Here is a 230686-nt window from a genome sequence, read left to right as displayed (position 1 = left end):
CTAAATTCACGCGGAATAAATCAGAACAGTTTGAAGCGCGGCTCTCGTTGGTTGAGGTGCAAGCTTCGCCCTCCTTGTTTTTTGATGGGATGGCCGGCTCGCGTCTGCCCGTTGCTGTCGCGCATGGCGAAGGCTATGCTGATTTTTCGCAGCAAGGTAGCTTGGCTGAGGTTAACCCACATTTGACCGCATTGCGTTATATTGATCACGCAGGGACTGCCACCGAGCGCTATCCGTTTAATCCGAATGGCTCACCAGCCGGTATCACGGGCGTGACCACACCTGATGGCCGGTTTAGCGTACTTATGCCGCATCCTGAGCGAGTGTTTCGCACGGTGCAAATGAGCTGGCATCCTGAGCAGTGGGGGGAAGACAGCCCATGGCTTAGAATCTTCCGTAATGCGCGGCGCTGGCTGGGGTAAAGTGAGCTTATGCAACTTAAGGTAGCAAGAGTAGCACTATGAACCCTAAAGATACGCCTAAAAAATCTGCTAAAGAATGGCGCCAACAGCTTTCTGATGTAGCCTATAAAGTGACTCGGCAAGCTGCCACCGAGCCGGCTTTTAGCGGTGCTTACTGGGATCATTGGCAAACTGGCGTGTATCAATGTGTTTGTTGCGGCACGCCACTTTTTGCGTCGGCGGCTAAATTTGATGCGGCCTGTGGCTGGCCAAGTTTTGATCGGCCGGTGGCCAGTGAGAAAATTGAAGAAAAGGTTGACCATTCTTACCAAATGACGCGGGTTGAAGTCCGTTGTCAGCAATGCGCAGCTCATCTCGGACATGTATTTACGGATGGTCCGACTCAAACTGGGCTACGCTACTGTATTAACTCAGCTGCGTTAGAATTCGATCCTAAGCCTGAATAGCTTAAGATTTAAACTTTACGTCAATTAATTGACTCTATAGACACACCAATGAAATTTTTATTCGATCTTTTTCCTGTTGCTCTTTTTTTTGTTGCTTTCAAAGTGTGGGGCATCTTTGTTGCAACGGCTGTAACAATTGCAGCAACCCTTGCACAGATCGCTTGGGTGGCCTTCCGTCATCGCAAGGTAGAGCCTGCTTTATGGGTCAGCCTAGGGGTGATTGTTGTGCTTGGCGGCTCGACCCTTTTGTTGCGCGATGAAATGTTTATCAAATGGAAACCCACCGTCCTGTACTGGGTATTTGCGTTAACCTTGATCATTTCAAGATTTGCTTTTAATAAAAACCTAATGCAAGCGATGCTGGGTAAAAAAATTGTCATGCCGCAGCGCGCTTGGAGTGCTTTGAATTCGGCTTGGGCGGGCTTTTTTGTGGTCTTAGGCTGCTTAAATTTGGTCATTGCGTATCAGTTTTCAACCGATACTTGGGTCAACTTCAAGCTGTTCGGTGGTACTGCTTTGATGTTTATTTTTATCATCATCCAAAGTATTTGGTTAACCCGATATTTAAAGAGTGAGTAATTTATGTCTGTTTGGTCTAATAATCCGCTGGCAGTGATTGAAACGCGGCTGCGTGATGCGCTGGCGCCGCTCTATTTAACTGTAGACGATGACGGTGCGCAGCATGTAGGTCATGCCGGCGCTAAATCTGGCGGGCATTTTAGCGTAACCGTGGTGGCCACGAGCTTTGCTGGCAAAACTCGGGTAGCGCGTCATCGCTTAATTTATGATGCGCTTGACGATGCCATGCAAGGCGCGATTCACGCACTTGCCATTGCTGCCTATACGCCAGAAGAATTTGATGCGCTATCTAGCAAAACTCAGGCGATTTCGTAGTAGAATTGCAGCCTTTGTTGTATTGACAATCAAAAAGGGCCTCTAGCTCATGCATGGTTAGAGCAGCGGACTTAATCGGCGGTCGGCCTAAAGCGTCAACGTATGGTGGCGCCATGGCAAACTGCCAAATGGGTTGCTTCGGAGTAATTTAAGTTAAGATTGCTTCCTAGTAGAACTGCTCAAAATCGGGGAAGCCTCTGGCTACTGCCGTGGTAATCCCGAGCGAAGCCCTGTTAAAGTAAGTTTTTTGACAGGGAACGTGTAGAGACTGTACGGGCAGGTCGTAAAGACAAGAGACAGTCCAGACCCCAAACTCGAAAGAGGCGGTGAAAACCGTAGTGGGTAAGCATAATCCGTTGGTGCCGGGTTCGACTCCCGGGGGGCCCACCAAATAACCAAAAGAGTAGTGATTAATTCCCCCTTAAAATAAAAAAAGCCTTGTCAAATAAGGGTTAACGGGGGATTTATCCCCTCAAACTCCAAGCAAAAACAACGCGACCGATCCTAGGTGCACAGATGTCTTTGTAGGTATCTGGAGAGGGAGGTACTTAGTCGCCCCTGAATAATTCGTAAGCCCTTATGTGCTAAGACTTTTTAAGCGAAATGTAGTGGCATAAATTGCAAGAAAATGGCATATTGAGAAAATAAAGCCTGCAAATTTTGATGAGAAAAGAATGAGACCGAAGGCGCAAGTGATTGAAGCAGATATGTTCAGACAACCGTTAAGAGAGCAGATCAATCTGAAACATGAGTTGGTAGGTTTAGGAGATTTGATCAATTGGGAGAAATTAAGCGAATCGATGAGTGAGAGTTTTACCTCATCGAGAGGTCGCCCAGCCAAGTCCCCTCGCCTGATAGCGGGGTTATTGTATTTGCAATATGCGTTCAACTTGTCTGATGAAGAAGTCGTTGGGTCGTGGCTAGAAAACCCATATTGGCAAGTATTCACGGGAGAGGAGTATTTACAAACAGAAGCGCCCATAGATGCATCAAGCCTAACGCGTTGGCGGAAACGTCTTGGCGAGGCGGGAGTCGAAGAGTTATTAGCCGAGACGATCGAAGCGGCGAAACGGAGTGATGTGATCAAAGCATCGAGCGTGAAACGAGTGATCGTAGACACCACCGTGATGGAGAAGGCGATAGCCCATCCGACCGATTCCAGATTGCTCGAGCGTTGTCGAGAGCATTTGGTGAAAGCGGCAGCCCAACATGGTTTGCAGTTGCGACAAAATTACAACCGAGTGGCGCCCCGTTTGTCACTCCAAGTCAGCCGTTATGCGCATGCGAAGCAATACAAACGGATGAACAAAGCGTTAGGCACACTGCGTTCTCGAGTGGGACGAGTGATGCGCGATGTTGAGAGACAAATCGAGTCGGTGGCGGAGAAAAGCCATGATGCCTTGCGAGAGTTGATAGCCCGTACGAAAAGAATCATTTCGCAAAGCCCCAAGGATAAAAACAAACTTTATGCCCTGCATGCACCGGAAGTGGAGTGTATAGCCAAGGGCAAGGCACGTAAGCCCTACGAGTTCGGTGTCAAAGTATCGATTACGACAACTCACCAGGAAGGACTTGTGTTGGGTGCGCGCTCGATGCCGGGAAACCCTTACGACGGTCACACGCTGGCTGAAGCACTAGAACAAGCCGCAATTCTGAGTGATGTGACGCCCGAAGTTGCGATCGTAGATCGCGGTTACAAAGGGGTTGAGGTCGATGGCGTAAAAATCTATCACTCAGGTATGCGCCGGGGTATCACACGTACGCTAAGTGCTATCATCAAACGACGCAGTGCCATTGAACCTATCATCGGTCATATGAAGACGGATGGGAAACTTGGTCGGAATTGGCTCAAAGGGGCATTAGGCGATGCCATACACGCTGTGCTCTGTGGCGCTGGGCATAACTTACGGATGATCCTCAGAAAGCTTCGGCTTTTTTACGTTTTACTTTTATCCGATTTCTTCCGCCCTACGTTTGCTGTTGGTTTCAGGTTTTGGTTCTAATTAGTTCACAAAACGATTTATTCAGCGACGACTACTTAAGATGCCTACAAATACGCTCTGATTCTAAATACAAAGTAGTAAAGCATTCAAAATAATGGTGCATCTCTTCAGCTTACGCTATTGATGTGCTCTGGCAATCCAGCTAATATTGGGTCACTAGATAGTTGTCCCTGAAAAAGTCCAGTCTGCTCGAGATACAAGACCTGTACACGCGACGCGTTGGCGCGGCGATATCTGGGTTACTTTTAGTTTCAGGCAATTCGTGTGTGCGTGTTGTGATTGGGCAATAGAGTATTAAAAAGTAATATACGTGCTTTCCTTAGTGGGAAAATCAGAGTTTTTTGGTGAAGCCATGAATATGAGTTGAAATGGTTTTTTATCTTAACCATCAAAAGGAAAAATAATGGAAGGTATTAATACAGGTTATTCTAGTTATGTTTATCGTCCGGCTCGTAGCGTTCTTATTGTTGACGGTGAAGAAGGGGTATTCTGTAATGCACGTGGTTTGGATACAGTCTCGACCGAGAGGATTGAACCGCGAGCGGGAGTGAGTAATCTATTTAGTATCGTCTCACAAATACCAATCACTGTTACTTTAAAAGATGGTGTAGTTAGAGAGCGAGGGTTAATTCATAATTGGATTACTTCAAATCCGAAGCAGACAAAAAATGTTTTTATTAAAATGGCGAATCAGGAAGGTACTGTAGTACAGCCGACAAGCTGGACGCTTCACAATGCTATACCGCTTAAATTCTCTGAAACTAACTTTGATGCAAGTAGCGATAAAGTTATCGTTATTAGATCCTTGAAGTTACAAGTGGACAGTTATACAGTGGGCAAAATCGCCTAATAGCAGAATTATATACATCTTAATAGTAATAGGGGGTGCCTATATCCAAGTATAAACGGCTGGGTAAATGCGACAAGGGCGAGAGCATGGTTGAAACGTGTCATTACTCTTTGGCGTATTAACCGCGCCGGAATGGTTGGACGATAGGATCGAGAGATTCACGTCTGGTTGCGTGAGAGCTTGAGGGTGAGATTCCTTCGGGCTACTCGACTACTCGAGAAATTCTAAAACGTCTACAAGTAAAAAAATATAACGTTATCTTAAATTAAAAATGAGTCCTACTTATAGGTTATAAGCGCTTTAGCGGCACTGGCGATTGTAATTTTGTCCCTTCCAGGCAGGGCGCTACAAATAGCGTGCCATGATAAATACCCATGAGGGTGCGCCCTGTAACAATCAGCCAGAAGCCAAGCAACATGCAGACGAAAATAGTCCCCAGTAGGGCAAACAACTCGACCCCCGTGATCCGCGCCAATGTTAAGGTTGCTAACGCATAGACACCGATTGGAAACGTAAACGCCCACCATCCCATATTAAAAGGTAATCCTTGCCGCATATAATGCAGGGTGGTCAAAATCGCGAGCACCAACCACCACAAACCATAGCCCCATAAGATACAGGCGCCGATGATGCCAGTACTTTCGGCAAGTTGTCCGACACTAACAAGTTCGGGTGCAACCAGAATACGCGGCGCTTGTTCGCCCAGTTGCAGCAGACCGAGCGCACCTGTGCCGATCGGACCAATTGAAAGCCAGCTTGAGACAGCCATATCGCGGCCGGGCAATTTATGCAGCACCATGCGTAGAAACAAAATGGCGAGTATCCCCAAAGCGGGCAAAACCGAAGTCCCCCACAGCACATAGCTGAAAAATAAAATAGAGCTAGAGGTTGGATTCGCTGGCAAATAGCCCAGCAGCAAACCACCCGATGCAGCGGTTACTTCCGCCGCCACAATCGGCAGTAGCCAAATGGCTGTCATGTTTTGCAAGGTGTGGTTTTGGCGGGTAAACATCAGAAACGGAATTAGCCAGGCACAGAGCAGAGCTAGCGCTGCATCCAGCCACCAAAGGAGGGTAGCAATTTCGACCGCGATGTGCCCCCATCGTTCAGTGCCAAAAACCAAAAAACCGTTAAGGATGGTCGCGAGCCCCATCGGGATCGCGCCAAAAAACATTCCCATCGAGCTATGCTGAAAAATGCGTTTGGCTCCATCAAAGAAAAATATCCAGCGTGCCGCATATAACAGGCTACACACTATAAATAAACCTATATTGATCAACCAAAGCACCTCACCCGCTGCCTTAACCCCAGTGACTGAAAAAGGGAAGCGCGCTAGCGCCAATGCAACAATACCCGTACCCATCGTGGCGGTAAACCAATTAGGCGTAAATTGCCGGACGAGTTCACGCGGATGTGACAAGCGATTCAGAGGGAGCGGAATCATGATCAATGCCTTATTACACGATGGAAGATCAGTATAGTCTCGATGTTATTGATCTATCTATCAATATTTCTTATTTGGTTCGACGTAATACGCGTAAGCGGTAAGAAAAAAGTGTTTAAAACACTTAACGGCAGTTTTTTTAGTTTTAGCGTTGTAGTAAAAATGGGCAGCCTGCGCTGCCCATTTTTCTTAAGCTTATGACCTACTGCTTATAGCGAGTAATACATATCGAATTCAACTGGATGCGTTGTCATTCTGAAACGTGTCAGCTCCGCCATTTTTAATTCAATGTAGGCATCGAGCATGCTATCGGTAAAAACACCGCCGCGAGTTAAGAATTCACGATCTTGATCGAGGTGATGCAGTGCTTCATCTAAACTTGCGCAAACGGTTGGGATTTTCTTATCTTCTTCAGGCGGCAAATCATAAAGATTCTTGTCTGCTGCTTCACCTGGATGAAGTCGGTTTTGTACACCATCTAACCCTGCCATTAAGAGCGCAGAAAACGCCAAATACGGATTAGCCATTGGATCTGGAAAACGCGTTTCAATCCGGCGGCCTTTCGGGCTTGAGACATGCGGAATACGAATTGAAGCAGAGCGGTTACGCGCTGAATAAGCGAGTTTAACGGGTGCTTCAAAACCGGGTACCAAGCGCTTGTACGAATTGGTTGTTGGGTTTGTAATGGCATTCAGCGCCCGCGCATGTTTGATAATGCCGCCAATGTAATACAGCGCAAACTCGGATAGCCCCGCATAACCATGGCCGGCAAACAGGTTTTGACCATCTTTCCAGATCGATTGATGAACATGCATGCCGGAACCATTGTCGCCGACGATGGGTTTAGGCATAAAGGTAGCGGTTTTGCCATAAGTGTGCGCAACATTGTGCACCACATATTTTAGGATCTGAGTCCAATCCGCCCGTTGCACCAAAGTTGAAAACTTTGTGCCGATTTCATTTTGCCCTTCACCTGCCACTTCGTGGTGATGCACTTCAACTGGCACGCCGAGCTGTTCAAGCAATAGGCACATTTCAGAGCGCATATCTTGAAAGGTATCGACTGGTGCTACTGGGAAGTAGCCGCCTTTTACATTGGGGCGGTGACCAGTGTTGCCATGTTCATATTCTTTGCCTGAAGACCACGGTGCTTCTTCTGAATTTACTTTGACAAAGGAGCCTGACATATCAACGCCCCATTGCACGGAATCAAAAATAAAGAATTCGGGTTCCGGTCCAAAATAAGCGGTGTCGCCTAAGCCAGTACTCTTAAGGTAAGCTTGCGCGCGTTTGGCTAGGGAGCGCGGATCGCGTTCATAACCTTTGCCATCTGAGGGCTCAACCACATCACAAGTCAAAACCAGGGTTGGCTCTTCATAGAAAGGGTCAATATACGCTGTGTCGGGATCGGGGATGAGCAACATGTCGGAGGATTCAATCCCTTTCCAACCCGCAATTGAAGAGCCATCGAAGGCCTGGCCGCTTTCGAATTTATCCGCTTCAAACGCCGTTGCCGGTACCGATAGGTGCTGTTCTTTGCCACGCGTATCGGTAAAACGAAAATCGATAAACTTGACGTTTTCTTCACTCACAAGTTGCATTACATCGGCTACGGTTTTACTCATAAACTACTCCTGCTAAATTGCCCAAGTTGAACATTGACTTCTTTCGCTGGCGACCCCATATAGGGTTTTAGCGCGGGAAAGGTAAGGATTTAGGTAAGCTAAACGTATGGCTTGGTTAAAAGATTGCACCATAAGAAAGTAATCTGGATGGGTTTAACGCATCTGATAGGGCGATGCATAGCAACCATGTCCATGAATTTTAGCGAGCCAAACACACAAAATCTGAAGTTGCTTTGATCCAGGAAGGGCCATTTTAGACCCGGTAGAATTGAAATCAGTGAAGGACATTATTATAAACCGTGCCGTAGAAAAAGCAATAACCCTAAGGTTGATAAATGTTTAATTAATTCTCAGGCGTTGCTATAAAATAACATTTTAGTTTTTATCTATACCTACTCTAAATGAGCATACTTGAGCAGCTTTACACCCAGGCCCAAACGCGTTGCCTGGAACACGGATTGCCCTATGCTGGCGCACTGACGCCTACTGAAGCATTTGAAATCTTGAAAATGGATGGCGCAGCTCGCATGATTGATGTACGCACCCGCGCTGAGCTTGACTGGGTAGGGCGGCCCGCCGTTAACGCTAATCAATATAGTCATCTCGAATGGATAAGCTACCCAACGGGTGCGCCCAATATGGCCTTTATTAATCAATTGAGTGAAATGGCAACTTTTGAAACGCCATTGCTTTTGATCTGCCGTAGCGCCGGCCGCTCAAAATTTGCAGCCGCAGCCGCTACCCAAGCTGGGTTCACGCGTGCTTTCGATATACTCGAAGGCTTTGAAGGCGATAAAGATCGTCACGGCCATCGAAATACAATTAATGGTTGGCGCTGGCAAGGGTTGCCGTGGTTGGGTGTTTAGTGAGCTCAGCCATTAAAAAAATCAATTAAGCCAGGTGTGGTCTGGTATTCAGTGATTCGAGGTAAATTGGGGATGAATCTATTCTTGATTTACCATGATTTTTTTCCTAAAGTTACCCAAATAACTTGAAAGAAAAAGGTAAAGCCTAAACAAGGCCTTCTTCAATTCACGGATGAAGAGCCAGTGCCGCCATAAAAAATATAAAATTTTGAGCGTTGTAAGAAGGACCGAGCAACAGCCAAGTCGCAGCGACAAAAAAATGAATGAGTGTTAGTGATCGGATTATGCTTTTTAAACGGGGTGTGAGTTTACGATAGAAAGTGCTCATATATAAAAGACATGTTTTCACAGATTTCGAGTTCAGGGAGTTCTTACATCGCTCCTGTCAGGCAACAGAAAGAGCCTACTTCTTTATTGCCTTTGCCCAAAGACATAATGGAGAAGATTGAAGATTTGATGGATCCAGATACGCGGCTTAGCTACGGTGAGGCGCTGCTAGATTTAACTGAAAATAAGAAAGTGCTCTCTTCTCCTGCATGGAGGTTGAGTCTGCTGTCCTGTTTATTAGAAAGAGTTTCATCAAAGCGTCACGCCATTTTCTTAGCCCAAATACCCGAAGTGAAAAAATTCGTCTTTGACCAATTTCGGGCGCTATGGGAGCAAAAATCCACAGAATTCCATCGGATAGTAGAGATACCGGTTCTATTTAATCTGCTTCATTCGATACAAGATCAAGAGGTACTTAATTTCCTTGCTGAGAAGGTGCAACAAACGACTGATTTGCGGTGGCGGCTTTTAATGTGGATTGAACGCTCAAAAACCGAGGAAGTGCAAACTCAGGCAGCCAATGCGATGACTCTATTAGTGAAAGCTGGCGTGTCATTGAGCGGAAAGAACTTTCAAGGGATTCGAGTGCCAGGAGCAGATTTAAGTTACGGAGTATTTGACTCTACGCTATTCCAGGGAGCGGATTTAAGCCGGGTAAACTTGCGCGGCGCGTGGTTGCGAGAAGCCAATTTTGCGGGTGCAAATTTGGATCAAGCGTGTTTTGGAGAAACGCTCCTCGCTTCAGCCAAAGATAGGGCGTTGCAGCAGGTTAAATCTACATCGCTTCAGCAGGCATTAACAGAACAAACCGATAACTTTATAGCGCGCTCGCAAGATGAAAAGTGGTTTGTTTCGGGTAAGGATGATGCTATTAATTTATGGTCGGTTAATGCAACCCCTTCACCTCAGCTTCATCGTACATTCAAACGCAGCGGCTACTTACGCGGCAACTACTTGCCAATTGCCTTCTCGCCAGATAGTCGGTGGCTGACGTTAAGTCATACCGACTCGGCTATTGAGCTATGGTCTCTAAAAACAGATGCGCCAATCCTTTGTCAGACTCTGCAGGGATGGCCTAGTTACCTTGGTGTATTTTATCTCGCCTTCTCATCTGATGGGAATAGGCTTATCGCTAGCAATCAGAGTGAGATTAAGTTGTGGTTGTTTGAAGACGAACTGTTTAAGCTTCAATATGCGGTTAGCGAAAAAGGTAGCTTAAATAGTGTGTCATTTTCTCCAGATGGCCAATGGTTAGCTTTGAATAAAAAAGACCATCCTGAGATTGAAGTATGGGCACTCAAAATTGACCAGCCTATACTTCAGCATCAATTAAAAGGACATACTGACTCAATAAAGGCTTTGTCATTTTCGCCAAATGGCGATTGGTTACTCTCAAGTGACAGACATATTGTTAAGTTATGGCTGGTAAAAAATACTTCTTTTGTGCCTTGGCAAACATGGCATGTTGATTCTTTTACAAGCTACAGTGTTATGCCTACCTTACGCAGCCAATGGGTAACAGCGTTTTCTAACGGTTTTAATCAGTACATTAGTTATGCTGGTAAAGGCAGCGAACCATGGGCGGTAGAAATTGATGCACGCCTATGTTGGCGCGTTCCGGCTGGGCATGCGAATACTGGTTCGATACAGAATATAGTATTTTCGCGTGATGGGCGTCGTTTGGCTTCTAGCCACCACGACAGAACCATAAATTTGTGGTCGTTGGAAATGGGGGTGCCTACTTTCGAGAAGACGTTGAAAATGAAAGTGCTTAATCAGTTGGAGAAAAGTGGAACATTTTCAAATTTAGCATTTTCCAGAGATAGCCGCTGGCTTGGCGCGGTTGATGGTCATGCGATTAACTTATGGAATTTAAGCGCCTTGGAGGGTGAGTTCTCTTATTATCCCTTGAGAGGGCATGCCAAAGCTGTAGAGGATCTGGCATTTTCTCCAGATGGGCGGTGGCTTGTCTCTGCTAGTGCAGACAAAACTGTTAGGCTATGGTCGCTGCAAACCTATCCGCCTGAGTTTGTTCGCGAGCTGACAAAAATGCCGCATCATTACGGAACAGTCTATAGCGTAGCATTTTCGGAGGATGGAAAGTGGCTCGCCGCGGGTGCGGGTGATTTTGTCTTGAAACTGTGGCCGCTGCCGTTCAACAAAAAGAGTCTATCTGCTCCGCACACCTTTCAAGTAGGTGGATTTAGTCAAGAACGTGACCCCGTTTCGTTTTGGAATTTGGCCTTTTCACCGGATAGTCAACAGCTCGCTATAGGTTGTGACGATAACTGGGTTAGGCATTGGTCATTAAGCGATAATCCGCCCGCAGAAATTTATGATTTCTCGATGCGGCAAGCTGATGGAATAAAAAATGTGGCCTTTTCGCCGGATGGTGAATGGTTGGCTACAAGTGATTGGAATAAATCAGTATGTGTGTGGTCAGCCGCTTCGGGTAAACGCCTGGCAAAAATTGATGGCTTTGTGGGACCGGCAACTTTGACAGCACGCTGGTGGAAAAATGACCAGGATAGCGCTTTTCAGGATAATGTTTTTCTAATAACCGGTGGGCCAGACCAGGCTATTCGTTTTTGGCGAGTTATAAAAACCGATAACCAGGGCTGCCAGGTTTCTTTGCACTGGACTTCACATCAAACCAGGTTAACTGCCACTCGTGCATATATTGAGGGAGCTCGAAATTTAAGCTCCACAGCCCAAAAATTACTAATCGGATATGGTGCTCAAGACCCCTCTGCTTCTATATCAGATGAAGAGCATTCTGTATCAGAAGGAGAGTATCCTGTATTAGAAGGGGCCTATCCTGTGTCAGAAGGGGAGTACCCTGTATCAGAAGGAGACCTTTGGTAATCCCCCCACAAATTGATATGTGTATCAGGTGAATACTAATTTCTAAACTCTAGCATATCGGATGGCATAAACCCTTCACAGTTTATAGAGAAATGACGCGTTGCAAAACAGCGCGCCTTTCTCTCCTTTCAGATGCGGATTACTTATTCTTCCGCTGCATCCATCCCAGCGACCACCGCATTAAAGCCACTGTCTACATGCATGATTTCCGCACTCACCCCCGCGGCTAAATCAGATAATAAGAAAGCGGCAGCATTTCCTACCTGCTCAATCCCGACGTTGCGACGCAAAGGCGCATGAGCTTCAACAAATTCTAAAATTTTGCCAAAACCTTTAATGCCGCTAGCCGCTAAGGTCTTAATCGGGCCCGCGGAAATGCCGTTAACCCGGATCCCCTTCGGACCGAGAGCGGCGGCTAAATAACGTACGCTAGCTTCTAGCGAGGCTTTGGCTAGGCCCATCGTATTATAGTTTGGCACGACCTTTTCAGCGCCCAGGTAAGTCAGAGTGAGCAGCGACGCATCGTCTGATAAAAGCGGCAGCGCAGCTTTGGCGAGTGCGGCAAAACTATAAGCTGAAATATCATGCGCTATTTTGAAATTTTCACGCGTTAAACCTTCCAGAAAATCGCCGGCAATGGCTTCGCGTGGTGCAAAGCCGATTGAGTGGACTAAGCCATCCAAGTGGTCCCAATGCGTTTTTAGCGTGGTGAAGGTTTCCTCAATTTGCGCATCTTCAGCGACATCGCAGGGTAAAACTAATTCACTGCCGAACTCTTTAGCAAAATCAGTGACGCGTTGTTTGAAGCGTTCGCCAACATAAGTAAAGGCGAGTTCAGCGCCTTCACGATGGCAAGCTTGCGCAATGCCGTAAGCAATTGAGCGGTTGGATAAAAGTCCGGTGAGTAAAATGCGTTTACCAGCGAGAAAGCCCATACATACTCCATAATATTAAGAAAAGTCTCTCACTCACTTCTCTCATGATTGGAGCGAGATTTTGGGTACAATTCTCGCACATTGCAACTAGAATTGCCTATTTTAAAAAACCGAAATATGAAACAGCGCTTTTTCGTTGGGGCGGATGGCAGTGACTGTTGCGCTCGTTTGGCTTATGGCTGGAGCGCGTGTTGGCTGTTCCTGCTCTTTTGTTTAAGCGGGGTGCTGCCAATCCGTGACGCTGATGCCGCCCATGCAGTTGCGCAATATGGGCAACCTAAGTATGCGCCTGGTTTTGCGCATTTCGCTTATGTTAATCCTGACGCTCCTAAGCGGGGTACATTAACCTTGGCGAATCCTAATCGACGGACTAGCTTTGATAAATTTAATCCGTTTACATTGCGCGGCAATGAAGCGCCTGGCATTGGACTATTGTTTGAAACCTTGCTTACCGCTAGTGCGGATGAGGTTGCGAGCGCGTATGGCTTATTGGCTGACGAGATTCAGGTTGCGCCCGATGGCAAATCAGTGGTATTTCATATTCATCCACAAGCGCGTTTTTCAAATGGTGATCCGGTCACTGCGCATGAGGTTAAATATTCATATGAGATGCTGGTGAGCCAGGCGGCTGCGCCTGTGTATCGGGTGATTTACGCAGATATTGCTGGGGTAACCATTCTTGATCGGCTGACGCTACGATTTGATTTTAAGCGGAGCGCGCCTGAGCTGCCCTTGCTCGCGGGAGGGTTGCCGGTATTTTCTCCTAAGTGGGTAGAGCGCAAGGACAAAAATGCGGTTCCGAGCCAGGCCCTCCAGTCGGAAGGGCTGCTGCGTAAAGGTGCTCAGCAAACGATGCCATTTGACCAACTTACGTTTGAGATGCCGGTGAGTAGCGGCCCCTATTTAATTGAGCATTATGACAACGGCCGCTCAATCACATATCGTCGTAATCCGGCTTATTGGGGCGCAGATTTACCTGTGCGGCGTGGGATGTATAACTTTGAGCGGATTGTATATAAGCTGTATGGCGATGATACCGCCCGCTTAGAAGCCTTTAAAGCGGGCGAGTTTGATGCGCTGGTTGAATACCGCGCTCGCCATTGGGTACGGAGTTATGTAGGTAAACGCTTTAAGCGCGGTGAATTGATCAAAGGTGAATTTAAACAGCATAATGGCGCGTCGATGCAGGGCTTTTTCATCAATACCCGCCGCCCATTTTTTGCGGATAAGCGGGTGCGCGAAGCGCTAGGGCTGGCATTTGATTTTGAATGGGCGAACCGTCAGCTTTTTTACCAACAATATGAGCGCATCAATAGCTATTTTGCAAACAGTGAATTGGCGGCGCCTAAATTACCCGATGACGCTGAGCTCAAGTTGTTAAATCCTTTAAAAGCTCAGCTTGATGCTTCGGTCTGGGGGCCATTGCCACAGCCGCCCGTGACCACTGCGCCGGATTCATTGCGCAGCAATTTACGGCGCGCGCGTGAGTTGCTCGCGCAAGCAGGATGGATCTATCGGGATGGCGCGTTGCGTAATGCGCAAGGCGAGCCATTGCGCTTTGAAATTTTGGACGATAGCGGTGGCAATATCGCTCAAATTTCATCCGCCTATGCGCGCAATCTTGAAAAATTAGGAATTGAAGTCAAGTTTCGTACGCTCGATTTTGCGCTTTATCAAAAACGCCTGGAAAATTTTGACTTTGATCTCACCACGCTAGTCTTGCCGGCGGGGCAAAGCCCTGGCGTCGAAACGCTGGAGCACTTTGGCAGTCAGGCGGCCAAGACCATCGGTTCGAGTAATGTCAGTGGCATTCAAATCGCGGCGGTGGATAGCTTATTAAACGCACTGCTTGCAGCCCGCACGCGCGATGAATTAAAAACCGCCACTCATGCGCTGGATCGCGTATTGCTGCATGGCTATTATGTGGTGCCACATTGGTATACATCAAAGCATCGCATTGCTTACCGCGAGACGCTGGCGCATCCGGCGGTGTTGCCGTTGTATTATTCAGCCGAAGATTGGATTGTGAGTCAATGGTGGGAGCAAAACCCCGCTGTTTGGCGCGTAGACCAGCCACGGCAGACAAAGTCGAGCAAGGTTGCCGGACAAGCGCTTCCTAGTTTTTCGTCTTTAGCGGTTGAGCATTAAGTTATGTGGGGTTATTTATGCAAACGCGTTTTGCTGATGATTCCTACGCTGATTGGCGTCTTAACGCTGACTTTCCTGGTGATTCAATGTGTGCCGGGGGGGCCGGTGGAGCAGACGGTACAAGAGCTGCGCAAGGCGGCAGCGAGTGGGCAAGCGCGGCAAGAGGCGAGCGCTGCCTTTGCCTACCGTGCGCAAAATGGCATTGATGCGCAGCAGATCGAGCAGCTTAAAGCGCTTTATGGTTTTGATAAGCCGCCGCTGGAGCGCTATGGTTTAATGCTGCTGAATTTTGCGCGCTTTGAGTTGGGCGAAAGCTATTTTCATCATCGCAGCGTATGGTCATTAATTGTCTCAAAACTGCCCGTATCCATCAGTATCGGCTTATGGACCTTTCTCCTCAGTTATTTGGTTTCGGTGCCGCTTGGCATTGCAAAAGCCATGCATCATGGTTCTCGCTTTGATTTAATCAGTAGCCTAGTCGTGTTGTCCGCCTATGCGATTCCGGGGTTTATGCTTGGCGTGCTTTTATTGGTGCTATTTGGTGGCGGGTCATTTTGGCAACTTTTCCCGTTACGCGGTTTGAGTTCGGACAATTGGCCCGAATTGAGTCTGTTCGGCAAAATTTTGGATTATTTATGGCACCTGGCGCTGCCCCTGGCTGCCTCAGTGTTAGGTAGCTTTGCCGTAATTACAATGTTGACCAAAAATGCTTTTTTGGAAGAGGTGCGTAAGCAATACGTCCTCACTGCGCGCGCTAAAGGCCTACCCGAGCGGCAAGTGCTAATTAAGCATGTGTTTCGGAATGCGCTGCTGCCGTTGATTGTTGGCTTTCCAGCCGCATTTATTGGCGCTTTCTTTAGTGGTAGCTTGCTGATTGAAACGCTTTTTTCACTGGATGGACTTGGCTTATTGTCTTATGAATCCGTGCTGCGGCGCGACTATCCAGTGGTCTTGGGCTCACTTTATTTATTCACTTTGATTGGTTTAGTGGCTAAATTATTATCCGACCTTTGCTACGTGTGGGTTGACCCACGCATTCGATTTGGACAAGGAGAGCCTTGAAGATGGCAGCAGCATCGACTGCGCTTGATGCCGGCGCGGCTTTATCTGTGTCTAAAACGCCGTGGCAGCGGATTGGGCTGCGTTTTAAGCAAAATCGGCTTGGCTATTGGAGCCTAATCTTATTAGTCAGTCTCTTTGCGCTTAGCCTATTAGCGCCGCTTTATTCAGATGATCGGCCGTTACTGATTCAGTACGAGGGGAAATGGTATTTCCCAATATGGTCGACTTATGCAGAAACCACCTTTGGCGGTGATTTTCCAACCCCAGTCGATTATCTCGATCCTTATATTCATCAGCGCTTAACCGCAGCCGGCAATTTTGCGCTTTATCCCCTCAACCATTATGACTACAACACATTAAACTATTTTTCCGGTGCGCCCAATCCAGCGCCGCCCTCTCATGAAAACTGGTTAGGCACCGATGATCGAGGGCGCGATGTATTGGCGCGCCTGATTTATGGTTTTCGCACCTCGCTTTTATTTGCTTTGGCGCTGACTACGCTAGGGACCGTGTTGGGTGTCTTGGCCGGAGCTTTACAAGGGTATTTTGGCGGGCGTTTCGATTTGCTATGTCAACGCTTGATTGAAATCTGGGGTGCTTTGCCGGAACTGTATTTACTCATCATTTTTGCTTCGATTTTTGAGCCCAGCTTGCTGTTACTGGTTGCGTTACTATCGCTTTTTGGCTGGCTGGGCTTAGCCGATTATATGCGTGCTGAATTTTTGCGCAATCGCACGCAAGATTATGTGAAAGCGGCGCGCGCCATGGGTTTATCGCATTGGAAAATTATTTGGCGTCATATCTTGCCTAATAGCCTGACCCCGCTGATCACCTTTTTGCCCTTTAGAATGAGCGGCGCTATTTTGGCGCTGACCAGCCTTGATTTCCTTGGGCTGGGCGTGCCTGCGACCACGCCGAGCCTGGGCGAGTTATTGGCGCAAGGCAAAGCCAATTTGGATGCCTGGTGGATCTCGCTCACCACCTTTGGGGTGTTGGTGATAACGCTGTTGCTGCTGTCATTTATTGGCAGTGCGCTGCGCGATGCGCTCGATATGCGGCTAGCAGATAGGGTGCAAGCGGCGGGTGGCACGTTACTATAAATATTCATGAACGCCCAATAATGGATGCAAACTCTCCTCTCTTATCAATTGAGCATTTAAGCGTGCGTTTTGGCAAGACGCTGGCGGTAGACAACCTAAGTTTGGCCATTGCCGAAGGCGAACGGCTGGCATTGGTGGGTGAATCGGGCTCAGGCAAGAGCGTGACTGCGCTGGCAACGCTGCGTTTAGTGCGCGAAGCCACGCTCAGCGGGGCAATTCATTTTGCTGGCGTAGATCTTTTGCAGAAAAGCGAGCGCCAGATGCGCGCTGTGCGCGGCGCTGAAATTGCCATGGTTTTTCAAGAGCCGATGAGTGCGTTAAATCCACTTTATACGATTGGGGCGCAAATTGGCGAAACCATTATTTGGCATGACGGAGTAAATGCTAAGCAAGCCCGTATGCGCGCGATTGAGCTGCTAGAGCGTACGGGGATTAGCGATGCGCCGCGACAAGTGGATAGCTATCCCCATCAACTATCGGGCGGCCAGCGCCAACGCGCGATGATTGCCATGGCGTTAGCTTGCCGCCCGCGCTTATTGTTAGCGGATGAGCCTACGACAGCGTTGGATATGACGCTGCGCGCACAAATTATCGAACTCTTAATTTCTTTGCAGCAAGACGAGGCAAAGCAGCGCGGCATGGCAGTATTGCTGATTACCCATGACTTAAATCTCGTGCGCCACTTTGCACAACGCGTTGCGGTCATGAAAGAGGGGAGGTTGGTCGAAAGTGGCGCGTGCACCCAAATTTTTAATGCGCCGCAGCATCCTTATACACAGCAGCTATTAACGAGCCGCGTGCGTTGTCAATTAGCGCCCGTAGCGGCAAATGCTCCGATCTTGCTGGAGGCTAACCGACTCTCGGTTGCATTTCGCACACCTCTAAGTGGATGGGCGGGTTGGTTTTCTGCGGGTTCTTTAACGGCCGTTAAAAATCTCGACTTAACGCTGAGACAAGGGGAAACGGTTGGCGTTATAGGTGAATCAGGCTCGGGTAAATCGACGCTGGCTATGGCCTTGCTGGGCTTGCAACGAGTGCAGACGGGCCTGGTTAAATTTAATGGGCAGCCACTCTCAAACATGACGTCGACTGCGCGCACACGATTGCGCGCGCAGATGCAAGTGGTTTTTCAAGATCCATATGGCTCGCTTTCACCACGTTTAACCATTGAACGCATCGTTGGCGAAGGGTTGGCCTTGCACCGACCTGAATTAAGCGCTCACGCGCAACGCGCAAAAATCATCGCAGTATTGTCTGAGGTAGGACTTGAAGCCGCCGTTTTACACCGTTATCCTCACGAATTTTCTGGAGGGCAACGGCAGCGCGTTGCGATTGCTCGCGCGCTCGTGCTGGAGCCTCGTATTCTGATACTTGATGAACCAACCAGTGCGCTGGATGTCTCCGTTCAGCACCAAGTATTGAGTTTATTAGCGCAGCTCCAGCAAAAACATCAGCTTGCCTATCTTTTCATTAGCCATGACCTAGACGTGGTCCGCGCTATCTCGCACCGGATCCTAGTGCTGAGTGCAGGCGAAATAATTGAAAAAGGACTGACTGAAGAACTACTTGCCGCTCCACGGCAACCTTATACGCAACAACTACTAAAAGCGCTTGAATAACTTGTTATTTGCATTATGCTCGCCTAGTATGAGTTTAATGGGAAATTTAAGTTGCTTTTTTGCTTTTCGGATGAGTGAATAAACTTTATAATAGCGGGCACTTTCATAATATTAGCTTTCTATCTTGAATTTTTATTACCTATGCTTAAAAGAATTCTAAATTTATCGCGCACGCAGGCTATGCTCAGCCTCTTCACAGGCGCTCTTATCTTAAATGCAAACGCAGCTTTTGCCGAGAAAAATTCCTATTTTAACAACTTAAATTTTGATTCTTCTGTACTGACAGAAAGTGAAGCAAAGGGCCATCCTGGCAAATTATCAGGCGCTCCGATTCAAGAACGGCATACCTTTTTGTCGGACATGGCAACCCAGGCTAGCGACGTCGTTGTCAGCGCTTTGCATATGATTGGCGTACGCTATCGTTGGGGCGGCAACACGCCAGATTCAGGCTTGGATTGCAGCGGTTTTGTGCGGTATGTATTTCAAGATACGCTGGGCCTGACATTACCGCGCCGCGCTGTAGAGATGAGTCGGGTGGGCACAAAAATCAAAATGACTGATCTCCGGCCAGGCGATCTCGTATTTTTTAACACCATGCGCCGCACCTTCTCGCATGTCGGTATTTATATTGGTGACAATAAATTCGTTCATTCTCCTTCAACTGGCAATAATATTCGGGTTGATCGATTGGATAACCGTTATTGGGAAAAACGCTATACGGGAGCGCGGCGGGTTGAAGCGTTGTTGGCTGGATAGTTAAATAGATTTAAAAATTATATTTTCTATGTATTTTTGATGATGCATATTATTTAAGCATTGTTTACTTTTCAAAAAATAAATTTTGATTAAGATACGATTTTTTTATATATTTTTAATTTTATTGTTTTTATCTCTTATAGGGTGTGGTGGTGGGGATGAAAACAATAATACTTATAGTTCCATAGAATATACAGAATGGATAAATGATTCAGCTAGTTACCTAGAGACAACAGAACTATATTTAAAAGAATCTGCTGAAGAGAGAAGTCAGAGTGCATCGCTATTTATGGATTTAATAAATGCGTTGAAGCAGAACGCTGATAAAGAAAGTAAGGCAGCCATCTTACATAAAATTGAAGCAAAAATAGAACGGCTTCTAAGAAAAACAAATCACGAAATAAAAAGGTATGAGACATACCTTGCGATACTGGACCATTCATATAAAGTTACGCAATTTAGTAAAAAAATATATGAATTTCGGGAACAAGAAATAAAAAAAGAAGAACTATTGGAGTTGCAAAATAAAATCAATAAAATAAACCAAATGCACCAAAATAACAAAGAGATTGAAGAGAGAATTAAGCCTCGCGAAAAGCTTGATACCCTGCAAATGGTGGATAAATTGCTCATTAGAACAAAAGATATGTTAAGGGTTATAAGTGATTCTTGGGGTATATATAATTATTAGAATTTAATCAGTCGTCCCTGAATAATTCTGTAAGCCTGGTGCTATCAAGGGAAAAGGCAAAAGAAGGCTGACCCTAATTGCAAGAAAGAGAGAAATAAGGATAATAAAGCCTGCAAATAGAGACGAGGAATGGATGGGACCAAAGATAAAGATGGCGAGTACGGGGGATTTATTCCGCCAGCCCCTGGACGAACAGATCAACATGGATCATCCGTTGGCGCGGTTATCGAGTGTGATCAACTGGGATCGACTTAGTACCTTAATGAGTGAGAGCTTCACCTCAGAAAGAGGTTGACCAGCAATCTCGGCTCGCTTGATAGCGGGTTTACTGTATCTGCAATACATGTACGGTTTATCAGATGAAGAAGTTGTGTGGGGTTGGGTGGAAAATCCCTACCAACAATACTTCACGGAAGAGACGTACCTACAAACGAAGGCACCGATCGATCCCTCCAGTTTGACGCGTTGGCGCAAGCGACTAAGTGAAGCGGGAGTAGAAGAGTTATTAGCTGAGATGATTGAGTCGGCTAAACGGTGTGGGTTAATCCAAGCCGCCAGCGTAAAATGTGCACTCGAAAATACAAACATCTGTGTGAGCATCGTCGCCGAGCCAGTCATTGGCTCGCGCGGATGGCACGTAAGCACACATGAATGTTTGCACACTGGCCGTTATTATGGAAATAGGCTTCAATGGGAAGAGCCAGATGAGCGGAGACGCTCACGTCCGGATCTGTGAGCACCTAAGGGGGGCAGTTTCCTTGGGTAACTCGACTAAGGATCTAGGATAATTTTCCAGATTTCGTATTGTTTTACCTCGGGCTGGTATTTTATTGGTGCGACGCCCAGATTGGCCGAGGCAGCCAGTTATATGATAAATGATGGCAGCTAAGTTTGGCGTAGATTGCGTTAAGGAGCACGCTGGCGTGGTTTATTCCTGAGATATAATTCTGCGTATGGATCAAACTAAAAACTCTACTGTACGCACCCGTTTCGCACCTAGCCCAACCGGTTTCATTCACTTAGGTAATATTCGCTCAGCCCTCTACCCATGGGCCTTTGCGCGCCGAGCAGGGGGCACGTTCATTCTCCGCATCGAAGATACGGATGTGGAGCGTTCAACCCAAGCGGCGGTCGATGTCATCCTTGAAGGCATGGCATGGCTTGGGCTCGATCTGGATGAAGGGCCTTTTTATCAAATGCAGCGCATGGATCGTTACCGTGAGGTTATAGCTCAAATGCTAGCGGACGGTTTAGCCTATCCCTGTTATATGTCACCCGAAGAACTAGATACGCTGCGCGACGAGCAACGTATCCGAGGTGAGAAGCCGCGCTATGATGGCCGTTGGCGGCCGGAGGAGGGCAAACAACTACCACCACCGCCTGCTGGCGTTAAACCTGTTGTGCGTTTTAAAAATCCAACTACGGGCTCAGTGATTTGGGAAGACGCTGTTAAAGGACGGGTTGAGATTGCGAATCAAGAGCTAGACGACCTGATTATTGCGCGGCCAGATGGCACGCCGACGTATAATTTTTGTGTCGTGGTTGACGATATTGATATGCGCATTACGCATGTAATTCGCGGCGATGATCATGTGAATAACACACCACGCCAAATGAATATCTTACGGGCGCTTGGCTATACGCCGCCTATTTATGCACATTTACCGACGGTGCTAGATCAGAACGGCGAAAAAATGTCAAAGCGCAATGGCGCAATGAGTGTGATGCAATATCAAAGTGACGGCTATTTGCCAGAAGCCATGCTCAATTACTTGGCTCGCTTAGGGTGGTCCCATGGCGATGACGAGATTTTTTCGCGTGAGCAGTTGGTGGCTTGGTTTGATCTTGAGCATTTGGGCAAATCACCTGCTCAATATGACCCAGATAAACTGAAGTGGCTGAATCAGCACTATATCAAGCATGCGGATGATGCTCGTTTGGCCGAGCTCGTGCAGCCGTTTCTGTTAGCGCTTGAAGTAGATTGGACGCAAGGGCCGGCGTTAATTGACGTGGTTGCGTTACTGAAAGATCGAGCCGCAACGCTGAAAGAATTAGCTGAGGCAGCGCTGATCTTTTATCGAACGCCAGAGCCTCAGCCAGATGAAATGACGCAGTATTTAACCGAGCCGGTACGCATTGCATTGGCTGAGCTTACACAGAATTTAAGCACGGTTGAATGGGCACGTCCTCAAATTAATGCGGTGCTTAAAGCAGTGCTGCAAGCGCATGGACTGAAGATGCCACAATTGGCGATGCCATTGCGCTTGCTGGTAGCGGGAACCACGCATACGCCATCGATTGATGCCGTGCTTGAGTTGTTTGGTCGCGCCACAGTTTTGGCAAGACTGGCTAGCTTCACTCATTCGTAATGGTACTGGCACCGAATGTGTTTGAAACGTCAATAGGCAATATTAGCGTGCATCTCAAAAATATCTATCCAATGAAGAATTGAACGAAATAGCAACTACCGAGGATTTCTCGATAGTTCGCCAGGAGGGCAATCGGTAAGTCATTCGTCAGGTGAAACATTACAATCTTGATGCAATTAACTCAGTTGGCCATCGGGTCAGCTCCAAGCGCGCCGTGTTGTTCCGTCAATCGGCTATGCGTATCTTGCGTGAACATTTATAGCGTGATTAGCAAGATACCTATTTACAAACCACGATTTGCTCTTTAAAATCGCGTTTTCTTTGTGGGGGTATAGCTCAGCTGGGAGAGCGCTTGCATGGCATGCAAGAGGTCAGCGGTTCGATCCCGCTTACCTCCACCAATAAAATAAAAGCAAAGAAAGCTTCACAATTTAGAGTGTTGCCGTTATAATTCGATGCTTTCGTAAGTACTGAATTTGTCCCCTTCGTCTAGAGGCCTAGGACATCACCCTTTCACGGTGAGTACAGGGGTTCGAATCCCCTAGGGGACGCCAAATTTCAAGTCAGTTTAGCTGGCTTGAGTCAAGTAGAGGATGGAAATATATTTCATTCTTTACTACCTGGAGCGGTAGTTCAGTTGGTTAGAATACCGGCCTGTCACGCCGGGGGTCGCGGGTTCGAGTCCCGTCCGCTCCGCCAACTACTTAAAATAGTAGTCATTAATCCCCCCCCCTTCAAATTAGCCGAAAAGCCTTGTGGAATAAGGGTTTTCTGGGAATTTATTCCCTCATGTCAAACAGCATCCAAAATTTGCCAGTAAACAGCGCCGAAAAGTTTCCAGTTAAGGGACTCAATTTGAAGGGATATTTCGATGTTTGAAACGGTAAGATTGATTGCCAGTTTCCAGGATATGGCAATGGTGAGTAATACGATCTAAGAGAGCGGTGGTCATTTTTGCGTCACCGAAGACCTGTACCCATTCGCTAAATGAGAGATTGGTCGTGATGATTAAAGAAGTTTTCTTATAAAGCTGTCCGATGAGCTGGAATAGCAGTGCGCCACTGGAAGCGGGGAAAGGCAAATAGCCAAGCTCGTCAATGATGAGAGCATCAATCTGTGTAAGGCGTTTGGCTAGGTTACCTGTTTTACCGAATTGCTTTTCGTGTTCGAGAGCGTTGACCAATTCGACGCCGTTGAAGAAACGGACCCGTTTTCCGGCATGAATGGTGGCCACGCCCAGCGCCGTGGCAAGATGAGTTTTGCCCGTTCCACACCCGCCGACTAGGATCAAGTTATGTGCGGCATCGGTGAAGTCGGCCGTGGCGAGTTGCTCGATGACGGCTTGTGACAGAGGCGTTTCTTGCCAATTAAAGCTGAGTAAATCTCGATGGATAGGAAAGCGTGCAGCTTTAAGCTGATAGCGTAAACGGCGTAATGCTCGATCTGTTTGCTCAGCGGCGATCAGGCGTTCTATCCAAATTTCAGGGCGATGAATGAGTTTTGGCTTTTCGGCTTGTAACTCGCTCCAGGCCGTGGCCATGCCATGTAGTTGCAATGCGGTGAGAGTGGCGTGAATGTCAGTGGGCATGGGTTTCTCCGAGCAGGTGGTCATAGCGCTGGCAATCTGCTAGGGGTTCTAGCGTTAAAACAATACCATCGGGCCATTCAAGCGAAGTGGGCGGACCCGGGTCGGTCAGTCTGCGCATTTCGTTCATAATGATGGGGGCCGTCACTGTACCGGCTTCTAAAGCACATTCACACGCCACGGTTAAAGCCTCCAGGCGAGCCTGTCATTATTTTTGTGTGCGAGGAAGCCTCACCAAGAAATTACAGTCTCATGCTAAAGAAACAGTAAATCGGTCGCCAAATAAGATGGCAAATTGAATTTTAGCTGCTCGCCATATAATCGGAGGCATTTTCCACTCCTTAGAGATATTGCGCAAGGCTAAATAAATTAATTTAATAGCGGCTTGGTCGTTAGGGAAATGGCCCCGATTTTTAATCACCTTACGCACGCGCATATGCAGACTTTCAATGGCATTCGTTGTATAGATGATTTTACGAACCTCCAGGGGGTAGGCAAAAAATGGAATAACTTCTTGCCAATGACGTTGCCAAATTGAAGCAATGGGCGGATATTTGAGGCCCCATGGGCCATTGGCAAAGGCTTCAAGCGCTTGAGCCGCTTCCTCTTCGGTCGTGGCTCGATAAATCGTTTTCAATTCTGCCGCCACCGCTTTGCGGTCTTTCCAGCTCACAAACTCCAAGCTATTCCGTATTAAATGGACAATACAGGTCTGAATTTGCGTTTGCGGGAAAGCGGCTGTGATCGCTTCTGGAAACCCTTTGAGCCCATCTATTACAGCAATCAAGATATCCGTCACGCCCCGATTTTTGAGCTCTGTCATCACCCTAAGCCAGAATTTTGCCCCTTCAGTCTGCTCTACCCAAATGCCTAAAATTTCTTTCAGGCCATCGGATCTTACACCTAGCGCCAGGTAAACCGCTTTATTCTTTACGCTGCCTTCATCCCGTATCTTCACTCGCAGCGCATCAAAAAATACCAACGGATACACGGACTCCAACGGACGATTCTGCCATTCAGTCACCTCATCCATTACGCTTGAGGTCACCTTTGAGATTAGGTCTGGCGAGACTTCTAGACCATAAAGTTCCGTCAGATGCCCTTGGATCTCTCTTACCGGTAAACCCCTTGCGTACAGGGAAATCACCTTATCATCGAACCCAGGTAAGCGTCTTTGGTGCTTCGCTATCAATTGTGGATCAAAATTCCCCTCCCGATCTCGAGGTATATTCAACTCTATCTTGTCCTGAGACGCTAATACTGTCTTCTTGCTACTCCCATTCTTATAGTTATTTTTTATTTCTCCCGCATTCCGCTCTTGAGCAAGATGATGGTCTAATTCCGCTTGCAGCATTCTCTCTGCTAATGCTTTTTTTAGCTGACCAAATAACCCGGCCTCTGTAAATAGCGATTGCGGATTCGACGGATCTACTCCTTCTAAGATTTTATCTAATAGTCCTTCGTCTAACTTTGTCATAGGATTCCTTTTTTATTACTTCTATTATCAGATGAATTCCTCTTCACACAAAGTTTCTGACACGCTCCTCCAGGCCGACTTTCTGAGCCAACAGGAGCAGTTCGACAAAGGCACGATCCCCCTTAGGGCGCTTCAGAAGGCATTTCCGTACCGCTTGAATGGGAAGGGGTAAATTCCACTCAACGAAAGGCACACCATTGCGTAAGGCACCGGGTTTCTTCTCTAGCACAGGCAAATAATGCCCAAGGATTGCAGATGAGTTGGTCCCGCCCAAAGACTCGCTGGTGAGTCGCAACGACCTGAGCCTGGGCTACCACTTGGATTGGGTTGGCGCTTATATGTACAGACACGGCTTGTCTGGCAAAGCGAACCGGAACGCTATAACGATTTCTATCCACGTGCACCAAGCTGGTGTTTGAGACGCGCATCATCTGTTCAACGTAACCCTCAAACGGGGCGATGATTGGACGTAACAAGCGTTGTTCTTCTTGGAAACATTCGTTGATAGTGCGTCCACTATGGCAGGGGTGTTTGCGTTGAGCGAGTTCTCGGCAGCGTATAGCCAGCCAGTCATTGAGTTCGACCAGATTAGAAAAGCGCGCAAGCGGCGTGAATAACCATTCCCATACATTGCCCACCTGATTCTCAATTTGCCCTTTCTCCCAGCCTGCGGCTGGTGTACAGGCGACTGGCTCGAATCAGTAATGATTGGCTAGAGTCAGAAAACGCCGATTAAATTGACGCTCCTTACCGACTAAAATGGTATCCACCACCGTCTTGAGATTATCGTAGATGATTCGGTTGGGCACGCCCCCCGGAAAAGTGAAAGCCTGTCTATGTGCATCGAATACCATCTCTTGGGTTTCGCGCAGATAGGCTATAACAAAGAGCTGACGGCTATACGCCAGCCGAAAATGGGCCACCTTAACTGTTTGTCCCACGCCCCCTAATTCGACATGCTCATGGCTCCAATCAAATTGGCAAGCATCAGCAGGCTCAAAGACGAGGGGTACAAAAACTTGTGTGACTCGCGGTCCTTGAGCCTTTAGTTTCCAATCCTTAACAAAGCGTTGCACGCTGTCCTAAGCGCCCGGGTATCCTATTTCTTGTAACCCTTCAAACAGTCGACGAGCAGTACGACGACGGCCACGGGGAAACTTGGCTTCCTGTTCTAACCATTGCTCTAGTTGTCCTTCATAAGCACCCAATTGGGGCCGTATCGGCTGTATTCGATCGTACTTGGGCTCCTCTACCGTCTCAACATGTTTGCGCACTGTCGGACGCGATAGACCCATCTCTCGTGCTATCGCGCTGATGCTCTGCTTTTGTACTTTGTATCGACGTCTTATTTCGTAAATCATTTCCATGTAAAACACTCCAGTTTCCCCGGCAAATTCGCCGGATCTTTGCATAAATAGGATGGAAACTTTTGCACGCTGTTTCCTCTAATAAACTGGTAAGTTTTGCACGCTGTTTAACAGTATGTGGATTTGGTAGTGAATGAGTTAGGAGCGCGAGTCGCGTTAAAAACGCTACAAGCGATGTTTGCGCAAGCGCGCACTGCGGCAGGCTTATGTGCAGAGGAGTATCAGTTTCGAGATTTGCGGGCGAAAGCGGGGACAGATAAGGCGGAGTTATCAGGGGATATTCGTCGCGCGCAAAAGCAGTTGGGGCATACGAGTATCAAGATGACGGAACACTATGTTCGCAATCGGTGGGGTGAAAAGGTGTAGCCAACGAAATAGCTATCAACAGCGATTTAAACTGATACACCACCGTTCAACTTCGGTTGTACGAATACAGGGTGTTCCCGAGAGAAAGCAAAGCCCGACCGGAGGGGTCCCCGGTATTCGCATAAACTATATCAATAATCGCACGGCTAATCTCCAAGAGCAAACCATTGAACGCCCCATCCTTCGGAGGTGTGACCATTTTCATTAATGGTGCGCAATGTGACACCTAGATTAGTTCGAGTCCCAACATATTCAATAACGGTTGCATTTCCACCGCCTATGTGAGTGCCATGAATGCCTATAAATTTCGTTGGAAATTTGATAGGGAAAGTCACATTGGACATTCCATCACTGTTGCTATAAGTGAGTCCCCATTGGAAAATAAGTCCGCCAGGTAATGCTTGATAACCTCCTCGAGTCTCTAAAGATTGCCGGTCAGGTCCAGTAAAGGCAGACATAATAGCGTTCTGAGTGAAAGCAGTGCTGGCAACTTGGGTACCGTAATTTCCGGCCTCGTTGGGCGTGCCGACAAATGGACTGCCAAGAGGAGCGGCGTCAATGATGCCATATCCACTGATAGTAGATGGCGTATTGGAAATTTTTTGCCAATCCAATTCACCGTTTTTGGGGTGAAAACTGTTAAACACTGCTTGAAATTTTTCAGTTGTTATAGCATCAGTAATACCAAATGCCCTTAAAGTTGTCGGTACTCCAGTCAATTTAGCCCAAGGCAAGTTTTCGTTTTTCAAATGAAAGCGATTATGCAGAGCATCAAACTCATTTCGTAAAGTCTGAATGTGTTCCGATTGGTTACTAACTTCAATGACTAGATTAGTCTTTTCATTTGTAAGTTGGCTGAGCTGTTGTTCCAATCCTTGGAGTTTTGAGAGTTGGTCTTTGTTTAGCGCAGATTGGTTATTAAATTCAATGGCTAGATCAGTTTTTTCGTTTTTGAGCTGGATAAGCTGTTCTTCTAGTTTTTTATTTTGTATGGACTGGCTATTCAATTTTTTCCACAAAGTACTAATTACGCAGAAGCAAAGGAATATAGAAAAGACACAGGCAGAAAGGGCGGGATGTGAAGATTGCGGATTCGATTGATTCAGCAATGCAGAAAGGCGGCTAAGCTCAGCTTCCAGCAAATCTAGACGGTTAGGCATATTATCATTTGCTTGCTCGAATTGATTGACCTGCTTTAAGAGATTATCTAACAAAGGTTCAGATTGATGATTAGGCTTGCCCTGAAAAGTCTGGAAAGTATTCGTTGCATAAAGCCAGAAGGATAGAGAAGCTACGCATACGGGAAGCGCTATAGTTAGAAATTTTGGTTCTAATTGACCGAGCCTTCCAGATATTCGATTCAAGTTTGTTGTTATTGAGTCTAGAGCGCTAGGAATACGGTCTTTGGTTTTCTCTAACTGTTGAGAGACTGTATCAACTTGTGAATCGCGGCCTACTCTTGTAGCCGAGCCAATATCGGATTGATTAGAAGGCTGGCCCGCGTCAACTACGAAACCTTTTATGTGTTGATTTGATAATTGATTTTTTCCCGAATTGTTTTCTGTTTCTTGAGAAGTGGGAAGCGTAGGAGAAGGAGAGGGTGTTCTGGATATTGAAGGTGATGAAGATGTTGACTGCGAAGACGTAATTTCCATTATAAGCTCCAGTAAAGTTCTTCATAAAATAAAAAAACAACACATTCAAAAAGGAATTTTATAGCTATTATCACTGTCTGGATTCAGTAGCACGAGTTTAAAAAATTTATCTGAATCAAAGTAGAAAAATAATAAACTGTGCCTGAATCTTTTGAGAGAGAATGGTAATCAAGCTATACAATTTGAAGAAGTAAAATATGTTTTTGCAAAAAGGAACAGAATACTTATCTAGAGCAATTATTTTTGCTGATTTGAATTTTTAGTCAATTTCTACGAATTGTCAAATTTTTAAAGATATGTAATCACTGAGCCAAAATTTAGAATGAGAGGGTTGTTTATTTTTTAAGATTTTCTCATCGGGTTCTTCTTGCTTTTCGCGCGTCACGAAGAAATAAGAGTGATGCGCTAAGGGCTATGTGTTTCGTTGAGTCCTCTGTTTTGGTTCGCTTTTCTCTATCCGAAACGCTCCAGACTTTTTTGCTGAATTGACCCCATCGTTGAATTGGGCGGGGCGCAGGCTGTGCAGAAAATCATCTCCATCCCCGACTCAACTTAAACGTTTTTCTCCCTTATTGATCGTTGCAATAAGCCCGCCTGCAAAACAGACGAAATACCGCATTCCGAAGCAAAAAACCGGCGCAGAAGCGGAGGGTTGAAAAGGGAAAGCCTTATAAACACAGGGAATTGGCAGAAAGGGAGGGATTTGAACCCTCGATACTGGGGACCAGTATACCGGATTTCGTACATGGACGCTCCCAGTTTGTCAAGGTTTCAATTCATGAAGGCATGAAGGAAAAGATTGCACCCGTACATCCGGACTGTTAGCGTGAAATAGAATCACTGTCCTTAATGGGAATTGCTGGTCGGCACCTCAATCGAGTCCATGCACTTTGTGTGCTTCGAAATCCACGGGTTTTGCCAACCACGGCGGCTACATTGTTGCTTCGTCGATTAACGACGCCGTTAATCCAAGGGTGCAACTGAGGTTTTTTTGACGCGTAGTAAATCACAGAACGCGCGCCATGTATAAGTAGCGACCTGAGGTACGAGTCGCCTCGCTTGCTGATCCCCAGCAGGTTCTGCTTACCGCCGCTGGAATGCTGTTTGGGTACGAGTCCTAGCCACGCCGCAACTTGCCGCCCACTCTTAAAGTTTTTAGCATCCCCAATTGAGGCAGCCAAAGCGCTGGCAGTAATCGGCCCAATCCCCGGAATCTGTGCAAGTTTACAGCTGACGGTATTGTTGCGATGCCAGCTTTGAATCTGCCCCTCAAGTTCACTGACCTGGCGATCAAGTTCCTTAAAATGATCCAGCAATCGTTGCACGAGCAGACGAAATGCGCCTGGCAACTCATTACTGGCATCTTCAATCAGCTCAGGTACGCGAGTCTTGATGTAGCCAATGCTTTGCGGGAGAATCATTCCGAATTCACCAAGCAGGCCCCGAATTTGGTTCGCCTGAGCGGTACGTGCCTTCACAAAGCCCTGGCGCACTCGATGCAGCGAAAGTACTGCTTGCTGCTCCAGATTTTTTATTGGTACAAAGCGCATGTTGGGTCGACTCACGGCTTCGCAGATTGCCTCGGCGTCAGCCATATCATTCTTGTTGGTCTTGACATAGGGCTTGACGAACTGAGGTGCCATGAGCTTTACCGTGTGGCCCAAACTCTGTAGCTTCCGTGCCCACTGGTGTGCGCTAGCACAGGCCTCCATGCCAATCAGACAAGTGGGTAGGTTGGCGAAGAATTCAATCATCTGACCACGGCTTAGCTTCTTCTTAAGTACTGTTTTGCCAGATTTGCCTACGGCGTGCAATTGGAACCATGTCTTTGCTAAATCGATGCCTACTGTTGTGATCTCCATGGCGAATGCTCCTGTCTATCAATGGGTGAGATTGAACTCCCATTTTGGCACATCATGATGCCGTTTAAAGCTCAGGATTACCCACAAATTTTAGTCACACTGGTGCATGATTTGAAACATTTTGGTGGCCTCATGCAAAGCCATGAACCCACGCCACAATATAGTAGGGCCGGGCGGGAGATCATGCTTGCGCGTTAGGTATCCGCCGAGTTTAGCGATCCACAGAATGGCCTGATTCAAAGTAGGAGGATCGCTAGGAGGATGCTTGGTATTGTGAGCACGGCAATATAAAGCTTGCCATTCAATGGGCTGAAGTAAAACTTCACAAGAGATTTCAGGATTACTTCGACCTAGTAAGGTGGCATACAAAATACGCCAAGCGATGACCGTAAATAATGCAGTAGAGCGGACAAAGCGATCTAAGCTACCCAACTGACGATGTTCAATTTGGCAGCCGCTTTTGAGGATACGATGCCAAGTTTCGATAGTCCAACGGCGCGCATACCATGTGAGTCTTTCCAATGCTTGTTCTTGGGTATGCGTTGGCACTGAACTTAATAGCATCCACTCGATTGGATGAGTCCCTTCAGGTGGATGGCTTTCCAATGCCCAAATCGCAAACACCTCGATATTAGGCAGATTAGGATTAGGATGATTGCACGGCCGGCGAAGCGTAACGGGCGCGCATTTTATAGCCAGCTGAGCGATGCGCTGTGCACAGTTGCTACGAGCAGGCACGTTAAGTTCTATACAGCCTAATTCGGAAGCAGATGCCATAGCTTCCCATAAGTATTGATCAGGATAATCCACTTTGCGATTCCAAGAGGCACGAATTAACCAATCGACTCCATCTGGACGCGGTGCAACAAATAAGTCGTAAATATCTGCCTCGCGATCACACACGCTAATCATGTGCGTTTTAGGGCATCCAGCTTTGAGAGCGAGGGTTTCAGGATTTAATGAGATGGTCCCCCCACAGTCTAAACTGTTTAAGTTAGTGGGGAATTTTACGGAGGCCATCAATGGATAAGGTAGCGCTAATAGGAATCGATTTAGGTAAGACATCCTTTCATCTTCATGGACAAGACAAAGCAGGAAGGATGATGTTTCGCAAGAAATCGCAGCTCACGTTATCTGCTCTGCATCGAGTACGCGAAGCGTTGATTAAGGACAGAACTAGCACGATTAATCAGATTCATGGTTTTTTGCTCGAATTTGGTGTGAGTTTGCCAGTTGGACACGCGGTTATTAAGCGTTTGCCTGCCCTATTAGCTGAACACCCACTGCCACCCCGGTTTGATGTTGCCCCCTTCTCACGGACAGTAAAGGGTTTCCATAAATCAATTGGAAACAGAGATGAAATTGTTTTGTAAGTCGGCATGAATACTAGGTAAAACAGAATCCATTGTGCCCAGTATCAGACCCTCTGACTCGTATAGAGAGTCATCAGGCTGAATGTCGTTTTTTTGCAAATGTTTCCTTTCAAAATGAATCGGTGAAACGTAATCAAGAGAGGAATGCCTACGTTTAGGGTTATACCAAGCCTCAATCCACGTAAATACAGCTAAGCGAGCGTCAGACTTACTTTTAAAGCTACGCCGATCCAGCAATTCGCACTCAAGACTGGCAAAGAAGCTCTCTGCCATCGCATTGTCGTAGGCATCACCAACGCTGCCCATAGACAGTTTCACGCCCGCTGCCTTGCAGCGATTGCTAAAGGCAAAACTGGTGTATTGACAGCCCTGGTCGCTATGATGAATCACATTCTCAGGCTGACGTTGTTCAAGTGCCATATTCAAAGCGTCGAGCATCAGCTCTGTAACGAGAGACTCGCCAATGGCCCAGCCCACCTCAGGATTACCCACAAATTTGTCGGAAGAATCGCTAGAGAAGTTGTAAATAATTGTATCCTGTACAAACATTGCAGTTTTACCTGCTAAAAAGGCAAAGCAATGGTGGCTGAAAGTGATTTGGAGAGTTGGGCGAATACTGAATTTAGCGAAGCCCACTTAGGAGATGCGCGGCTGACGAAACGGCTGATATTATTGGCGGAACAGTTATCGAAGATGCCGCATGGTTCATTTCCTCACACACTGACGAAGGCGCAGTTAAAATCAGCGTATCGATTCTTCGACAACAAGCAGGTCGATACAGATGGGGTGTTGGGCTCGCATATAGCTCAGACACAAAACCGAATGAATCAAGTGCCAGTTGTGTTGGCGGTGCAAGACACGACAGAATTTAATTTAACGCATCTACCGGCCACGGAAGGTCTGGGTTATTGCAGCAGCAAACATGTACGTGGATTCATGATGCACAGTATGTTGGCAGTGACCCCGGAAGGATTGCCGCTAGGCGTACTGGGGATGAAAGCGTGGGCACGCGATCTGAGTGAGCTGGGCAAAAAGAAACAGCGCGCTAAGAGGTCGATTGATGAAAAAGAAAGCGTAAAGTGGCTCGAGGGCGTAAAGCAATTGACGGCTCTCAAAGCTGGATGCCCTAAAACGCACATGATTAGCGTGTGTGATCGCGAGGCAGATATTTACGACTTATTTGTTGCACCGCGTCCAGATGGAGTCGATTGGTTAATTCGTGCCTCTTGGAATCGCAAAGTGGATCATCCTGATCAATACTTGTGGGAAGCTATGGCATCTGCTTCCGAATTAGGCTGTATAGAACTTAACGTGCCTGCTCGTAGCAACTGTGCACAGCGCATCGCTCAGCTGGCTATAAAATGCGCGCCCGTTACGCTTCGCCGGCCGTGCAATCATCCTAATCCTAATCTGCCTAATGTCGAGGTGTTTGCGATTTGGGCATTGGAAAGCCATCCACCTGAAGGGACTCATCCAATCGAGTGGATGCTATTAAGTTCAGTGCCAACGCATACCCAAGAACAAGCATTGGAAAGACTCACGTGGTATGCGCGCCGTTGGACTATCGAAACTTGGCATCGTATCCTCAAAAGCGGCTGCCAAATTGAACATCGTCAGTTGGGTAGCTTAGATCGCTTTGTCCGCTCTACTGCATTATTTACGGTCATCGCTTGGCGTATTTTGTATGCCACCTTACTAGGTCGAAGTAATCCTGAAATCTCTTGTGAAGTTTTACTTCAGCCCATTGAATGGCAAGCTTTATATTGCCGTGCTCACAATACCAAGCATCCTCCTAGCGATCCTCCTACTTTGAATCAGGCCATTCTGTGGATCGCTAAACTCGGCGGATACCTAGCGCGCAAGCATGATCTCCCGCCCGGCCCTACTGTATTGTGGCGTGGGTTCATGGCTTTGCATGAGGCCACCAAAATGTTTCAAATCATGCACCAGTGTGACTAAAATTTGTGGGTAATCCTGAGCAGCCCACGACACGTCGACTCCACACATCCAAGACAATGGCCAGATAGATAAAGCCAGCTCCAGTCGGCACAAACGTAGCATCCGCCACCCATAGCTGATTCGGCTCATCAGCAACAAATTGACGCTTCACCAGATCAGGTGCGGGCGGCTGCCGTAAGTCACGCCGAGTGGTCACTTGATAGCGACGACGGCACACGCCACGTAGGCCCTGAAGGCGCATCAGCCTTGCTACTCGGCGACGGCTAACGGCCCAGCCTTGCTCCATCAGCTCAGCTCGAATACGGGGCATTCCATACGTCGCATCTGACTCAGCATGAATGATGCGAATCTCTTCTATCAGCTGCGTATTTTCTTGTTGACGAGCACTCGGTTTACGCTGACTCCAAGCGTAATACGCACTACGCGAAACTTTTAACACTCGGCACAGCACCTGCACGGGGAATTCGGCCTGATTCGCCATCATGAGCTCGAAGAGGGGGTAGATATCTTCTCGCCTTTTGCGGCAAACCAGGCCGTAGCCTTTGCCAAGATATCGCGCTCCATTTGAAGCTGTCGTACTTGACGCCGTAAGCGACTGAGCTCTTCTCCCTCTGCCGTAGTTAGGCCCACCTTGATCGATGATTTAGGGGCTTGAGCTATTGAGGCTTGGGCGACCCAACTCAAGATTGTTTTAGTGCAGCATCCGAACTCTTTAGATAGCTCTTTAGCGCTCTTACCTGCTTGCACAAGCCTACGATTTGTTGACGAAAGGCCGATGGATATGGCGCTTTGCTTTTACGCATTACAGACTCCTTTTTGATAGTTTAAGGGTGTCCGTGAAAAGTGGTCAACATCAGTTAGTGGCCATGCTAGAACGGTTGCACGCGCACTATAAGTATCTCGCTGAACAAGTAAGCGATATCGAGAAGGAATTGCACATGCAATTGGCCGATGACGAGATTGCCCAGCGGCTCATGACCATTCCAGGTATTGGCCCGATTACAGCGAGCGTGCTTGCGGCAGATATGGGTGATGGGAAACAATATGGTTGTAGCCGAGATTTTGCCGCATCTATCGGGCTCGTGCCGCGCCAATATAGTACGGGCGGTAGAGCCAACTTGCTGGGGATTAGTAAACGTGGTGATAAAAATATCCGTCGGCTTCTTGTGCAATGTGCCCGTTCCATTATGAAAAACGCTGATAAACGTGTCGATCAGCTTAGCCACTGGATACAGATGATGCTGACACGACGACACTCGAATGTCGTTGCTTGTGCACTCGCCAATAAACTGGCGAGAATCGCATGGGCAGTTGTTGCTCGCCATAAAGTGTTTGAAGAAAAGGTTCTTGTCATGCCTGCTTAAGCATGGTTTTCTTAACAATTTATTAACACCCACCCACTGGTTTTGCGAACGCTGAAATTTGATGACGTAAACGGCACAGAGGCCTGGTGAAGAACCTGTTCACACAATAAGTCATTAAGACTGAGGATTTTTTTAGGATCACTGGGCGCGGCTCTCATCGTGGAGCAGGGAGATTTCTCCCTACAATGACTCCGAATAGATTTAGGCAAGCCACCACAGCATCAAAAATCAGTCTTGCAAAAAACGGGGGGACCATAGATTTGTGTGTCCGAAGTCCCGGTTAAATTTTACAGCTTCTTATAATGAAGCTGTAAAACGCTCGCCAAATAAGATGGCAAATTGAATTTTTGCAGTGCGCCACGTGATAGGTGGCATTTTCCAATCTTTAGTGATATTTCGCAAAGCCAAATAAATAAGCTTAATGGCAGCTTGGTCATTGGGGAAATGACCTCGATTTTTAATCACCTTAAGCACCTGCACATGTAGGCTCTCGATGGCATTGGTTGTATAAATAACTTTACGGACCTCTTGCGGATAAGCAAAAAAAGGAATGACTTCTTGCCAGTGGCGCTGCCAAATTGAGGCAATCGGCAGATATTTCAGCCCCCATGGACCCTCAGCAAAGGCCTCAAGCGCTAGTGACCTGCCCCCTTTTTTTCTGCTGGCCATGGGCCCGCATGAGCTGTTAAAGGAAGCATAAGCACACTGGCGCTAAGTAGTACGATGATGGCAGTCCTATCCGTGTATTAAATCAACCACATATGATACTCATACTGAATGATAAGATTGTTTCTTTAACAAAAAGGCTCCATATCATCTATTTTTATAATAAATAAAAAGATTATCTGAATAATTATTTTACGTATCCTTAACGGGGGTTAATAACCTTTTTCTTTTGGTGGGCTTTACATTAGGGAAACTCAGGGGTGCGTCTTAGGTATGCAGTAGGATGCTGTTGATGATTCACTTTATGCGGCAGTGGTTTGAATTATCTGATCCAGCATGTCGCCGTTTTATATTGCGTTATTTGTTTCACATCACACCTGCTAGTGGCATATGTTTGGCAGGGCCATGTTTCTTGTTCAAAGGAGCACTTCGATGACATTACACAAGAACGGCGATATCGCTGCAGGCTGTTTGCCTGCAGAACAACTCGCGGCAAACTTCGCCGATGTGGCGTCCCCGCTCAGCGCTCACGCGGCAGTTGTCGAGGCGCACCGCTGCTGCTACTGTTATGACGCGCCGTGTGTAAACGCATGCCCAACGAGTATCGACATTCCAGGCTTTATCCGCAAGATTGGCAACGGCAACCTGGTAGGCGCCGCACGCGACATCCTGTCAGCCAACCCTCTTGGCGGCATGTGCGCGCGCGCGTGTCCGACCGAGATTCTGTGCGAAGGCGCTTGTGTACTCAACCACCAGGACAGCATGCCCGTTGCGATTGGTGCGTTGCAACGGCATGCAACCGATCACCAGATGGAGCGTGAAGTGGTATCGGGTAAACCGCTCTTCGCACGGGCGGCCGATACTGGGCGGCACGTCGCCGTTGTCGGTGCCGGGCCAGCCGGCCTCGCATGCGCTTATACGCTCGCACTGAGTGGACACCGGGTAACGATCTTCGATGCGCATGACAAGCCGGGCGGGCTCAATGAGTACGGCATCGCCGCGTATAAAACTGTCGATGATTTCGCGCAGCGTGAAGTGCAATGGCTGCTGTCGATCGGCGGCATCGAGCTGCACGCCCGACGCCAGCTTGGTCGCGACTTCGCGCTGACGCAGTTGCGTGAACAGTTTGACGCCGTGTTCCTCGGCATCGGGCTGGGTGGCATCAATGCGCTGCATGCCGACGGCGAAACGTTGGCCGGTGTGCTGAACGCAGTCGACTTCATCGCCCAGCTACGTCAAAGCGACGACCTCAGTACGTTGCCGGTCGGACACCAAGTGGTTGTAATCGGCGGTGGCAACACCGCAATCGATGCTGCCGTACAAAGCGTCAAACTTGGTGCGAGGCAGGTCACGATGGCCTACCGGCGCGGCGCGGCGCAGATGAGCGCTACATGGGCGGAACGTGACTTCGCACGAAAACAAGGCGTGGTGCTGCTCGAATGGGCCAGGCCGCTGCGCATCATTGGCATGCTGCAGGCCGGCAGTAGCGACGCGCATGCGAGCGCCGTGCAGTTTGAGACTACACGGCTGGATGCCGACGGCCAGCTCGAGGGAACCGGCGAGACATTTTGCATCAAAGCGGACGTTGTGCTAAAGGCAATAGGCCAGACGCTTGTATCCGATGGCCTTGACGCACAACTGCTGACGCTCGACGGCGCACGGATCGCGGTGGACGCTGATGGCGCCACGTCACTGCCTGGCGTTTGGGCGGGCGGCGACTGCACTAACCATCCGGCGCTCGATTTAACCGTGCAGGCCGTGCAGGACGGTAAGCTGGCCGCACACGCGATCATCCGGCAGTTCGCCCGCACCGTGGCCAAAGCCGGGTAACAGAGCATATCGTCGCATATCCAATTGCAATTCCACATTGACATCAGAAAACTGGAGGACCGATCATGCCTGACCTTCGCTGCACAATAGCTGGTATCACGTCGCCAAACCCGTTTTGGCTCGCATCCGCGCCACCCACCGATAAGGCCTACAATGTCAATCGCGCATTCGAGGCTGGCTGGGGCGGTGTGGTTTGGAAGACACTCGGCCTCGACCCACATGTGGTCAACGTAAGCTCGCGATATGGCGCGACGACTTACAACGGCCAGCGCATCGCGGGACTTAACAATATCGAGTTGATCACCGACCGACCACTCGACGTGAACCTGCGTGAAATTGCCCAGGTCAAGCGCGACTGGCCGGAGCGTGCATTGTGATCGTCTCGCTAATGGTGCCATGCGACGAGTACGCATGGAAATCGATCTTATCTCAGGTTGAGGATACCGGCGCCGATGCGGTCGAGCTCAATTTTGGCTGTCCGCACGGAATGAGTGAGCGCAACATGGGCGCAGCGGTTGGCCAAGTGCCCGAATACGTCGAGATGGTCACGCGCTGGGTCAAGCAAGCGAGCAAGTTGCCGTGCCTCGTCAAGCTGACGCCAAACATTACCGACATCCGGCTCGGCGCGCGTGCCGCATACGCAGGGGGTGCCGACGGCGTATCGCTGATTAATACAATCAATTCGATTATTGCAGTTGACCTAGACCAGATGGCGCCAGAGCCAACCGTTGACGGCAAAGGCACGCACGGTGGCTATTGCGGACCGGCAGTTAAGCCAATCGCATTGCATATGGTGGCTGAAATCGCGCGTGATGCAAAGACGCCTGGGCTGCCGATCTCCGGCATCGGCGGCATCTCGAACTGGCGCGACGCGGCTGAGTTCATCGTACTCGGCGCTGGCAGTGTGCAGGTGTGCACGGCGGCGATGCACTACGGCTTCCGAATCGTCAACGACATGCTCGACGGTTTGTCGAACTGGATGGACGATAAAGGCTTCGCAACACTCGACGATTTGTGTGGCCGCGCGGTGCCTAATGTCACCGACTGGAAGTACTTGAACCTGCAATACGACGTCAAGGCGCGTATCGATCAGTCGCGATGCATTCAATGCGGCCTGTGCCATATTGCATGTGAAGACACTTCACACCAAGCAATTACAGCGAGTCGCGATGGTAAGCGTTATTTCGAGGTGGTCGACGAAAAATGCATCGGGTGCAATTTATGCATGCATGTGTGCCCAGTCGATCAATGCATCACGATGGAGCGCGTTGACGCTGGCGGCTACGCGAACTGGACCACGCATCCGAACAACCCTGCATGCCAGGCCGAACCCGGCGCTGCCTCATTAACAAGAGTTATCGAAGGAGACTAACGTTGCCTCATAACCTGGGTTACCGAAGAAATTGAGTGAGCGTGTTAGGATTTTTGTGCGAAAGGGGGAATCATATGATAATAGATGTAATAAGAAAGGGGATATATAACAAAACTAGTTTGAACTGCACCCTAAAAATTTGGCGCGGTGTCAACTTTTAGGGTGCGGTACAGAGTGCGGGCTTTTTTTTAAGCCTCGTGTTTTAACGCCGCTTGTACACCTTCGTCCTCTTGCATCGCCTGCATAAATCGCTGGGCGTTAGGGTAATGGCTGATGGTTTTAGGCAGATAATCCGCCCAGCGCGCCATCGCAAATGCATAGGCATCAGCAATACTACGCTGCTGACCAAGCAAATATGCGTTGTTCCCCAACTGACGATCCAATTCCAGCATGACTCGATCAATCCGAATATGGCTGGCGCTTTTGATCGCTGCGATACTTGCTTCATCTTCTTTTACCGTGAAGCGCTTGGGTGAAAAAAACGGCCAGAAAGCAGGATGAAAATCGCCAGTCAGAAAGGCTAGCTTTTCATCCAACACATAGTTGCCATCGAGGGTACCATCACCGCCTAGTTTTGCTGCTGGATATTTATTGACGAGATATTTTAAGAGCGCTGCGGCTTGCGTCATTAACTTCCCGTGCTCATCTGTCATCGCCGGCACCATGCCCAGCGGCGCGAGCTTGCGATATTCAGGGTCGCCTAACTTTACTTTTTCAACTTTATGCGGCACATCAAGCCACTTTAATGCAATTAATACAGAGAGTGCGCAGGTATGAGGAGCAAAATAGAGAGTCAGCACGATAACCTCTTAGGTGAATGGGTTAAAAGGCAGGTTGCTGAATGCAACCTGCGCTAGCTTAACTCGAAACGTTTGCCATCCGGTATGTTTCTTGCTATCTAAGTTGGCGCGCGTGTAAAACGCATGGCTTTATTTTCTTTGATAATGCGCTGCCATACTAAGCGCTTTTCCTCATCACTGAAAAAGACCCAGTTCGATACTTCAAATGCGGTCCGCCCGCAGCCCATGCAGACCTCGTCAAAAAGGGTCGAGCAAACGCCAATACAAGGGCTATCGGGCAGATCATGAAGTTCGGAGGACATTGAGCTGTATGTATGAGGTTAGCGCTGAGTAAAGCAATCAAGTGGGGTTATTTTACAGTGTGCGCAGCTTTGACAAGTTGCTTTGCCATTTCTTGCAGCATATTTTGGGCGGCTTCATCTTTAAGTTGGCCTTGTTCATTGAAGGCGAGATGTGCTTGGCTTAGGGTGACCATCTGCGGCAAAACCTGACTATGCAGCGTTAGTGTCAATAAATGACGCAACGCTAAAAGTCCGCGATATCCTCCATAATAGCCTGGTGAAGCGCTGCCAAGCGCGAAGACCGGCTGGCCAAAAACAGCGAGTTTGCCGCCATTTTCATTGACGCGGGAGATCCAAGCAATCGTATTCAGCAGCAACGGTGTAACGCTGGCATTGTATTCGGGGCTGGCAATAAACACGCCCTGATGCGCAGCGATGGTGGTGTGCAAGGTGCGCGCTGCGGCTGGCACGCCGCTGGCTTGCTCTAGGTTGCCGTCATAAATTGGCAGCGGATAATCGGCTAAATCTAATAGCGTCACCTGTGCATTAAGCGCCTCGAGTTGCTGCGCGGCCGCTTTGGCTAGGGCAAGATTATAGGAACCGGTGCGCAGCGAACCAGCGAAGACGAGGATGCGAGGGGCGTTCATATAGGCCTTTAAAGTAAGATAGGTAGGGTTTGCAACAACAGAGCTGTAAGTTTATTACGACGGTATCGTATATTTTTTATAACGATGGTCGCTTTCAGGGGATTTTGGTGATATTTTTGCGTTTTTCAAGAGCAAGTTTCGCCTCGCGTTAAAATCAGGGTGCGCAAAATGAAGATTAAAATGAACCGCTGTCGAGCCATATCGCTTTTGCTCAATCTATTTCAAAGTTTTTTCCGCAGGCCACAGTTTTTGCTCGGTCTAATCTGTGTTGCCCCCTTTGCGTGGGCTGGCCCTAATGAGGCGCGGCTGAATATTTATAACTGGTCTGACTATATCGCAAAGGATACGATTGCAGGCTTTGAAAAGCAAGCCGGCATTAAAGTGCGTTATGACGTTTATGATAGCGCTGACACCTTGCAAGCGAAGCTTTTGACCGGGCGCTCCGGTTACGATGTGGTGACGCCCACGAGCAACTATGCTGGCCGGTTGCGCGCAGCAGACATTTTTGAGCCGCTCGATAAGTCAAAACTGCCTAATCTTAAGCATCTTGATCCGCAGCTTATGGCGATTGTCGCTGGCGCCGATCCAGGTAATCGTTATTTTGTACCGTGGGCTTATGGTACGACAGGTCTAGGTTATAACGTCACCAAAGTGCGCCAGGTGCTGGGCGCCGATGTGGCGTTGGATAGCTGGGACATTCTCTTTAAACCAGAGTATGTTTCAAAGTTAAAAAGCTGTGGCGTGTCGATGCTAGATGCGCCCGATCAATTGTTTGCCGCGGCGCTGCATTACCTTGGCAAAGCGCCTGATAGCACCAATCCAGATGACTACCGACAGGCGTTACAATTGCTTAAGCGGATTAGGCCTTATATCACGCAATTTAACTCATCGGGGTATATCAATGATTTAGTCGGCGGGGATATTTGTTTTGCTTTTGGCTGGTCTGGCGATGTTGTGATTGCCGGGCGGCGTGCGCGTGAGGCAAAGAAAGACTATCAAATTCAATACTTTATTCCACAGAGTGGGGCGCCGATTTGGTTTGATGTGATGGCGATCCCCAAAGATGCGCCGCATAAAGAGGCCGCGCTGAAATGGATAAACTATATCGAAACACCGCAAGTCCACGCGGCGATTACGAATCAAGTTTATTATCCGAGCGCAAATATGCTCGCTAAGCAGTACCTTGATCCCCTGGTGGCGAATGACCCGGCAATTTATCCCAGCCCTGAGATGATTAAAAAGCTATTTTTGCTTAAACCGTTGCCGCCTGAGACGGCGCGGTTAATGACGCGCTTATGGACTGAATTTAAAACCGGTTTTTAGTGTTTGTTTTTCTATTGTAAAGGTATTAAGTTTTAATGAGCAGAGATTCATCCCATGGCCCTACTGTTACGCCTGCTAAGCCACTGAGTCTGCACAGTCAGGAAAGCGATTTTGTCCAAATTATTGATGCCGTAAAGAAATTTGGCGCGACTACGGCTGTGCAAAATGTCAGTCTGTCGGTTAAACGAGGGGAAATTTTTGCTTTGCTTGGCAGTTCGGGCTGTGGCAAATCGACCTTGCTGAGGATGTTAGCGGGTTTTGAAACTTTGACGTCAGGCCGTATTTTGATTGATGGCGAAGATCTGGCTCAAATGCCACCATACCGGCGTCCGGTCAATATGATGTTCCAGTCTTATGCGCTTTTTCCGCATATGACGGCGCACGCTAATGTGGCTTTTGGCCTCAAACAAGAAGGCCGGCCCAAAGCGGAAATTCAAGAGCGTGTGGCCAGTGCGCTTGAGCTAGTGCAAATGAGCCACTTGGCTAAGCGCAAGCCGCATCAACTGTCAGGCGGTCAGCAGCAGCGCGTGGCGCTCGCGCGCAGTCTGGTTAAACGACCTAAATTGCTGCTACTGGATGAACCCATGTCGGCGCTGGATAAACAAATTCGGCAGCGCACGCAGATTGAATTGATGGATATTCTGGATAAAGTCGGCGTGACTTGCATTATGGTCACGCATGACCAAGAAGAGGCCATGGTCATGGCGGACCGAGTGGCGGTGATGACGGATGGGCGCATTGTGCAAATTGGCACGCCGCTAGAAGTCTATGAATATCCGAATAGCCGCTTTTGCGCTGAATTTATCGGCTCGACGAATTTTTTTGCGGGCACGATCGTAGAGGATGAAGCGGATCATATCTTTGTGCAAAGTCCAGATTTGCCTAAACCTCTATATGTGAGCCATGGTGTGATGGGACAGCTTGGCATGGAAGTGACGATTTCTGTGCGTCCAGAGCGGGTTGCTGTGACGCGCCAAGCGCCGGCGCAAAATTACAATTGGGCGCACGGTAAAGTCGACAATATTGCATACCGCGGGGGGTACACGCTTTACCACGTAATGCTTGATTCCGGCAAAATGGTGGTGGCGAATGTTTCCAGTTTAGCGCTTACGGAAATGCAAGCGCCGACTTACGACGATGAAGTCTTTATTAGTTGGAGCCCAGAGTCGGGCGTGGTGCTGACAAAATGAAGGCCTGGTTGCAACGCTTAGCCCCTCAAGGCCGCGCCGCCGTCATTGCCGGCCCTTATATTTGGCTCTTGCTGTTTTTCTTTGTCCCTTTTCTGTTAGTCGTCAAAATCAGCTTTGCAGATTTGCGGCTCGGGATTCCCCCGTATAGCGAGCTGGCAGTGCTCAAAGACGGGGTGCTTAAGATCACCCTGCAACTGTCCAATTATGCGTTTTTATTAACGGATAACTTGTACTTCGCCACTTATGTAAATTCACTGAAAGTGGCGGCGATTTCGACGGTGCTGTGCTTACTCATCGGTTATCCGATGGCGTATTACATTGCGCGCTCAAACCCAGTCACCCGTAATATCTTGCTGATGGCAGTCATGCTGCCTTTTTGGACTTCGTTTTTGATTCGTGTGTATGCGTGGATTGGGATTTTGAAGAATAACGGCTTATTGAATAATTTTTTAATCTGGGCCGGTTTGATCGAAACGCCAATCGAGCTTTATCACACGAATATTGCGGTATATATCGGGATGGTGTATTCATATCTGCCTTTTTTAGTGATGCCGCTCTATGCGCATTTAGTCAAAATGGATTTGCGTTTGCTAGAGGCTGCCCATGATTTAGGGGCGCGGCCTTGGAAAGTCTTTGTGCAAATTACGTTGCCGCTTTCCAGAAATGGCATTATGGCCGGTTGTCTACTGGTCTTTATTCCGGCGGTAGGGGAATATGTGATTCCAGAGTTGCTTGGCGGAGCCGATACTTTAATGATTGGCCGCGTCATGTGGAATGAATTTTTTAACAATGCTGATTGGCCTATGGCGTCAGCCGTCACTTGTGCCATGGTGTTACTGTTACTGGTGCCAATGGCGCTGTTTCAGCATTCTCAAGTGAAAGAGCTTTCTAGCAAGTCATGATCAAACCACATCGATCGTTACGCCTCGCTATGCTGGGCACGGGCTTCTTTTTTCTATACGCGCCGATTATCAGCCTGATTGTCTATTCGTTTAACGAGTCGGCTTTAGTCACGGTATGGACGGGTTTTTCTTTAAAATGGTATGAAGCGCTGCTGCATGACGAAGAACTGCTCGCGGCTGCCTGGCTCTCGCTCCGGATTGCGGCGCTCACAGCTTTCGCCTCGGTGGCAATTGGCACCTGGGCGGGTTTTGTGTTGGCGCGGATGGGACGTTTTCGCGGCTTTACGTTGTATAGCGCGATGATTAACGCGCCGTTGGTGATTCCTGAAGTGATTCAAGGGATCTCGTTGTTATTGCTCTTTGTCGAACTGAGTAATTTTTTAGGTTGGCCGACTGAACGCGGAATCCTCACAATCTGGGCGGGGCATGTGATGTTGGGGATTTCTTATGTGGCGATTATTGTCCAGTCACGCGTGCGCGACTTGAATCCAGCGTTAGAAGAGGCTGCGCTCGACCTTGGCGCAACGCCCATTAAGGTATTTTTTACGGTGACGCTCCCTTTAATTTCACAGGCTTTGATTGCGGGTTGGCTGCTATCATTTACGTTATCCATTGATGACCTCGTGCTGTCGTCCTTTTTGTCGGGACCTGGCTCGACAACCTTGCCGTTAGTCGTATTTTCGCGTGTGCGGCTGGGGTTGAATCCAGAAATGAATGCGCTGGCTACGATTTTTATTACAGTTGTAACAATTGGTGTCGTGATAGCAACCCATATGATGCAAGTCTCAGAGCGCAAACGCAAGATGCAAACCTTATAACCGCCCCTTCGTTTGCGCTCACTTTGATACAGTTTGTAATGGTTATTTATAAAAGCCTTGGCTACACTGATAAACATCTTCGGGCTATTAGAATTGCTTAGCGCGAATCAGCTATCACAACTTTTCTTGGCTTTGGGTCATGCGAAATAACTTTATTCGCTCTGCGCTACCGCCGGTTGCTTATTTAAGCGTACTGATGGCGTTAACTCTCATCCCTCGGTTAGCGCTTGGGGTCCCGGCAGCGCCAGATTCGCCTTATGCGCAGCGTAAGTCGAGCGCCGCCCCGTCCAGATTGGTGGCTACAATCAATGTAAAAAGTCAGACTGCGGCATATCGGAGCCCGGTCTACGCGCAGCGCGCGCAGGTGCGGCGCACGAAAAATGTGCGCCGCGTCGCATTTAAGCCATCCGCGCCATCGCTAGGGCGCTCCTTTGGCTTACATCAAACGCCAGATGCGCTTGCGTTGCGTTCAAGCGTTGCCTACGTGATTGATCAAAATACGAATGAAGCGCTGTTTGAAAAAAATGCGCAAGCCGTATTGCCGATTGCTTCAATTAGTAAGCTGATGACTGCGATGGTAACGCTGGATGCTAATTTACCGCTGACGGATATACTTGAGGTAAGCGTCGCAGATCGAGATCTTGAAAAAGGCACGGGCTCACGCTTATCCGTAGGGTCGCGCTTATCGCGCTCGGATATGCTGCATATTGCATTAATGTCGTCTGAAAACCGTGCCGCGGCAGCTTTGTCGCGCTACTATCCAGGTGGCCGCTTGGGGTTTATTACAGCGATGAACCAAAAAGCCCAAAGCTTGGGGATGAGAGATACGCGCTTTTTGGATCCAACCGGGCTTTCTAGCCATAATGTTTCTAGCGCGCGCGATTTGGCTAAAATGGTCAAAGCCGCTTATCAGTATCCATTGATCCGCGAGTTCTCAACTGATGCGAATCATAACGTCTTTACCAGCAGGAAGGCGCTGCAGTATCGCAGCACCAATGCGCTGGTGCGCAACCCAAGCTGGGAAATTGGTCTACAAAAAACCGGTTTTATCCGCGAAGCGGGTGAGTGTTTGGTGATGCAAGCCACGATTCAAAATCGCCCACTGATTATCGTATTGCTTGACTCGACGGGCAAATACTCGCGCCTGGGCGACGCTAAACGCATCCGCAGTTGGGTGGGCAATGGCGGCGTGCAGCATATCAGTCGGGCTGACGCTGCCGCCGATAGTTAAAAAGTAAGCTCTTATTTGGGTTGTTTGAGCACGTCACGGATTTCTCGCAACAGCAAAACATCTTCTGGTGGGGCGGCAGCTGGGGCGTTGGTTTGAGCGTCGCGCAAAGTATTAATAAATTTCATCATTAAAAAGACGACAAAGGCGAGGATGATGAAATTGAACACCACGGTAATAAAACTGCCATAGCCGAAAAGGGCGACGCCAGCTCCCTGTAAATCTTTATAAGAGTGAGGGTTGCCCTGAAAATTAGCGGGTATTGCGCCGAGCCGGATGAACCGATTCGAAAAGTCTAAACCGTCTGTAAATAGACTCGCAACTGGCATAATTAAATCTTTCACAACGGAATTCACAATCGTTGAGAAAGCGCCCCCGATAATGACGCCAATCGCTAAGTCCATCACATTACCTTTAATCGCGAATTTTTTGAAATCTTGGATTAACTTCATAGCGAGCCCCTGAGTTTAGAATGTTGTATAAAAAAAGCGGATTGACGCATGGCCTGACTATCTCTACCATCCATACCGGCTGTAATGGCCTCTCCAGTAGTTGTAGTTATAAAAATTATAAGACCAATAACCAGCAGGCCAACTGTAAATATTATAGGTGGGTCGCGGGTAATAGTACATGCCAGCGGTCTGTTCGAAGGCTGCCGCCCAGTTGTTTTCCACTAGCATTTGTGCGCCGACGGCATCATAAAATAGACGCTGCTGAGGGCTGAGCGGCGCCCCCGCTGAAGCAGCGGGAAGCTGGCTTAGCACTGTCGTGTACTCAGCCGATCCGGGCTGGGCGCAACCCGCTAACGCGAGAGAGAAAACCGTGAGTACACGGGCAACCGAGAGGCGCTTTAATGCAAGAAATTTTTGTCGCATAAATGAGATGAACTAAGGTGCTTAACGATATATCCTGTAAAAATTCAAAAATAACACAGCAAAGCAAGTAAAATACCTCTATTCGCGAAATTTCATAATGCTTAACGCTGACCTTCATTGCCATTCCAATTGTTCAGACGGCGTGCTTACGCCGGCGGAAGTCGCACGCTATGCGTATGCTGGCGGGGTGAAACTGTGGTCGCTGACGGATCATGATGAATTAAGCGGGCAGCACGCCGCGCATCAGGCGGCAACTGCGTTGGGAATGCAATATGTGTGTGGGGTTGAAATCTCGGTCACTTGGGCTGAGCGCACCGTGCATGTAGTTGGCTTGAATTTTAATCCAGACTGCGCCGCGCTCGTCAATGGCTTGGCTGAGGCCCGCCGTGGGCGCGTGGCGCGGGCGCAGGCAATGGCGACAGAGTTGGCCAAGGTGGGCATCAAGGATGCTTATGCCGGGGCCCTCCGTTACGCATCTAATCCCGATTTGATTGCGCGCACGCATTTTGCACGTTATTTGGTTGAAGCCGGTTTTGCGCCATCGCTGCCGGCTGTGTTTAAACGATATTTAATTGAGGGGCATCCGGGTTTTGTGCCGCATTGCTGGGCGCAACTGACCGATGCAATCAGCTGGATTAACGCTGCGGGTGGGGTGGCGGTGCTTGCGCATCCAGGCCGTTATCGCTTTACGCCGCGTGAATTTGAGATACTGTTGACCACTTTTAAAGAATTAGGCGGCAAGGCGATTGAGGTCATCACTGGCAGCCACACTAAGCAACAGTATCAAGAGTATGCGCAAATTGCGCGCCACTACGGATTTTGGGCTTCGCGCGGTTCGGATTTCCATGCGCCAAAAGAAAGTCGGACTGCTTTGGGCAGTTTGCCAGCGCTGCCGGCCGATTTAACGCCGGTTTGGCACGCTTGGCTATAGACGCGCTCAGCAATGAACAGGAACGACGCTCATCATGGATTTTGATTTTTTAAACTTAGCGCCCGCGCTTAGTTACAATAGCGGGCTATGGATCATTTAGTACAAACTATTGCGGTATACGCATTACCGGTTTTATTCTCGATTACCCTGCATGAAGCCGCGCATGCTTATGCTGCACGTCGATTCGGCGATAGCACAGCTTATATATTAGGACGGGTTAGTCTTAATCCAATTAAGCATATTGACCCGTTTGGGACGATTGCAATGCCGCTGATGCTTTATTTTGCGACGAACGGGGCATTTGTCTTCGGTTATGCTAAACCGGTGCCGGTGGCGTTTGGCAATTTACGCAATCCGCGTTGGCATAGCCTTTGGGTCTCGTTGGCCGGGCCGGGTTGCAATTTTGCGCAGGCGTTTGTCTGGGCCTTTGCGAGTATTCTGCTAGGCGCGCTAGGCGTCGATGAGCCTTTCTTTTTGCGCATGGCGATGGCCGGGGTACTGGTTAATTTAGCGATGTGTGTATTTAATCTGCTGCCGATGCCGCCGTTAGACGGCGGGCGGATCTTAGTTTCGCTATTGCCGCCGCGTGCGGCTTTGACGCTAGCTCGGCTTGAGCCGTATGGCTTTTTTATCGTGTTAGCACTCGTGATGACCGGCGTGTTAGGCGCACTATGGCTGCGCCCATTAATCGAACTGGGCTACGATATGATCGCTTTATTGTTAACTCCTTTTACTGCGCTGATGCGCTGATATTTATGCTGTTTCCAGATCGTATTTTTTCCGGTATGCGTCCAACTGGGGCGCTGCATCTTGGGCACTATCATGGTGTCTTGAAAAACTGGGGGCGGCTGCAATCTGAGTACCCATGCCTTTTTTGTGTGGTGGATTGGCACGCATTAACCACGCACTATGAAACGCCAGAAGTGATCGAGCGCCATGTGTGGGAAGTCTTGATTGATTGGTTGGCGGCTGGCATTGATCCAGCCCAAGCCACGCTGTTTATTCAAAGCCGCGTGCCTGAGCACGCGGAATTGGCGTTGCTGCTTGGTATGGGCACGCCACTCGGCTGGCTCGAACGGGTACCGACTTACCGTGAGCAAATTGAAAAACTCAAAGAGAAAGATCTCTCGACGTACGGTTTTCTAGGCTACCCAGTGTTGATGGCGGCGGATATATTGCTCTACCGCGCCTCGCATGTGCCGGTTGGCGCAGATCAAATACCCCATGTTGAAATGACGCGTGAAATTGCGCGGCGCTTTAACTATCTCTATGGTGGTGAGGCCAATTTTGAAGAAAAAGCCCTCTCCGCCGCTAAAAAGCTGGGCGGGCGGCGCAGTAAGCTTTACCATGAGCTGCGCAATGCTTACCAACAAGAGGGGGATAGCGAGGCGCTCGAAAAAGCGCGCGCGCTTTTGCAAGAATCGCAGAGCTTATCCATGAACGATCGCGAGCGGCTCTTCGGCTATCTTGAGGGTGCGCGCAAGCTCATCTTGGTAGAACCGCAAGCGCAATTGACTGAAGCTTCACGCATGCCTGGCCTAGATGGACAAAAAATGTCAAAATCGTATGGCAATACGATTGGCTTGCGCGAAGATGCACGCTCGATTGAAAAGAAAGTGCGCATCATGCCAACGGATCCGGCTCGCGTGCGGCGCACTGATCCTGGCGAGCCAGAAAAATGTCCGGTCTGGCAGTTTCATTTGTCCTATTCAGATGAAACCACGCAAGCCTGGGTGCAAAAAGGCTGCCGGAGTGCGGGGATTGGCTGCCTAGAGTGCAAACAACCCGTGATTGATGCTATTTTGCATGAACAGCAGCCGATGCTTGAGCGGGCTCAAAAGTATGTTGATGATCCTTCGTTGCTGCGCGCGATTGTCGCGGACGGTTGCGATAAAGCGCGCAAAGTCGCCCAAGAGACGATGCGTGAAGTGCGGGAGGCGATGGGCCTTTCTTACTCCTAATCACCCATTAAACTTAATGGCTTAATTTATTCTTAATGCGATGACTGGTTTGATAAAAGACCCTTCTATTTTTTCTGTGCGTGGCAGTATTGTCGCGTTGGTCACACCGATGTTCGAAGACGGCAGTTTGGATTTGCCTACCTTACGCGCATTAATTGATTGGCATGTAGAACAAGGCACCAAGGCGATTGTGATTGTGGGTACGAGCGGAGAATCGCCGACGGTCTCAATCGATGAACATCAGTTATTAATTAAAACTGCCGTAGAACATGCGGCAGCGCGCATTCCAGTGATTGCTGGCGCAGGCGGCAACTCAACGGCTGAGGCGGTGGCGCTGACTGAATATGCAAAACAAGTCGGCGCAGATGCGACTTTGCAAGTCGTGCCTTATTACAACAAGCCAACCCAGGCCGGGATCTTCCAACACTTTGCAAAGATTGCCGAGCAGGTCGATTTGCCGTTGATTTTATATAATGTGCCCGGTCGCACCGTGGCTGATATGAGCAATCAAACGATTCTAAAACTGGCTCAAGTACCTGGCATTGTGGGAGTTAAAGATGCAACTGGCAAACTGGAACGCGGGATTGAATTGATGAAATCCGCGCCGGCGCATTTTTCCATTTATAGCGGTGATGATCCGACGGCTGTGGCATTCATGTTAATGGGCGGCCATGGCAATATTTCAGTCACCGCAAACTTGGCGCCGCGGGCCATGAGTGATTTGTGCGTGGCGGCGCTGGCTGGCGAAGTGGCGCGTGCGCGCGCCATCCATATGCAGCTTTTAGCATTGCACCGCGATCTATTTATTGAATCGAATCCGATTCCCGTAAAATGGGCGCTGACGCAGTTAGGCAAAATCAAAAGCGGTATCCGCTTGCCACTTACGCCACTCGATGCATCTCATCACGCAGCTTTACAGAGTGCGTTACGCGAAGCATGTTTAGTCTAGCCATCGCTCCTCTTAAACTTGTTTACCTGCCGGCTGCGAGCCCGCTTTAAATCACATCCGATGAAATATATTAAGCCTTATTTTTTTGTCCAGTGCGCGACCGTGACGCTGTTAATGAGTTCTGCGCTGACTGGCTGTAGCACAGCCAACGAATGGTTTTCTCCAGATCGCGTCGATTATAAAAACGCGAAAGCAGCGCCTGCGCTTACGGTGCCGGCTGATTTAACGCCGCTCCAACATAGCGAATATTTTTCTGCGCTAACCCAGACCAAAATCGAGGCGTTGGGGACAACCGAGCAACGCGCGCAGGCCAAGCCTAATCAACTCTTAGGGCGTACCGCCCAGCCGGTTTCTTTAAGGCTCCAGGTTGAAGCAGACGACCATCAACGTTGGCTGGTGGTGGCAGGTTACACCCCTACGCAATTATGGCCATTATTACGGGCATTTTGGACAAGCAATGGTTTTACATTGACTTTAGATCGACCCGAAATGGGCTTAATGGAGACCGATTGGACCGAAAACCGCGCGCAAATTTCTAATGATTGGTTGCGCCGCGTGCTTGGCCAAGTGGCAGATAAATTATATTCATCCGGTATGCGCGACCGCTTCCGCATGTTAGTAGAGCAAAATGCCAACGGCACAACGGCCATTTCAATTACCCACCGCGGGATGGAAGAAGTATTAATTGGCCGCTTCCAAGAAAGCTCGCGTTGGCAAGATCGGGCGCGTAGTCCAGAGCTTGAAACCGCGTTATTGAAGCGCTTGATGGAGCAATTTGGGTTGACTGCTGCGCAGGCGGAGCAGCTTAACCTTAATGCGCGCCGACAGAGCGTAAAGTAAGCGCTAGCGATAGTAGGGGGCGCTTGGCCCCCTATACTAACGAGATAGTGATTTGATGCTTATTGACCCGCAGGTGTCGTTGTGCCAGTTGCGGCAGGCGTATCTGAAGAAGCGGCACTCGGGGCGCTGCTGGTTTCAGTTGGCGGGGTAGTCGTATCCGGTGTGGCGACCGCATCTGCCGCAGCAGGCGCTGTAACGGCCGGCGTTTCGCTAGAGGCGCTAGCCGCAGGCTCGCTGGCTTTATTACATGCAGCTAAAACCAGAGCGGCCATCAAAGAGGCGAGGAGTAGGCTTTTTTTCATCATTACGTCCTTTTACAGTTAAAGTGGGCAATAGAGTGTGCTACTTTTTAATCCAATACTGGCTGAGAGGCGTTAAAGCAACTTAGCCAATCGCACCAGGCTCTACAATATCAGCTCCTTAACCGCTTCGCTATTGCAGAACGGTTAGCAATGTTACAAAATCTTTCGGCGTGGCTACAACCCAAATAGCGCATATTTTCTTAGCATCAGATGAAAATTCGCAGCGTATAATATCGTCTGTGTTGTGGAGAGTTAATGATGAAGATTGCAAAAAATACTGTAGTGTCCCTTTCTTATACCCTGTCTGATGCGCAAGATATTGTGATCGAAAAAAGCAGTGAGCCGATGGTTTATCTGCATGGCGAATATGATGGCGTGTTTCCAAAGGTTGAGAAAGCGTTAGAAGGGCAAGAGCTTGGATTTGAAACTAAAATTCAACTCGAACCCAGCGAGGCGTTTGGCGATTATGATGCTGAACTGATACGCGTTGAACCACGTAGCCGCTTTCCTGAAGTGCTGGAAGTAGGGATGCAGTTTGAGGGCATGCTGGACGAGGATGAAGACGGCGAAGAAGATGAAGAGGAAGATAAAGACGACGATTACGATGACGAAGATGATTTGCCGATCTACATCGTCACTGATATTGCCGACGATCATGTCGTCCTAGATGGCAACCATCCGCTTGCTGGCATGGCGCTCAGATTTGAGCTAAAAGTGATCAACGTGCGCGCTGCAACGGCTGAAGAAATTGATCATGGTCATGTGCATGGGGAGGATGGCCTCGAGCTGCTGCCTTCCGATTCAACGGATGACGATGCTTCGCCCCTGCTGCACTAAACTTTAAAAATCTAAAAAATTTAAAATCTCAATACGAGTTCCCCCCACTGGATGTCTAAGCATCCTTGGGGGTGTATCTGTTTTATTCGGTTTCTGTCGCTAGCGCATGTAATTCAAATAATAGATCCAGCGCTTCACGCGGCCGCATTTCCTCTGGATTAAGGGCGCGCAACTTTTTAAGGGTGGCGTGCTCCATTTGCGCAGCACATTCTCTCTCGTCTGGCTCGCTAACAGTGGGCGTAACGCTATTGAAAAGATCCAATTGTGGCGAAGGGCGATTTAATGCCTGCTGTTCCAATTGTTGCAGGTGTTTGCGGGCAGTGCGAATCACGCCGGGCGGCACGCCTGCCAGTTGAGCGACTTGTAAACCATAACTTTGGTTGGCGGGACCTTCGTTGACGGTGTGTAAAAACACAATCCCTTGTTGATGCTCGGCCGCAGATAAATGTACATTAGCGGCTTGCGAAAATTCATCAGGGAGTTGTGTCAGCTCAAAGTAATGGGTGGCAAATAGCGTATAACAACCGTTTACGTTAAGTAAATGTCGCGCAATCGCCCAGGCCAGCGCTAAGCCATCAAAAGTCGAAGTGCCGCGGCCAATTTCATCCATCAGCACTAAGCTCTCCGGAGTGGCATGATGCAAAATAGTCGCGGCTTCCGTCATCTCAACCATAAAGGTTGAACGTCCTCCCGCCAGATCGTCGGCTGCGCCAATGCGCGTAAAAATCCGGTCAACCGGCCCCAAGCGCGCGCGTTGCGCTGGTACATAAGAGCCGATATAAGCCATCAGCACCAGCAATGCGGTTTGCCGCATAAAAGTAGATTTGCCGCCCATATTCGGGCCGGTGATAAACAGCAGTTTGCGCTGCGCGGAAAGCCGGCAATCGTTCGGGATAAAGCGCTCAATTTGCGCCGCTACTACGGGGTGGCGTCCTTGCTCAATTTCAATCCCGCTTTCATGCGTTAATTCCGGCGCAGTCCAATGATGCAGGCGCGCGCGTTCGGCAAAGGTCGCCAGTACATCGAGTTCAGCCAAAGCGGATGCGATGCGTTGGCATTGCGCTATATAAGTCAGTAGCGTTTGCAGCAATTCATCGTATAGGGTTTTTTCGCGCATGAGGGCGCGTTCTTGGGCGGACAAGGCTTTATCTTCAAACGTCTTGAGCTCTGGAGTGATGTAACGCTCCGCGTTTTTTAGGGTTTGTCGGCGCCGATAATCAGCCGGGACTTTATCCGTTTGGCCGCGGGTTACCTCAATAAAAAAGCCATGCACTTTATTGTATTCAACCCGTAAATTCGCAATTCCGGTGCGGGTGCGCTCACGAGTTTCTAATTCCAGTAAAAACTGACCGCAATTTTTGGAAATCGAGCGTAACTCATCGAGTTCTGCGTCGTGGCCGTTAGCAATCACGCCGCCATCACGAATCAGTGCCGCCGGCTCAACGGCAATCGCTTGTTGCAGTAAAGCCAGGCACTCAGCCGGAGGCTCCAGCGCTGCGCTTAACGTTGTGAGCAAAGCAGCGGATTGAGTGAGAGGGGCTAAGTGAGCGCTGATGCTTGGCAATTGCTGTAATGAATCGCGTAGGCTGGCTAAATCGCGCGGGCGGGCGTTTAAGAGGGCAATACGGCCTGTAATTCGTTCAATATCGGCAATCTGCCGCAGGCTCTGGCGTAATTCAAGTAAGCCATCGCCCGCGCCAGGCGGCGTGACTTGCAGCCAGGCGGTGACGGCTTGTTGCCGGGTCTGGGCAATCTGCGCGTCGCGGGGGGGGTGATGCAGCCAATGGCGCAGTAATCTGCTGCCCATTGAGGTACAGCAGGTATCTAGCACTGAGAGCAAGGTTGGCGCATCGGTGCCACGCAGGGTTTCAGTGAGTTCAAGATTACGGCGGGTGGCCGGATCAAGACTAATATATTGCGTTTCTTGTTCAACTTGTATGCTGCGTACATGGCGCAGTTGTTGACCTTGAGTGGCGGCGGCATAGAGTAATAGCGCGCCCGCTGCGCCACAGGCGGCAGAGGGCGCATGAACCCCAAAGCTATCCAGGTTGGCGACAGCCAGTTGCTCGCATAAACGCGTATGCCCTGCATCCAGATCGAAATGCCAGCTTGGAACGCGGGTTAATGCGCCAGACCAATGAGGCGGCGCTGCCGCGCTATTGTCAGCGACAAGAATTTCAGCCGGGCGAATCCTCTCAAGCAGCGCTGGCAAATCAGTTGGATTGGTCTCGGCCAGTCGCAAAGCGCCACTGGCTAAATTAAGCCAGGCTAGGCCCAGCGTCTGGGTGCGGTTACGGCGGTTTTGCACTGCCGAAAAAGCCAGTAAGCAGGCATCTTGCTTATCCGAGAGTAGGGCGGCATCGGTCAAGGTGCCAGGTGTGACAATGCGCATGACTTTGCGCTCAACCGGCCCTTTTGAAGTATTGGGATCGCCAATTTGCTCGCAAATAGCGACAGATTCCCCAAGTTTGACCAATTTTGCCAGATATTGCTCAAGCGCATGGTAGGGGACGCCCGCCATTTTGATCGGCTGTCCAGACGATGCGCCGCGTTGTGTGAGCGTCACATCGAGTAGGCGCGAGGCTTTTTCCGCATCCTCGAAAAAAAGTTCATAAAAATCCCCCATCCGATACAGAACTAGGGTGTGCGGGTGCTCAGCCTTAATCCGCAGATATTGCTGCATCATTGGCGTATGGCCGCTGAAATCGCGCGAGTGGGGCGGGTTGTTAGAGATAAAAGAGTCTTCGTTGAGTGGCTGAGAATGCATATTTCGGTCTAAGAAAGGCTTGCGTGCTGGCTTTTTGTTAGGCGTTAGTCTAATCCAGTTTGACACTTAAGACGCGGAATCTCGCGTCAAAAATACTACGCCTTACGGGTTAGACTTTAAATCGCTGATATTTTTTATTTCGTTGTCGGTCTAAACTTGACAAAGATTTACAATAGATTATCTTAGAAGACCATCGATTGATTTCGATTTGATTATAAAACGATTAACTAAACGGGGTTTGTTATGTCTGTCATGCATTTTCTGGGGAAAATTCTAAAAACTTTACGGGATAAATGGGATCTAGCTCGGACGCGCTCAGCATTAGGGCTGTTGGATGATGAAGCCTTAAAAGACGTGGGTTTAACGCGGGCGCAAGTCTGGGAAAATCCAAGATTAGCAAATTGGTTAAGAAACGATCCTTATCGTCATCATAAAGCCAGCTAAGATTATTACTTTATATTTTTATCGATACCTGAGTAAATCATAAATAACAGGTATCGATATTTTAGTTTAAATAAGATAAATATAAACCTAATATTATCAACTATATATTCGAGTGCTCCGCAATAATGCGTTGAATTTCTTCTTCTGCCTGCGCCCCAGATTGATCGAATACGTTGGTTTGATATGAGAAAGGTATTTGCAGCGGATCGGCTTTAGCATCAGGCAACGGATGGAGATCGATCGTCGCGTGCATCGATAGACCAAGGCGGAGCGGGTGCTGTTCTAGCTCGCTAGGATCAAGCGCGATTCTAACCGGCAGCCGCTGCACGACTTTAATCCAATTACCCGTCGCATTTTGTGCCGGCAAAAGCGAAAACGCGCTGCCCGTGCCGGCTGAAAACCCAGCCACATGGCCGTGATAGACGACTGATTTGCCGTACATATCTGCGCTTAGCGTAACGGGCTGACCAAGCCGAATTTGTTTAAGTTGAACTTCTTTAAAATTTGCGTCAACCCATACATGATTGAGCGGCACCACCGCCATCAAAGGGGTCCCGGGGGCCACACGTTGTCCGACTTGAACCGAGCGCTTAGCGACATAGCCTGTAATTGGAGCGGGCAACGTATTACGTGCATCGTTCAGCCAAGCGCTGCGTACTTTCGCCGCAGCGGTCAGCACATTCGGATGCGAGGCAAGCTGAGTGCGGCCTGTAAGCGCGCGGCTTGAGACGAGTTGCTCTTGGGCTACACGCAGGGCTGAGCGGGCGGACGCAACCGTATTTTGGGCATGCTCGATTTCTTCAACCGATAGCGCCCCCGATTCCGCCAATACTTGCCGGCGGCGCAAATTACCTTGCGCCCGCTCGAGCTCAGTTTGGCGTTGCGCTAGATAAGCTTGGTTAGTCGTATTACTGGCATAGAGTGTACGGACCTGGCGTACCGCTTGCGCAAGTCCTGCTTTGGCTTCTTCTAGCGCGAGTTTGGCGTCGGCTGAATCGAGCCGCACCAGGGGCGCGCCGACCTGTATCAGTTGTGTATCGTCAGCATAAACCGCAACTACGGTGCCAGTCACTTGCGGCGTAATTTGGACGATACTGCCATTGACATAGGCATCGTCTGTGGTTTCGTAAAAACGCGAGTGCAGAAAATAATATAAGCCATACCCGATAGCGGCGCTGGCAATGAATGCGCACAGCGTGAGCAACATGCGTTGGCGTTTGCGATTGGGCGGTTCGTTGACGGTCACTGGGGCAGGAGATTGCCGCTGAGTGCCACTCATATTCTTTTCCTTTTTGAAGCGAATTTGGATTCTAGCATCCTACTTTTTGGGCTAAAGCCAGTATGCTCGAGCGAAGTTGTTGCAGCAAGAACGATAACACGAGATTATTTTTTATGCATGATAGGCTGAGCCTCCCATTGCCCATGCACGACCTTATAGACGATGGCCTCGCTTTGCTTTAAATCGCCATGCTCATCATAAGCCAGCGTTTCTACTGTGACCGCAGGCATTTCAGTTTTAGCCAGGTAAGGTAAGTATTTTTCGGGTTCAGTTGAATCTGCGGTTTTCATTGCAGTAAACATGGCCATCGCGCCATCGTAGGCATAAGGTGAGTAAATCCGTACTTTTTGGTGAAAGCGTTTTTCATATTTCTCTACATATTCTTTGCCGCGTGGCATTTTATCGAGCGGCAGACAGATCGATGAGGCTATTACACCTTCCGCGGCTGGCCCAGCCACTTTTAAAAAAGCCTTGGATTTAATCCCTTCGCTACCCATTAAAACAGCGTTTATACGCAGTGCCCGCATTTGTTTCGCCATGGCCGCCGCTTGCGCATCAACCCCTCCATAAAAAATCGCTTGTGGATGACTCCGCTTGAGGCGAGTTAAGAGAGCCTTAAAATCAATCGTTTTGTCGTTACTATATTCACGGCCAACGATTTTGAGGCCCTCGGCTTGGGCGGCGGTTTTAAATTGATCGGCTAAACCCCGACCATAGGTTGTGCGGTCATCGACAATCGCGACGCGTTCCAATTTAAGTTTTTTGGCGGCATAAGCACTGACCGACGCACTTTGCTGGAGATCCGACGCGAGCATGCGAAAGGTGGTTTTAAAGCCTTGTTGGGTATACTGAGGAGCTGAAGCCATGGCGATTTGGGGAATGCCAGCTTGAGCGTAAATATGAGAAGCAGGAATGGTAGTGCCCGAATTAAAATGACCCAGAACGCCCTTAATATTTTGATCCACCAGATTTTTAGCTGCTCTAATAGCCATCTGAGGATCGGCGCGGTCATCTTGCATGCGCAGTACGATCCGAACGGGCTTGCCTTCAATTACAGGTGCAGTTGCATTGAAATCTTCAACTGCAAGAATCACGCCATTTAGAAAATCTCGGCCGTAATGAGCTTGTCCGCCAGTGATAGGCACTGCGCATCCAATCTTGATTTCGGCGATATTCTGCGCATTTTGCGCCGCGGCGCTGCAACTGATGCCCAGCATCCATCCTGCTAGCAGGATGGGGTTTATGTGTTTAAAAAACCGTTCCATTGCTCCTCCATTCTCCTGATGGTTTTATGGCTTAATCGTACTACAGTGCTAGCGAATGCAGAGTTTTTAAGCGTTTGGCACGTAACGTCTCATTCTTTGCCAAGTTTACTTACAACTGTCTCAGATTGAGATAACCAAGCGTAGTTTAGCTGACGTCATTTTATATATTGACCCCCCATCATATGCTGAATGTAGCATAAATGATGCGTGACTTCTAAAAGCGGCGCTGGCTTCTTTCCGTATATGAGGTATCGTCGTATTTTGGGAGATTGTGAGGTTTGCCGTTGCTCGATTTGATTGACATTTATGCAAAAAACTTTTTTGGGTCAATTCAAAAGGTAGTCAACGCCACGCCATACTAACGACAGTGAACGCGCCATTCGCGATCACGTGAAAAAGCAAAAGATCAGTGGCGGCACGCGAAGCGAGCTCGGGCAGCAATGTCGCGATACTTTCTCCAGCCTAAAGAAGACCTGCCGCAAGCTGAGTATCTCGTTCTGGGATTACCTCACCGACCGCATTTCATGCAGCGATCAAATCCCGCTTCTTCCTCATCTCGCCGAACAACGTATTGCTGCCTCCGCTTAAGAAGTTTGCTGACGTTCGCCCCGGGTTATCGAGAAGATACATTTTCTGCTTCGGAGCAATAGCCAAATTATGGGTTTTTAGGTCTTATTAAGGCGAATTAAGCATGAATTTTCCGAAGCAAATTTAACGTAAAATTGCGCTAGTAAAACTTTGAATAAAAGTCGAATAATTTCGGAAGTTTTGGAGTTGTCTATGTACTAGCTCGAGACATTGAGTTTTATTCGGTGAAAGCAATACTGTTGAATGGTGTATTCAAAGGCAAGTAAACACGAACTATAAGAGGAGTAGCTAGCATGTTGCCCATTTCAAGTTTTAAAATTCCACAAACTTCTAACACTTCAACTCGCTCTAATCTGTTGACACAGATTGATGCACCTCATGAGCAAGCGAACGGAGAGGGACAGAGCATTGTGCAAGCCAGCGAAAACTGTGTGGTGAGCAATCAACTCTATGGAGAGAGCCATACAGTCACAACGAACTTTTTCTTAACGGCTTCCGATTCAAATACCAAGTTGATATTTGAAAAGTTGAATGGCCATGCAGAGGCCTCGCGTTACAAACCTTTGGCCCAATTAGGCACACATATTGAAGATCTAAGGGCTGCCTACCTCAATGTGCTCGAAGAAGTCGATGAAATAAGAGACGGCCTCACATTATATATCCCTTCTGAAGGGCAGGAAACAGCGGATAGCAAAATTACATTTACGCTTATTGATAAAGTACGGGAGTTTTTATCGTCTAAGAAAAAAGTGCTTTTACTACTTGGCGAGGCGGGTTCGGGTAAATCGACCTTCAATCGAGATTTGACACGCACGCTCTGGGTTGAATATCAACAATCCCCTGCTGCGCCTATCCCAATCTTTATCGCGCTTGCCGAGCATACGCCGTCTTGTAAAGATTTAATAGAGAGCTATTTGCTGGAACAAAAGTTTTCGCCAGAAGAGATTGCTGTGCTTCGAAAAGAAAAACGGTTGGTTTTTATTTTAGATGGCTTCGATGAAATAAAAGATCGTATGCAAGCATTTTATACGCAGAATAAGCTCGATCACTGGAATAATGCTCAAGTCATTATTAGTTCGCGCCCCGAGTATCTTGGACATGGTTATCGCAGCCAATTTCAGAAACGGGGCCAAACCTCTGCTTTACAAGAGTATTGGATTTCTCCAATTTCAGGCGATTGGATGGCGGCTTATATTAAAAATTATATTCAGCATGCCGAGCGCGCAGAGTGGAGTTTTGAACGGTACCAAGCCGCGCTAGATAGCTGGCCCGCTTTAAAAGAATCGATTCGCCGTCCTTTTTTGCTTAAGATGACGCTCGAACTTTTACCTAGTCTAACTGAAAGCAAATCGACAGCACCGATTACCCGCATTGCATTGTATGACGAATTTATATCACGTTGGTGGAGTCGCTCAGAAGAGCGTTTGCATCATATTGAATTGACGGATAAAGAACGAGAAGTATTCAAGCGCTTAAATGAAGAGAATTTTTTAGCACATGGAATCAAGTTTAGCCAAGATTTGGCGATAGGGCTGCATCGAGCGCAAGCTGTGGTAGTGATGTATTCAGAGGCAGTTGATGGTAAGCGTGAAGATGATTGGCGTAAGGAATTTTTAGGGAACTCTGAAAAAGCGCGACTGCTGCGTTTTAATGCGCCGTTAATCCGTCAAGGAGATCAGTACTGGTTTATCCATAAATCGATCCAGGATTATTGTGTGGCACGAGCGATTTGTGGGCCGCAATTTAACAGTGCTCAGCCGGCCATTAATGCAGTGTTGAATCGATTCTTGGTAGTGGATGAACCGCTGATTCTCGATTTTTTAGCAGAACGGGTTAAGCAATATCCTAGCTTTAAAGCACATTTGCATGCATGGATAGAATCCTCTAAAAACCCTAACACTCCTGTGACAGTGGGTGCTGCGAATGCGATCACGATCTTGGTGAGAGCAGGGATACAGTTTAACGGAGCGGATTTAAATGGAGTCCGGATACCTGGGGCGGATTTGAGTTATGGTGTATTCGACTCAGCTCAGCTGCAAGGATCGGATTTGAGGGGGGTGAATCTTCGCACGAGCTGGCTGCGAGAGGCGAATTTGAGTGGGGCGCAGATGGCGGATGTGCAGTTTGGAGAATGGCCTTATCTGGAAGAAGACAGCAATGTGGAATCATGTGCTTATTCACCGGATGGGGAAAACTACGTGGTAGGTCTTGCGAACGGAAAGATCAGAGTGTATTGGACTTCGAATTGGGAAAAGATGCATACCTTAAAAGGCCATACAAACGTTATTGGGAGCGTGATGTATTCGCCGAGCGGTTTGCAGCTAGCGTCGGGGAGTGATGATAAGACAGTGCGGCTGTGGGACCCGCGAAGCGGAGCGCTGCTTCACACCTTAGAAGGCCATACGGGCTGGGTTACTAGCATGGTGTATTCGCCGAGCGGTTTGCAACTAGCGTCGGGGAGTGATGATAAGACGGTGCGGCTGTGGGACACACAAATCGGAGCGCTGTTTCGCACCTTAGACGGTCATACAAGCAGAGTGAATAGCGTGGTGTATTCGCTGAGCGGTTTGCAACTAGCGTCGGGGAGTGATGATAAGACGGTACGGCTGTGGGACACACAAAACGGAGCCCTGTTTCGCACCTTAGAAGGCCATACAAGGGAGATTAAGAGCGTGCTGTATTCGCCGAGCGGTTTGCAGCTAGCGTCAGAGTGTAAAGGTCATACGGTGTTGTTATGGGACCCGCAAAGCGGAGCCTTGGTTCACACCTTAGAAGGCTATACAGGAAGTGTTAAGCTACTCTATTCGACGAACGTTAGTAGCATGGCGTATTCGCCGAGTGGTTTGCAGCTAGCGTTGGGGGGCGATGATAACGCCATCCGTCTTTGGGACTCTCAAAGCGGAGCGCTGGTCCACACCTTAAAAGGCCATACAAGCAGTGTGAATAGTGTGACGTATTCGCCGAATGGTTTGCAGCTAGCGTCGGGGGGCGATGATAACGCCATCCGTCTTTGGGACTCTCAAAGCGGAGCGCTGGTCCACACCTTAAAAGGCCACACAAGCAGTGTGAGTAGTGTGGCATATTCGCCAAGCGGTTTGCAGCTAGCATCGAGGGGTGAGAATTTAATGTCGCAGGCTGATAATATGGTGCGGCTGTGGGAGGTGCAAAGTAGAGTTCTGGCTTACGCTTTAGAAGGCCACACAAGCAGTGTGAATAGTGTGGCGTATTCGCCAAGCGGGGAGCAGATCGCCTCGGGCAGTTGGGATAATACGGTCCAGCTGTGGGACGCGCATAGCGGAGCGCTGGTCCACGCCTTAGAAGGCTACATCAATGTGAGTGGTGTGGTGTATTCGCCGAGCGGTTTGCAGCTAGCGTCGGTGAATGGTTACGAGGTGCAGGTATGCGACCTGCAAAGCGGAGCGTTGGTTCACACCTTAGAAGGCCACAGATACGCAGTGACTAGTGTGGCATATTCGCCGAGCGGGGAGCAGATCGCCTCGGGCAGTTATGACAATACGATCCGGCTGTGGGACGCGTATAGCGGAGAGTTGGTTCACACCTTAGAAAACCACACAGGAGGTGTGACTAGTGTGGCGTATTCGCCGAGCGGTTTGCAACTAGCGTCGGGGAGTGATAGTGAGACTGTGCGTATATGGGATCTGCAAAGCGGAGCTTTGGTTTATACCCTAGAAGGCTATGGTAATCGCATAACATATTCGCCGAGCGGCTCACACCTAGCGTTGTGGGGGAGAAAGTTGGATGGTAGGGCGGTGAGGATATGGGACCTGCAAAGCGGAGCCGAGGTTCGCACCTTAGACGGTCATACAAGCAGTGTGAAGAGCGTGGTGTATTCGCCGAGCGGTTTGCAGCTAGCGTCGGGGAGTTATGATAAGACGGTGCGGCTGTGGGAGGCCGCATCTGGAGAGTGTTTAAGAATTATAGACGGATTTAATTGGGGTTTCAATAGCGTAGGCTGGAAAGGGAAGCACGAGGAATCTTATCTGTTGACAGGCAGTGATGATGGTGTAGTGCGCCAGTGGTCGATTAAAAAAGAAGTAGAAGGGTATAAAGTGCAGCTGGATTGGACATCATGGCATAAAGAACTGAACGTGAGAGGTATATTAGTGGACGGAGTAAAAGGGCTAAGCGAAAAGAATAAGAGGCTGTTAGAGCAAAGGGGGAAGCCAGGGTATTGGGACTTAGAAGGGGATGATGAGTTTTCCTTTGAATCAGGTGGAGTGAGTGAAATATTTTTGGAAGGGGATTCGGACGGTTTATTATCTAAATCGGATAAGCTTTATGAAATATCTTCAGAGAAAGAGGGTCTTGTAGAATCAGATACAAATTGCTATTCAGAAAAACTGTCTCAAAATGCCTCGAATTTAGCTAGCATGTCGATTCAAGAAAGCTTGGATTTAAATGTAGAGGATATTAATTGCATTCAGAGTGAGTTTTGGGCTGATTTAGAGCAGGGAAAACAATCAGGCTTTTTTAGTAGCTTAACTGGGAATGAATTATTGCTCTCATCGGCAGAGCCTGATGGAATCTGGCCTGAGGGAGAACTTGTTGAGGAGGAAATACCTGATGCTGAATTTCCTTCGAAAAAAAGAGCCCATTCTATAAGTTCAATTTCTTTAGGGATAAATAGAAAGAAAGGAAGGGAAGATGATAGTTCTTTCTGAGAATCCTGTAACTTGGCGGTAACGCGTTTCCGTTTCAAGTGCCCAGGCAGGCACCGATGTTGAAGGTGTTGACTTCGGCAATCTCGGCAAGCAAAACTTTGCTGGCTTTTCGGTTAAATTCGGGAAGCCTGACATTTGTCGGATCGATTTTAAAGTTTCTGACAGGCTCAAAATCAGTGATCGGATTGATACGCTACCGGAGTTCAACCCGCCAAGGGCCTAAGTCTCCCGCAGCTTAAACAATCCCACCATTCACACCAATGACCTGACGTGTAATATAAGCTGCTGCATCAGACATTAAAAAACTGACTAATGCGGCAACTTCAGAAGGAGTTCCTACCCGCTTCATCGGCACTTCTTTTGAGGCTTGCTCGCGCAATTCCGTATTGATCATCTCAGTTGCAATAATGCCGGGAGCAACGCAATTGACTGTGATCGCACGGCTTGCGAGCTCTAGTGCCAACGCTTTGCTTGCTCCGATTAAGCCTGCTTTGGCAGCGCTGTAGTTCACCTGTCCACGGTTGCCAATCATGCCAGACACTGACGAGATCGTAATAATGCGCCCGCCGGCTTTCGCGCGCACCATAGGCATCGTGAGCGGATGTACAACATTGTAAAAACCATCAAGGCTCGTATCAATTACCGTATCCCAGTCCTCACCGCTTAGCGCAGGGAAAACCGCATCGCGTACCACGCCTGCATTACACACAATGCCATAATAAGCTCCGTGGGCCGCCACATCCTCTGTCAGTATCTTCGAGCATAGCGCGCGCTCACGCACATCAAAGCGCAGTGCCTGGGCTTGCCCGCCCTGCGCCACAATGCCTGCCACCACTGCTTGCGCTTCAGTCCAGCCACTATGAGCGTGGATCGTTAGCGCAAAACCATCAGAGGCGAGCTGCTCGGCAATAGCGCGGCCAATACCTCGGCTTGCCCCTGTCACTAATACGCGGCGTCTCATTTAATTGACTCCTCAGGAATTCTAAATCGCTGCAATTTTAATCATTCGTGCAATATTTTTACATCCGTACAGCACTTTTAATCAGCGTCAGCTGCGAGGCGCTATCCCACGCTCCTGTTAACCTCAATCAGGCGATGGGAAAAAAGCAGGGGAGCGCTGATTCAACTAGAACTACTATGCTGATGCATAAAAGCCGAAAAATCCGGCGGCTGGAACACTTTTAGTACAGCCTTGGCCGCGAGCTCAGCATCCTGCCACAACGCGCAGTCATACGCCCGGTTACCATCAGCTAACGCTAATATTTGTTGAACATCTACTTTCAGTAATGTATTCGCCTCGAACGCTTCACAAAAGGCCTGATACTGGCGTGAACCTAATAGCACACCAGGTTGTGGCGGTCCACCATTGGCTTTAGCAGATAAGCTCGCATGGGCGGCCATGGCCTGCGCCATTAATTCGAGACCAATCCATGCTGGCATGCGTGCGTCAGGATCAGCATACCAAGCGTCGCCACGCACTTGATACTCAGCACTGAGCGTTTCGTTGGCAAAAGCCGTGACCCGGTCAAGCAATAACATTGTGCCGCGATGCGGCAGTAAAGTTTCAATCTCAGGAAACCCATGAGGGGAGTTCATGGCCAACATTTTATCGCTCACCTTAATCGCTCCATCTACCACTCACCTCAAAATCCCATAAAAAAATCAGCCGCCAATGATAAGACTGACATTGCTGCCACCAAAGGCAAACGAATTACTCATGCAGGTCCGCTGCCGCAAACCTTGCCCAAGCTGTACCAAATCAAGCTGTGGCAGTTGCGGATCAGCTTCCCCATCCCAGATATGCGGCGGCAAAGAGGGCGTCATACCATTGAGTAGCAGCCAGCAAAAACCCAGCTCAGTTGCACCTGCTGCTCCCAGCAAATGCCCGACCAATGGCTTAGTGCCACTGGTCGGCACACCAGCCGGAAACACACGCTGCATTACGCGGCTTTCCATTTCGTCATTTTTTGGAGTAGCGGTCGCATGCAGATTGACGTAGCCAATTTGAGATGGAGTGAGCGCCGCATCGGCAAGTGCCGCGCGCAAGGCCATTTCAGCGCCGCCCCCTTGTGGATCAGGCGCAGAAATATGATACGCATCACTTGCTTCGCCTACACCCAAAAGTGCAATCGGCGCTTCATCACGGCTCATAATAAAAAGGGCCGCCCCTTCACCAAGGTTAATCCCACGGCGATTGCGACTCATTGGATTAGCGCGCTGCGGACTGATCGACTCTAAAGCACTAAAACCACCCAAGGTCAAACTACTCAGCGTATCTACCCCACCCAATACAACGGCATCACATAAATCAGCCTGTAACCACCGGCGGGCCACCGCGAAGACTTTTGCGCTTGAGGTGCAAGCCGTCGAAATAGTATACGCAGGGCCTGTCACATCAAGTACTTTAGCCAAGAATGGCGCAGCTGCACCGATTTCAACTTGCTGGTAGTCATAGCCGGCAGGTGCTGCCCGACCGGCGGCCCATTCAGCGAGCATGGTTTCGCCTGCGACAATGCCCGAAGTTGTCGTACCCAACACCACGCCAATCCGGGAGCGGCCATAGCGAGACAATACCTGTTCAAGCTCGATTTCTATGGTTGCCAAGGCAGCTAGTAATAGGCGGTTGCTACGACAGTCATCGCGCACCAACGCCGCCGGCGGTGCTGGCAACGCTTGGCTCACTCGACCTACAGGCAAGCTGCCAAACGCATCACTCACCGGTGCAGTGACCATACTCGAAGTATCGCCCTCAGCTAAGCGACGGGCAATCACGGCTAGATTATTACCCAGCGCATTGATCATGCCAAGGGCACTTAAATAGTAGCGGGGTTTATTCATCAAGCATTCTAGGGATAGGGGTGAACACACTCAGCAAACGGCAGAGAGCATCGGCTCTAATTTATCCAATAGCTCGCGTGGTAATACAAACTGCAATGCTTGAGTCTGTGCATCCACTGCCACTTGAATCGTATAACCTTTTGTCAGCTGCGCGCCACTTTCCCGGTCCGTAATTAAATAACCGATTTTAAGCCGGCTTTCATATTCGACGAGCTTAGCGCTTACGTCCAGCAACTGGCCATAGCGAGCAGGTCGCAAATATTTCAGCCGACATTCAACCACCGGCCACAGATAGTTTGATAAGCGCATCGCGTCATACTCGAAACTACGCAGCAATGCGCTACGCGCGATTTCAAAATACTTGACGTAATGGCCGTGCCAACAGATATTCATCGAATCAATATCATGAAATGGCACTTCAATGCCGACCGTAGCAGTTAGCACAGTTTGAGTGATCTGCTTAGCCATCATATTTACCTGTCTGACCTTGAGCGCTCGCCAAATCTGTATAGAGAGGGGCCGCCCCTGCGCGGATCCAATCTGCAGTCGCACGCAAATCAAACTCAAGCGCCCGATCTTCATCGACGAAAGCCGAGTGGGTTGCAGACATTTTCATGAACTCCGTTAATACAGCAGGCGGCATCGGTAGCGCTGAGTCACGCAAACGCAAGGTGGCGGCTTGCACCGTGGCTAGCGTATGCGCAGCCGCAACTTGTTCCGTCAACGTCAGCACCCGTAAACAGTCGCGGGCGGCGATCGTACCCATGCTTACTTTATCTTGATTATGGGATTCCGTTGAGCGTGAAAACACACTCGCCGGCATTGTCAATTTGAGGGCTTCGGCGGTCCAAGCAGATGCACTGATTTGCACGGCCTTAAAGCCATGATTGATCGCCGCGCGCTCACCCGTACTGCCAGATAGGTTACGCGGCAAACCATGATTGAATTTGTCATCAACCAGCAATGCAAGCTGGCGATCCATTAAATCCGCTAAATTCGCCACTGCAACCTTCAGCGCATCCATTGCAAATGCAATATGGCCGCCATAGAAATTGCCACCGTGCAACACGCATTCATCGTCTGGATCAATCAATGGATTGTCATTGGCACTATTCAATTCATTTTCAATATCACGCCGGATCCAGCTCAGCGCATCACGCGCAACACCAATCACATGCGGTGCGCAGCGCACCGAATATCGATCTTGCACACGCTGCGCACTGCTGTCCGTGCGGCCGCTTAGATCCGCGCGAATCCACGCTGCCGCCTCGCCTTGCCCTATATGGGGTTTAGCCTCAAACAGTCGAGCATCAAAATGAGCTGCGCGTCCATTCAAGGCAACGGTAGTGAGTGCCGTCAGCCGGCACGCCAAACGCGTCAGATAGTCAGCCCGACGCCAGGCAAGGCAGGCTAAGCCCGTCATGACCGCAGTCCCATTCATTAGTGCAAGTCCTTCTTTCGGCGCCAGCACAAGCGGCGCAATGCCAAGCTCAGCGAGCACATCGCTCGCCGCACGCAGCTGGCCACGATGCGAGACTTCACGCTCACCAATAAGCGCTGCAGCGACATAAGAAAGGGGTGTTAAATCGCCACTTGCGCCCACTGAACCCTCAGCTGGAATACGCGGTAACACCCGCTGGTTAATCAGCTGCATGAGCGTGTCAAGCAGTTCCCAGCGCACGCCAGAATAGCCATGCGCCAGCGAGTTGAGACGCGCCACCATGACCGCCAGCGTTGCATCTGTCTCTAAATATTCGCCCATACCACAGCCGTGATAACGGGTTAGTTGCAACGGTAATGATGCCACCAATGCAGGCGGCACGCTGACCTCGCACGCGTCTCCATAGCCCGTATTCACGCCGTAAACTGTCGCGCCACTAGCCAGGCAGGTGCGCAAATAGTGGGCGCCACGCTCAATCCGTTCACGAAATGCCGCCTGATCGGCAAGCCGCACTTCTGCGCCGCGTTCAGCAACTGCCAGCACCTCCTCAAGCGTGACCCGGCGTGCACCGACGACGATATGCTCAAGGGTTTTACCTACTTTTTCATGGGTTGTTTGATCTACGTTATACATTTCATTCACTGGTTCGTTCGATATACGTTATATATTTCATTCACTTTGCTAAGAACTAGCAAATCTATACCACAGCGCTCTTACTATAAACAATCCGGCCCGTTGCATAATCACGTTCACCCACATAGTAGCGAAAGGTAATCCGCGCGCGCTCGGGATCATGCGCGAGCGCGAGTCGCAGCGTGGTGCCTGGACGCACCATAGAGAGGAATTTAATCTGCTCAAGTGTCTGGAAGCCATTACACCTTGCAAAATAATGTGCGGCATAGCGGACAACCCAATCGATCTGGACCACGCCCGGCAAGATCGGCAACCCCGGAAAATGGCCGCTAAAATGAATTAATGTTGCTGGCACATGTAGCTCAAGCAGCGCCGTATTGTCATCGCACCACTCAGCTAGCACCTCAGGTTGCAGTGGATGGGTTGCGAAGCGCGTGGCAAGTTGAGTCACTGACAATTTTCCTCGCTCATCAAAAGGCAACTGCATGCAAAAGCGCCAATGACGCGGCAATACGACCCCATCAAAATACTCAGCTAAATAACGGCGTAAAGCCTGCGTGATGAACCGACGGCTAGCAGCGCTACGCCATGCCTGTATCCCTTCTTCAGTTAAAGTTAGCAGCGCGCCAAGCGTCATCCGCGCGCCATTAAGCGGCGCAACTGCGGCTTGCTTAACCCACGGGTGACGCATCAGCACGTGCTCTAGCTCAGGTAAGGAGACACGTTTTTCTTCGAGCTTAATAATTCGATCCAGCCGGCCCCGTAAACGAAAGCGTCCATCAGCCTCGATCTGCACTGCATCCTCCATGCGCCACCATTGATCGTCAGGCAGATGTGGCGAACGCAACTGCAATGCGCCCTCGGTATCACACCGCACATCAATCGCTGGCATGGGCGTCCAGGCGTCGCTCACCTCATTTTGATGCGTTGCTTGAGGCTGACAACGCCAAGCAATACCACCGGTTTCAGTACTACCATACACTTCGATTGGCGCAGCACCAAACGCTTGCGTATAGATAGCGGCGGTCTCAGCTGGCAGCGGGCCACCCGATGAAAAAATCAGTCCTGGTGGCGGCGTAAGCTGGGTTAGGTTAATCAGTGAGGGCCAACGCGTCAACTGCGCTGGGCTCGACACCAAAACCGTATTCTGCAACGCAGCCAGCCGGGCCCGCACATCCGCGGGTTCAACACAGGTCATGCGATCAAACGGTTGACCTGCAGCAAGCGGCCATAACAAACGAAACAGCAAACCATAAATATGGTGATGCGGTACGCTAGCGACCACGGTGACACCCCGCATCACCGTACCCCACAGAGTAGCCAACGTATGAATTTCCGCCTCAAACTGTGCCAGTGTTTTCTGGATAACCTTCGGTACGCCACTACTGCCCGAAGTGACAAGACTCAGTGGCGCACGCGGATCAATCCTTAACTTGGCACACGGACCACCGGCCCCGTTGGCAAGCAAACCGTCTAGATCATCCAGCACGCTATCGTATAAGCCCGCGAGCGGCAAGAGCGCTGCTGGCTTATGATTGGACGGCAGTACGATCTGTTTGCCTGCTGCCAGCAACGCAAATAATCCACAGGCAAACTCAAATGGATCGCTCAAACACAATGCCCAACGCGTGCTGTGCCGATGGCGCTCGCTGCCTAGAGCGCGCACCGCAGCACAGGTACGTTCGGTAAAGAAACGCCAGTCAAGCATATGATCACCGTCAATACATACTGGGCGGGTAGCAACGCAATCGTGACTGAATAGCAAATGTAAAGGTGTGGTCATGCGAAATAAAGTGGGCCGTTGTGACACACCAGTCAGTGCATCTAGCAAAAGCTGATCAGCACTGCCTTAAGCAACTCAATGCCAAACCAAGGTTTGGTCATCTCTCAAAAAACGCTTTATGACTCAGGCGACGCATTAAGCTGACTTGTAACCCAATCAGCCAATGTACTTACCGAACGGAAATGTTCGCGCATACGACTATCCGTGGTTTCGATTTGCAACTGATATTTCTTGCGCAGCGCAATCCCAATCTCCAGTGCATCAATCGAATCGAGCCCAATACCATCGGTGTCAAAAAGAGGCGTATCGTCGCCGATATCCGCTAAGGTCAAATCCTCAAGATTAAGTGCGTCAATCAAAAGCTGTTTGATCTCAAGTTTTAAAGCAGTCATGGTCTCTCCAGTGTTGTTTAGATTAATTCTCTATCAAAATCACGCTAAATTTCATGCGTTGAAAGAGAGTCCCGTTGCATATCAGTCAATAGCAATTATGCTTTTCTATCACGCCAATGCCAGGACCAGTTCGATCGGGCGTCTTCCCAGCAAGTGGGTTGATGTGTTTCAAGGCAATGCAAAGCGGCACTCAATTGACGTGGGTAGCGCGGGCGATCTGGCGCCTGCTCACTGCTACGCACCCGGCATTCAAGCACGCCTGGCGCATCGTCGGCGATCCAAAGCGCCAGTGCGCCAGACGGCGCATCGGTATCGTCGACCGAAGCATAAATTGGGTCAGGCGGTTCGTCCGCATAGATCACCAACACCGGCGCCTGAGGATCAGAGGCGTACTGTGCAAACGCTTCGAGCAATGCGTAACCCAGTGTCTCAGAGCCAGCCGCTAAGGCGGTGGCATTTGAATGGTCACCCCGCATCATACTAAAAACACCAGCGGCCGCATTCAAAACCGAAAGACTGAACGCATTCGGCGATAAAGGCTGCATAGGATCCCGCGCTTGTGCTTTGAGCAACTCCGTGGTGCGGCGTGATTCCCCATGACGAGAAGCGAAGATCACTCGCACCGGTTGATCTACTGGCGCGCAATCATGTGCTACTTTGAGCCCCATCTTCGAGAGCGTGCTCAAACGCCGCCGCAACATCGGCTCAATAAAACTCACCTCGAGCGCAGCCGATGTTTCTGCATTCCATGCAGACCAACGGGCAACAGGCAATGACCAAGCTAAATCAGGCATGTTTAATCAGGATAAGATAAAAAAACAGGGATAAATTCAGCGCAAAACAATTTTCTATCATACCAAACTCGAAAAGCTCTGTCCTCGCCAACTCGTTATTCTGGAAGCACAACGCCTCAACGCCATCGACCCCACTCTTATTAGCTTATACGCTCGCGCCGAAGAGCGTTGAGGGGTGGCTAAAGAAGCTGTTTAACCGCTCTTAATCAAGACTTGCCGCCTGGAGCGATACAAAATGCATTCAAGCGCTTGGCAAAAAGAAAAACAGCTCGCAAGTGTGGCCTCATGCTGTCTTATCAGACAACCTGTGTGAGGCGCTATATCAGCATTACAAATTATCTAATCTGTTGATTCAACGCGTATCGGGTGAGACCGTCTCACTGAAAGACTGTTATATCAATCTGGCGATTGTAGAAAGTCAGGTGCAACGTGAAAAAGACAAAGAAGAGTTGAAAAAGCAAGCTGTGTCTTTCGAACCCTTGCCTAACGGTGAGCAGCAACTTTGGCAAGATCGGTTTGAGAGCGTGTTGTGGGTGCCTTTACGGCAACTCAAGACGCATTCCCCCAAACGCTTGGAAGATCTGCTCTGCAATCAGTATTTTGTAGGTCATGAACGTCGCCAAGCACAGGCGTTATCGAAAGTTTTCTACGCACATCAGGACAAAACGCTGTTTATTCTGGATGGTTTAGATGAGGTGATTGGCGAATTAGATGAGCGCAGCCCTTTGAGAGATTTGGTACAAAATTTGCTGACTCAAGCGCATGTGGTGATCACGTCGCGGCCAGCTGGGGTCGAGACTTCGCTACTCGGTCAGTTAGATCTGGAATTAGAAACGGTGGGATTTAGTCTGGATACCTGCCTAAAGACCCAGAAACCATCACAATGTCGATGCTGTACAAGGCAATGGTGGATAAATTGTGGCGTAAAGACGGCGTGCGGTTAGAGAAACAAGACAAAGGTAAACCATTAGCATCTAACGTCATTCAAACTTCCTCAAAGCCCAAATTAGAAAGAATGAAGCACTCTCGCGAATATCCATCGTTGACAAAAATCTACGCTATATAATTCGATACCTGAGCTCCTTATATTTGCAGACCGTGATCCTCTAAATTCAAGCCGTTTAAATTTTGCTTGGCAGTGTCGCCACGACTCGATCCAAAAATACCCATGCTAAATCCTATTTCACCTTCTACTATTTCGTCTTGTCCGGTAGCACCAAAAATTACAGCGGCTTCTTTATTCTCACTTCCCATCGAGGTTCGAGAAGAAGTAGAAAATCATCTGCAAGTGTGGGAGCGGCAGAATTTTTTTAAAGCTCTGACAACGGTGACCCGAGATGGCGCGTCTGTGGACTCACCTGCACTGAAATTACATTTACTGCGGGACAGGATAGCAGCAAAATATCATCAGAGTTTGGCGAGTTCGGATGGGAGCTTGAGAGCCTTTGCGTTGAATCAGTTGCAAAGGTTATGGGAATCAGGTCAACTCGATCAAGTGGTAGAAAAGCCAGCTTTTTTTGAGTTGGTGCGTGTTGTTAATGATCCAGAGGTATTTGGCTATTTAAGGGGAAAAATCCAACAAGTGCCAGAGTTAAAGGCAAAGTTACTGAGCTGGGTCGAACGCTCAAAAGCAGAAGAAGTGCAGCCCATGGCAGCCAATGCGCTGACCCTATTGGTAAAAAGTGGTGTCCAGTTTAATGGAGCGGATTTAAGGGGAATCCGGATACCTGGAGCGGATCTGAGTAATGGGGTATTCGATTCAGCGCAGTTGCAAGGGGCGGATTTAAGAAAAACTAATCTTCGCATGAGCTGGCTGCGCCAGGCGACTTTAAGCGGCGCGCAGATGGCCGGAGTGCAATTTGGTGAATGGTCTTATCTCCAAGAAGAGAGTCCGGTGTATTCCTGCACGTATTCACCGGATGGGAAAAGCTGCGCAGTAGGTCTTAGAAACAGTCAGATCAGTGTGTACTCGACTTCGACTTGGGAGAGGATTCACACCTTAGAAGGACACACAGACTCTGTTAGGAGTGTAGTCTATTCGCCGAGCGGGTCGCAGGTCGCTTCGGGCAGTTTGGATTGTACGGTGCGACTGTGGGATGCGCGCAGCGGAGCCCATATGCGCACCTTAGAAGGGCATACCGACGGAGTTTGGAGCGTGGCTTATGCGCCGAGCGGGTCGCAGATCGCCTCGGGCAGTTCGGATTGTACGGTGCGACTGTGGGATGCGCACAGCGGAGCCCATGTGCGCACCTTAGAGGGGCATACCGACGGAATTTGGAGCGTGGCTTATGCGCCGAGCGGGTCGCAGATCGCCTCGGGCAGTTCGGATTGTACGGTGCGACTGTGGAACGCACAAAGCGGAGCTCTTGGATACACCTTAGAAGGACATACCGGCGGAGTTTGGAGCGTGGCTTATTCGCCGAGCGGGTCGCAGATCGCCTCGAGCAGTGTAGACAATACGGTGCGGCTGTGGGGCGCGCAAAGTGGAGCCCACGTACACACCTTAAAAGGACATACCTCAGCTGTTTTGAGCGTAGTGTATTCGCCAAGTGGCGAGCAGATCGCCTCGGGCAGTAGGGACAATACGGTACGCCTGTGGGACGCACAAAGCGGAACCCTTAAGCACATCTTAGAAGGACATACAATTACTGTTAGGAGCGTGGCGTATGCGCCGAGTGGCGAACAGATCGCTTCGGGCAGTGGTGACAATACGGTTCGTTTGTGGGATGTGCCAAGCGGCACCCTTCGACACACCTTAGAAAGTCATACCGACGGAGTTTGGAGCGTGGCGTGTTCGTCGAGCGGGTCGCAGATCGCCTCAGGTAGTGGTGATAAGACGGTACGTTTGTGGGATGCGCGAAGTGGAACCCTTAGGCACACTTTACGCGGACATACCTCGTGGATTTCTAGCGTGGTTTATGCGCCAAGCGGTGAGCAAATCGCCTCGGCCAGTTGGGATACGGTACGTCTGTGGGATGCGCACAGCGGAGTCCTTAAGCACATCTTGGAAGGATATACAAAATCTCTTAATAACATAGCGTATTCGCCGTGCGGGTCGCAGATCGCCTTGGGCCGTCTAGACAAAATACGCCTGTGGAGCGCGCAAAGCGGAGTCCTCAGACACACCTTAGAAGGACATACCGACGATGTTAGGAGCGTAGTCTACTCGCCGAGCGGAGAACAGATCGCCTCGGGCAGTTTAGACAATACAATACGTCTGTGGGACGCGCGCAGCGGAGCCCTTGGGCACATCTTAGAAGGACATACAAAATCTGTTAATAGCGTGGCGTATTCACCGAGCGGGGAGCAGGTCGCCTCGGGCAGTTTAGATAACACAATACGTCTATGGAACGCGCAAAGCGGAACCCTTGGATACATCTTAGAAGGACATACCGACAATGTTAGGAGCGTGGTCTACTCACCGCGCGGGTCGCAGATCGCCTCGAGCAGTGATGACTATACGGTGCGTCTATGGGACGCGCAAAGCGGAACCCTTGGACACACCTTAGAAGGACATACCGACGATATTAGGAGTGTAGTCTATTCACCGAGTGGCGAGCAGATCGCCTCGGGCAGTTCCGACAATACGATGCGGCTATGGGACGTTGCCTCGGGTCAGTGTCGAGCGGTGATTGAAGGTTTTGACGGAGGCCTTTGGAGCATTGTCTGGAAAACGACCCGCGACGGCAGCTATCTGGTGACTGGGGGCGCCGATAAATCAGTGCGCTGGTGGGAGGTAAAAAAAGCAGGAGAAGAGACTAAAGCGATTTTATGCTGGAGTTCTGGGCATGAAACTCTTACCGTGAAGGGTGCGTTATTCGAAGGGGCTAGAGGATTAAGCAAGAGCAATGAGAGGCTGTTAACTCAGCGGGGAGCAAGATTATTAGAGAGTTAAGAGAAGCTGTCAGCACCGGATGTAACTGATATATAACTGGAAAATGGTATCAACTTTAAATCGCTGTTGACAAGGGTTAACCCCCCTTAAATCGTCGATTGACTTTTGTAATGCGCGCGGCGGCACTTGGTGGCAGACCATTCTTCTGTGTCAGCTTTACCGGGTTCTTGCTAGCGCAATGATTGATTGAATGGCAGCGCGGGCCTGCGGACTGTTCTTCCAGCATGTTGATCCAGTAAGCGCTGATGCAGCAGAAACGACGTCAAGCACGTTGGCGTCGCTGAGATGGGCTAGCGATTCAAAGCCAAGTTGTATTTGGCCCATTGTCTAATACCAACCAATGGGGCCACAAATCCTATGCAAATTCTAGCTGTTCAACCGGCGTGTTAATTGGTTTGGGCAATGCGCGACGGATGTTGGGGAATCTCCGCGGCCTCAAAGTAGGAGGGGTTATGTTAACGCCTTGTTCCCATGGAACGAGCTTGACTAAAAAACGGTCAGCATCGGCAATCACAATTTGCTCTCCTGCTAGCGCTGCTTCAATCAGACTGCATAACTTTATCTGTGCTTCATAAATATCGACTACTTGCATTTTTTAGCCTCCACTTAATTAAACCAAAATATTAATATTTATTCTATTTGGTTTTGTTTGGGATGGCAAGCTAATTGACACGATTTTTGTGTATGATCTTCGTTATGGCGTTCTCGCCAAGGTTCAAAGTTCACTAAAGGGGAGTAGATGAATTTGTTTGTTACCGGCGCGAGCGGTTTTCTTGGCGCGCATACAATTATTCAATGGCTAAGCCAGCAGCCTAATGGAAAAGTCGCTGGTTTAGTGCGGGCGCCCACTGAAGCGGCTGCGCGCGACAAGCTTAGGGGTGTGTTAAAGCAGGCTCTGCATGACCAGAATTTGGACCTTGAGTGGGCTCAGCTTGAGCCGCGGATCACAGTACTGTACGGCGATATTGCGGAATATGGCTGGCATGAACAGGCTGCTTTCAAAAAATGGTTTGCGGCAAGTGGCCGAGTAAGAGTGTTTCATAATGCAGCAAACCAATCGCTACGCGACGAAGATCGCCGCTTGGTATGGCGTCACAATGTGGAGGGGACGCGGGTTTTATTATCCGTTTTGCTTGAGCAGCCCGGAATTGAATCCTTTAATTACATTAGCACTGCCTATGTGACCGGAACGCGAGAAGGGCATATTCTTGAAGATGCAACAGAGCGTCCGCCAGATTTTTATAACGGCCATGAAGAAAGCAAATGGCAGGCCGAACAAATTGTGAAGCAAGTATGTAGCGCGCAGCGGCTGCCTTACCGGATTTTCCGGCCGAGTATTTTAGTCGGGCATTCAGTTACGCACCGCGCTTTCGCTATGACGGGTTTTTATGCTTTTATCGACAAATTGCTGCGTACCAAGCAACGCCATAAGCTAGCGGGCGCAGTGCAAAACACGCCGCAAAAATTAATGGCTCCGTCTTTTAAGCGCGCCGCAACGCTGAATTTGGTTCCAGTCGATTTAGCCGCGCTCGAAATTTTGGATTTGATGGAGCAGGGCATGATGAGCGCTTACCGTTGTTTTCATATTACAAATGAACGTCCATTCTCAGTCGCGGATCTTTGCTTTGCACTTGAATCGTTATTGGATATGCAGTTTTCGTACAGCGCGCCGCAGCAAGCGCAACAACCATCGCTGGTTGAACTGGGCCTGCGTTATTACCTGCCTTATCTGATGGATTTTCACCGTTTTGATCGGCGCAACGTTCACTTATTCGGCGCTGCGCGTTATCAAGAGCGCTACTTGTTCGATTTAACTCGACTGCGGGAGTTGGTTAGTGCTTTTCTTAAGCAGCGCGCGCAAGCGGGTATACCGCGCCAGGATAACCCCGCTGCGCAGCCGGTCATTTCAGAGGCTGTCTCGGCTATCCTTAAGCGTTCATCCCATGGTGACGCAACAGCGCATCAATGGTCGGTTCACGACCGCGAAATGCTTTGAATGACGCCATTGCCGGTCGGCTGCCGCCAGCTTCCAGTATTTCTGTGCGGTAGCGAGCGCCGATAATCGGATCGAGCACGTTGCCATTTTGTGCTTGCGCGGCTTCCTCAAATGCCGCGTAAGCATCGGCGGATAATACTTCAGCCCATTTATAGCTGTAATAGCCAGCCGCATAGCCGCCTGCAAAAATATGGGTGAAGGTATTGGGCCAGCGCGAGAATGCGGCTTGCGGTATCAGATGGTATTTATCATTCAGCGTGCGGGCCAGTTCGTCGATACGGACGGCGCCGCTAGGGTCGAACTCAGTATGTAAATGTAAATCAAACATCGATAAAACGATCTGTCTGAGCGTACCTAAACCACTTTGAAAATTTTTGGCGGCCAGCATTTTGTCAAATAGCGCGCGCGGCAGCGGTTCGCCCGTATCGATATGCGCGCTCATTGCATGCAAGACTTCCCATTCCCAGCAGAAATTTTCCATAAACTGAGAGGGCAATTCCACCGCATCCCATTCAACTCCATTAATGCCGGAAACTGCGCGCTCGTCGATGCGCGTGAGCATATGGTGTAGTCCATGGCCAAATTCATGAAACAGGGTCATGACTTCATCATGGGTGAAGCACGCCGGTTTGGCGCCAACCGGGGCTGAGAAATTGCACACTAGGTAAGCCGCCGGAGTTTGGATTGCCCCGTCTCTTTGACGGCAGCGCGACCGCGCGTCATCCATCCAAGCCCCACCTCGTTTGCCTTCGCGGGCGTAAAGATCAAGGTAAAAATGGGCCAATAGCTGGCCACTGGCGTTTTCGATGCGGAAAAACCGTACATCAGGGTGCCAGGTTGGCGCGTGATCGGCGCGCAAGGTCAGATTGAAAAGCGTTTCGGCAACTTTGAACAAGCCCGCAAGAACGGCGTTTTCAGGGAAATATTGTTTCACTTCATGTTCGGAAAACGCATAACGTTGTTCACGCAGTTTTTCAGAGGCGAAGGTAATATCCCACGGCGCTAGCTCAGGTAAGTTGAGCTCTTGGGCGGCGAAAGCCTGTAATTGCTGCCAGTCTTTTTCTGCATAGGGGCGGGCGCGCTGCGCAAGATCCTCAAGAAATTGTTTGACCTGCGCCGGGGATTCGGCCATTTTAGTGGCCAGTGAAACTTCAGCAAAATTGGCATAGCCCAGCATTTTGGCTTCCTCGGCGCGCAAGCTAAGCTGCTCGAGCATATTCTCGTTATTTTCCCATTCAAGCTTGCCCTGGCTGTATTGAACGCCCGCGGCTGAGGCGCGACTATGGTAAGCGCGATACAGCGCTTCGCGTAGCGCTCGCGATTGCGCATACTGCATGATCGGAAAATACGATGGGAAGTGCAGATTAAAGGCCCAGCCTGACTGACCATTTTGACTGGCGATCTGCTGCGCGCTAGCGCGCACATCAGCTGGCAAGCCTGCCAGTTCAGCCTCATTGGTCACGACATATGAGTAGGCATTGGTGGCATCCAATACATGATCGGAAAAGGCTTTTGATAAACTGGCGAGCCGTTCTTGCAGCACCGCAAAACGTGGTTTGCTGGCGGCATCTAACTCAGCTCCGGCAAGTTTAAACTCGCGCAGCGCGTTAGCCAGGATTTTTTTGCGCGCCGCAGATAAATCAGCATAGTCAGTGCTTGCTGCAAGCGCTTTATATTTTTCGTAAAGCGCTAAATTTTGGCCCACGTTGGTCCAAAATTCCGTAATGCGCGAGAGGTTGGCGCTGTGTGCGGCGCGCAGCTCTGGGGTATCGGCTACGGCGTTGAGATGGCTAATTACGCCCCAAGCACGTGAGAGCGGCTCAGTGGCGTATTCAACTGCATCGACTACATGGTGCCAGTCAACCGGCGTGTCAGCCGCGCTCGCGCGCTCAATCGCGACCATTGCGCTGGCTAGCAGCTCATCGAGTGCGGGGGTCACATGTTCGGCACGGATTTGCGTAAAGCGGGGTAAATCGGAAAAATCGAGCAGTGGATTATGAGCTTGCATAAAATATTTAAGCGATATGTGAAGGGAGGCGCTGCGCGTAGGCTTGTTCGGCCGCTGTAAGTGTATTCACCAGTAGCATCGTGATGGTCATCGGGCCTACGCCACCAGGTACCGGCGTGATGTGGCCAGCCACTTCTTTAACTGACTCGAAATCAACGTCGCCGCAGAGTTTGCCGGTCTCATCACGGTTCATGCCAACATCAATCACGGTCGCGCCTGGTTTCACCATGTCCGCGCGCAGCACATTGCGCTGACCGGCAGCCGCAACTACAATATCCGCGGCGCGCGTATAGCTGGCAAGATCGCGCGTTTTGCTATGACAGATGGTAACGGTTGCTCCGGCTTCCAGTAACAAGAGCGCCATCGGTTTGCCTACAATATTTGAGCGACCAATCACCACCGCTGATGCGCCGCTCAGCGGAATCTTTGCTGCTTGCAGCATCATCATAACGCCATAGGGCGTGCAAGGCCGGAAGCTCGGTCGCCCCGTCAACAATGCGCCAGCATTTGCAATATGAAAGCCATCCACGTCCTTCGCCGCGGCAATCGCCTCAATCACTTTGTGGCTGTTAATGTGAGCTGGAAGGGGCAATTGCACTAAGATGCCGTGAATCGCCGGATCACGATTGAGCGCATCAATCCGAGCCAGTAGCTCAGCCTCGCTAAGATCGGCTGGGTAGCGGTCGCAGGAAGAGTGCAAGCCGTGTTCCTCGCACGCCTTTATCTTATTGCGCACATAGACGGCGCTGGCTGGATCGTCGCCGACCAAGAGCACCGCCAGCCCGGGGCGGCATCCTTGCTGCGCAAGAGCCGCAGCACGCGCCGCGACGTCAGCGCGGATGATTTTGGAAAGGGCATTACCGTTAATTAGAGTTGCAGTCATAGTGAGAGAGTGAATTTTTTTGCCTAACTAAAATCGCCAGATAGGCTATAACACAGCATCTTGTTGTTCAAAAAAACAACAATATTATACTGATAGGCTGTAGAGCCATCATGCTTTATGGTTTTAACCCATATTGACGCTCTTTGCTAGAGAGACTGACGTCAGTGATCAATACGCAAATTTAATGCTGCGATGCAATAATTTTTCATATTATGAAAATATGTTCCGTAATTCGAAAATTCTGCTTGCATTGCTGAATGCGTGCTCTTTACAATTTGGCCGTTACGACCAGCTTGCGCTTAAAGCGCCTTCTAAAGCGAAATAGGCTAAGCCGGGAATGAGCCTTTTACCAGGAGACGGAATGTCTGCTATACCCAAGGAAGTATTGAAATATATTGCTGTTGAGCATGATGAGGATCCCGCAGAAACTGGGGAATGGCTGGAAGCACTAGAAGGCGTGCTCGCTAACGTTGGTCCGCAACGCGCTCACTATTTGATTGAAAAACAAATCGAACTGGCCCGCTTGCGCGGCGCGCATTTGCCATTTTCGGCCACTACACCTTACATCAATACGATCCCGGTTGAGCAGCAAGCGCAATATCCTGGAGATTCGGACATTGAACATCGAATTCGTTCTTATACGCGCTGGAATGCCGTCGCTATGGTGTTACGTGCCGGTAAAGAAACTAACGTAGGCGGGCACATTGCTTCATTTGCTTCGGCCGCTACGCTTTATGACGTAGGATTTAACCATTTTTGGCATGCGGCTTCAAAAGAACATGGTGGCGATTTAGTCTTCATGCAAGGCCATTCGTCGCCAGGTATTTATTCGCGCGCTTTTTTGCTGGGCCGCTTAACCCAAGAGCAATTGGATAATTTCCGCCAAGAGGTCGGCGGAGAAGGCGTATCGTCTTATCCACACCCCTGGTTAATGCCTGACTTTTGGCAATTCCCAACCGTATCGATGGGATTGGGGCCAATTATGGCGATTTATCAGGCGCGCTTTATGAAATATCTAGCGGCGCGTGGGATCACTCAAACTGCAGGGCGCAAAGTTTGGGCCTTTTTAGGCGATGGCGAGACGGATGAGCCGGAATCGCTCGGTGCAATTGGCATGGCAGGCCGCGAGCGACTCGATAATTTAGTGTTTGTGGTGAACTGCAATCTACAACGACTAGATGGCCCGGTGCGTGGCAATGGCTCGGTCATACAAGAGTTGGAGTCTTCCTTCCGTGGCGCCGGCTGGAATGTCATTAAAGTTATTTGGGGCAGTCGTTGGGACGCTTTGTTTGCGCGTGATAAAACCGGTGTACTGATGCGCCGCATGAAAGAAGTCGTGGATGGCGAATACCAAACCTATAAATCTGAAGGTGGCGCTTATGTGCGCGAGCATTTTTTCAATACGCCAGCGCTTAAAGCATTAGTTTCGGATTGGTCGGACGATGATATTTGGAATTTAAATCGTGGCGGACACGATCCCCATAAAATCTATGCGGCGTTTGCCGCAGCGTCGCAAGCGCAGGGCCAACCCACAGTGATTTTAGCCAAAACCATTAAAGGCTATGGCATGGGTGAAGCCGGCCAAGCGATGAATATCACGCATCAGCAAAAGAAAATGCCGATTGAGGCGCTGAAAAAATTCCGTGACCAATTCCGCCTGCCGATTACAGATGAAGCGCTGGAAGAAGTGCCTTATCTGAAATTTGAAGAAGGTTCAAAAGAACTCACTTATATGCGCGAGCAGCGCATGGCGTTGGGCGGTTATCTGCCGGCTCGCCGTGCTAAAGCGGAATCGCTGCCAGTACCTGCGCTGTCTAGTTTCGAGCCGGTTTTAAAAGGCACCGGTGCCGGCCGCGAAATCTCAACCACCATGGCTTTTGTGCGGATTTTAAATATCCTGCTGAAAGATAAAGTGCTAGGTAAACGGATTGTGCCAATTGTGCCGGATGAGTCGCGCACATTTGGCATGGAAGGTTTATTCCGGCAGATTGGCATTTGGAATCAAGACGGCCAGAAATATGTGCCGGAAGATTCTGATCAGTTGATGTTCTATAAAGAATCAGAAACCGGCCAAATCTTGCAAGAAGGGATTAACGAAGCCGGCGGCATGTGCGACTGGATCGCTGCGGCGACAGCGTATTCAACGCATGGCGAGCCAATGATCCCGTTTTATATCTTTTATTCAATGTTTGGCTTTCAACGCATTGGTGATCTGGCTTGGGCGGCGGCGGATATGCGCTCGCGCGGATTTTTGCTGGGCGCGACCGCTGGCCGTACCACGCTAAATGGCGAAGGGTTGCAACATGAGGATGGGCATTCACATCTGTTTGCCGCTGGCATTCCAAACTGTGTCAGTTACGATCCGACGTTTGCTTATGAAGTCGCGGTCATTATGCAAGATGGCTTGCGCCGCATGGTGCAGGAGCAAGAGGACATTTATTACTATATAACGGTAATGAATGAAAACTATGAACAGCCGGCGCTTCCCACTGGGGTTGAGCAGGATATTATCAAAGGCATGTACTGCCTTAAAAAATCCGCAACTCAGCAGGACGCGAAGCAGCGTGTGCAATTGCTCGGCTCCGGCACAATTTTGAATGAAGTCATTGCAGCCGCCAATTTACTCGAAAAAGATTGGGGCGTGGCGGCTGATATATGGAGCTGCCCGAGCTTTACTGAACTGGCTCGAGATGGACAGGCAACGGTACGCCATAATCTCTTGCATCCTACTGCAACGCCACGGCAGTCACACGTTGAAAAATTATTAAAAGACGCCTCGGGTCCGGTGATTGCTGCAACCGATTATGTCCGCGCCTTTGCCGAGCAAATCCGCGCTTTTGTGCCAGGCCGCTACTGGGTGCTGGGCACCGACGGTTTTGGCCGCTCGGATACGCGCGCGAAGCTACGCCACTTCTTTGAGGTTGACCGCTATTGGGTCACCGTTGCGGCGCTCAAAGCGCTCGCGGATGAGGGCGTGATTAAGCCACAAATCGTTGCTGATGCATTAGCTAAATATCAGCTTGATCCGGCTAAGCCTAATCCGATGACTGTTTAATCGCTTGATTGATGAATAGGATATAGTGCAACCCTTTATATAGGGTTGCATGTCATCCTCTTAGAGAACGTAGAATGAGCCAAATCATTGAAATTAAAGTGCCTGACATTGGCGATTATGCTGATGTGCCGGTAATTGAAGTGCTGGTGAGTCCAGGGGATCGGGTTGAAGAAGAGCAGTCGTTGCTGACTTTAGAGTCAGACAAAGCGACGATGGATATTCCTAGCCCCAGCGCTGGCACGGTTAAAGAGATTAGAGTAAAGCCTGGCGAGCGAATTTCTGAGGGCACGGTGATTGTATTGCTTGAGAGCGAGGCAAAAGCGCCGCCCACTGAGAGTGCGTCATCTGCTGCAGCTTCAGCCGCGAGTAACGCGCAACAGCCGCCGGCACAAAGTACTGTGCAAGAGCCAACTCAGCCGCCAGTCGCGGCCAACGCGCCCCAGCCCAGCGCTAAGTCAAGCCCAGCATTAACTGCAACTCATGCAGAGCCGTCTCCGACTCAAGCGCATGAGCCAAACGCTGAAAATCATACGGCAAGCCATGCGAGTCCTTCCGTGCGTCAGTTTGCGCGCGAGCTGGGCGTGGAGGTGCGGCAAGTTAACGGCACCGGACCGAAAGGGCGCATCACGCAAGATGATGTGCGCGCCTACGTAAAAGCGACATTGCAAAGTGGCGTCAAGGCTTCAGGCGCCGCGAGCGGAGCCGGCGGCGCATTGAATTTACTGCCCTGGCCGCAGGTTGCGTTCACAAAATTTGGCCCGCTTGAAACCAAGCCTTTATCGCGTATCAAGAAAATTGCAGGCGCTAACTTGCATCGCAACTGGGTCATGATTCCGCATGTGACGAGTCATGAAGAGGCCGATATTACCGAGCTTGAAGCTTTGCGCGTCAAGCTCAACCAAGAAAATAGCAAAACCGCTCTCAAAGTTACGTTGCTGGCTTTTTTGATTAAAGCGAGTGTGGCGGCGCTGAAGCAATATCCGAGCTTTAATACCAGCTTGGATGGTGATAACCTGATTTACAAAAAGTATTACCACATTGGCTTTGCGGCAGATACTCCAAATGGCCTAGTGGTGCCGGTGATTAAAAACGCCGATCAAAAAGGCGTGTTGGAAATTGCGCAAGAAACCACGGAGCTGGCCCAACTGGCGCGCGAAGGCAAACTTAAATCGGAACAGATGCAAGGGGGATGCTTTTCAATTTCTTCGCTAGGCGGAATTGGCGGCACCTACTTTACGCCCATCATTAACGCGCCAGAAGTGGCTATTTTAGGCGTCTGTCGTAGCGCCCTCAAACCGGTATGGGATGGTCAGCAGTTTATGCCGCGTTTGATGCTGCCTCTGTCTTTATCGTATGACCACCGTGTTATCGATGGCGCTGAAGCAGCTCGTTTTAATGCTTATCTGGCTAGCATATTAGCGGATTTCCGTCGTGTAACCCTGTAGCAAAGGTTTAATCAATGAGTTCAATTGAGACTAAAGCGCCGCCCGTAGCAGAGACGGTGGCGTGCGATTTACTCGTGCTAGGCGCTGGACCTGGTGGTTATGCCGCAGCCTTTCGAGCGGCTGACCTTGGCTTGGACACGGTGCTGGTTGAACGTTACCCAACGCTTGGCGGCGTTTGTTTAAATGTGGGCTGCATTCCATCCAAAGCATTGCTCCATACGGCGCAAATTAGTCAGGAAGCGAAAGCGTTAGCGGCCCATGGAATTACGTTTGGCGCACCCCAAATCGATTTAAATAAACTACGCGCGTTTAAATCTGGCGTCATCTCAAAACTGACCGGTGGCTTAGCGCAGATGGCTAAAGCACGTAAAGTACGCGTCATAGAAGGGCGTGGCGAATTTACCGACGCCCACCAACTGGTTATTCAAACGGCAGCAGGTCAGACGCAGCAGCTTAAGTTCAAGCAGGCGATTATTGCCGCCGGCTCGCAATCTATCGCGTTGCCTTTTATGCCGGATGACCCCCGCATCGTTGATTCAACCGGGGCGCTTGAATTGCGCCAAATCCCGCAGCGCATGTTGGTGATTGGCGGCGGCATCATTGGGCTGGAAATGGCGACGGTCTACTCAGCGCTTGGCGCACAGGTCGATATTGTTGAAATGGCGGATCACCTGATGGCAGGAGCTGACCGTGATTTAGTCAAAGTATGGCAAAAATTTAACACGCCGCGCCTGGGGCAAATCATGCTCCAAACAAAAACCGTCCGAGCTGAAGCCAAAGAAGATGGGATTCATGTGGGCTTTGAAGGCGCCGCAGCGCCGCGTGAAGCGCAGTGCTATGACCTGGTGCTGGTGGCGGTAGGCCGTCAGCCAAATGGCCATCGAATCGGCGCAGACAAAGCCGGCGTGCAAGTTAATCAACGCGGGTTTATCTCGGTTGACTCACAACAGCGCACTAGCGTTCCGCATATTTTTGCGATTGGCGATATTGTCGGGCAGCCGATGTTGGCGCATAAAGCCGTGCACGAAGGACATATTGCAGCCGAAGTAGCGGCCGGCAAGAAAGCCTACTTTGATGCACAGCAAATCCCTTCCGTCGCTTATACTGATCCAGAAGTAGCCTGGACGGGCAAGACCGAAGCCGAGTGCCAAGCAGAAGGCGTGCAGTATGGCAAAGCGGTTTTCCCATGGGCGGCTTCTGGCCGTGCGATTGCGAATGGCCGGGATGAAGGTTTCACCAAGCTGATTTTTGACCAAGCTACGCAACGCGTGATTGGGGGGGGCATCGTGGGGACCAGCGCGGGGGATCTGATTAGCGAGCTTTGCTTAGCCATTGAAATGGGCGCAGATGCGGTGGATATTGGCAAAACCATCCATCCTCATCCAACCCTAGGCGAATCGATTGGCATGGCGGCCGAACTGTTTGAAGGGGTCTGTACGGATTTACCTCCGTCACGAAAGAAATAGCGTTAGCCGAATCGCCTACTTTATCTTTGGCTGGCTTTCCATTAGCATCAAAGTGTTGACGCAACCCAAGGAAAAGATTTATGCAAGTCCGCGACATCTTGAAAGTTAAAGGCAATACGCTTTTTACGGTAAGACCTGAAACGCCGTTGTTTGAGGCGGTAGAGACCATGGCTACGCACGATATTGGCTCGCTCGTTGTGATGGAAGAGGGGAATTTGGTGGGGATACTCACCTTCCGCGAAATTATCCTAACGCTACGGGCTAATCAGGGCATGCTTGGCGTGATGGTGATCCGTGACATTATGAATAGCAGCCCGTTGGTTTGCACGCCTGACACGGACATTAGTGAAGTCCGGCGCATGATGTTAGAGCGGCACGCACGCTATTTGCCAGTATTAAACGAGCGCACGTTAATGGGCGTAATTTCTTTTTACGATGTGGCGAAAGCCGTAGTTGAAGAGCACGGCTTCGAAAACCGGATGCTCAAAGCCTATATTCGGGATTGGCCTGAGGCAGAAAGCCTGTAAAGCGGTTGTTTTTAACAACACATACTGAGCCGGCAATGCCGGCTTTCTCTTAATTCTCCGTTTGATTTTTTAGGACAACGGATATGTCTGGTAACACGCTTGGCACGCTTTTCACAGTCACAACCTTTGGCGAATCCCATGGCCCTGCCATCGGTTGCGTGATTGATGGCTGCCCACCAGGGCTGGCGCTGACGCAGGCGGATATTCAACTTGAATTAGATCGTCGCAAGCCCGGCACTTCGCGTCATGTGACGCAACGCAAAGAAGATGACATTGTTGAAATTCTCTCTGGTGTATTTGACGGGGTCACCACGGGTGCGCCGCTTGGGCTTTTGATTCGCAATACGGACCAACGCAGCAAAGATTACGGCAACCTTTCTGAAACCTTCCGTCCGGGTCATGCCGACTACACCTACTGGCATAAATATGGCGTGCGCGATTATCGCGGCGGAGGTCGTTCATCTGCGCGCTTAACCGCGCCGTTAGTAGCTGCCGGCGCAGTTGCCAAAAAATGGCTGCATGAACAGCTAAAAATCAAGATACAAGCTTATATGGCGGCGCTTGGCGAAATCCAGATTCCATTCATAGATTGGGCCCATGTATCAGAAAACCCATTTTTTGCTCCGAATGTAGAGATTGTGCCGCAGTTAGAAGCCTATATGGATCAACTGCGCAAAGAAGGCGATTCAATTGGCGCGCGCATTTCAATCGTAGCAAGTGGCGTGCCGGTAGGTCTTGGCGAGCCAGTGTTCGATAAACTAGATGCTGCTATTGCACATGCAATGATGGGCATTAACGCCGTTAAAGGGGTTGAAATTGGCGCTGGCTTTGCGAGCATCGCTCAGCGCGGCTCGCAGCACGGCGATGAACTGACCCCAACAGGCTTTCTTAGTAATCATGCCGGGGGCATTCTGGGCGGCATTTCGAGCGGCCAGAATATTACTGTCTCGATCGCGATTAAACCGACTGCCAGCATTCGTACGCCACGCCGGTCGATCGATAAAACCGGGACGCCGACGATGGTTGAAACATTTGGCCGGCATGATCCATGCGTAGGCATTCGCGCCACGCCGATAGCTGAAGCCCTGCTAGCGCTGGTGTTGATTGACCATGTGCTACGCCATCGGGCGCAGTGCGGCGATGTACAGGTGGCCACGCCGCGTATTTCTGCTTAGAGTTGTTAAAGCTTTCCCAGGATCACTTCGTGAATGAGTAACGGACAGTGCCAGAAAAACAAGATCAAGGCATTGAATCCTTAGGCGATTGCGCTATAAAAAGATTGCGTTTATCGATATATCCATATCGCGAGTAGTTGCTTTTTATGAAGCAACTGACATAGCGCAATAGCCCTGCGGTTGTGGTCGAGTCTGCCTAGCATTTTGTGCACTGCGTTTCTGCCAGAAATGATTCAAATCAATAAAAATTTCTTAAAAAGATTATTTAAACAAAGAAAATAATACAAGTTTATTTGGTATTTTAAAAATCATCATTTAAACTTTGCGCATTACATATTATTAAACGGGGTGCATGATGTTAAGGCCAATTAACGGGATCTCCATTCAATACATTCGAACAAATTCGATTGCCCCTAATAGGCCAGAGCAGACAACACCCTCTCCTAATCCTGAAACTGATGCACCAACGGCGAACAATGCTCAGCCCAACGCAACAGGCATTACTTATCACGCACACCCCAATTTTAACTTTATCCCACGAAGCCTGAATAACGTTATCAAAATCGCCGGAGAACCTGCCGAGCTTATTTTTTCTAATGCCAATGGCATGGATTGCTGCGGCTATCATTTTCTCCATACTAGCCGCATTGTGCTCACAACAGGCGAACCGGTTTTAAATAGTGACGGCGAGTTTCAGGCTTTTCGCGTGAACGCAGGTCAAATTACGATCAAAAGCAACACAACACTTAAACAGTTTGAGCAAATTGACCTGATTGCGTATTCCATAAAAGTAGAGGGAGAATTGTCCGCTAATAAGATCAACATTAGCACGGGGACGCACGAAATCAATTATGCGGATACGGGTCTTCCTCTGATTATGCTGCAACAGGAGCTATCCATCGCAAGCAGCGAGACCGATCAAGGTTTGCGCCATGCGAGTCGCTTGCAATTCATCGGAACAGCTAAAGTACAGGCGAAAGAGCACCTGAGTATTCAAGCGGATACGCTAGATAATGCCAGTCTTCGAATTCAATCAAATGGTAATTTAACCGTTAAAGCAGTCAGTTTCACGGGTACGGGAACGCTTAGCGCGGCGCTTGATCTTTCCGCAAAGTTCGAAGAAGACTATACACATAAAAATCAATTGAATGCAGGCCGTCATCTATCGATTTCGACGACTAAGCACTTAATCAATCAAGGCACTATACAGGCTCAAGGTGAAATTACACTTGAGGCAAAAGTGCTTGAGAACCCATCAAAGTCTTTGATAGATGGCGTTTACCTTACGTTTAAAACAAAAGATTTACTTAAAAACGACGGAGTCATTCAAGGCAGCGCTGTGGTTATTAATACGCAGCGCCTTATTAATGACGGTACGAATAATACCGAGGAGCATCAAGCTGGCGCGATATTGGCGCGCCGCCATATGACAATAAAAGCACAGTCTTTGCACAACCAAGCACACGGATTAGTGCGTAGCGATGGCGAACTGACTATAGGAGATGCCCTCGTCGGTACCCAATGCAAGGTGACTGATTCAACGCAAGAGTTTGTGAATTCCGGTTCTTCTACGATTGAATCAAAGGAAAGGCTCTCGATCCAAGTGGGTCAATTAGACAATCAAAAAGGACAAATTACCGCAAATTCTGATTTTATCCTAAACAGTCACGTCATTCTAAACCAGGAGGGGCGCATAGACGCTAAGGGGGATCAAAGCGTGTTGGAGGTTTGCGCCACTGCAATTGATAATACTTCCGGATGGCTGATTAATGCAGGTACAGGAAAGACCCACATTATTGTTCATGAAACGATAAACAATTTTAATACTAAAGCGATAAAAGGAGCTGGGATAATCTTTGGTAAAGGTCCGGTGACGATTCACTCCCCTAAAGTAGTCAATTATGAAGGTGGAGCCATTATTTCGGATCAAGTGCTCAAAATAAAAACCCCCTACTTGGGCAGTCAATTGAGCACCTTATCGGCTGGCCAGAAAATAGAGATTGACGCCGATAAATTATACAATGTAGGAAGCTTGATCGCTGTCGGCGAAGATGAGAAATTCAAGGTGGAGGCTTCGCATAGCGTACAGGGCCTATCCCGTTGTACTACTCAAGTAGGCGTGCTTGAAGTGCGTGCCGGGGAAATGGTCAGCACTTCGTATAAAGGTGAAAAAGTACAAAATACCCTGATCCGTGTACACGGCAAAATCATAATAAAAGCACAGAATATCTACAACGCGAATAAAACCCAGATTTTAGGGCAGCACGTCGACCTAAACGCAGAAAAGCTTTTCTCCAACTCAGACAGCAACATCTCTGTCAGCGATGCATTCACGCTTACGGCTGAGCGTTTTATAAATGCTCATGGAGGGGGGGTACAAAGTCAAGGGGATATCCTGCTTAAAGCGAAAGAGCTAGAAAATAAAGCCGGGTCCTTAATAGATGGAGTATGCCTTACGCTCAAAGCAGAAGATTCGCTTAGAAACCACGGAGTGATTCAAGGTGACAGTATAGCCATCGATGCAAAAAGCTTGGTCAATGATGGTACGAATAATGCCGAAGAGCATCAAGCTGGTGCAATATTGGCACGTCATCATCTCACAATTAAAGCACAGTCTTTGCACAACCAAGAACACGGATTAATACGTAGCGATGGCGAACTGACTATAGGAGATGCCCTCGTCGGTACCCAATGCAAGGTGATTGATTCAACGCAAAAGTTTGTGAATTCCGGTTCTTCTACGATTGAGTCAAAGGAAAGACTCTCGATCCAAGTGGGTCAATTAGACAATCAAAAAGGACAAATCACTGCAAATTCTGATTTGATCCTAAACAGTCGCGTCATTCTAAACCGGGAGGGGCGTATAGAAGCCAAGGGGGATCAAAGCGTGTTGGAGGTTTGCGCCACTGCAATTGATAATACTTCCGGATGGCTGATTAATGCAGGTACAGGAAAGACCCTCATTATTGCTCATGAAACGATAAACAATTTTAATACTAAAGCGATAAAAGGCGCTGGGTTAATCTTTGGTAAAGGTCCGGTGACAATTCACTCTCCTAAAGTAGTCAATTATGAAGGTGGAGCCATTATTTCGGATCAAGTGCTCAAAATAAAAAGCCCCTATTTGGGCAGTCAATTGAGCACCTTATCGGCGGGCCAGAGAATTGAGATTGACACGGATCAATTAACGAATGTCGGAGGACTAATAGCTGTTGGTGACGACGAGAAACTCAAGACGGCGACCTCGCATGGCGTAAAAGACCTATCCCGTTATACTACTCAGGTAGGCGTGCTTGAAGTGCGTGCCGGGGAAATGGTCAGCACTTCGTATAAAGGTGAAAAAGTACAAAATACCCTGATCCGTGTACACGGCAAAATCATAATAAAAGCACAGAATATCTACAACGCGAATAAAACCCAGATTTTAGGGCAGCACGTCGACCTAAACGCAGAAAAGCTTTTCTCCAACTCAGACAGCAACATCTCTGTCAGCGATGCACTCATGCTTACGGCTGAGCGTTTTATAAATGCTCATGGAGGGGGGGTACAAAGTCAAGGGGATATCCTGCTTAAAGCGAAAGAGCTAGAAAATAAAGCCGGGTCCTTAATAGATGGAGTATGCCTTACGCTCAAAGCAGAAGATTCGCTTAGAAACCACGGAGTGATTCAAGGTGACAGTATAGCCATCGATGCAAAAAGCTTGGTCAATGATGGTACGAATAATGCCGAAGAGCATCAAGCTGGTGCAATATTGGCACGTCATCATCTCACAATTAAAGCACAGTCTTTGCACAATCAAGAACACGGATTAATACGTAGCGATGGCGAACTGACTATAGGAGATGCCCTCGTCGGTACCCAATGCAAGGTGACTGATTCAACGCAAAAGTTTGTGAATTCCGGTTCTTCTACGATTGAGTCAAAGGAAAGACTCTCGATCCAAGTGGGTCAATTAGACAATCAAAAAGGACAAATCACTGCAAATTCTGATTTTATCCTAAACAGTCACGTCATTCTAAACCGGGAGGGGCGTATAGAAGCCAAGGGGGATCAAAGCGTGTTGGAGGTTTGCGCCACTGCAATTGATAATACTTCCGGATGGCTGATTAATGCAGGTACAGGAAAGACCCACATTATTGCTCATGAAACGATAAACAATTTTAATACTGAGGCGATAAAAGGCGCTGGGTTAATCTTTGGTAAAGGTCCGGTGACAATTCACTCCCCTAAAGTAGTCAATTATGAAGGTGGAGCCATTATTTCGGATCAAGTGCTCAAAATAAAAAGCCCCTATTTGGGCAGTCAATTGAGCACCTTATCGGCGGGCCAGAGAATTGAGATTGACACGGATAAATTAACGAATGTCGGAGGACTAATAGCTGTTGGTGACGACGAGAAACTCAAGATGGCGACCTCGCATGGTGTAAAAGACCTATCCCGTTATACTACTCAGGTAGGCGTGCTTGAAGTGCGTGCCGGGGAAATGGTCAGCACTTCGTATAAAGGTGAAAAAGTACAAAATACCCTGATCCGTGTACAAGGCAAAATCATAATAAAAGCACAGAATATCTACAACACGAATAAAACCCAGATTTTAGGGCAGCACGTCGACCTAAACGCAGAAAAGCTTTTCTCCAACTCAGACAGCAACATCTCTGTCAGCGATGCACTCATGCTTACGGCTGAGCGTTTTATAAATGCTCATGGAGGGGGGGTACAAAGTCAAGGAGATATTCTGTTTAAGGTGAAAGAATTGGAAAATCAAGCGGGCGCTTTGATTGATGGCAGGTTCTTGACGCTCATTCTACAGAATCAACTCAAAAACAGCGGTGTCATTCAAGGCAGCACGATCACTATCTGCGTACAGAACCTGATTAATGATGGGGCAAATGACACAAACGAGCAGCGAGCTGGAGCGATCATAGCGCGGCGCCATTTGACGATTGGAGCGCAGACTTTGCGTAACCAGGAACATGGCTTACTGCATAGCGACGGTGACCTGACTATAGGAGATACTCTCGATGCATCTCACAAAGTAAAGGGTTTTTAATGCAGCAGCTTGTGAATTCGAATTCCTCTACGATAGAGTCAAGAGAAAAATTATCGATTCAAGCGGGTCATTTGGATAATAAAAATGGGCAAATTAAGTCAGGCTCGGAGCTTATTTTGAGAAGTCAGGCCTTTGTCAATCGGCAGGGACGTATAGAAGCAAAGGGAGATCAAAGCGTATTGGATGTTCGAGCCGAGGCGATTGATAATAGCTCTGGCTGGTTGCTTAATGAGGGTACAGGAAAGTCCCACATTATTGCTGATCAAATGATAGCCAATTTTAATACTGAGGCAATAGAAGGAGCGGGGATAATCTTTGGTAGAGGTCCGGTGACTATTCAGTCGCCTAATCTAGTAAATGACGCAGGCGGAGCCATTATTTCGGATCAAATACTCAAAATAAAAGCCCCTAACTTGGCTCATAGACTGAGTACTTTATCGGCGGGCCAGAGAATTGAGATTGACACGGATGAATTAACGAATGTCGGAGGACTAATAGCTGTTGGTGACGACGAGAAACTCAAGACGGCGACCTCGCATGGTGTAAAAGACCTATCCCGTTATACTACTCAGGTAGGCGTGCTTGAAGTGCGTGCCGGGGAAATGGTCAGCACTTCGTATAAAGGTGAAAAAGTACAAAATACCCTGATCCGCGTACAAGGCAAGATCACAATACAAGCACAGAATATCTATAGTGCGCATAAAACTCAGATTTTAGGGCAGCACCTCAATCTAAGCGCAGAAAAGCTTTTCTTTAACTCAGATAGTACGATTTTTGCAAATGATGCATGCACGCTCACGGCTGAGCGTTTCAAAAATTTTGATGAAGGGCATTTACAAAGCAACGGAGATATTCTGCTTGAGGTGAAAGATCTGGAAAATCAATCTGAGTCCTCAATAGACGGAACTCACCTTAAGATCAGAGTTGAAGAAGGCTGGTTTAAAAATGGTGGAGTCATTCAAGCTGGCACTACGGCTATAGATGCACAAAATCTCACAGCACAGGAAGGCCAGCGCCATGTACCAGGCAGGCTCACAATCGAATCTGAGAGTTTTTACAATTCAAATCAAGGTCGAATCCTGGCGAAAGATCTGAATCTGAGTGCAAAAATAAACTTGATCAACGCGGGCGGCACGGTATCTGCGAGTGACAAGCTGTCTTTAGCAGCCCCGTCCGTTATAAATTCAAATAAAGGATTTTTGCAAAGTGATAAAGACCTGCATATTTCAGCGACTAATTTTGGCAATTCAGGCACTGTGTACGGCAAAGTCCAGGTATGGATCAAAAGCGAAAGAGAACTCAACCTTAGAAACGAATGCCAAGGTTTAATTTGGGGCAAAACGGTTTCAATTGGTGGGCATGACCGACTTAACGGGTTTTTGGTCAACCAAGGCAGTGTGATTTTCGCGCAAAACACGCTTGAGATAGGGATCAAGGAAATTACAAGTCTTGACAACGGCACGTTATATAGCGGCGGTCGCCTGACCATTGGCGGCGCATTGGATGCTCAACTCAAGATAGAGGGTCTCAGTGAGCAGGTCCTCAATCATGGCTCGCTGATCGATGCATCAGGCGATCTGACCATCCATACCAACAAGCTGGTTAATCAAAATGCAAAATTCAAGATCGAACAAAGGTTAATTGAAGAGCGAGGTATACACGAATGTCATGATCATCATACTGGACAACGCTTTGACGGAACTCAAATTGGATGGGATGGTGGAAGCGGAGGCTCTTATCTTGTGCATAACTCAGGGCACAGGGTGTACCGGTTTACCAATTACGTATTTACCCGTTGGGTGACCACAACGGTGGTTACGCATAGCGAGTCCGGCAGGATTCAGGCCGGTGGCGCGATCCGTCTTTCAGATAGGGTGATTAACGATAAAAGCCGGATCATTGCCGGGGGCGCACTCAGTGATCTCGAAGGCAGACCGGCCCAGATTGAAAACCGAGATGTCGTCGGTCAACGTGTCACGATCGATCAGGGAACATCGGAATACTCAGATAGATAATGGCGAGGCGGGTTCAAGCGGTATTTTCAGCGCGATTGGCATGGCCAGGCCCCCTACCATCCTGCTCCAATGGTCGAGCATCACACTCTGAATGTCTCCGTCTATCAACAGCATACGGCAGTCGAGCATTCAGCGCCCTCCACCGCCTTAGTGCCGAGTTCTTCGGCTTTAAGCCGCAACACTTTCTTAAATAGTCGCCCCTGAATAATTCGTAAGCCCTTATGTGCTAAGACTTTTTAAGCGAAATGTAGTGGCATAAATTGCAAGAAAATGGCATATTGAGAAAATAAAGCCTGCAAATTTTGATGAGAAAAGAATGAGACCGAAGGCGCAAGTGATTGAAGCAGATATGTTCAGACAACCGTTAAGAGAGCAGATCAATCTGAAACATGAGTTGGTAGGTTTAGGAGATTTGATCAATTGGGAGAAATTAAGCGAATCGATGAGTGAGAGTTTTACCTCATCGAGAGGTCGCCCAGCCAAGTCCCCTCGCCTGATAGCGGGGTTATTGTATTTGCAATATGCGTTCAACTTGTCTGATGAAGAAGTCGTTGGGTCGTGGCTAGAAAACCCATATTGGCAAGTATTCACGGGAGAGGAGTATTTACAAACAGAAGCGCCCATAGATGCATCAAGCCTAACGCGTTGGCGGAAACGTCTTGGCGAGGCGGGAGTCGAAGAGTTATTAGCCGAGACGATCGAAGCGGCGAAACGGAGTGATGTGATCAAAGCATCGAGCGTGAAACGAGTGATCGTAGACACCACCGTGATGGAGAAGGCGATAGCCCATCCGACCGATTCCAGATTGCTCGAGCGTTGTCGAGAGCATTTGGTGAAAGCGGCAGCCCAACATGGTTTGCAGTTGCGACAAAATTACAACCGAGTGGCGCCCCGTTTGTCACTCCAAGTCAGCCGTTATGCGCATGCGAAGCAATACAAACGGATGAACAAAGCGTTAGGCACACTGCGTTCTCGAGTGGGACGAGTGATGCGCGATGTTGAGAGACAAATCGAGTCGGTGGCGGAGAAAAGCCATGATGCCTTGCGAGAGTTGATAGCCCGTACGAAAAGAATCATTTCGCAAAGCCCCAAGGATAAAAACAAACTTTATGCCCTGCATGCACCGGAAGTGGAGTGTATAGCCAAGGGCAAGGCACGTAAGCCCTACGAGTTCGGTGTCAAAGTATCGATTACGACAACTCACCAGGAAGGACTTGTGTTGGGTGCGCGCTCGATGCCGGGAAACCCTTACGACGGTCACACGCTGGCTGAAGCACTAGAACAAGCCGCAATTCTGAGTGATGTGACGCCCGAAGTTGCGATCGTAGATCGCGGTTACAAAGGGGTTGAGGTCGATGGCGTAAAAATCTATCACTCAGGTATGCGCCGGGGTATCACACGTACGCTAAGTGCTATCATCAAACGACGCAGTGCCATTGAACCTATCATCGGTCATATGAAGACGGATGGGAAACTTGGTCGGAATTGGCTCAAAGGGGCATTAGGCGATGCCATACACGCTGTGCTCTGTGGCGCTGGGCATAACTTACGGATGATCCTCAGAAAGCTTCGGCTTTTTTACGTTTTACTTTTATCCGATTTCTTCCGCCCTACGTTTGCTGTTGGTTTCAGGTTTTGGTTCTAATTAGTTCACAAAACGATTTATTCAGCGACGACTAAATAGCGGCTTATTGCGCCTGAACACCGATTCCTATCAATCCTATCTAATTCAGATCGATCCCCGCTTTACGCGCAATAGCGACAGGGTTTCCAGCGATTTATTGCTGAGATTACTGAATCTGGATCCTCAACGCGTTCCCAAGCGTCTGGGCGATGGATTCTATGAACAGCAACTGATTCGGGATCAGATTATCGGTCTGACCGGCCATTATTACCTCTCCAACCATCGGAACCCTATCGCTGATATTAGGGCCTTGATGCACGCAGGAGCAGACTGGGCTAAACGTTTTGATTTGATGCTCGGCACTGAACCTACACCTGAACAAGTCAATGCTTTAACCACCAGTCCCGTCTGGCTAGTAAATCAACGTGTTCAATTACCCGATGGCTCAGAACAGACGGTACTGGTGCCTAAAGTGTATCTGGCCCCAAGCGATGCACAGGCTGTCCCGCTGGGCAATGCCTTGATTTCAGCCGATACGATTGAGTTAGACAGCGATCTCCCCTTTAAAAACACCGGAACCGTGCTCAGCCGCGGCAAGACGCAGATTCGTGCGCGCCAGATCGATAACCAGCACGGCACGCTCGCCAGCCTGGGCGCCCTCTCCCTCCAGGCCCGCGATGACCTCGATAGCCGCGCTGGCAAGCTGTTTGCAGTAAAAAAACTCACCTTACAGGCCGGCCAGGATCTCCAGCTGCAAAGCCAGACACAGACCACCCATGCCGCCAGCGGCAGCCGGACAAATCTAGTTGGCCTCACCCAGATCAAGGCCGGGGAACTGGAAGCGACGGCAGGATCCGATATTAACCTGGCCGCCACCCAGATTGAAGTGGAGCATGATGCGAGATTAGAAGCGCGGCAGGATCTCATATTAGGTACGGCCACCACCGGCGAGCAACTAAAGATCGTATGGGATGAACGTAATGCCCTAAGCTTGAGTCAGCACACCGAAATCGGCACCCAGATTCAGGCGGGCGCGCTTGAGCTGAAGGCTGGGCGCGATGTGACCGCAACCGGCGCTTACGTAACAGCTGAAGAAAAGTTAACGGTGCAGGCCGGCCGAGATATTCATCTGGAAGCCGCGTATGAAGAAACGGAGTTTGAGGAATCTCACTATCATGAATCGAGTCATTTCTTGGGTTCCTCAAGCGAACTGATGCACAACACGCTGTACAGAAAACAAGCGTTAAGCAGCACCTTATCCGGGGGTACGGTACAGATCGAAGCCGGACATGACCTCAATATCCTCGGCTCAAACGTGGTTGGGATGCGCGATGTCGATCTGTCTGCCGCCAACAATATCAAGCAAAAGGCCGTCGAACAGAGTGAGAAAGCCCGCTACCACTCTGTAACAGAACGCTCGGGCTTACTGGATAGCGGGACATTTGGCGTCACGATAGGCACGCGGACCCAAAAAGACACCCAGGAAAATGAGCACACGCCCCACATTGGCTCGGTCATCGGCAGCGTATCCGGCCATGTCAGAGCAGTGGCAGGCCGTGAATACGAACAAAGCGGCAGCCAGTGGGTGGTGCCCACAGGCGATATTGAGATTCGGGCAGGTAAAGCCAAGATTGATGCAAGCTATGAAGAGGGACGAGTCTGGCAGCGCAGTGAATACCATCAATCGGGTTTGACGGTCTCGTTGAGTGCGCCGGTGATTGCGGCGGCGCAAACGAATCATCAAATGCTGCAAGCCAGTACCCAAGTCAGCGATCCACGGATGCAGGCTTTAGCAGCGGGTGCGGGGGCACTGGCGACAAAAAATGCCTACGATGCAATCAAGATGGATCCAAAGGCCGCGGGTGGTGCGACAGTGAGCGTGATGATTGGTGAAGACCAGTGTGAAACCGAGCAGATGCAGCTGAGCAAGACAGCGTTGAACAGCACGCTGGCGGCTGGTGGCAATATATCGATCCAGATCAGTGGCTTAGGGAAAGAGTCCACGCTGGATCTGAGTGGCGCTCGTATAGAAGCCAAACAGGATATTACGCTGGACGTAGAAGGCCGACTGACTGTAGAAGCTGCGCCGAATAGCTTGATTGAGCAGAGTCAGCAGCAGAGCCAAAGCTCTGCGGTGGGCGCCGTGGCGACGCTGGGCAGCCAGAGCTCAATGGGGGCTTCGCTAGCGGTAAGTATTGGGCAGGGTCATGCAGAGGGAGAGCAAATCAACTATACGCCGACCTTGATCCAGGCGGGGGGCAAGCTGACGCTCAACGCCCAAAGCGATGTGCGCCTAAAAGGTGCGCAGATGGCTGGAAAGCAGGTGCAGGCCCAGATTGAGGGGGAACTTGAAATTGAGAGTGTGCAAAACACGGCGACTTATTATAGCCACTCTCAAAGTATCAGTGGCAGTGCGACAGCCGGCTCGGTCTCAGCAGCCAGCGTGCACTTCTCGCAACGCAGGATGGACAGTCGTTATCTGAGCGTGGCGGAACAGGCGGGAATTCAGGCCGGAGAGGAGGGCTTTCAGATCACGGTCAAAGGGGACACGAAGCTTGTAGGTAGCGTGATTGCAAGTGCTGAGCAGGCGGTGCAGGAAAAGAAGAACACGCTGATGACAGGGACCCTGCAACAGACGAGTCTGAAGAATCAGGCGAGCTACGATGCAAGCAGTATCAGTTTAGGCGGTGGGTACAGTAAAAGTGGCAAAGGGGTGGGCTCGGAACAATCGGGAGAAGCGACAACACCGGCTCATAGCGGCAATCAGCTGGCGAGCCGAGGTGGAATGAGCGCTGCGATACCGATTGTGATGAGTGCTTCGGGTCATGCGCAGTCCACCACTCGCAGTGCCATCAGCGGTGCAGAGATTGTGATTACGGATGAGGCCCGGCAAATCGAACTGACGGGGTACAGTGCGGCAGAGACCATGGCCAGCCTAAACCGTCATCCGGCACAAAGCCATCAGGCATTAGCGCCGAATTTTAACCGGCCGGAGATTGAAGCGGGCTTTGATATCGTCAATGCCTTAGGTCGGGAAACGGGTACGTTTCTCGTCAATAGAGCCAGAGAAGCAGATCATCAGATCGAGCGCGCTAAGCGTATAGAGAGACTGGCCGGTAATGAGCTCATGCCTGTAGCAGAGCGGCAGGAATTGCTGGAGACAGCGGCTGAGTTGCGTGCGCAGGCACAGACTGTGAATAAGCAATGGGGGCCAGGTGGGACCTACCGTCGAATCGTCACTGCGCTGACGGCAGCAGCATCGGGCAATGTGACGGGGACGACCGCAGAGTTCGCCCAGGCAGCGGCGCTGAATTATCTGCAAAGTTTAGGTGCGGAAAAAATCAAGCATATTGCGGATCGCCTGAAGGATGAAACAATGCGTGCTGCCTTGCATGGGGCATTGGCTTATGGAGGAGCAGTCGCACGGGGGCAATCGGGTGGCGCAGCCGCCTTGGGTGCGAGTGCAAGTGTATTGGTGAATAATCTGTTAGGCCCTGTAGACGATTTTTCTAAAGAAGAGAAAGAAGCGCGCAAGAATTTAGTCACCAGCCTGGTGGCGGGGCTTGCGGATCTGGGAGGGGCTGATGCGAGCTCCGCGCAGAATGCGGCTCAGATTGAGACAGATAATAATATGCTGGCTCCAGCAATTTATGGATTTGTGGCGCTAGCAGCGCGATTGGCGATGCTAGGTACCCGGAATGAAGTAAAGGAATTGGCTATAGGTGCTGCAGCGGCAACAACTGGGGCGGTGGTTCTTTATGAATTGGATAAAAAACTAGGGAAAGATGAAGGGCAAGTTGAAGAGAATGAGCTAATACAACCGGCCCCGCCGCCAATGACTACGCCTATGGAGCCACCGCAGCTGGACCCAATTCCGGGCAGAGCGTGGCATCAGGATGAAGAGGTGCGGCTTGAAGGCATGCCGAATCAATCGGGGGAGCATATCGTTCAACCTTTGGTGACGCCAGGAGAGGTTCAATCAGCAGGTAATGTGATGGTGAGGCCGATTGGCGAAGGGTTAGATATATTTGACACGGTCATTTTTAGTAAGGGGGCGAAGAAGGCCAATAGAGGCAAGGAATATGTGCCGAATGAAGGCTCTGTGAAGAAAATGGATGATTTTTTTAATCAAACAGAGTTTGGGGCGGAAGTAAAGCGCGTGACTATTCCTACTAACGAGTTTTATCATGGGGAGAGGTTGTATAAAGCAATCGATAAAATTAAAGGTACAATAGGAAAAGGAGATCTTATTTATTTGGATGCTGGTCATAAAAATCACTTAGAAGTGTATACTCGAATTAGAATTTCAAAGCATGTTCTGAATTTTGATGGAACTATTAATCGAGAAAAAACGGACGCCGCGGAAGGTAGACGGCTGGGGAAATAGAGTGAAAGTAATGTTAGATTTTAACAAGTTTAAAGTACGTTTAATGAAATTTCTTCAGTTTCATGGTTTGACATATGCTGATTTTGATGAGTCGACTAATAAATCTGCCTTTCTACTATGGCATATAGACTGGAACGATGATTATAATAACACCTTTAAAGAGGATTTAGAGTCACTAAAAGATTCAATCGAGCTATACGATAAAGCCTCACTAAAAAGAGATGTGTTGGCAACTAAGGCAGCTCTTCTCGATGCCTCTTTGAAAATAGGACTATTGGAAAGTAGTCCATTCTATGCAATTTCACATGATTTAACAAAGATACTGAATAATAAGCGTTTCAATTGGCCTTCTTTGGGAAAGAGTTACACTATTCCAAGTGAATATTTTTATAAAGAAAAAAATCAAATCGATCAAAAAGAATGGGGAGATTTAAATAGAATTCAAAAAATCTTGATGGATATAGTCAAATCTCAGGGTGTGACAAATGAAGAATTAGAGCGTGTGGATAAAAGAACAGGACGCTTAATATGGGGTATCAACTTAAACAGTGACTTCAATAAATTATTTTATGAAAAGCTGTTATCTTTGCAGATTGCCTTTGATGCATATGAAAAAGCATCTATACAAGAAGACTGGCGAGCAGTTCGAGCAATCCTTCAGAGAATTAGGTTAATAAATTTTCAGTTCTATAAATTCTTGGGTGCGATTAGAGTAGCATTAAAAAATGCTAGGTCAGATAAACGTTTTTGGCCCTCTTTCCCGGAGGATTATAAAGTGCCAGCGCACTATAACTATAAAGAATGAACTAGGCCGTAGGGCACACTGGTTGCTGGCATAGCTGCACTCACCGGGGCAGATGCGACCGTGGGTACGCATAGTGCAGCAGCGGCTATCGATACTGGCGACAGAGCAACTAGTATGGGTCTAAAAAGAATTAGATGCCTGTGAAGACGATTTCGTCTGCAAAGCAGGGACAATGATTAAATGGACTGGCGTTTCGGCGAAGCAAGATGCATTGACAATGTCGGGTCTAATCAGCGGTTTGGCTGAGGCGGGTTGGCACGATGCGGAAGGGGTAGTCGAATTTTTTAAGGATTTCCGCAATAACCTAAAAGGATTGGCCTCCCTAATTAACCAGGAAGTGCGCGATCAATTAGGAGAACAGATAGTTGCTGAATTCAATGCCAAAATCAACCGGATACGGGCCGCAGCAAGAGAAGGCGGCGACCAGAATGCATTACAGCTTGGCCGTGAGTTAGGCGATTTATTCTGGCATATAGGCTCAATCGTAATAGTAGCTGCAGGTGCAGCTAAGTTAACTGCATCGCTGGGTAAAATTGGAGTTCGTCTAAGTAAGGAATCTCTAGAAAAACTTTCTGGGCTTGCGAAATTTGATCACTTGGCTAAAGCGGGCGGACTTTTTGCGGCTGATGGTAGGCCATTGATGGATTTTAGTCGGCTGACAAATGCGCAAAAAGGTGTGGTTGGCGAGATGTTAGGTAGTAATAAGGTTCAACAGCTGCTGCCTGAGGCAAAAAGGATTGGACGTGTGCCAAGCATTGGTCAAACAGGTATTGATGACATATATAAAATAAATAAACCTGGCATAGACTATGCCATAGTGGAATATAAATGTGGCTCATCTGTACTTAAGAAAACGGCGGATGGATTACAGATGAGTGATAGTTGGCTCATTGGGACTAATACTGGTACAAATCGAATTCTTGAAGCTATAGGTAACCCGGTAATAGCTAAGGCAGCTCGGAATGCTATGGATAATGGAAGAATTGAAAAATGGCTAGTGCATACAGACCCGTACGGAAGAGCGACTTTTGGCATTTTGGACAAAAATGGTAAGTTGATACTGCGGCCTGTTTTCCAAATTTTAGGAAATATAAAATGATTCGAGATCAGCTTAAAGATAAAGATTATTTTGATAAATGGCTTAAATTTGAGCGACAATCAATTAATGATAGCCTTGAGCAAATACAGCAGCCATCAAAAAATCGCTCCTATAGACCGCAGTATGTCTATGAAGTTGTGCATGATTATCGCCACCTACTATTAATGGATTATTCTAGGGGTGAAGTAATTAGTAAGCTTGCTCAATATTTTCCACCGTTATTAGCTACATGGGAAGAAGCTGAACGGTTAGGTAAGGATATATGGACTGAACAACAGCAATATAGACGTCATGCTTGGGCAGTCAATCTCGACCATTACATAATTTGCTTCTGGCTCATAGGTATGGCACTTTCCCTTGAAATTCCAGATGATCAATGGCAGCGGTTGTTAATACTGATTGGCAATGAAGGTGAGGATGAGTTGCTAGATCGTATTATTGCAAGCCGAGAACCATCACGAAAAATAGGAAGCAAGTTATGTCATCCAAAGCCTTATCAGCGCTTGCTAGATGCAATTAATGCACCAAAAGACAAGCAAGCTGAAAAATTAAAAAGCTTTATCACCAAATGGTACCCCGAGTTAAACCGTCCTCCTAAAAACGGGATGTCAGAGATGACCGCTATGTATGCTCGGCCTTATTGGTATAAATATCATACGCTGGAAGGGGGCTATTTCGGTTTCTGGTGCATCGAAGCTGTAGCTGTCGTCAAAGCTTTTGGTTTAGATGATTCTTTATGCTTAGGCCATCCCAATTACCCAGGCGATTTACTTCGGCCCAATGGCCCTTCTACTCACCCTGAACGAGTAGAACCAGTAGCGAATGATCTAGTAGCTAAAAAAGAAAAGACTGATGAAACGTTGAAAAAGAATCTCCATCATTTTTGGTCGAAAATTTTTAATAAAATAAAGCCTAAAATTTGATTAATATTTTTATAAATTTCAGTAAATTGCTAGCCTAAACCGTCATCCGGCACAAAGCCATCAGGCGTTAGCGCCGAATTTTAACCGGCCGGAGATTGAAGCGGGCTTTGATATTGTCAATGCCTTAGGTCGGGAAACGGGCACGTTTCTCGTCAATAGAGCCAGAGAAGCAGATCATCAGATCGAGCGCGCTAAGCGTATAGAGAGACTGGCCGGTAATGAGCTCATGCCTGTAGCAGAGCGGCAGGAATTGCTGGAGACAGCGGCTGAGTTGCGTGCGCAGGCACAGACTGTGAATAAGCAATGGGGGCCAGGTGGGACCTACCGTCGAATCGTCACTGCGCTGACGGCAGCAGCATCGGGCAATGTGACGGGGACGACCGCAGAGTTCGCCCAGGCAGCGGCGCTGAATTATCTGCAAAGTTTAGGTGCAGAAAAAATCAAGCATATTGCAGATAGCCTGAAGGATGAAACGGCGCGTGCTGCCTTGCATGGGGCATTGGCTTATGGCGGAGCAGTCGCACGGGGGCAATCGGGTGGCGCAGCCGCCTTGGGTGCGAGTGCAAGTGTATTGGTGAATAATCTATTAGGCCCTATAGACGATTTTTCTAAAGAAGAGAAAGAAGCGCGCAAGAATTTAGTCACCAGCCTGGTGGCGGGGCTTGCGGATCTAGGAGGGGCTGATGCGAGCTCCGCGCAAAATGCGGCTCAGATTGAGACAGATAATAATATGCTGGCTCCAGCAATTTATGGATTTGTGGCGCTAGCAGCGCGATTGGCGATGCTAGGTACCCGGAATGAAGTAAAGGAAATGGCTATAGGTGCGGCAGCGGCAACAACTGGGGCGGTGGTTCTTTATGAATTGGATAAAAAACTAGGACAGGATGAAGGGCAAGTTGAAGAGAATGAGCTAATACAACCTCCCCCGCCGCCAATGGTCACGCCTATGGAGCCACAGCGGCCCTCCCAGATTCCCGGCAGGGCATGGCATCAGGATGAAGAAGTGTTGCTTGAAGGCATACCGAATCAATCTGGAGAACATATCGTTCAACCTTTGGTGACGCCCAATCAATCTGTAGAATATACAGTAACTCCTCTGATAACACCGATTGCTGAAGCAATAGGGAAACTAGGGAATATAATTTTTAGCGAACGGACAGAAAAGGCTGAGAGCGATACGAATAGCGCACAACATTTTAAGTTTGAGCCTGTTAATTATCACGGAAAGTATGATAATTCGGTAAAAAGCAGAGGTCCTGTCAATGGTCAAGACGCTCTAAATGTCTCAGTGCAAGTTAAACCCACGTCGCCTCGAAGGATTGGGATTGATTACAAAACTGGTGATTTTATTATATTCGACAATACAGAAAATAACGTCTATCACGGACATGTTCGCTCCTGGGATAATTTACACCAAGATATGAAAAGGGCCTTACAAAAGGCTAACATGGTAACTAAGAATGGAAGTATTTTAGGAGGTGGGAAATGAAACATTTTAATAACCCCAAACCAATGAATAAAACTCTGATTGAGGAAAAACTTTCATCTGGGAATGTAGAAGAAATATGTAATGCTTTAGTGTCTATAGCTTTTTATGAATCTGATTGGAAATGGGCTCAAGAAAAATTCCTGGATTTATTAGATGATGATAATCCTAAAATCAGTGGAATATCAGCAACTTGCTTGGGACATATCGCAAGAATTCACCGTAAGCTAGATAAAGAAAGAGTTATAAATATTCTGCGTAATAAAATAGAAAATAGCGCTATATCTGGAAAAGTTCAGGATGCTTTAGATGATATAGAAATTTTTGTGTAGTTTATCTTAAAATGATGCACAGGCTCGACTTAAAGATTACAAAGCTAGACCCTAGCCAATATATTGACATCCCATCTGAAGACGAAGTGTATGCAGATATATCACTCGATGTTTTACTAAGTGATGGAAAAACTTTTAATATATTCAAAATTAGATGGGATGTAATATGCTTATTGAAATGGACTCTTGAAAAAAAGCAGGCCATTCTTTTTGAGTCTCCATTAGATTTAATTAAAAGCGATTTTTCCATTGCATATGGAATCAGATATTTCCATGAAATGGTTGATCTGGATAGTGTAAAAGATTCAGACTTAGACTCAGTGTTTGAATATAAGACTCGCCACGGACTAAGGTTTGCTTTGCGCGGAGTTGATATAAATAGCGTTTATATTGGTAAATCTACCAAAGGTTATGAAATATCGTATTCGAGTGAGGATTATCATTGGACTTACATAGTAGATTTGCCTGAATTTATTGCGTCTGTTGAGGATTATTACGTAAAGCTAAAGAACAAATAGCCTGTAGAAAAATCCTTAGCAGCCAGCATTGGGAAAATGGCAAGATAATTTGAAAAGCAAGACACCCTGCTAATACAATCTGCCCCACCACCAATGGTAACGGTAACGCCCGCGGAGAATGGGTATAAAGAACGACCAAACGATACTGAGCAGCCTGGAAAGAGCGATAATCAGATAGTACAACCGGCTCCACCGCCTATGGAGTCACAGCAGCTATCCCAGATTCCCGGCAGGGCACATGGCATCAGGATGAAGAAGTGTTGCTTCAAGACATGCCGAATCAATCTGGGGAGCATATCGTGGGAATATAACCAAGAGGCTCCCCGCAAGAACACCGACGTAGGTCTCAAACCTCCCTTAATACCTGATTTGCTATTTGCCGTACTTGCCACGCTGGATCCTGTGATAAAGGACCAACTGTTTCCTTTAATAGAGGGTATAAAAGGCGCTTGCGTAATACGTCGATTGCTGTTTGCCGCACTTGCCACGCTGAATCTTCTAATAAGGGAATAATCTTTTGCTCTATTTCCGACCTTGAAAGGCGATCACATAATAAATTCATCGTCATTTGCCTAATCTTCCACTCTGGGTCTTTTAATAATGGGATAAGTTCTTGTTGTGTCTGTTCTGCTGAAAAATAATAACCTACTGCGCTAAGCACAGTTTCCCGAACTGTACAATCTTTATCTTTTAATAAAGGGGTAATGTACTTCTTAGTTTCTTCTGAAGAACCAAGCAGATTTCTAAGGGCATCAATTGCTTTTTGCCGAATTTCCCATGCTGGATTTTTCAGTTGCTGAATAATTTCTTCTTTAAATCCAGGCTTAGATGAGTTATCTTGTTTTTCTTCAACTTGAAATTCTTTCTTACATATTTTCTTATGATCCTCAAAATTTTGTTTTAGTTTTTCATATTCTTTTTCTTTAATTTGAAGGCTTTCTTTTAAAGTTGCTTCCATTTTTGAAAACATTTTCTCCATATTTTTTAGATGGCTATCAATCGCAATAAGTGCTTCATAATTTTCTATAGGAATTTCAATGGTATCTCGCCGCTCAGCAGTTACGTTTTGCTGTTGGTTTACTCTTTGCGCAAGCAACGGTGTCTGTGAAAAGTTAGCTGAGTATTGTGTTGGAACAGGGGTAGAAAGTATGTGCATGGCGCTCTCCTTTCAAAGAGAATTATCGAATTCATCTTAATCATATACACCAAATTCTATAATTAAAGAAATATTTATTCATCGCCTACTAATATATTTTTTATATATCAATAACTTAAATTTATGTTTACTGAAGTCTAAGCAAACCACTAGAATCAAATTATTGCTTATCAAGCAGCATTAAAAAATAAATAAGCACCTTTATTTTTTAAAACTGGCCCTATAATTTTTTCATAATTCAGTAAAAAGACTTTAAGGTGCGGCGTAAATGCTGATTATCAACCTGTAGCGCTTATGCTACTTCTACGGGAAAAATTCGCAAAGCTGCAGATTATTTGAATTCATATTTATCTGTAATGATTCGCTAGATTAAGCGGTTGAAAAAAATAGTTCGTAATATTTGAGCACTGTCATAAGTGCGGGAGGCAACCCACTAAAGCCGCGCAACTGGTTATCGTCAGCGCTGAACTCATGGCTTGATTACTCAAAACAAAGTGATCAATTTTTACGCATACTGAAAAACTTTTGTTTCTTCTGCTACCGCCTATGAAAGATAAAACTAAACCCCAAGCCAGTCGCCGTAAAATAATTAAAAATCTGGCTCTTTGCACTGTGGCAACCCTCTGCGCACCATTCATTCTGACGCCTTCCAAAGCGGCCCCGAAGCGGCAAATAGTCATTCGAGACTTAGGCGGCGAGATCCACGAGGGCTATAAAAAGGTGCTCTACAAACCTTTTGCTGAGAAAACTGGAATTCTGGTGGTCGGTGTTCAAGCAATCGCAAACCCTACCGCGCAGATTCAAGCGATGGTTCAATCGGAGAACCTCTTATGGGATATGGCAGCTCTTAGTGAGATGGCAATCCTAATCCTAACCAACGGTATTGGCGATAAATGTTTTTTGGAAAAACACCAGCTTGAAGGTGACCCTACTATTTCAAGAATAGCGCCACAGTTTATTTTCCCTTATGGAGTCGGGACAAACGTATATTCTACTGTTCTTGCTTATCGCACTGACGTATTCAAAAAGGCGGGGGAAGTGCCGCAAACTTGGCAAGACCTCTGGAATACCAAGCGTTTTCCGTGTCGTCGAGGCTTATATAGGCACCCACTAGACACGGCTGAAGTAGCCTTGATGGCTGATGGCGTATCTGCGGAGAAGGTTTACCCTTGCGATCTTGAGCGAATGTTTCGTAGCCTCGATAAAATAAAGCAGCATATTCGTATTTGGTGGACAAGCGGGACACAAGTTGAACAGCTGCTGAAGTCTAAAGAAATAGATTTGGTCCCAGCTTGGATTTCCCGCGTCCAAGCAGCAATTAATGCAGGCGTGCCAATCGCCTTTTCTTGGGAGCAACATATTTATGAGTGCAATAGCTGGGCCATTTTAAAAGGTACGCGTAACGCAAATGCATGCCGCGAATTTATCAAATTTGCCTCAGACCCAGAGCGGCAAGCACAGCTTGCTGAATACGGAGTTGGCCCAACCTTGCCTGAGGCTTTCAACTATATCAAGCCTGAGCGGGCTAAACAGCTTACAAGCTATCCAGAGAACCTTAAAAAAGGGCTACATACGGATTCTATTTATTGGCTTAATAATCAGGATAGAGCCATCAGGGAGTTTACTGAATGGTTAGCTAAACCTTAAATATCTGGATTAGCAGGGCTTCGGCACGAAGTGCCGAATAAATCTATGGCATCAACTGGCTTTCCAAGCGCTGTTTTGGCGGATACCTAGACTGGCAGACGCTAGATCCTTTTCAAGCTCAGGCACACACGTATCTAGAAAAAATAAAAAACCTAAAACGCGTCAGAAAGTAGGCGCTGTTGCTAAAATTTAGTCAATCTAAAGAATGGCCTTGTCCCGCCTGGCTTTAAGAAAGATATGAAACACTTTTCAACGTAGTTATGCACAGTATCTGTGGATATGTCTGGGCTACTTTGCCTTCTATTAGGGCAAATCTTACGTCCCCAAGGGTCGAGTCAGATCATCGGATCATCTTGTTGGCATATGATTAAATCAAGTTCTATCAGGAACCTCTTGATCCTCTCATGCGCTAAATTCAACGCTAGCTTGTGATGAAAACATTAATGATAGGAGAGGATTCATCAGCCGTAGATCCCTAAAAATGCTCTCTAGTCTAAGCAAAAATAGATCATCTTAAATGTTGCCTTTGAGACACTGTATATTTAATCAGTTGCCATTTATTCTATCTAAAAAGTACACTGACTAGGCTTGTAAAGCATCATTAAAAAACAAACTAACTACCTTAGCTTTTTAGAGCCAGCTTTATAATTTTATAAAACTGAGTGACTGCACTTTCGGAGCGGAGACAGTGTTTATTAATCAACAGAGGCTAGGTTATTTCCATGCTGTTTATACCCATGGAAAAATTTGTAAAGCAGCAGATTATTTGAATACTGATGCATCCGTCATTACTCGGCAGATAAAACTATTGGAAGGATACATAGGACACAAATTATTTGAGCGCAGCCAGCGTGGAAGAAAAAATCTAACTCTGCTTTTCGGCATTTGTAAGTAATTCAACCACGGCACGAAAAATATTTGCTGCGACTAGCCCTGGCATGTCAGCTATTTCCGCACGCGAAGAAATTAAGGCCGGTGAGCTGATTGCGCTGGAAGTGGATCACCCCATTTTTCAGTCTAGCAAGATGGCTTTAATTACTAGGCGCGGCAAGCCTCTTTTACCCGCCACAGATCAATTACTTAAATTACTCAGAGCAGAATTATCCATTTTTATTTCCCCGCCAAAAATGGATCGTTATGCATCGGCCATTCAACTCGGAGTATCAAATGCGGAGTAAACCCCCATCTCGCAATAAGCGCCGTAATGCACTCAAAGTAATCTTTGCGGCAGGCGCAGCGGTTTGCCTACCCTATATCATCACCTCCCGTAAAACCACGCCTTCCAGAAACATTCCCACCGAACAAGTGCAGCAGATTGTGATCCGCACTTCGGGCGGCAAGAGTCATTTTGCTTATACAAAAATACTCTTTGAACCTTTTATGGAAGCAACCGGTATTAAGGTCGTCGGCATTCCTTCAAATGTGGAGCCTGTTGCAGAAATTAAGACCATGGTTGATACAGGAGAGTACAAGTGGAATATGGCTTGCCTTGGTAATAGGGCGATTCCCGTACTCGGGCAGCAGGGTTATTTAGAAGAGCATGGACTTGGGAACGATGATGCTGTCAAAACCATTTTGCCGCACCTTTTGTCAGACTATAGCGTTGGTATGAATGTCTACTCTATCGTGCTTGCGTATCGCACGGATGCTTTTAAAGGGCGCCCACCCCCCAAAACTTGGAAAGATTTTTGGGATGCGAAGAATTTCCCCGGCCGCCGTAGTCTACGTCAAATCCCCTTTGATACGATTGAAGAAGCTTTGCTAGCGGATGGTGCGCTTCCAACCGAAATCTACCCTTGCGATCTTAACCGTGCGTTTCGCAGCCTGGATAGAATCAAACCGCATATCTCTGTCTGGTGGCAGAATACGCCGCAAGCCGAGCAACTATTAAAAACTGGCGAAGTCGATTTACTCCCGGCTTTTATAATTTCTACTCTATCCGCTATTGATGCAGGTGCGCCCGTTGCATTTTCATGGGATCAACATATCTATGGATATGATAATTGGACAATTTTGAAGGGAACTCCTAATGCGGATGCTTGCCGTCAATTTATCCGCTTTGCCACCGATCCAGAGCGGCAGGCACGCCTTATACCCTATGGCATTAGCCCTACACAGCCAAGCGCGTTGGAAAAAGGCGTTTTAGAAAGAAACCGAATTGATCCAAAATATGTAAAGTTGCTGTCAACCTATCCAGACAATCTAAAAAAAGGGATACCTAGTGATGGGTTGTACTGGGCCGATAAGCATAGTTCCATTATCGAACGCTTTAACCAATGGATGATAAGTTGATTAGATGCTTGCTTAAGATCCCTTTCGCTGCTTTCTTACGCTAAGCGGGCACGAGTGCGAGATCAGGCATATAGGGGTCGCCGTCAAGCTTTTTTCAGCTGTTATCTAAGCTCTAGTCGATTGCGGCTGTAGCCAACTGTGCCGCACCCTGTGCAATGTGTGAGGTAGGGTGGTCGATTAAATCAGCATGAATCGAAAAAAGAGCATTATGTTGGGTGGTGGTCAGTTGAGGCCATCTACGCTAGCGTTCAAGGTGGCTTGATAGCGGCTGCTCGGTTGCGCTACCACTAGGGCGCGAACCACGCTTGCGCAGCGAATTCTCACGCCGGAAAGTAGGCATCGTTGCTAAAATTTAATCAATCTAAAGAATAGCCTTGCCCCGCCTGGCTTTGGAAAAGATATGAAACACTTTTCAACGTAGTTATGCACAGTATCTGTGGATATGTTTGGGCTGCTGACGCGTGCTGTCAATTTATTCAATTTGCAAGTAACCCAAAGCGACAAGCGCTGCTTGCGCCTTACGGAATTGGACTGACCCAGCCCGAAGTCTTAAAATCAGGCCATATTGATTTAAAGCATGCCAAGCTTACTCCAAGCTATCCAGACAACATCAAAAAAGGCATGCCCAGTAACGGTTTATACTGGAAGAGTCATCAGAATGCGGTTATCGAACGGTTTAATCTGTGGATGATAAGTTGGTTCAAAGCTTGCTTACGATCCCTTTATTGTTTTCTTACGCTACGCCTAAAGTGCAGCGATCACCAATATGGCGTATTTGGAAATCTGCTAAAAGACGTGCTGGAGTAGGTTACCGTTGCCCATATCAAGCGCGGACATCTGGACATCTGACTTGGATTGACCCCTTAAATTACCAGACAAGTCATTTACTTAAAATAGAGTAAGCTGGTGCGCGAGGGAAGGTCAGACTGAGATGAGGCACCTTCACGCCTTAGCCAGTCATTATCTAAGCTCTAACCGATTGCGCGCTGTAGCCAGCGCTTCACAGAGCTGCGCTGCGCCCTGTGCAATGCGTGGGGTAGGGCGGTCGATTAAATCTGCATGAATCGAAAAAAGAGCATTATGTTGGGTGGCGGCCAGTTGCGGCCATCTACGCCAGCGTTCAAGGCTCGATAACGGCTGCTCGGTTGTGCTACCGCTAGGGAGCGTAACGATGATTGCCTGCGGGTCAGCTGCCAATACGGCTTCCGCAGAAATAACCGGGGCCACTGGCGCTAAATGCGCAAACACATTGCGTCCACCGCATAATGCAATTACCTCGCTAACAACCTGTTTGCCATTCAGCGTAATCAGAGGGCGCTCAGATATTTGATAAAACACCCGGATTGGCGTGCTCTGCGCATAGCGCTGCCGCAGCGCTTTAATCTCTGCGCGCAATAAAGTTGCCGCTTGCGCGGCGGTAGCGCGGGCGCCAAGTAAAGCACCGAAGTTTTCAAGCGTCAGCGCAATATCGTCGAGTTGGTGCGGTGCGCTATAAAAAATCGGGATATTCAATTGGCGCAAGGCTTCCAATTGGCGCTCTACATTGCCATACCGCCAAGCTATGACCAAATCAGGTTTTAAAGCGATGATGCGCTCCAAATCAAGCGCTTGGTAATCGCCTACGCGTGGCAACTGTTTTGCTGCTTCTGGATAATCGCTATACATGACAGCCCCGCGCAATGCGGCTCCGCCCCCTGCAGCGTAAATCAATTCGGTGATATGGGGCGCTAGGCTAATCACGCGTTTTGCCGGTGTGGAGAGCGTTACCACTGCGCCACTATCGTCTTTGACTTGGATGGTTGCATAGACCCGGCAGGATGCTAGCGTCAGGAATCCAAATAGCAGATAGGCTAAGACGTATTTCATCCCAGATGAGATAACGCTATTGTGGTGATGCGGTTTGCAGTGGGATATGCTCGCGGCTCTCTTTAATGCGGTTATTTTGATCGACAAAAATTAGGCTAGGCTTTACATTGCCGGTACGCACATCGGTATCATCAAACAAGCCAAAGGTTGCGATGATGACTAGATCGCCTAATTGCGCGCGCCGCGCGGCTGAGCCATTTAATGAAATGATGCCGCTGCCGCGTTCAGCGCGTATTGCATAAGTTGAAAAACGCTCGCCGTTATTAATGTTCCAAACTTCAATTTTCTCGTTTTCTATAATGTTGGCGGCTTCGAGTAAATTTTCATCAATCGCGCATGAGCCTTCGTAGTGCAACTCGCAGTGAGTCACGGTGGCGCGATGGATTTTTGATTTCAGCATAATGCGTTGCATAAGCGGTATTCAATAAAGAGTAAAGGTTAGAAAAATAATAGAGCGAATTCGGCAAGAGAGCAAAGCAGATTGGTTTAAATTTTTCTCTTTATGTTGAATTAATCTCGCTTTAAATTTCAAGATTGTCGATCAACCGCGTAGCGCCAAGTTTGGCCGCTGCGACCGCGACTAATGGCTCATTTGTCTCATGCGTAGCAGGTGCTTGTAGATCCACTTGTTTGCGAATGGCGATATATTGCGGTTCCCAACCATGCGCACTAAGCTGGGCTACGGCTTCTTGTTCAAGCGTAGCGAAGTCGCTACGCTTTTCTGCGAGAATTTTGTGGCGCAGATCTGATAACGTTTTAAATAAACGTGGCGCTTCAGCGCGTTCTGCTGAGCTCAGATAAATATTGCGTGAGGACAGCGCTAGACCATCCTCGGCGCGCACCGTTTCGGCCGCGATAATTTCAGTAGGTAATGCAAATTGCTGGCTCATCGCCCGTACAATCATGAGTTGTTGATAGTCTTTTTTACCGAACACTGCAGTCCGTGGCTGCACGCAGCCAAATAGCTTCATGACTACGGTGCACATCCCTTGAAAGTAGTCAGGTCGGAATTCACCCTCAAGGATTGAGCTGATGCCATTCGGCGGTTGGATGCGATAATGCTGCGGCTCTGGATATAAATCAGATTCGCGGGGGGCGAATAACACATAGACATTTTCCTGTCGGAGCTTTTCTAGGTCTGCCTCAAAAGTACGTGGATACTGGTCAAAATCTTCTTTCGGCCCAAATTGCAAGCGATTGACAAAAATGCTGGCGATGACTGGGTCACCATGCTGATGAGCCAATCGCAGCAGCGAGAGATGCCCTTCATGCAAATTGCCCATAGTGGGTACAAAAGCCGCGCGATTTTGTCCGCGTAATTGATCGCGCAATTCTTGAATCGAACGAATAATTTTCATGGTTAAAATTACACCTTATGGGTTGTTTTTTTATGTGGTTAAGAGAGCCTCGCTTGAGGCCGATTCAGCGGGTGTCATGAGGGCGTCAGGGATATAAGAAAGACGCAGATAAATTGGCGCAAATGCCTCTGCCTGCGTGATTTCAATCAAGCTTTCACGCGCCAGTTCAAGCAGGGCGATAAAGTTAACCACAATGATCGACGCGGGCGCGCTTGGTGCGAATAGTTCGCTAAATTCAATAAAACGAGTATGTTGTAATTTGCGCAAAATACCGCTCATATGCTCGCGCACGGAGAGCGCAGCGCGGGGAATGCGGTGATGCGCCACAAGCTTGGCACGTTTAGCCAGCTCCACCCATGCCAGGCGCAGATCGTCCAGACTGAGCTCGGGCCAGCGCGGCGCAACCAGGCTTGGCGCAACATAAATATGCGCGCGTAGAAAGTCGCGCCCGAGTTGGGGCAATTGATCCAGTTTGAGCGCAGCGAGCTTGATTTGCTCGTATTCAAGCAAGCGTCGTACGAGTTCTGCGCGCGGGTCTTCCGCCTCTTGCTCGGGGTCGGCCGGTTTGACTGGCAGCAGCATGCGCGCTTTAATTTCAATCAGCATCGCAGCCATCAGCAAATATTCGGCCGCCAACTCAAGATTGTGGCTGCGGATCTGCTCAACATACTCAAGGTATTGGCGAGTGACGGCCGTCATCGGTATATCAAGCACATTAAAATTCTGCTTGCGAATTAAATATAGCAAGAGATCAAGAGGACCTTCAAAAGCTTCAAGAAACACTTCCAGCGCATCTGGCGGAATATAGAGGTCACGTGGCAGCTTAAACAGCGGCTCGCCATATAAACGCGCATAAGCTACGCCATCTATGGTATCCGGCGTTGAATCAGCAGCAGGCGCAAGCAACGCCTTATCCGCTAGCGCGCTTAAAGCAGGCTGCTTCAAGGTTTAGCCCACTCTAATAATAGACGTAGGGCGTTTGTTTGATGCGCGAAGTTTGTTGCCGCGCTCGTTCATCCAGATTAATCTGCGGTTTATCCCACAACAACAAGCGCCCGCGGCGCTGCGCTTCTTCGAGCATAGGCTTTTGCTGTTTGAGTTGGTTGATAAATTGAGTAATATCAGATTGGTAGTGACGCGTCATAAGCAAAATATCGGATAGATTTCATCGTTTAGTCTACACAGCCGTCTGTTTAACGGAGGATGGACTGAATTAAGAGCTCAATCTTATCTGAAATTGTCCTTGAAGGTTGGATTTAGGTTAAGTTTAAGGCTTTTGGGGGTGGAAAGGCACCTAATAAATATGTTCAAATATGATGCTCGCTGCGCTTTCTAGATCTACTTAAACGCCTAAAAAATTTTATTGGAACTCAGTTTGAGCGAAATCGAACACTCGTTAAGCAAATCCATGCGCGCTTGGCGTTGGTTTTGTTGCATTGGACTCGCCAGCGTATTTATTTTTGCGCCGGATTCTGCGCAAGCGGAATATACGGTTGAAATTAACGCGCCGCGCAAGCTTAAAGCATTGCTGAAAACCCATTTGGATTTGGCGCGTTTCGCAAAACGCACGGATATTAGCGATGAACAATTTGAGTTTTTAGTTGCAGCGGTGCCGCAGCAAGCGCGTGAGCTCGCTGAAACAGAAGGGTATTTTAGTGCGGCGGTGACTACAGATGTAATCGAATTTGCCGATAAAAATGTGGTGACGATTAGCATTGACCCAGGCCCGCACACGACGATTTCATCCGTTGCCCTAAATTTTACGGGTCCGATTCAAACCGAAGCTCCAGGGCGTGAGCAAGCGGCGCGGCGCAGTTGGACTTTACGGCGCGGCGAGCCCTTTAGCCAAGCCGCTTGGGAAAGCGCTAAAGAGGCTTCACTCAAGGCGTTGCAAGCAAAACGCTATGCCGCGGCTAAAATGACTCGCGCGCAAGCGCGGATTGATCCCCATACGCAGCAGGCGCGACTTGAGGCCACTTTCGAGAGCGGCCCGACTTTTACGATCGGGCCGATCGAAATTAGCGGACTAAAACGCTATCCTGAAAAAATCATTCATCATGTAAATCCATTACAACCGGGTGAACGTTATAGCGTAGAACGGCTGCTTGAATTGCAAAGGCAGGTGCAAAACACCACATACTTCGCCAGTGTTACGGTCGATGTGGCAAATGATGCAACGCAGCCCAACCAAGTTCCGGTCAAGGTCAAAGTCAGCGAATATCCCTTTCATGCGATTCGTTCGGGGATTGGCTATTCATCGGATACAGGCGCTCGGGTGCAAGGTCACTATGTCTATAATAATGTGTTTGGCCGTAGTTGGATCTTGAGTGCGCAAGGGCAGTTCGAACAACGCCAGCAAAACACTTCATTGCGCTTATCCATGCCTCCCGATAATAAAGCCTATACCAATAGTCTTTTAGGGTCCCATACCCGTACCAATATCGAAGATACGGATATCCGTAGCCTGCGGCTCGGTGCGCAACGCGCGCGCGCGTTGCAAAATTTTGACTACGCGTGGACTTTACTCTATTACGAAGATCAGCTTATGCAAAATGCGCAAGCGCCAGATGTGAGTCGAGCGCTGGTGCCGGGTTGGTCGTGGACGCGGCGTAATGTCGATGATCCAATGTTCGCGCGTCAAGGTAATATTATTTCGCTTGCAGCGGGGTTTGCCGTCAAAGACATTATGACTGAGCAGACCTTTGGCCGATTCTATATGCATGGGCGTCAGTACTTCCCACTTGGAAAAAATGATCTGATTTTGTTGCGCGCGGAATTGGGCAGCGTTTTAACGGCGGGCGGCTCAGATGGCATTCCAGCTTCGTTATTATTTCGCGCGGGGGGAGTGAATTCGGTGCGCGGCTATAGCTATCAAAGTATTGGCTACGAAGTAGAGGGCTCGGTTCTACCCGCTAAATATTTGGCGACGGGCAGCAGCGAATATCAGCATTGGTTTAATCGGGATTGGGGGGGCGCCCTATTTTATGACCTGGGTACCGCAACCGACCGCTGGCAAGAGAAAGTCCTTTATCAAGGGGTCGGTATCGGGGTGCGCTGGCGTAGTCGGGTGGGTCCAATCAACTTAGATGTGGGGTATGGATTGCGAGAGCGTAGAATCCGCCCCTATTTAACCCTTGGAATCGCATTTTGATGAAATTGTGGCGCGTGCTTGGCTGGTTAACGCAAAGTCTACTGGCAATCGCTGCTTTACTGGTTGGCGTATTCTTATATGCGAGCCATACTGAACCTGGAACGCGTGCGCTCTGGCAAGTAGCGCTGCAGCTCTCGGGCGGGCGCTTAAGCGGTGTCTTGGAGGGTGGCACTTTGGCGACTGGCTTGCGTTTGCAACAGGTAGTATGGAATGCTTCCGGTAATCAAATCCAGATTGATCAGATCAACGGCCAGTGGGGTTTGGCGCGCAAACCGTGGCGCTTGAAAGTAGATTGGTTGCACCTCGGGTCGGTGGACGCTCACTTAGCGCCTACTGCAGAGACATATGAAACGCCACCTCTGCCAACCTTGCCCAAAACTTTAGCATTGCCATTACCATTTGAAATTCTAGAGCTGCGAATTCACCGTTTGCGTCTGCACCCCGCTCAGCAAAGTACGCCAAACATAGTGCATAAAAAAGGCGCAGTAAACGCTTCAGTGACTGAACTGAGCGACTTGACCTTGCGCGCGCGCAGCGATAGCCAGACGCATCAACTCACAGTTGAACAGCTGACTACGCCATTCGGCAAGCTTAAAGGGGCACTTCAGCTGGGCGCTCAAAAACCGTTCGCGCTCAGTGGCGCAGTCGATTTTTTGAGCTCGCCGCGCGCCAAGCCGGCACTACCGATTCAGCGCTTGCAGCTACGGTTATCCGGTTCGCTAGAGCAAATCGAAGTGGAGCTAGATGCGTTAGGCGCTCAGCTCGCCGGCCATGCTCAGATGGAAATCATGCCGCCGTTTGCACCGCAAGCGGCCGCCCCAGTAACGCAGATCAAATTTAAAATCCAGGATAGCGTGTATGCGGGCCTGCCACTCACGGGTTCAGGTCATCTTCAATTAGGCGCAAAACGAGTCATTCTAAACGCCACGCAGCTATTGATAGCAGGCAATAAGATTCGGCTGCAAGGTCGCTTAGGCGAAGCAGACGATCAGCTTGAATTCACGCTCGATGCGCCTCATCTAAAGCGGCTCGACTCATTTTACGCGGGCTTAAGCGGCTCACTTAAGGCTGCCGGACATTTAAGCGGGCAGCTTGCAGCGCCCAATATCGTGGCGCATTATCAAGCGGCTGAGCTGGTTTTCGGCGAAACCAGCGTAGCCCAAGCCACAGGACAAATCGAGTGGCGCGCCGCGGCGCATAGCGCCCTGGCCCTGGAGCTCGATGGGCGTAATATTATTACGCCGAGCATAGCGCTGCACACCCTAAAAGCGCGGGTAATCGGCACGCGCGCGCACCATCAATTCACCGCGGCGGCAGTCGGTCAAGTCGGTAAAAATCCGTTTGATCTGAACCTCGCCGCGCGTGGAGCATTGCAACAGACTGCGGCGCAGATGCGCTGGCAAGGTACGCTAACCCAACTTGAAAACCGCAGCTCACAACTCACGAAAGCCGTAGGGTTGCCTGCTTTACGCCTGCTCGCGCCAGTCGCCCTCAGCCTCGAGCCCAACCGCGTCACCCTGGGCGCAGCGCAATTAGACATCGAACAAGCCACGCTTGCGTTACGCAGCCTGATTTATGCGCCAGGCGTGATACGTTCCGCAGGAACCCTCAAAGGCGTGGAACTCGACGGATTATTGCGTCTGCGGCAGGCATTGACCGGTCACCTGCCTACCTTCAAAACCGACCTGGTGCTGGACGGAGATTGGGATTTCTCTTTGGGAGACAGCGCCACAGGCTATCTACAACTCACGCGGCGCACCGGCGATATACGCTTGAATACGAGTCAACGATTTACTGCGCTTGGCATCAATACTCTCGCAGCGCGGGTTGATTTATCCGGCCAGCGTCAGGTTCATCTTAACTTGCGCGCCCAAGCCGCGCGGCTTGGCACATTAAACGCTGAATTAGCCTCAGCCCTGAGTTTAAACCATGGACAATGGTCAATTGCGCCTGAGGCGCCGTTATCAGGGCGGATTGTGCTGGCTGCGCCTGCGCTTAAAACAATCAGCGCTTTACTTGGCCCGCAATATCTATTTGAAGGGCGTTTAGCCATGGATCTGACGCTCGCCGGACAATTCGCCAAGCCGAAATTCTCAGGCCACTTAAACGGCGACGACTTAGCCGTGAATTTACTCGATGAGGGTGTCTCGCTCTCGCGCGGGATTATCCGCATCGCCTTATCTGAAAACCAGGTGGATTTTCGGCAGGTTGAATTTCATGGAGTGGAAGGCACGGTGCGCGTGCTGGGCGGCATTGCTTTGGATCATGCGAACCCGATTTTATCGGCCAAGCTGGTGGCGGATAAATTTGAGCTCTTCGCCACCCCAGACAAGCAACTCTCAATCTCTGGTCAGGCTACGCTAGCCAATCGAGATGCCTCAGGCGGACTAGCGATCGACGGCGATTTTAAAATCGATCATGCGCTCTTTGATTTACCGGCCACGCCTGCGCCCAAGCTTGGCGATGACGTGATCGTCATACGCGCGAATGATGCGCCAGCGCAAGCCGCGTTGGATGTGCTCGCGTCAGACCGGCCACGCTCTCCTGGCGGTTTCTTGCCCGCTGCCAAAATCAACATCGACCTAGGTCGTAATTTCCGTTTTCATGGCGCTGGCGCTGATTTAAAACTGCGTGGCAAATTAAGCGTGCTGAGCGAATTTAACAAGCCTCTCCATGCTGTTGGCGATATACGCGTAGATCAAGGCTCAACCTATGAAACCTTTGGCCGCAAGCTAGCCATTGAAAATGGTTATTTTGGTTTTAATGGGCCAATTAATAATCCAAGCATTAATGTCCTGGCGATGCGGCGCAATCAAGAAGTTGAAGTCGGCGTTCAGGTCAGCGGTACCTTACGCATGCCCAATGCGCGTTTAGTTTCAGAACCCAATTTACCCGACAATGAAAAAATTTCGTGGCTGCTATTTGGGCATGGCAGCAGCGGTGGCATGAATTTAGGGCAAACCAATACCGCCGCAGCTGCCTTTGCTTTATTAGGCGGCGTAGGCGGCAAGCGGATCGCTCAAACGATTGGTCTAGATGAATTTTCAGTCGGCCAAAGCGATGCCGGACTGACTGATCCGCAGGTTGTGAACTTGGCTAAAGCATTGAGCGAGCGCTTTATCTTAGGCTATGAGCAAGGCCTCACGACCGCCGCCAGCATTTTCAAAGCCACTTGGCAATTTTCTCGCAGTTGGTCGATTACCGCTCATACCGGCACGCTCAATGGTGTTGATTTGCTGTTTAACCGACGCTTTGATTAAATCAACGATTCGCCGCTAAGAGCGCATCAATTTGCTTGGCCTCAACCCGTGTCATTAAATGCTGGTAAGGTTTAAGTGGCTGCTGCGCGTTCAACGGAGTGGCCTGGTGCGACCAGGCCAACGGCGCGACGCTCAGAAAAGTCTCAACTTTAGCGGCTAATTGCGGCAGAACCGGCTTCAGCGCGAGCGTGAGCAAGCGGAATGCCTCTAAACTCACGCTGCAGGTTTCATGTAAAGCACTGGTTTGAGTCGGATCTTTGGCCTGGTTCCAAGGTTTCATTGTATCGATAAACAGATTAATGGCATTGGCTTCTTCCATGATGCGGCGCAGCGCGCGCGCGCTATCGCGGTTTTCATAGTGCGTTGCAATTTCTGGCAGCGCCGCGCGGAGCTGCGCCAATAATGGATGATGCATTGCGCTCTCGAGCACACAACTATTAAAGTGCTTCGCTAGAAAGCCCGCCGTGCGGCTGGCGATATTGACATATTTACCAATTAAATCACTATTTACCCGAGAGATAAAATCGTCCAGATTTAAATCAATATCTTCGAGCGAGCCATTCAGCTTAGCCGCGAAATAATAGCGCAACCACTCTGGATCTAACCCTGCTTGAATATAACTATGAGCAGTGATAAAAGTGCCGCGCGACTTCGACATTTTCTGCCCATCAACCGTCAAGAAACCATGCGCAAAGACATTGGTTGGCGTCCGGTAACCAGAAAACCTGAGCATCGCGGGCCAAAACAACGTATGAAAATACAATATATCTTTGCCAATAAAATGATACTGTTCTGCTGTGCTATCAGGCTTAACCCAATCTGCAAAATCTAGGCCTTCTTTAGCGCATAGCTGTTTAAAGCTCGCATAATAGCCAAGCGGCGCATCCAGCCAGACATAAAAATATTTACCTGGCGCATTGGGAATCTCAAAGCCGAAGTAGGGGGCATCCCGTGAAATATCCCAATCAGCGAGTTGCGTCGTTTGGCTATCTTTATCCTCAACGCCTAACCATTCGCTCATCTTATTGCGCGCTTCTGGCTGCGCCAGCTGCGCCACCCATTGGCGCAAAAAATTTTCGCAACGCGGATCAGAAAGACGGAAAAAATAGTGTGTTGAAATTTTTTTGATCGGCGTCGCACCAGAAACTACTGAATAAGGGTTAACCAGCTCAGTTGGCTGATAGGTTGAGCCGCATATTTCACAGGCATCGCCATATTGATCTGGCGCCTGACATTTAGGGCATGCGCCTTTAATAAAACGGTCAGGCAAAAACATCGCGCGCACTGGATCATACGCTTGCTCAATCTCGCGCGTATCGATTAACCCCTTTTTTGCCAGCGCCAGATAAACCTGTTCACAAAGCTGCTGGTTGTCAGCAGAATCGGTCGAATCATAGTGGTCAAAAGAAATGCCAAAATCGTCGAAGTCCCGTTTGTGTTCGGCCCAGACTCGTTTAATCAAGGCCTGCGGCGTGATCTCTTCTTTTTCTGCACGCAACATAATGGGGGTGCCGTGCGTATCATCCGCCCCGACGTAATACACCTGATGGCCGTGCATACGCAAGTTTCGAGCCCAAATATCGGTTTGCATATATTCAACCAAATGCCCAATATGAATTTGGCCGTTGGCATAGGGGAGCGCGGAAGTGACAAGAATACGGCGAGTGGGCATAGTGGCGTTTAATCAGGCTAAAGCACGGATTTTAGCAAAGCCTGGGTGTACCGAGCGTTATTTAGGGCGCTCCGTTAAAGAATTCGCATTGAGTGCCCTGAATTAATATGAAAGGGAAGCGCATATGAGGAATATTGATCGGGGGGCTAAGCTGCGCGCGCAGCATGAGGGACTCCAGCACATGGCATCATCCCAGGCTGAGAAGTAGGAGGTTGCTGATAAGCCGGTTGCGCAAAGCTGGCTTGATATTGATAGCTAAACTGATTCAACTGAGACATCATTTGGCTCATTTGAGCCGAAATCATACTAAATAACGAAGTTAGGCCGAAACTGTATTTAAAAGGATCAGTTTCATTTTCGTGTTTTTTAGGCAAACGAGTATTCGTGCCTAAATTATTTGGAGGGCCTTCAGATTTTGGATAGAATTTAGTGATTAGAGTCCACTATTTCCAGCACTAGATATTCTGGTATTTGAGGTTTGCGTTGTTCCTGATGGGCGATTTCCAGATCTATTAAAAGAGGTACTAATAAATCCTATGTCTCTGATAAAAGATACCATGGGTAGCTCCAGAATAATCGCGCAACAGATTTTTTATTATTGGCACGTTTAAAAGCAATCGTGCAATAAGTTGCATAACACTAAATTTAATATAATTTAATGAGATGCCAAATAAAATACTTAATTTTTGGTAAATTGCGTATAGAAAATCGAAGTTTAGATGCAACCAAATATGCTATGGTAGCTGAAATTATTATTATATTTATTTAAATTGTTTGCTACAGCTATGGCAGCGAGCTGCCATAGCCCTGATTGCACCTTACCATTCTATTTTGGGTAATCGACTACGTTGGGTGATTAATGGATTAATCCAGCTATATTGGCTTTAATAAGCACGCCCAGCATGAAAATTACCTGTAGGTTGATACGTTACATAGGGTTGGTGAGTAAAATTCTGGGCATAAGGCTGTTGCCAAGAATGTGCTGGGTATTGGTAATTTAGATAATGATTCATTTGCATCGCATGTTGAGTCTGCAACGCACTATGTATCCCCGCGTAAGGATTAAAGAAATTCATTAAATTCTCAAGAAAACTTCCTTGCTGGGCTACTGGGTAGTGTATGTGCTGAATATAAGGTTGGGGTTGGATGTAATGGTGCGTATATGGTGGATAGAATTGATAGGGTGGGGCATAACCATGGGCCGGCGGATGTTGATGGTGTGTTGCATAACTTTGGGCTTGCTGCTGATGGTGGTTTGCCGTAGGCCGTGGGCCAATAGCTTGGCTAGGGGACTTTACTTGCGAAAGTATAGACTTGAGCGTGTCAATATTATAAGTTTGTAACTTCTCAAGCGACAATACGTGGGAATTTTTTTTAAAGATTTCTGGGTTTTCTTGAATATTTTTCCCTATTTCATAGATGATTGAATTACGCTCTTTTTCAAGAGTTTGGGAAGCAGTAGTGGCACCTTCACTGCGACGGTTTTGACTGGCATTAGGGTTTGTGTATTCAAGGGGTATTGACGGAAGAGTGTCTAACCATCTATCTATCATTTCATTCGGTTGCCAGCTTGACCTAGATCTTTCACTTTCCTCTATCTCATAAGAGCTTGACTCAGATCCTTCACTTTCCGTTTCTTCTACAATCAATCGCCGGCGACGTGGTTCGGATTGACCGGAAACTGGCAGTGAAGTATTCTCATAGTGCAGTTCACTTCTTGTTTCATCGTCTGTTAGTGATGCAGTTTCGGCATCGGTGGCATTATGTTGCGCGGAGTTTTCATTTGCTGAGACAAATGACGTAGTTTCGCTTCTCGAATCTGAATTGGCCGAAACAAATGACGCAGTTTTACTTCTCGAAGCTGAATTGGCCGAGACAAATGATGCAGTTTTGCTTCTCGAATCTGGATTGGCTGAGACAAATGACGCAGTTTCGCTACTCGAATCTAAATGCAATCCCAAGTTTACAGCAGCATTTTCGAAGAAGCTATCTTCTGATGACTGAGCGTTATTGTTAAGGGACGAGCTTTCTATGGGGTTTGGGTTACTAGGCAAACCTGCAAGCGGTCCTGTTATTGAAGGAGAACGACTTGTCGAATTTCTTCTTAATTGGCCTGAACTAGTAGAAGCAGGGCTTCCAGCCGCAATGGGGGGTGGGGCTGATTGACTAGTACGTTTTAACATAGTGATAACTCCGATATATCTGTTACAGCAAATTATTTGCTGTTGGCTCTTCTTTAAGAAAATTTAACAGGATATTAAATGATGAGTCTTAAGTTTAAAGAAGCGATGTATAGATAAGCGAAGGGCTGAATTTGCCAGTAAGGATTTGGCCGTTCTCTTACACAAATTATATCCAACGATTTAGAGAGAGAAATCTATTGGCAGTCGATAACATGAATTTTTATGAAAAAATGGTGTTATTAAATATAATATAACTTAATAGCCGAAATTATTGGTTTAATTCACATATATTTTTTTATTTAAACTATAAAAACGATTGGTTGTCACGCTCAATTTATTGAGAGGTGTGAATTATTAAGTGTTTTTTATAAAATTATAGATCGCTATTAATGAGTATTGCAAATGTTTAATTATTGCATAAGATTATTATAAAATAAATCCGCTTTCCAAGTATAAATGTAAAATTTATTGGTAAGTTAAAACAATTAAGCAATTTAATAAATTTTTTGAACTTTTTAAAATTAACGGGGATATATTATGCCGCCAAAGGTCGAAAGTAGTAAGCTCGATGTAAACTATACTCATCAGAAATCAACCAACGACAATTTTGAGCGCGGCGAGCGTTTTTTGGAGCGCGCTCGTGAGTGTAGAATCAAGGGCGAACTGAATAAGGCGACTGATTTATTTAGTAAGGCTAAGGAGGCATTTAAGGAGGCCAAACCACATAACGAATTAATTCGGGAGCTTTTAGGGACAGCATACTTAGAACGAGGCGATGTTTTACTCCAGCTTAATTCAAAGAAAAAAGCTCTTGATAGCTATGAAAAAGCAAAAAATTATTTGCCAGCATTGGCAGAAGAAAAACTGGCTAATTTAGCAACTCCCCCCTATTTTTCACCTCGTCTTAAATCTGAAGAAAAAGAGCAATATAAATTGATGAATAGTTTGGCTCTAATGTCGTTAGAGCCAGCCGTTACTAGTTCTTCTGCATTACGTAGTAATCTATTTTTCTTTGATGACTCGCCAATGCAGGCTTTAAGTAAGCCACCTGCGCAGATAGTGCAACTAACAGATATTATCGATACTCAATATTTGGCTGGTTGTTTGCAACAGACGAATTTTCCAAATAAACATAAAGATTTGTTAATGCCGTTAGCCAAAGATATTCTAGAGATCTTTGCGAAGATAAAAAATAAAATGTTCGAGCACGTGCTCGAGATGGTACCGTTAGCAACTATTCCCGATGCAGAGTTTTATCGCCATTTAATCAACCAAATGGTTAAAGCACTTGAAAAGGACCCTATATTAAATTTGGGTGTAACGCAAGGGCTAGCGGTGATGATCCGGAACTGCCCAGAAAAATTATTGAATAGTAAAGGATTCAGCGCTGGGGATTTGGTGGCTGTATTGAATATTTTTCAAAAGCGCCTAAATTTAATTCATCGAGATAATAATTATGTGCAGCTTCAGTCTTTGCTAGAAGCTTTTACGCAGCTTTTAGATGCGATGGTGCAAACAGGTCTTGAAAGGCTTAATCATGACAGTTATTTGGAGCCACTCAATACTACATTGGATGATTTAGCCAGTCAATGTAACAAACAGGGCCCAACCGCCCTGAGGTTAACATATCAGATTTGTTATGCACGTCAGGCGTTGGCGCATATTTCGAATACTGAGGATACCTTGCAAGCGACGTTAAGGAATACCTTTAAAATAGGAAGCGGTCTCGCTTATTTGAGTGGCGGAGTGATAAAAGCTATTAAGCTAGATTTTGAACCAGGTAAATTTGTTGATGCATTTCAATCTTTCAAAGCAGCATGGGATGACCTCAGCCAGAAATTGAGGGGGCGCAGAAACACCTGGTATTTCGCGCTACAGTATGCTGACTTGCTGCTGGAAGCTAAGCAATGGGCAAAATTTGAAGATTTTGTTCTTAATAATTCAGATCATCAAAATAAGAATTTTTTGCTAGGTGTATGTCAGCGGTTAGAGCGGATTGCGCGCTCTCAAACAGAGGGGGTCCGGGACGGTGCAATTAGATTTTTGAAGAGTTTGGCAACCCATGAAGAGCAGGAGGTTCAAATCATTGCTCAAGATGCTACCAATCGTTTGGTAGCCGAAAGCGAATATGAAATTATTTTACCTACCTGGTCTACCATTTGGCAAACTCCTCCGGGTACTAAGTTATTAAAGGAAGCGGTGCGAAAGCAAGAACAGGATGCATTGTGGCAATTTGAAATAGTTCCGTTTGCAAAGTTGGGCAAAAATAATCGGCAACTAAAAAAATTAGAGGCTACAGATGAAATTCGAGAGGCTCGGGAGCTAGATGTAAAACTGCAAGGCACAACTCGGACCAATACGTCGAAATCCTCCGATTTAGATGAAAAAATTGATGAATTTCTTGAGTCAGAGCAAGTTTCTTCAGTTGCGAGTGCAGTGTGGGGGGAGCTGAGCAGAGCTGAGGGGAAAGTGAGTCAAAGCGCATTATTGAATAGATTCAATTTGGTGAAAGAGCCTACTGTGCTGAAGTTCTTGGTTAAATGCTTCAAGCAAGAATCTCGCTTGGAAAAGTGGCTGTTAAATTGGGTTGAACGTTCGAAAATAGATGAAAATTATAGAATTGGTGCAGCGAATGCGTTGACTATTTTAGTCAAGGCGGGCATACAATTTAATCGCTCGGATTTTAATGGGATCAAAGTGCCAGGAGCTGATTTAAGCTATGGAGTATTTGATAACGTTCAATTTAAAGGAGCGAATTTGAACAACATAATGTTACATGGCGCATGGTTATTTAAAGCCGATATGCGTAATGCAACGTTATCTGGGGCTGAGTTTGGAGAAACACCAGCGTTAGATTTAGGAACGGCCATTCTTGCTTGTAGTTATTCATCGGATGGTCGGTGGTTAGCTGTTAGCTTTAATGAGAGTCAACAAGAAAATGACTACCATATCAAAGTATATGAGACAAAAACGCGAGAGTGTAAGCATATTCTTAAAAATCCTGAGGCTCATAGGTACAACAGCGTCGCTTTCTCGCCAAATGGCGAATGGCTGGTGTCAGGAGACAACCGCAAGCGTCTCAGTCTATGGGAAGTTGCGTCAGGCAAGTTGCTGAAAGAAGTCGTAGCGCACCGGGGGGGAGTTAATAGCGTTGTATTTTCATCGAATAACCAGTGGTTAGCCTCAGGCAGTTTTGACAAAACAATTAAATTATGGGCTGTGCAAAAAAACGGTACTTTTACCCTACGTCATACCCTTGAAGGGCATAGTGACGCTGTGCTTAGTGTGTCTATTTCACCAGATGGAAAATGGCTAGCGTCAGGGAGTAAGGATCAAACCATAAAGCTCTGGAATTTAGAAAGAGGGCAAGTACCGTTGCTGCAGACTCTTGGGGAAACTAATGATGGGCATCGTGGCGCTGTGTTAAGTGTATGTTTTTCGCCAGATGGAGCGAAGATAGCGTCTGGAGGTCGTGATAAGACGGTGAAGTTATGGAGTTGGGCGGAGTCGGGAGTGTCGTTATCTAAGACTCTTGAGGGGCGCGCAGATATGGTGTCATCCGTGGCTTTTTCTTTAGATGGTAAACGAGTCGTAGCTGGCGGACTCAGTGGAGGTTTGACACTATGGAATATAGAAAATTCAAGTGCTATACCTTATCAGAGGCTAGATGGACATAGTAAACCTGTGTCGAGCGTCTGTTTCTTGCCAGATGGGACCATGGTGTCTGGGGCTTTGGATGGAGTAGTAAAATTATGGCCATTGAAAAATATAAGAAATTTTCCGTATCAGAAACTTAAGGGCCATAGTGCAAGGGTGACGCAACTGTCATTTTCTCCTCAAGGTGGATGGCTTGCATCCGCGAGTGGTGATAAGACAGTGAAGCTATGGAAATTAAGGGATAAAAAGGCGAGTCTGGGACAAACGCTTAAAGGACATGAGGAAAGTGTATCCACCGTGTCTATTTCGCCAGATGGTCAATCCCTAGTCTCAGGGGATTCAAATGGTATGCTGAAAGTCTGGAAGCGAGATGGAAGCTTAGGAATGGTGTTGCAGTACGAATATATTAATGGAGCGACAGCAACTATTTTGTCAAATGATAAGTGGTTGACCTCATCGGGAGAAAAGATAGAGCTACGAACATTAGCAGGAAAAGGTCAACCTTTGCTCCGAATGCCTAGTGGGCATAGCGATGTGATTTCAAGCTTATCGAGCTCAGAGGATGGCGAACTGCTAGTGTCAGCTAGCTTTGATCAAACAGTAAAACTATGGAGCTTAGAAGGCGGAAAATTATCGGAACTCTATGAGCTTGAGGGACATGATAAAGCAGTGCATAGTGTGTCGATTGCACCAAACTGTGATTTTTTAGCATCTGGGGGGAGTGATGGAAAGGTGATGCTATGGAAGGCTAAAGGCAAAAAAATAGAGGGCTATACGCTTAAAGGGCATGGTGAAGAGGTATACAGTGTATCTATATCGCCAGATAACAAGTGGGTAGTTTCTGGAGGAATGGGTAATATAGTCAAGCTATGGTCTGCCGAAACAGGCCATTGTGAAATGGAGATTCAAGCTGACATTGGGGGCTATCTCAATTCAATCGTTTGGCTCGAGGCTCACCAGGACTCTATGAAAATTGCACTGGCAGGAGAAGATACAGCGATTCGTATTTTCCAACTAGAAAAGAAAGAAGAGAGTTGGAAATCTTATTTATGGTGGACTTCATATCAAAATAAATTATCTGTAGATGGCCTGTCGGTTCAAGGCGCGCGAGGTTTAAGCACAGATAATGCTAATTTACTCCGCCAAAAAGGAGCCATCATGCAATTGCATTAACCAGACTCAAGTGAGTTTCGTTTTTGTCATGAGTGCCCAATATCGAGGTGATTGACTAATCCATTGTGAATACGAGCAGGTGATTTAGTGGCATGGTCTTGTCTCCGTTTAGCCTATCCTTAGCTAAATGGGGGCAAGGTCAACTCCATAGATAAAAAAAGCAGGGGCATTGCAATAGGAATCGATAAGTCGCCGTCCCCGCTGAATTCGGACAGAGGGGGAGAGTCTGTGTTGATATTTTCTAAGCAATCGGATGAAACGGATGAGTTGAAAATAATATGGATTTGCGGCGATGGATTAGAGTTCGGCGCATTTTTAATTACAAGCATTGGAGCTAGCACTCTCACAGATAAGCAAGTTTTTGGTACCTATGAAAGCCTCCCTAGTAAGACAATAGCAAAGGTGATAGTGAGTGCTCCCCCTAGGCGAGTGGCTATCTGCGCGAATGGCATGAGTTGCAAGCGGTGAGCGGAAGTCAGAATCGCAATATCGCCAACACCGCCCATGCCACTGTGACACGTATTAATCAGAGCGCTTTCAATTGGATATAAACCGATCCATTTCCCCACAAAAAACCCAACTGTAGTCAGCGTAAAGACTGTGACGACAATAGTAACGATGTTAGCTAAATTGAAAGCTGCCATCAAATCAGCCCAAGAAGTGGTCGTTATCCCAATCGCAAAGAGTAAGGGATAAGTCACAGCTTTAGAGAAGAAGCTATAAACCGTACGAGCACCATTTTCTAATTTGGGTGGAATCGTATAAGTGAGTTTGACAAGCACGACAAGAAATAGCATAGCGACGGGAGCAGGCAAGCCAATCAGTTTATGTACGATGATGCCTACGATATAAAAAGAAATCGCAATCAGGCCCGCAACGGCAATATGCTCAACCATGGCCGATGAAGTATGGATGGGTCTTGCGAGTACGTCATCTTCAATGTCGTATAAACGGCCTTGTCCACTATAGCGACTATAGCGCTTGCCTAATTGATTAAGCACGCTTGCACAGATAATCGCCACCAAATTCCCCAGCACGATCGCCGGTACGACTTGGGCAAATATCTGGTCTTGTGGAGTATTCAAAATCTCGCCATAAGCAAGCGTGAGAGGAATAGCGCCCTCACCAATGCCGCCTGCCATAATGGGGATAACGATATAAAAGAATGTGTGGTGCGCGCTTAACCCAAAGGCCATACCGGTTAGTGTGCCAACTATCGCTGCAATAACAGAACCCACACCAAGGGGGATAAAGATCTTGACGATGCCAGTAATAAGGGCTTGGCGGTCCATGCTAAGGATGCTGCCAACGATCACACAAGCAGTAAATAAATAGACAAACTTAGTTGAGTGCCAGAAATCGCTAATTGACCCGACTAATTCAACCGGTAAAAGCTTGTAATGAACTAGATAAGCTGGAAGAAAGATGCTCACGATGACGGACCCGCCTATTTGCTTTAACCCTGGGATACGCTCGCCTATTTCGGCACAAGTAAAGCCGCATGTGGCAAGTAGTGCGACCATGATTGAAATATCGCCGGAAACCTTTTTTAAAGCTAGAAGAATTACTAGGCAAACAAGCATAATGAAAAATATGGGCAACGGGATAATGCCGACTCTCATGTTCATGAGCTTTTGCCAGTGAGCGTGACTAAATAAAAGGCTGAATTTCCCCATTTGATTCCGCTCTAGAAAATATCGCCACTTTTTATGCGTCAAAACGCTGCTATCAGCAGGAGTTGTATCCATTCGCCTATATCTCCTTGAAGTAAATATTTATTTAGCCCTCGCTATCAAAAATGCCCTCTAAGCGTTTTTAAAAGCTCTATCAATCAGGGCACGCCTAAAAAAAGCAACGGCATTTACATACCGTTGCTTAAAGGGAGGGATACACATGGAATTTTGTTGTATTAAAGGCATGCCTACCTCTAATGAACTGATTCCGGTGCTAGTATGGCCGGCGTAGAATATGCATAACAATAGCAACAATACCTTTTTATCATTACTAATTTTGTAAAGATTAGTGGCTTATATATCCACAAACGAGCGGGTGTTCATGAAAGCAGGTAATCGGTGGAAGGAGTTTAATCAAAAGCGGCTGCGCTATTTTTATGAGGTGATGAGAAATAAATCAATCACTGTTGCGGCTGACAATATGGATACTGCACCGTCAGTAGTGACACGCCAAATCAAACTTTTAGAGCAAGAGCTTGGAGCCGTATTATTCGAGCGTTGCGGACGTAATGGTATGAAACCAACTGAGGTCGCTGATATCGTACTTGACTGTTATCGGGGAGTTTGTGCACAGCTAGATCATATGGACACCCGTTTAGAAGAGCGGCATGGCATGAAATGCGGCAGTATTTCTATTGTGATACCTACTGTATACGTTGATATCTTAATGGAAGACGTATTGGGCGAATTTTGTTTAACGTATCCTCATTTGAAGCTTCATATTGAAGAAATTAATCCGTCTCCTCAAATTATGACAAATATTTTGGAAGACATTTCATATTTAGGAATAGTTAATAATTATTCTCCAACACATCCGAATATTCGATGTTATGCCCGTGCGCCAATCGGTGTATGCATGTTGGTGAGTAAGGATCATCCACTCGCTAATAAGCAGAAAGTAACTCTCTCAGAAATAGCACGCTACCCGCTTGCACTTCCACCCACTTCATTCAATACATGGCAGATGATCCGAGAGGCCGAGCGCTCAGAGAAAATACAGTTGTCTCCATCTTTTATTAGTAATTCCGTTTCTGCCCGTAAAAAATTCGTTAGTACCTGCCAAGGTGGAACGCTTCTTTCTTCTTTTGCCGCGCGCCATGAAATCAAGGCGGGTCAACTGATTGCACTTGAAATTGATCATCCGGCTTTTAACTCTGTAGAGTCCTGTTTAATCGTCAGGCAAGGCAGGCCACTTCCGCCAGCAGTCAATCAATTGTTACGATTGATTGTAGCGAAATCATCCATTTTCTCGCGGGGCGTAGCTTAAAACATTCTGTTTTTTTTCTTAGCACAGTGAGGGTATTACCAATATGGATAACGAAAAGCAGCTTCTAAGCTCAGGTCGACGTAACGCAATCAAGACGTTGTCAGCCCTAGGCGCTACTGTCTATGCGCCTTTTGTTTTGACTCGATCTCGGGCAGCACCGAAGCAACAAATTGTCATTCGTGATCCAGGCGGAGTTCTCTCACGCTTATATAAAGAGGTGTTTTATGAACCTTTCTCGCGGAAGACCGGCATTAAAGTTATCGGTGTTTTTTCGGACGCGGAACCCACCGCATATATTCGGACGATGATTGAAACAGAAAGCCGTTCATGGGATATGGCAAGTCTCAGCCATAGGGCTATTCTGTTTTTGACAACGGGCAGGGATGTTTACCTGGAAAAGCATGGACTTGAGAACGACCCAGTTATATCTGCGATTCCATCGAGGTTCATATCGCCTTATGGCGTCGGGACGAATGTATACACCACTGTGCTCGCATATCGAACCGATGTCTTCAAAAAAAATCCTCCTCAGACATGGAAAGATTTTTGGAATGTAAAAGATTTTCCAGGTCGCCGCAGCCTGCGTAAACTCCCCTTCGACACTATCGAAGAAGCACTGATGGCCGATGACGTATCACCTGACGGAGTTTATCCTTGTAATCTCGACCAGGCGTTTCGTAAACTTGATAAAATTAAGCCGCATATTTCTTTTTGGTGGACAAGTGGGCCTCAGATTGAACAAGTACTGAACACTGGCGAAATAGATTTAATGCCAGCCTTGATTTCTAAATTACAGGCAGCTACTAGCGCCGGCGCACCATTCAAGTTTTCATGGGACCAGCATATTTACGGGTACGATAATTGGGCAATTTTTAAGGGAAGCCCAAACGCTAATGCATGCCGCGAGTTCATTAAATTCGCCTCGAATCCTGAGCGGCAGGCACTGCTTGCGCGATATGCGATTGGACCGACACAGCCTAACGCTTTCAATTATATTGATCCAAAGCAGGCTAAACTTCTCCAAACTTATCCAGATAACCTTAGGAAAGGTCTATTTATCGATGCTTCGTACTGGCTTAAAAATCAGAGCATAGCCATCGAACGCTTTAATCAGTGGATGCTAAATTGACTAGACAGTTAAGTATTTTCGCTTAACAAAATATCTCTGGTATCAACAGAGTTTCCCGATCAATACTCCGGCGGGAATACACAGCCCATAATGCAAGCGGCGGATCATATGCAAGCTAAGGAGGGTCTGCATAACCTCCATCTCATCTTCCGCGACATGGCTGTAACCCTTATCATTACTAGACGTAATTTTTTTAAATGCAAATTTTTTTTAAGTTATGCAGAACTTCCCTAAGTTCATATACTCGATTTGCATTACCAATGTAGGTATTCAAAATCTAAACTTTTTAGAAACTCGAAGCTACACTGTCCAATGCCCATCTTTTCCATACCAAAAATGAAATAAATATACTCAAAAAAGATCACGAAAATTTCTAAACTCGTTTTAGAATGAAATGATATGTGATGTATTTTTTTATTTTGCTATTGGTAGAAAAAAGATAGAAATAGAATGGGGGGAATATGAGGCATATTTTATCAAGCGAAATCAATCAGCGGCGGATAGGTTACTTTTATGCAGTCTATTCTGCTGGATCGATTAGCGCTGCGGCAAATAGCCTCAATACCGCTCCATCCGTTGTTACACGCCAAATTCAAATCTTGGAAAATGAATTAGGGACACTACTGTTTGAGCGGCGTCACCGGCTTGGGATGAAGCCCACCGAAGCCGCTAATATCGTCCTAGAATATTATCGAGAAACGCGCGCCAACCAGGATAAACTTGAAGCTAATTTATATGAATTACGGGCTATGAAGCGGGGAAATATTACTATTGCTTCGCCTAATGTTTATATTGCTGCATTAATGGATGAGGTGCTAAACGATTTTTATCGTGCATACCCAGATATAAATGTCATTGTTGAAGAAATTAATTGCCCTCAAGTGGTCGCTCAAATTCGTGAAGATAAGGCGCATATCGGGCTGACTCGCAGTCCTTTAATTGATGAACCAATGATAAATTGCCTCGCACGGGCATCATTACCCGTGAACCTTTTAGTAGGTAAAGGCCATCCGCTAGCGCATGTTCGACATAAAATCACGGTAGCAGAAATGGCGCGCTATCCATTGGCATTATCACCACTTACCTTTAGTTTGCGCGATTTAGTTCAAGAAGTAGAACGAGAGGAAAGAATCCAGATAACGCCAACATTCACAAGTAGCGCTTCTTCTGCTCTTAAAAGATTTGCCGTATTATCAGGTGGCACGCTGCTTTCAGCTTTTGCTGCATGTCAAGAAATTGATTCGGGTCAGCTTATAGCACTTGATATTGACCACCCTATTTTTATGTCAGCGCAAACACATTTAATCGTCCGACGGGGCAGGCTACTTTCGCCATCTATTAATCAATTGCTTAGATTGATTACTAAACAATTATCGTTTTTTAACCAAGACTGTTCACACTATCCAGCTGTGAGAACTTGAGCTATGCAGAGGACCAAATGGACAAAAGCCGAAAAACCTTTGGGCGGCGCTGTGCGATAAAGAAAATAGCATTAGGTATTGCCGCCCTTGCTACCGCGCTTTCTTCTAAACCCTCTAAGGCAAGTTCAGCGCAACGTATTATCGTGCGTGATGCGGGCGGTACAGAGGCTGAGATATTTAAAGATATATTTTATAAACCCTTTCAGAAAGCAACTGGTATAGAAGTAGCTAGTGTAACCTCAGAGCACGAGCCTTCTGCGCAGATTCGAGCAATGGTTGAAAATAATAAATTGTTTTGGGATATAGCTGCTATTAGTAGTCGAGCCGTCTTATCTTTGACTGCAAGAGATAAGGTTTATTTAGAAAAGCATGAACTTGAAAATGATCGTTTTGTCTCGTTGATGCCATCGCAGTTTAGATCACCCTACAGCGTGGGAGTGAATGTATACACTACCGTACTTGCATACAGAAAAGATGCCTTCAAAGGTCGCCCGTTACCGGAAACTTGGAAAGATTTTTGGAATGTGAAAGATTTTCCAGGCCGCCGCGCTCTGCGCCGCCATCCTTGCGCCACTATTGAAATGGCGCTGATGGCAGATGGGGTAGCTGCTGAAAACATTTATCCTCTTGACCTTGATAGGGCGTTTCGTAGTTTAGATAGGATCAAGCCTCATATTAGCGTCTGGTGGACCAGCGCAGCTCAGACTGAACAATTGTTGCAGTCTGGCGAAGTAGATTTGCTTCCGGTTTGGATTGTCCGTGCGTATATGGCGATGAAAGCGGGCGCACCTGTAGGATTTTCATGGAAGCAGCATATTTATGACTGCGGAGAATGGGCAATTTTGAAGGGATCATCAAATATTCAAGCATGCCGCCAGTTCATCCAATTTGCCTCAAACCCAGAGCGTCAGGCATCACTGGCAGCTTATGGCGGATATGGGCCTCCTACGCCAGATGCTTTTCAATATATTGATTCAAAGCAAAAAACAGATCTTTTAACCTATCCAAAAAATCTCCAAAAGGGAATACGTAGCAATGATCTATATTGGCTTAAGCATCAAGAAGAGATCATGGAACGCTTTAATCAGTGGATGCTAAATTAACTAAACGCTTAACCTATTTGGACTTACTTCCGCTTAGGGATAAAAATAATATCATTCAAAATGCCATGAAAAAATGATGCTTGAAGCTGGTATTTTATGCCAGAAAATACTAAACACAATCAGCATAGGAGAGGCAGCCCTAAGGATGTGCTCCTGCCACACGACCCGGCATGTGGGTTCGCACTGGGCGGTTCGAGAAGTTGAACGCTTTCCATCTCAATATATAAGGCCGTAACCGTTTCACAACGTCCTTCGTGCTGCGCGCCCGCCGGAACGGCGAGTCAGTGCACGAATGCGGTGCTTGAACGCTTGCAGCGGTTGTGGCTAACTTACGGGAGCACTTGCCCCCAAGATTGGGGCCATACTGGGCGCACGAAAAAAAAGCAGGGCCTAAAGCCCCGCTGTAAAAAACAAGAGAAGAAGGCGACGCCCAGAGAAGAGGTCTCTCTGAGTGTCGTCGCAAGATCAGACAAAGTAATATAAGGTAAGTTCGCTATTTTTTTGCGCTTTGGCAATTTGTTTATGCGGGATTAGCTTGCAACGGGTAGAGAAAAATTTCCACGCGCCGGTTTTGTGAGCGGCCCGTTGGCGTAAGATTGTCGGCAATCGGTTGTGCTTGCCCACGCCCTTCAGATGAAAGCCGCCCAGAGGCGACGCCGCGACTTACGAGATAGTTAACCACGGCTAGCGCGCGGCTTTGCGAGAGCGTCATGTTGTAAGGTACGGCGCCGGTATTATCAGTGTGGCCAATGATGCGGGACACCAGCTCTGGATTTTGCACCAAGGTCCGCGCCACCTCGTCAAGAGCTGGCGTAAATGTTGGACGGATTTGATAGCTATTAGTGGCGAAAGAAACTGAGCTGGGTATATTGACTTTGAGCGAACCATCCTGTTGCTCAGTGATTTGCGTGCCCGTGCCTTGGGTGGCGCCAGCTAAGCGTTGCTTAATTGCGCTCCAGTTGTAACCTGTCAGACCACCCGCTACGGCGCCAATTGCGCCACCGATCATCGCGCCTTCTGAGTTGCCAATGAGTGCGCCCAAGCCAGCGCCGGTGGCCGCGCCAACGCCGGTGCCTAACGCGGCATTGTTTTGTTGTCCAGGAGGCGCTGCGCACCCCGCAAAAAGGGCGCTCGCCAAGATACAGGAAGCAAGGGGTAGGGTAAGTGTTTTCGAGCTCATTTTCATCATAGACTCCGAAGGTTAAGTTTGGGACTAAGGTTTGTTGCAATCATTGGCGTAACGCTAACTACAAAAAATAAGCTTTGTACCAGAAGCGATCGTATTTTCTCTTGGATTTGAATATATTTAAGATTGTTCTAGATTGTTCTATAAAGAGGTGTTTACGCAATATATTTTGAGGTTATCTGTTGTGACTGTCTGAATTGCGCATCAACTGAATACCTTGTATAGGATTGAATTATCCAATTTTCTTAGATCTCGCGTTATGATCAGTAGTTTCTACTCGTTTTTAGCAAGCTGAAGGGATGGCGCGATTGTGTATTTCGATTGGCTCGTTTGATGCGGGTTACTCAGTGCGCTGCCGTTACAATGAACGAATAATGAATGGAAATTTTATGAGTATTGATAACGCTCAAATTCAAGCTGTATTAGCCCAGATCATCGACCCGCAGCGGGGGGAGGACTTGATCTCGACAAAAAGCGTACGCCGTAGCGTGGTCGAGAACGATTGCGTAACCGTTGAGGTGGTGCTGGATTATCCGGCGCAAAGTCAGTTTGAAGCGCTGCATACTCGCATTACAAATGCACTTGCCGCAGTGCCTGGGGTGAAGAGCGTTGATGTTACGATTTCGCAGCAGATTGTGGCGCGCGCAGTGCAGCCGGGCATTAAGTTACTGCCTCATATAAAAAATATCATTGCGGTTGCATCTGGCAAAGGTGGCGTAGGCAAAAGCACAACCGCGGTTAATCTGGCGCTTGCATTGGCGGCGGAAGGGGCGAGTGTTGGTTTGCTAGATGCGGATATTTATGGCCCATCTCAGCCCATGATGCTTGGCCTTGAGGGTAAACCTGAATCAAAAGACGGAAAATCGATGGAGCCGCTTGAGCGATACGGTATCCAAGTTAATTCGATCGGGTTTTTGGTGGAAACGGATACCCCAATGGTTTGGCGTGGCCCGATGGTCACGTCTGCCTTTGATCAGTTGCTCAGGCAAACCAACTGGCGGGAGCTAGATTATTTAATTGTTGATATGCCCCCTGGCACAGGCGATATCCAGTTGACGTTAGCGCAGCGGGTGCCTGTGACGGGGGCGGTGATCGTGACTACGCCGCAAGATATTGCATTACTCGACGCTAAGCGGGGGCTTAAAATGTTCGAGAAAGTGCAGGTCCCAATTCTTGGCATTGTGGAGAATATGAGTACGCATATTTGTTCTAATTGCGGACATGCAGAATCTATCTTTGGCGCGGGCGGTGCAGAACAAATGTGCAAACAGTTTGGGGTTGAGTTAATTGGCAGCTTGCCGCTTGATATGAGCATTCGTGAGCGGACTGATGCCGGGTGTCCCACTGTCGTGGCGCAGCCGCACGGGCGTAATGCGCAGATTTACCACGATATCGCGCGCAAAGTTGCGTTTGCCGTGGCCCGCAAAGCACGCGATATGAGTTCAAAGTTCCCAGATATTGTGGTGCAAAACACATAATGTTTTGTGGCCTACGATGTCCGCATCTTTGGCTTTGCGCGTTATGATAGTGTTTTAGTGCAAGGCGCTGAGATTTTTTAATCTAGACGGTATTTTATCGAAATTAAGTATCAGAGGACTGTATGAGAAAACCACTGGGCAAAATGATTTCCCCGGTTTTTTGCGTGTTTCTGATTGTAAGTGCTTTCAGTATGCTCAATGCTGGGTGTTCGACCTTATTCAGGCCGCACGAAAAACGCGCGCATGCGGTGTTGCTGCCGACGCTGGGAAGTAATGCGCGTGGCACGGTGAATTTTATTGAGCGGGTCGACGGTATGCAAGTCACCTATAATCTTGTGGGGCTGCCGCCAAACAGTGATTATTCCTTTCTAATTTATGAGCGGGGCCACTGCAATGCGTTTAGCGCCCGCGATTCCGGCCAGGTATTTGACCCGAGTCGTTGGAGTGGAGGTAGCGCGCGCCCAGCAGGCAATATGCCCAATATTAGAGCCGATGCAAATGGTGGCGCGACGGGTTTTGTGGTGGTCACTGAGCTTACCTTAGATGGGATTCGTTCAGTGGTTGGACGCTCGGTGGTGGTGTTGCGTAATGAGGATGCCTCGTTAGAAAAAACACGGCTTGCGTGCGGCGTGATTCGGAGATAAACCATTTTTTGTTATCAGCGAACTGCGTGAGGCATGGGAGTGTTGCTTGATCTAGCTATAGGAGGTTGCGGGCAGGGTAGAGCTAACTGGCTGAAATTTATAATAAAAATGTCTTCCTTACTTGAGAATTTAGGCTGGAGTTCGCCGGCTTGACTAAAAAAACTCAAAAAATTTCTTGCATAATTTTTCTCGCCTTCTATAGTTGGAAACACGTGATGGAATTTAGAGGGAACCTTCGTTTAGAAGGTATCTTCGTTTTTAGGGTTCCAGCCGTGTGTAGTCATTGTCATCCGTCTGCGGTGGGGGCGGTTTATTTTACTTATGAGAATGAGGAAGAAAACATGACCAATAGCAAAGAAAACAAAATACAAGAGATCCAATTACAAGACGAAACTCTGAGCGAGTTTTGTGCTTCTGAAGCAACCATGGGTGGTTCAGGACAATATAGAGAAGCGGGTGTTGGCCGATTCCTATAAAGATGGACTGATCGTCTAACGAATGCCAGGCGAGGATTTTAGAAATAAATAAATGGCTTGCCGGGTATTTTTTCAACGAAGAAAATAAGGAGAAAACCATGATTAAGAATCAAGAGCTCAATCAAGATATCCAGTTAGATGATGAAGTGCTGACGCAAATTTGTGCTTCTGAAGCAACCATGGGTGGCTCAGGACAATATAGAGAAGCGGGTGTTGGCCGATTCCTATAAAGATGGACTGATCGTCTAACGAATGCCAGGCGAGGATTTTAGAAATAAATAAATGGCTTGCCGGGTATTTTTTCAACGAAGAAAATAAGGAGAAAACCATGATTAAGAATCAAGAGCTCAATCAAGATATCCAGTTAGATGATGAAGTGCTGACGCAATTTTGTGCTTCTGAAGCAACCATGGGTGGCTCAGGAAAATATAAAGAAGCGGGTGTTGGCCGATTCCTATAAGAATCATCGGCTTATAACTTAGGGTGACGCCAGACCAGGCACTTAAAAATAGATCAAGAGCTTGTGTCTGGCGTTTTGGGAAGACAACCAGATAAAAAAAGAATAGATGCCTCATCATTTGATGCCCAATATTTTGGGGGCTTGTTTTTCAGGGCAAATTATTGTGCTCGACGTGATCCGGGACCGGTATGTCGTTTTGTCGCATGGGCAGTCAGCCGCAGTTGCGCCTTATCTTGGCCTTGATTCGGCCTCTTTTGAAGCGAATGGTGCCCCCAATAGAGGGATTCTGCAGAAATTAATTGATGCTCATTTGGTAACCGCGCAAACGTTTGCAGCAGTCGATCCCAAATTAAATGCAGTCAGCCCATCTCCGCAAACGGGTGGGATGTCCGCAAACGGGTGGAAGTTGGCGGACAATGCTTTTGAGAATCGGCCCGCTTGGAGCTGGATCACAAGAGCGCTGCTTGATCTGAGGGCGGCACACAAGCACGCTACAAAGCGGGGACTCACTGGAATTTTGCAACTCTGCACTCAAGCTATTCGGCAAAATGAGTTGCGTTTTGGTGAAACAGAAGAATATACGCCTTTTGTAAATGCGCTCAATTGGGCGTGTTTATTTTATCCGAAACCCACTAAATGTCTGGAGTGGTCTGCCGCGCTAACGCTTGTGTGTGCGCGTGCGGGTTTGGCGTCAAAGCTGCTTATCGGCGTCCAATCTTTCCCATTTTATGCGCATGCGTGGTCAGAAACTAACCATGCAATCATTGGCGACAGTGCTTTGAGAAGAGAAGAGCTGTCCGTCATTCTTGAATTTCCAACTCCGCACTTGGAACTCCCCTATGACTGTTCTCGGCATCGTGTATCCCACCACACAGGAGCTTTTAACGCCAAACCGGGATTGGGTTTTAACGCATGATAACAGCGGCCGGCTAGCCGGCGCGTTATGGCAGGAGGCAGATGAGCGCCATAGTCTGTCTACACTGTATCGGGAAGATGAAGCGTATTTCTATGGCTTTTATGGACAGGCGTTTTCAAAGCGAGACAATACTGAAATTAATCAAAATGATTTGCGTGAAATTACTTTAAAAGGCCCGTCTTTATTAACCGCTAAATTTTGGGGGCGGTATTTATTTGTCTGCTTTGATAAGGTAGCCAAGAAATTTATTTGCTGTTGTGATCCGAGTAATCAGTGGGCAATCTATTGGTCGTGGTCTGAGCGCCACGGGTTGTTGTTTTCAGACTCTATTACTTGCCTGCATCAGGCGCTCAAGGATCTGGGCGAGAGCCCAACATGGAATGCCTCGTTTTTTACTACCTGGCTGCGCACGGGTTCCATCCAAAGTGGCGAGATGCCGTTTGAGCGTATCTCAGAGCTGCCGCCAGGATGCGCGATTTTCTATACGCATGGGCATCAGCCAGAAATGTTGCCGGTTTGGAATCCGTTGGCGAGCGCTACGAAGGAGTTAGCCTCGCAAAATCCGTATGAAATTTTGAAAAACTATTTGAGCTTGCAGATGACAAGCCATGAGAGGCCGGTATTAGAGCTTTCAGGCGGCTTGGAGTCGAGCTCGGTTTTACTGGCGTTGCGCGCGGTAGCGCCGGCTCAGCAGCGGATTGCTTGTGCGCATTATTACAATTCAGCGGTTGGCTCATCTAACGAGCTTGAGCATGCCCGCCGCGTCGCCCAAAGCGCAGGGGCTCAGCTTGGTGAAATTGACACTGATGTTTTGTCGTTCGCGCCCGTCAAACATCTCCCGCGGGTTGCCAAGCCGCATATCCGATATTGCTTGCTGGCCTTTAATCAGCATTTTGCGAGTCGGCTCGAGGAACGTGAAAACAGTGTTCTGATTAGCGGACATGGCGGGGATTCGTTGTTTCTAGCGCCTCCGCCTTTTGGCGTGCTGGCGGATGCAATGCTCACATTGCGTTGGCGGCATCTGTTTCGGATTGCGCTGGATTTGGCGTTAATCCGCAGAACATCGCTGACCCATATTGCGTGGCAGGCTTTCAAGGCGGCCTTTTCTGCTGACCCTTCTGAGGGCGTGAGCGGCGCTTTCGGGTTGATGTCTCGGGAGGCTGAACTCAAACCACTGGATGGTCGCTCTCATTTGCACCCGTTTATGCAAAAAACTAAGCTCCGTCTGCCGGGCAAGCTATATCAATTATTCCTGGCCTATTTGTCGCTAGATGATGTAAGAACACCGGCGTATCCATTCAAAAAGGGGACGCATTACCCTTTTCTGTGTCAGCCAATGGTTGAATTTGCGCTGTCGATACCCAGCTATCGTCATTTTGACGGCCCTCATAATCGGATTATCGTGCGGCAATCTGTTTCTGAGGCAACCGGCTATACGCATCTTTGGCGGCGCAACAAAGGGGAAACCTCTGGCATCGATTTGCTCGGCATACGTCAACATAAGGAGCATGTGATGGCGCACTGTCTTGACGGTTTTCTGGTGAAGCAAGGGTATATTGACCCAATTAAAACTCGTACTGCAATCCAGGAAAGTTGCAAAGGCCGCAGCGAGTATTTTATGGATATTCTGCATCTTTATGCAGCGGAACTTTTTATTCAAGGATGGCAATAGCCCATGAAATTACCCAAAGCTCCTAAAGTCTTCAAGGCGCTTCGTTTTTTGTTGCGTTGCTTATGGACGCATGAGCGGTATGCGCGGTGGCAGGTGATTGCAGCCACTGGGTGTACCGGATTTTCAATTGGTCTGGCCGTGGTTACGCCGGTGCTGCTGAAATTACTGATTGACGATTTTTCTAATTTATCGACTTCATCAATTACCGCTTATCTGCTGTGCATCGCTTATGGTTGTGCATGGTTTTTCTCGCAGGCATTACGGCGTAGCGAGCAGTATCTGGTGACGGCAATTAATGAGCGCGTTAAACGGACGATCACCGTCAATTATGTAAGCCAGGTGCTCAACCGTCCCGCTGCTGCGCTAAGTGATCACCAAAGCGGCGCTTCAGCGAGCGAGGTGAGCCGGGCTCAAGACAGTGTGATGCGCGCCCTGATTGGGATTTTTTGGCATATTGCGCCACTTTGCATTGAAATTTGCTTAGCCTGCATTGTCGTATTTTCGATGTTTGGCGCGGTTTATGCGCTTGTCCTGCTCGGCTTTTTATCAGCTTATCTGTATTCCACGACTTTGACGACTTCATATTATACGGGCTTACAGCGTAAGAAAAATCTGGCCTCAGACCAGGCTTCAACTTTTTTGATTGATACCCTCACGCATGCTGATACGGCCAAAGCGTTTTCAAGTGAAGCGGGCGAACTGGTGCAGCTTGACCGCGCTTACCAGGCTAGAGAACAGGCGAGCGTCCAACTGGCTCGTAAAATGGAAATCTTTGGCGTGCTGCAATTACTGATTGTTGGCATTGGACTCACGACGCTAACGAGTCTAGCGTGCCGGGATATTTTTGCGCAGCGGCTTACCGTGGGCGATTTCGCGCTTTTAAATGGTTACCTTTTGCAATTCACCCTGCCATTGAGTTCTTTTGGCTATGCAATCCGCGAAGCACGGCTTGGTTTGTTCAATCTCGAAGAGCTGCTGGATAAATTGACTACCCGTTGGGATTTCAAATCTACTAGCCCTGCGCTATTTGAGCGCGCGCCATCGATTCAATTTAAGCGCGCGAGTTTTAGCCATGCTCCGGGTAAATACGTTTTGCGAGAGGCAAGCTTTTCCGTTCCAGCCGGCGCTTTTTGTGCGATTGTCGGCCCGACCGGCGCTGGCAAGTCGACCTTGATGAAACTACTGTTGCGTTTATATTCCCTTGAGAGCGGAGAGATTTTGATTGATGGCCGACCAATTGAATCTTTTTCTGAGGGAAGGCTGCGCCAATCGGTCAGTTACGCCACGCAGGACGCGCATTTGCTAGACCGGTCGCTACGCGACAACATCTGTTTTGCTTGTCCGCAAGCATCCGACGCAGAACTTGCGCGGGCCATCAGCACGGCCGCGCTCACGCCAGTGATTGCGGCGGCAAAGGCTGGGCTCGAGACTCAAATCGGTGAGCGCGGCAATAAACTTTCAGGAGGGGAGCGGCAGCGTGTCACGCTGGCCCGCGCACTGCTGAGGCAAAGTCACTTGCTCCTGTTAGACGAACCCACAGCGGCCCTCGATGGACAAACTGAAGCAACGATTTTCAAGCATTTGCATGAACGGTATCGCCAAACCACCCGACTTGTCATCGCGCATCGGCTGTCAGCCATCCAACATGCGGATTTGATCTTAGTCTTAAAAGATGGCGTGATTGCTGAGCAAGGCACGCATGATAGTTTGTTGGCGCAAAATGGCATCTATGCGAGCCTTTGGCATAAACAGGTTGGGTCCCCTATGCGTGAACAGCATCAGGTGATAAGCCTTTGCTAAACAATAAAAAATTGACGCAAGCTTAGAGGTCACTCCAAGGCGATCGAAAAGACCGGTTTCAGCCGCTACATAATTCGAGCGCATTATATGTATTTGCATCAAAAATTAAAGGAATAAAGATGAAAATATTTAACTCGGCGTTACCAGTAGCCACCACGCGAAACCTAGGTGAAATTTATTTAGTGCAAGCTCGCGTTCAGAAAGAACTAGAAAATTTTACTGTAGCGTTGCCTCTATACGATCAAGCAAAAGAAACTCTGATGTCGCTTATGAACGTAAAAGAGGCGTTGAGACAAGCGCAAGATCCAAAGTCATTAACAGATGAGGCATTGCGAGGGATGCTGGCGGATGCCTATTTCGAGCGCGGGGAAACCTTGGCTCGTTTAAATTTAATTGACAAGGCCCGCGCGAGCTATCTTAAAGCTGAAAAATTTGGTCACCCTAAAGTCAAGCATAAAGAAGCTTTGCTCGTATCGAATCATAGCTCTCTCTCCAGTAGTGTAGGGCGTGGGCATTTTAAGTCGTTATCAATGACTTTCTCTGCGTCGTCTAATTTGAGCGCTCTCTCAGTTCACGCGAAGGCGTCTGACAACTCAGGAGCGGCGAATCTACCCTCCTTACAATTTTTTCCCAAAGATCCCCCTGCCTCGGTCGTGAAAGATCCTATTTCGGCAGTGGGTGAGCGCCTTCTTAGCACTCAGCACTTAGCCTATTGCCTCAACTCCTTACTACCGAATCCACAAGAAACTTCAGGCCCGAAGTTCTCAAAAGAAGCCGAGGAGCAAGCAGAGGAAAGGGAGCGTTTGTACAGACTTGCCGATGACACCATCGCCTCTTTTCTGGAAGACAAACTTAAAAGTGCATCGACTGTAGCCGAAATTGTAGCTTTAGCCCCGGTCCTGAAAGAAAATTCTTTTAGAAGATTGCTTGGTCATTTTATTGATGGGATCCGTAACGCGACTCTTTTAGAATTCAATTTATTAGATGGCTTACCCGAAATCATCCGCGGCGCAGCTCCTAACTATTTACGAGAAGACGATTTAGTCAAAATCTTAGATATTTTAAACCAACGCCTACAAGACACATTTAGGGACAGTACCGCTAACATCTATCACTTAACGTGCGCCGTATCGCGCGTGTTAGATGCGATGGCCGATAGCAAAATTGCAGGCTTAAATCGAGAAACGCTGCACGCGCCCTTATTAAATTATCTAAAAAGCCTGCAGGGCCACTCAAATCCGTATCTGGTGTATCAAGCGGCTTACGCGTGTGAAGCGCTAAAGCACGTTCCAGATGATGAAACACGTTGGCAGGGTGGCATGCGCCGGGCACAAGCCCTCATCAAAGGGGCGTCAGGCCTAATAAGTGCGGCGAAAGGTTTTGATTTGAATAAATTCTTAGATAGTTTTATGGATATTCAAGCTGGCTTTGAAGGTCTTGGCGGGCTATTTGAAACGGTTAGTGATGCTTATGACCAGGTTACGTCTTTAGTAGACAGTGGGCAATCCTTTGGCGACTGCCTTAAGGAGGCTTTGGATTTTAATCTAAAAGGTGCTTGGTATGAAGTACTCCGTGGCATAGATGAACTACTACAGCAGCAGTGTTTAACTGGCCTTGAGAAACTGGTGATGCGTCAAAAAGCCTTTTGCCGTCAGCATCAAGCTTTTCAATGGGGTTTAAGCGAACGCTTAGGTCAATTGGCGGCCAATCCGCATTTGGAAGATGAAATTCGTCAAGGTGCCTTACGTTTTTTGGGGGATCTTTATACGAACGATGCGCAATGGGGCCAGCAAGTCAACCTAAAGCAACGGATTATTCAAATCATTAAAGAGTTGGAGGGGACGGCTTCTCCATTAGCTGAGGCCGCGAAACAGCTTTTAGGCGAGCTATCGCAGGTAGGGGATGTTAAAAAGCAAGCTCTATTTCAAGCATGCCAAGAAAACCCAGCGAGTCCTTATCCTCTTTTTACGGAGCCCCCATTGCCTGCTTCACCCAGCCTGCTTGACCGAGCTCAGCATAAGCCTGAAGTTGAAGCGAGTTTACGCAAGTTGCAAAAAAGGCGAAACGCGGGCTGGCAAACGGATGAAGCATTGTATATCTCGCCTCGAGGCAAAAAAGATCTTCACGCGGCTGAAACCTTCAAATTAGAGCCGGCGGTGCGTACATTTCTGCAAAGTAAGCAACAAGTGTTATTACAGTTAGGGGATTCAGGTGCGGGTAAATCGACCTTTAACCGTGCTCTCGAAGCCCAATTATGGAAAGAATATAAAAAAGGGGCACGCATTCCTTTACTGATTACATTGCCCGATATCGATAACCCAGTGCATCAGCTGGTGGAACAACATTTGCGCAATGAATTGTTCAGTGAGCTGCAAATTCAAGAATTAAGAGCGAATCACTCATTTGTTTTTATTTTAGATGGCTATGATGAAAGCCAGCAAACCCAAAATCTATATCAGAGCAATCGCTTCAATCAGAAAGGGCAATGGCGAGGCAAGGTCATTATTGGCTGTCGTACCGAATATTTTGGAGTCGATGATCGAGGGCGCTTTGAGCCGGATGACCCAAAGCAGTTACAGGAAATTGTGATTGCCCCCTTTTCAAGCGAAGAGATTGATGCGTATTTAGCGGCCTATGTGAAAGTCAACCCGCTGGGTTGGTCAGTTGCACGTTATCAAGAGGCATTGCAAACAATTTCTAATTTAAAAGAATTAGTTCGTAATCCTTTTCTATTGCGGATAACACTAGAAGTGTTACCTAATTTAGTGAACCAAGGGCAAGTTTTGTCTACGAGGGGTTTAACGCGGACCGCCCTTTATGACCAGTTCGTTGAGCACTGGTTTGAGCGTGCGAAACAACGCTTTTTAACAGAAAAAACGCTAGGCAGTCATGAAAAGCAAGCCTTTGAAGAGTTGATTGATGAGGGTTTTACGCGAAATGGGATAGCGTTTGTCAAGGCACTAGCGATTCAACTCTATGAAAGACAAGGTGGTAGCCCAATCGTAAGATATGTGCGTTTTGAAGATAAAGGGACGTGGAAAGAGGAGTTTTTTGGTTCAGGAGCTGAACAGCGAGTATTGCGAGGGGCTTGGCCATTAAACCGTAATGGAGATCAATATCAATTTATCCATAAATCATTGCTGGAATATTTTGTGGCGCGCGCGGTGTTTGAACCAAAAAGTACCGTGGGCAATGTAGAGACCGGGGCGGCGCCGCAACAGACTTTGTCTCGCCGGGGCAGCGTGAATTCTATGCTAAGCGTTGATACCGAAATTGACGTGAGCGAAGCTGTAAGCGACATAACGCCTTTGTCCGACTCCTTGTTAGCGCGAAAGAATCTGGTCAAGGAACCCGCGATCCTACAGTTTTTAGCTGAACGCGCGCAGAAAGAACCCGCATTGCGAAAGCAACTGCATGCATTAATTGATCATTCAAAAATTGACTCAGATGCTTGGAAGAAAGCGATTGCTTTAAATCAAAAAATGGCGACCTTAGCGATCAAGAAAGCAGCAGCTAACGCGATTACGATTTTGGTCAAAGCGGGTGTACCGTTTACTAAGGCTGATTTAAAAGGGATCCAGGTACCCGGGGCGGATCTGAGTTTTGGAGTATTTGATTCAGCGCAGTTGCAAGGCGCGGATTTAAGAAAGGCCAATCTTCGCGCGATTTGGTTGCGCGCCGCGAATTTAAGCGGAGCACAGATGGCTGGCATACGGTTCGGAGAATTACCTTTTCTCCAAGAAGATAGCAGGGTAAATTCCTGTGCGTATTCGCCGGATGGTAAACGGTGTATCGTAGGTCTTAATAGCGGCAAGATCAACGTGTATTCGACTTCAGATTGGGAAAAAGTCTACACTTTAGAGGGACATGCTGAAATTGTTTCAGGCGTGGCGTATGCGCCAAGCGGCGAACAGATCGTCTCGGGGAGTTGGGACAAGACGGTGCGTCTATGGGATGCGCAAAGTGGCGCTCTCAAGCGTACCTTAGAAGGACATGCCGCTGCTGTTAGTAGTGTGGTGTATTCGCCAAGTGGTAGGCAGATTGCATCGGGTAGTGAGGACAAGACGGTGCGGCTGTGGGACACGCAAAGCGGCGCCCTGACGCACGTCTTAGAGGGACATACCGGCGGCGTTTTGAGTGTGGTGTATGCGCCAAGTGGCGCACAGATCGCTTCAGGCAGCCGAGACAAGACGGTGCGGCTGTGGGACGCGCAAAGCGGCATCCCTGGGAACATCTTGGAAGGACATACCGCCGTTGTTTTGCGCGTGGCGTATGCGCCAAACGGTGAGCAGATCGCATCGTGCAGCGATGACTTTACGGTGCGGCTGTGGGATGCCCAAAGTGGCGTCCATGGGCACACTTTAGAAGGACATTCGTCGTCTGTTTTGAGCGTAGTATATTCACCCAGCGGCAAGCAAATCGCCTCGAGCAGTTGGGACAAGACGGTACGGCTGTGGGATGCGCAAAGCGGAAGACTTCGGCGCGCCTTAGAGGGACATGCCGCCGCGGTGTGGAGCATAGCGTACTCGCCGAGCGGCGAACAGATCGTCTCGGGGGGGGAGGACAACGCAGTGCGGCTGTGGGACGCGCAAGGTCGAACTCCTAGGCACACTTTAGCAGGACATATCGCCGCTGTTTGGGGCGTGGCATATTCACCGAGCGGGTCGCAGCTCGCTTCGGCCAGTAGAGACAATACAGTGCAATTGTGGGACGCGCAAAGCGGCAACCATGGATATGTCTTAGAAGGACATACCGCTCCTGTTCTAAGCGTAGTGTATGCGCCAAGTGGTGAGCAACTCGCCTCTGGCAGTGATGACAGTACGGTGCGACTGTGGGACGCACAAAGCGGTGCCTATAGGCATGTCTTAAATGGGCATACATCCGCGGTTTTGAGCGTAACTTATTTATCAAGCGGCGAGCAGATCGCTTCGGGTAGCTGGGACCAGACGGTGCGGCTGTGGGACGCGCAGAGTGGAGTCCTTCTGCACACCTTAGAAGGACATACCGCCGCTGTTTGGAGCGTGGCGTACGCGCCGAACGGGGAGCAGCTTGCCTCAGGTAGTGAGGACCAGACGGTGCGGCTGTGGAATGTGCAAAGCGGCACGCCCGGGCGCACCTTAGAAGGACATGCCGCTGCTGTTTGGAGCGTGGCGTATTCGCCGAACGGCAAGCAGATCGCCTCGGGCAGTCTTGACACCACTGTACGGCTGTGGGACGCGCAAAGCGGCATGCCCGGACACACCTTAGAAGGACATGCCGAAGTGGTTTATAGCGTAATATATTCACCGAGCGGCGAGCAGATCGCCTCGGGGAGCTTAGACCATACAGTGCGTCTGTGGGAGGCGCAATCGGGGCAGTGTCAAATGATGATTCAAGATTGCGGGCCGGTCAAAAGTCTTGCCTGGAGAGAGGTTTCCGGCAGCCACTATGTTGGAGTGGGCAGTTTGGATAATTCTGTGCGGCAATGGGAGGTGACAAAAGTAGAGGAAGGGTATCAGCCGGTTTTCTGCTGGAGTTCAACGCATAGTTTTTTGACAGTCAAGGGGACACTCATCAAAGGGGTGCGTGGGCTGGACCGAACCAGCATGGAGTTGTTAAAGCAACGCGGCGCGGTAGTTGAGCATCTCTAAGCTTATTCGGGAAGCCGGGGTACTGGGTGCTCTAGACCCAGAGCAAGGTTGCGGATTGCTTTATGGTTTTGAGACATGAGCTAATTATTCGCAAGCTTCCGTAAACGCGTTTATGGGATTCATTAAGCGCCAGGCCGACGCACGTATCACGGATTTCACTAAGCTCCATCAATCAAGTAAAATGGTCGCTTTTATTCCTCTTCTCAGCACATCGAATGACAATTAAATCCGACCAATGGATTCGGCGCATGGCCGAAACGCATAAGATGATCGAGCCATTTTCAGCGCACCAGATTCGTACCGATGAACACGGCAAAAAAATTGTCAGTTATGGTACGTCAAGCTACGGCTACGATATTCGGTGTGCAGATGAATTTAAAATCTTCACGAATATCAACTCAACCATCGTCGATCCGAAAAATTTCGATGAGAAGTCGTTTGTTGATTTTAAGGGAGACGTGTGTATTATTCCGCCCAATTCGTTTGCGCTGGCGCGTACGGTTGAATATTTTCGGATTCCGCGCAGTGTGTTGACGGTTTGCTTAGGCAAATCGACCTATGCACGCTGTGGCATTATTGTTAATGTGACGCCGTTTGAGCCAGAATGGGAAGGTTACGTAACGCTGGAATTTTCTAATACGACACCGCTGCCCGCCAAGATTTATGCGAATGAAGGCGTGGCGCAGGTATTATTTTTTGAGAGCGACGAGGTATGTGAAGTCTCATATCGTGATCGTGACGGAAAATATCAAGGGCAAAGCGGCGTGACTTTGCCTAAAGCTTAATCGTTTAAGGTGCGGCTTGGGCCGCTGAAGTTTGCACCAAACGCTGTGTGCTGGCTATGCTGGGCAGATCTATCATGTATGCATGCCTTGACACTCTCTATCCTCGTCTTTGAGAAACCCCTTTAATGAAATTCCGTTTTCCCGTCGTTATTATCGATGAAGATTTTCGCTCCGAAAACATTTCGGGCTCTGGTATTCGTGCACTGGCTGAGGCGATTGAAGGCGAGGGTATGGAGGTGCTTGGCTTAACCAGTTATGGTGATCTGACATCCTTTGCGCAGCAGTCAAGCCGTGCCTCGTGTTTCATTCTTTCGATTGATGATGATGAAATCAGCGCCAGCGGCGTGGATGAAAATGGCGAGATTGTGCATGCCTTGATTGCCTTACGCGCGTTTATTGCCGAAGTGCGTCGACGTAATGCGGATTTGCCGATTTTTCTATATGGCGAGACGCGGACCTCACGACATATTCCAAACGATATATTGCGTGAGCTGCACGGTTTTATTCATATGTTTGAAGACACGCCGGAGTTTGTCGCGCGCCATATTGTGCGTGAGGCGAAAAGCTATCTTAATTCACTGGCGCCGCCGTTTTTTCGCGCCTTGACTCATTATGCGGCGGACAGTTCATATTCATGGCATTGCCCAGGACACTCAGGGGGTGTGGCCTTTTTAAAAAGCCCAATTGGTCAGATGTTCCATCAGTTTTTTGGTGAGAACATGTTGCGTGCTGATGTGTGCAATGCAGTCGATGAATTAGGCCAGCTACTCGATCATACGGGTCCAGTTGCTGCTTCAGAGCATAACGCAGCGCGCATTTTTAGTGCCGATCATGTGTTCTTTGTCACGAATGGCACTTCGACTTCTAATAAAATTGTCTGGCATGCAACCGTTGCGCCCAATGATATTGTTTTGGTGGACCGTAATTGCCATAAGTCGATTTTACACGCGATTACGATGACCGGAGCCATCCCCGTATTTTTGACGCCTACGCGAAATCACTACGGGATTATCGGACCCATTCCACGGGATGAATTTAAGCCAGAAAACATTCGTCGCAAAATTGAAGCCAACCCGTTTGCGCGTGAGGTGCTCAAGCAAAATCCTCTGGTGCGGCCACGGATCTTGACCATCACGCAAAGCACTTATGATGGGGTGGTGTACAACGTTGAAATGATTAAAGAGCTGTTGGGAGATCTGCTGGACACGTTGCATTTTGACGAAGCTTGGTTGCCACATGCAGAGTTTCACCCTTTTTATCGGGATATGCATGCCATCGGGGCAGGCCGCGCTCGCACCGGCGCACTAGTGTTTGCGACGCATTCAACGCATAAATTATTGGCCGGAATTTCGCAAGCATCGCAGATTGTCGTGCAAGATTCCGAGCATTGTTCTTTCGATCGACATCGTTTTAACGAAGCCTACCTGATGCACACTTCGACCAGCCCGCAATACGCCATCATTGCATCATGCGATGTGGCCGCCGCCATGATGGAGCCGCCTGGCGGCACGGCGCTGGTTGAGGAATCGATTGCTGAGGCGCTGGATTTTCGGCGTGCTATGCGCAAAGTGGGCGCTGATCATGAGGCGGATTGGTGGTTTGAGGTGTGGGGGCCAGACGCCTTAGCTGAAGAAGGAATTGGCGACCGTGAAGATTGGATGCTAGCGCCGCATGATCGCTGGCATGGCTTTGGCGAGCTTGCCGAAGGGTTTAATATGCTAGACCCGATCAAGGCGACAATTATCACGCCTGGGTTGAATGTAGATGGAGAGTTTGGCGCAAGCGGCATTCCCGCGGCGATCGTGACCCGTTATCTGGCCGAGCACGGCATTATTGTTGAAAAAACCGGGCTCTATTCTTTTTTCATCATGTTTACGATTGGCATTACCAAAGGCCGCTGGAATAGCATGGTGACCGAGCTCCAGCAATTTAAGGATGATTACGATAGTAATCAGCCCCTATGGCGTATCTTGCCGGAGTTTGTCGCGCAATATCCGGCGTATGAAAAAGTCGGCCTGCGTGATTTGTGCCAGCGGATTCACACGGTCTACAAGTCGAACGATGTGGCGCGCATGACCACCGAGATGTATCTATCCAATATGGAGCCGGCGATGAGGCCGGCGGATGCGTTTGCCAAATTGGCGCACCGCGAGATTGATCGGGTTCCGATTGATGAGCTGGAAGGCCGGGTCACGAGTGTATTATTAACGCCTTACCCGCCGGGCATTCCGCTACTCATCCCAGGCGAGCGTTTTAACCGCGCGATTGTCCGTTATTTACAATTTGCGCGTGAGTTTAATCAGCGTTTCCCAGGTTTTTATACGGATATTCATGGCCTGGTGACTGAGGTTGTGGATGGGCGCGCAGTTTATTTTGTCGATTGCGTGCGCAGCTCATAATGCGCTATCCGCTCGCTGTGCAGCGGATAGCGGGCGGGCTAGATTAAGTTGTATAGAGCGCCTTGCGCGCCACATTGAGCGCCTGTTGCACTTGTTCTGGCGCAGTACCGCCCGGATGTTGGCGGCTCGCTACTGAGCCTTCAAGCGTTAGGTAGCTAAATACGTCTGGCTCGATTAATGCGACATGGGCTGGCAAGATATTGCGTAATTCATCCAGCGTAAGATCGGTCAGGTTACAACTGCGCTCGACACAAATCCGTACAGTATGCGCAACGGCTTCATGCGCATCACGAAACGGCACGCCGCGCTTGACTAAATAATCGGCTAAATCGGTGGCAGTGGCATACCCTTGTAGCGCTGCTGCGCGCATGGCTTCTGGCTTGACTTGAATGCCGGCGACCATGTCTGCAAAGATGCGTAAGGTATCCACTAAAGTGTCAACGGTATCGAAAAGAGGTTCTTTGTCTTCTTGATTGTCTTTGTTATAGGCTAGAGGTTGCCCTTTGACGATGGTTAATAATGCAATCAAGTTGCCATTGACGCGGCCGGTCTTGCCGCGCACGAGCTCGGGAATATCGGGGTTTTTCTTTTGCGGCATGATGGAAGAGCCGGTACAAAAACGGTCCGGCAAATCAATAAAAGCCACGCGCGGGTTCATCCAAAATACCAGCTCTTCAGATAAACGCGAGAGATGCGTCATAATCAGAGAGGCCACTGACACGAACTCAATAATAAAATCTCGATCAGAGACGGCATCGAGAGAATTTGCGCACAATTGATTAAAGCCGAGTAATTCAGCAACCCGCTGTCGGTTAATCGGATAGCTGGTGCCGGCTAGAGCAGCCGAGCCTAAGGGCAGGGCGTTAACGCGTTTGCGGCAATCCAGTAAACGTTCGCTATCGCGCGTCAACATTTCAACATAAGCCAGTAAATGGTGGCCGAAAGTGACGGGCTGAGCCACTTGTAAATGGGTAAAGCCAGGCAAAATCGTAGCTACGTGCGGTTCGGCAAGCTCGATGAGAACCCGCCGCATTTCGATCAGCAATTTGTGGATTTGATCTATTTCAGCGCGTAGCCAGAGCCGCATATCGGTCGCAATTTGATCATTGCGCGAGCGGCCAGTATGCAAACGTTTGCCCGCATCGCCAATCAGTGTCGTAAGACGCGCTTCAATATTTAAGTGAACATCTTCTAAAGCAATTTGCCAGTTGAATTCACCGCGTTCTATTTCGCCGCGGATTTGCGTCATCCCGCGTTTGATGTCGTTAAAATCGTCCAGGCAAATGATTGCGCATTCCGCCAGCATGGTGGCATGCGCAAGCGAAGCTTCAATATCGACGAGGGCCAGCCTTTTATCAAAAAAAACGGATGCAGTATAGCGCTGGACAAGTTCGGGTAACGGTTCAGAAAAACGAGCCGACCACGCTTCGACTTTTTTATCAAGTTGAGAGGTCATTGAGATCGCAAATAGAGAGGGAGGGCTAGCTAGCCCAACAAACTTAAAAATTTGCTGAATTATAGCAAGAGCTTGGCTGAAAGAAACAAATAGGCCAGTTTGGGGCTCTCAGGGGGATGCGCGCGCCCTGTGGGTCAAACTGGCGCAATTTAACTTATAATTTAAATCTGTTAATTTATGGCAATTAAATTTCTTTGGAATTAATGTCTAAAACTACTAATCGATTTTTAAAAATTGGTCGGTCTATTATATTATTGACTCGCTTAGAAAAGGCAGAGACCATATAATAAAGGCGAGTTCATTGACGTTTGGCGTAAGAGACGCCATTTCAGCACACCATTCATTGGCAACTGAGTTCCTTGATTTTATCGTCAGAAAGTTGCGTGGCTTGTTTAATAAGGTCTGGCTTTATGTTACAGGCTAGCAGCTTTTTAGCAATTTCAAGCGCTGCTTCTTGCCGACCCTCTTCAATTAAATATTGTGCAGCAGACATAATATTCTCCCGATAATGTGGTGCGATGTTGATCATAGATTGGACAAATTGCTTGTCGATTCCTCGACCTTCTTTTGCTAGATAATATAGTATGCCATTTCTTTTTTCAACTGAGATAGGATAACGCTCAAAGAGCTCAAATATTTTAGGCGCAAGCTGTTTCAGGTCCCAACGATGGATGTACTTTTGCGCCAAACTCATCACTGCGCAACGCTTATGGGTTATCAACACCTCGTCGGGTATCGCTGATAAAGCAATCAATTGAATTGAGTTTGTTAACGCAAATATTTTTTGTGCTATTGATTTGTGTCTGAAGCATTCTAAAAGACAGAGTGGGCCTTTATATGGGCCTGTACCCCGATAAAAAATCAATGGCAACACCACCGGTAGTAATGCATGACCTTGATTAAGGTGTTGTTTCATAATGGCGCTTTGATAGCGCCATAGCTTAAAAGGCGTTAATTGACCCACTGTGCTTTCATGTTCTAACAGAATATAGGCTAGGCCTTGACCGTTGATCACTTGGATTGAATAGACAATATCGCTGTAATGTTGGCTTAAATTGTCTTCAACAAATGCGCCTGGAGCGAGAGATAGGGTGTTGAAATCAAATTCTTGTTGCAAAGAATTTGATAAATGGATTTGTAGAAATTCTCTAGCAAATTCTACATCCATCAAAAATAACTTGAATAAGGCATCATGCGGCATGGATAAAGCATTCATTGTGTTTATCGACGTATCGCGGCAAGAAGTTAAGAATGCTCAACATTCTGCCGCGATGCCTCAAGAATGAATACTAGCCTAAATGGCTAATTTTTCTGAGGATGCATGTTCCACATAATCGAAAAAATGAGCTATCGACGTCTACCACCACTGATAAAAATGATGCACCGGACCTGTGCCGCTTCCCACGGTTAGTTTTGCGCTATTTATCAATGCTTGGGTTAAATAAGCTTTGGCCTCGCTGAGGAGGGCGACCTAGGCAAAACCAGCGTGCAACTTTTGTGAAAGGGGAACGCGCCCGTGCTAACATTCATTTTTAACCTACCTGTGCTGCAATGCATTCTAAATCAACTTCATGCGACACCCCTAAAACTCTGGTGATTGCTTCACGGCAAAGTCGGCTGGCGTTATGGCAAGCTCAACATGTTAGCGATGCGTTGCAAAAATTATATCCAGAAGCGCAGATTGAAATTTTGGGCATGACAACCCGCGGGGATCAGATTCTTGATCGCACGCTCTCGAAAGTCGGCGGCAAGGGTCTATTTGTTAAAGAACTTGAATACGCATTGGCCGATGGCCGAGCGCATCTTGCGGTGCATTCGTTAAAGGATGTGCCAATGGCGTTGCCAGCGGGTTTTAAGCTGGCGGCTATTCTTGAGCGCGCGGATCCGCGCGATGCTTTCGTGTCTCCGTATTATGAATCGCTGGCGGCATTGCCAGCGGGTAGTGTAGTCGGGACTTCGAGTTTGCGGCGTGAGGCGATGGTGCGCGCGCGCTATCCACACCTTAAGGTGCAGCCCTTGCGCGGCAATTTGGATACGCGCCTGCAGAAACTAGACGCTGGTGAATATGCAGCGATTATTGTCGCTGCTGCGGGTTTAATCCGACTTGATTTGACTGAGCGCATACGCGCGGTACTGGAGCCGACTGAGAGTTTGCCAGCGGCTGGGCAGGGCGCGTTAGGGCTTGAAATTTGCGCTGATCAAGCGCAAGTTGAAGCCTGGCTTGCGCCACTGCACCATAGCCGCACAGCATTTGCTGTCGAGGCCGAACGAGCGGTGTCGGGTACGCTTGGCGGGAGTTGTGAGGTGCCCTTAGCGGCTTTTGCTCAATGGGATGGCGAGATCTTGTCTTTAGCAGCGCATCTCGCCATGCCGGACGGAAGCCAGAGAGTGTCTGCTCAAGGGCAGGCAAGCCCAGCTACAATGGCGCAGGCCAGCGCGCTTGGCCGCAGTGTCGCCGCTGAGCTAGTCAAGCAGGGCGCGCATGAAATTATGCAAGCACTCAGTTCACGTACCCCTGTTGAGGTATATGATGCGAATTGAGAGTTTGCGCGCGTGGACGTAGTAGAAGAGGTTAATTTTGCGTCCTGCACTGATCAATGGGTTTAGGCGATGACGCGAACTGCCGTGCTGACCCGCTCGCGCGGGCAATCTATTAGCTTGTTGCAGATTTTGACTACAGCAGGCATGGAAACTTTTGAGTTTCCTTTAATCGGGATCGCTGCAGCGCCTGACAATACACTGCTGATTCAAGCGTTTGCTGCGCTTAAGCGCTTTGCGCTGGTGATTTTTGTGTCGCCGGCGGCGATTGATTTCGCCTCTGCGCTGTGGCCTAGACCCTGGCCGGGGAGCGTGCCCATCGGCGTGGTTGGGCCAGGTAGTGTTCAGGCGCTTAAACAGCATGGTATTACGGCTCCGCTGCAATGTGTGATTACGCCAGGCAGTCAGGCTGCGGGCCAAGCAGCGCGGTATGATTCTGAAGCACTGGCCGCAGCTTTAGATCAAACGCTTGGGCTGGCTTCATTCAGTGGCCGAGCAGTGCTGATCGTGCGTGGCGACAGCGGCCGTGAATGGCTCGCGGAGACATTACGGGCGTATGGCGCTCAGGTTGAAATTGTGAGCGCATACCGTCGCGTGCTGCCAGCGCCTACGTCAACCCAATGGGCACGCGTGCGCGCTTTGCTGGCGGGAGGGTCCCATGCCTGGCTGTTAACCAGTTCGCAGGGGGTGCGCCACTTAGATCAGCTCGCTCAGACTCATTTGAGCGAAACAGAGCACAACGCACTGAAGCGTTCACCTATGGTTGCGCCACATGCTCGGATTGCTGAATTTGCTTACGCGGCAGGTTTTGTTACGATTACACAATGTCACGCGTGCGACACTTCCGTCGCGCGTGCTTTACTTTCTTCTACAGGTTAGCGCTCTAGGCGTATAAGCATGACTGATCATAAAAATGTAACGCAAGCAGCTTCATCGAAAGCTTCGACGGAACCCACCCGTGGCGCACAGCCATTCCTATCCGCATCTGCGGCGCCGCTGCTACGGCGCGCGCGTAGCGCGTTTTGGCTTTGGTTGATATGGTTATTGACAACAGCTGGCGGGCTGGCTGGCGGCTATTTATTGCATCAAAAATTTAAATCTGAAAATATGCAGCTCGTTGAGCGTCAACAGGCGAATGAGCGCGCACTCATTGAGGCTGGGTTAAAAAGTCAGCAAGCGCTTGATGCGCTTCGACAGCTGCAAATGCAGTTGGCGCAGTTAACCGGTAAATTGGATGAAACCCAAGCGCGGCAGCAAGCATTGGAGAGCCTTTCGCAGAAATTCACCCAAAGTCGAGATGATTGGATGTTAGTTGAGATTGAACAAACCTTAGTGCTAGCCAATGAACAACTGCAACTCACCGGCAATCCTCAACGCGTGTTTGGCGCGCTACAAAATGCTGACACGCAATTAGCGACAAGTTCTTCGCCGCGGGCATTGGCGGTGCGCAAAGCGCTTGGGCGCGACCTTGCTGCATTAAAAGCAGCGCCGCACATTGATCTGATGGGACTTGCACTTAAACTGGATGCGGTATTGGCGCAGATCGATAATCTGCCGCTGGTTGGCGAAGCAGCAGAGCCGCTAACCGCGCCTGCAACCATCAGCGAGACTCCGGCTGATAGCCAGGAACCACTGTGGCGCATTGGGTGGCAGCGTTTTAAAGCAGGTCTGCTACAGCAGCTAGAAAGTTTTGTGCAAGTGCGTCGGCTAGATCATGCTGATACTTTACTGGTAGCGCCAGATCAAGGCTATTTTTTGCGTGAAAATTTGAAATTACGGCTACTCTCGGCGCGCTTAGCGCTGTTTGCGCGTAATGCCGCCCAGCTCAAAACTGATGTGCAGGCAGTGGCAACCGCTCTTACGCGTTATTTTGATATGCATGCACCGTATACGCGCAGCGCGCTTGATTCAATCAAACAAATTGAGCAAGCTGCGGCTGAAGTTGCTCTGCCCAGTTTAGAAGCCAGCTTACAAGCTGTGCGCCAACACAAAAGCGGGAGCTAAGCGATGGCGATTCGAGGGCTTGTGTGGCTGACTATCTTATTTGCAGCCGCCGTTTTAATTGCAGTAATGAGCAAATTGGGCGCTGGGCAAGTATTAATTATCCAAGCGCCATATCGTATCGATATGTCGGTGCATTTATTCGGCGCGATCTTGACGCTCGCATTTATTGCATTTTACTTATTGATCCGTCTGCTGACTTACCTCTACCAAATGCCGGCGCGTTTAGCACTATATCGCATGCGCGCGCGCTCAGCCAAAGCTTACGACGCTTTGTACTCTGCTTTAAATCATCTCTTTGCCGGACGCTTTGCGCGCGCAGAAAAAGCAGCGCGTACGGCAGTTTCTCTTAGTTCAGAAAATAAAGACGCCGCGGCTCTCATAGGCGCGCGGGCGGCCCATCAGATGCACGAATATATGCGGCGCGATGGGTGGTTGGCGCAAGCCGCAGGCGAGTGGCAAGAGGCTAAACTGATGTCTAGCGCTGAAATGCGTGTTGATGCACACGATGCGGAAGGCGCCTTGGCTGCGCTGGGCGAGATGCCGGCACAGGGCGCGCGCCGGTACTATGCTCGGCATATTGCTTTACGCGCGCATCAACAGCTTAAACATTGGCCGCAAGTGTTGCAAATTATTAAAACGTTCAATGCACAAGAGGCCTCTTACCCATCCGCTATTTCTTGGCAGCGCGCGCAGCAGGTGGCAGCAGAGCATCTTTTGCATGAATGTCGCCATGAAGCGCAAACCCTGCTTATGGCGTGGCATAGCTTGCCAGTCTCGGAACAACATCGGCCGCGCACAGCAGATTTGGCCGCGCAACTTCTGGTTGCTTTAGAGCGGCATAAAGAAGCTCGGCGGATTATCGAAGAAGCGCTTGCCCAGCAGTGGGATGGTGGCTTGTTGCGACGCTATAGCCAATGTGCCGGTCAGGATCCATTACCTTTAATTCAACGTGCAGAGGCGTGGCAACAGGAACACCCAGACGATCCTGAGTTACTCTTTACGCTAGGTTGTTTGTGCCAGCAGCAAAAACTATGGGGCAAGGCGCAAGCTTTTCTGGAAACGGCGTTACGCCTTGCAAGTCGCGGTGATGGGCGGGCTATGTTGCGCGCAGAAGTGCATCGGGCGCTGGCTCGTTTGCACGAGGAGCTGGGGCAGCAGAATGAGGCGGGGACGCACTATCGGGCAAGCGCGCTGGCGTTTGACGCGCAGTTGTAGCTTAAAGCGTTCCTGGTAAAGCCCCGAACCGAAAGCGTTTAAATTGCTTATGCCCTCCCTTCATTAAACCGCCAAAGAGAGGTTTTACGGGCGCTTTGTCAAAAACGCCCACTATTGAAATCGTTAAGTGCCTGGACAATCTCCTCGCGGGTGTTCATGACGAAAGGGCCATGCCCTACAATCGGCTCGTCGATGGGCTCCCCGCTCAACAGGAGTACCACCGCATCGCTGTTGGCTTCAAGCATGAAACTGTCACCCTCGCGTTCGAATAGCGCCATTTGCACTTCACGGGTGCTGACTTGACGATCAACTTGCACGGCTCCATGCAGCACCACAACAGCGGTATTCCAGCCCTCTGCGGCGGGGAGTTCAACCGCAGCTCCGGCGCTTAGGCGGATGTCCCATACATTCATAGGGGAGAACGTGCGGGCTGGTCCAGCGTGTCCGCTGTAGTCACCGGCGATGACGCGCACTGAACCAGCGCCGTTAGGCAGTGGGACCTTAGGGATAACCTCGTTTGGGATGGTCTGATACCCGGGCGCGGACATCTTGTCTTTGGCCGGTAGGTTAACCCAAAGTTGCACTACCTCGAATGCGCCACCAGCCTGAGTGAACGCTTCGGAATGGAACTCTTCATGTAAGATGCCAGAGGCGGCCGTCATCCATTGCACATCACCGGATCGGATCACACCGCTTTGACCGGTAGAGTCGTGATGCGCAATTTCGCCCTTGTAAACAATAGTTACAGTTTCGAAACCGCGATGTGGGTGTTGTCCAACGCCTCGCGGCTGGTGGCTTGGCGCAAACTCAGTAGGTCCCGCGTAATCCAGTAACAAAAAGGGACTGAGCGTTTTGCTGTGGCTGCGATATGAAAATAACGAGCGAACCGGAAAACCATCGCCAACCCAATGTTGGCTAGGCGCATTATAGACACCGACGACCTTTTTCATGACTTCTCCAAAGCTGCCATAAGAAAAATTTGCAGCATTGAAAAAGTATAATGCAGTTCATTGCTTACTTACAGTTTGGTGTCCTTGATCCCAACTCCACTGGCTGAGCTAGGTCATCGGCAGTGCTAATTATATATTTCTATGGATTTTTGGCTATTTTTATAAGAAAATTATAGGGTTTAGTCAAAACTTTATGCCAAAAAGATTTTATATATGCCTAATTGGATCGGCTACAGATGGCTAGCAAACCGCTATAACATCGAGCCCGCACAGCCATTTCGAATAGATAGCCAACTTGCCAAAGCGCGTTCAACTCAACTCGTAGGGCACTATACACATGAATTTTATCCGGCACATTTCAAATTAGCCGATACATTTCCTAGCCATATGACGTTCGCTCTTAAGCGCGAAGGCGTTCATCTTGAATTTTTGTCTCGCCTGTTTGAAGTTCTGCCCGTTTCAGAGCTAGACGCATGGATAAACAGTGAACCAAGCGGCCAGTATGCTCGCCGCACTGGTTTTTTCTACGAATGGCTCACAGGCCGCCTACTGTCTTTTGGCGGTGTTAGCGTCGGCAATTACATCAATGCGCTTGACGAAGAGCTATACCTCACCGCTACTCAGCCTACCAATAACGCACGCTGGCGCGTGCGGGATAACTTACCTGGCGTGCCAGCTTACTGCCCAATCGTTTGCCGTACCAGCATTGTACGTACGGCCGAAATTTATAATTGCGCCCAACGCTTGCGTGAACTAGAAATCGAATATGGCGAGGACCTATTAATGCGTAGTGCTGTCTGGCTTAGCGTCAAAGAAAGCTCAGCCAGCTTTGCTCTAGAGCGCGAAGAACAACACACTGATCGCATTAGGCGCTTCGCTGCTGTGATGGAGAAACGTTGCGGCTACTATTCTAATCCCCTGGATGAAGAAGTCCTAACAGAGTTGCAAACTGAAATTTTAGGTACCCAAGCGACTCACTATGGCATCCGAAGATCTCCTGTATTTGTGGGCTCAATCGATGCTAACTTTGCTCCCGTTGTACACTACGTTGCGCCACATTGGGATGACATATCACCCATGTTGGCTGGCCTAAGCGCATTCGCGAAGCGCACGGTTGGGCAATCCCCACTGCTTAGAGCTGTTGTACTGTCATTTGGCTTTATTTATATTCATCCACTGGCAGATGGTAATGGCCGGATCTCCCGTTTTTTGATTAATGATGTATTACGCCGGGATGGCGCCTTACCCGCTCCATTTATTCTGCCAATATCCGCGGCCATCACCAATACGGCCGTTAATCGGCGTGGCTATGATCGGGTTTTGGAAATATTTTCCAAGCCGTTGATGCAGTACTATCTGGACCAATACCACTTTGGGCCTAAACAGGTGGGTGCGGATGGCATTCACTATAACTTGGTGTTTAAGGCTTATGAGGAAGCTCGATCAGCTTGGCGTTATCCAGATCTAACAGAGCACGTTGAGTATCTAGCACAAGTTGTTGATTTAACTATCAATCAAGAAATGCGCAAAGAAGCCAGTGACTTGCGTGATTTGCGCACCGCACGTGCGCAAATCAAAGAAGTCATCGAAGGGCCAGATTCTGAGATTGACCGTATTATTAGGTCGGTACGCAATAACGATGGAAAATTATCCAATAAGTTAGGAAAAAGCTTCCCGCTACTCCAAAAGCCAGAAATCGGCCCAAAAATCGTACAGATCATTCAGACTATCTTCAACACAAAACCCAGGTTATAAAACTGCGGTACACGTGCGTCCCTTTCCTGCCTGGTCAAGGATTTTGTGAGCCTCTCTCAGTTACCCATAGGTTTTTTTCCAATCTTGTTTCATTCTCTTATATAAAGCATGATTTTCCGCGGCTTGCCATTTTTTATAAAAAATAGCGGCACTCTCTGCTTTGACAGAATCTTCCGGCGCGCGCGGCAATTCTTCGCCGCTTTGCAGATCGTATTTTTTCCCACCCGCATGATTGGCATACCGGCGCGCACGCGTGTAACCCATTTGCAGAAACTTGCGCGCCATATCCGCTCCGACAAAATCTTCTTTTTCTAGATAGGCTTGGAAAAGCTCAAAGATTTTAGTGCTGCTTATTTCCGCAACAGAGGCATCTTTGAAACGCCAATGAGGCAAAATTTCTGATTTGTAGGGCTCGCATAAAAGCACGCCTTGTTCGCCTTTTCCAACTTTATATTCTTCAGGATGCAATCGATAATCTGTTTCAGAGTTCCAGGAGTAGGCGTCCTTAATTTTATTCCAGTTCTCTCTTTGATGCTGTTTTGTAGAAGGTTTATAAGCCATTAGAGAAACCCCATCATTAAAGATGATTTTGTTTCTTTAGTATGCTGCGAGGCTGCGTTAGTGATGGTTTGACCTGTCAGCATGTAGGTAGAGACCGCACACTGCGTTAAAGATTTTTGGGTAGAGATGGCTCTTTTAAAGGGTCAAAATCGCTCCAGTGTCCATGCTTCCAGCGCCCATGCGCGCGTTCAATATCTTTTGCGCTGGCCTTGCGCAATACCGCAGTGGCTTCTGTCTGGTTATTGACGGTGACATGAATCGCCACTAGCACGCCAGACTCATGTATTTTTGCAGAAGCGGGCTCTTGCTTAGAAGTTCGTGCTTCGGCCATCGCGCCCATTAATGAACCAAGGTAAGCTCCCACTGAGGCAGCGATTAGAGTCACCAGCAGGGGCAGGCTAACTACCGTACAGAGCATGGCGCCGATGCTTGCGCCAAGCGTCGCGCCAATCATGAGTCCTATGCCCGCGCCTTTATAAATTGACTTTGAACTTGGATCTGCAACTTGATGAGTGCCATCTACCGGGCGATCATGCTGGCCTGGAGGGTTTACAAAGAAAATGGTCACATCTTCTTCTGCAAAGCCATGCTCAAATAAGAGTTGGGCAGTTTTCTGGGCTTGTTCATAAGTATCAAAACGTCCCGCAACGATAAGTGACATATTTTTTCCCCTTCTATGAACTATATTTCACGGACTACCTTAGCATCTGCAGTAAATATTATTTTTTAGCCCTTTGGGCGTACATGGCCCCTAAAAAGTTGACTAGAAAGGTTGCCCCCCAGGTTAGTCAGACTCCAGTTAAACGTTGCTCAATAAAGTATTTTCAAAAACGTGCTCTGATTCCTATTGACTCGCGGCTTTGGTCGGGGAGATATATTCTTTAGGCGGAATTTTTCCGCTGAGCAGGTCATCATATAGCTGGCGTGAACGGCCACGCAAATAGGGCGCTATGACGGATAAAATATGCCGACTCGCTTGATTTAACTCGGCGCCAATCGCGGCTTGGTCATTATATTTACGTGGATTCATCACAAACTGATAGGACAGCCAATAGGTCGCCAGCACGCACATATTGGTGGACATAATTCCAATCTCCGCAGACGTGGCGGCCATCTCGCCGTCCGTGACCAGTAACTCGCATAAATCCCGCGCAAAGCGTACCTTATGCTCCATAATTTGCTTGAAATGCGTTTCAAGAGTACGGTTGCGCGCCAGCAGGTCATTTAGGTCGCGGTAAAGAAACCGGTAACGCCAAAGAAAATTGGTCATATATTGCAGATAAGCCCATACTTCGTCGATGGCCGGCCGATGGTCTTCTGGAAAGCGCAAGCGTTTCTCAATTTCTTGCTCAAATTGCATAAAGATGCTGTTGATAATGTCATCTTTATTGCGAAAATGGTAATAAAGGTTGCCCGGGCTAATTTCCATTTCGTCAGCAATGGTGGTTGTCGTTACGTTGGGCTCCCCAATTTCATTAAAAAGTTTTAAAGAAAGCTCAAGAATGCGTTCTCGCGTGCGGCGGGGTGGTTTTACGTCCATCATTGGATATCCCGTATTCTAAATTTAAATAAGTCTATGAAAAGCGAGTTGGATCTGCTACAGGATACTATAAGTCATTATAGGGAGCTTAAGCACAGTTGCGCGGGGCCTTCTGTCGTGCTGCTACAACGAGCCTCAATGTATTTTTATGCGTTTAAGTAGAATTTAAAAGGCATTACTGGGCGCGCTCATTGAAAATCGGTGGCGCATGATTGGCTTTGTCTGTGGGCGTGGCAAGGGGGATGGAGATGTCTGGTGCAGCAGGATGCAAAGCGCTGGGCGTAGACGGAACCGGCGCCGTAGCGCGTTTGCGCGGGATGCGTTGTAATCCTTCGATTTTAGTTTTGCCAGAAGGCGGAGCGCTCACTACGGTTGAGCGGTGACGAGGGCGCGCTGAGGCGCTCAGTTTTTCTTTTTGTCCAGCGGGAAGGTTTTGGTATGCCTGCCAGGCGTTTTGCCGCTGTTCGGGGGGCAATGATTTTGATAACTGATAGTTTTCACGCGCAATGCGGCGTTGCTCCGGGGTCATTTCTAACCATTGGTGCATCTGTTTGCTAAAGCGCGTTTTTGCTTCGGCGGGGCTAGTATTTAATTTCGACTGAATGGTTGGTGCCAAATCAGAGTTTGCTAATAAGTGACGCCAGCGCGGGTAGGTTGCGCTAAGCGTGAGCAATGTCGCAATTAAACTTAGCAATACGATGGCGTATCCCCGTTGACCTATCACTTTATCTTCCTTATACGCTAGCGTGGGTCGGATAAATAGTTACGAAAACCATGATCGAGATAAGCATTTAATGGGAGTTCGTCGCTGAGGATAGCGGCATCAATATCCGCTATTTCTGCCGCGCGTTGTTGATCTGCCCAATAGGTGATCGCGCTGAGTCCAGCAAGCAGTGCTAATAGCGGCCAGATTAAGCCAAATTTGTTGAATAAACGCCGGCCGTGCGAGGCAGCGTTGGCACTCGAGCGGCTTAAGCCTGAAGCAAAGGCCATCTCATAGGCCGGTTGCCTCACTTTTTCGGGTTTTTGGGCGGCCAGGGCGCTGCGGCGCGCCTGCGCTAATTTAGCCAGTGTAGTTTCAGGGAGTTGCGCCACGCTCGTATCGAGCAGGGCGCATATTTTATGCGCGCATTCGACTTCTTTCGTATCAAGGGCGGAGCTCATAGCGTAATTCCTTTTGCCTGTAACGCTTGGGCGAGGCTTTGGGTGGCTCGCGAACAATGAGTTTTAACACTGCCTTCAGAGCACCCCATCGCCGCAGCCGTTTCAGCAACATCCATTTCCTCCCAATAACGCATGAGGAAGGCTTCGCGTTGACGCGGCGGCAACTTTTGGATTTCGTCTTCAATCAGACGCAGTACTTGCGCCTGCTCGAGTTGGGTTTCGCTGCTTTGCAGAGCCGCCGTATGAGTTTCAACTGGAAACGTTTCAAGAAAGTCAAAACTGTCTTCATCCTCATTGGAGTTGAATGAAGAGAACAGGCTCACATACGTGTTGCGGATTTTCTGCCGCCGGCAATAATCAAGCGCAGTATTGCGCAAGATCCGTTGAAATAGCAATGGTAACTCGGTGGCTGGCTTGTCGCCATACTTTTCAGCAAGTTTGATCATTGCATCTTGCACAATATCGAGCGCCGCCTCTTCGTCACGTACCGTGTAAAGAGTTTGTTTGAATGCGCGCCGCTCGATGCCGGCCAAAAAATCCGCCAGCTCTTTATTGGATGCCATTCATGAGCCCCTGCTTGAATTGAACGCGGCCATCGCCTGCAAAGTACAATCTGTAACCTTTAAGTGCCTAAAACGAATCAATCTTAGCCCAAAACGAAGTCTCGTAGCGCGCTACGAATGTTTTGTAAGCTGCTATGACCCAGCAAGACTTAAATTTCTGCTTGACCCACGCATAGTAGCAAGCTATCGTCCTGGGTTCTAAGTAAAAAGTGCTCTCTCATTGTAAGAAATTGTGTATTGCATAGGGCCAAGAGTTGCTACAGGCAGGCCACCGGCCCAATGACTCAGTTTACTTAAGGACGTGAGAGTCTCAATTGCAAAGCGAGCCACAAGCTTGCGCGCAAAGAGCCTGATCGATTTTTACCCAAAATTTGAAATGGTGAAAAATGAGTGTAATGAATAAAAAATGTAATCAGCCATCTTCTGTTTCTAATGCGCCGGCGTCCGAGTCCGATGCGCACACCATCAGCAGTTCAATTGGCGCGACCGTGCTTATCCGTTCGCTCGAGCAAGAGCAGGTTGAATATATCTGGGGCTATCCCGGGGGCTCGGTGCTGTATATTTATGATGAGCTATACAAGCAAAATACGATTGCGCATATTTTAGTGCGCCATGAGCAAGCCGCCGTACATGCGGCCGATGCGTATGCGCGCGCAACCGGTAAGGTGGGAGTCTGCCTAGTGACGTCGGGACCTGGCGTGACTAATGCGGTGACCGGTATTGCTACTGCTTATATGGATTCCGTGCCGCTCATCATCATCAGTGGACAGGTGCCTACCGCGGCGATTGGACAAGACGCCTTTCAGGAATGCGACACAGTGGGCATTACGCGCCCATGCGTGAAGCATAATTTTTTGGTTAAAGACGTCCGCGAATTGGCGCTCACGATCAGTAAAGCCTTCCATATTGCAAGAAGCGGACGGCCTGGTCCGGTTTTAATCGATATTCCCAAAGATATCTCAAAAACGCCATGCGATTTTGAGTATCCGAAAAACGTTAAATTACGCTCTTATAACCCCATTACTAAAGGTCATGCCGGCCAAATTCGCAAGGCTCTGAATCTTTTATTAACGGCGCAACGCCCTTATATTTATGCGGGTGGTGGCGTGATTCATGCAAATGCATCGGATGAGCTTAACCAATTTGCTGATTTACTCGATTATCCAGTCACGAACACTTTGATGGGATTAGGCAGTTTTCGGGCCTCTGATCGTAAATTTCTTGGTATGCTGGGGATGCACGGGACGTATGAAGCCAATATGGCGATGCAGCACTGCGATGTGTTGATTGCGATTGGCGCGCGCTTTGATGATCGGGTGATTGGTGACCCTGCGCATTTTATGTCCGCTTCGCGCCAGATTATCCATATTGATATTGATCCCTCGTCGATTTCAAAACGCGTTAAAGTCGATATTCCGATTGTGGGCGATGTCAAAGAAGTGTTGCAAGATATGCTCGGGCAATTGCGGGCAGGGCACGCGTCACCTAAACGCGAAGCATTGGCTGCTTGGTGGACGCAAATTGAGAAATGGCGCAGCATTGATTGCTTAAAATATGATCGCACCAGTGAGGTGGTTAAGCCGCAATTTGTCATCGAAACACTACATCAACTGACGCATGGCGACGCTTTTGTCTGCTCAGATGTAGGCCAACATCAGATGTGGGCGGCGCAATATTATCGCTTTGATAAACCACGCCGTTGGATTAACTCTGGCGGCCTTGGCACTATGGGATTTGGCCTGCCAGCAGCGATGGGCGTGAAGATGGCTTATCCTGATCAGGATGTGGTGTGCATTACGGGCGAAGGCTCAATCCAAATGTGCATTCAGGAATTATCGACTTGTTTACAGCACAATACGCCCATCAAAATTGTTTCGTTGAATAACCGTTATTTAGGAATGGTGCGGCAGTGGCAACAAATTGAATATAGTAAGCGTTATTCCCATTCTTATATGGAGGCTTTGCCAGATTTTGTGAAACTGGCAGAGGCATATGGTCATATTGGGATACGGATTGATAAAACCGTTGACGTTGAGCCAGCGTTAAAAGAGGCCTTGCGGCTCAAGGATCGTACGGTCTTTTTGGATTTTCAAACGGACCCCACCGAGAATGTCTGGCCAATGGTGCAAGCAGGTAAGGGTATTACTGAAATGTTGTTGGGCTCCGAAGATCTCTAGTTTTTGTTATGAAGCACATTATTTCTATTTTGCTAGAAAACGAGCCCGGCGCATTGTCGCGCGTGGTTGGGCTTTTTTCAGCGCGCGCATACAATATCGAAACGCTGACGGCAGCGCCCACGGAAGATCCCTCTCTGTCCCGCATGACCTTGGTCACAACTGGTTCGGCAGATATTATTGAACAAATTACTAAGCATTTGAACCGCTTAATTGAAGTGGTTAAGGTGATTGATTTGACCGATGGCGCTTATATTGAGCGTGAGTTACTGTTGATTAAAGTCAAAGCCGTCGGCAAAGAACGCGAGGAAATAAAGCGTATGGCGGATATTTTTCGCGGTCACATTATTGATGTGACAGATAAAACTTATACGCTTGAATTAACCGGAGACGGCGTCAAGCTTGACGCCTTTATCGCGGCCATTGAGCCTAGCCTCGTTTTGGAAACGGTACGTACTGGCGTTTCAGGGATTGGACGGGGCGAGCGTATTCTCAAACTTTAAAAAGATTTAAATTTTATAAGGAAATATACATGAAAGTTTATTATGACAAAGACGCGGATCTTTCATTAGTGAAGGGTAAAACCGTAACCATTATTGGTTACGGTTCGCAAGGCCACGCGCATGCACTTAACTTGAACGATAGCGGAGTTAAGGTCATCGTTGGGCTGCGTCGCACTGGCGCGTCTTGGCATAAGGCTGAACAAGCAGGATTGAAGGTACAAGAAGTGGCCACAGCGGTACAGAATGCCGATATTGTGATGATGTTGCTGCCTGACGAGCAGATCGCTGAAGTGTATCGACGTGAAGTTGAACCCCATATCAAGTCAGGTGCGGCCCTAGCGTTTGCGCATGGTTTTAATATTCATTATGGGCAGGTTGCGCCTCGCGCGGATTTAGACGTGATTATGATTGCGCCCAAAGCGCCAGGCCATACGGTGCGTGCAACCTATACTCAAGGCGGTGGCGTCCCACATTTAATTGCAGTTGCGCAGGATAAATCCGGGCTGGCGCGTGAGCTGGCATTGTCTTATGCCGTCGCCAATGGCGGCGGACGGGCTGGGATTATCGAAACCAATTTCCGTGAAGAAACTGAAACGGATTTGTTCGGAGAACAAGCGGTTTTATGCGGTGGCACGGTTGAATTGATCAAAGCTGGCTTTGAAACTTTGGTCGAAGCAGGTTACGCTCCAGAAATGGCTTATTTTGAATGTTTGCATGAACTGAAGCTGATCGTTGATTTGATTTACGAAGGCGGAATTGCAAATATGAACTATTCGATCTCGAATAATGCGGAGTACGGTGAGTATGTCACGGGCCCTCGGATTATTACCGAGCAAACTAAAGACGAGATGCGCAAGGTCTTGCAAGACATTCAGAATGGCGAATATGCCAAAAGCTTTATCACCGAGCATCTGACCGGTGCACCTACGCTGATCTCGCGGCGGCGTTTAAATGCCTCGCATCAAATCGAGCAAGTGGGCGGAAAACTGCGCGCGATGATGCCCTGGATTACAAAAAATAAGCTAGTTGACCAATCAAAAAATTAAACTCTATATGAACTATCCTCACCCAATTATTGCCCGCGAAGGCTGGCCATTTTTACTTATCATCGCGGTTTTGACGCTGCTCGTGCAGATCTTTGCGGGTTTTTCATGGGCTTGGCCATTTTGGTTGCTGACTGCCTTTGTGGTGCAGTTTTTTCGTGATCCGCCGCGCCCCATTCCAAGCCAGGAAAACGCTGTGTTGAGTGCCGCCGATGGTCGGGTAGTCGCGGTGCAAACCTGCTACGATCCTTACGCTGAACGTGAAGCCTTAATGATTAGCGTATTTATGAATGTTTTTAACGCCCATTCGCAGCGCTCGCCAGTCGATGGCGTGATTCAAAAAGCCGCTTATTTTCCTGGCGCATTTCTGAATGCGGCGTTAGATAAATCCTCGCTTGAGAACGAGCGCAACGCTTTGGTGGTTGAAACTGAGGCGGGACAGACCGTGACCGTAGTTCAGGTCGCTGGGTTAGTGGCGCGTCGCATTCTGTGCTATGTGAGTACGAATGATGCGGTTAAGCGTGGCCAACGTTACGGTTTTATCCGTTTTGGCTCACGCGTGGATTTGTATCTGCCGCTGGGCAGCCGCCCCAAGGTGGCGATTGGCGAAAAAGTGTTCGCCAGCTCGACTATTCTTGCTGAGTTTTAGCCTTAAAAAAGTCGAGCAAAGCCTATTTTCCGGCTTTGTTCGACTGATGGCGTGCCTTCAGGTCACAGCCCAAGGGCATGCAGACTCGGCATTTAGGTAAGCTAAATTTTTTAAGAGGGATTTGAATGTCTTCTTCCAAGCTACGCCGCGTACGCCAGAACGTTACGTTTTTGCCGCGCCCACTTCGTCGTCAAGCCGAAAGTGAGGTTGATAATGATGATAGATTAAGGGCCGAGCGTCAAAGGCGCTTACGTAAACGGGGTATCTACCTATTGCCGAATGCATTTACTACGGCTGCGCTTTTTTGTGGATTTTTTGCCGTAGTGCAGGCGATGAACCAACAATTTGAAATGGCTGCGATTGCTATTTTTGCGGCCATGGTGCTAGATGGGATGGATGGTCGGGTGGCCCGCATGACAAAAACGCAAAGCGCGTTTGGCGAGCAATATGACAGCATCTCCGATATGGTGTCATTTGGTGTGGCGCCGGCGCTGGTGATGTATGAATGGGCACTAAAGGATTTAGGGCGCTGGGGTTGGCTGGCGGCATTTGTGTATTGCGCGGGCTCAGCCTTACGCCTAGCGCGTTTTAACACGAATTTAAACAAAATCGACAAGCGTTTTTTTCAAGGCTTGCCGAGTCCGGCGGCAGCGGCATTGATTGCGGGTTTCGTCTGGCTAGTGATTGATAACCGTATTCCAATGAAGCTCAGTTGGCTGCCGTGGGTGGCCTTTGCGTTGACGCTTTATGCCGGTATCACTATGGTGTCAAACGCGCCGTTTTATAGTGGCAAAACCCTAGACATCCGCTATCGCGTGCCATTTGGGGTGATTTTGTTAGTCGTGTTGGCTTTTGTGCTGGTGTCATCCGACCCCCCGATTATGTTGTTTGGCTTATTTGTTTTATATGGCCTTTCGGGCTATGTATTCTGGGGAATTCGCCTGTTGCACGGTAAGGCCAATCCCGCCTCAAAAGAGCCGCAGCCATTAGAGTAGGGCATACGAACGATTTGGGATTTAGCTTATTTTTTGCTTTTTTGGTAGCTAGGCATGACGGATAAATTGATCATTTTCGATACCACTTTGCGAGATGGTGAGCAGTCGCCAGGTGCCTCCATGACTAAAGAGGAAAAGCTGCGCATCGCTAAACAGCTTGAACGACTAAAAGTGGATGTCATTGAAGCGGGTTTTGCCGCTAGCTCAAGAGGCGATTTTGAAGCGATCCAGGCAATCGCTGCAGTGATCAAAAACAGCACGGTATGTAGTCTTGCGCGTGCGCATCAGCAGGATATTGAGCAGGCTGCCGCGGCCTTGCGTAGCGCTGAGGCATTTCGCATCCATACTTTTATAGCAACCTCGCCATTGCATATGGAAAAAAAGCTGCGCATGACGCCTGAGCAAGTGCTTGAGCAAGCGCGTAGCGCGGTGCGTCATGCGCGCCAATTTACCAACGATGTTGAATTTTCTCCCGAAGATAGCAGCCGCTCTCAGTTAGATTTTTTATGTCGAGTGCTCGAAGCCGTCATAGCTGAGGGCGCGACCACGATTAACATCACCGACACCGTGGGTTATGCCATGCCCGAGCATCACGGCCAGTTGTTGCGTACCTTGCGTGAACGCATTCCCAATTCGGAGCGCGCCGTGTGGTCGGTCCATTGCCATAATGACCTAGGCCTAGCCGTGGCGAATTCCCTGGCCGCGGTCAAGTTTGGCGGCGCGCGGCAAATTGAATGCACGATAAATGGCTTAGGCGAGCGCGCGGGCAATACCTCGCTTGAAGAAGTCGTCATGGCGGTCAAGACGCGCCAAGATTATTTTGGACTTGAAGTGGGCATTGACACCACGCAAATTGTGCCAACCTCTAAATTGGTGTCGCAAATTACCGGATTTATGGTACAGCCGAACAAGGCAATTGTAGGGGCCAATGCCTTTGCCCATGCTTCTGGCATTCACCAAGATGGCATCCTTAAAGCACGCGACACTTATGAAATTATGCGCGCGGAGGAAGTGGGCTGGAGCACAAATAAAATTGTGCTGGGCAAACTCTCTGGCCGTACCGCCTTCAAGCAACGCTTGCAAGAATTAGGCATTGCGCTGGACGGTGAAAATGAATTAAATACGGCCTTTATGCGTTTTAAGGAGCTGGCTGACCGTAAGGCTGAAATTTACGATGAAGATATTATTGCCTTGGTCGCCGCTGGCGGAGTAGCTTCCGAACTCAATGAGTATTTTAAATTTACTTCGCTCACACAACGTTCAATCTCTGGCGAAGAGCCTTATGCTTGCATTCTTTTTACCATTGATGGCAGCAATGTAACGGGCGAAGCGGTAGGCAATGGTCCGGTTGACGCCACTTTCAACGCGATTGAAACGCAGACTAAAAGTGGGGCGGAGTTAATTCTTTATTCCGTGAATGCAATCACGATGGGGACCCAAGCGCAAGGTGAAGTGACGGTGCGCTTATCCAAAAATGGTCGAATTGTGAATGGCGTTGGGACAGATTTGGATATTATAGCCGCTTCGGCCAAAGCTTATCTGGCGGCGTTGAACAAATTACAGTCCAAAGCGCAGAAACTCAATCCACAGGTAGGTTGAATTAAAAGCTCGCTCAGCCGTACCAACCCAGCCACCGCATGAGTAAAGGTAGCACAAGCCATTGAAGAAGGGCGATCAAAAATCGCTCATTGAGCGATTTAATGAGTCAAGCGCTAAATGGTAAAAAGTATAAACGCGATCCTCTGCTGTGTAACGCATCCTTAACGCTAAAAAGCTAAGAATGAGGTCCGTGATTAAGCACAAAAATAGATATTTTATTTTGGGCTCGATTCCCATCGTGGCTTATTTCTGTACAATCTAAATACCTTAGCTTGCCTCACTTTACCAATCACGGTAAGTTTAAAACCGATGGCTACGATCGCTGAAATGTCCACTCTTTAGATCAGTGGCTATAAAATTTTGCCTAAAGGCGTTGCCATAACTCAATACTAAAATATCCATGTTTACTCCTATTTCCAGCTCGGCAATTCAATCTTATGCGGCCGTACAAAAGTCTCCTGCACCTTCATTACTCTCGCTGCCGTTAGAAATACAAGAAGAAATAGAAAGTCGACTGGATGCAACTGCCCTGCAGGCGCTTTTTGAAGCGCTGACTACGGTGTCTCACAACGGAAAGTTGACTGACTCCACCATCTTAAAATTGCACCTGCTACAGCAAAGAGTTCCATCGGAATATCAATATGATCTAGCTAGATCGGATACTAATTTAAAAATATTTGCGTTGAACCAACTTAAGAGCTTATGGAAATCAAATCAGCTTGATCAAGTCGTAGAAAAGCCTATGCTCTTTAAGCTACTGCTTCTCGTTTGCGATCCAGAGATATTTGAATTTTTAAAAAAGACCATCCAACAAGCACCCGAGTTAAAGCAAAGGCTGCTGCATTGGGTCGAACGCTCAAAAACCGAAGAGGTACAAACCATAGCAGCCAATGCATTAACGCTCTTGGTCAAAGCAGGTATTGCTTTAACCGGACAAGATTTCAGAGAAATTCGAGTCCCCGGGGCAGATTTGAGCTATGGTGTTTTTGCCCATACACAATTCGAGGAGGCTGATTTAAGCGGCAGTAATTTACAGGGAGCATGGTTAAGCCAAGCGAATCTAAGCAATGCGAAAATGGGTAAGGTTCGGTTTGGAGAACGATCCGCTTTAGAGATTGGAAACTGGGTTCATGCCTGCGGTTATTCGCCAGATGGTCGGTGGCTAGCGGTTGCTTCAGAGGCACACAGTATTAAACTGTACGATGCTAAAACTCTAAAGCTCAAACACGCGTTTGAGGGTCATCAGGGTGAGGTGATGAGTGTCGCTTTCAGTGCTGATGGTAAGTGGTTGGCTTCGGGGGGGGAGGACTTGACGGCGAGGTTATGGAGTATAGCTAGTGATTTTAAGAAAGAGCCTAAGACATTTAGCTGGCATCGTGATGCGGTAACAAGTGTCTCCTTGAGCCCGGATGGCAGGTGGCTAGCTGCGGCAAATTACGATGAGGTGAAGCTGTGGGATACAGTGAGCGACTCTGAGCGAACACCTAAGATATTTGAAGGGCATAGTGATAGCGTGATGAGTGTTTTATTCAGTGCCGATGGTAAGTGGCTAGCCTCGGGGAGCAAAGACAATACAGTTAAGCTATGGTATGTAGAGAGCAGTCCAAATCAAACGCCTAAAACCTTTGCCGGGCATTATGAGTCGGTGACGAGTGTCTCGTTCAGCGCTGATGGCAAGTGGCTCGCTTCGGGAAGTGAGGACGAGACAGTCAAACTCTGGCGGGTAAAAAGCGGCGTAGATCAAATCCCTAAAACATTTAAAGGGCATAGTGATAATGTAAATAGTGTCTCATTCAGCGCTGACGGCAAGTGGTTAGCCTCGGCGAGCGACGACAAGACAGTCAAACTCTGGTGGGTAGAAGGCAGCTCGGAGCAAATGCCTAAAACATTTGAAGGACACGGCAGTTATGTCAATAGCGTTTCGTTTAACCCCGACGGAAAGTGGCTTGCCTCAGGCAGCAACGACAATACAGTCAAGCTGTGGAGACTAGAGCGCGGCTTAGATCAAACCCCCAAGTTGTTTGAAGGGCATCTTGATAGGGTGACGAGTATCTCGTTGAGCGCCGATGGGAAACAGCTTGCCTCGGGAGGTTTTGACAATACAGTGAAGCTGTGGAGTGTAGAGAGTGACTCGGAACGCGTACTAAAAACCTTCGGGCATCCTGATGGTGTGACGAGTGTGTCGTTAAGCGCCGATGGCGAGTGGTTGGCCTCGGGAGGTTTTGACAAGACAGTCAAACTCTGGCGTGTAGGAAGCGACTCGGAGCAAGCATTTAAGATTTTTGAAGGGCATAGTGATAGGGTAACAAGTGTCTCATTAAGCCCGGATGGCAAGTGGCTGGCATCGGGGAGCCAGGATCGTACAGTGAAGCTGTGGAGCCTAGAAAATGGCTCAGAACAAGCGCCTACGACATTTCAAGGGCATTATGATGGCGTAACCAGTGTTTCGTTTAGCGTCGATAGCAAATGGCTCGCCTCAGCCGGATGGGATAGGAATATCAAGCTGTGGCGTGTAGAGCATGGCTTAGAGCAAGTGCCTAAGATATTTCAAGGGCGGGCGGACGATCGCAGTGTATATAGTATCTCGTTCAGCAACGATGGCAAGTGGCTGGCCTCGGGGCGTTGGGATCGGGCAAAGCTGTGGGCTCTAGAAAGCAGCACAGAGCAAGTGCCTAAGATATTTTCAGGGCATCGTGGAGCAGTCAATAGTGTAGCGTTCAGTGCAGATAGTCAATGGCTCGCCACGGGGAGTGAAGACAAGACAGTGAAGCTGTGGTCGTTACCCTTAGGGCAATGTGTTACAACCATTAAGGATTTTAACGGATTCATTTATTCAGTCGTTTGGCAAAAGTTAGAAGAAGGTAAAACGCACTTAATCACAGCAGGAGCAGATAAAACTATACGGAAATGGCGCATAGAAGGCGAAGAGAAGAAATATGAGGCGGTATTAGAGTGGACTTCTTATCAAGCCATGTTAATGGCGACAGAAGCCCATCTAAAAGGAGCCGTAGGGTTAAGTGAAATGAATGCGCAACTACTCAGACAGCGTGGCGCTGTAATCCAGTGACGGTCCAAATTCTTAATCATTCCCGTGTTGTTATTGGCAAGTGCTGCGAGTTCAGTTTGATCGAGTTTAATGCGGGTGCGCCCATTTTTCTTGCACGCTAAAAATTTTCGATGGATACATTGATCTAGAATAACCAGCTCCAATCTGTGTATATGTATAGACAATGGTAATCCTCCCATTTTTAATAGTTTTTAAAAGTAAAACGTTAAGTTCCAAGGGCTAACTTCTATTTCTGGGGAATACCTCCAATAACCATATTGGACGGCTCATGATTATTTATTTTTCTGAAAAAGTTTATTGCAGAAAACCTGTCTATAAATAAGGTTTATAAGTAAACACATTTCTTTCTTGTAAAGTAAGTTTTTCAGAAATTTATAAAAACTCTCTTTCCCTTTCTCTTCCTCGGAGTCAGCTCGCCTTTTTCTAAGAGCTTTATAAGCCAAAGACTTGTGGGTTAAAAGAGACATATTCATACTTGGCTCGATCTAAATTGAAATGGGCAGATGAAACAAGGATGAAACTGTGAATAAAGTTCTAGCTAAAGGATATTGCCCTATCAGGCATTCATAAATTGAACCTTTCTCCCGCTTTATTTGTCATAAAATCTTATCCACAATTAATGATTGCGACGATCTATTCATTACTATATATTTTGACTAACTAATTGCATCAGCAACTAGCTAATATATAATAATCGACATTCTAATGAGAACTGATCCTATGAAAATTGAAAAACAAACAAATTTTTTGCCTATGAAACATATTATGAAAATTTCTTCTGGGGCGATGGCAGGCATCGCATGTGTCGGTACAGCTCTACTCGTCGTCATGCTGGGTGGTTGCGCAACCGAAACCTCGCAGGCGCTGGCAGTGCAGAAAGTGGAAAGCGCAAGCCGTCCCTACGCAGGTGTACGCGCACCCATCGCGGTGGGCAAGTTCGATAACCGATCATCCTACATGCGCGGCGTGTTTTCGGATGGGGTGGATCGCCTTGGCGGCCAGGCCAAAACCATCTTGATTACGCACCTGCAGCAGACTAATCGCTTCAACGTGCTCGATCGCGACAACCTAGCAGAGATCAAGCAGGAGGCCAACATCCAAAAAGCGATGCAGAAACTCAAGGGCGCGGATTATGTGATCACCGGCGACGTGACTGAATTCGGTCGCAAAGAAACCGGCGACCGTCAGTTATTCGGCATCCTAGGGCGCGGCAAAGAGCAGGTCGCCTATGCAAAGGTTAATCTAAACGTGGTTAACATCTCCACCTCTGAAGTAGTGTTCTCGGCTGGTGGAGCAGGCGAATACAAGCTCTCAAACCGTGAGGTGATTGGCTTCGGTGGCACCGCCAGTTATGACTCGACTCTCAATGGCAAGGTGCTGGATCTAGCTATGCGAGAAGCCGTGACGAATCTGGTCAATGGTGTTGAAAGCGGCGCGTGGAAGCCAGGCGCAATAAGATAGAGCAACAGGAAATCACAAGGGACAACTACGTCATGAGCAAAACATTCCCGATTTGGCGAGTGGCCACTGCTGCTGTTATGGGGGGCACGCTGCTGGCCGGTTGTGCGGCGCCGAGCAAGCCGCTTTACCAGTGGGAGAGCTACCAGCCACAGGTCTATGAATACTTTAAGGGCGGATCGAAGGAACAGCAGGTCGCAGAACTCGAACGCGGCCTAGAGAAGATCAAGTCACGCAATGGTGCGGTACCGCCAGGCTACCATGCCCACCTAGGCCTGCTGTATTCGAGTTTAGGCAAGGATGACCAGATGGTCCAAGAATTCCAGACCGAGAAGGCGCTGTTTCCAGAGTCGGCAGCCTATATCGACTTCCTGATGAAGAACGTCAAAAAGGGGGCCCACTGATGATCCAGCGCTTTCTAAAATTGTGTGCCGCCGCTGGCCTGGCTGTGTTGATGGTAGGGTGTGCTGCACCCAAGAAGATCGACTATACGGCCTTCTATGCGGCCTTCAAGGCCAGCAAGCCGCGCTCGATTGTCGTGTTGCCGCCGCTCAACGAATCGCCCGAAGTGGGCGCGACCTATGGCCTGTTATCGCAGGTGACGGTGCCGCTAGCCGAGGCAGGCTATTATGTGCTGCCGGTCACGCTGGTGGACGAGACTTTCCGACAGAATGGCCTGACTGTTGCTGGCGATATTCACGGCGTGTCGGTCGCCAAGCTGAGAGACATTTTTAACGCGGATGCCGCTCTGTATATCACGATCACGCAGTACGGCACCAAGTTTATGGTGCTCGACAGCGTTAGCACCGTGGCGGCCACTGCCAAGCTGGTGGACCTCAAGAGCGGCCGAATGTTATGGGCTGGCCAGGCTCGCGCGTCGAGCAACGAGGGCGACAATAATAGCGGTGGCAGCTTGGTTGCCATGCTCGTGACAGCGGTGGTCAAGCAGATCATCCACAGCTCAACTGACAAGAGTTACGGACTCGCCGGAGTGACTAGCTTTCGTCTGCTGTCGCCAGGACAGGAAGGTGGCATCCTCTACGGCCCACGTTCGCCAGGCTACAGCACGGATTGACACTGTCCGCGTAGCCGCCAACTCTGGTTCGTAGAGGCGTTGGTGTGCTTGCTCTCAGTAAACGTTGTAACTGAGAGCAAGCCAAAGGTGCTGGGCTTGAGCTAAAAAGTACGCGGAAAGCATGGCCTCTATTTAAATGACGACGAAATCACCCTGAATGCGCGCCGCGTCTACTTCTAAAATACCCGCTTGTGCAGCAAATTCTGGCCAGCGCGCAATGGCTGCTTTAACCTGTTTAATCACTTCTTTGCAGCGAGGCGCAAAGAAGCGGTCACCGACGCTTAATAAGTCATCGCGCGTAATATTTTTGAAGGCCCCGTTAACCGACATTAAATGCTGATAGGTCCATTGCCCTTGTGCATTATAAGCATGGGTCACATCATAGGCAGGCGCTAGCCGCCATTGCCCATTTTCCGCTAGAAGAAACGACAAATTTTTTGTATGGTCATCGCAGTTCGCAGCCAGTACATTAAAAACCATGCGACGAAAACCTTCTTCTAACGCAGCGGGCCCTAATCCGAGCTGTTGGATCACCTGGAAGTACTGGCTATAGCTATGGGTTGCACGTTGCTTGTAGTCTAAATGCTGCATTGCGCACAGCGTTTGCGTATGAAGTTTTGCGCCATTTTGCCGATCGAAGCGCCGCGTCATAAAGTGGGCGCGCCCGTTTTCCTCGAGTAAGCGGCATTCGGTCATGGTAATACCAGCCGCGCTTGCCATCAGATAATAAGCATACTCGATTCTTCCATAATCAGCGCTTGCTCCAAGTTCGCTGTCTTGACCCACGCCATCGAGTTTAAGTAGCCAGTAGTCAAATCCGGGATCTGCTGGCAACTGACCCGAGCGAATTTCGTTGGTTTCCGCATTCCAAGCGATGACCGCTTTGGCGCGCGCGCCACCCGCTGAAGTACCCACTTGAATCAAGTTCATAATCGCGGCTTCAGTTTCTTTATCACCCGCAAATTGACCGGCCAGCGTTTTTTGTGAACTGCTTACCAATTCGTGGAGTTTGAGAGCGGTTGCTTTACTTCGTTTGGGACCACGAGCCGGACGAAATTCTAAGGCGCCGATGCCACGATTCCCCATATAGGCCAGGCGATCCAGCGGTGTAATAGCATTTTTCTCGACCCCTGCCTGTGCCAGATAAGCATCGATTAGAGCATTCCCGAAGTCGTCGGGGAGGGCATCCGCTAGCATTGCTGGTAAGCGTTTATAGGTTATTTCTGGCAAGCTAGGGAAAACATAAAAAGCCTGAGCAATCGGCATCGTCAATGGGGCCAATTCAATGCCTTGCTTTTGCCAGGCTGGATCATATTCAAATGCATAGTAGCCAAGCGTAGGAGCAAAGGTCACTGCGCCGACCGTTTTACCCCATATGCGCACCTCAATCGTATCAACTGCTTGGTACATTTCTTTTATCCGTTGTCCGTTTTAACCTGGCGTGCTCGATAAACCTTCATGCGCGGCTTATTTTTCTGCTTGGCTTTAAGTATTTGCATAGGGCTGATTGGCATCATGGGGGCGAGTAACTCTAACCAATCTGTACGGTTTAAAGCACGGATGACTTTGACCATGGTTTTAAGAGATGAGCCTTTGCCATTTTCTAAATTCTTAATTGCCCCTGTGCTGCTATTGGCAAGCGCGGCAAGTTCAGTTTGATCGAGATTGGTTCGAATGCGTAGCGCACGGATTTGGCTACCGAGATGAAGCATCCATTCATCGGTAGAGCGTTGAGGTTCAGATAAAGACATAAATATGACTTTAATGTATAAAAGTGGATATTATGGACATAATTATATCTTTTTTGTTGGTTTAATTTATTTGCTTAGATTGATCTAGATTGGAAGTGTTCTCAATCCAATGGTGGCAGGTGCGGTAGCAGCGCGTCATAGGTGTATCGCCCTTGAAGAAAAAACGGCGGGAACAGTGTGGTGCTGTGGATACGCCATTATCGCTTAAACGCTAAAAAGGTCAGGTATGTCCTATAAGCAGGTATAGCTGGGTTCATTCAATAATTCGGCGAGCGAAATATCCAATCTATTATTCTTAAGCGCAGCACTCAGCTTTTGATGATCTATTGGTAGCGCTGAGTGCTCAAGTTGAGCAATCAATGTAGGGCGATCCATCAGCAATAAATTAAACAGCGTTAATAAAGTAATGTGCTGCGCTGGAGTGACTAAAGTCCATTGCTGCTTTGCGTCATTTAACTGCAATTTTGCAATCAATCCGGCTGTGTTTAGCTTGGCGAGAAGCCGCTTAGTGTTTTCGCTATCGCGCTGCACAATATAGATCAAGTCTCTTGTTGTACAGCCGATCGCATCTTTCTCACGCGCAACTTCGAGGCTGATTAGCACAGCTAAAGCATCCAACATATCACTCCCGACAAAACGCGGACGCTGAATTGCACGCATGCGAAGCACTGGCAAAGCTGCGGTAAACATGGCTCCGGCCAAGATAATTAACCAACTTAAATACACCCATAGCAAGAAAATTGGCACCGCAGCAAATGCCCCATAGACGGCCGTGTAAGTGGGAAATTGATGAATATAAAAACCGAAGCCACGCTTAGCGCCTTCAAACGCAAGCGCGGCTACGATGCCGCCCGCTAACGCATCGCGCCATCTCACATGGCAATTCGGCAAGTAAAGGTATAGGGAGGTAAACGCCAACGCTGACAAAACTAGCGGCGCACTATCTATCAGCCATCTAGACGCAAAGACGTCGGTATGGAGCGGCAGTACAGACTGACTCAGTAGATAAGAGGAAATAGAAAAACTCAGGCCCAATAAAATGGGTCCGAGCGTGATACCTGCCCAATACACCAGCACACGCTGCACAATCGGCCGCGGTTTGTGGCTACGCCAAATTGAGTTGAACTCAGCTTCGACCGTCATAAGCGTAATAATTGACGTCCCAATCAATGCCACTGAACCTACCGTAGTCAAACTTTTTGCATTCGCTGAAAATTGATTTAAATATTCAAAAATTTGATTACTGATCTGTGCTGGCATTAAGCGCTCAGCAAAATAATTTTGCAACTCAAGCTGCAATGAAGCAAAGAGAGGAAATGCTGTAAAAATAGAGAGTCCTACCGTCAGCAACGGAACTAATGCTAACACTGTAATAAATGTCAGGCTGCCGGCCACTTGCGCGAGACGATCTTCGCTACTACGCTTGGCTAAAAAATAAATACAGCGTTTAATGAAGCCAAATTCACGATAAAATTTGCTCCAAGTTGCCTTATACCAGTGAGTTTTATGCTCTGTTTCCACGCTTCACCTTGATGAATTCAGCGATTTGATGCAATTGAGCCGATAGCTCAGCGCCAGTTGCGTTACCCCCCACAATTACGGATGCAATGCCTATCCGTAAACTCTACAGAACGAAATCCGGGGGCGATACAAAAATTTTGGAGATTGGGTTTCAATACAACATTGATTTGTGTAGCTGTCAATGCTGTTGGTCCTAATAATAAATAAAAGGAGGGGCATGCTACTTACTAAAATCCTGCCTTCTGGAACAACTTTTATATGTAAGCAGTCGGTAGAACGTTGATGTTCAGATAAAGACATAAATATGGCTTTAATATATGAAAGTGAGTCTAGTGTACACAATTATATCTTTTTTGCCATTTCAATTTATTTGCTTAGCGTGATTAAGCTATTGGTATCGGCACTCGAGCCGTATGGTCCTTAACCTGCTACGACAAAACCCTTCTACCCTGAGCATGAGACGGCGCAAAATCCGCGCTTCTTTTTGTCTGCGAGGAAGGTACGAGCGTCATCATGCACACAACAATAGACAAGACGAATTACATTCTTAGTACTTTTATGAACCCGTTTTTTTCAGGGCAAAATAACACTAAAATCAGTCACAACGTCTTACCGGAGGTTGATGCCCAGAAACTTCCTTGCCCGCATCGGGGGCCATGCGCAGGAGCATAAAAAGGGTCGCCATGGCAGGAATTGCAACCAGAATAAATGCAATGTGAAAATTGGTAATGTCGACATAAAAAACTTGACGAGTAGCTTCAACCCTCTCTAGCACCCATGCCGCAAAAGCAACTCCGCCCGCCATGGCGAGCTGCTTCGAAACATTCGCCATGGTCGAAGCCCGACTCACTGCTGACGGTGGCATATCTGCGTAAGACATAATATCCAATGCCATGTATTGCAAACAGCGGCTAAGCCCAGCTACAAATAAGAGCGCAATCATGACAATGCGTGGGGTCGTCGGCAAAAATAGCGCTAGCATGCCGATACAGAGACTACCGATGATCGCATTGATGCTGAGTGCCCGACGAAAACCGAAGCGACGTAGTATTTTTTGAATCAAGCATTTAGCGGCGAGAAATCCTGCCGCACTGGCGAAAGTCACAGATCCAGATTGGAGCGGAGTAAAACCGAATCCCACTTGAAGCATCATGGGTAAAAGAAAGAAAAAAGTGCCTGCGCCCACAGCACGAATGATGAAACCGCAAACAATACCTATCCGATAAGTCTTGATAGAAAAAAGCCGCAAATCTAATGCAGGGGCCACCATTTTTCTGGCGCGCCAAAAATAAACCAGCATTAAAACCACCCCTGACATTGTCAGTAGCGCCACTGTATGCGCAGGCAATGACCGGTCCCCAAGCGCTGAAAAGCCATATCCTAAAGCCGCCAAGCCAAAACCAGAAAGAAGAAAGCCAATTAAATCGAAAGCTGGAGGCGCGCCGCGAAATTTAGGAACATACTTAAGGCCAACTGCGATGATCGCGATGCCGATGGGTAGATTGATCCAGAATAACCAGCTCCAATGCATATAGGTGGTTAAAAAACCTCCAAGCATTGGGCCAACGATAATTCCAATCGTGGCCGGAATGGTTACGTTTGAGAATGCTCGGATGAATTCACTCTTAGGCATGGAACGAACCAAGATTAACCGCCCAACAGGAAAGACCAGCGCCCCGCTAACGCCTTGCAGACTACGGCCAACTAGGAAAATATAAAAATTTGGAGCGCAGGCACAGGCAATCGAGGCCAAGGTGAAAATAGTCAGCGCGCTACAGAAAATAGTGCGCGCCCCAAAACGATCGGCGCACCAACCGCTTATTGGAATGGCAATGGCCATGGCTAAAAAATACGCAACAAAAGCCAGCTTTAACTGTATTACGTCAACCTGAAAGCTTGCGGCAATAGCGGGTAGAGCCGTCGACAGCATGCTGGCATCGATGCCCTCCATGAACAGAGCAGCGGCGATGATGATCTGAAGAATAAACAGGGGGCGGTTGGCTGATAGCGGCGTTAGTGAAGCAGTTTTGCGCATTCTTGTCCTAATCTCAAAATTTTCTCGAGAGCTTGTGCAGCCTTACGTGCACCTATCTTTTGTCCGCCGCCCATTGCTCATGCTTGACGGTGAGCGGCTTGCGCGCCTAGCTAATGGCTGATCGCCTATGCTTGAACGGTGCTTACCGTGTAGCTTAGCAGCACCCAGCTCGGCATAGGGAAATTTAGGCCGTTGCGCTCTCTCATGGGCGGCCAAGCTAAAGCGCCTACTCGGAAGCGTCTTTGAGCGAATAAAGAACCGCCACATACTTGACTAAATTCATAGGTTATTTATACTTAACACTATTAGTAATGTAAATTACGTATGCAGGATAAGAGGTAGTTGGACTATTTAGCCTAATTTGATATTTTTGTCCGCTTTAATGTTTTTGTCTAGTTATGAGACTCACGACTAAAGGTCGCTTCGCTGTGACCGCCATGCTAGATTTAGCGCTACACCGTGAAACAGGCCCTGTCACGCTTGCTGGTATTAGCGAGCGGCAACAGATTTCGCTGTCATACCTTGAGCAATTGTTTAGCAAGTTGCGCCGGCAAGGGATTGTTGAGAGCGTGCGCGGTCCAGGTGGCGGCTATAAACTCGGTCGGCTGGTGGCAGAAATTACGGTGGCCGATATTATTATTGCCGCGGATGAGTCCCTTGATGCAACGCGCTGCGGCGGCAAGGGCAGTTGTGGTCATACAACTTATCAAGATGGGCACTGTATGACGCATAGACTATGGTCGACCTTGAATCAAAAGATGCGCGAGTATCTTGATTCAGTCTCGCTACAAGATTTGGTGCTGCAACAATATGGGCGTGAGACTGGCGCAGCCAGGCTGCGCGACCAGCGCGCAAACACCATGGATACACTTTAAGCACAGTTTTCGGAGTTATTGATGCAAAACGTTCTTCCTCGCCTTCCGATTTATCTGGACTACAGCGCCACTACGCCGGTCGACCCCCGTGTAGCGGACAAGATGATTCCTTACTTGTGCGAGCAGTTTGGTAATCCCGCTTCGCGCAGCCACTCCTATGGTTGGGCCGCGGAGCAAGCGGTCGAGGAGGCGCGCGCGCAGGTCGCAGCACTGCTCAATTGCGATCCACGTGAAATTGTTTGGACTTCAGGCGCCACAGAATCTGACAATTTAGCTCTAAAAGGCGCTGCGCATTTTTATCAAAGCAAAGGCAAACATATCATCACCGTTAAAACTGAGCATAAAGCGGTGCTTGATACCTGTCGCGAGCTTGAGCGGCAAGGCTTTGAGGTGACTTATCTAGATGTTTTAGAAAATGGTTTGCTCGATCTAGAAGCGTTTAAGCAAGCGCTACGGCCCGATACGATTTTGGTTTCAGTGATGATGGTCAATAATGAAATCGGCGTGATCCAAGATATTGAGCAAATCGGTGAGATATGCCGCGATAAAGGCATTATTTTTCATGTTGATGCAGCGCAAGCAGCCGGTAAGGTGGTGCTTGATCTGGCGCGCTTAAAGGTTGACTTAATGGCGTTGTCCGCGCATAAAGTATATGGCCCTAAAGGCATTGGCGCCCTGTATGTGCGCCGCAAACCACGGGTGCGCATTGAAGCGCAAATGCACGGCGGCGGCCATGAACGGGGCATGCGCTCAGGCACTTTGCCAACCCACCAAATTGTCGGCATGGGCGAAGCTTTTCGCTTCGCGCGCGAAGAAATGGCGGCGCAAAACCAGCATGCGCGCGCGCTCTATGATAGGTTGTTGCAAGGCTTAAGCAAAATGGAAGAGGTCTATGTAAATGGCGATGCGCAACAGCGCGTGCCGCATATTTTAAACATTAGCTTTAATTTTGTTGAGGGCGAATCGCTGATTATGGCCGTGAAGGATATCGCGGTCTCTTCTGGATCCGCGTGTACCTCAGCGTCGCTTGAGCCTTCTTACGTGTTGCGCGCGCTTGGGCGCAATGATGAATTGGCGCATAGTTCAATCCGCTTTAGCGTGGGACGCTTTACCACCTTGCAAGAAGTCGATTACGTGATACGTTTAATGGAAAGTAAAATCGCCAAACTACGCGATTTGTCGCCATTATGGGAAATGCATCAAGAAGGGGTCGATTTGAATTCGATCGTATGGGCTGCGCATTGAAAGTAGCGGCCGCTTGATAGCATAGATTGGGCGTTGGCATAGAACAGCAAGGCCCTTATGAGTTGGTTAATAAAAGAATTTTTTAGGAGTTAGATCATGGCATATAGCAATAAAGTGCTCGATCATTATGAAAACCCCCGTAATGTCGGGTCATTTGATAAAGACGGCGATGGCATTGGCACGGGTATGGTCGGTGCGCCCGCCTGCGGGGACGTTATGAAACTGCAAATTCGGGTAGGCGCTGATGGCGTTATCGAAGACGCGAAGTTTAAAACCTATGGCTGTGGTTCGGCGATTGCTTCGAGTTCGCTGGTGACCGAATGGGTTAAAGGGAAAACGCTAGAGCAAGCATTGACCATTAAGAACACGCAAATTGCCGAAGAATTGGCGTTGCCGCCGGTGAAAATCCATTGTTCAATTCTGGCCGAAGATGCAATTAAAGCTGCCGTTAAAGATTATCAAGAGCGTCATGCGAAAACGGCTGAACTGATTGCAAGTTGAGCCGCAGTTTAATCAAGTAAGCAGGGCGAAGCGCTCTACATTTTTTTGACTGATATGAGCATTACATTGACCGAAAAAGCAGCGCAACATGTACAAAGATATTTGCTCCGCCGCGGCAAAGGGCTTGGCTTGCGCTTAGGCGTGCGTACAACAGGATGTTCAGGACTAGCCTATAAGCTTGAATATGTTGATGCGCTCGCGCCAGAAGACCAAGTCTTCGAAAGTTATGGCATAAAAGTTGTGGTTGATCCTAAAAGCCTGGCTTACATTGATGGCACTGAATTAGATTTTGGGCGCGAAGGACTGAATGAAGGTTTTAAATTTAAAAACCCTAACGTCAAAGATGAATGTGGGTGTGGTGAATCATTCCGCATCTAATGCAACCGTCGCGTATCTAGCCGCGCCACGTCAGTTTTTTTGCCGTTAATTAAAAGCTTGACGGTGTAATTCCAATGTCCTCTTTCAGCGGTACTTATTTCGATTTATTTGGCTTGCCTGCAAATTTTGTGGTCCAAGATCAAGAACTTGCCAATGCGTATCGCACGGTGCAGGCGCACACTCACCCAGATCGTTTCGCCGCGGACTCGGAAGCTCAAAAGCGGATTGCCTTGCAATGGGCGACTCACGCAAATGACGCCTATCGCACCTTAAAAGATCCATTACAACGCGCGATTTATTTACTGCAATTGCGTGGCATTGAAACGCAAGCCGAGCATAATACGGTGATGGCGCACGCCTTTCTTATGCTGCAGCTAGAATGGCGAGAAGCAATCGAAGCCGCGCAACTTGAAAAGAATCTGCCCGCGCTGCAAGCATTGCTGGATAAACTGCATCATGAGCGCACACTCCGTCTGACGAAACTTGTGAGCTTGTTTGAAGCTCAGATGGATCAAGCTGCGGCGGAGGTGGTGCGCGAATTGATGTTCATCGAACGGGTCGCGCAGGAAGCGCAGGCTCAGATTGAAAACCTTGAATACGCGTAGAAGGCAAGCTGATGGCTTTATTACAAATTTCCGAGCCGGGTCTAGCGCCAGCGCCTCACGAGCGGCGGCTTTCAGTCGGCATTGACCTTGGCACAACTCATTCATTAGTGGCGGCGGTACGCCATAGCCTACCCGAAGTCCTGCCGGATGGGGCAGGGGATTCATTGCTTCCTTCGGTGGTGCGTTATCTGCCAACGGGTGAGAGACAGCTAGGCCGCATGGCGAAAAAACATGCTGCGCTTGATCCCAAAAATACGATTGTCTCGGTCAAACGCTTAATGGGGCGCAGCAAAGAAGAAATTGAGCAGGCCGCCCACGCTCCCTATGATTTAGTCGCAGCGCCAGGCATGGTGCAAATCAACACCGCGGCGGGTGTCAAGAATCCGGTTGAAGTGTCGGCTGAAATTCTTGCGGCATTGCGGCAGCGTGCGCAAGCCGCACTGGGCGGCGAACTATTTGGCGCAGTGATTACAGTACCGGCTTATTTTGATGATGCGCAACGACAAGCCACAAAAGATGCAGCCCAGCTTGCTGGTCTTAATGTGCTGCGCTTATTAAACGAGCCCACTGCGGCGGCAATTGCCTATGGGCTGGAAAGCGGCGCACAAGGCATCTATGCGGTCTATGATCTAGGGGGCGGCACGTTTGATTTGTCGATTCTTAAACTAACGCAAGGTGTGTTTGAAGTGCTCGCCGCCGGCGGTGATTCAAGGCTAGGCGGAGATGATTTTGATCAAGCTTTGTTAGACTATGTGCTTGTCAAAGCAGGTTTAGAGATGCATCTGCTGAGCGCTGGCGAGCAGCGGCTATTACTCGACGCTGCGCGCAGCGCGAAAGAAACTTTATCGACAACCCAGCAAGCCACGGTGGAGGTTTTGCTGGCAAATGGTACGCAGATCGCCGTGTCCGTCACTGAAGCTGAATTTGCCGAGCAGGTTCAGCCTCTCGTGCAACGGACGTTAGCGCCGATGCGTAAAATTTTACGCGATGCGCAGATTGCTGTAAAAGATGTACAAGGTGTTGTCTTAGTCGGCGGCGCAACGCGTATGACGGTGATTCGGCGTGCAGTCGAAGGGTTTTTTGAGCAACCCGCGCTGACTGGTATTGATCCAGATCAAGTGGTCGCGCTGGGGGCCGCCATCCAAGCAGATCTATTAGCCGGCAATCGACGTGCTGACGACGATTGGCTATTGCTAGATGTGATTCCGCTCTCGTTAGGGGTTGAAACGATGGGCGGGCTGGTGGAAAAAATTATTCCGCGTAATTCAGCCATTCCGGTTGCGCGCGCGCAAGAGTTTACGACTTTTAAAGATGGGCAAACGGCCATGTCGATTCATGTCGTGCAGGGTGAACGCGAGCTGGTTGCAGATTGTCGTTCGCTGGCGCGTTTTGAGTTGCGCGGGATTCCGCCTATGACGGCTGGGGCAGCGCGTATTCAGGTAAGTTATCAGGTTGATGCGGATGGGTTACTCTCTGTGTCTGCGCGCGAAACGCAGTCTGGCGTTGCCGCCTCAGTTGCGGTAAAGCCGGCCTATGGTTTAAGCGACGAAGATATTTCCCGTATGCTGAGTGACAGTTTTCAGGCGGCTAACCTGGATAAAGACACGCGTGCATTGCGCGAACTCCAAGTCGATGCGCAGCGGCTGCTAGCCGCCACCGAAAGCGCTTTGGCTAGCGACGCAACTTTACTCAGCGCGGCTGAGCGCGCCGAGATTGACGCCGCCCTAGAAAGCTTGCAGAAAATCAAAGATAGCCAGCAACCCGATGCGCTGGAAGATGCAATTAAAACCTTAGCGGCAGTCACGGATGAATTCGCGGCGCGGCGCATGAATCAGAATATCCGCGTGGCGCTGGCTGGCCGCAAAGTTAGAGAGCTGACTGAACAGTAAGATTATTTTTAAGAAAAACTGGAACCCTAGATGCCTCAGGTCATTGTATTACCTCATCTCGAATTGTGCCCAGAAGGCGCTGTGATTGATGCCACGCCAGGCAAAAGTGTCTGCGAGACATTACTGGAAAATGGGGTGGAGATCGAGCACGCCTGCGAAAAGTCCTGTGCCTGCACAACCTGCCATGTGATTGTGAGAGAAGGCTTTAAGCAACTCGGCCATCCTAATGAAATTGAAGAAGATTTGCTGGATATGGCCTGGGGTTTGGAGGCCACTTCTCGCTTATCATGCCAAGCCATAATCCCGGCTGAAACCGAGGGCGCTATCGTGGTTGAAATTCCACGTTATACAATTAATCATGCAAAAGAAAAGCATTAAGAACAGCACCCGCTATTTGCTGTGTTAAAATTATCGTTGTAGATAACCTCAGTCAGTAGTTTGATTGAGGCGCTATCTGATTCCCCTCCTACCTGTGCGCTAATTGCGATCCGCTAAACGGTCAGGCCGTGCTGCGGGAGGTCTGGTTAACCCGCTATTTCTCGACAAACTTGAGGAAAAGGTGAGCGTCAAATGATGCAACAATTTCGATCAAACTCGTATTTATTTGGCGGTAATGCGCCGTATGTTGAAGAGCTCTATGAAGCCTATCTCAACAATCCCGCCTCTGTGTCAGATCATTGGCGCGACTATTTTGATGCGCTCCAAAATGTGCCTGCAGTGGATGGCTCCAGCGCAAGCGATGTGGCGCATGGTCCAATTATTGAGTCCTTTGCGCAACGTGCTAAAGCGAATACATTTGTGCAGCAAACGGGCAGCGTTGATTTAGCAACTGCACGTAAACAAGTTTACGTGCAAGCTCTGATTGATGCCTATCGCTTTATGGGTTCGCGCTGGGCTAATCTAGATCCGCTTAAGCGCCAGGAACGCCCACACATCCCCGAGCTTGAACCGGCTTTCTATGACTTCACTGAAGCCGATATGGATCAAGTCTTCCATGCCGGGAATTTATATTTTGGTTTTGAGCAGGCGACTCTAAGAGAAATCGTCAAAGCGCTGCGCGATACTTACTGTGGCACGATCGGCGTTGAGTTTATGTATATCAGCGACCCTGAACAGAAACGCTGGTGGAAAGAACGCCTTGAATCGATTCGCGCCACGCCAGATTTTTCCGCTGAAAAGAAAAAGCATATTTTCGAGCGACTCACGGCAGCCGAAGGTCTTGAGCGTTACCTGCATACGAAATTTGTCGGCCAAAAACGCTTTTCGCTCGAAGGGGGTGAAAGCTTTATCGCGGCAATGGACGAGGTAGTGCGCCATTCCGGCGCGCTAGGTGTGCAAGAAATCGTGATTGGGATGGCGCATCGTGGCCGCTTAAATATCTTAGTCAATACGCTGGGCAAAATGCCAGCAGATCTTTTTGCTGAGTTTGAAGGCAAGCACTTGGATGAGCTGCCGGCGGGCGATGTTAAATACCATAAAGGGTTTTCCAGCGATGTCTCGACCCCAGGCGGTCCCGTGCATTTGTCGCTGGCATTTAATCCTTCCCACCTTGAAATTGTCAACCCAGTAGTTGAAGGTTCAGCCAAAGCTCGGATGGAGCGTCGTGGCGATCCAGATGGCAGCCAAGTATTGCCGGTGCTGGTGCATGGCGATGCCGCGTTTGCTGGACAGGGGGTGGTGATGGAAACCCTCAATCTGGCTCAAACCCGGGGCTATGGCACGTATGGCACTCTGCATGTCGTAATTAATAATCAAATTGGCTTTACCACTTCTGATCCGCGCGATGCGCGTTCAACGTTGTATTGTTCAGACGTTGTCAAGATGATCGAAGCACCCGTCATTCACGTAAATGGCGACGATCCAGAAGCCGTGATCTTGGCGACTCAGCTTGCAGTCGATTTTCGCGCGAAATTTCATCAAGACGTGGTGCTGGATATTGTCTGCTTCCGCAAGCTGGGCCACAATGAGCAAGATACCCCGGCGGTCACGCAGCCATTGATGTATAAAAAAATTGCTCAGCATCCAGGCACACGTGCACTGTATGCCGAGAAATTAGTGGCGCAAGGTGTTTTAAACAGCGACGAAGCCGATGCGTATGTGAAGCGCTACCGTCAAGCGATGGACGAAGGGCAACACACGGTTGATCCTGTCTTGTCGAATTACAAAAGTAAATATGCGGTCGATTGGGTGCCATTTTTAAACCGTAAATGGACCGATGCCGCAGACACTGCAGTGCCCCTGGCTGAACTCAAACGCTTAGCTGAACGCATTACTACGGTGCCGGAAACGCTCAAACTGCATCCATTAGTGGAGCGGGTGGTGAATGATCGCCGCGCCATGGGTAAAGGTGAGGCGCCGTTGGATTGGGGCATGGGCGAACACCTTGCCTATGCGTCGTTAGTCGCCTCTGGCTACGCGGTGCGTTTAACCGGACAAGATAGCGGGCGCGGCACATTTACGCACCGTCACGCTGTACTGCATGATCAAAACCGCGAAAGCTGGGATGACGGCAGCTATGTTCCGTTAAAGAATGTCACCGAGAATCAGGCCACATTTAATGTGATCGACTCAGTGCTGTCCGAAGAGGCGGTGCTGGGCTTTGAATATGGCTACTCAACCGCAGAGCCTAACACCCTCGTATTATGGGAAGCGCAATTCGGCGATTTCGCGAATGGCGCGCAGGTTGTGATTGACCAGTTCATTTCATCGGGCGAAGTGAAATGGGGTCGAGTTTCAGGCTTGACGATGCTGTTGCCGCATGGTTATGAAGGCCAAGGGCCAGAGCATTCCTCAGCGCGGATTGAGCGGTTTTTGCAACTCTGCGCGGATCACAATATGCAAGTGGTGCAGCCAACCACGCCGGCACAGGTCTTCCATCTATTGCGTCGGCAAATGATTCGTCTGTTCCGTAAGCCTTTAATTGTCGCTACGCCAAAATCGCTGTTGCGCCATAAAGAGGCCGTGAGCAGTTTATCCGAGCTAGCTAAAGGATCTTTCCGCACCATCATAGGCGAAACGGATGCGACGCTCGAGCCTAAAAAAATCAAGCGACTTGTGGTCTGCTCCGGTCGCGTCTACTATGACTTAGTAGCGCATCGCCGTGAGGCCAAGCTAAAAGATGCGGCCATCATTCGGGTCGAACAGCTCTATCCATTCCCGCATAAAGCCTTTGAAGCGGAATTGAAGAAATATGAGCATGTTACCGAAATAGTCTGGGTCCAAGATGAGCCACAAAACCAAGGACCTTGGTTCTATATCGAGCATCATTTGCTAGAAGGCATGAAAGAAGGGCAAAAACTGGCATATAGTGGCCGTCCTGCTTCTGCCTCGCCAGCGGTGGGGTATTATGCGAAACATTATGAGCAGCAAAAGCAACTCATTGATGGGGCGTTTGGCCGCTTAAAAGGTGCAGTACGCGTAAAATAAAAGTGTTGGGCTTTGAAGGCCCAACACCGCTATAAAATACAAGCATTTTGCTGCACGCTAATTAATGTGCAGCAAAATAAATATACTTCGATTTGTTAGAGATCTATTCAGGAAAATCAATGGCTATTGTAGAAGTCAAGGTGCCGCAGCTATCCGAATCCGTCGCTGATGCGACCCTGCTGCAATGGAAAAAACGTCCCGGCGAGGCGGTTGCGCAAGATGAAATTATCATTGAAGTTGAGACCGATAAAGTCGTGCTTGAAGTCCCTGCGCCAGCAGCAGGGGTTATGATGCAGATTGTCCGTGAAAATGGCGATACAGTGGTCGCGGATGAAGTGATTGCTAAAATCGATACCACCGCTCAGGCTGGAGCCGCCTCCAGCGAGGCTAAACCAGCGCCAGCCGCAACTATGCCCGCTGCCGCGCCGGCTGAACCAGCCAGTGCGAAAGCCATGCCTTCAGCAGCAAAACTCATGGCTGAACAAGGCATAAGTGCTGCTCAAATAGAAGGCAGTGGCCGCGATGGGCGAATCACGAAAGGCGATGTGCTCGCAGCTCCCGCCGCCCAGCCTGCGGCAACGATGGCACCGGCCCGCACCGCAGTTAAACCCGCGTTGCCTGAAGTAAAAGCTGCAGTTAATATTAGCCAGTCGCTTGAAGGCCGGCCAGAACAAAGAGTGCCGATGTCACGTTTGCGCGCGCGTATTGCGCAGCGTCTACTTGAATCGCAACAAACTAACGCGATCTTGACGACCTTTAACGAGGTCAATATGCAGCCGGTCATGGAGCTGCGCAATAAATACAAAGATAAATTCGAAAAAGCCCATGGCGCGCGTTTAGGTTTTATGTCTTTCTTTGTTAAAGCAGCTGTGCACGCATTAAAGAAATACCCGGTCGTCAACGCCTCAGTCGATGGCAATGATGTGGTGTATCACGGCTACTTTGATATTGGTATTGCCGTTGGTTCGCCACGCGGACTGGTGGTGCCCGTCTTGCGTGATGTAGATCAAATGAGCCTGGCTGAGATTGAGAGCAAGATTGCAGAATATGGCCAAAAAGCAAAAGAAGGCAAGCTGTCGCTAGAAGAACTTACAGGCGGCACGTTCTCTATTTCCAACGGTGGCGTATTTGGCTCAATGCTGTCCACACCCATTATTAATCCACCGCAATCCGCGATTCTTGGCGTCCATGCCACCAAAGAGCGCGCCGTAGTGGAAAATGGTCAAATTGTGGTGCGCCCAATGAACTACCTCGCCATGTCTTATGACCATCGCATTATCGATGGGCGGGAAGCCGTATTAGCGCTAGTTGCGATCAAAGAAGCGTTAGAGGACCCAGCGCGACTCTTGCTCGACCTGTAACCGTCTAACTTTTCTGTATCTGAATTATGTCTAATCAATTTGATGTCATTGTGATTGGCGGTGGCCCGGGCGGCTACATCGCAGCAATTCGCGCAGCGCAACTCGGTAAATCTGTTGCTTGCGTGGAAAAATGGAAAAATCCAAACGGCGAAACGGTTCTTGGCGGCACTTGCCTAAATGTCGGCTGTATCCCTTCGAAAGCCTTGTTAGCTTCGTCTGAAACGTTTGAGCATACAGCGCATCACCTGGCCGAGCATGGTATTACAGTCAATGGAGAAGTGCAGCTCGATTTAGCCAAAATGCTGGCTCGTAAAGATGGCATTGTGAGCAAAATGACCAAGGGCATTGAGTTTTTATTTCGCAAAAACAAAGTGACCTGGCTCAAAGGTCATGCGCAATTTACTGCTCGCAATAGCGCGGGGAATTATCAAATCGAAGTCAGCGGTGAGGGCGCAGCACAAACCATTACCGCTCAGCATGTGATTATTGCGACTGGTTCCAAAGCCCGTCATTTGCCAAACATCCCGATTGATAACCGCATCATTGCCGATAACGAAGGCGCGCTCTCGTTTGATTCAGTGCCTAAAAAACTTGCAGTGATTGGCGCGGGCGTGATCGGCCTTGAACTGGGTTCGGTATGGCGTCGTCTCGGCGCACAAGTCACCGTGCTAGAAGCCGCGCCGAGTTTTCTGGCGGCCGCGGACGATGGCGTTGCCAAAGAAGCCTCGAAACAATTTGCCAAGCAAGGGCTAGCGATTCACCTTGGGGTCAAAATCGGCGACGTTAAAACTACCCAGCAGGGTGTTTCAATTGCCTATACTGACAAAGAAGGCAAAGCGCAAACGCTGGTGGCAGATCGTTTAATCGTCTCCGTCGGGCGCGTGCCAAATACGGACGGTTTAGGCTTAGAGAAGATTGGGCTAGCGGTGAACGAGCGCGGTATGATTGAAGTCGATGACCAGTGCCGGACTCAATTGCCGAATCTATACGCAATTGGCGATGTCGTCAGAGGCCCAATGTTGGCCCATAAAGCGGAAGACGAAGGGGTCATGGTAGCCGAAGTGATTGACGGCCAAAAGCCGCATATCGACTACAATTGTGTTCCCTGGGTGATCTATACCGCGCCTGAAATTGCTTGGGTGGGTAAGACCGAGCAACAACTTAAGCAAGAAGGGCGGGCTTACAAAGCTGGGCAATTCCCATTTGCGGCGAATGGCCGTGCGCTTGGCATGGCGAAAGCGGAAGGTTTTGTCAAAATGTTAGCGGATGCAAAAACCGATGAAATTCTCGGCGTGCATATTGTCTCATCTGCCGCGTCTGATTTAATTGCAGAAGCGGTCGTTGCGATGGAATTCAAAGCAGCGTCTGAAGATATTGGCCGTATCTGCCATCCCCATCCCTCCTTATCTGAAGTCATGCGCGAAACCGCTTTAGCCGTCGAAAAGCGCGCGCTGAATATGTAATGCGTGGATAAACGGAAAGCACAATAGAGGTCGATAAAAAAGGCGAGGTGACTCGTCTTTTTTATTAGGTGCGCAATGAATGTCATAGAATATTACGAGCGCGAGCTCGAAACCCGCGGCTATCGCGTAGATTCAGCTCAGCATGCAGCCGTGGCGAGCCTGCAGCGTTGCTATGAGCAATGGGTCAAATACCAAGCACGGCACGCCAATGTGTTTATGAAATTACTCAGCCGTGGCGAAACACCGAAAGGCGTTTATATGTGGGGCGGAGTAGGACGCGGTAAGAGCTTCTTGATGGATAGTTTTTACGCTTGCGCGCCACTGCCGAATAAAATTCGGCTGCATTTTCATGAATTTATGCGTGAAGTGCATCGGCAACTTGAAGAACTTAAAAAAACCGCGAATCCATTAGATGTGTTAGCACGCGATATTGCGCAACGCTATCGCTTAATTTGCTTTGATGAATTCCATGTGTCGGATATTGCCGATGCCATGATCCTGCATCGTTTGCTGGAGCGTTTATTTAAAAGCGGTGTGCAATTTGTGACGACATCAAATTACCACCCCACAGCGCTCTATCCAGATGGTTTGCACCGTGACCGTATTTTGCCGGCCATCGACCTGCTGAGCACCAAGCTTGAAATCATCAACGTCGATGGCGGCGTCGATTACCGTCAACGGACTTTCGCGCAAGCTAACGTTTACTATACGCCGCTTAGCCCAGCCGCCGATGAAGCCTTGCGGCAAACTTTTGCGGCGCTCGCCGCCGGGCCTGACGAAAGCCCATTATTGCGCATTGAACAACGTAAGCTACTTGCGCTGCGCCGCGCCGGCCGTGTGGTCTGGTTTGATTTTGCGACCTTGTGCGGGGGACCGCGCTCACAAAATGACTACCTTGAGCTAGCGAATCGCTTTCATACGATTATCTTGTCAGAGGTGCCACAAATGACGCCACGCATGGCTTCTGAGGCGCGCCGCTTTACCTGGTTGATCGATGTTTTATATGATCATAAAGTTAAGCTATTAATCTCAGCCGAAGTCACGCCAGCCGAGCTTTATTTTGGAGGCCCGTTGGCGAATGAATTTGCGCGCACGGTGTCGCGGATTATTGAAATGCAATCAAAGAGTTACCTAGAAGCTCCAAATCGAGGCACCGTAGATACTTCGTTGACATAAGACGTAACATAAGTCGTCTATTAAATTCATTCATTTTATGCCAAGTTTAAGTTTTTCTCGCGCGGTATGGGCCGTGCTCATTCTGGGTACTTTAAGTTTTATGGGCTTTCGTATCGCTCAGTTATTGAGCTATGGCGACCCAAGCTTGCTTGGACAGCAGGGTAAAGAGTTGGCCCGAGCCTTTTGGATGGGCGCGCGTTTTGATTTCAAAATGTTGGCGACCGGATTGCTCGTATTCTTTGTATCAGCGAGTCTAATCGCAGCGCCAAAATTTTCACGCAAGATAGGAGGTTATTTGCAGCGAGCGATGGTGATCGCATTGTTTGTCGCTGCCAATTTTGCCGCCATTTGCCAATATTTTTATTATGGTTTTTATAAGACACCGTTTACGCCAATTCTCTTCGGCTTGTATGAAGACGATACGCATGGTGTCATAGCGGCGATTTGGAGTGATTATCCAGTTGTTTGGGCATTGCTGCTGGTGCTTGCATTAAGCTGGCTGCAAATGCGCTTGACCTTTTGGTGGGCGAGGGGATCCCAGCGTGGGCCACGCTTAACACAGTTCCGCTGGTGGCCGCCGGCTGCGGTGCTGGTGACGCTACTGGCGCTGGGATTTTTTGCACGTGGGCAATTAGGTAAATTTCCATTGCGCGATCAAGATGCTGTCGTCAGCGCCAACCCTTTCATTAATGATTTGGTCCGCAATGCCTGGCAAACACTCTACGATGCGGTTAAAGATCGGCGTCAGCAAATTAATCTAACTACTAACGATCCAACTCGACAATTGGCAGTATATGGATTTCGTTCACTCGAAGAGGTGGCTCATACGCTCGGGGCGAAATCAGGCAATCAAGAGGATTTAGAGGCTTTTATTTTTCATCGTACGCCACCTAATGACTTTGTTAAAGCACACCCACCGCATGTGGTATTTGCATTGATGGAATCATGGGGTGCGCATCAGCTTGAATTTGATACTGCACAAAACGATCTAACTGGCGCATTAAGAAAGCATTTAGAGCGCGATACACTGTTTCATAATTTTTTCTCCGCCCAACTAGGAACTCACCCAACGCTAGAAGCACTTCTGCTCAATTCACCCTTGACTCCATTGACGCAAGGCAGCTATGGCTTTATGAGCTATCCAGCGGCGGCAGCAAAACCCTTTAAAGAGCAGGGCTATCGTACTTTATTTCTCTATGGCGGCAGCAATGCGTGGCGCTCGATTGGCCGTGTGATGAAGCATCAGTACTTTGATGAAGTCTACGATATGGGTAACATTATTGAGCGTTACCCTGATGCGCAACGTAATGTATGGGGTATCTATGATGAATATTTATTCCGCTTTGCTTATGACCTTTTGCAAGATAGCGAAGCGCGCGGGGAGAAAGTTTTTCTTTTTTTGTTAACGACAACGAATCATCCCCCTCATCAAACACCTGATCATTATAAGCCGTTAGCACTTGAGCTCTCTAAGATGGCCCCCCATTTTTCTGCTGATGCGCAGAACGCTCAGAAAATGGTTTGGACTTACCAATATGCAAATCATCAGTTGGGTTTATTCCTTGATCGCATTGACCATTCAGCTTTAAAGGAGAAAACGCTGGTGGCGGCAACCGGGGATCATAATCTGCGTGCTTTATTGCACTATCGCCAACCAACCGATAGTAAAGATTTGTATCGCGTTCCTGGCTACTTTCGTGTGCCGCAAGCGTATCGACCCAGCTATAAACCCGATCCTAGCCGCTATGCCAGCCACCGAGATATTTTTCCGAGCCTGTATCATCTTGCCTTGTCGGATGCAGTTTATCCGCGTTTTGGAGACAACTTGTTTGCTGAGGCGCCGCCACAAAACCAGTATGCGATCGTAGCTTTTGAGTCATTATTCAGCCGAGAAGGCGCTTTATTGCCCTTCGTTGGCCGGCATCCGTCTGCTTTTGACTGGGATGCTTCTCAGACTGCGCTAACCGCAAGCGCAGCCCCGACACCTCTGTTACAAGAGCAAGGTCGGCAAGCGCGAGCATGGTTGGCGTTGGCTGATTGGTATACGCGTTATCAAGTGATTCAAGGGTTGCAGCGCGCCAATGCGCAAAATAGAGGAGCAAAAGTCAATGAATAATTCTTATCAAAAGCACCGCGGGTTTGCCCGTCTCTGGCATGCGCTACGCTATTCTTTATGTGGTATGCGCGATGCGCTGATTAACGAGAGGGCTTTCCGCCAAGAGATGGTGCTAGCCCTCATGCTAATTCCACTGGCGGTTGTTTTACCGGTGACGATGGTTGAAAGGCTGATGTTGATTGCCTCGATACTTTGGGTATTAAGTCTTGAACTGCTTAATTCTGCTGTTGAGGCCGCCATTGACCGTATTTCGCTAGAGCCGCATCCACTTGCCAAACAAGCGAAAGATTTTGCGAGTGCAGCTGTTTTTATCGCACTGTGTTTGTGTGGATTAATCTGGCTATCGTTGGCGGGCCCGCTGGTATGGACGTGGTTACGTGCAGGGTTAGTCTAATTAGTGGGCGCCTGACCTTAATATTGCTTGTCCTTTTTCATTAGCATTTTTGGGGACAACCTAGCACCGGCCCACGTGAAAGAAACTCTAGATAAGCTCGGGACTCACATAAAAAAGTCTAATCTGTACAGCAGACTCGATTTTCTTGGCGTGAGCCCCGGGATACTATTTCTTTAAGTTAACCTTTGAATATGGGCTAAGAATTTGCGCCATCTGTGCGTACAATTTGGCGTTGCCCGCCATAATTTCATTATGTTCGATAAAATTTGAGTCGCCGGTATAATTCCCCACTAATCCACCGGCCTCAGTTACCATCAGGCTGCCCGCGGCAATATCCCATAGGTTAAGTCCTTGCTCAAAGAAGCCATCGAGCCGGCCTGCAGCAACGTTAGCTAGATCAAGTGCAACCGCACCTGGGCGGCGCAAGCCAGCGCACGCCTGAGTCATTTGCCCCAAAATTTTCAGATCTTTGTCCAGATTGGGTTGAACTCGGGACGGAAAACTCGTGCCCAGCAGCGCATCAGCTAACCGATCGCCGGAGGTGACGCGTAGACGGCGGTTATTTAAAAATGCGCCGCTTCCGCGTGAGGCAGTGTAAAGGTCATTGCGAATCGGATCGTAAATTACCGCCTGCGTAATCACCTCTTTATGCGCCAGTGCAATAGATACGCAATAATAGGGAAACCCATGAATGAAGTTGGTCGTGCCATCCAGTGGATCGATAATCCATCGATACTCCGAGGAGCGTTCAGAACGGCCTGACTCTTCAGCCAAAATGGCATGCCCCGGATAAGTTGTGAGCAGAATTTCGATAATCGCGGCTTCAGCGGCCTTATCGACTTCAGTCACAAAATCGTTATGTTGTTTTTTGTTGATCTGAATTCGATCAAGATCAACTGAAGCACGATTAATAATCTGCCCGGCCCGGCGCGCGGCCTTGATCGCAGTATTGAGCATGGGGTGCATGAGCGAAATCCTTTGTGCTAGCTTTATACTAACTTATAAAACCCGTTATTTTAACGGACTTACTGACTTGCGAGGTGCCGATATGCATCTTGAATTTTTCTATACGTGAATATGCAACAGCAAAACCCTCAACTCACCGTTCCCGTAGAGCCCAGCTTTGGCTTAGATCATGCTTTAACTTCGACCCGCTTTGTCTTGGTTGAACCGAGCCATCCCGGTAACGTTGGCGCTGCGGCGCGAGCGCTGAAAACCATGGGCTTGTTCCGTCTCGTCCTGGTTAAGCCACAACAACCAAATATACTGAAACATCCTGACGCGCTGGCCCTCGCCAGCGGCGCGCAGGATGTGCTGGCTGCAGCCGAAATTACCGATTCACTTGAGGCCGCGCTAAGCGGCGTGCAATGGTCGGTTGCGCTGTCAGCTCGCCCGCGTGGCTATAGCCCACCTATCTTGACTCCGCGCAGTGCGGCGCAGCAAGCGCGCTTAGTCGCAGCACAAGGAGAAGTGGCCTATATATTTGGTAATGAACGTGCTGGTTTATCCAATGCGGATGTTGAACGTTGCAACGCGCTGGTGCATATTCCAGCCAATCCAGTTTACAGTTCGCTCAATCTCGCGCAGGCCGTGCAGGTGCTGGCTTATGAATTAAGAACCACGCTGCTAAGCGATGGCGATGCTCAAACGCATACACCTACCTTGGCGCACGGTTTATCCGTCAGTGCACTGGCTACAAACGACGAAGTCGAGCAGATGTTTACACATCTGCAAAGTGCCTTAATTGCCTTGGATTTTTTGCAGCCGGCCCAACCGAAAAAACTCATGTCTAGACTGCGGCGGCTGTTCGCGCGTACCGCGCTTGAACGTGAAGAAGTGAATATTTTGCGAGGCATCGCAAAACGCATCATCTGGCAAGCAAAATCACGAGATCTGGTGTAAAAGGGGGGTAAACCACTTCTGTTTGAGGGTGCTGACCCGAATGTGCCCAATACGTTGTCCGTTCATGGCTTGCTACTGCGCTTTCCGAACAGCATGTTTTCAATCAGGCGGATCATCGTTTTCTTTTGTACCGGCACCGATTCGGCTACCAGTAGCGCTAATGCCGCTTTCAGTTCAGCGGTATTGTGCTCGGTTGTGAGAAGTTTTCTTTCAATTTTTAGTTTGGACAGACTGAACCTGTAATTGGTGCTAGGTTATCTATCTACATATTTGCCCGCGCAAACAAATGAATCACTTCTTGATTGGAGCATTTCCCCATTCGGAAATTTTAGTTCCAAAGTGCACTAATTGCCGCAAACTCACGGGCGTCATGCGCCTGAGTATTATCTAAATCTGCCATTTTTATTCCTCCTAGCGCATAGACTGGAAAGCTCTGTGTCCAATTATGCCAGGCATGGCGGAATGCTTTACCTCATCTTCGGATCGAGTTCCTTTTCGGCGAGAGCTGAATTATGATAGCTCATGGAAACATGCATGAACACTAGGGATGCTACTGTCGTTTATTGCACTGAAATCAGAGGGACTGCTAAATAATGGATAGGGTTATGCAGATGCTTCCTAATCTATCGCTTACAAAGCTATAAGCTTCTACAAAGCTCGTGCCTTTGCATAGGTGGATTTATTGAGCGCTTATGGAATTTTCTACACTGTTTCCAGTCTATGTCATCTGGAAGTTTTATACGCCACTTAACTTCCATAGCAGTCAGATGAGTTAATTTTGACGTGACCATCAGATTAAACCTTGATAACACAGCCTCAAATAATTAAAGAAGGATTGCATGTTAAGCTCTATTTCACATTACAGTATTGCAGTACGAGAATCTCCAAAAATATCGTTACTTTCGCTGCCCACTGAACTTCTAACAAAAATAGAAGACCATCTGCAAATACTGGATCTGCAAAATTTCTCTGAAGCATTAACTATGGTTACACATAAGGGGGATCCAGTGAATTTCCCCGCTGTGAAATTAAAGTTATTGCAGCAAAGGGTTGAGCCAAAATATCATCAGAGCGTTGCGAGTTCAGATGAGGGTTTGCGAGCCTTTGCATTGAATCAATTGCAAGAACTATGGGACTCGGGAAAACTTGATAGAGTGGTAGAAAAACCAACGTTATTTTGGTTATTAAGACTTGTTGGCGAACAGACGATATTTGGATATTTAAGAGAAAAAATCCAACGAGAGCCGGAGTTAAAAGAAAAGCTGTTGAAATGGGTCGAGCGCTCAAAAACAGAAGAAGTGCAGGAAATAGCAGCAAATGCGCTGACAATACTGGTGAAAAGTGGGGTTCAGTTTAATAGGGCAGATTTAAGAGGAATTCGGGTACCTGGAGCGGATCTGAGTTTTGGGGTATTTGATTCAGCGCAGTTGCAAGGGGCAGACTTAAGAAAGACCACGCTTCAGGCAAGCTGGCTGCGCGAGGCGAATTTAAGCGGGGCAAAAATGACCGAGGTGCAGTTTGGTGAGTGGCCATATCTGCAAGAAGAGAGCGCGGCGCATTCATGCGCGTATTCACCGGATGGGGGAAATTACGCAGTCGGCCTTTGGAACGGTAAGATCAGCGTATATTCGACAGCGAACTGGGAAAAAATCCACGCCTTAGATGGACATGCGCATAGGGTTACCAGTGTGGTGTATTCGCCAAATAGTGAGCAGATTGTCTCGAGTGATGACCAGATTATTCAGCTGTGGGATGCGCAAACTGGGGAAAACCTCAGCACCCTACGCGGATATGTAGGGTACCCCGTATATTCACACAACAGTATGAAGATCGTCTGCATGGGTCCAGACCATACTATATGTTTGTCGGACATGCAAACTAGCCAAAACAGCCTCATCTTACGCGGACATACAGATTGGGTTCTGGGCGTGGTCTATTCGCCAAATGGTCAGCAAATCGCTTCTGCGAGTATGGATGGTACCGTGAGACTGTGGGATGGGCAAGACGGGCAATGCCATCGTAATTTGAGTGGGCATACAGGATCCGTTGCGAGCGCGGCGTATTCGCCAAATGGTCGGCAGATCGCCTCTGTAGGAGCGGATCGTACCGTGCGATTGTGGGACACGCAAAATGGGCGAAGCCTCTATATTTTGAATGGACATACGGGATCGGTTGAGAGCGTAGCATATTCGCCAAATGGTCAGCAGATCGCCTCTGTGGGAGGGGATATGACCCTGCGACTATGGGACACGCGAAATGGACAATCTCTCTATGTTCTGAGCGGGCATACGAAAACGGTTAGGAACGTGGCATATTCGCCAAATGGCGAGCAGATCGCTTCTACTAGCGAAGATCGTACTGTGCGTCTGTGGAGCGCACACAATTGGCAAAGTCTCCACGCCTCACGTGGGCATACAAAGAGCGTTGAGAGCGTGGCATATTCGCCAAATAGCAAGCAGATTGTTTCTGCTAGTTCGGATCATTCTGTGCGAGTATGGGATGCCAGAAGTGGGCAAAGCCTCTATGCATTACAAGGACATACGGAGTGGGTCCTGAGCGCAGTGTATGCACCAAGCGGTGAACAGATCGCCTCTGCGAGTGGGGATAATACTGTGCGAGTGTGGGACGCCCAAAATGGGCAATGTCTTCATACTTTGAGTGGACATACGAATTTAATTATGAGCGTGGCGTATTCGCCGGGTAGTATGCAGATCGCTTCTGGAAGTCGAGACAAGACCGTGCGAGTGTGGGATGCGCAAAATGGGCAATGTCTTCATACTTTGAGAGGACACACAGAATGGGTTACAAGCGTGGTATACGCACCGAGCGGAGAACGAATCGCTTCTGGGGGTATGGATGGCACTGTGTGTCTATGGGAAGCCCGAAATGGGCAACGTCTTCACATATTACGCGGACATAAGAAGAGGGTTGCGAGCGTGGCGTACTCACCGAGTGGTGAACAACTTGCTTCCGCAAGCTGGGATCGTACTGTGCGAGTGTGGGACGCCCAAAATGGGCAATGCATCCAGACCTTGAGTGGACATAGGGGATCAGTTACTTGCATGGCATATTCGCCGAGTGGTGAGCAACTTGCCTCTGCGAGTGCAGATAATACTGTGCGAGTGTGGGACACGCAAAATAAGCAATGCCTTCATACTTTAAGCGGGCATACGAAGTCGGTTACTTGTGTGGCATATTCGCCAAATAGTGAGCAGCTCGCTTCCGCGAGTGATGACCATACCGTGCGAGTGTGGGACGCGGCGTCTGGTCAATGTAAGGCAGTTATTCGGGATTTTGGAGACTGCATCACAAGCATAGCCTGGCAACCTTCATCCGAGGGGAACTATTTAGTGACGGGCTGCGCGGATCATTCCGTTCGCATTTGGCAAGTGCAAATGGGTGCGCCGGCTCAAGTCAATTTGTGCTGGAGTTCAACGCACGCTGAACTTAATGTTTCTCAAACTATTGTTCAAAATGTACAAGACCTGAGCTTGCTCAATCAAAGACTTTTAAAACAGCGCGGAGCCTTTTGTGGATTTGCTTGACTGTTAAACTGTGCGATTCATAGACATCGTTTCAATTTTCTGATCTGTAAATCGGCATAATAATTCTGCTCTTGGATGCGCTCTCTGGCCTGATCATATTGCGCGCCAACGTCATCCCAAAATGGAGTTTTTGAAGACAACTCGACTACCTGTTTGATTGGCGTTTTGCCACCAAGTGAGCCATGAGGTCGCTCCCAATTGTAATAGTGCTGCCACTCAGATAACTGGTCGCGAATTTCTGCTGCCTTCAAGTTGACCGTGGGATAAAACTCTTCAAGATCTGTCTTCTGCGAGCGCTCTACCTTGCCATTCAGGTGGGGGGAGCGCGGTTTGATGGGGCGAAATTTAATTCCGTATTTCATCAAGCGTTCTTGAAATTTATAAGCAAAAAATTCACGCCCTCTATCTGTTTGAATTCTTTGAAAAGCAAATGGAAATTCTTCGAGCATGCATTCCAAAAATGCCAATGAATTTTCTGCTGTACGCCTAGCGTACAGTCGTAATACCCGCCAGCGCGTGCAGTCATCAATCGCGGTGTATTGGTATAACCCCGGTACAATTTTGCAGGTATCAATTTGTATGCGATCACCAGGAATGGGGCGGTTATAACGAATGAATGATTTTCGAATACTCCGTTTACCTAGCAATTTGACTTCATTTTTTTGAAGAACTTTGTGAATCGTGGCCAATGAATAGGGTGTGCCATGATTGCGCTTCAATTCACTAGCTAAGCGTCTATGGCCTAAAGAGCGCTCACGCCGTAACTTCAATATGAGTGCTTCTTGCTCGGCAAAAATTTTCTTCGATGGACTCGTTTTAGGCCGTCGACTTTGTTCTTGTAAACCCTCTTCGCCTAATGCTGTATACCGTTTGACCCATTTTCGAAGCGTTGGCCTTGATGTCCCACATTTCAGACAAACAAGACCCGCATGGCCTGTTACTTCAAATAACTTTACCCAACGTAATCGCTTTGCTATTTCCCTATCCATCCTTCTATTTTAATTGAAACGATGTCTATGAATCACACATATCATTTATTATTTAACTTCTTGCTCGCCTTCGTCCTCTGTATTGTCGGACAGGGTGCCCTCAGACAACGCTAGCTCTTGAGGATCCGCAGACTGCTCTATTTCGCCTTTAATCCATGGTGCCGAAACTTTCTGAGCAACAAGCAATTGAATTCCGAAGAATGAACTTATTAAATCATTTACCTCTCTTGCATTCGTCATACTAAGTAATTTATTTTTATCGTCTTCATTAGTTACAGAACGGATAGCTTTGATTAGATTAAGTGCGATATACTTTTGTGCAGATTTCCAGTCACGAGATTCAACCATGCAATTGTAAGGCTCATTCCCCTTCTCATGGCGCCTTTTATTATCGCTGTCCCCGTAATCCAGGATAGCGTGAGCTAATTGTTCATAAGTGCCTCCCAATTGATCTTGTTCCTCTGCCCCAGTCATATCTGGAATCCGACGTCCAATTGCAGATGTATAGTGAGCAACTGATGACGGAGCAGCAGCAGGGTCATGTAGTACGATAAAGCCATTGCGGAGCTCTTGGTTATTTTGTATGCTAGCTAAATATGTCTTATTTCCAAAGCGACTTTTTGGCTTCATGACCTGTTCTGAAGTTTCTAAAGTAAAAAATACGAAATCATCCGTTTTTACTGCGTCAAGGTCGTCTTGTTCTGTGTTATTCCTAGCAAATTCCTTACTCTTTACTTTTACCTGTTTTCTTGATAAAAGCGTATTATCATCTCCCAAATCCGAGGGACTTGCATGTAACGCATGAAAATCGAGACCGAGGACCGCATCTACGAGGACCTGCTCTTGTTCGGTTAGGTCCTTAGTTTTTTCCTCGACGTATAGTAAGTTTTCTTTTGAAATCTCCTGGAGCGAGGTGAAATCTTTGATTTCATTGCCCCAATCCTTATCATCTTTTTTCCATTTTTTCCCATTATCAAACATACGCTTAAGGGCTTTATTGAGAGATCGAGACATAGTTTCTTCATGGGATAATGAAGCATGCTCTGCCGCTGGAAGAGAAGGAAATTGAGGAGGGTGGTTTAATATCGGTAAGTTGATTCCTGATTTTACCGACTGCTTCGGAGAGGATGAATTTGAATGTAATCCGCTAAGAGGCCCTGTGGACTGCTGCTTCTGAGAGGGTAGGTTAGGGTTACTACTCTGAGGTGCTACCTCACCAATTGCTGAGGGGAAGTGGGGTGAAGACCCTAATTTTTCCATATAAATTGCCTCTCGTATGCTAAAAAGTGTATTAGTCAAAATTAGCTGTCGTATCCTATTTTGTACTATGCCAAATTAGTTGTATTGAGTGACTGCGCAAATGTGCGGAGTTAAGCGAATCTAATGAGATAATCTCCCCACTGTCTAAATTGTTTAAGTAACTCATCGTCGCGCTGTCCTACACGACTCTCCGAGATATATATAGTGGAGTGCGTCGTAGCAGGCGAACGCAATCGAATTACTCAAATGCTTGAAAGCGTATTGGTGCCGGTTATTTACCGATAACTTGATCTCCGATGATGCGTCGTTCACAGCAGTCAGGGAACAGGCATTCAATCTGCTCGAACCCGAGCAATCCCCTGTCGCTGTCAAAAAAAGAGCGCTAAGTTCAAAGTACCCAAGAAATAAGCCAAAGTGAGGAATGTATGCGATAGAGTTAGAGTAAAAATTCTAAAATAAATTGAGAAAATTTATAAATTATTTAATATATTTTTTTTGTAAATCAAGTTCCTACTGGCCACGTTCTGCGCCTAAAAATAGCTACCCTGTTTGGGGCGGCTATTTTTTTGATGCGCCCAGCATGGGCACACTTCTGGAGGTGAAAATCCTCCCACAAGTAGACCATGACGAGTGAATTGAAGCTTAACTGCATGAAGGTGACCGGAATGTGGAAAAGAAGCGGGGAGCAAAAACTGCGAGCCGATAAACAAGAAACAGAGAGAAAGCGAAGCCATACAGAAACTGACCCTAATATAGTGCGCTAGGTAGCGGCTAACTTCTTGCACTGTTGGTGGGGCCAGTTACGGTGAGGAGGAGGCTTCGATACGAAGAATAGCCACATGCCGATACTATGGTTACTTTGCGTTGGGACGAACCTGGCGAAGAGTGGAAAAATGACGCCTTAAACTTAGATAATGGGATGTTGCAAAAAAATACGATAATGCCAGTACTATGAAAAGGATACGATAATGCCGAATATTATGATTACTTTGGATTGGAACCAATCTGGCCAAGAGTGGAAAAAAGGCTCCCTAAACGAAGGTAAAAAGATGTTGCAAGACGGATACGGTATCGCGGACGATGACTGCATCGATTTATTTCCGGATAGTCTGCCTATCGGAAAGACGCTAACGGGTGACACTATAATAATAAGCGCTCACGCCGGCAACGGGACTTTAGGCTTTAACACAGATACAAGACTCAGCGCTCTGGGTTTGTTCAACAAACTGAAGGATATACAAGATATAAGTCGCCTGGAAAAAATTGTAATATATGCTTGCTCTATGGGGGTCGAAGTCGACTCAAAAGAATCGTTCGCGTCGACCCTGGCTAGATCTTTCTCTGAAATGAAGCAGCCAGTCCTTGTCTATGCACCGCTTGGAATATCTGCTTTCAATTCGGCGACCGCTAAATTTAGTGTGCGGAATCATGTAAATGATAAGAACGAATTGCCCAGCGATAAAAGCTGGGTGCGTTGTCAGCCGCTAATTTCAGGAACGGTGGACGTGCTCATAACTTCGGAGCCTGAGATGCCGTACATCAAGCCGGAAAAGATAGACTACGATGCTATTGGGGATTGGAAAATTGAAGTAGTCGAAACAGGTGAATCTCAATGATAATACGGATTGAGGAATTGAACTAATTTAGTCACAATAAACCCATGGTACAAGCCTAATAATCTTTAAAAAAACTAGGGCACGCTGCTGTGCAGTCACGTTACGAATTAGATTTCTTATTATAAATCATCAAGTTAAAGTGTTCTTGGAGAAAAAACCGTAATCCCAGCCGAACCTCAATCCAATTGACCTCACAACCTTGCTAACCGCCTAGATATCCTAATCCATGAATCTAAACAACTTTAAAAAAATCTGCGGTTTGGGGTTGGAATCCCTAGAAGAATTAAACGGCCGTGGGAAAATCGCTAATTGACATTTCGGGGTTTTAGTCAAAAATACCTAAACTCTAACGGCCAGGCTTGAATGCCATTTTGATCCAGCTTTAGATACCCGCCACGCGGCGTGCCCTGATCGTAATCCCAATCAGGGAGTACCCAGCGCGTGGCAGCGCCATGCCTATGTTGCGCGGGCCGGTGAGTATGGCCATGAATCATCGTCGTGACATCATATTGTGCCAAAAGGCGCAACACAGCCGCTTCGGTTACATCTCCCAGCATGAGTTCGCGTGGACGTTTTTGCGCACCACTGCGCGCCCGGATGCGTGCCGCGAGCGCTAACCGCCATCGCAATGGCCAACTCAGAAAAAAACGCTGTACAGCGTGGCAGCGTACAATTTTTCTATACTTTTGATAAAAACCATCAGCCGTACAAAGCGCATCGCCATGCGCGAGAACCGTGCGCAGATTAAAGGCCTCAAGCAAGCATGGATCATCTAATAGCGTCGCCCCAGCCGCCTGAGCAAAGTGTGCGCCCAGCAAAAAATCTCGATTGCCAGGCATAATATAAAGTTGAATGCCGCGCTCAGCCAGCGTATGGAGCTGCGCGGCGATTTTTTGGGCAAACGGCGTGACCAGCATATCGTCGCCGATCCAATATTCAAATAGATCGCCAAGAATATAAACCGCTTGCGCATCGTTGGCGGTGTTTTCGATGAAGTGCTCAAACGCGGCCACTGTATTTGGAATGGCCAGGCTTAGATGCAGATCTGAAATAAAATAAACCGGCCGCGCATCATTTGGCTGAAGGCTTTGGTGCTTTGATGCGCCACCGGTTATAGACATTGCTAAGTCTTTCCTTAGGCAATTACGATGGCTTTTTCGATGATAACGGTTTCAAGCGGGACATCTTGATGACCGTTCTTCGAGCCGGTTTTAACCGCCTTGATGGCATCAATAACCTCTAAACCCTCCACAACTTCGCCAAACACGCAATAGCCCCAACCTTGTGGAGTAGGCTTGGAAAAATCGAGGAATGCATTATCTGTTACGTTAATAAAAAACTGTGCTGTCGCTGAATGCGGATCACTGGTGCGGGCCATCGCAATCGTGCCACGCGTGTTTTTTAAACCGTTATCAGCCTCATTAGTAATCTGAGCCGCGGTCGGTTTTTGTTGCATCTCAGGGTCGAAACCCCCACCTTGAATCATGAAATTTGAAATCACGCGGTGGAAAATCGTATTGTCGTAATGGCCTTTTTTGACGTAATGAATAAAATTTTCAACTGTCTTAGGTGCTTTGTCAGCATTGAGTTCAAGTTTAATCACGCCGTGATTAGTGTGCAGCTCGATCATCAAAAATATCCTTGCAAAATAAAAGTAAAAAAAAGCCTGTCGGCGAAAAAAGTTAAATTTGATCCCTTGATTTTTCTTATCTTATTTTAGACTAGTGGGGGCGGGCGCAATCTTAAGAGGATTGCCAGGGGTATTGCGCAGTTGTTCAGGCCTGGACAGAATAGAATATATCTGTTGTTGGCGCTGCGCAGAAAGCGTATCGCGCCGATCAAGCGCAAGTGCGCGTTGGTAGGCTTGAGCGGCAAGTTGTAGATAAAGCGCGCCGAGATTTTGTTGCGTCAGCGCATAATTGGGGTTAGCATTTAACGCAGTTTCCAGCGCGCTGCGCGCCGCTTCATACGCACCATGCCGGCTATGCAAATAAGCTAAATTATTATAAGGCTCAGGCAATTCAGGGTAGCGTTTAATCAGAGCCTGAAAGGCCGCCATCGCCTCGCGCTCGCGGCCAAGCTGAATGAGTGTGGTGGCGTGTTTAAAGCGCGCCTGCACGTCTTTAGGATGGTTTTTAATGCGCTGCTCCAGCTTTTGCAATTGCGCAGCGAGTGCGGAAGACGCACTCTCGGCAGCAGGGCTTATGCGTGTGCTATCCTCTGCGGCCGCTGTAGGTTGCCCATAAGCGCTGCTTAAACAGCTGCTAATGCATAAAAGGGTGGCACAAATCCGCGCCCCATGGCCCCAAGCGGAGGTCTTCATAGCTTTAAATCCATCAATGTTATAATCTCGACCATTTTAACAAAACGTCAACTATTGTCCAAAAATTCCGGCGAGCAAACCTTATTTTATAGGTGAAGCATCGACGGCCGGCTCCCTGTTTTTTATGAATTCACTGCGCATTTATAACACGCTTACGCGCGACAAGCAGATTTTTGTACCTCTTGTGGCTGGCGAAGTCCGCATGTATGTTTGCGGCGTTACCGTGTACGATTATTGTCATCTCGGCCATGCGCGTGTCATGGTGGTATTTGACATGGTTAAGCGTTGGTTGAAAGCGCTTGACTACCGGGTCATGTATGTGCGCAATATCACGGATATTGACGACAAAATCATTCGCCGCGCCTCAGAAAATGGCGAACCAATTGCCGCATTGACCGAGCGTTTCACGCGCGCGATGCATGAAGATGCCGACGCGCTCGGCGTGGAGCGGCCAGATTTTGAGCCTCGCGCAACCGCTTTTGTGCCGCAAATGCTCGCCATGATTGAGATCTTGGAACAAAACGGCTATGCCTATCAGGCGGCCGATGGCGATGTTAATTACGCGGTACGCAAATTTGCTGCGTATGGCCAGCTTGCTGGGTTCGCGCCGGATGATTTGCGCGCTGGCGAGCGGGTTGCCGCCAATACGGCTAAGCAAGATCTGCTGGATTTTGTGCTATGGAAGCGCGCTAAGTCGGATGAACCGGCGGCGGCCCGTTGGGATTCTAAATGGGGCAGTGGACGGCCCGGTTGGCATATTGAATGCTCAGCGATGAGTCACGCCTTATTAGGCAAGCGCTTCGATATTCACGGCGGGGGGCAGGATTTGCAGTTCCCACATCATGAAAATGAAATTGCGCAAAGTGAGGGCGCGCATGGGCATCCATTTGTGAATTACTGGATGCATAATGCCTATGTGCAAATTGACGATGAAAAAATGTCAAAATCGCTGGGTAATTTTTCTACCATTCGCGACGTGTTGGCTAACTTCGATGCCGAAGTGATTCGTTTCTTTATTTTGCGCACGCATTATCGCAGCCCCATTCACTACAGTGATGCGCATCTTGAAGATGCACGGGGTGGACTAACGCGGCTATATACAGCGCTTAAAGAAACCGCGCCAGATACCTCGCCGCTCGATTGGAGTGAAGCGCATGCGCAGCGGTTTCGGACCGCGATGAATGATGACTTCAATACGCCTATCGCTGTGGCTATTTTGTTTGACCTAGCGCTCGCTGTGAATAAAAGCCGAGATCAGGCGCTCGCGCGCCAGTTAAAAGGATTAGCTGAAGTGCTCGGCTTACTGGCGCGCGCGCCGCAGTTATTTTTACAAAAAAGTGCGTCTATCAAAACAGTTTTAAATCCAACCGCGATTGCCGCCCGTATCGCCGAGCGGCAAGCCGCCAAGCGAGCTAAAAACTATTCTCTGGCGGACCAAATTCGCGCCGAGCTTTTGGCAGCCGGCGTGGTGCTTGAAGATAAATCAAATGAATTGACTGAATGGCGGCGCGCTTAATCCGCATGGCCTACCCATCATTTCATAACGGTTGAGCAATTAAGTCAGTGAGTCAATTAGAGGGCACCATGGCAATAGCCAGTAAGACAGTTCGTAAGGCGGCCTTGCATCTGGGCGCCGCCAAACAAACGCCAGTAAAGGCCGTGGCGAAAACCGCCCGCAACCAAGGCAAGGTTGCGGCAACTGAATCTACCGCCCAGGCGATAGCGATCACTAAGGTGGTGACGGCCCAAGCTACGCCCAAAGCAAAAACCAGCAGCAGCGTGCAACGCGCGCTGCAAGAAACTTCTGTGGGCTTGCCGATCGATACCCTAGAGCCTACTGCTATCCGGCCAGCCTATTGGGATAAAGCATGCGCGGATCTGGTTAAGCGCGATCGGATCCTGAAAAAGGTGATTCCAAAGTTTGGACCGGTACACTTGGTGGGCCGGGGCGAGCCTTTTGTCACGCTGGCCCGTTCGATTGTGGGACAGCAAATTTCAGTTAAAGCGGCACAAACGGTTTGGCAGCGGGTGCAAAAAACCTGTCCCAAATTGACCCCCAAACAATTCTTAAAATTAGATAGCGACACACTCGCCCAGTGTGGGCTGTCAAAAAGAAAAGCTGAATATATTCTTGACCTAGCACAACATTTCGTCTCGGGTGCGTTGCATGTCGATAAGTGGGTAACCATGGATGATGAGGCGGTGATTATCGAACTGACGCAAATTCGTGGCATTGGCCGTTGGACAGCCGAAATGTTTCTGATTTTTAACCTACTTAGACCGAATGTGCTGCCGCTGGACGATGTTGGCTTAATCCGCGCGATTAGCCTAAATTACTTTAGCGGCGAGCCGGTGACGCGCAGCGAGGCGCGTGAGGTGGCGGCCAATTGGGAGCCTTGGCGCACTGTTGCGACTTGGTACATGTGGCGTAGCCTCGATCCGCTGCCGGTTGATTACTAAATCTATTGTCATAGCGCTAAACCAGCGCTAGATAAAGACCATACATTAAGATGTTAAAGTCCATGCTCAGCATGAAGAACGAGGAATGTAAATAAAATGAAGACCATTTTTTTGGATTTTGAGCAGCCGATTGCTGAACTTGAGACAAAAATTGACGAATTGCGCTTTGTACAAGATGATTCAGCCGTCGATATTTCGGAAGAAATTGAGCGCCTGTCCAAGAAAAGCCAACAGCTTACAAAAGATATCTATGCTCAGCTAACCCCTTGGCAAGTCGCGCAAATCGCGCGGCACGCACAGCGTCCTTATACATTTGATTACGTTAGAGAAATCTTCACGGACTTTCATGAACTGCATGGCGATCGTTCATATGCTGACGATTTATCGATTGTCGGTGGCCTAGCGCGCTTTAATGGGCAACCCTGCATGGTGATTGGCCATCAAAAAGGGCGCGATACTAAAGAGCGCGCTTTGCGTAATTTCGGCATGCCTCGTCCTGAGGGCTATCGCAAAGCAGAACGTTTGATGCGGCTAGCTGAAAAATTCGGGATTCCGATTTTTACCTTTGTCGACACGCCCGGCGCTTACCCTGGAATTGGCGCTGAAGAGCGCGGGCAGTCAGAAGCCATTGGTCGCAATCTCTATGTGATGGCGGAATTGAAAACACCTCTTATCGTGACTATCATTGGCGAAGGCGGCTCGGGCGGGGCGCTTGCAATTGCCGTAGCGGATAGCGTATTAATGCTGCAATTTTCAACTTATTCGGTGATTTCGCCAGAAGGTTGCGCGTCTATTCTTTGGAAAAGCGCGAGCAAAGCGCCGGAGGCTGCTGAAGCGCTTAGCCTCACCGCTCACCGGCTCAAAGCTTTGGGCTTAATCGATAAAATTGTCAATGAACCCTTGGGAGGCGCACACCGGGATCCAAAAGCCATGTTCGCATTACTACGGCGCGCTCTGGTCGATACCTTACGCCAATTACAGGGCATGAGCCCAGCGAATTTGCATGAGCGCCGCTTTGAGCGTTTAATGAGCTATGGCAAATTCAAGGAAACCACCACGCTTGGCTCCATCCAGCGGTAAAGCTACTCAGGCTAAGTCGGTAGCAGAAGCACTCCACGCGGCGTTGCCCCCACTGTATGCCAAACAGACGCTGGCGGTTGCGTTTAGTGGCGGGCTTGACTCGACGGTATTGCTCCACGCAGCGATTGCATTGGTAGGCGCTGAACACTGTATTGCGTTGCACATTCATCATGGTTTAAGCCCGCATGCCGATGCTTGGTTAGGGCATTGTCAAGCTTGCGCCGCTCAGCTTGGCGTGCGGTTTGCTGCGCGCCGAGTCACCCTCGAAATGAAGTCTGGCTTTGGCCTTGAGGCTACAGCACGGGACGCGCGCTATGCGGCGCTAAACGAACTCTGCCAGGCACAATCAGCGAAACTTTTGCTCCTTGGGCACCATGCTGACGATCAAGCTGAGACCGTCTTGCTACAATTATTGCGTGGCACAGGGGTCGCCGGACTGGCAGCAATGCCCGTGCTTAAAAAAGCGAAAAAAATCGTGCAGACGGAGCCGCTCGCGCCTGCTCCAAGCTCGGCCTCAAATGAGCTAAGCTATCTGCGGCCTTTATTGAGCATACCCCGCCAAGCGCTGCAAACGTACGCCATGGAATATAATTTGCGTTGGCTTGAGGATGAATCAAATACCGATTTGCGTTATACGCGTAATGCCTTGCGGCATACCCTATTGCCGCAGATTGGGGCATATTTTCCTGCTTATCGCGCCACCCTGGCGCGTGCAGCGCAACACGCAGCAGATGCGCAAACTTTATTAGATGAGTTGGCAAAGCTCGATTTACAGCGCGTCGCGGCGCCACCCAATGCCTTTGCATTATCCCGCTCCGCTCTGATTATGCTCAATACAGAGCAAACCTTGCGCGCTGTCAACTTAATCCGCTACTGGTTGCGGACGCTTGGTTTGCCAGCCCCCTCAAACGCTCGCCTCGAGAATATACTCAAACAATTGTGCACGGCGCGCGCAGACGCTACGCTCCAACTCGATCATGCGGGCCACCGACTACGCGTGTATCGTGACAAAATTTGGTGGGACCGAGTCAAACTCCCACACCATCCGCCTTGCGCAGAGGGTGCAACAACGCCTCATGCCGCTTTACTCGCAGATGCATCAGAGCCAAGCTTACGCTGGTCAGGGCCAAGCGCCTGGGATCTTCCTCAGTGGCACGGCACGCTACTTTTTACCGCCACGCATAACGCTGATCCAGCCGGCGTACCCACCTCATTACTCCAATTAGCGCCGCTCCGCGCCACTCCGCGCCAGGGTGGCGAGCGCATGCGCAAAGCGCCGCAGGGTCCGCAGCGCACGCTAAAAAATCTCTTTCAAGAAGCAGGCATCCCCGCCTGGCTACGTAATACACCCTGTATCTACCTTGGCGATAGGTTGCTCTTTGTTCCCTATCTCGGTTTAAATTATGAGCTTGCGCAGCTCATTGATCCCACCGCAACAGAACGTGTGCGGCTTGAATGGCGGGCGTCTGAATAGCGAAAAAATCAATCGCACGTGAGAGATATGTAAGCGCGCCACAATCTCCAGCCTTGTAGCTTGCATGCGAAGCACTCGTACTACAGCTCACCGTCGCTACGCTAACTTACACACATCACCTGCTTCTTCTGTAGTTCATCTAGTTTTCGGGCTAGGATGCGCCCAATTTTAGCGATTGGCACAGGCCTATCCATATCGTCGTGTTTGCAGTGGATATCGTAAGTTTCGATATTGCCTAGAACGTAATGTTTCCATAAATAAGCAAAGAAGGGCTGGGTAGATCCATTTTCCGCTATCGTTGCATGAAAGAAGAGCATGTCGCCAGAATAAATGAGTGGAGAAAAATTATTTAAAAGGCAAAGGTTATTTTTGATGATATTTCGGGTTTTTTCCCATAAATATTCCCCCGCATCTGAAATATTTTCTAGAGGAGCCTGTCATTATTTTTGTGTGCGAGGAAGCCTCACCAAGAAATTACAGTCTCATGCTAAAGAAACAGTAAATCGGTCGCCAAATAAGATGGCAAATTGAATTTTAGCTGCTCGCCATATAATCGGAGGCATTTTCCACTCCTTAGAGATATTGCGCAAGGCTAAATAAATTAATTTAATAGCGGCTTGGTCGTTAGGGAAATGGCCCCGATTTTTAATCACCTTACGCACGCGCATATGCAGACTTTCAATGGCATTCGTTGTATAGATGATTTTACGAACCTCCAGGGGGTAGGCAAAAAATGGAATAACTTCTTGCCAATGACGTTGCCAAATTGAAGCAATGGGCGGATATTTGAGGCCCCATGGGCCATTGGCAAAGGCTTCAAGCGCTTGAGCCGCTTCCTCTTCGGTCGTGGCTCGATAAATCGTTTTCAATTCTGCCGCCACCGCTTTGCGGTCTTTCCAGCTCACAAACTCCAAGCTATTCCGTATTAAATGGACAATACAGGTCTGAATTTGCGTTTGCGGGAAAGCGGCTGTGATCGCTTCTGGAAACCCTTTGAGCCCATCTATTACAGCAATCAAGATATCCGTCACGCCCCGATTTTTGAGCTCTGTCATCACCCTAAGCCAGAATTTTGCCCCTTCAGTCTGCTCTACCCAAATGCCTAAAATTTCTTTCAGGCCATCGGATCTTACACCTAGCGCCAGGTAAACCGCTTTATTCTTTACGCTGCCTTCATCCCGTATCTTCACTCGCAGCGCATCAAAAAATACCAACGGATACACGGACTCCAACGGACGATTCTGCCATTCAGTCACCTCATCCATTACGCTTGAGGTCACCTTTGAGATTAGGTCTGGCGAGACTTCTAGACCATAAAGTTCCGTCAGATGCCCTTGGATCTCTCTTACCGGTAAACCCCTTGCGTACAGGGAAATCACCTTATCATCGAACCCAGGTAAGCGTCTTTGGTGCTTCGCTATCAATTGTGGATCAAAATTCCCCTCCCGATCTCGAGGTATATTCAACTCTATCTTGTCCTGAGACGCTAATACTGTCTTCTTGCTACTCCCATTCTTATAGTTATTTTTTATTTCTCCCGCATTCCGCTCTTGAGCAAGATGATGGTCTAATTCCGCTTGCAGCATTCTCTCTGCTAATGCTTTTTTTAGCTGACCAAATAACCCGGCCTCTGTAAATAGCGATTGCGGATTCGACGGATCTACTCCTTCTAAGATTTTATCTAATAGTCCTTCGTCTAACTTTGTCATAGGATTCCTTTTTTATTACTTCTATTATCAGATGAATTCCTCTTCACACAAAGTTTCTGACACGCTCTTCTAGAGTAAAGAAATGGCTCAGTAATTGGTAGACAAGACCTATCTGTTTCTGCGGATTTCTCCCTATGCAGTGCCTCACTAGTTTTGTCATGATTAGTTCACCATCCCCTTCTCATCCCACCGTACGTTCAGTTTTCCCGAATACGGCGGTCCGACAGTCTTCATCGTGAATCATGCGCAGGCCTCCCAGCATACTCAATTAAGCCACTACCTATGTATACCATCCCCATAGCATAGAGCTTACTATTTGGATAGCGTTGCCATCCAAACCCACGGCCTTTACTTCGATGGGTTAAGTAACGCCGAAAGCGGGTCTTGATAAAGCGCTGTAATCGCCTAAAAGCCTCGTTTGCGTTAGTGTGTCGGAAATAGTTCACCCATCCCAACACTATCGGCTTAATGAGAGCGAGGAAGTCCTTTGGCTTGATTGGCGCTCTTCTCGAAGTGACAAATTTCAATCTGTTACGAATCGCTTGTTGTGTGTGTTTAGCAGGAAAAACATAGATCGTATTCTTACCGCTCTTGGGACTCTTACGTTTCACAAAGTTAAAGCCAATGAAGTCAAATCCATCAGTCAATTTCGTGATGCGTGTCTTCTCGCGATTGAGTGTCAGATCCAGTTCCTCCGCCATCTCCGCAAACGCCTCCAGGGCAGGTTTCGCGTCCTTGCGACATACCAGTATGGCATCATCGCAATATCTATGTAGGGTCGCCCCAAACTTCTCCGGATATCCCTTTGTATGCCAGGCTTGGTCGATGACATTCAGGTAGATATTGCTATACAACGGCGCAATCGGTGAACCTTGCGGAACGCCCACTTCCGTTGGCTCTACCCCACCAGCCTTCATCACCCCCACTTTTAGCGTTTGCTTGATTAATTTCAACATACTGCCATCCACAATCCGCCGACCGATTAGCTTTAGTAGCTTCTCATGGGGAATGCTGGTGAAATACGCTTTCAAATCCACTTCAACTACACCCCAAGCTTGCTGGTATAGATCTTCGCGTATCGCCAAACTAGCTTGCTCGGCATTGCGCTTAGGCCTATATCCATACGAGCAATCGTGAAACTCTGCTTCAAAGATCGGTTCGATCACCAACTTCATCGCCGTCTGCACAATGCGATCCGCTACCGTTGCGATCCCCAGGGGACGCGTCCCGCCTTTCGGTTTGGGTATTTCTACCAGCCTAACAGGTGAGAATTGATAGCTTCCTTCACATATCTGCTTTTGCAATTTGTTGATTAATGCTTCCTCTCCTTGAGCAATCACTTCTTCGATTGCCGTTCCATCAATACCAGGCGCGCCTCGGTTTGCTTTGACTTGTCGCCAAGCTTCCCACAGCACATCTTTTCGATGGACTTTGTCGTAGAGACTGTAAAATCTGCCCCCCTTATCTTGCTTGGATTTCCGATATAGAACTCTCTGGAGTTGCCGAACTTTAACTCTGTCGTTCTTAGCCTTTCGGCAATCAAACATCCTCAACTCCTTTAAGTATCATTAACTGAAGCAGGGCGCCTTCCCTCTCCCTTGGTTTCCCAAGCGATACCAACGGTACTATTCGCCCCGCGGACTCCTAGCATGACCAAACCTGACTTCGGTATAACCTTATACAGGCTCGTTTCCAGCGGCCAACTGGATTCATACTAGGCCTCCCGGCCTACGACGTGAAACATTCACAGCGTGCAACCCCTAACACCCCGGCACCTGAAGGATGGCACTATTGCCTATTTGGATTCCATCCCCTGTCAGCCTTCCCGCTGCGACGATGCGGTCGGCAAGTGCTTCTACGTATTACGAGGCTAATTTGGGTTCACTTGCATTGCAGCCCGCTGTTTTGCATTTACCGTTCAAGGTAACTTGAGCCAGCCAATCACTTGGCTAACCCTACCTCCTGCTAGGCGCCCGAATAGGCAATTGGCGCCAGGGGACTTTCACCCCATTTGTTTCACGCCTGTACCGGCGTGCCATCGCTATAGCGATTAAGAAGTTTGATGTAGATAGTTTCTTGATCTAATTCAAGTTTATTGTCCAACTGGAAAGGACCCGGATGACTATCCAACAAAGCCAGCAACGAGACTCTTTCGCCTTGTTGTTCAAGCTGGGTTGCGATGCTGTGGACAACATTGCCGCCAAAAGACCATCCCAGCAAATAATAAGGCTCGTTAGGCTGAATGCGGCGAATGTGTTTAATATAGTCTGACGCCATGGCATCGATGGTTTCTGCAAGTGGCGCTACGCCACTGAGTCCACAAGCTTGTAGACCATAGACAGGTTGGTCCGCGTCTAAATGCTGAGCTAGACTGATATAGCTCCAGCTCAGACCCGCCACGGGGTGAACACAGAAAAGAGGAGGCTGATTGCCCTCTGGTTTGATGGGAAGCAATACATTAAATGAATCGTCTTGGGTGCCGTCTAGCTTGAGTAAACGCTGCGCCAGTCCCGCGATGGTAGGCGCTTCAAACAACATGTGGAGGGCAATCTCAACGCCCAACGTGGTGCGAATACGATTGATCATCCGCACGGCGAGCAGCGAGTGGCCACCGAGCGCGAAGAAACTGTCGTAACGACTGATGCGCTCCAAACTTCCCAGTCTTTTGTAAAGTGCGCAGAGGCGCGGTAGCGAACATCATTTTCCAGCAGCAGCGCTACGGGCCCGAATGGGCGCTCTTGCGCTACGACCCCTTTAACTCGTGCGCTATACACCTGCGCCATGCGTTGCGCGATGAGGCGGCCACCGGCTCCATCCATTGCGATATGGTGACAACGCTGATACCAAAAAAATCGGTCAGGTGCGACTTTTAACAAGGCAAAGCCAAACGGCAAGTTATTCAGTAGGTCGGTTGGCTGTTCGTAGTCCGCTTTCATCCAAGCTTCGGCAGCAGCTTGAGGATCAACCTCTGCGCTGAGATCGATCACAGGAAGCGACCAATCCGGCAAACTGACAAATTGTTGAATGCCATCGCTACTTTCAATGAACTGAAGGCAAAAGCTTTCTGCTTCCGCGACCACCTGACGCAAGGCGGCTTCGAACAAGGCCGAGTCAACGGCGCCATGGATTTCGGTGAATTGGCAAATATTGTAGACAGGACTGCGGGGGTTGATTTGCTGCGCGAGCCAAATCTCCATTTGTGCAGCGGATAAAGGATAGGTAACTGGATTTGGATTGACACAAGCAGGCATAAGTCTGACACAACTCGAGTTTGTGATGCGTCGATTACTTCTTATGGATGAACTTCTGTTGAAGCTGGGAAAGATTTTGCCTGATGAGCAAATTTATCGCAACCACCATTTGCATTTCCCAGGTAAACGCTAGCCCGCAATCGCCAACGCAATCATCTACTACAACTCGGCTCGAAAGCGGCTCACGATATGAGCCGAATATGGTAGATTACGGCTCATGAACACAAAATCCACCTGGATCTGGCATCGGGCTGAATGGCCTGATCTCGCCTACGATGCGCAGATGACCGCACCTGACTTGGCGGCGGCCTACCGGATTTATACTCATCTAAATCCGCAATAAATTTTTCCATTTAGCATACAAACGATTCAAAAGCCCCGTCGACAAAAGTACGCCGATTAAAATCACCGAGCCGCTCGCAAGCATATCGAGAGACACTTCTTCTTGCAAAAAAAGCACGCCCCACAGCACCCCAAAAATCGGAACTAAAAACATAACAGAAATAGCGTAAGCGGGTTCTGTCGTGGCGATTAAATGAAAATATACGATGAAGGCAACCGCTGTACAGGCAATCCCCAATGCGGCAACTACCGCCCATGCCTGCCAAGGCACAGGCGCACTTGGCCATTGCACAATAGCAAACGGAATCAGCAGCACGGCGGAACTTAACATGGTGCCCGCTGCAATTTGCATAGGGTTTAATTGACTTAAATAACGACTTGTATAATTCGCGCTGATTCCATACATTAACGACGCCACCAACGAGGCGAGTATGGCCAGCAGAATAGGCGAGGGGTCTGGCGCCTCTTCAAGTCTATCCACGGAAACAGACACTTGATGCCAAACCAACAAGAGCACTCCAGCAAAACCAATTAACAAACCTAGGGTACGAGACAAGCCTAAGTGTTCTTTAAACCATAACCGCCCAACCAGCGCACCCCAAAGAGGCGCTGTAGCCATAATCACGGAGGTGAGACCAGCGGCGATTGTGAGCTCTGCATAAGCAAATAAAACAAACGGCAAAGCGGCATTCAGCATGCCTACTACGCAGAGCGGCCCAAAATAAATATATAAATTGCGCAACCCAGATATTCCATGCTGATATATAAGCGCCGCCAGCAAAAAGCCAGCGGCAATCACTACGCGCACCGCCATCAACGGAGCCGGGCCAAACGCAGAAACACCGATACAAATAAAAAGAAACGAACCGCCCCAAAGCGCAGCCAGTACAAACAAAAGAAAAAATGATTTGCCGTTCACGTGTGATCCCCCGCACGATTCTATATACTGTATAAATATACAGTACTATTACTGCGTAATCAAGTTGTCGCGCGCTACATAAATAGAGCGCACAGCGGCACACTTGCGCTCGAAGGGATTCGCATTGGCATCAACGGTTTCGTAAAATCAGCACGAAATTTAATTCAGCTATAAGATATTCTAAGCAATAATCTTGTTTTTTTAGCTCGCTTCATGTAGTTTTCAACGCTTGCCCGCATCTGCCTTGCACGCGATGCGCTGGGATCTGTTATTCCTTTGTTTTATCAAACCACTATGGCTCTAATCGTACATAAATATGGCGGTACTTCGATGGGCTCGATTGAGCGCATTAAAAACGTTGCGTTACGCGTTGCCAAATGGCATAAGGCCGGCTATCAGATTGTAGTCGTCCCGTCAGCCATGTCTGGCGAAACCAACCGCTTGCTCGAGTTAGTGCATGCCATTTCTCCCCAACCCGATCCACGCGAATTGGATATGGTTGCCGCCACTGGCGAACAGGTCAGCGTAGGCTTGCTTGCCATCGCGCTCAAAGAATTAGGGTTGGATGCGCGCAGCTACACTGGCTGGCAAGTGCCGATTAAAACTGATAACACTCACACCAAAGCGCGTATTGTTGAAATTGATGGTGCCCGCGTGCAACAAGACCTTGCGGCCGGCCGGGTTGTCGTGATTGCGGGTTTTCAAGGCGTGGATAACGAACACAATATTACGACGCTAGGACGCGGCGGCACCGACACCTCTGCGGTCGCGGTCGCGGCTGCGCTCAACGCGGATGAGTGTTTGATTTATACCGACGTGGATGGCGTTTACACGACAGATCCGCGCGTCGTAGAAGAAGCGCGTCGCCTTGAACGCATCACATTTGAAGAAATGCTGGAAATGGCGAGTCTGGGCTCGAAAGTACTGCAAATCCGCTCAGTCGAATTTGCCGGAAAATATCAAGTTAAAACAAGAGTCTTATCCAGCCTCACAGACCCTTTGATGCCGCTTGAAGAAGAAATGCACTCAGGCACACTCATCACCTTTGAAGAAGATAAAACTATGGAACAAGCTGTTATTTCCGGAATCGCCTTTCAGCGCAATGAAGGTCGCATTGTCGTGGTTGGCGTACCGGACACGCCAGGCATTGCCTATCAAATCCTAGGCCCGATCGCCGCGGCGAATATTGACGTCGATATGATTATCCAAAACCAAAGCGTAGCAGGCAAAACCGATTTTACCTTCACGGTTGGCCGCAACGATTACGCGCGCGCCATGGATATTTTAAACCAACACATCAAAGGTCAAGTCAGCGCCCAACAAGTGCTGGGCGATCCAAAAGTCTCTAAAGTATCTGTAGTTGGGGTGGGCATGCGCTCACACGTTGGCATCGCCAGCAAGATGTTCCGCACTCTTTCGGAAGAAGGCATTAATATCCAAATGATTTCTACCTCCGAAATCAAAATTTCAGTGCTCATCGATGAGAAATATATGGAGCTCGCAGTGCGCGCACTCCATAAAGCATTTGAGTTAGAGCAGGGCAGATCCACTTAAAATACAAGTAAAAATTTGACCTCTAAAACCGAACCCGCTATTATCTCGGTTTCGTCGTTTTTATCTTCAAACGCGAGCAAAAGTTCGGAGACGTGGCCGAGAGGTCGAAGGCACTCCCCTGCTAAGGGAGCATGTGGACAAAATCTGCATCGAGGGTTCGAATCCCTCCGTCTCCGCCAGTTGTAGCATAAACGTTGCCAAGCTTTAACAAAAATTATCAACATTTAAAAGGCTTGACGGGGTTTTTGTTGCACATAATGCCCAACTTTAGCAAGGGGCAGCCAGCGCAAATTGTGGGTAACTTTCAGATATGTTACCCTCAACCGTGAAAAAGTTATCCGCACAGAGTCGCTATGGCGCTCACAGATATTCTGATTCGCAATACAAAACCGACCACAAAGCATCTCAAGCTCACAGATGGTGGCGGGCTGCTCCTACTCGTGCAGCCGAATGCTTCCCGTTGGTGGCGGCTACGGTATCGCTTTGCGGGTAAAGAGAAAATGCTATCTTTAGGTACTTACCCTACAGTAAGTCTTAAAGTTGCCCGCCTTATCAGAGACAAAATCAAAGCGCTGTTAGCTCAAGGTGTAGACCCCTCATTGGCTAGACAAGAAGAAAAACCAATAAAAGCGGGTGTCAAGCTATTTTTGTGTAAACAATAAAGTAGCGGATTAAAAAGCTGTCGTTAGGTGTAGAAAAATCAAAGAGTTAGGCTAAAATCCGTTCCGCAATTAGCTCTTAAACGAGCAATTTAAGCCATTAACCGGCTTGAACTGCCTCTTTTTTGCGGAACGTGAAAATGGAGTTTGACATAAGTTACGGGCTAATTTTTTGTGCTCTATCCGACCATCCATGGCTATCTTGAAATATTCTTAACTGATCATTTCCTGGGAATTTTGGTGGAGCCGTCTCGGTGCGAGAGCAATAAGCATTTTGCGCATAGAAGAATCTCACATGGTGAAAAATAATAAAATAAAAAAAACATTTTTCTTGTTTTTTTAGAGGGGTGTTACTAGTATTCATTGAGATCCATTTTCTCCGGTCAACATGTTCGGACGAAATCAGCTTCAAGCTAGCTTTTGCACAATCTGTATCCACCATGAGTGAACGGCTGCGAAATTGCGATAGCGGCCACATTCAAGTAACTCCGATCGGATCTAATTAATACGAATCAAAGAAAATGGAGAACAGACATGTTAGGGAACATATCTCACTCGGCGTTAACAGAAACCCTCACGCGGAACCTCGGTGAACTTTATTTAGGTCAAGCTCGCACTGAAAAGGAAAATGGACACTTGGATGTAGCGCTGACGCTATACAATCAGGTGAAAGACACATTGAAGTCGCTCGGGAGCGTAAAAGAGGCCTTGAGGAGAGCGCAATATACCCACACATTAGCAGATGAGACATTGCGAAAGATGATGGCCGATGCCTATTTCGAGCGTGGGAAAGTGTTAGAAGGCTTAAATTTGTTCGGCAAAGCAAGAATCAGCTATATTAAGGCTGAAATGTGGGGGCACGATGAAGCCAAGCAACATCGTGCGGAAGCTGTGCAACCCCCTCCATCAGGACATAGCGCTCACTCAAATAAATGGGCTTCGGTTCGGACTGCCATATTCACCTCAATGTCTGTCCAGAAAAAAAGTGATCTGGTAGATTATCTGTTTAAAAAGACGTTGTTGACACTTAACGCCTTAAAGGTGTCAAATAAACCTAGTCTTTTTCTGGTGTATGCCCACAACAATGCAGATCATGGAAAGGCCGAAGCTGAGACGTCTAAGTATTTCATCGAGAGGTTATCTGAAATCGAGGGCGTCAAGCTGTATTCGGACCAAGCGCCGATGGGGCGACCGTACATAATGTCGCCGGAAGACTTGAAAAAGGACGGCAAACTAGGCGATATTTTAACCAATCAGCTCTGTTTGTTGCCCGCTCAGGTAATAAAAGATGTGAAACCGGTCGATAAGGCCGTGGTGTGTTGTTCTGAGGTATTAGGAAGCTACCTAAAATGGGTGGACTATAAAAAATTTCATCAGGAACTCCGAGAAGCTTATCTCAAAGACCTAGACGCCTATGGCAAAAACAATGAGCAAAATGACACTTTAGCAATACGTAAGGTGCTGATGAAATTTTCAGAAGAACAAGAATATAAAGCGGGGTTCCATCATGTGTTGACAGAAATAGCTTTTTTGCAAATCCGAGCAGAGCAGCCCAAAGAGCACGGTATTATCCCGGTTTCATTAACGCTAAATAGCTATGAGGAGTGCCTGGGGGCTTTTATTAAAGCGACCGTGGTTCGCATAGAGGATATTCCCAGATTGGAGGGGCAGGCCCAAAAGGGAGGAGAAGTCTATCAGAATCAAAGTCGGCACCTGGTGCTGTTTAAGTTGATCGAACGGCTGTTAGTAGGCAACAATGAGTCCAAAACATTTCTGGACAAATTTTGGACAGGGCACAGCAATCTTATTTCCCTTTTAAAGAATAATTCAAAGCTTGGCGAGCGTGAGTTTACCGAGCTAATAGACAGCATCTTCGACGGCATCCAGAGCGCACAGCACAGCCAGCTTGCCGTTATCATGCAGGAACAAAACGAGCAGCGGTGGGTACTCAAAGCTGACCCGAGGACTGCGCTGAAGGAACAGTATTTTGCTGCCCTGAAGCAAGATCAGGCATTTAATGAGACCCAGCAGCTCTATGTTGAACCGCGCGGCCAAGCGGATCTGAATGGGGAGACCGAGACCTTTCCACTTTTATCCAAGGTTCAAAAGTTTCTATACGATAAGCAAGTTGCTAAACAAGTGATCTTGTTGACTGGAGACTCCGGGGCGGGAAAAACAACCTTGAACCGCCTGCTAGAAGAGCAATTATGGAACAACGATGAAAAAGAATCTGATGCGATTCCGCTGTTTATTTCTCTGGCGAGTATTGACAAGCCTGAGCACGATCTAATTGCCAAAGCGTTAAGGGGAAGAGGGCTGTCAGAATTTCAGATTCAGAAGTTAAAGAAAGAAAAACAAAAGTTTGTATTTATTTTGGACGGCTATGATGAGATACGGCAAACGCAGAATTTGTATGTGAGCAATTCGATCAACCAATCCGACGGCTGGCAGGGTCAAATGGTGATCAGTTGCCGCAGCGAATATCTGGGCCAGGACTATCGCCGCTGTTTTCAACCGAAACCGCTTCTACAGGACAAGGACACGTCGTTTCAAGAAATCGTGATCGAGCCGTTTTCAGAGGAAGAGCGCAATCGGTATCTAGAAAAATATGTAGAGTACAACGGAATGGGCGGATCGGCGCCACGATACAAAGAAGCCCTCGACCAACCGCATTTAAAAAACTTGGTCAGCAACCCATTTTTGCTACGAGTGGTATTAGAAGCGTTGCCATACCTGGAAAACGAGGGGAAAGATCGAAGTGTTGTGCAGTTACGCTTGGACCTGTATGACCAGTTCGTAAGAAGCTGGTTCGAACGGAACCAACAGCGCTTAAGCACACAGGATTTAACGGGGTCCAAAAAAGAGATCTTTAGAGAGCTGTGCGATGATGGTTTCGTCCAGCACGGTATCGGATTTGTGAAAGATTTAGCGGTGCATCTTTACGTAGAGAATGCAGGTAAGCCGATAGTCGAGTATTCGTTGTTCAAAGACGAGGGGAATTGGAAAGAGTCTTTTTTTGGGCGGGAAGCCAAGCAGCAACTATTGCGAGAAACGTGGCCACTGAGCCGAAGCGGCAATCAATATCGTTTTATCCATAAATCGCTGCTGGAATATTTTGTGGCTCGCTCGCTCTTCGATTCGTTCGATGCGTGTGTTGCGCCAAACACTCGCGAGCGTCGTGGTAGCGGCGCTTCGGTCTATAGTTTTGAAACCCAAGCTATTGTGCCCCGCCGAATGCTTCGAGACATATCGTTGGCACCCAAGCATTGGGTAGGCGATCTAGGTGTTGTGGGATTGTTGACTGAGCGTGTTCAGCAAGAGAGCATATTTAAGGAACAGCTGTTAGCGATAATCGATCGCTCAAAAATTGATCCTGGGTTACGCCAAACAGCGGCCAATGCAATAACGATATTGGTCAAAGCCGGAATGCAATTTATCGGAGCAGATTTAAAGGGGATTCAGATCCCTGGAGCGGACTTGAGTTATGGGTTATTTGATTCGGCTCAGTTGCAAGGAGCGGATTTAAGAAAAGCCAATCTTCGCGCGAGTTGGCTGCATGAGGCGAATTTAAGTGAAGCGCAGATGGGTGGGGTGCAGTTTGGCGAATTGCCATATTTACAAGTAAAGAGCAGAGTGTTCTCTTGTGCCTATTCGCCGGATGGTCAAACCCACGTCGTAGGGCTTGAGAGCGGTAAGATCAGTGTTTATATGACCTCGAATTGGAAAAAAATCTATACTTTAGAAGGGCATGCCGGTGTAGTTTGGAGCGTAGTGTATTCGCCTGGAGGAGCTCAGCTAGCGTCGGGGGGGCAGGACACTACTGTGCGAGTGTGGGATGTAGAAAGCGGCACGTTGAAGCAGAAGTTAGAAGGGCATACCAGTCAAGTTATGAACGTAGTGTATTCACCTGGAGGAGATCGGCTAGCATCGGGGAGTGCTGACAATACGGTGCGAGTGTGGGATGTGGAAAGTGGCGAGTTGAAGCAGAAGTTAGAAGGGCATACAGGTGAAGTTATGAGCGTAGTGTATTCGCCTGGAGGAGCTCAGCTAGCGTCGGGGAGTACTGACAATACTGTGCGAGTGTGGGATGTAGAAAGCGGAGCGTTGAAGCAGAAGTTAGAAGAGCATATAAGTGGAGTTTATAGCGTAGTGTATTCGCCTGGAGGAGATCGGCTAGCGTCGGGGAGTACTGACAATACTGTGCGAGTGTGGGATGTAGAAAGCGGCGCGTTGAAGCAGAAATTAGAAGGGCATACAGATGGAGTTT

Annotated in this window: 178 protein-coding genes, 4 tRNA genes and 9 pseudogenes (2 of these 191 only partly in view); 118 read left to right on the top strand and 73 right to left on the bottom strand. The window is 48.5% G+C overall.

Annotation, left to right across the window (positions count from 1 at the left end):
- The 6 genes from purL to MCB1EB_RS06390 all read left to right on the top strand — a co-directional run.
- On the top strand, nucleotides 1-422 hold the 3' portion of the coding sequence (purL, locus tag MCB1EB_RS06410; RefSeq protein ID WP_045362020.1) for a phosphoribosylformylglycinamidine synthase. It extends 3631 nt beyond the left edge of the window; the window shows 422 of its 4053 coding nt (coding positions 3632-4053); the start codon falls outside the window, past its left edge; its stop codon occupies nucleotides 420-422.
- A gap of 38 nt (nucleotides 423-460) precedes the next feature.
- On the top strand, nucleotides 461-868 hold the full coding sequence (msrB, locus tag MCB1EB_RS06405) for a peptide-methionine (R)-S-oxide reductase MsrB (protein WP_045362021.1): 408 nt from the start codon (nucleotides 461-463) through the stop codon (nucleotides 866-868).
- Between the two features lie 48 nt (nucleotides 869-916).
- Nucleotides 917-1447 (top strand): septation protein A, encoded by a 531-nt coding sequence (locus tag MCB1EB_RS12195; RefSeq protein ID WP_045362024.1) that lies wholly within the window; start codon nucleotides 917-919, stop codon nucleotides 1445-1447.
- Nucleotides 1448-1450: 3 nt separating this feature from the next.
- Nucleotides 1451-1762 (top strand): BolA family protein, encoded by a 312-nt coding sequence (locus MCB1EB_RS12190; protein WP_045362026.1) that lies wholly within the window; start codon nucleotides 1451-1453, stop codon nucleotides 1760-1762.
- 674 nt (nucleotides 1763-2436) lie between these two features.
- Nucleotides 2437-3765 (top strand): IS5 family transposase, encoded by a 1329-nt coding sequence (locus tag MCB1EB_RS06395; protein WP_126353842.1) that lies wholly within the window; start codon nucleotides 2437-2439, stop codon nucleotides 3763-3765.
- Nucleotides 3766-4168: 403 nt separating this feature from the next.
- Nucleotides 4169-4615, top strand: coding sequence for a phage tail protein (locus MCB1EB_RS06390; RefSeq protein WP_045362029.1), 447 nt, complete (start codon nucleotides 4169-4171; stop codon nucleotides 4613-4615).
- 289 nt (nucleotides 4616-4904) lie between these two features.
- Here the strand turns inward: MCB1EB_RS06390 and MCB1EB_RS06385 are convergent, their stop codons facing one another.
- A complete protein-coding gene (locus MCB1EB_RS06385) occupies nucleotides 4905-6059 on the bottom strand; it encodes a TDT family transporter (protein WP_045362032.1) in 1155 nt (384 codons plus the stop codon).
- A 209-nt stretch (nucleotides 6060-6268) separates the two neighbouring features.
- Nucleotides 6269-7684, bottom strand: coding sequence for a type I glutamate--ammonia ligase (glnA, locus tag MCB1EB_RS06380; protein WP_026921862.1), 1416 nt, complete (start codon nucleotides 7682-7684; stop codon nucleotides 6269-6271).
- A gap of 401 nt (nucleotides 7685-8085) precedes the next feature.
- On the opposite strand from glnA, the gene MCB1EB_RS06375 reads away from it, so the two are divergent.
- Nucleotides 8086-8550: a rhodanese-like domain-containing protein gene (locus MCB1EB_RS06375; RefSeq protein WP_045362035.1), complete on the top strand. Its 465-nt coding sequence runs from the start codon at nucleotides 8086-8088 to the stop codon at nucleotides 8548-8550.
- Nucleotides 8551-8889: 339 nt separating this feature from the next.
- Nucleotides 8890-11742: a WD40 repeat domain-containing protein gene (locus MCB1EB_RS06370; RefSeq protein WP_081953443.1), complete on the top strand. Its 2853-nt coding sequence runs from the start codon at nucleotides 8890-8892 to the stop codon at nucleotides 11740-11742.
- Nucleotides 11743-11885: 143 nt separating this feature from the next.
- Here the strand turns inward: MCB1EB_RS06370 and fabI are convergent, their stop codons facing one another.
- On the bottom strand, nucleotides 11886-12677 hold the full coding sequence (gene fabI, locus MCB1EB_RS06365; RefSeq protein WP_026921859.1) for an enoyl-ACP reductase FabI: 792 nt from the start codon (nucleotides 12675-12677) through the stop codon (nucleotides 11886-11888).
- 117 nt (nucleotides 12678-12794) lie between these two features.
- Here fabI and MCB1EB_RS06360 point away from each other — a divergent pair, with 117 nt between their 5' ends.
- The 12 genes and pseudogenes from MCB1EB_RS06360 (at nucleotide 12795) to MCB1EB_RS06305 (ending at nucleotide 23121) form a co-directional block, all read left to right on the top strand.
- Nucleotides 12795-14825 carry an extracellular solute-binding protein gene (locus MCB1EB_RS06360; RefSeq protein ID WP_081953444.1) on the top strand — a complete coding sequence of 677 codons (2031 nt, stop codon included), beginning with the start codon at nucleotides 12795-12797 and terminating at the stop codon, nucleotides 14823-14825.
- 3 nt (nucleotides 14826-14828) lie between these two features.
- The gene (locus tag MCB1EB_RS06355) at nucleotides 14829-15887 is read left to right on the top strand and encodes a microcin C ABC transporter permease YejB (RefSeq protein ID WP_045362041.1); all 1059 of its coding nucleotides are present in this window, start codon (nucleotides 14829-14831) and stop codon (nucleotides 15885-15887) included.
- Nucleotides 15884-16987 carry an ABC transporter permease gene (locus MCB1EB_RS06350; protein ID WP_174232249.1) on the top strand — a complete coding sequence of 368 codons (1104 nt, stop codon included), beginning with the start codon at nucleotides 15884-15886 and terminating at the stop codon, nucleotides 16985-16987. Before MCB1EB_RS06355 ends, MCB1EB_RS06350 begins: the two co-directional genes overlap by 4 nt.
- Before the next feature lie 20 nt (nucleotides 16988-17007).
- Entirely contained in the window at nucleotides 17008-18606 is a 1599-nt protein-coding gene (locus tag MCB1EB_RS06345) for an ABC transporter ATP-binding protein (RefSeq protein ID WP_045362046.1), read from the top strand.
- A gap of 141 nt (nucleotides 18607-18747) precedes the next feature.
- Nucleotides 18748-19362 (top strand): C40 family peptidase, encoded by a 615-nt coding sequence (locus MCB1EB_RS06340; protein WP_045362049.1) that lies wholly within the window; start codon nucleotides 18748-18750, stop codon nucleotides 19360-19362.
- A gap of 85 nt (nucleotides 19363-19447) precedes the next feature.
- Nucleotides 19448-20053 carry a hypothetical protein gene (locus MCB1EB_RS06335; RefSeq protein WP_045362052.1) on the top strand — a complete coding sequence of 202 codons (606 nt, stop codon included), beginning with the start codon at nucleotides 19448-19450 and terminating at the stop codon, nucleotides 20051-20053.
- Nucleotides 20054-20186: 133 nt separating this feature from the next.
- Nucleotides 20187-20666 (top strand): annotated as a pseudogene (locus MCB1EB_RS12405) (transposase); the annotation flags it as partial.
- A gap of 340 nt (nucleotides 20667-21006) precedes the next feature.
- Entirely contained in the window at nucleotides 21007-22422 is a 1416-nt protein-coding gene (gene gltX, locus MCB1EB_RS06325; protein WP_045362055.1) for a glutamate--tRNA ligase, read from the top strand.
- A gap of 151 nt (nucleotides 22423-22573) precedes the next feature.
- Nucleotides 22574-22684 carry a RhuM family protein gene (gene rhuM / locus MCB1EB_RS12605; protein ID WP_284271778.1) on the top strand — a complete coding sequence of 37 codons (111 nt, stop codon included), beginning with the start codon at nucleotides 22574-22576 and terminating at the stop codon, nucleotides 22682-22684.
- A 63-nt stretch (nucleotides 22685-22747) separates the two neighbouring features.
- Nucleotides 22748-22823, top strand: a tRNA-Ala gene (locus tag MCB1EB_RS06315).
- A gap of 77 nt (nucleotides 22824-22900) precedes the next feature.
- A tRNA-Glu gene (locus MCB1EB_RS06310) sits at nucleotides 22901-22976 on the top strand.
- A gap of 68 nt (nucleotides 22977-23044) precedes the next feature.
- A tRNA-Asp gene (locus tag MCB1EB_RS06305) sits at nucleotides 23045-23121 on the top strand.
- A 151-nt stretch (nucleotides 23122-23272) separates the two neighbouring features.
- Here MCB1EB_RS06305 and istB read toward each other — a convergent pair.
- The 6 genes from istB to MCB1EB_RS06275 all read right to left on the bottom strand — a co-directional run bounded on the left by istB (nucleotide 23273) and on the right by MCB1EB_RS06275 (nucleotide 26851).
- Nucleotides 23273-24010: an IS21-like element helper ATPase IstB gene (gene istB, locus MCB1EB_RS06300; protein WP_126353919.1), complete on the bottom strand. Its 738-nt coding sequence runs from the start codon at nucleotides 24008-24010 to the stop codon at nucleotides 23273-23275.
- Nucleotides 24000-24188: a hypothetical protein gene (locus MCB1EB_RS06295; protein ID WP_126353918.1), complete on the bottom strand. Its 189-nt coding sequence runs from the start codon at nucleotides 24186-24188 to the stop codon at nucleotides 24000-24002. The genes istB and MCB1EB_RS06295 overlap by 11 nt, the downstream gene beginning before the upstream one ends.
- 69 nt (nucleotides 24189-24257) lie before the next feature.
- Nucleotides 24258-25484, bottom strand: coding sequence for an IS256 family transposase (locus MCB1EB_RS06290; protein WP_126353856.1), 1227 nt, complete (start codon nucleotides 25482-25484; stop codon nucleotides 24258-24260).
- 179 nt (nucleotides 25485-25663) lie between these two features.
- A complete protein-coding gene (locus tag MCB1EB_RS06285; RefSeq protein WP_126353917.1) occupies nucleotides 25664-26122 on the bottom strand; it encodes a Mu transposase domain-containing protein in 459 nt (152 codons plus the stop codon).
- A gap of 60 nt (nucleotides 26123-26182) precedes the next feature.
- Nucleotides 26183-26560: a DDE-type integrase/transposase/recombinase gene (locus MCB1EB_RS06280; protein ID WP_126353916.1), complete on the bottom strand. Its 378-nt coding sequence runs from the start codon at nucleotides 26558-26560 to the stop codon at nucleotides 26183-26185.
- A gap of 6 nt (nucleotides 26561-26566) precedes the next feature.
- Nucleotides 26567-26851, bottom strand: coding sequence for an integrase (locus tag MCB1EB_RS06275; protein ID WP_045365484.1), 285 nt, complete (start codon nucleotides 26849-26851; stop codon nucleotides 26567-26569).
- 129 nt (nucleotides 26852-26980) lie between these two features.
- Here MCB1EB_RS06275 and MCB1EB_RS06270 point away from each other — a divergent pair, with 129 nt between their 5' ends.
- The gene (locus tag MCB1EB_RS06270) at nucleotides 26981-27217 is read left to right on the top strand and encodes a tyrosine-type recombinase/integrase (RefSeq protein ID WP_232034093.1); all 237 of its coding nucleotides are present in this window, start codon (nucleotides 26981-26983) and stop codon (nucleotides 27215-27217) included.
- A gap of 146 nt (nucleotides 27218-27363) precedes the next feature.
- Here the strand turns inward: MCB1EB_RS06270 and MCB1EB_RS06265 are convergent, their stop codons facing one another.
- The 3 genes from MCB1EB_RS06265 to MCB1EB_RS06255 all read right to left on the bottom strand — a co-directional run bounded on the left by MCB1EB_RS06265 (nucleotide 27364) and on the right by MCB1EB_RS06255 (nucleotide 31754).
- Nucleotides 27364-28872, bottom strand: a complete 1509-nt coding sequence (locus MCB1EB_RS06265) for a gp53-like domain-containing protein (protein WP_126353915.1) — start codon at nucleotides 28870-28872, stop codon at nucleotides 27364-27366.
- A gap of 821 nt (nucleotides 28873-29693) precedes the next feature.
- Nucleotides 29694-30734, bottom strand: coding sequence for an IS110 family RNA-guided transposase (locus MCB1EB_RS06260; protein WP_431311521.1), 1041 nt, complete (start codon nucleotides 30732-30734; stop codon nucleotides 29694-29696).
- 90 nt (nucleotides 30735-30824) lie between these two features.
- Nucleotides 30825-31754: an IS4 family transposase gene (locus tag MCB1EB_RS06255; RefSeq protein WP_269471775.1), complete on the bottom strand. Its 930-nt coding sequence runs from the start codon at nucleotides 31752-31754 to the stop codon at nucleotides 30825-30827.
- Nucleotides 31755-31756: 2 nt separating this feature from the next.
- On the opposite strand from MCB1EB_RS06255, the pseudogene MCB1EB_RS06250 reads away from it, so the two are divergent.
- A pseudogene (locus MCB1EB_RS06250) lies at nucleotides 31757-32029 on the top strand (hypothetical protein); the annotation flags it as partial.
- Between the two features lie 177 nt (nucleotides 32030-32206).
- On the opposite strand, the pseudogene MCB1EB_RS12400 reads toward MCB1EB_RS06250, so the two are convergent.
- Nucleotides 32207-32584, bottom strand: a pseudogene (locus tag MCB1EB_RS12400) (integrase core domain-containing protein); the annotation flags it as partial.
- 102 nt (nucleotides 32585-32686) lie between these two features.
- Between MCB1EB_RS12400 and MCB1EB_RS06240 the strand changes: the two are divergent.
- Nucleotides 32687-34066 carry an IS4 family transposase gene (locus tag MCB1EB_RS06240; protein WP_126353912.1) on the top strand — a complete coding sequence of 460 codons (1380 nt, stop codon included), beginning with the start codon at nucleotides 32687-32689 and terminating at the stop codon, nucleotides 34064-34066.
- On the opposite strand, the gene MCB1EB_RS06235 is transcribed toward MCB1EB_RS06240, so the two are convergent.
- Together MCB1EB_RS06235 and MCB1EB_RS12395 are read right to left on the bottom strand one after the other, a co-directional pair.
- The gene (locus MCB1EB_RS06235) at nucleotides 34047-34571 is read right to left on the bottom strand and encodes an IS3 family transposase (RefSeq protein WP_232034162.1); all 525 of its coding nucleotides are present in this window, start codon (nucleotides 34569-34571) and stop codon (nucleotides 34047-34049) included. The genes MCB1EB_RS06240 and MCB1EB_RS06235 overlap by 20 nt on opposite strands.
- Complete coding sequence (locus MCB1EB_RS12395) at nucleotides 34547-34813, bottom strand: hypothetical protein (RefSeq protein WP_232034091.1); 267 nt, start codon at nucleotides 34811-34813, stop codon at nucleotides 34547-34549. Before MCB1EB_RS12395 ends, MCB1EB_RS06235 begins: the two co-directional genes overlap by 25 nt.
- Before the next feature lie 80 nt (nucleotides 34814-34893).
- Here MCB1EB_RS12395 and MCB1EB_RS06230 point away from each other — a divergent pair.
- Nucleotides 34894-35430: pseudogene (locus MCB1EB_RS06230) on the top strand (IS110 family RNA-guided transposase); the annotation flags it as partial.
- A 297-nt stretch (nucleotides 35431-35727) separates the two neighbouring features.
- Here the strand turns inward: MCB1EB_RS06230 and MCB1EB_RS06225 are convergent.
- Nucleotides 35728-36066 (bottom strand): annotated as a pseudogene (locus tag MCB1EB_RS06225) (transposase); the annotation flags it as partial.
- Nucleotides 36067-36528: 462 nt separating this feature from the next.
- Here MCB1EB_RS06225 and MCB1EB_RS06220 point away from each other — a divergent pair.
- Entirely contained in the window at nucleotides 36529-37926 is a 1398-nt protein-coding gene (locus tag MCB1EB_RS06220) for an NAD(P)-dependent oxidoreductase (protein WP_045362070.1), read from the top strand.
- A gap of 65 nt (nucleotides 37927-37991) precedes the next feature.
- A pseudogene (gene preA / locus MCB1EB_RS06215) lies at nucleotides 37992-39298 on the top strand (NAD-dependent dihydropyrimidine dehydrogenase subunit PreA).
- A gap of 188 nt (nucleotides 39299-39486) precedes the next feature.
- Here preA and MCB1EB_RS06210 read toward each other — a convergent pair.
- The 3 genes from MCB1EB_RS06210 to MCB1EB_RS06200 form a co-directional block, all read right to left on the bottom strand.
- On the bottom strand, nucleotides 39487-40098 hold the full coding sequence (locus MCB1EB_RS06210) for a glutathione S-transferase family protein (RefSeq protein WP_081953445.1): 612 nt from the start codon (nucleotides 40096-40098) through the stop codon (nucleotides 39487-39489).
- Nucleotides 40099-40196: 98 nt separating this feature from the next.
- On the bottom strand, nucleotides 40197-40400 hold the full coding sequence (locus MCB1EB_RS06205; RefSeq protein WP_045362071.1) for a DUF1289 domain-containing protein: 204 nt from the start codon (nucleotides 40398-40400) through the stop codon (nucleotides 40197-40199).
- Between the two features lie 47 nt (nucleotides 40401-40447).
- A complete protein-coding gene (locus MCB1EB_RS06200; protein WP_026921816.1) occupies nucleotides 40448-41026 on the bottom strand; it encodes an NADPH-dependent FMN reductase in 579 nt (192 codons plus the stop codon).
- Nucleotides 41027-41206: 180 nt separating this feature from the next.
- On the opposite strand from MCB1EB_RS06200, the gene MCB1EB_RS06195 reads away from it, so the two are divergent.
- The 5 genes from MCB1EB_RS06195 (at nucleotide 41207) to pbpG (ending at nucleotide 46490) form a co-directional block, all read left to right on the top strand.
- Nucleotides 41207-42349 (top strand): polyamine ABC transporter substrate-binding protein, encoded by a 1143-nt coding sequence (locus tag MCB1EB_RS06195; protein ID WP_081953580.1) that lies wholly within the window; start codon nucleotides 41207-41209, stop codon nucleotides 42347-42349.
- A 35-nt stretch (nucleotides 42350-42384) separates the two neighbouring features.
- Nucleotides 42385-43539 carry an ABC transporter ATP-binding protein gene (locus MCB1EB_RS06190; protein WP_026921814.1) on the top strand — a complete coding sequence of 385 codons (1155 nt, stop codon included), beginning with the start codon at nucleotides 42385-42387 and terminating at the stop codon, nucleotides 43537-43539.
- Entirely contained in the window at nucleotides 43536-44441 is a 906-nt protein-coding gene (locus MCB1EB_RS06185; RefSeq protein ID WP_026921813.1) for an ABC transporter permease subunit, read from the top strand. Before MCB1EB_RS06190 ends, MCB1EB_RS06185 begins: the two co-directional genes overlap by 4 nt.
- On the top strand, nucleotides 44441-45259 hold the full coding sequence (locus tag MCB1EB_RS06180; RefSeq protein ID WP_026921812.1) for an ABC transporter permease subunit: 819 nt from the start codon (nucleotides 44441-44443) through the stop codon (nucleotides 45257-45259). Before MCB1EB_RS06185 ends, MCB1EB_RS06180 begins: the two co-directional genes overlap by 1 nt.
- A gap of 139 nt (nucleotides 45260-45398) precedes the next feature.
- The gene (pbpG, locus tag MCB1EB_RS06175) at nucleotides 45399-46490 is read left to right on the top strand and encodes a D-alanyl-D-alanine endopeptidase (protein WP_045362072.1); all 1092 of its coding nucleotides are present in this window, start codon (nucleotides 45399-45401) and stop codon (nucleotides 46488-46490) included.
- Nucleotides 46491-46501: 11 nt separating this feature from the next.
- Here the strand turns inward: pbpG and mscL are convergent, their stop codons facing one another.
- Both mscL and MCB1EB_RS06165 read right to left on the bottom strand, forming a co-directional pair.
- A complete protein-coding gene (gene mscL / locus MCB1EB_RS06170) occupies nucleotides 46502-46939 on the bottom strand; it encodes a large conductance mechanosensitive channel protein MscL (RefSeq protein WP_045362073.1) in 438 nt (145 codons plus the stop codon).
- 63 nt (nucleotides 46940-47002) lie between these two features.
- On the bottom strand, nucleotides 47003-47362 hold the full coding sequence (locus MCB1EB_RS06165) for a hypothetical protein (RefSeq protein WP_052393610.1): 360 nt from the start codon (nucleotides 47360-47362) through the stop codon (nucleotides 47003-47005).
- A gap of 97 nt (nucleotides 47363-47459) precedes the next feature.
- Here MCB1EB_RS06165 and MCB1EB_RS06160 point away from each other — a divergent pair, with 97 nt between their 5' ends.
- The 5 genes from MCB1EB_RS06160 to MCB1EB_RS06140 all read left to right on the top strand — a co-directional run bounded on the left by MCB1EB_RS06160 (nucleotide 47460) and on the right by MCB1EB_RS06140 (nucleotide 52043).
- Complete coding sequence (locus tag MCB1EB_RS06160; protein WP_045362076.1) at nucleotides 47460-48293, top strand: 3',5'-nucleoside bisphosphate phosphatase; 834 nt, start codon at nucleotides 47460-47462, stop codon at nucleotides 48291-48293.
- Between the two features lie 87 nt (nucleotides 48294-48380).
- Nucleotides 48381-49043 carry a site-2 protease family protein gene (locus MCB1EB_RS06155; protein ID WP_045362078.1) on the top strand — a complete coding sequence of 221 codons (663 nt, stop codon included), beginning with the start codon at nucleotides 48381-48383 and terminating at the stop codon, nucleotides 49041-49043.
- Nucleotides 49044-49051: 8 nt separating this feature from the next.
- Complete coding sequence (locus MCB1EB_RS06150) at nucleotides 49052-50254, top strand: tryptophan--tRNA ligase (protein WP_045365506.1); 1203 nt, start codon at nucleotides 49052-49054, stop codon at nucleotides 50252-50254.
- A 40-nt stretch (nucleotides 50255-50294) separates the two neighbouring features.
- Entirely contained in the window at nucleotides 50295-51203 is a 909-nt protein-coding gene (dapA, locus tag MCB1EB_RS06145; protein WP_045362081.1) for a 4-hydroxy-tetrahydrodipicolinate synthase, read from the top strand.
- Between the two features lie 60 nt (nucleotides 51204-51263).
- A complete protein-coding gene (locus MCB1EB_RS06140) occupies nucleotides 51264-52043 on the top strand; it encodes an NlpB/DapX family lipoprotein (protein ID WP_052393612.1) in 780 nt (259 codons plus the stop codon).
- Nucleotides 52044-52102: 59 nt separating this feature from the next.
- Here the strand turns inward: MCB1EB_RS06140 and MCB1EB_RS06135 are convergent, their stop codons facing one another.
- Nucleotides 52103-52345 (bottom strand): hypothetical protein, encoded by a 243-nt coding sequence (locus MCB1EB_RS06135; protein WP_045362084.1) that lies wholly within the window; start codon nucleotides 52343-52345, stop codon nucleotides 52103-52105.
- A 258-nt stretch (nucleotides 52346-52603) separates the two neighbouring features.
- Between MCB1EB_RS06135 and MCB1EB_RS06130 the strand changes: the two genes are divergently transcribed.
- Nucleotides 52604-53182, top strand: coding sequence for an FKBP-type peptidyl-prolyl cis-trans isomerase (locus tag MCB1EB_RS06130; RefSeq protein ID WP_045365512.1), 579 nt, complete (start codon nucleotides 52604-52606; stop codon nucleotides 53180-53182).
- An 82-nt stretch (nucleotides 53183-53264) separates the two neighbouring features.
- On the opposite strand, the gene mutS is transcribed toward MCB1EB_RS06130, so the two are convergent.
- Complete coding sequence (mutS, locus tag MCB1EB_RS06125; protein ID WP_045365514.1) at nucleotides 53265-55868, bottom strand: DNA mismatch repair protein MutS; 2604 nt, start codon at nucleotides 55866-55868, stop codon at nucleotides 53265-53267.
- 324 nt (nucleotides 55869-56192) lie between these two features.
- On the opposite strand from mutS, the gene MCB1EB_RS06120 reads away from it, so the two are divergent.
- Complete coding sequence (locus MCB1EB_RS06120) at nucleotides 56193-56393, top strand: DUF1127 domain-containing protein (RefSeq protein ID WP_034957232.1); 201 nt, start codon at nucleotides 56193-56195, stop codon at nucleotides 56391-56393.
- Nucleotides 56394-56493: 100 nt separating this feature from the next.
- Here MCB1EB_RS06120 and MCB1EB_RS06115 read toward each other — a convergent pair whose 3' ends face one another.
- Nucleotides 56494-57672 carry an HlyD family secretion protein gene (locus tag MCB1EB_RS06115; RefSeq protein ID WP_045362085.1) on the bottom strand — a complete coding sequence of 393 codons (1179 nt, stop codon included), beginning with the start codon at nucleotides 57670-57672 and terminating at the stop codon, nucleotides 56494-56496.
- A gap of 104 nt (nucleotides 57673-57776) precedes the next feature.
- A complete protein-coding gene (locus MCB1EB_RS06110; protein ID WP_045362089.1) occupies nucleotides 57777-58889 on the bottom strand; it encodes a branched-chain amino acid ABC transporter substrate-binding protein in 1113 nt (370 codons plus the stop codon).
- A 438-nt stretch (nucleotides 58890-59327) separates the two neighbouring features.
- Between MCB1EB_RS06110 and MCB1EB_RS06105 the strand changes: the two genes are divergently transcribed.
- Complete coding sequence (locus MCB1EB_RS06105) at nucleotides 59328-59525, top strand: hypothetical protein (RefSeq protein WP_197721970.1); 198 nt, start codon at nucleotides 59328-59330, stop codon at nucleotides 59523-59525.
- A 4917-nt stretch (nucleotides 59526-64442) separates the two neighbouring features.
- Here MCB1EB_RS06105 and MCB1EB_RS06095 read toward each other — a convergent pair.
- The 8 genes from MCB1EB_RS06095 to MCB1EB_RS06060 all read right to left on the bottom strand — a co-directional run bounded on the left by MCB1EB_RS06095 (nucleotide 64443) and on the right by MCB1EB_RS06060 (nucleotide 72088).
- Nucleotides 64443-65168 carry a 3-ketoacyl-ACP reductase FabG2 gene (locus MCB1EB_RS06095; RefSeq protein WP_045362092.1) on the bottom strand — a complete coding sequence of 242 codons (726 nt, stop codon included), beginning with the start codon at nucleotides 65166-65168 and terminating at the stop codon, nucleotides 64443-64445.
- A gap of 161 nt (nucleotides 65169-65329) precedes the next feature.
- Nucleotides 65330-65803 carry a hotdog family protein gene (locus MCB1EB_RS06090; RefSeq protein WP_232034090.1) on the bottom strand — a complete coding sequence of 158 codons (474 nt, stop codon included), beginning with the start codon at nucleotides 65801-65803 and terminating at the stop codon, nucleotides 65330-65332.
- A gap of 66 nt (nucleotides 65804-65869) precedes the next feature.
- Entirely contained in the window at nucleotides 65870-67045 is a 1176-nt protein-coding gene (locus tag MCB1EB_RS06085; RefSeq protein ID WP_045362093.1) for a beta-ketoacyl-[acyl-carrier-protein] synthase family protein, read from the bottom strand.
- Between the two features lie 30 nt (nucleotides 67046-67075).
- Nucleotides 67076-67513 carry an acyl-CoA thioesterase gene (locus MCB1EB_RS06080; protein ID WP_174232248.1) on the bottom strand — a complete coding sequence of 146 codons (438 nt, stop codon included), beginning with the start codon at nucleotides 67511-67513 and terminating at the stop codon, nucleotides 67076-67078.
- Complete coding sequence (locus MCB1EB_RS06075; RefSeq protein ID WP_081953449.1) at nucleotides 67506-69119, bottom strand: HAL/PAL/TAL family ammonia-lyase; 1614 nt, start codon at nucleotides 69117-69119, stop codon at nucleotides 67506-67508. Before MCB1EB_RS06075 ends, MCB1EB_RS06080 begins: the two co-directional genes overlap by 8 nt.
- 64 nt (nucleotides 69120-69183) lie before the next feature.
- Nucleotides 69184-70902, bottom strand: coding sequence for an ApeI family dehydratase (locus MCB1EB_RS06070; protein ID WP_045365524.1), 1719 nt, complete (start codon nucleotides 70900-70902; stop codon nucleotides 69184-69186).
- 116 nt (nucleotides 70903-71018) lie between these two features.
- On the bottom strand, nucleotides 71019-71294 hold the full coding sequence (locus tag MCB1EB_RS06065) for a phosphopantetheine-binding protein (protein ID WP_045362101.1): 276 nt from the start codon (nucleotides 71292-71294) through the stop codon (nucleotides 71019-71021).
- Between the two features lie 95 nt (nucleotides 71295-71389).
- Complete coding sequence (locus MCB1EB_RS06060) at nucleotides 71390-72088, bottom strand: beta-ketoacyl synthase chain length factor (RefSeq protein WP_045362103.1); 699 nt, start codon at nucleotides 72086-72088, stop codon at nucleotides 71390-71392.
- 275 nt (nucleotides 72089-72363) lie between these two features.
- Here MCB1EB_RS06060 and MCB1EB_RS06055 point away from each other — a divergent pair, with 275 nt between their 5' ends.
- A complete protein-coding gene (locus MCB1EB_RS06055) occupies nucleotides 72364-73032 on the top strand; it encodes an NACHT domain-containing protein (RefSeq protein WP_045362106.1) in 669 nt (222 codons plus the stop codon).
- Nucleotides 73033-73171: 139 nt separating this feature from the next.
- On the opposite strand, the gene MCB1EB_RS12020 is transcribed toward MCB1EB_RS06055, so the two are convergent.
- Entirely contained in the window at nucleotides 73172-73342 is a 171-nt protein-coding gene (locus MCB1EB_RS12020) for a hypothetical protein (RefSeq protein WP_161566188.1), read from the bottom strand.
- A 94-nt stretch (nucleotides 73343-73436) separates the two neighbouring features.
- Here MCB1EB_RS12020 and MCB1EB_RS06050 point away from each other — a divergent pair, with 94 nt between their 5' ends.
- Complete coding sequence (locus MCB1EB_RS06050; protein WP_161566187.1) at nucleotides 73437-75983, top strand: WD40 repeat domain-containing protein; 2547 nt, start codon at nucleotides 73437-73439, stop codon at nucleotides 75981-75983.
- A gap of 355 nt (nucleotides 75984-76338) precedes the next feature.
- Here MCB1EB_RS06050 and MCB1EB_RS06045 read toward each other — a convergent pair whose 3' ends face one another.
- Complete coding sequence (locus tag MCB1EB_RS06045) at nucleotides 76339-76575, bottom strand: type II toxin-antitoxin system Phd/YefM family antitoxin (RefSeq protein WP_034956306.1); 237 nt, start codon at nucleotides 76573-76575, stop codon at nucleotides 76339-76341.
- Nucleotides 76576-76722: 147 nt separating this feature from the next.
- Between MCB1EB_RS06045 and MCB1EB_RS06040 the strand changes: the two genes are divergently transcribed.
- Nucleotides 76723-77979, top strand: a complete 1257-nt coding sequence (locus MCB1EB_RS06040; protein WP_045362110.1) for an SDR family oxidoreductase — start codon at nucleotides 76723-76725, stop codon at nucleotides 77977-77979.
- On the opposite strand, the gene MCB1EB_RS06035 is transcribed toward MCB1EB_RS06040, so the two are convergent.
- Nucleotides 77912-79987 carry a M3 family metallopeptidase gene (locus MCB1EB_RS06035; RefSeq protein WP_045362112.1) on the bottom strand — a complete coding sequence of 692 codons (2076 nt, stop codon included), beginning with the start codon at nucleotides 79985-79987 and terminating at the stop codon, nucleotides 77912-77914. The two genes, MCB1EB_RS06040 and MCB1EB_RS06035, sit on opposite strands and share 68 nt — an antisense overlap.
- A gap of 7 nt (nucleotides 79988-79994) precedes the next feature.
- Nucleotides 79995-80870, bottom strand: coding sequence for a bifunctional methylenetetrahydrofolate dehydrogenase/methenyltetrahydrofolate cyclohydrolase FolD (gene folD, locus MCB1EB_RS06030; RefSeq protein ID WP_045362114.1), 876 nt, complete (start codon nucleotides 80868-80870; stop codon nucleotides 79995-79997).
- Nucleotides 80871-81231: 361 nt separating this feature from the next.
- On the opposite strand from folD, the gene aceE reads away from it, so the two are divergent.
- The 7 genes and pseudogenes from aceE to MCB1EB_RS05995 all read left to right on the top strand — a co-directional run bounded on the left by aceE (nucleotide 81232) and on the right by MCB1EB_RS05995 (nucleotide 95603).
- Nucleotides 81232-83925 carry a pyruvate dehydrogenase (acetyl-transferring), homodimeric type gene (gene aceE / locus MCB1EB_RS06025; protein WP_045362116.1) on the top strand — a complete coding sequence of 898 codons (2694 nt, stop codon included), beginning with the start codon at nucleotides 81232-81234 and terminating at the stop codon, nucleotides 83923-83925.
- 74 nt (nucleotides 83926-83999) lie between these two features.
- Entirely contained in the window at nucleotides 84000-85370 is a 1371-nt protein-coding gene (locus MCB1EB_RS06020) for a dihydrolipoyllysine-residue acetyltransferase (protein ID WP_045362118.1), read from the top strand.
- Between the two features lie 62 nt (nucleotides 85371-85432).
- A pseudogene (gene lpdA, locus MCB1EB_RS06015) lies at nucleotides 85433-86836 on the top strand (dihydrolipoyl dehydrogenase); the annotation flags it as partial.
- An 80-nt stretch (nucleotides 86837-86916) separates the two neighbouring features.
- The gene (locus MCB1EB_RS06010; RefSeq protein WP_045362121.1) at nucleotides 86917-87363 is read left to right on the top strand and encodes a CBS domain-containing protein; all 447 of its coding nucleotides are present in this window, start codon (nucleotides 86917-86919) and stop codon (nucleotides 87361-87363) included.
- 83 nt (nucleotides 87364-87446) lie between these two features.
- Nucleotides 87447-88538: a chorismate synthase gene (gene aroC, locus MCB1EB_RS06005; RefSeq protein ID WP_045362124.1), complete on the top strand. Its 1092-nt coding sequence runs from the start codon at nucleotides 87447-87449 to the stop codon at nucleotides 88536-88538.
- A gap of 943 nt (nucleotides 88539-89481) precedes the next feature.
- Entirely contained in the window at nucleotides 89482-93588 is a 4107-nt protein-coding gene (locus tag MCB1EB_RS06000; protein ID WP_161566186.1) for a hypothetical protein, read from the top strand.
- Nucleotides 93588-95603, top strand: a complete 2016-nt coding sequence (locus MCB1EB_RS05995) for a hypothetical protein (RefSeq protein ID WP_045362126.1) — start codon at nucleotides 93588-93590, stop codon at nucleotides 95601-95603. The genes MCB1EB_RS06000 and MCB1EB_RS05995 overlap by 1 nt, the downstream gene beginning before the upstream one ends.
- On the opposite strand, the gene MCB1EB_RS12015 is transcribed toward MCB1EB_RS05995, so the two are convergent.
- Complete coding sequence (locus tag MCB1EB_RS12015; protein ID WP_161566185.1) at nucleotides 95592-95732, bottom strand: hypothetical protein; 141 nt, start codon at nucleotides 95730-95732, stop codon at nucleotides 95592-95594. The two genes, MCB1EB_RS05995 and MCB1EB_RS12015, sit on opposite strands and share 12 nt — an antisense overlap.
- Nucleotides 95733-95919: 187 nt before the next feature.
- Between MCB1EB_RS12015 and MCB1EB_RS05990 the strand changes: the two genes are divergently transcribed.
- The 8 genes from MCB1EB_RS05990 (at nucleotide 95920) to MCB1EB_RS05955 (ending at nucleotide 106777) form a co-directional block, all read left to right on the top strand.
- The gene (locus MCB1EB_RS05990) at nucleotides 95920-97248 is read left to right on the top strand and encodes an IS5 family transposase (RefSeq protein ID WP_126353842.1); all 1329 of its coding nucleotides are present in this window, start codon (nucleotides 95920-95922) and stop codon (nucleotides 97246-97248) included.
- A gap of 46 nt (nucleotides 97249-97294) precedes the next feature.
- Nucleotides 97295-101614: a hemagglutinin repeat-containing protein gene (locus MCB1EB_RS05985; protein WP_126353908.1), complete on the top strand. Its 4320-nt coding sequence runs from the start codon at nucleotides 97295-97297 to the stop codon at nucleotides 101612-101614.
- Between the two features lie 10 nt (nucleotides 101615-101624).
- Entirely contained in the window at nucleotides 101625-102419 is a 795-nt protein-coding gene (locus tag MCB1EB_RS05980; protein WP_045362130.1) for a hypothetical protein, read from the top strand.
- Nucleotides 102420-102591: 172 nt separating this feature from the next.
- The gene (locus MCB1EB_RS05975) at nucleotides 102592-103518 is read left to right on the top strand and encodes a hypothetical protein (protein WP_045362133.1); all 927 of its coding nucleotides are present in this window, start codon (nucleotides 102592-102594) and stop codon (nucleotides 103516-103518) included.
- A complete protein-coding gene (locus tag MCB1EB_RS05970) occupies nucleotides 103515-104441 on the top strand; it encodes a PoNi-like cognate immunity protein (RefSeq protein WP_045362136.1) in 927 nt (308 codons plus the stop codon). The genes MCB1EB_RS05975 and MCB1EB_RS05970 overlap by 4 nt, the downstream gene beginning before the upstream one ends.
- Before the next feature lie 226 nt (nucleotides 104442-104667).
- A complete protein-coding gene (locus tag MCB1EB_RS12185; protein WP_045362138.1) occupies nucleotides 104668-105930 on the top strand; it encodes a hypothetical protein in 1263 nt (420 codons plus the stop codon).
- Nucleotides 105927-106259, top strand: coding sequence for a hypothetical protein (locus MCB1EB_RS05960; RefSeq protein WP_052393621.1), 333 nt, complete (start codon nucleotides 105927-105929; stop codon nucleotides 106257-106259). Before MCB1EB_RS12185 ends, MCB1EB_RS05960 begins: the two co-directional genes overlap by 4 nt.
- 14 nt (nucleotides 106260-106273) lie before the next feature.
- Nucleotides 106274-106777, top strand: coding sequence for a hypothetical protein (locus MCB1EB_RS05955; protein ID WP_152034317.1), 504 nt, complete (start codon nucleotides 106274-106276; stop codon nucleotides 106775-106777).
- Nucleotides 106778-107123: 346 nt separating this feature from the next.
- Here MCB1EB_RS05955 and MCB1EB_RS05950 read toward each other — a convergent pair whose 3' ends face one another.
- Nucleotides 107124-107933, bottom strand: coding sequence for a HEAT repeat domain-containing protein (locus tag MCB1EB_RS05950; protein ID WP_045362144.1), 810 nt, complete (start codon nucleotides 107931-107933; stop codon nucleotides 107124-107126).
- Between the two features lie 546 nt (nucleotides 107934-108479).
- On the opposite strand from MCB1EB_RS05950, the gene MCB1EB_RS05945 reads away from it, so the two are divergent.
- From MCB1EB_RS05945 to MCB1EB_RS05930, 4 genes and pseudogenes are all read left to right on the top strand, one after another.
- Nucleotides 108480-109580: an ABC transporter substrate-binding protein gene (locus MCB1EB_RS05945; RefSeq protein ID WP_045362147.1), complete on the top strand. Its 1101-nt coding sequence runs from the start codon at nucleotides 108480-108482 to the stop codon at nucleotides 109578-109580.
- Between the two features lie 688 nt (nucleotides 109581-110268).
- Nucleotides 110269-110442 (top strand): annotated as a pseudogene (locus MCB1EB_RS05940) (helix-turn-helix domain-containing protein); the annotation flags it as partial.
- A gap of 76 nt (nucleotides 110443-110518) precedes the next feature.
- Nucleotides 110519-110758, top strand: coding sequence for a type 2 periplasmic-binding domain-containing protein (locus tag MCB1EB_RS05935; RefSeq protein WP_045362151.1), 240 nt, complete (start codon nucleotides 110519-110521; stop codon nucleotides 110756-110758).
- Entirely contained in the window at nucleotides 110748-111872 is a 1125-nt protein-coding gene (locus MCB1EB_RS05930) for an ABC transporter substrate-binding protein (protein WP_045362153.1), read from the top strand. The genes MCB1EB_RS05935 and MCB1EB_RS05930 overlap by 11 nt, the downstream gene beginning before the upstream one ends.
- 960 nt (nucleotides 111873-112832) lie before the next feature.
- On the opposite strand, the gene MCB1EB_RS05925 is transcribed toward MCB1EB_RS05930, so the two are convergent.
- From MCB1EB_RS05925 to MCB1EB_RS05905, 5 genes are all read right to left on the bottom strand, one after another.
- A complete protein-coding gene (locus MCB1EB_RS05925) occupies nucleotides 112833-113738 on the bottom strand; it encodes a cobalamin-binding protein (protein WP_045362157.1) in 906 nt (301 codons plus the stop codon).
- A gap of 16 nt (nucleotides 113739-113754) precedes the next feature.
- The gene (panD, locus tag MCB1EB_RS05920) at nucleotides 113755-114150 is read right to left on the bottom strand and encodes an aspartate 1-decarboxylase (protein ID WP_045362159.1); all 396 of its coding nucleotides are present in this window, start codon (nucleotides 114148-114150) and stop codon (nucleotides 113755-113757) included.
- 109 nt (nucleotides 114151-114259) lie between these two features.
- Nucleotides 114260-115096, bottom strand: a complete 837-nt coding sequence (gene panC / locus MCB1EB_RS05915; protein WP_045362161.1) for a pantoate--beta-alanine ligase — start codon at nucleotides 115094-115096, stop codon at nucleotides 114260-114262.
- 30 nt (nucleotides 115097-115126) lie between these two features.
- Nucleotides 115127-116041 carry a segregation and condensation protein A gene (locus tag MCB1EB_RS05910; protein ID WP_045362163.1) on the bottom strand — a complete coding sequence of 305 codons (915 nt, stop codon included), beginning with the start codon at nucleotides 116039-116041 and terminating at the stop codon, nucleotides 115127-115129.
- A gap of 13 nt (nucleotides 116042-116054) precedes the next feature.
- Entirely contained in the window at nucleotides 116055-116240 is a 186-nt protein-coding gene (locus MCB1EB_RS05905) for a DUF3460 family protein (protein ID WP_034956313.1), read from the bottom strand.
- Nucleotides 116241-116504: 264 nt separating this feature from the next.
- Here MCB1EB_RS05905 and MCB1EB_RS05900 point away from each other — a divergent pair, with 264 nt between their 5' ends.
- Both MCB1EB_RS05900 and MCB1EB_RS05895 read left to right on the top strand, forming a co-directional pair.
- Entirely contained in the window at nucleotides 116505-118247 is a 1743-nt protein-coding gene (locus tag MCB1EB_RS05900; RefSeq protein ID WP_045362165.1) for an autotransporter assembly complex protein TamA, read from the top strand.
- Complete coding sequence (locus MCB1EB_RS05895; RefSeq protein ID WP_052393622.1) at nucleotides 118247-121507, top strand: translocation/assembly module TamB domain-containing protein; 3261 nt, start codon at nucleotides 118247-118249, stop codon at nucleotides 121505-121507. The genes MCB1EB_RS05900 and MCB1EB_RS05895 overlap by 1 nt, the downstream gene beginning before the upstream one ends.
- A 4-nt stretch (nucleotides 121508-121511) precedes the next feature.
- Here the strand turns inward: MCB1EB_RS05895 and metG are convergent.
- The 3 genes and pseudogenes from metG to MCB1EB_RS05885 all read right to left on the bottom strand — a co-directional run.
- Nucleotides 121512-123179: pseudogene (gene metG, locus MCB1EB_RS05890) on the bottom strand (methionine--tRNA ligase); the annotation flags it as partial.
- Nucleotides 123180-123325: 146 nt separating this feature from the next.
- Nucleotides 123326-123457 carry a hypothetical protein gene (locus MCB1EB_RS12515; protein ID WP_269471758.1) on the bottom strand — a complete coding sequence of 44 codons (132 nt, stop codon included), beginning with the start codon at nucleotides 123455-123457 and terminating at the stop codon, nucleotides 123326-123328.
- A gap of 606 nt (nucleotides 123458-124063) precedes the next feature.
- Nucleotides 124064-125362 (bottom strand): hypothetical protein, encoded by a 1299-nt coding sequence (locus MCB1EB_RS05885; protein ID WP_126353906.1) that lies wholly within the window; start codon nucleotides 125360-125362, stop codon nucleotides 124064-124066.
- A 537-nt stretch (nucleotides 125363-125899) separates the two neighbouring features.
- Here MCB1EB_RS05885 and MCB1EB_RS05880 point away from each other — a divergent pair.
- Nucleotides 125900-130192 carry a pentapeptide repeat-containing protein gene (locus tag MCB1EB_RS05880; protein WP_052393625.1) on the top strand — a complete coding sequence of 1431 codons (4293 nt, stop codon included), beginning with the start codon at nucleotides 125900-125902 and terminating at the stop codon, nucleotides 130190-130192.
- Between the two features lie 368 nt (nucleotides 130193-130560).
- Here MCB1EB_RS05880 and MCB1EB_RS05875 read toward each other — a convergent pair whose 3' ends face one another.
- Nucleotides 130561-131868, bottom strand: coding sequence for a 2-hydroxycarboxylate transporter family protein (locus MCB1EB_RS05875; RefSeq protein WP_045365542.1), 1308 nt, complete (start codon nucleotides 131866-131868; stop codon nucleotides 130561-130563).
- 379 nt (nucleotides 131869-132247) lie between these two features.
- On the opposite strand from MCB1EB_RS05875, the gene MCB1EB_RS05870 reads away from it, so the two are divergent.
- The 4 genes from MCB1EB_RS05870 (at nucleotide 132248) to MCB1EB_RS05855 (ending at nucleotide 136845) form a co-directional block, all read left to right on the top strand.
- Nucleotides 132248-133192: a LysR family transcriptional regulator gene (locus MCB1EB_RS05870; protein ID WP_045362176.1), complete on the top strand. Its 945-nt coding sequence runs from the start codon at nucleotides 132248-132250 to the stop codon at nucleotides 133190-133192.
- A gap of 43 nt (nucleotides 133193-133235) precedes the next feature.
- Nucleotides 133236-134321, top strand: a complete 1086-nt coding sequence (locus tag MCB1EB_RS05865) for an ABC transporter substrate-binding protein (RefSeq protein WP_045362179.1) — start codon at nucleotides 133236-133238, stop codon at nucleotides 134319-134321.
- Between the two features lie 461 nt (nucleotides 134322-134782).
- Nucleotides 134783-135742 carry a LysR family transcriptional regulator gene (locus tag MCB1EB_RS05860; protein ID WP_045362183.1) on the top strand — a complete coding sequence of 320 codons (960 nt, stop codon included), beginning with the start codon at nucleotides 134783-134785 and terminating at the stop codon, nucleotides 135740-135742.
- Nucleotides 135743-135759: 17 nt separating this feature from the next.
- Complete coding sequence (locus MCB1EB_RS05855) at nucleotides 135760-136845, top strand: ABC transporter substrate-binding protein (protein WP_045362186.1); 1086 nt, start codon at nucleotides 135760-135762, stop codon at nucleotides 136843-136845.
- 520 nt (nucleotides 136846-137365) lie between these two features.
- On the opposite strand, the gene MCB1EB_RS05850 is transcribed toward MCB1EB_RS05855, so the two are convergent.
- Nucleotides 137366-138025, bottom strand: coding sequence for a YiaD family glycine zipper/OmpA-like lipoprotein (locus MCB1EB_RS05850; RefSeq protein WP_045365545.1), 660 nt, complete (start codon nucleotides 138023-138025; stop codon nucleotides 137366-137368).
- Between the two features lie 395 nt (nucleotides 138026-138420).
- Here MCB1EB_RS05850 and apbC point away from each other — a divergent pair, with 395 nt between their 5' ends.
- The 10 genes from apbC (at nucleotide 138421) to MCB1EB_RS05805 (ending at nucleotide 154291) form a co-directional block, all read left to right on the top strand.
- Complete coding sequence (gene apbC, locus MCB1EB_RS05845) at nucleotides 138421-139509, top strand: iron-sulfur cluster carrier protein ApbC (protein WP_045365548.1); 1089 nt, start codon at nucleotides 138421-138423, stop codon at nucleotides 139507-139509.
- A 122-nt stretch (nucleotides 139510-139631) separates the two neighbouring features.
- Nucleotides 139632-140153, top strand: a complete 522-nt coding sequence (locus MCB1EB_RS05840) for a superoxide dismutase family protein (RefSeq protein ID WP_026920552.1) — start codon at nucleotides 139632-139634, stop codon at nucleotides 140151-140153.
- Between the two features lie 341 nt (nucleotides 140154-140494).
- Nucleotides 140495-140629 (top strand): burhizin family lasso peptide, encoded by a 135-nt coding sequence (locus tag MCB1EB_RS12600; RefSeq protein ID WP_313790318.1) that lies wholly within the window; start codon nucleotides 140495-140497, stop codon nucleotides 140627-140629.
- A 98-nt stretch (nucleotides 140630-140727) separates the two neighbouring features.
- On the top strand, nucleotides 140728-140859 hold the full coding sequence (locus MCB1EB_RS12390; RefSeq protein WP_232034089.1) for a burhizin family lasso peptide: 132 nt from the start codon (nucleotides 140728-140730) through the stop codon (nucleotides 140857-140859).
- A gap of 98 nt (nucleotides 140860-140957) precedes the next feature.
- Nucleotides 140958-141089, top strand: a complete 132-nt coding sequence (locus MCB1EB_RS12385; RefSeq protein ID WP_232034088.1) for a burhizin family lasso peptide — start codon at nucleotides 140958-140960, stop codon at nucleotides 141087-141089.
- A 106-nt stretch (nucleotides 141090-141195) separates the two neighbouring features.
- Nucleotides 141196-142005, top strand: coding sequence for a lasso peptide biosynthesis B2 protein (locus MCB1EB_RS05830; protein WP_045362191.1), 810 nt, complete (start codon nucleotides 141196-141198; stop codon nucleotides 142003-142005).
- Nucleotides 141929-143677, top strand: a complete 1749-nt coding sequence (locus MCB1EB_RS05825) for an asparagine synthase-related protein (protein ID WP_045362194.1) — start codon at nucleotides 141929-141931, stop codon at nucleotides 143675-143677. The genes MCB1EB_RS05830 and MCB1EB_RS05825 overlap by 77 nt, the downstream gene beginning before the upstream one ends.
- A gap of 3 nt (nucleotides 143678-143680) precedes the next feature.
- The gene (locus tag MCB1EB_RS05820; protein WP_045362196.1) at nucleotides 143681-145477 is read left to right on the top strand and encodes an ABC transporter ATP-binding protein; all 1797 of its coding nucleotides are present in this window, start codon (nucleotides 143681-143683) and stop codon (nucleotides 145475-145477) included.
- Nucleotides 145478-151322: 5845 nt separating this feature from the next.
- Complete coding sequence (gene dcd, locus MCB1EB_RS05810; RefSeq protein WP_026920555.1) at nucleotides 151323-151892, top strand: dCTP deaminase; 570 nt, start codon at nucleotides 151323-151325, stop codon at nucleotides 151890-151892.
- Nucleotides 151893-152017: 125 nt separating this feature from the next.
- On the top strand, nucleotides 152018-154291 hold the full coding sequence (locus MCB1EB_RS05805; protein ID WP_045362198.1) for an arginine/lysine/ornithine decarboxylase: 2274 nt from the start codon (nucleotides 152018-152020) through the stop codon (nucleotides 154289-154291).
- A gap of 43 nt (nucleotides 154292-154334) precedes the next feature.
- On the opposite strand, the gene argH is transcribed toward MCB1EB_RS05805, so the two are convergent.
- Entirely contained in the window at nucleotides 154335-155747 is a 1413-nt protein-coding gene (argH, locus tag MCB1EB_RS05800; protein WP_045362200.1) for an argininosuccinate lyase, read from the bottom strand.
- A 340-nt stretch (nucleotides 155748-156087) separates the two neighbouring features.
- The gene (locus tag MCB1EB_RS05795; protein WP_081953456.1) at nucleotides 156088-156963 is read right to left on the bottom strand and encodes an Rpn family recombination-promoting nuclease/putative transposase; all 876 of its coding nucleotides are present in this window, start codon (nucleotides 156961-156963) and stop codon (nucleotides 156088-156090) included.
- A 335-nt stretch (nucleotides 156964-157298) separates the two neighbouring features.
- Here MCB1EB_RS05795 and hemC point away from each other — a divergent pair, with 335 nt between their 5' ends.
- From hemC to MCB1EB_RS05780, 4 genes are all read left to right on the top strand, one after another.
- A complete protein-coding gene (hemC, locus tag MCB1EB_RS05790; RefSeq protein ID WP_045362205.1) occupies nucleotides 157299-158288 on the top strand; it encodes a hydroxymethylbilane synthase in 990 nt (329 codons plus the stop codon).
- Between the two features lie 69 nt (nucleotides 158289-158357).
- Nucleotides 158358-159164 carry a uroporphyrinogen-III synthase gene (locus MCB1EB_RS12375; protein ID WP_052393630.1) on the top strand — a complete coding sequence of 269 codons (807 nt, stop codon included), beginning with the start codon at nucleotides 158358-158360 and terminating at the stop codon, nucleotides 159162-159164.
- 18 nt (nucleotides 159165-159182) lie between these two features.
- Nucleotides 159183-160289 carry a uroporphyrinogen-III C-methyltransferase gene (locus tag MCB1EB_RS12370; protein ID WP_052393631.1) on the top strand — a complete coding sequence of 369 codons (1107 nt, stop codon included), beginning with the start codon at nucleotides 159183-159185 and terminating at the stop codon, nucleotides 160287-160289.
- Between the two features lie 3 nt (nucleotides 160290-160292).
- Nucleotides 160293-161504 (top strand): heme biosynthesis HemY N-terminal domain-containing protein, encoded by a 1212-nt coding sequence (locus MCB1EB_RS05780; RefSeq protein WP_045362208.1) that lies wholly within the window; start codon nucleotides 160293-160295, stop codon nucleotides 161502-161504.
- A gap of 98 nt (nucleotides 161505-161602) precedes the next feature.
- Here the strand turns inward: MCB1EB_RS05780 and MCB1EB_RS05775 are convergent, their stop codons facing one another.
- A complete protein-coding gene (locus MCB1EB_RS05775) occupies nucleotides 161603-162454 on the bottom strand; it encodes a pirin family protein (RefSeq protein ID WP_045362210.1) in 852 nt (283 codons plus the stop codon).
- Nucleotides 162455-162667: 213 nt separating this feature from the next.
- Here MCB1EB_RS05775 and MCB1EB_RS05770 point away from each other — a divergent pair, with 213 nt between their 5' ends.
- Entirely contained in the window at nucleotides 162668-164209 is a 1542-nt protein-coding gene (locus tag MCB1EB_RS05770; protein ID WP_045362211.1) for a Fic family protein, read from the top strand.
- 60 nt (nucleotides 164210-164269) lie between these two features.
- Here MCB1EB_RS05770 and MCB1EB_RS05765 read toward each other — a convergent pair whose 3' ends face one another.
- The 6 genes from MCB1EB_RS05765 to MCB1EB_RS05740 all read right to left on the bottom strand — a co-directional run bounded on the left by MCB1EB_RS05765 (nucleotide 164270) and on the right by MCB1EB_RS05740 (nucleotide 168037).
- Nucleotides 164270-164770: a DUF4385 domain-containing protein gene (locus MCB1EB_RS05765; protein ID WP_081953457.1), complete on the bottom strand. Its 501-nt coding sequence runs from the start codon at nucleotides 164768-164770 to the stop codon at nucleotides 164270-164272.
- Between the two features lie 106 nt (nucleotides 164771-164876).
- Complete coding sequence (locus tag MCB1EB_RS05760; RefSeq protein ID WP_045362213.1) at nucleotides 164877-165431, bottom strand: hypothetical protein; 555 nt, start codon at nucleotides 165429-165431, stop codon at nucleotides 164877-164879.
- 183 nt (nucleotides 165432-165614) lie between these two features.
- On the bottom strand, nucleotides 165615-166310 hold the full coding sequence (locus MCB1EB_RS05755) for a TetR/AcrR family transcriptional regulator (protein ID WP_045365554.1): 696 nt from the start codon (nucleotides 166308-166310) through the stop codon (nucleotides 165615-165617).
- A gap of 175 nt (nucleotides 166311-166485) precedes the next feature.
- Nucleotides 166486-167034: a DUF3106 domain-containing protein gene (locus MCB1EB_RS05750; protein WP_052393633.1), complete on the bottom strand. Its 549-nt coding sequence runs from the start codon at nucleotides 167032-167034 to the stop codon at nucleotides 166486-166488.
- 17 nt (nucleotides 167035-167051) lie between these two features.
- Nucleotides 167052-167474 (bottom strand): DUF3619 family protein, encoded by a 423-nt coding sequence (locus MCB1EB_RS05745; RefSeq protein ID WP_045362215.1) that lies wholly within the window; start codon nucleotides 167472-167474, stop codon nucleotides 167052-167054.
- Entirely contained in the window at nucleotides 167471-168037 is a 567-nt protein-coding gene (locus tag MCB1EB_RS05740; RefSeq protein WP_045362219.1) for an RNA polymerase sigma factor, read from the bottom strand. The genes MCB1EB_RS05745 and MCB1EB_RS05740 overlap by 4 nt, the downstream gene beginning before the upstream one ends.
- 395 nt (nucleotides 168038-168432) lie before the next feature.
- On the opposite strand from MCB1EB_RS05740, the gene MCB1EB_RS05735 reads away from it, so the two are divergent.
- From MCB1EB_RS05735 to MCB1EB_RS05690, 10 genes are all read left to right on the top strand, one after another.
- Complete coding sequence (locus tag MCB1EB_RS05735) at nucleotides 168433-170214, top strand: acetolactate synthase 3 catalytic subunit (protein WP_045362223.1); 1782 nt, start codon at nucleotides 168433-168435, stop codon at nucleotides 170212-170214.
- 8 nt (nucleotides 170215-170222) lie between these two features.
- The gene (ilvN, locus tag MCB1EB_RS05730) at nucleotides 170223-170714 is read left to right on the top strand and encodes an acetolactate synthase small subunit (RefSeq protein ID WP_045362224.1); all 492 of its coding nucleotides are present in this window, start codon (nucleotides 170223-170225) and stop codon (nucleotides 170712-170714) included.
- Nucleotides 170715-170743: 29 nt separating this feature from the next.
- The gene (gene ilvC, locus MCB1EB_RS05725; RefSeq protein ID WP_026920567.1) at nucleotides 170744-171760 is read left to right on the top strand and encodes a ketol-acid reductoisomerase; all 1017 of its coding nucleotides are present in this window, start codon (nucleotides 170744-170746) and stop codon (nucleotides 171758-171760) included.
- Between the two features lie 7 nt (nucleotides 171761-171767).
- Nucleotides 171768-172406 (top strand): phosphatidylserine decarboxylase, encoded by a 639-nt coding sequence (locus MCB1EB_RS05720; protein ID WP_026920568.1) that lies wholly within the window; start codon nucleotides 171768-171770, stop codon nucleotides 172404-172406.
- A gap of 125 nt (nucleotides 172407-172531) precedes the next feature.
- Nucleotides 172532-173401: a CDP-diacylglycerol--serine O-phosphatidyltransferase gene (gene pssA / locus MCB1EB_RS05715; protein ID WP_045362226.1), complete on the top strand. Its 870-nt coding sequence runs from the start codon at nucleotides 172532-172534 to the stop codon at nucleotides 173399-173401.
- 54 nt (nucleotides 173402-173455) lie between these two features.
- On the top strand, nucleotides 173456-175000 hold the full coding sequence (locus tag MCB1EB_RS05710) for a 2-isopropylmalate synthase (RefSeq protein WP_045362228.1): 1545 nt from the start codon (nucleotides 173456-173458) through the stop codon (nucleotides 174998-175000).
- Between the two features lie 400 nt (nucleotides 175001-175400).
- A complete protein-coding gene (locus MCB1EB_RS05705) occupies nucleotides 175401-178067 on the top strand; it encodes a WD40 repeat domain-containing protein (RefSeq protein WP_052393637.1) in 2667 nt (888 codons plus the stop codon).
- 786 nt (nucleotides 178068-178853) lie between these two features.
- Nucleotides 178854-179528 carry a CsgG/HfaB family protein gene (locus MCB1EB_RS05700; protein WP_174232256.1) on the top strand — a complete coding sequence of 225 codons (675 nt, stop codon included), beginning with the start codon at nucleotides 178854-178856 and terminating at the stop codon, nucleotides 179526-179528.
- A gap of 32 nt (nucleotides 179529-179560) precedes the next feature.
- Complete coding sequence (locus tag MCB1EB_RS05695; protein WP_045365567.1) at nucleotides 179561-179929, top strand: DUF4810 domain-containing protein; 369 nt, start codon at nucleotides 179561-179563, stop codon at nucleotides 179927-179929.
- Nucleotides 179929-180600 (top strand): DUF799 domain-containing protein, encoded by a 672-nt coding sequence (locus MCB1EB_RS05690; RefSeq protein ID WP_045362232.1) that lies wholly within the window; start codon nucleotides 179929-179931, stop codon nucleotides 180598-180600. Before MCB1EB_RS05695 ends, MCB1EB_RS05690 begins: the two co-directional genes overlap by 1 nt.
- Before the next feature lie 132 nt (nucleotides 180601-180732).
- Here the strand turns inward: MCB1EB_RS05690 and MCB1EB_RS05685 are convergent, their stop codons facing one another.
- The 4 genes from MCB1EB_RS05685 to MCB1EB_RS05670 all read right to left on the bottom strand — a co-directional run bounded on the left by MCB1EB_RS05685 (nucleotide 180733) and on the right by MCB1EB_RS05670 (nucleotide 185907).
- Nucleotides 180733-182010, bottom strand: a complete 1278-nt coding sequence (locus MCB1EB_RS05685) for a type II toxin-antitoxin system HipA family toxin (protein WP_045362235.1) — start codon at nucleotides 182008-182010, stop codon at nucleotides 180733-180735.
- A 5-nt stretch (nucleotides 182011-182015) separates the two neighbouring features.
- On the bottom strand, nucleotides 182016-182351 hold the full coding sequence (locus MCB1EB_RS05680) for a helix-turn-helix domain-containing protein (protein ID WP_052393639.1): 336 nt from the start codon (nucleotides 182349-182351) through the stop codon (nucleotides 182016-182018).
- 231 nt (nucleotides 182352-182582) lie between these two features.
- Nucleotides 182583-183872 (bottom strand): YihY family inner membrane protein, encoded by a 1290-nt coding sequence (locus MCB1EB_RS05675; protein ID WP_052393641.1) that lies wholly within the window; start codon nucleotides 183870-183872, stop codon nucleotides 182583-182585.
- Between the two features lie 595 nt (nucleotides 183873-184467).
- Nucleotides 184468-185907, bottom strand: coding sequence for an MFS transporter (locus tag MCB1EB_RS05670; protein ID WP_045362237.1), 1440 nt, complete (start codon nucleotides 185905-185907; stop codon nucleotides 184468-184470).
- 398 nt (nucleotides 185908-186305) lie between these two features.
- Here MCB1EB_RS05670 and iscR point away from each other — a divergent pair, with 398 nt between their 5' ends.
- From iscR to MCB1EB_RS05605, 13 genes are all read left to right on the top strand, one after another.
- The gene (gene iscR / locus MCB1EB_RS05665) at nucleotides 186306-186782 is read left to right on the top strand and encodes a Fe-S cluster assembly transcriptional regulator IscR (protein ID WP_045362240.1); all 477 of its coding nucleotides are present in this window, start codon (nucleotides 186306-186308) and stop codon (nucleotides 186780-186782) included.
- A gap of 21 nt (nucleotides 186783-186803) precedes the next feature.
- Nucleotides 186804-188027 (top strand): IscS subfamily cysteine desulfurase, encoded by a 1224-nt coding sequence (locus MCB1EB_RS05660; protein ID WP_045362242.1) that lies wholly within the window; start codon nucleotides 186804-186806, stop codon nucleotides 188025-188027.
- A 96-nt stretch (nucleotides 188028-188123) separates the two neighbouring features.
- Nucleotides 188124-188528, top strand: coding sequence for a Fe-S cluster assembly scaffold IscU (gene iscU, locus MCB1EB_RS05655; RefSeq protein WP_026920579.1), 405 nt, complete (start codon nucleotides 188124-188126; stop codon nucleotides 188526-188528).
- A gap of 54 nt (nucleotides 188529-188582) precedes the next feature.
- Complete coding sequence (iscA, locus tag MCB1EB_RS05650) at nucleotides 188583-188906, top strand: iron-sulfur cluster assembly protein IscA (RefSeq protein WP_045362244.1); 324 nt, start codon at nucleotides 188583-188585, stop codon at nucleotides 188904-188906.
- Between the two features lie 74 nt (nucleotides 188907-188980).
- Nucleotides 188981-189511, top strand: a complete 531-nt coding sequence (hscB, locus tag MCB1EB_RS05645) for a Fe-S protein assembly co-chaperone HscB (protein ID WP_045362247.1) — start codon at nucleotides 188981-188983, stop codon at nucleotides 189509-189511.
- An 11-nt stretch (nucleotides 189512-189522) separates the two neighbouring features.
- Nucleotides 189523-191400, top strand: coding sequence for a Fe-S protein assembly chaperone HscA (hscA, locus tag MCB1EB_RS05640; protein ID WP_045362249.1), 1878 nt, complete (start codon nucleotides 189523-189525; stop codon nucleotides 191398-191400).
- 30 nt (nucleotides 191401-191430) lie between these two features.
- Nucleotides 191431-191778: an ISC system 2Fe-2S type ferredoxin gene (fdx, locus tag MCB1EB_RS05635; protein ID WP_045362252.1), complete on the top strand. Its 348-nt coding sequence runs from the start codon at nucleotides 191431-191433 to the stop codon at nucleotides 191776-191778.
- Nucleotides 191779-191970: 192 nt separating this feature from the next.
- Nucleotides 191971-194826, top strand: coding sequence for a 2-oxoglutarate dehydrogenase E1 component (locus tag MCB1EB_RS05630; protein ID WP_045362255.1), 2856 nt, complete (start codon nucleotides 191971-191973; stop codon nucleotides 194824-194826).
- A gap of 119 nt (nucleotides 194827-194945) precedes the next feature.
- Entirely contained in the window at nucleotides 194946-196187 is a 1242-nt protein-coding gene (gene odhB / locus MCB1EB_RS05625) for a 2-oxoglutarate dehydrogenase complex dihydrolipoyllysine-residue succinyltransferase (protein ID WP_045362257.1), read from the top strand.
- Nucleotides 196188-196213: 26 nt separating this feature from the next.
- Nucleotides 196214-197650 carry a dihydrolipoyl dehydrogenase gene (lpdA, locus tag MCB1EB_RS05620; protein WP_045362260.1) on the top strand — a complete coding sequence of 479 codons (1437 nt, stop codon included), beginning with the start codon at nucleotides 196214-196216 and terminating at the stop codon, nucleotides 197648-197650.
- A gap of 75 nt (nucleotides 197651-197725) precedes the next feature.
- On the top strand, nucleotides 197726-198826 hold the full coding sequence (zapE, locus tag MCB1EB_RS05615) for a cell division protein ZapE (RefSeq protein WP_045362263.1): 1101 nt from the start codon (nucleotides 197726-197728) through the stop codon (nucleotides 198824-198826).
- A 37-nt stretch (nucleotides 198827-198863) separates the two neighbouring features.
- Nucleotides 198864-200942, top strand: a complete 2079-nt coding sequence (locus MCB1EB_RS05610) for an LTA synthase family protein (protein ID WP_045362265.1) — start codon at nucleotides 198864-198866, stop codon at nucleotides 200940-200942.
- The gene (locus tag MCB1EB_RS05605; protein ID WP_051213680.1) at nucleotides 200935-201336 is read left to right on the top strand and encodes a diacylglycerol kinase; all 402 of its coding nucleotides are present in this window, start codon (nucleotides 200935-200937) and stop codon (nucleotides 201334-201336) included. The genes MCB1EB_RS05610 and MCB1EB_RS05605 overlap by 8 nt, the downstream gene beginning before the upstream one ends.
- Before the next feature lie 165 nt (nucleotides 201337-201501).
- Here the strand turns inward: MCB1EB_RS05605 and MCB1EB_RS05600 are convergent, their stop codons facing one another.
- Nucleotides 201502-202302 (bottom strand): inositol monophosphatase family protein, encoded by an 801-nt coding sequence (locus MCB1EB_RS05600; RefSeq protein ID WP_045362269.1) that lies wholly within the window; start codon nucleotides 202300-202302, stop codon nucleotides 201502-201504.
- A 111-nt stretch (nucleotides 202303-202413) separates the two neighbouring features.
- On the opposite strand from MCB1EB_RS05600, the gene MCB1EB_RS05595 reads away from it, so the two are divergent.
- Complete coding sequence (locus MCB1EB_RS05595) at nucleotides 202414-203238, top strand: RNA methyltransferase (RefSeq protein WP_045362272.1); 825 nt, start codon at nucleotides 202414-202416, stop codon at nucleotides 203236-203238.
- Nucleotides 203239-204077: 839 nt separating this feature from the next.
- A complete protein-coding gene (locus tag MCB1EB_RS05590) occupies nucleotides 204078-206783 on the top strand; it encodes a WD40 repeat domain-containing protein (RefSeq protein WP_052393643.1) in 2706 nt (901 codons plus the stop codon).
- A 17-nt stretch (nucleotides 206784-206800) separates the two neighbouring features.
- On the opposite strand, the gene MCB1EB_RS05585 is transcribed toward MCB1EB_RS05590, so the two are convergent.
- Nucleotides 206801-207772 carry an IS481 family transposase gene (locus tag MCB1EB_RS05585; RefSeq protein WP_045362275.1) on the bottom strand — a complete coding sequence of 324 codons (972 nt, stop codon included), beginning with the start codon at nucleotides 207770-207772 and terminating at the stop codon, nucleotides 206801-206803.
- Nucleotides 207773-207820: 48 nt separating this feature from the next.
- Complete coding sequence (locus MCB1EB_RS05580) at nucleotides 207821-209032, bottom strand: hypothetical protein (RefSeq protein ID WP_126353903.1); 1212 nt, start codon at nucleotides 209030-209032, stop codon at nucleotides 207821-207823.
- A gap of 968 nt (nucleotides 209033-210000) precedes the next feature.
- Between MCB1EB_RS05580 and MCB1EB_RS05575 the strand changes: the two genes are divergently transcribed.
- Nucleotides 210001-210648 (top strand): hypothetical protein, encoded by a 648-nt coding sequence (locus MCB1EB_RS05575; protein WP_045362282.1) that lies wholly within the window; start codon nucleotides 210001-210003, stop codon nucleotides 210646-210648.
- A 329-nt stretch (nucleotides 210649-210977) separates the two neighbouring features.
- Here MCB1EB_RS05575 and MCB1EB_RS05570 read toward each other — a convergent pair whose 3' ends face one another.
- The 3 genes from MCB1EB_RS05570 to MCB1EB_RS05560 all read right to left on the bottom strand — a co-directional run bounded on the left by MCB1EB_RS05570 (nucleotide 210978) and on the right by MCB1EB_RS05560 (nucleotide 212971).
- Nucleotides 210978-211769, bottom strand: coding sequence for a UDP-2,3-diacylglucosamine diphosphatase (locus MCB1EB_RS05570; RefSeq protein ID WP_045362285.1), 792 nt, complete (start codon nucleotides 211767-211769; stop codon nucleotides 210978-210980).
- A 14-nt stretch (nucleotides 211770-211783) separates the two neighbouring features.
- Nucleotides 211784-212278 (bottom strand): peptidylprolyl isomerase, encoded by a 495-nt coding sequence (locus tag MCB1EB_RS05565; RefSeq protein WP_045362287.1) that lies wholly within the window; start codon nucleotides 212276-212278, stop codon nucleotides 211784-211786.
- An 81-nt stretch (nucleotides 212279-212359) separates the two neighbouring features.
- Nucleotides 212360-212971, bottom strand: a complete 612-nt coding sequence (locus MCB1EB_RS05560) for a tetratricopeptide repeat protein (protein ID WP_052393645.1) — start codon at nucleotides 212969-212971, stop codon at nucleotides 212360-212362.
- 124 nt (nucleotides 212972-213095) lie between these two features.
- On the opposite strand from MCB1EB_RS05560, the gene cysS reads away from it, so the two are divergent.
- From cysS to tilS, 4 genes are all read left to right on the top strand, one after another.
- A complete protein-coding gene (cysS, locus tag MCB1EB_RS05555) occupies nucleotides 213096-214487 on the top strand; it encodes a cysteine--tRNA ligase (protein ID WP_045362290.1) in 1392 nt (463 codons plus the stop codon).
- Between the two features lie 68 nt (nucleotides 214488-214555).
- Complete coding sequence (locus MCB1EB_RS05550) at nucleotides 214556-215431, top strand: DNA-3-methyladenine glycosylase family protein (protein ID WP_045362293.1); 876 nt, start codon at nucleotides 214556-214558, stop codon at nucleotides 215429-215431.
- 96 nt (nucleotides 215432-215527) lie between these two features.
- On the top strand, nucleotides 215528-216511 hold the full coding sequence (locus MCB1EB_RS05545; protein ID WP_026920600.1) for an acetyl-CoA carboxylase carboxyltransferase subunit alpha: 984 nt from the start codon (nucleotides 215528-215530) through the stop codon (nucleotides 216509-216511).
- A complete protein-coding gene (gene tilS / locus MCB1EB_RS05540) occupies nucleotides 216465-217985 on the top strand; it encodes a tRNA lysidine(34) synthetase TilS (RefSeq protein ID WP_081953459.1) in 1521 nt (506 codons plus the stop codon). Before MCB1EB_RS05545 ends, tilS begins: the two co-directional genes overlap by 47 nt.
- A gap of 482 nt (nucleotides 217986-218467) precedes the next feature.
- On the opposite strand, the gene MCB1EB_RS05535 is transcribed toward tilS, so the two are convergent.
- The 4 genes from MCB1EB_RS05535 to MCB1EB_RS05520 form a co-directional block, all read right to left on the bottom strand.
- On the bottom strand, nucleotides 218468-219694 hold the full coding sequence (locus MCB1EB_RS05535; protein ID WP_126353856.1) for an IS256 family transposase: 1227 nt from the start codon (nucleotides 219692-219694) through the stop codon (nucleotides 218468-218470).
- Between the two features lie 230 nt (nucleotides 219695-219924).
- The gene (ltrA, locus tag MCB1EB_RS05530; RefSeq protein ID WP_045362297.1) at nucleotides 219925-221241 is read right to left on the bottom strand and encodes a group II intron reverse transcriptase/maturase; all 1317 of its coding nucleotides are present in this window, start codon (nucleotides 221239-221241) and stop codon (nucleotides 219925-219927) included.
- 469 nt (nucleotides 221242-221710) lie between these two features.
- On the bottom strand, nucleotides 221711-222346 hold the full coding sequence (locus MCB1EB_RS05525; protein ID WP_313790316.1) for an alpha/beta fold hydrolase: 636 nt from the start codon (nucleotides 222344-222346) through the stop codon (nucleotides 221711-221713).
- Nucleotides 222277-222945, bottom strand: coding sequence for a condensation domain-containing protein (locus tag MCB1EB_RS05520; protein ID WP_045362301.1), 669 nt, complete (start codon nucleotides 222943-222945; stop codon nucleotides 222277-222279). Before MCB1EB_RS05520 ends, MCB1EB_RS05525 begins: the two co-directional genes overlap by 70 nt.
- Nucleotides 222946-223162: 217 nt before the next feature.
- Between MCB1EB_RS05520 and MCB1EB_RS12365 the strand changes: the two genes are divergently transcribed.
- Nucleotides 223163-223288 carry a DUF4172 domain-containing protein gene (locus MCB1EB_RS12365; RefSeq protein WP_232034154.1) on the top strand — a complete coding sequence of 42 codons (126 nt, stop codon included), beginning with the start codon at nucleotides 223163-223165 and terminating at the stop codon, nucleotides 223286-223288.
- On the opposite strand, the gene MCB1EB_RS05515 is transcribed toward MCB1EB_RS12365, so the two are convergent.
- The gene (locus tag MCB1EB_RS05515) at nucleotides 223274-224206 is read right to left on the bottom strand and encodes a DMT family transporter (protein WP_045362304.1); all 933 of its coding nucleotides are present in this window, start codon (nucleotides 224204-224206) and stop codon (nucleotides 223274-223276) included. The two genes, MCB1EB_RS12365 and MCB1EB_RS05515, sit on opposite strands and share 15 nt — an antisense overlap.
- 294 nt (nucleotides 224207-224500) lie before the next feature.
- On the opposite strand from MCB1EB_RS05515, the gene MCB1EB_RS05510 reads away from it, so the two are divergent.
- From MCB1EB_RS05510 to MCB1EB_RS05495, 4 genes are all read left to right on the top strand, one after another.
- On the top strand, nucleotides 224501-225760 hold the full coding sequence (locus tag MCB1EB_RS05510; RefSeq protein ID WP_045362307.1) for an aspartate kinase: 1260 nt from the start codon (nucleotides 224501-224503) through the stop codon (nucleotides 225758-225760).
- 86 nt (nucleotides 225761-225846) lie between these two features.
- Nucleotides 225847-225939, top strand: a tRNA-Ser gene (locus tag MCB1EB_RS05505).
- A 174-nt stretch (nucleotides 225940-226113) separates the two neighbouring features.
- Nucleotides 226114-226422: an Arm DNA-binding domain-containing protein gene (locus MCB1EB_RS05500; RefSeq protein ID WP_052393648.1), complete on the top strand. Its 309-nt coding sequence runs from the start codon at nucleotides 226114-226116 to the stop codon at nucleotides 226420-226422.
- A 531-nt stretch (nucleotides 226423-226953) separates the two neighbouring features.
- Nucleotides 226954-230686, top strand: partial view of a WD40 domain-containing protein gene (locus MCB1EB_RS05495; protein ID WP_126353902.1) — the 5' portion only. Its footprint extends 2246 nt past the window's final position; 3733 of the gene's 5979 nt are visible here — the first part of the coding sequence; it begins with the start codon at nucleotides 226954-226956; the stop codon falls past the right edge of the window.

Source organism: Mycoavidus cysteinexigens (assembly GCF_003966915.1).
In the GTDB taxonomy this organism is placed as follows: domain Bacteria; phylum Pseudomonadota; class Gammaproteobacteria; order Burkholderiales; family Burkholderiaceae; genus Mycoavidus; species Mycoavidus cysteinexigens.
This window is presented reverse-complemented; position numbering and strand designations above follow the sequence as displayed.

What these genes read in the sequence shown, in the direction of transcription:
- MCB1EB_RS06195 (WP_081953580.1), top strand. Translation starts at nt 41,207, where the DNA reads ATGAACCGCTGTCGAGCCATATCGCTTTTGCTCAATCTATTTCAAAGT.
- hscB (WP_045362247.1), top strand. Translation starts at nt 188,981, where the DNA reads ATGTCCTCTTTCAGCGGTACTTATTTCGATTTATTTGGCTTGCCTGCA.
- MCB1EB_RS06255 (WP_269471775.1), bottom strand. Translation starts at nt 31,754, where the DNA reads ATGGCCTCCGTAAAATTCCCCACTAACTTAAACAGTTTAGACTGTGGG.
- lpdA (WP_045362260.1), top strand. Translation starts at nt 196,214, where the DNA reads ATGTCTAATCAATTTGATGTCATTGTGATTGGCGGTGGCCCGGGCGGC.
- MCB1EB_RS05580 (WP_126353903.1), bottom strand. Translation starts at nt 209,032, where the DNA reads ATGGAAAAATTAGGGTCTTCACCCCACTTCCCCTCAGCAATTGGTGAG.
- MCB1EB_RS05705 (WP_052393637.1), top strand. Translation starts at nt 175,401, where the DNA reads ATGTTTACTCCTATTTCCAGCTCGGCAATTCAATCTTATGCGGCCGTA.
- MCB1EB_RS06115 (WP_045362085.1), bottom strand. Translation starts at nt 57,672, where the DNA reads ATGAGTGGCACTCAGCGGCAATCTCCTGCCCCAGTGACCGTCAACGAA.
- argH (WP_045362200.1), bottom strand. Translation starts at nt 155,747, where the DNA reads ATGACCTCTCAACTTGATAAAAAAGTCGAAGCGTGGTCGGCTCGTTTT.
- MCB1EB_RS05535 (WP_126353856.1), bottom strand. Translation starts at nt 219,694, where the DNA reads ATGACAAAGTTAGACGAAGGACTATTAGATAAAATCTTAGAAGGAGTA.
- glnA (WP_026921862.1), bottom strand. Translation starts at nt 7,684, where the DNA reads ATGAGTAAAACCGTAGCCGATGTAATGCAACTTGTGAGTGAAGAAAAC.
- MCB1EB_RS05550 (WP_045362293.1), top strand. Translation starts at nt 214,556, where the DNA reads ATGGCAATAGCCAGTAAGACAGTTCGTAAGGCGGCCTTGCATCTGGGC.
- MCB1EB_RS05805 (WP_045362198.1), top strand. Translation starts at nt 152,018, where the DNA reads ATGAAATTCCGTTTTCCCGTCGTTATTATCGATGAAGATTTTCGCTCC.
- MCB1EB_RS12365 (WP_232034154.1), top strand. Translation starts at nt 223,163, where the DNA reads ATGAACACAAAATCCACCTGGATCTGGCATCGGGCTGAATGGCCTGAT.
- MCB1EB_RS05900 (WP_045362165.1), top strand. Translation starts at nt 116,505, where the DNA reads ATGCGCGCTTGGCGTTGGTTTTGTTGCATTGGACTCGCCAGCGTATTT.
- tilS (WP_081953459.1), top strand. Translation starts at nt 216,465, where the DNA reads ATGGCAAATTCAAGGAAACCACCACGCTTGGCTCCATCCAGCGGTAAA.
- MCB1EB_RS06240 (WP_126353912.1), top strand. Translation starts at nt 32,687, where the DNA reads ATGGTGGCTGAAAGTGATTTGGAGAGTTGGGCGAATACTGAATTTAGC.
- MCB1EB_RS12515 (WP_269471758.1), bottom strand. Translation starts at nt 123,457, where the DNA reads ATGTCTCAGTTGAATCAGTTTAGCTATCAATATCAAGCCAGCTTTGCG.
- MCB1EB_RS05955 (WP_152034317.1), top strand. Translation starts at nt 106,274, where the DNA reads ATGCACAGGCTCGACTTAAAGATTACAAAGCTAGACCCTAGCCAATAT.
- MCB1EB_RS06040 (WP_045362110.1), top strand. Translation starts at nt 76,723, where the DNA reads ATGAATTTGTTTGTTACCGGCGCGAGCGGTTTTCTTGGCGCGCATACA.
- MCB1EB_RS12370 (WP_052393631.1), top strand. Translation starts at nt 159,183, where the DNA reads ATGACTGATCATAAAAATGTAACGCAAGCAGCTTCATCGAAAGCTTCG.
- MCB1EB_RS06205 (WP_045362071.1), bottom strand. Translation starts at nt 40,400, where the DNA reads ATGTCCTCCGAACTTCATGATCTGCCCGATAGCCCTTGTATTGGCGTT.
- MCB1EB_RS12390 (WP_232034089.1), top strand. Translation starts at nt 140,728, where the DNA reads ATGATTAAGAATCAAGAGCTCAATCAAGATATCCAGTTAGATGATGAA.
- MCB1EB_RS12020 (WP_161566188.1), bottom strand. Translation starts at nt 73,342, where the DNA reads ATGGGAAGTGAGAATAAAGAAGCCGCTGTAATTTTTGGTGCTACCGGA.
- istB (WP_126353919.1), bottom strand. Translation starts at nt 24,010, where the DNA reads ATGCCCACTGACATTCACGCCACTCTCACCGCATTGCAACTACATGGC.
- MCB1EB_RS06290 (WP_126353856.1), bottom strand. Translation starts at nt 25,484, where the DNA reads ATGACAAAGTTAGACGAAGGACTATTAGATAAAATCTTAGAAGGAGTA.
- MCB1EB_RS06070 (WP_045365524.1), bottom strand. Translation starts at nt 70,902, where the DNA reads ATGACCACACCTTTACATTTGCTATTCAGTCACGATTGCGTTGCTACC.
- MCB1EB_RS05925 (WP_045362157.1), bottom strand. Translation starts at nt 113,738, where the DNA reads ATGAAATACGTCTTAGCCTATCTGCTATTTGGATTCCTGACGCTAGCA.
- MCB1EB_RS06110 (WP_045362089.1), bottom strand. Translation starts at nt 58,889, where the DNA reads ATGCTGGGCATCAGTTGCAGCGCCGCGGCGCAAAATGCGCAGAATATC.
- MCB1EB_RS05595 (WP_045362272.1), top strand. Translation starts at nt 202,414, where the DNA reads ATGCAACAGCAAAACCCTCAACTCACCGTTCCCGTAGAGCCCAGCTTT.
- MCB1EB_RS05610 (WP_045362265.1), top strand. Translation starts at nt 198,864, where the DNA reads ATGCCAAGTTTAAGTTTTTCTCGCGCGGTATGGGCCGTGCTCATTCTG.
- MCB1EB_RS06135 (WP_045362084.1), bottom strand. Translation starts at nt 52,345, where the DNA reads ATGAAAAAAAGCCTACTCCTCGCCTCTTTGATGGCCGCTCTGGTTTTA.
- folD (WP_045362114.1), bottom strand. Translation starts at nt 80,870, where the DNA reads ATGACTGCAACTCTAATTAACGGTAATGCCCTTTCCAAAATCATCCGC.
- MCB1EB_RS05995 (WP_045362126.1), top strand. Translation starts at nt 93,588, where the DNA reads ATGCAGCAGCTTGTGAATTCGAATTCCTCTACGATAGAGTCAAGAGAA.
- MCB1EB_RS05605 (WP_051213680.1), top strand. Translation starts at nt 200,935, where the DNA reads ATGAATAATTCTTATCAAAAGCACCGCGGGTTTGCCCGTCTCTGGCAT.
- MCB1EB_RS05945 (WP_045362147.1), top strand. Translation starts at nt 108,480, where the DNA reads ATGAAAGATAAAACTAAACCCCAAGCCAGTCGCCGTAAAATAATTAAA.
- MCB1EB_RS05570 (WP_045362285.1), bottom strand. Translation starts at nt 211,769, where the DNA reads ATGTCTATAACCGGTGGCGCATCAAAGCACCAAAGCCTTCAGCCAAAT.
- MCB1EB_RS05760 (WP_045362213.1), bottom strand. Translation starts at nt 165,431, where the DNA reads ATGTCACTTATCGTTGCGGGACGTTTTGATACTTATGAACAAGCCCAG.
- MCB1EB_RS05735 (WP_045362223.1), top strand. Translation starts at nt 168,433, where the DNA reads ATGAATAAAAAATGTAATCAGCCATCTTCTGTTTCTAATGCGCCGGCG.
- MCB1EB_RS06390 (WP_045362029.1), top strand. Translation starts at nt 4,169, where the DNA reads ATGGAAGGTATTAATACAGGTTATTCTAGTTATGTTTATCGTCCGGCT.
- MCB1EB_RS06370 (WP_081953443.1), top strand. Translation starts at nt 8,890, where the DNA reads ATGTTTTCACAGATTTCGAGTTCAGGGAGTTCTTACATCGCTCCTGTC.
- dapA (WP_045362081.1), top strand. Translation starts at nt 50,295, where the DNA reads ATGACTGGTTTGATAAAAGACCCTTCTATTTTTTCTGTGCGTGGCAGT.
- MCB1EB_RS05970 (WP_045362136.1), top strand. Translation starts at nt 103,515, where the DNA reads ATGATTCGAGATCAGCTTAAAGATAAAGATTATTTTGATAAATGGCTT.
- MCB1EB_RS05660 (WP_045362242.1), top strand. Translation starts at nt 186,804, where the DNA reads ATGCAAAACGTTCTTCCTCGCCTTCCGATTTATCTGGACTACAGCGCC.
- MCB1EB_RS06200 (WP_026921816.1), bottom strand. Translation starts at nt 41,026, where the DNA reads ATGAACGCCCCTCGCATCCTCGTCTTCGCTGGTTCGCTGCGCACCGGT.
- MCB1EB_RS05850 (WP_045365545.1), bottom strand. Translation starts at nt 138,025, where the DNA reads ATGAGCTCGAAAACACTTACCCTACCCCTTGCTTCCTGTATCTTGGCG.
- MCB1EB_RS05870 (WP_045362176.1), top strand. Translation starts at nt 132,248, where the DNA reads ATGAAAGCAGGTAATCGGTGGAAGGAGTTTAATCAAAAGCGGCTGCGC.
- MCB1EB_RS05855 (WP_045362186.1), top strand. Translation starts at nt 135,760, where the DNA reads ATGGACAAAAGCCGAAAAACCTTTGGGCGGCGCTGTGCGATAAAGAAA.
- MCB1EB_RS06010 (WP_045362121.1), top strand. Translation starts at nt 86,917, where the DNA reads ATGCAAGTCCGCGACATCTTGAAAGTTAAAGGCAATACGCTTTTTACG.
- MCB1EB_RS06340 (WP_045362049.1), top strand. Translation starts at nt 18,748, where the DNA reads ATGCTTAAAAGAATTCTAAATTTATCGCGCACGCAGGCTATGCTCAGC.
- MCB1EB_RS05935 (WP_045362151.1), top strand. Translation starts at nt 110,519, where the DNA reads ATGTCAGCTATTTCCGCACGCGAAGAAATTAAGGCCGGTGAGCTGATT.
- MCB1EB_RS05950 (WP_045362144.1), bottom strand. Translation starts at nt 107,933, where the DNA reads ATGCACATACTTTCTACCCCTGTTCCAACACAATACTCAGCTAACTTT.
- ilvC (WP_026920567.1), top strand. Translation starts at nt 170,744, where the DNA reads ATGAAAGTTTATTATGACAAAGACGCGGATCTTTCATTAGTGAAGGGT.
- MCB1EB_RS05765 (WP_081953457.1), bottom strand. Translation starts at nt 164,770, where the DNA reads ATGGCTTATAAACCTTCTACAAAACAGCATCAAAGAGAGAACTGGAAT.
- MCB1EB_RS06060 (WP_045362103.1), bottom strand. Translation starts at nt 72,088, where the DNA reads ATGCCTGATTTAGCTTGGTCATTGCCTGTTGCCCGTTGGTCTGCATGG.
- MCB1EB_RS12385 (WP_232034088.1), top strand. Translation starts at nt 140,958, where the DNA reads ATGATTAAGAATCAAGAGCTCAATCAAGATATCCAGTTAGATGATGAA.
- MCB1EB_RS12015 (WP_161566185.1), bottom strand. Translation starts at nt 95,732, where the DNA reads ATGCTCGACTGCCGTATGCTGTTGATAGACGGAGACATTCAGAGTGTG.
- MCB1EB_RS05825 (WP_045362194.1), top strand. Translation starts at nt 141,929, where the DNA reads ATGACTGTTCTCGGCATCGTGTATCCCACCACACAGGAGCTTTTAACG.
- ltrA (WP_045362297.1), bottom strand. Translation starts at nt 221,241, where the DNA reads ATGTTTGATTGCCGAAAGGCTAAGAACGACAGAGTTAAAGTTCGGCAA.
- MCB1EB_RS06385 (WP_045362032.1), bottom strand. Translation starts at nt 6,059, where the DNA reads ATGATTCCGCTCCCTCTGAATCGCTTGTCACATCCGCGTGAACTCGTC.
- panD (WP_045362159.1), bottom strand. Translation starts at nt 114,150, where the DNA reads ATGCAACGCATTATGCTGAAATCAAAAATCCATCGCGCCACCGTGACT.
- MCB1EB_RS05510 (WP_045362307.1), top strand. Translation starts at nt 224,501, where the DNA reads ATGGCTCTAATCGTACATAAATATGGCGGTACTTCGATGGGCTCGATT.
- MCB1EB_RS05695 (WP_045365567.1), top strand. Translation starts at nt 179,561, where the DNA reads ATGAGCAAAACATTCCCGATTTGGCGAGTGGCCACTGCTGCTGTTATG.
- MCB1EB_RS05885 (WP_126353906.1), bottom strand. Translation starts at nt 125,362, where the DNA reads ATGTTAAAACGTACTAGTCAATCAGCCCCACCCCCCATTGCGGCTGGA.
- cysS (WP_045362290.1), top strand. Translation starts at nt 213,096, where the DNA reads ATGAATTCACTGCGCATTTATAACACGCTTACGCGCGACAAGCAGATT.
- MCB1EB_RS05600 (WP_045362269.1), bottom strand. Translation starts at nt 202,302, where the DNA reads ATGCACCCCATGCTCAATACTGCGATCAAGGCCGCGCGCCGGGCCGGG.
- MCB1EB_RS05780 (WP_045362208.1), top strand. Translation starts at nt 160,293, where the DNA reads ATGGCGATTCGAGGGCTTGTGTGGCTGACTATCTTATTTGCAGCCGCC.
- iscR (WP_045362240.1), top strand. Translation starts at nt 186,306, where the DNA reads ATGAGACTCACGACTAAAGGTCGCTTCGCTGTGACCGCCATGCTAGAT.
- MCB1EB_RS05875 (WP_045365542.1), bottom strand. Translation starts at nt 131,868, where the DNA reads ATGGGGAAATTCAGCCTTTTATTTAGTCACGCTCACTGGCAAAAGCTC.
- MCB1EB_RS06160 (WP_045362076.1), top strand. Translation starts at nt 47,460, where the DNA reads ATGCTTAACGCTGACCTTCATTGCCATTCCAATTGTTCAGACGGCGTG.
- mutS (WP_045365514.1), bottom strand. Translation starts at nt 55,868, where the DNA reads ATGATGCAGCAATATCTGCGGATTAAGGCTGAGCACCCGCACACCCTA.
- MCB1EB_RS06075 (WP_081953449.1), bottom strand. Translation starts at nt 69,119, where the DNA reads ATGTATAACGTAGATCAAACAACCCATGAAAAAGTAGGTAAAACCCTT.
- MCB1EB_RS06035 (WP_045362112.1), bottom strand. Translation starts at nt 79,987, where the DNA reads ATGCAAGCTCATAATCCACTGCTCGATTTTTCCGATTTACCCCGCTTT.
- MCB1EB_RS06355 (WP_045362041.1), top strand. Translation starts at nt 14,829, where the DNA reads ATGTGGGGTTATTTATGCAAACGCGTTTTGCTGATGATTCCTACGCTG.
- MCB1EB_RS05590 (WP_052393643.1), top strand. Translation starts at nt 204,078, where the DNA reads ATGTTAAGCTCTATTTCACATTACAGTATTGCAGTACGAGAATCTCCA.
- MCB1EB_RS05500 (WP_052393648.1), top strand. Translation starts at nt 226,114, where the DNA reads ATGGCGCTCACAGATATTCTGATTCGCAATACAAAACCGACCACAAAG.
- MCB1EB_RS05685 (WP_045362235.1), bottom strand. Translation starts at nt 182,010, where the DNA reads ATGTACCAAGCAGTTGATACGATTGAGGTGCGCATATGGGGTAAAACG.
- MCB1EB_RS05795 (WP_081953456.1), bottom strand. Translation starts at nt 156,963, where the DNA reads ATGAATGCTTTATCCATGCCGCATGATGCCTTATTCAAGTTATTTTTG.
- MCB1EB_RS06120 (WP_034957232.1), top strand. Translation starts at nt 56,193, where the DNA reads ATGTCTGTCATGCATTTTCTGGGGAAAATTCTAAAAACTTTACGGGAT.
- MCB1EB_RS06085 (WP_045362093.1), bottom strand. Translation starts at nt 67,045, where the DNA reads ATGAATAAACCCCGCTACTATTTAAGTGCCCTTGGCATGATCAATGCG.
- MCB1EB_RS06155 (WP_045362078.1), top strand. Translation starts at nt 48,381, where the DNA reads ATGGATCATTTAGTACAAACTATTGCGGTATACGCATTACCGGTTTTA.
- MCB1EB_RS06265 (WP_126353915.1), bottom strand. Translation starts at nt 28,872, where the DNA reads ATGGAAATTACGTCTTCGCAGTCAACATCTTCATCACCTTCAATATCC.
- MCB1EB_RS05745 (WP_045362215.1), bottom strand. Translation starts at nt 167,474, where the DNA reads ATGAGCTCCGCCCTTGATACGAAAGAAGTCGAATGCGCGCATAAAATA.
- MCB1EB_RS05830 (WP_045362191.1), top strand. Translation starts at nt 141,196, where the DNA reads ATGCCTCATCATTTGATGCCCAATATTTTGGGGGCTTGTTTTTCAGGG.
- hemC (WP_045362205.1), top strand. Translation starts at nt 157,299, where the DNA reads ATGCATTCTAAATCAACTTCATGCGACACCCCTAAAACTCTGGTGATT.
- MCB1EB_RS06360 (WP_081953444.1), top strand. Translation starts at nt 12,795, where the DNA reads ATGAAACAGCGCTTTTTCGTTGGGGCGGATGGCAGTGACTGTTGCGCT.
- MCB1EB_RS05700 (WP_174232256.1), top strand. Translation starts at nt 178,854, where the DNA reads ATGGCAGGCATCGCATGTGTCGGTACAGCTCTACTCGTCGTCATGCTG.
- MCB1EB_RS05740 (WP_045362219.1), bottom strand. Translation starts at nt 168,037, where the DNA reads ATGGCATCCAATAAAGAGCTGGCGGATTTTTTGGCCGGCATCGAGCGG.
- MCB1EB_RS05565 (WP_045362287.1), bottom strand. Translation starts at nt 212,278, where the DNA reads ATGATCGAGCTGCACACTAATCACGGCGTGATTAAACTTGAACTCAAT.
- MCB1EB_RS06020 (WP_045362118.1), top strand. Translation starts at nt 84,000, where the DNA reads ATGAGCCAAATCATTGAAATTAAAGTGCCTGACATTGGCGATTATGCT.
- MCB1EB_RS05980 (WP_045362130.1), top strand. Translation starts at nt 101,625, where the DNA reads ATGTTAGATTTTAACAAGTTTAAAGTACGTTTAATGAAATTTCTTCAG.
- MCB1EB_RS06190 (WP_026921814.1), top strand. Translation starts at nt 42,385, where the DNA reads ATGAGCAGAGATTCATCCCATGGCCCTACTGTTACGCCTGCTAAGCCA.
- msrB (WP_045362021.1), top strand. Translation starts at nt 461, where the DNA reads ATGAACCCTAAAGATACGCCTAAAAAATCTGCTAAAGAATGGCGCCAA.
- MCB1EB_RS05770 (WP_045362211.1), top strand. Translation starts at nt 162,668, where the DNA reads ATGCCTAATTGGATCGGCTACAGATGGCTAGCAAACCGCTATAACATC.
- iscU (WP_026920579.1), top strand. Translation starts at nt 188,124, where the DNA reads ATGGCATATAGCAATAAAGTGCTCGATCATTATGAAAACCCCCGTAAT.
- MCB1EB_RS06080 (WP_174232248.1), bottom strand. Translation starts at nt 67,513, where the DNA reads ATGGCTAAGCAGATCACTCAAACTGTGCTAACTGCTACGGTCGGCATT.
- MCB1EB_RS06090 (WP_232034090.1), bottom strand. Translation starts at nt 65,803, where the DNA reads ATGAACTCCCCTCATGGGTTTCCTGAGATTGAAACTTTACTGCCGCAT.
- MCB1EB_RS05990 (WP_126353842.1), top strand. Translation starts at nt 95,920, where the DNA reads ATGAGACCGAAGGCGCAAGTGATTGAAGCAGATATGTTCAGACAACCG.
- MCB1EB_RS05710 (WP_045362228.1), top strand. Translation starts at nt 173,456, where the DNA reads ATGACGGATAAATTGATCATTTTCGATACCACTTTGCGAGATGGTGAG.
- panC (WP_045362161.1), bottom strand. Translation starts at nt 115,096, where the DNA reads ATGAAAATTATTCGTTCGATTCAAGAATTGCGCGATCAATTACGCGGA.
- mscL (WP_045362073.1), bottom strand. Translation starts at nt 46,939, where the DNA reads ATGAAGTTAATCCAAGATTTCAAAAAATTCGCGATTAAAGGTAATGTG.
- MCB1EB_RS12600 (WP_313790318.1), top strand. Translation starts at nt 140,495, where the DNA reads ATGACCAATAGCAAAGAAAACAAAATACAAGAGATCCAATTACAAGAC.
- MCB1EB_RS06095 (WP_045362092.1), bottom strand. Translation starts at nt 65,168, where the DNA reads ATGAGACGCCGCGTATTAGTGACAGGGGCAAGCCGAGGTATTGGCCGC.
- MCB1EB_RS12185 (WP_045362138.1), top strand. Translation starts at nt 104,668, where the DNA reads ATGCCTGTAGCAGAGCGGCAGGAATTGCTGGAGACAGCGGCTGAGTTG.
- gltX (WP_045362055.1), top strand. Translation starts at nt 21,007, where the DNA reads ATGGATCAAACTAAAAACTCTACTGTACGCACCCGTTTCGCACCTAGC.
- MCB1EB_RS06375 (WP_045362035.1), top strand. Translation starts at nt 8,086, where the DNA reads ATGAGCATACTTGAGCAGCTTTACACCCAGGCCCAAACGCGTTGCCTG.
- MCB1EB_RS06065 (WP_045362101.1), bottom strand. Translation starts at nt 71,294, where the DNA reads ATGACTGCTTTAAAACTTGAGATCAAACAGCTTTTGATTGACGCACTT.
- MCB1EB_RS05880 (WP_052393625.1), top strand. Translation starts at nt 125,900, where the DNA reads ATGCCGCCAAAGGTCGAAAGTAGTAAGCTCGATGTAAACTATACTCAT.
- MCB1EB_RS05670 (WP_045362237.1), bottom strand. Translation starts at nt 185,907, where the DNA reads ATGCGCAAAACTGCTTCACTAACGCCGCTATCAGCCAACCGCCCCCTG.
- MCB1EB_RS05560 (WP_052393645.1), bottom strand. Translation starts at nt 212,971, where the DNA reads ATGAAGACCTCCGCTTGGGGCCATGGGGCGCGGATTTGTGCCACCCTT.
- MCB1EB_RS05820 (WP_045362196.1), top strand. Translation starts at nt 143,681, where the DNA reads ATGAAATTACCCAAAGCTCCTAAAGTCTTCAAGGCGCTTCGTTTTTTG.
- MCB1EB_RS06345 (WP_045362046.1), top strand. Translation starts at nt 17,008, where the DNA reads ATGGATGCAAACTCTCCTCTCTTATCAATTGAGCATTTAAGCGTGCGT.
- aceE (WP_045362116.1), top strand. Translation starts at nt 81,232, where the DNA reads ATGTCTGCTATACCCAAGGAAGTATTGAAATATATTGCTGTTGAGCAT.
- MCB1EB_RS05680 (WP_052393639.1), bottom strand. Translation starts at nt 182,351, where the DNA reads ATGTCTTTATCTGAACCTCAACGCTCTACCGATGAATGGATGCTTCAT.
- MCB1EB_RS05720 (WP_026920568.1), top strand. Translation starts at nt 171,768, where the DNA reads ATGAACTATCCTCACCCAATTATTGCCCGCGAAGGCTGGCCATTTTTA.
- MCB1EB_RS05960 (WP_052393621.1), top strand. Translation starts at nt 105,927, where the DNA reads ATGAAACATTTTAATAACCCCAAACCAATGAATAAAACTCTGATTGAG.
- MCB1EB_RS05930 (WP_045362153.1), top strand. Translation starts at nt 110,748, where the DNA reads ATGCGGAGTAAACCCCCATCTCGCAATAAGCGCCGTAATGCACTCAAA.
- MCB1EB_RS12190 (WP_045362026.1), top strand. Translation starts at nt 1,451, where the DNA reads ATGTCTGTTTGGTCTAATAATCCGCTGGCAGTGATTGAAACGCGGCTG.
- MCB1EB_RS05690 (WP_045362232.1), top strand. Translation starts at nt 179,929, where the DNA reads ATGATCCAGCGCTTTCTAAAATTGTGTGCCGCCGCTGGCCTGGCTGTG.
- iscA (WP_045362244.1), top strand. Translation starts at nt 188,583, where the DNA reads ATGAGCATTACATTGACCGAAAAAGCAGCGCAACATGTACAAAGATAT.
- MCB1EB_RS05895 (WP_052393622.1), top strand. Translation starts at nt 118,247, where the DNA reads ATGAAATTGTGGCGCGTGCTTGGCTGGTTAACGCAAAGTCTACTGGCA.
- MCB1EB_RS06275 (WP_045365484.1), bottom strand. Translation starts at nt 26,851, where the DNA reads ATGGAAATGATTTACGAAATAAGACGTCGATACAAAGTACAAAAGCAG.
- MCB1EB_RS05775 (WP_045362210.1), bottom strand. Translation starts at nt 162,454, where the DNA reads ATGAAAAAGGTCGTCGGTGTCTATAATGCGCCTAGCCAACATTGGGTT.
- MCB1EB_RS06140 (WP_052393612.1), top strand. Translation starts at nt 51,264, where the DNA reads ATGAAATATATTAAGCCTTATTTTTTTGTCCAGTGCGCGACCGTGACG.
- fdx (WP_045362252.1), top strand. Translation starts at nt 191,431, where the DNA reads ATGCCTCAGGTCATTGTATTACCTCATCTCGAATTGTGCCCAGAAGGC.
- MCB1EB_RS06165 (WP_052393610.1), bottom strand. Translation starts at nt 47,362, where the DNA reads ATGCGACAAAAATTTCTTGCATTAAAGCGCCTCTCGGTTGCCCGTGTA.
- pssA (WP_045362226.1), top strand. Translation starts at nt 172,532, where the DNA reads ATGTCTTCTTCCAAGCTACGCCGCGTACGCCAGAACGTTACGTTTTTG.
- MCB1EB_RS06260 (WP_431311521.1), bottom strand. Translation starts at nt 30,734, where the DNA reads ATGGAGATCACAACAGTAGGCATCGATTTAGCAAAGACATGGTTCCAA.
- fabI (WP_026921859.1), bottom strand. Translation starts at nt 12,677, where the DNA reads ATGGGCTTTCTCGCTGGTAAACGCATTTTACTCACCGGACTTTTATCC.
- MCB1EB_RS06395 (WP_126353842.1), top strand. Translation starts at nt 2,437, where the DNA reads ATGAGACCGAAGGCGCAAGTGATTGAAGCAGATATGTTCAGACAACCG.
- MCB1EB_RS05905 (WP_034956313.1), bottom strand. Translation starts at nt 116,240, where the DNA reads ATGACGCGTCACTACCAATCTGATATTACTCAATTTATCAACCAACTC.
- MCB1EB_RS05575 (WP_045362282.1), top strand. Translation starts at nt 210,001, where the DNA reads ATGCCGAATATTATGATTACTTTGGATTGGAACCAATCTGGCCAAGAG.
- odhB (WP_045362257.1), top strand. Translation starts at nt 194,946, where the DNA reads ATGGCTATTGTAGAAGTCAAGGTGCCGCAGCTATCCGAATCCGTCGCT.
- MCB1EB_RS05630 (WP_045362255.1), top strand. Translation starts at nt 191,971, where the DNA reads ATGATGCAACAATTTCGATCAAACTCGTATTTATTTGGCGGTAATGCG.
- apbC (WP_045365548.1), top strand. Translation starts at nt 138,421, where the DNA reads ATGAGTATTGATAACGCTCAAATTCAAGCTGTATTAGCCCAGATCATC.
- MCB1EB_RS05520 (WP_045362301.1), bottom strand. Translation starts at nt 222,945, where the DNA reads ATGCCTGCTTGTGTCAATCCAAATCCAGTTACCTATCCTTTATCCGCT.
- MCB1EB_RS05585 (WP_045362275.1), bottom strand. Translation starts at nt 207,772, where the DNA reads ATGGATAGGGAAATAGCAAAGCGATTACGTTGGGTAAAGTTATTTGAA.
- MCB1EB_RS05865 (WP_045362179.1), top strand. Translation starts at nt 133,236, where the DNA reads ATGGATAACGAAAAGCAGCTTCTAAGCTCAGGTCGACGTAACGCAATC.
- MCB1EB_RS05840 (WP_026920552.1), top strand. Translation starts at nt 139,632, where the DNA reads ATGAGAAAACCACTGGGCAAAATGATTTCCCCGGTTTTTTGCGTGTTT.
- MCB1EB_RS06045 (WP_034956306.1), bottom strand. Translation starts at nt 76,575, where the DNA reads ATGCAAGTAGTCGATATTTATGAAGCACAGATAAAGTTATGCAGTCTG.
- aroC (WP_045362124.1), top strand. Translation starts at nt 87,447, where the DNA reads ATGTCTGGTAACACGCTTGGCACGCTTTTCACAGTCACAACCTTTGGC.
- dcd (WP_026920555.1), top strand. Translation starts at nt 151,323, where the DNA reads ATGACAATTAAATCCGACCAATGGATTCGGCGCATGGCCGAAACGCAT.
- MCB1EB_RS05545 (WP_026920600.1), top strand. Translation starts at nt 215,528, where the DNA reads ATGAAGACCATTTTTTTGGATTTTGAGCAGCCGATTGCTGAACTTGAG.
- ilvN (WP_045362224.1), top strand. Translation starts at nt 170,223, where the DNA reads ATGAAGCACATTATTTCTATTTTGCTAGAAAACGAGCCCGGCGCATTG.
- MCB1EB_RS05975 (WP_045362133.1), top strand. Translation starts at nt 102,592, where the DNA reads ATGATTAAATGGACTGGCGTTTCGGCGAAGCAAGATGCATTGACAATG.
- MCB1EB_RS05755 (WP_045365554.1), bottom strand. Translation starts at nt 166,310, where the DNA reads ATGGACGTAAAACCACCCCGCCGCACGCGAGAACGCATTCTTGAGCTT.
- MCB1EB_RS06185 (WP_026921813.1), top strand. Translation starts at nt 43,536, where the DNA reads ATGAAGGCCTGGTTGCAACGCTTAGCCCCTCAAGGCCGCGCCGCCGTC.
- MCB1EB_RS12195 (WP_045362024.1), top strand. Translation starts at nt 917, where the DNA reads ATGAAATTTTTATTCGATCTTTTTCCTGTTGCTCTTTTTTTTGTTGCT.
- MCB1EB_RS12375 (WP_052393630.1), top strand. Translation starts at nt 158,358, where the DNA reads ATGACGCGAACTGCCGTGCTGACCCGCTCGCGCGGGCAATCTATTAGC.
- MCB1EB_RS05860 (WP_045362183.1), top strand. Translation starts at nt 134,783, where the DNA reads ATGAGGCATATTTTATCAAGCGAAATCAATCAGCGGCGGATAGGTTAC.
- hscA (WP_045362249.1), top strand. Translation starts at nt 189,523, where the DNA reads ATGGCTTTATTACAAATTTCCGAGCCGGGTCTAGCGCCAGCGCCTCAC.
- zapE (WP_045362263.1), top strand. Translation starts at nt 197,726, where the DNA reads ATGAATGTCATAGAATATTACGAGCGCGAGCTCGAAACCCGCGGCTAT.
- MCB1EB_RS06220 (WP_045362070.1), top strand. Translation starts at nt 36,529, where the DNA reads ATGACATTACACAAGAACGGCGATATCGCTGCAGGCTGTTTGCCTGCA.
- MCB1EB_RS06130 (WP_045365512.1), top strand. Translation starts at nt 52,604, where the DNA reads ATGAAGATTGCAAAAAATACTGTAGTGTCCCTTTCTTATACCCTGTCT.
- pbpG (WP_045362072.1), top strand. Translation starts at nt 45,399, where the DNA reads ATGCGAAATAACTTTATTCGCTCTGCGCTACCGCCGGTTGCTTATTTA.